The organism is Gordonia hongkongensis (assembly GCF_023078355.1).
Lineage (GTDB): Bacteria > Actinomycetota > Actinomycetes > Mycobacteriales > Mycobacteriaceae > Gordonia > Gordonia hongkongensis.
The window spans coordinates 1-230,686 of the sequence record NZ_CP095552.1; the positions used below are offsets into that span (position 1 = coordinate 1).

Genomic DNA, 230,686 nt, shown 5'->3' on the forward strand with positions numbered 1-230,686 from the left:
GTGACTTCAGACCGAGACACTTTCGGCGAAGTGTGGCAACAGGTCGTCGCCGAACTCAACGACGACGAAGCCGCACGCGACCACGAACCACTGACACGCCAGCAGAAGGCGTGGCTGTCACTGGTTCGACCCCTGACCCTCACCGAAGGCTTCGCCCTGCTGACCGTGCCGACGGCGCTGGTCCAGGAACAGATCGAACGCAATCTCCGCGAGACCATCCGCTCGGTTCTCAGCCGTCACCTCGACGAACCCGTCGATCTCGGCGTCCGTATCGCCACCCCGCGCAACGACGAGCCGGTGGCGGAAACACCGGTTCCCGACGTACGGCCCATCGCCGGAGCGGCCGCAGCAGTCGACTACACGGCCGCCCCCGTGGGCGCGGGCCGCGCGCCGTCCCACATGCCGGAGTCGACGCGCCCGTCCGGCGACTGGGCGTCGTACTTCGCCGAGCGGCCCACCTCGACGCCGCCGGCCACCGGCGCAAACCTCAACCCCAAGTACACCTTTGACACCTTCGTCATCGGCGCGTCGAACCGGTTCGCGCACGCATCGGCGGTGGCGGTCTCGGAAGCCCCCGCCCGGGCCTACAACCCACTGTTCATCTGGGGAGAGTCCGGACTCGGCAAGACGCACCTGCTGCACGCCGCGGGCCATTACGCGCAGCGCCTCTTCCCGGGCATGCGGGTCAAGTACGTGTCCACCGAGGAATTCACCAACGACTTCATCAACTCGCTCCGCGACGACCGGCGGGTGGCGTTCAAGCGCCGGTATCGCGACGTCGATGTGCTGCTGGTCGATGACATCCAGTTCCTCGTGGGCAAAGAAGGTATCCAGGAAGAGTTCTTCCACACCTTCAACACCCTGCACAACGCGAGCAAGCAGATCGTCATATCCTCTGATCGACCGCCGAAACAGCTTGCGACACTGGAAGATCGGCTTCGTACACGGTTCGAGTGGGGCTTGATCACCGATGTCCAGCCGCCCGATCTGGAGACCCGGATCGCGATTCTGCGCAAGAAGGCGCAGATGGACAACATCGCGGTTCCCGACGATGTACTCGAACTCATCGCGTCGAAGATCGAGCGCAACATCCGTGAACTCGAGGGTGCACTCATCCGCGTGACGGCGTTCGCGTCGCTCAACGACGCCGCTCTCGACAAGTCCCTGGCCGACGTCGTCCTGCAGGCCCTGCTGCCCAACTCGGGGACCCTGGAGGTCAGCGCGGCGAGCATCCTCGCGATCACCGCCGAGTACTTCGACATCTCTGTCGAGGAACTACGAGGTCCCGGTAAGACACGGTCGATCGCCCAGGCCCGCCAGATCTCCATGTACCTGTGTCGTGAGCTCACCGACCTCTCGCTGCCGAAGATCGGCGAGACCTTCGACCGCGATCACACGACGGTCATGTACGCCGAACGGAAGATCCGCAAGGAGATGGCCGAGCGCCGCCGGGTGTACGACCACGTCCAGGAACTCACCGCCCGCATCAAGCAGCGCGCCGTGGGCTGACACGCGCACACCTACAGCTCTCCGCACCCCCGAGGCCACGACGGCCCGGGGGTGCGGTCGTCCGGGGGTGTTCCGCCGCCCGCAGTGGCATCCGATGGCGACTGCGATGGCCCCTCCGAATGCCAAGTCTGGTCCTTAGGTCGAGAGTCTTCGACACCGTGGACCGCCTTCCCGCAGTCGGATTCGGCCGACATCGACCCTGCTCACGATCGATCACCAGCTGTGCACAATCCTTGGGATAAGCGGGGTCGGCATGTGCATCGCCGGTGGACGCCGAGCGAACAACATGAGAACTCCACATCCCCGGACGGATCCGCTCGACGTTGCTCCACCGGTCATGCACACGTCCACACCCGCCCGGACTGGCCCGATGTCATGGTTGTCCACAGATTGCACAACTCCTATTACTGAGATGGATCCCTCTAGAAAGAGATTCTTTTGTAAGAAGGTCTGTGCACAGACCGTCGCCGATCGGGTCGCCCACGGCCGGCTCCGACGACGGTCTGACTTGGCCCCAACCACTCCGGCTCGGGCGGCGGCGTTCTACAGTGGGATTCCCGGATGCGGGATCCCACTCCAGGCCGGCCGACCCACTGCGGCGCCGACCCGGCGATCCAGGCGGGAACGAGAACGAGAGAAGGGCAACCTCCCAGCATGAAGTTTCGTGTCGCGCGTGACGAGTTCGCTGATTCCGTCGCCTGGGTGGCCCGCAGTCTCCCGTCTCGTCCGCCCGTCCCGGTTCTCGGCTGTGTGGTGCTCAACGTCGGCGAAACGGGCCTGACCGTCTCGGGTTTCGACTACGAGGTCTCGGCCCAGGAAAATCTGGGCGCGGAGGTCGCCGAGCCCGGACAGGTCCTGGTCTCCGGTCGGCTCCTCGCCGACATCACCAAGGCCCTGCCGAACAAGCCGGTCGACGTGACCCTCGACGGCGCACGCGTCGCGATCACCTGTGGCAGCGCGAAGTTCTCGCTCCCGACGATGCCGGTCGAGGACTACCCGCAGTTGCCCGACGTGCCCTCCGTCACCGGAACGATCCCGTCGCAGCTCTTCGCCGAGGCGATCTCGCAGGTGGCCGTGGCGGCCGGCAAGGACGACACCCTGCCCATGCTCACCGGTGTCCGCGTCGAGATCGAGGGCAACTCCGTCGTCCTCGCCGCGACCGACCGTTTCCGGCTCGCTGTGCGTGAATTGCAGTGGGAGCCTTCCGATCCCGACACCAAGGGAGCCGTCCTGGTGCCCGCCAAGACGCTCTCGGAGAGCGCCAAGACCGCAGGTGCCGAGGGCACCGGCGTCGTCTCGCTGGCGTTCGGTGGTGGCGCGGCCATCGGATCCGACGGCATCCTCGGCATCCTCGGCGAGACCAAGAAGACCACCACCCGCCTGCTCGACGCGGAGTTCCCGAAGTTCCGTCAGCTCCTCCCGGCCAGCCACACCGCCGTCGCCACCATCGACAGCGGCCCGCTGATCGAGGCGATCCGCCGTGTGGCCCTGGTCGCCGAGCGCGGCGCGCAGGTCCGGATGGAGTTCTCCGAGGGATCCGTGCTGCTCACCGCGGGCGGCGACGAGGCCGGCAAGGCCGAGGAAGAGCTGCCCGTGTCGTTCCAGGGTGAGCCCCTCACGATCGCGTTCAACCCCGGGTACCTGCAGGACGGATTGTCGGCGATCAACGCCGACGCGGTGGACTTCGGATTCACCACCCCCAGCCGGCCTGCCGTGCTCCGTCCGGCCAGCGGAGAGGATCCGGTCGCGGACGAGTCCGGCGCCTTCGTCGCTCCCGAGAGCGCGTTCAGCTACCTGTTGATGCCCGTCCGCCTCCCGGGCTGACGGCCGCCACGGCCTCACCGTCCTCAGGATCGACGCCGACTCGTGTTCGTCCGTGAGCTGCATCTGCGCGATTTCCGATCGTGGCGGGCCGTCGACCTCGATCTGGTACCCGGGCCGACGGTCTTCACCGGCCGCAACGGCTTCGGCAAGACCAATCTGCTCGAGGCGCTGTTCTATCTGTCGACGCTGCGCTCACACCGGGTGAGTTCCGATGCACCGCTCGTACACGCGGGATCGGCGTCGGCGTCGGTGACCGCGACGGTCGAGAACGACGGCCGTGAGCTGACCGCCGAGCTGCGGATCAATGCCGAGGGCGCCAACAAGGCGACCATCAACCGCAGCCCGGCGCGGCGGCCCCGCGACCTGCTCGGCATCCTCCGTACGGTGCTGTTCGCGCCGGAGGACCTGTCCCTGGTGCGTGGTGATCCGAGCGACCGCCGACGCTTCGTCGACGAGCTCGTCGCGCAGCGGGGTCCCCGTTTCGCCGCCGCCCGCGCGGACTACGACCGGGTCCTGCGTCAGCGGTCGGCCTTGCTCAAGACTGCCGCCGCGGCGCTGAGACGTGGTGGGCAACAGGCAGATTCGGTGGTCAGCACGCTCGATGTCTGGGACGGTCAGCTCGCGGATCTCGGCGGTCAGGTGATCGCCGCACGGTTGTCGGTGCTCGCCGAGCTCGAGCCGCACTTCACCGGCTCGTATGCGTCGATCGCGCCGCATTCACGGCCGGCCGTGCTCCGGTATCGTCCCGCCGGCGGTGTGGAGATCGAGGAACACACACCCGAGGCGATCGCCGACGCGCTGGCACTACGCCTGACGGAGTTGCGCGACAAGGAGATCGAGCGGGGCCTGTGTCTCGTCGGTCCGCATCGCGACGACATCGACATCGTCCTCGGCAGCGATATCGCGAAAGGCTTTGCCTCACACGGGGAATCCTGGTCGTTGGCCCTGGCTCTGCGCCTCGGCTCCGTCGAGCTCACCCGCGCCGAAGGTGTCGAGCCGGTGATCATGCTCGATGACGTGTTCGCCGAACTCGACGCCAAGCGGCGCGCGCAACTCGTCGATTTCACCGCCGACGCCGAGCAACTCCTCATCACCGCCGCCGTCGCCGAGGACATCCCCGGGCGTATCGGTGGCCGGCGGATCGGCGTCGATGTGGTCGACGACGACGCGGGCCGACGGTCGCACATCGTCGACGGCGCGCTCGACGATGTGACGGCAGCGGGGGAGGAAGCCCATGAGTGACGATCGACCGTCCGGGTCCCCGGATCCCGCCGACCCCGCACCACGGCCGACACCGCCCGGCGAACTCGGCGGGTACGAACGTGCCCGCAAGGCGCTCGAGGAGGCCCGGGCACAGGCCCGCGCCGCGGGTAAGTCGGTCGGCCGGGGCCGGGCGTCGCCCGTCCGTCGGGTCCCGCGCGGATCCCAGGGGCGTCGACGCTGGTCCGGCTCCGGTCCGGATCCGCGGGATCCGCAGCCCTTCGGCCGGCTGGTCGGCGGGCTGGCGAAGGATCGCGGGTGGCAGGAGAAGATCGGCGAAGGCACCCTGTTCGGGATGTGGGAACAGATCGTCGGTTCGGACATCGCGGCTCATGCGAAGCCGGTTGCGTTGCGCGACAACGTCCTCCACGTGCAGGCCGAGTCGACGGCGTGGGCGACGCAACTTCGCTACATCCAATCCCAGATCCTCGCCAAGATCGCGGCCGCCATCGGCAACGGCCAGGTCACCTCGTTGCGGATCAGCGGTCCGAAGGGCCCGTCGTGGCGTAAGGGTGAACGGCATGTGCGCGGGCGCGGCCCACGCGACACCTACGGCTGACGCGCCGCTAGCAGAGTCGACCGCACTTTACTAGTTGCAGAGCCTCGTGGGCCGTTTTCCATCCCCAAGCCACGATCGAACCGGGATCGAGGCAAAAAAATCGTTCTGAGGGCCTGTTAGCGGCCCCGGATGCGCGTTCCAGGGCGAGTCAGGCAGTACACTGTGGAGAGTTGTCCCGACAGGGGTGCACAACAGCAGACAGACAGCGCCTCCAGGCTACCCGGATGTACCCACCGGGTATTCCTGTGCGCGCAACCGCCGTGTGCCCCGTCGAGAAGGATCGACGACGGATCCGGAGACCACCTGATCCGTCGATGAGCAGAACAGGAGCGGACGCACCTCGTGGCCGACACCAACGACACCGGACCGAAGAAGAACAAGAAGAAGCCGTCAGAGTATGGCGCCGATTCGATCAACATCCTCGAAGGTCTGGAAGCCGTCCGCAAACGGCCCGGCATGTACATCGGATCCACCGGTGAGCGAGGGCTGCACCACCTGATCTGGGAGGTCGTCGACAACTCGGTCGACGAGGCGATGGCCGGCTTCGCCTCGCGCGTCGACGTGACCCTCCTGGCCGACGGCGGTGTCCAGGTCGTCGACGACGGCCGCGGCATCCCGACCGGCATGCACCGCACGGGCGTGCCGACGGTCGAGGTCGTCATGACCCAGCTGCACGCCGGAGGCAAGTTCGACTCCGACGCCTATGCGGTGTCCGGTGGTCTGCACGGCGTCGGCATCTCGGTGGTCAACGCGTTGTCCACCAAGGTGGAACTGGAGATCCAGAACGACGGATTCAACTGGGAGCAGACCTACACCTACGCGACACCCGGCGCCCTCGAGAAGGGGACCCCGACGCGCAAGACCGGCACCACGGTGCGGTTCTGGCCGGACCCCGAGATCTTCACCGAGACCACCCGATTCAACGCCGAGACCGTGGCGCGTCGTCTGCAGGAGATGGCCTTCCTGAACAAGGGGCTCACCATCACGCTGACCGATCAGCGTCCGCAGGCCATCGAGCCGCCGGGTGACGCCGACGGTGACGAGGAGAGCGGCACCACCGAGGCCGCCGAGGTGGTGAAGTCCGAGGAAGAGAAGGCCGCCGCCGCGGCCAAGCCGAAGACCCGTACCTATCACTACCCCGACGGGCTCGTCGACTACATCAAGCACCTCAACCGGACCAAGCAGTCGATCCACACCACCGTCGTCGGCTTCACCGGCCAGGGCACCGGCCACGAGGTCGAGGTCGCGATGCAGTGGAACGCAGGTTATTCCGAATCGGTCCACACCTTCGCCAACACCATCAACACCCACGAGGGTGGTACCCACGAAGAGGGTTTCCGCGCCGCGCTGACCCTCACCGTGAACAAGTACGCGGTGGACAAGAAGCTCATCAAGGACAAGAAGGAAGACCGCCTCTCGGGTGACGACATCCGCGAGGGCCTCGCCGCAGTGATCTCGGTGAAGGTCGGGGATCCGCAGTTCGAGGGCCAGACCAAGACCAAGCTGGGCAACACCGAGGTCAAGGGATTCGTCCAGCGCGTCTGCAGTGAACACCTCGGACACTGGCTGGAGGCCAACCCGGCCGAGGCGAAGACGATCATCAAGAAGATCGTCGAGTCGCAGCGGGCCCGGATGGCAGCGCGCAACGCCCGCGATCTGGTGCGCCGCAAGACCGCCACCGACATCGGTGGCCTCCCCGGCAAGCTCGCCGACTGCCGCAGCAACGATCCCGGCAAGTGCGAGGTCTACATCGTGGAGGGCGACTCGGCCGGCGGCAGCGCCAAGTCGGGCCGCGACTCGATGTACCAGGCGATCCTTCCGTTGCGCGGCAAGATCATCAACGTCGAGAAGGCGCGAATCGACCGGGTGCTCAAGAACACCGAGGTCCAGTCGATCATCACCGCCTTCGGCACGGGCATCCACGACGAGTTCGACATCAGCAAGCTCCGCTATCACAAGATCGTGCTGATGGCCGACGCCGACGTCGATGGTCAGCACATCTCGACCCTCCTGCTCACCTTGCTGTTCCGCTTCATGCGGCCGCTCATCGAGCACGGTCACGTGTTTCTCGCGATGCCGCCGCTGTACAAGCTCAAGTGGCAGAAGTCGGCTCCGGAGTTCGCCTATTCCGACCGCGAGCGGGACGGACTGCTCGAGGCCGGTCGTGCGGCGGGCAAGAAGATCAACACCGACGACGGCATCCAGCGGTACAAGGGTCTCGGTGAGATGAACGCCAAGGAACTGTGGGAGACCACGATGGACCCGGCCGTGCGTGTCCTGCGCCAGGTCACCCTCGACGACGCCGCGGCCGCCGACGAACTGTTCTCCATCCTGATGGGTGAGGACGTCGCCGCCCGACGCAGCTTCATCGCCCGCAACGCGAAAGACGTTCGCTTCCTCGATGTCTGATCGCGGGTTCCTGCGATTCCGCTCCGATCGGAGAAAGTACACACATGACTGACACCACCCTGCCGCCCGCCGGCGGTGAAGGCGATCGCATTGAGCCCGTCGATCTCGGGCAGGAGATGCAGAAGAGCTACATCGACTACGCGATGAGCGTCATCGTGGGCCGTGCGCTCCCCGAGGTCCGCGACGGTCTCAAGCCGGTGCACCGCCGCCTCCTCTACGCGTCCTTCGACGCCGGGTTCCGCCCGGACCGCAGCTACGTCAAATCGGCGAAACCCGTTGCGGAGACGATGGGTAACTACCATCCGCACGGCGACACCGCGATCTACGACGCCCTGGTGCGCCTCGCCCAGCCGTGGTCAATGCGGTACCCGCTCATCGACGGTCAGGGCAACTTCGGCTCGCGGGGCAACGACGGTGCCGCGGCGATGCGTTACACCGAGGCCCGGCTCACCCCGCTGGCCATGGAGATGCTGCGCGACATCGGCGAGGAGACAGTCGATTTCGTCCCCAACTACGACGGCAAGACGAATGAACCGACGGTCCTGCCGTCGCGTATCCCGAACCTGCTGATCAACGGATCCGGCGGTATCGCCGTCGGTATGGCCACCAACATGCCGCCGCACAACCTCAACGAGGTTGCCGACGCGGTGTTCTGGGCTCTCGAACACCACGATGCCGACGACGAGACCACTCTCGCCGCCTGTATGGAATGCATCAAGGGACCCGACTTCCCCACGGCCGGACTGATCGTCGGCAGCCAGGGGATCAAGGACGCCTACACCACCGGCCGCGGCAGCATCCGCATGCGCAGCGTCGTCGACATCGAGGAGAACAAGGGAACCACCACGCTGGTGGTCACCGAGTTGCCCTACCAGGTCAACCCGGACAACCTGATCCAGTCGATCGCCGAGCAGGTCAACGAAGGAAAGCTCAAGGGCATCAGCCGGATCGAGGACCAGTCCTCGGACCGCGTCGGCATGCGCATCGTCGTCACGCTGCGTCGTGACGCGGTCGCGAAGGTCGTGCTGAACAACCTGTACAAGCACAGCCAGCTGCAGACCAGCTTCGGCGCCAACATGCTGTCCATCGTCGACGGCGTACCCCGCACCCTGCGTCTCGACCAGATGATCCGCTACTACGTGGCGCATCAGATCGACGTCATCGTGCGCCGCACCCGGTACCGGTTGCGCAAGGCAGAGGAACGCGCGCACATCCTGCGCGGCCTGGTGAAAGCCCTTGACGCACTTGACGAAGTGATCGCGTTGATCCGCCGGTCGGCCAACACCGACACCGCGCGCACGGGCCTCATCGAGCTGCTCGACATCGACGAGATCCAGGCCGACGCCATCCTGGCGATGCAGCTGCGCCGCCTGTCGGCGTTGGAACGCCAGAAGATCGTCGACGAACTCGCCGAGATCGAGCTCGAGATCGCCGATTACAAGGACATCCTGGACAAGCCGGAGCGTCAGCGCGCCATCGTGCGTGACGAGCTCAAGGAGGTTGTCGAGAAGTACGGCGACGAGCGTCGTACCAAGATCATCGCGGCCGACGGCGACGTCAGCGACGAGGATCTGATCGCCCGCGAGGACGTCGTCGTCACGATCACCGAGACCGGCTACGCCAAGCGGACCAAGACCGACCTCTACCGCAGCCAGCGTCGCGGCGGCAAGGGTGTTCAGGGTGCGGGTCTCAAGCAGGACGACATCGTCAAGCACTTCTTCGTCTGCTCGACCCACGACTGGATCCTGTTCTTCACCACCAAGGGTCGGGTCTACCGGGCGAAGGCCTACGAACTGCCCGAGGCCAACCGCACCGCGCGCGGTCAGCACGTCGCCAACCTCCTGGCCTTCCAGCCGGAGGAGCGTATCGCGCAGGTCATCCAGCTCAAGACCTACGAGGACGCGCCGTACCTGGTGCTCGCCACCCGCAACGGCCTGGTGAAGAAGTCCAAGCTCGTCGACTTCGACTCCAACCGCTCCGGCGGTATCGCCGCGATCAACCTGCGCGGCGAGGACGAACTGGTCGGCGCGCAGCTGTGCTCCTCCGACGATGATCTGCTGCTCGTCTCGCAGAAGGGCCAGTCCATCCGTTTCCACGCCGACGACGAGACCCTGCGGCCGATGGGCCGGCAGACCTCGGGTGTGCAGGGCATGCGGTTCAACGCCGACGACACCCTGTTGTCGCTCAACGTGGTCCGCGATGACACCTACCTGCTCGTCGCGACGTCGGGTGGCTACGCCAAGCGCACCGGCATGGACGACTACCCGGTCCAGGGTCGCGGCGGCAAGGGCGTGCTCACCATCGCCCACGATCGCCGGCGCGGTGAACTCATCGGCGCGCTCATCGTCGACGACGACTCCGAGCTCTACGCCATCACCTCGGGGGGCGGAGTCATCCGCACCACGGCGAAATCGGTGCGCAAGGCCGGACGCCAGACCAAGGGTGTCCGTCTGATGAACATCGACGAGGGCACCACGGTCATCGCCATCGCCCGCAACGCCGACGAGCCGGACGAGACAGAGGTCTCTTCCTAGGCGTTAGGGTGAAGGCCACTGTTGCTCGACCCGTCGCGAGTCGACGGGTCGGGGAACGGCGGGCTCGGACCCGGCGCCGAGCGAGCAACGTCAGGAACGCCTGAGTGAGGGAATGTCTGTGAGCACATCGAACGAGCCGCATCAGGACCAGAACGGGCGCCCCGCCGGGGGACCGGCGGGACCCGGAACGGGAACCCCGACCGGGGGACTGGTGCCGCCGTGGCAGCGGGGGCCGGCCGACGATCCGTCGGCCGCCCCGACCGAGACGTTCAACCGCGACGCCGCCCAGCGTCCGAGCACCGGCGAGGGCCCAGCCGGCCCGCCGCTGAACAACCCGGGCGGCCCGCCGCCGCGTGGCGTCGTGACGAACAGCGGCACCGCTGCCGCCAGCATGAGCGGCCAGCAGGCCCCGGTGACCAAGCTGGAGAGTCCGCGCCGATCGGGTACGGCGACGGCGACCGAGGAACCCGGCTTCGTCGAGTCACCCACCAGCACGATCGACCGCGGACACCTTCCGGAGAACGATCTGCCCGACCTCGATCAGATCCACCACACGGCGGACCTGAAGCGACCCGAGACGGCACAGGCGCCGGGATCCAAGCCCTCCGCACCGCGGTCGGCGCCTCGCCAGGTACTCGCCGCCGGGACCGCGCTGCGCGCCTCGGTGCAGGTGCGTCGGATCGACCCGTGGGCGACGTTCAAGGTCGCGGCCGTGCTGTCGGTGGTCGGGTTCTTCATCTGGATGATTTCCGTCGCCGTGCTGTACCTCATCCTCGACGGCATGGGCGTGTGGGATCAGGTGAACAACAGCTTCGGAACGCTCATGGCGGAGGAATCGGCCGCGAGTAACGACGTGATCGGGGCGGGCACCGTCTTCGGCGCCGCGGCGCTTCTGGGCGCCATCAACGCCATCCTGCTGACCGCGCTCGCGACGATCGGCAGCTACATCTACAACATCTGTGCCGACCTCGTCGGCGGCGCCGAGGTGACTCTCGCCGACCTCGATTGAGTGAGCGCCTGACCAGCCGTTTTGTTTGTTGGGGCATCGGTCGGGTAATCTCACTCCTCGGTTCAAGGGCCTATAGCTCAGGCGGTTAGAGCGCTTCGCTGATAACGAAGAGGTCGGAGGTTCAAGTCCTCCTAGGCCCACTGCGACAGATGTTTTCGGACATCGGAATCTCGCATCCCGCCGAACCGATCGGGACGGCACGGGGCCTTAGCTCAGTTGGTAGAGCGCTGCCTTTGCAAGGCAGATGTCAGGAGTTCGAATCTCCTAGGCTCCACAAATGCTGGCCCGCGGAGTTATCGCTCATTCAGTCTGGTAGCACATAGCGTGAACCGCGACGTTGCCCTACCAGAATCAGTCGGCCGTCTTCCACCAGCCGCTTCAGTACCGAGCGGGCTTGAGGCGGGATGGTCTGGCAGAGCTCGGCGGCCTGACTACGGGTTATCGAACCGTACGCGGCCACATAGTCTAGGATCATTCGTTCCTGCTGGAGCGGATCGACGCCTTTCACACGCACGTAGGCGTTGCGATCTTGCGCAAGATCGTAGAAGCGCGCGGTCAGGTGGTATTTCCGACTGCGACCGACACCGCGAGACTCGAGGATGCCCCTCTCGACGAGCTGCCCAAGGCTAGTCCTGGTGCTCGCAGGAATGAGATGCAACTCCTCAGCGACTTCGCTACGTCGCCGAGCCCGAAGTCTTCACCTCGTGGACAATCCGCAACTCGTCGAGGCTCAGTGGTTGCTGGTGTTCGTTCTCCCATGTGAGTAAGAAACGAACCAGATCCAGGTCTGCGTTTCCGAGGGGGACGGTGACCACAACCGAGTCGCTGGTGCTGTGTGAGTAGTCAGGGACGTCTCGTCCGGCCCTTAGCTGCTGTTCGAACATGTCATTGACACCCTTGCCCTTCCTCTCGACCAAGCCGGCGCGTTTGAACGCTCCAGCGAGAATCAGGCTTCGAGGTCTGGACTGGTCAAGAATGTTCTGCGTGGTGACGCCCGGTGGAAATCCGCCCGGACTGGAGACCACGAAACTGCCGTCCGTCAGCTGCAACCGTATGGGACCAACAGCGGTGTAGTCGCGGTGTACCAACGCATTCGCGACAGCTTCCCGACGAGTGATCGATGGGATGAGTGGAACTTCAACACGCAGGAGCCCAGCCATGACTTCCGTGACTGTGTTCTGTGCATCTACGAGGTCGCGCAGCTTCTCAGCCGTCTTTAGTAGTGGTTCCACCATTTGGATGTTTGTGGGTGGGTGCCCGCTGCGTACGTCTTGGAACAACACTTCAGCGTTTGGGACCCATCGTTGCACCGCGGACCCAGTTCCGAAGAGAAGGACTGCCCCGATGCTGACCGGGGCGGACAAAGGTACGAGCCCGAGAGCCCGGAGTATATCTGGGTCGGAGAGGTCTGCAAGATCGTCTCCCGACGCAAGGCACATCCGACGAAAACGATTGAACTCAAACGGATCGAGGTCAGTCAGGGTTGCGTCCCACGCTGCAGAGGCTGCGAAATCCTGACCGCGGGTGATCATGCCCATGCTGACAATCTCATGCGCGGTCATAGGGGCGCATTCTGGCTCGCCCGTAGACTTGATCACGCGCTTGGTGAAGACTCCCAACTTCGTGCCGACGGGGCCAGGGTCGGCGCGGGGAACATCAATCCGGATGATCTCTTGACCGTCGACGCTCTCCAACCGAACGCCCACCGCGAGCGCAGGCTCGGTATTGGCTTGGATGTATGCACCAACCCGCGCCGGGTCGGTAGTCCGGCCGTGACGCGGTTGTGCACCAACCACGATGCCGTTGTCGTCTACGCCAACCAACAGAACGCCTCCGTCGCCGTTGGCGAGACAGGCGACAGCCTTCGTGAGCTCCTTGTCGTTGATATCCGAACGCTTGAACTCAGTGGTGAAGTTCTCGCCGTCGGCTATGAGAGCGCGCGTGTCCATAAGAAGATTATGCATAAGTATGACATGGGAGAGCCTGTACCTACTGGAGTCATAACTTTTAAACGCTATGGCGCGCCGTACAGACCGCCCTTCCGAAAGGACGACACCGTGCCGTTAGCTCTACTTCCATCGACAAAGCGCGACCCCGGCCGGTCGCGGTACGACCAAACAGATGCAGGATCTCGACCGGGTTGTCGTCAGCCGCTCCGTACCAGTAAGGAGTCGTCGGATCGAACTGGGCCGTCTCGTCGGGTCCTAGGACGTGCTCGGCGTCGAGCATGATTGTCAGGCAATCGCGAACTGGAAGTGGTGTCTATGAGCGAATCGAACAACCGTGAGGACCTGCGGGTCCTCCTGCTCGGCGGGCGCGGTGCGGTGGGCGCCGTCGTAAGACGCGAGCTCGAGGTGGATGGCCATCTCGTGACCACGACGAGCCGAGCAGCGAGCGCCGATGTTCGGCTCGATCTACGCGAGGATCTCGCGGCACTACGCGACCTCGCCGCTGGACATGACGTCGTCGTCAATGCGTCCGGCGTCGAACGCGCGGAACTCGGCACCGCGATCGGACCAACGCCGCTCGTGGACATCTCGGCGTCTGGCGCCTACCTCGATGCGTTGCGTGCGACCGCGGCCGGACCCATCGTCCTGGGGGCAGGCCTCGCGCCCGGGCTCAGCACGATCCTGACCGCCGCACTCGATTCTCGGCCCGGCGACGACCTCGACGTGCTCGTGATGCTGGGGGCGGGGGAGAAACATGGCCCGGCGGCGGTCGCCTGGACGGTCGGTCTGATCGGCACCGATGTCCACCGCCCGCCCGAAGGCGGGAAAGTCCGCAACCTCGGTGAGACCCGGCGCGCCACCGGACCCGACGGACATGGCAGACGATATCTGCGCGCGGACTTCCCCGACCATGTCCTTCTCGACAACCGGCCGGGTCACATCCGCTCGTATCTCACTCTCAGCTCGGCCCCGATGACCGCGGCGCTCGGCCTGATCGGGCGGGTGCCGGCGTTGCGCGGCACGCTGACGTGGGCGCCTCCCCTTGGTTCCGATGCCTGGCACGTCATCGCCGAGAATCGGCGCACCGGTGAGCGTCGGGAGGCCTCCGGGACGGGGCAGTCCGACGCCACGGGCCGACTGACGGCGCTGGCCGCCATCCGCGCCGCGACGGAACTCCATGGCGCCAAGAGAATAGTGACGATGGCCGACCTGGTCTCACTCGACGACGCGCTCTCGGTGCTGAGGTAGGTCCGCCCCTACGTCGCGGCGTATTCGACGATCGACACCCCGGTGTCGAAGTCGTGACCAGTGACGCGGCGAAACCTCCTGGGCGCGTACCGGCCGGGCGCCATCAGCGGAATTCCACTCCCGAACATCACCGGCTGACGTTTGAGAACGAACCGGTCGATCTCCTCGGCCAGCTGCGTCGCGAGGTTGCCGCCGCCGCAGAGCCAGATGTCTTTCCCCTCGATCTGTTTGAGTTCGCGTACCACCTCGACCGGGTCGCGGTCGGTGAACGTCACACCGTCCACCGGGTCGCGTCGACGATGGGTGAAGACGTACTGGTCGAGGTGACGATACGGACTCGTCACCTCAGGCAACCCGGCGGCATAGGTACCGGCTCCCATCAGGACGGTGTCGAACATCCCTGTGCTCTGGTCGATCCCGCGTGCGGCGGCGTAGTCGGTCGGGATGGTGTCGGCGAACCGCTCGTTGATGCCGTCCATGTGATCGCCCTCCATCAGAAAGGCGTCGAACTGGCCGTCCGGTCCGGCGATATACCCGTCGAGACTCACGGCCACGTAGTACACGAGTTCACGCATGCTGTTCCCCAATCACTTCAGATGTAGTGGTTGAGAAACTACAACACATGTAGTGGTTGCGCTATCGTTTTCTCATGGCTCGCAACGATGACCGCCGACGGGCGCTGGCCGACGCGGGTCTCGAAGTGCTTGCCGACGCCGGCGCGCGGGGACTCACCCACCGCGCGGTGGACCGTGCCGCCGGCGTGCCCCTCGGTACGACGACGAACTACTTCCGTTCTCGCTCAGCACTTCTCACCGGATTGGTGGAGCGCATCTACGAGCGACTGGCACCGAGCGACGAGTTCATCGCTGAGCGGGCCGGACGCACACCGACGCGGGAGCTCTTCGCCGAGTATCTCCGCAACATCGTCGAGCGTCTGATGGCAAACCGGACTGTCACCATCGCACTGATCGAACTCCGGTTGGAAGGAATTCGACGCCCAGAGGTCGCGGAGATCATCGGCGAATGGCGTCGGACCGGGTTCACCGGGGACGTGGCGTTCAACGAACAAGCCGGCCTGCCGGGGACGGCCCGGGAGATCGCCCTCTTCCACTACGCCGTCGACGGCCTCCTGCTGGACCAGCTGACCGGTCCGCTGCTCCCGGATGTGCCGGTCGACGACATCGTCGACGCGCTGGTCGACGGGTTGCTGCCGGGCTGAGATCACGCCGTCCGGCCCCGACTTCGGGTCGACGATGGCTGGGCATGGCACCCGCTACCGTGAACAGGTGGACCGAGACCTGCTCGACGGACGCTACGAGATCCGGGAAGTTCTCGGCCGAGGCGGCATGGCAGTGGTCTACGACGGGTGGGACCGGCGACTCCACCGATCGGTCGCCATCAAACTCCTGCGCTCAGAGCCGGAGACCCCGACGGTCGCACGTGACAGATTCGCTGCGGAGGCGAGGGCGGCCGCGGCACTCAACCACCCCAACATCGTCGCCGTCCACGACTTCGGTGAACACGGCGGGACGCCGTACATCGTGATGGAACGGCTGAGTGGCACAACGGTCGGCGACCTCATGGTCGGCGGGCCGTTGCCGCCCCACCGAGTCACGGCAATCCTCGACGACGTCCTGGCCGCCCTGAACGCCGCCCATTCCGCCGGCGTGCTGCACCGCGACATCAAACCCGCGAATCTGCTCATGTCCGGCGACCGGGTGAAGGTGGCCGACCTCGGCATCGCCAAGACCGCCGGGATGGCGCACACGGCGACGGGAGAAGTGGTCGGCACGATCTGCTATCTCAGTCCCAGTCGCGTGGTGGGCCGGGCGGCGACACCGGCCGACGATCTCTACGCAGCTGCGATCGTCGCGTATGAGGCGCTGACGGGTCGCCGAGCCTACGACTACGACAACCCTGCCGCCGTGGCACACGCCATCCTGCACGCGCCGCCGCCCCTGTTGGCCGACATCCGTCCGGATGTCGCGCCGACACTGCGCGAGACGATCGACCGGGCGATGCGTCCGGGTGACACCGTGCCGTTTCCGAGTGCCGCGGCGATGAGCGCGGCGTTGGCCGGACATGGCGACCACCCCGGCCCGGACGCAGCGACGAATCGCCTCACGGCGCCGCTGCCGCCACTGATCCCACCACCTGCGCTGGCCTCGGGAACGGCGCCGCTTCCGGGAGGGCCGAACCGGTCCCGACGTCGAACGTCGATCGCGGTGCTGGGTGGCGCCGCAGTTCTGCTGACCGCCCTGCTCGTCGCCGTCGTCGTCACCGGATCCGACGACGACACACCTGTTCCGTCGACCCCGACCTCCTTGCCGGCCGCCGAGCCCTCGACCACCGAATCCCGCCCGACTCCGCCGAGCACAGTCGACGCGCCGCCCCCGCCGATCCCTGTCCCGACCGGCGCGACGGAGATCGACGCGACCCAGGCCGAGGAGCGCGGAAGCGATGGAAACGGGCGGGGCAACAGCGGCAGGGGCAGCAGCGGCGGTGGCAACAGCGAGACCAAGGGGAACGGGAAACCGAAGGACGACAAGAACTGACGTCGTCCGGCGACGACCCTCAGTCGTTCCTCTTCTCCAAGTGCGCGTAGCGACGGCGGAACTTCTCGACCCGGCCGGCGACGTCGGGGATCGTGTTGACCCCGGTGTAGAACGGGTGCGAATCGCTGGTGACGTCGACGGTGATGAGCGGGTACTCGTTGCCGTCGGACCAGGTGACCGTCGTCGCCGACGTCGCGGTCGAGCGCGTGATGAACTCTTTGCCCGTCGAACCGTCGCGGATGACGACGGGGTGGTAGTCGGGGTGAATGCCCTTCTTCATGATGGTGCCTTTCAGGAGATGGGTGGAACGTCAGTTGTCCCGCTGGTCCGAGGAGTCGAGGCCCGGTGCCGCGTCCACGGTCGACTCGGAGACCTCGAGGTCGTCGCACGGGTCGGCGTGGAACCCGCCGAAGGGATCGTCGAAGGTCGACCAGAACTGTTGTCCGGCAGCGAATTCGACTTCGTTGAGGCACGCGCTACGGAGTGCCTCCTCGATCTCGGCGGGGTCGCCGGAGTGAACGAGAGCGACGAGTGACGTGTGCCGGTCGCCAAAGGTTTCGTCCCAGCGCAGTGCACCGAGGGCGCGACGCTCGTCGGGTACCTGCGCGAATTCGTCGTCGGACATCGAGGCAAGCCAGGGACCGCCGTGGGCGACACGCAACCCGCCGCCGGCCGACTCGAGCCACAGTGCCTCGTCGGGTTGGGTGGCGATCCACAGTCGGCCACGCGCACACACGACCCCGTCGAGCAGCGCATCGATCGCCTCGTGGAAACGGCCCGGGTGCAGAGGTCGATCGCTGTGGAACTCCACCCACGTCACCCCGCAGTCGGAGTCCAACGGGGGTTCGCCGGCGAGCAGGGGATCGTGCGGACCGTCGATGCGACCCCGCCGTGAACGTGCGGGCACCGCGGCGAGCAACTGCTCGGCGAGAACCGGGGTGATCGGGCGCTGGGGCAACTCGAACATCATCGGGACATTCGGCGCGAGCCGTTTGAGGACGGCGACGAGTCGGGCCGACGCCCAGGCGTCCCGGAAGGTCGGGTCACACGCCGCGACCACCAGCGCATCGGCGAAGGCGACCTGTCCGACCGCCACCTGAGCGAGCGTGCGGTCGTCGTCGAGCGCGACGTGCCCGCCTTCGGCGAGGGAGAGGTCGCCCGTCGCCGACGTCAGCCAATCCTCCTCGGCCACACAGGCAACGGTGAGGTCGACGCGGACGTCGGCGGCCGCCGGGGCGTCGTCGAACCCCGGCATGTCGGCGACGATGACGTTCTCGATCGACCAGACCACCTGTTCGGGTTCCAGGACGGGATCGAGCGTGAGGACGATCCGCTTCACCGACGGTCGACGATGAAGTCGCCGGAGCAGGGGGAGCAGGTCTTCGCGCAGCGTGCACGAGATGCATCCGTGGGCCAACTCGACGATGCAGACGTCATGTCGGCTACGACCGTCGGGTCCCCGCCAACTGAGGGTCCGGACGACGCGGCCATCCTCCACCTGGGTCAGGTCGTGGTGTACCTGGACGCTGCCGACGCCGCCGCACTCCAACGCATCGCCCACCCGGTGGATCGACGACGCGTCGAGCCCGGTGACCAGGACGACCGGGGTTCGATGGTCGGTCGGTCCGGCGTCATCCGGTCGGTTCGCGAGTCCATCGTCGAGCACGACTCCACTCCGATCTATTGAGAATGATTTCCATTTATGCTTCGACGGCGGTACCGTGACCGGACAGTTAATGCCAATCATTGTCGATAAGAACAGGAGGCAGCATGTCCAAGAGGTGCCAGGTCACCGGTCGGGTACCGGGATTCGGCAAGCAGGTGTCGCATTCGCACAAGCGGACGTCGCGCCGATGGGACCCGAACATCCAACGTCGCCGCTACTACGTGCCCAGTGAGGGGCGGTACGTGACGCTGCGCGTGAGCGCCAAGGGGATCTCGACGATCGACAAACACGGCATCGAGTCGGTGCTGCGCAAGATCCGTGCGCGTGGGGAGAAAGTCTGATGGCACGCAACGAGATCCGGCCGATCGTCAAACTGCGTTCCACCGCCGGAACCGGGTACACCTACGTGACCCGGAAGAACCGTCGCAATGATCCCGACCGGATGGTGCTCCGTAAGTACGACCCGATCGCCCGCGCCCATGTCGACTTCAAGGAGGACCGCTGATGGCGAAGAAGTCCAAGATCGTCCGTAACGAACAGCGCCGCGAGGTCGTCGCGCGGTATGCCGACCTCCGCGCCGAACTGAAGCGCGCGAGCGTCGCAGCCAGTTCGACGCCCGAGGAGCGTTCAGAAGCGCTACGACGCCTACAACGGCTGCCGCGCAACGCAAGTCCGACTCGGCTGCGCAACCGGGATGCCGTCGACGGCCGGCCCCGCGGGTATATCGGCAAGGCGGGCCTGTCCCGCGTGCGGTTCCGTGAACTCGCGCATCGCGGTGAACTACCCGGAATCCAGAAGTCCAGCTGGTGATTCGGACTCACGACTACGAGGAACAGTGATGGCCAACAGAAGACAACGTCAGCGCGAGGAAGTGCCGGCGAAGCGCAAGCGGAACCTGCTCATCGCACAAGGCGTGCGGGTCGACGGTCGTAATCCCTTGGACTACAAGGATGTCGCGCTGCTGCGGCATTTCCTGTCCGACAAGGGCAGAATCCGCAGCCGACGCCTCACGGGGCTGAACCCGCAGGAGCAGCGCCAGGTAGCCACCGCGATCCGCAACGCACGCGAAATGGCGTTGCTGCCGTACGACTCTCGGCACTGAGAACGAGCGCGACGCCTGCCCCCGTGTGGGGCAGGCGTCGCGCTCGGTGGTGAGTGCCCTGCTACTTGGAACCCTGCGGCACGTTCTCGAGGCGATCCAGCAGGGTGCGTGCCAAGGATTCCGACGACGCGGGATTCTGGCCGGTCAGCAGGTTGCCGTCGGTCTCGATGTGGACCGTCCACGGTTCGGCGAGGGTGACCTTGAACCCCGCCTGGGTGAGCCGATCCTGGAGGAGCCAGGGAGCTTTGTCGGCGAGCCCGGCCTGTTCCTCCTCGGCGTTGCTGAAGCCGGTCACCGTGCGGCCGGCGAACGCGTTGACTCCGTCGGAGTTGTTCGCCGCCAACAGGATCGCCGGACCGTGACAGACGATTCCGAGCGGCAGTTGCGCCTCGTCGGCCGCTATCAGCAGAGCTCCCGCGTCCGCGTCGACGGCCAGGTCCTCCATGGGTCCGTGGCCGCCCGGCACGAACACGGCGTCGTAGTCGGCGATGCGAACGTCGGTGAGCGCGATCGGCTTCTGCAGCTCCGGAGCGGTCTCCACGACGTGGCGGATCTCCGCGGCGCGCTCAGGTGTGCCGATGCTCTCGACCGCGAGGCTCGTCTCGTCGACCGGTGGCTTCGCGCCGTTCGGAGTGGCTACGGTCACCTTGTAGCCGGCTGCGCGGAACACTTCCAGCGGCGCGACGGCCTCCTCGGCCCAGAACCCGGTCTTGTGGCTCGAGCCGTCATTCAGCGTCCAGCTGCCGGCGCCGGTCATGATGAAGAGGATGTTGCGTGTCATCTGAACCTCCTGTGTCCAGGTAGACGGTGTCGGTCTCCGACCGCCAACGTAGAGAACAACCGCGTCTTCGGCCACGGCCCAGGTCAGGCCGGGGGAGACGGGTCAGGTCACGTCAAACCGGTGAGTTCCGCCGATCGCTGCCACAACCCGTCGATCAGCTTCTGGTCATGGGCCTGACGGTTCTCCCGACCATTGGCCTTGTGGCGATCGAAGTACACGCCGTTGACCGTCGGGTCGGCGCCGCGCTCGGCCAGGGCGATGAGCGGGGCGGCTCCCTGCTCGGGGGTGATGGTCACCAGGCGCGTCAGCGGAGACCGGTAGGCGAGCCCGACGAAGCGCGAGTCGCGGCCGAAGCTCGTCGCCGCCGGTCCGGGATGCACTGCGGCGGAATAGATCTTGTCACCGGTCCAGCGCTGCGCGATCCCGCGTGTGAACAGGATGTTCATCAGCTTGGCCGTACCGTAGGGCCGCATCGCGAGGGTCCGGCGCTTCTCGAAATCCAGGTCGTCGAGGTCGACCTTCCCGAAGAGGTTGCCGACGCTGGACGTGTTCAGGACGAGCGATTGCGGGGCCGCGGCCAGTCGATCCCGCAGGAGGTGGGTCAGCAGGAACGGCGCGAGGTGGTTGATCTGGAAGTTGGGTTCGTGCCCGTCGGACGTGCGGTGCGACGCGTCGAACGTCCCGCCTGCGTTATTCATCAGGACGTCGATGGTCCCGACGGCGGAGTTGATCTCGGCGGCGAGATCCCGCACCTCCGAGAGCGCGGAGAAGTCGGCGGTGAACTGCCGCGCACCGGTCTCGGCGGCGATCGGCGCGAGCTTCTTCGCCGAGCGTCCGACGAGGACGAGATCGGTGTCGGGTCCGGCCAGGGATCGCGCGGCAATTGCGCCGATCCCGTCGCTGGCGCCGGTGAGCACGATGGTGCGTTTCTGTCCGGACGGGGTGTCACTGGCCATCGGTCGTGCCCTCCGATCCGCCGACCGCGTGACCCTCGTCAGTGTGGTCGGCCGGTGGCTGCGCTCCGTCGTAAGACGCCTTGTCTTCCCGGATTCGGTCGGTCTCGCCGATCTCGGTGTCCCCTGCGGTGGGCAGTGCCGAGGCCGGCCCGCCATTCTCGTCGGGGTCGCTCCGCATGTCGGGGTCGGCCTTCACTTCGTCGTCGGTCGTGGTCCATGTGGGCTTCTCGTTGTCCGGCATCTCTCCACCTTGCCCCAAGACGCGGGATTTCACACCGCCCTTGACTTCAACTGAACTTGAGGTTGTGTGCTCGTCGTCGTGATCACACTCGACCCGGCGAGCCGGCGCATCGGCCTCATCCTCGTCGTCCCGACCCTCATGGTGATGCTCGACGTGACGGTCGTGACCGTCGCGCTCCCGCAACTGACCACCGAATTCGACGCGCCGCTGTCCAGCGTGCAGTGGGTGACCACCGCGTATGCACTGGCCCTTGTCGCGGTCATGCCGCTGTCGGCCTACGCCAGCAACCGCTTCGGCGGCCGACGGGTCTACTGCGCGTCCCTCCTGGTCTTCGTTCTCGGTTCGCTCCTCACCGCCCTGTCCTGGAACATCGGCAGTCTCATCGTGTTTCGTGCGCTCCAGGGGCTCGGTGGTGGGATGCTGCAACCCGTCGGCATGGCCATCGCGCTGCAGGCGGTGCCGGAGGCGCTGCGCGGACGGATGATGGCCATCCTCGGACTGCCCACCCTCGTCGGTCCCGTGCTCGGTCCGGTGCTGGGCGGCGTACTCGTCGACCACGGCAGCTGGCGCGTCGTCTTCGCGGTGAACGTGCCCCTCGGCCTGATTGCGGCAGTCCTGGCGTGGCGGTTCTTCCCCCGAACCGCCACGCGCCGCATGCCGCGCATCGACCTGCGAGCCGTGGCGGCGCTGTCACCGGGCGGGGCGTTCCTGGTTCTCGGCCTGTCCCGCGCCGGGGACACCGGGTCGCTGCTCGCGGCATCGATACTTGTCCCGGTCGGTATCGGCCTGGTCCTCCTGGGCTACTTCGTCCGACGATCGCTGCGCAGCCGCACGCCCGTCCTGGATCTCCGGTTGCTGGCGCACGCGCGTCTACGCGGTGGCGTCGTAGTGATGATCTTCTTCGCCGGGGCGTACTTCGGGTCGATGACGATCCTGCCCATCTACGTCCAGTCGGTCCGGTCCGATTCGGCCACGACCGCGGGCATGCTGTTCGTCCTCCCCGCGCTCCTGAGCGGCATCACTCTCCAGATCGCCACGCGGGTCGCCGATTCCGTGGACCCGCGACGGGTTGCGATGTGCGGCATCGTGCTGTCGACGACGGCGATGATTCTGATGGCCACGCTGCTCGACGAGTCGACCCCCTACCCGGCCGTCGTCGCGATCCTCGCTCTCATGGGGATCGGTGTCGGCGCGACGATGCTGCCCACCATGACGGCCGCCACCCGCGACCTCGAGGGCGCAGACACCCCGGGCGGCACGACCATCCTCACGACCTCGAACCAGTTCGCCGTCGCGCTGGCGTCGGCCGCGATCACGGCCATCATTGCGGCCCTGATGAATTCGCGCAGTCCGGCGGTCGACGGTCGGGGAGTGGCGGGTGCGATGTCATTGAGTCCCGCCGAACGCATCGACGCTGCGCCCGAGTTGGCCTCGGCGATCGCCGACACGTACCTCCTCACGGCCGGTCTCCTCGTGTGTGCCCTCCTCGCGGCCGTGTTAGTGATGCCGGCGCGGGGGACCCTTCGAGACGCTCGCAAGCTCGCTCCTCAGGGAGCAGGGGTGACGTGTTCGCTCCTCAGGGGCCGGATGGGCGGCTCGCCGCTTGTGAGTCCGGAGTCAGGCGATGAACAGAATCCACCCGTAGACGAGCAGCCCGAAGACGAAGACCCCGGCGTAGGCCCAGCCGACCCAGATGGCGGCGGTGGCGAAGGGGAGACCCGCCTCGCGACGCTGCCGGATCTGGGTGCGCGCACGGTATCCGAGGACCAATCCCACGATGAAGGTGATCCCGAGGATCGACAACGCCAGGGCCCACAACGCCATCCGATTGACGCGCGGACCGGCACCGGACTGGGGAGCCACGCTGTCCTCCGAACTTCTGGCGGGTTCGACTGCTGAATAGGCCTGGGTCGCCGGGGAGGCAGGGCCCGAGGTCTCGGTGTCCGGGCGGTCGGCGGCAGGTGCGCCGGCCGTGCCGGGACCGTCCACGACGCGGGTATCAGGGGACGGATCGCCGGACAGACCGACTGCCAGTCCGCCCGCACCCACCACCTGTGTCGCGTGATCGTCCCGGTCGGAATCCCGACCGGAGGAGTCCGGTCGTCCGCCCGGCGCTGGACCCGGCCGGGGCCCGGCGAAGGGTGGACGGGAGGAGCCATCTGTGGGCCTATTGCCTTGCGGCGGAGTGCCTTTGGCGAACGGCGCCCCTCCCGGGCCCGGCCGTTGACCGGGCGGGGGCCGGCGTCCGGGCGGACCCGATGGCATCGGCGGTCGCGGACCCGGGCCGGGCGGATTTCCGCCTGGGCGCTGCACGGTGGGGTTGGCGCCCGCTATCGGGGCCGGCGCGGGCCCGGGGCCATTCGGCCGCGGACGCGGCGCACCGGGCGGGTGCGGTCCCCCGGAGGGACCAGACGTCCCGAACGAGTCACCGCGCGGCGGGGCCGGTCGCCGGCCCGGCGGGGGCCCGGGTCTGGTGGGCGGTCGACCCCCCGGCGGCGGCGCGGAGTCACCGCGGGGCGCCGGCCGGCCGTCGGAACGGTCGGGGGCGTCGGCTCCCTGCGACGAGGTCGGCGAGCCCGCAGGTCGTGCGGGGGACCGTTCCCACGGCGCCGGGTTGCTCGCCGGTGCGGAGCTCTCGGGCGCCGACCAGGACTCGCGGGTCCGATCGGCTGCGCCGCCGGACCCCGGCGGCGGGTTCGGGGAGCGCTCGTCGTCTGAGGTCACGAGACCAAATTACCCGTGCGCGCCGAGCGGTCCGGTGCCGAGTCGGGCGCGGCGGGTCACGATGCCTGCGTCTCGGTGCTCTCGGCGAGGGCCTCGCGGACCTCTTCGATCCGCGGGACGGTCGGGGACACCGGGGCCACCACGCGTCGGGCGCGACGCAGCGAGCCGGCGACGACGGCGGCGGTGACGGACGCGGCGACCACACCCAGCGCGGTCAAGAGGTAGTTCTTGGACATGGGCTCAAGAGTGCCAGCCGGTGTGCGGCGCTGCCACCCCGCCCGGTGCATCTGCGCACCTCGGGGCCATGTCCCGACCAGCGGATCCGGGTGAGTGGTTGGATGGAGGGATGACTACACCGAAAAGCTCCGCAGTCATCCACACCAATCGCGGCGACATCAAGGTCGACCTGTTCCCGAACCACGCACCCAAGACGGTCGAGAACTTCGTCGGGCTGGCCGACGGGAGCAAGGAATACAGCAAGCCCAACGCCTCCGGCGGCAACTCCGGCCCGTTCTTCGACGGCTCGGTCTTCCACCGCGTCATCTCCGGCTTCATGATCCAGGGCGGCGACCCGACCGGAACCGGCATGGGCGGCCCCGGCTACCAGTTCGGCGACGAGTTCCACCCGGAGCTGCAGTTCGACCGTCCGTACCTGCTCGCGATGGCCAACGCCGGCCCGGGTACCAACGGCTCGCAGTTCTTCATCACCGTCGGCCCGACCCCGCACCTCAACCGTCGCCACACCATCTTCGGTGAGGTCACCGATCCGGCTTCGCAGCAGGTCGTCGACGCGATCGCCACGACGTCGACCGACCGCAGCGACCGCCCGCTCGACGAGGTCGTCATCGAGAAGATCGAGGTCAACTGACCTCTCCGGAGCACACCGCCCCGCAGCGGGCGGTGTGTTACCGGCATCCCGACCGTCCGACCGGCCTGTCCTGCAGCCGGTGCGGGCGGCCGGCGTGTCCCGAGTGCCTGCGTCCGGCATCGGTCGGCCAGCACTGTCTCGAATGCCTCCGCAACGACGGCGTGCAACGATCGCCATCACTCGGCGGCCCACGCCGCGGTGTCCCCGTGATGGCGCGCACCCGCACGGCCCCGACGCAGCCCTACGCCACGTACGCTCTCATCGCGGTCAACCTGCTGATCTTCGCGCTGTGCGTTCTCCAGGCCGGAGTGGGCGATCCCGGCGGTGCGGCGATCTTCGGCGCCGGCGATCTCCTCAAGAGCGACGTCGCAGCTGGTGAGTACTGGCGTCTCCTCACCGCGGGCTTCCTGCATTTCAGCGTCATGCACGTGGCCGTCAACATGCTGTCGCTCTACATCCTCGGCCGCGATCTCGAACTCGCCCTCGGCATCGGCCGATACCTGGCCGTCTACCTGATCGCACTCCTCGGCGGCAGCGCTGCCGTCATGCTCTTCGAGGACGACCGCGCCCTGACCGCAGGAGCCTCCGGAGCCATCTACGGACTCATGGGCGCGATGCTCGTGATCATCCTCAAGGCCCGCGTGTCCCCGGTCCCGGTTCTGCTCATCATCGGCTTCAACGTGGTGCTGTCGTTCTCACTGCCCGGCATCTCGGTCCTCGGGCATCTCGGCGGGCTCGCCTTCGGAGCGGCCGCCACCGCGGCGATCGTGTACCTCCCCGACGCCGTGCTGCCCGCGGGTCGTCGGAATCCCCAGGCCGCGAGTCGCGTCGGCTGGATCGCGCTCGCCGCACTGTTCGTCGTGGCGCTGGGGCTCGGCATCGGCGCGGGCGTCGCGTACGACGGGCTCGTCTACATCCGCTGAGCAGCGGCGCGACCTACCCCTCGTCGACGACGAAGCCGGCGTCGCGCAGCGCGTCGACCACGGTCGGCAGGTCGGTCCCGAGGTCCCAGCGGCTGAAGACCACGAGTCGGGTGTCGTCGCGAGGGCCGACGCCGCGGTCGTGCGCGGTCGTGCCGGCTGCGTCGTCGTCGAGAACGTCGATCTCCAACTGGCCGACCCGCCGGCCGACCCGACGGATCGACAAAGTCCGAATCCGTTCGATGCGTTCCGGGGGGTACGTCCGTTGGCCTCGCAAGGTCCCGAGGACCAGAGCGGGGTTCGGCCCCGATGTGATGGCCAGTCGGGGACGCACCAGCAGGGTGTAGGCGCCGAGCACGAGAAGAAGAATCCCGGCGACGCCCATCAGGACCATGCCGGCCGGATCGGCAGCGGCGACGACCGCCGCCACCACCAACGCCACGCCGCCGAGGCAGCCGACCAGACCGGCGCCGACGGGGGTCGCCCACGCGTGTGTGTAAGAGACCTCGGAGTTATCCACAGGAGTTACTCACAGTGGGGATGACTTACACACATGTGATTTCCACAGTGTGGATAACTTACACGCGTGTGTTTCAGCAGCTCAGCGCATTCGACACGCGAACGACCGTCGGCGTCTACCGCCAACGCATCGTCATCAACAGGCCCGCCACCATCAGCGAGAAACCGATCAGGAAGTTCCACGAGTTGAGCTCGGCCATCCAATGCAGGACCTGGCCCTCGCCGCCGTACGCGGTGGGCGTGGCGGCCAGGTAGTAGACGACGAGCCAGGCGAGACCCAGCACCATCAGGCCGAGCATGACGCCTACATAGATGGTGCTCGAAGGGCCGGCCTTGACCTTGACCGGCGTCCGGCTGGCCGGGTTGATGGTGTAATCGGTCTTCTTCCGGACTTTTGACTTCGGCATGACTTCCTCTGTTGTGCGGCACCGCCGGGGCGGTCGTACGCGGGCGGGAGAAGGTGAGCTCGTCCCCGCCACTGGCAAACACTCGAGATCTACGGTATCTCACCAGGTCGCCGACGCCGACCACCTGCTTCGGCGGTAGCCTTTCTCGCGTGAGTCGCATTCTGGTGGTCGACAACTACGACAGCTTCGTCTACAACCTGGTCCAGTACTTGGGCCAGTTGGGCGTCGAGGCCGTCGTGTGGCGCAACGACGACCCGCAACTCTCCCCGGCCGATCCCGACCACCTACGCGAGGCCGTTGCCGGATTCGACGGCGTCCTCCTCAGCCCCGGTCCCGGCACGCCCCAGCGGGCCGGTGCGACGATGCCGATGGTCCGTGTCGCCGCCGAACGGGAACTGCCGCTGCTGGGTGTGTGCCTGGGACACCAGGCGATCGGTGCGGCGTTCGGCGGCACCGTCGACCGCGCACCCGAACTCCTGCATGGCAAGACCTCACTGGTCTTCCACGACGACGCCGGCGTGCTCGAAGGACTGCCGGATCCGTTCACCGCCACGCGCTATCACTCGCTGACGGTGCTGCCCGAGACGATCCCTGATGAACTCGTCGTCACCGGACGCACCGAGTCGGGCATCGTGATGGCGATGGCCCACCGTGAACTGCCCATCCACGGCGTGCAGTTCCACCCGGAGAGCGTCCTGACCCAGGGCGGTCACCGGATGCTCGCCAACTGGCTCAAGACATGTGGGATCGAGATCGACGAGACCCGCGTGGCCGCCCTCGAAGCCGAGATGGCGACCGCGGTCGGCTGACTTCGGCGGCGAGGTCACCGAAGTGGTTTCGACTCGGCTCCTCGACCTCGACGCGCTCCTTCGTCGCTTGCTCGGCCCGGCGGCTCCGCTCGGTGCCGGCTCAACCAGCAGAGAAGCTCAGTTGGGCAGCAGGCTCGCCTGGCCGACGATGATCGTGATCGAACCGCTCTTGCGGGCCTGGGAGCCGGGATTCGGCTCCTGACCGACGACGCGACCGTCGTCGGGGCTGCCGAGCGGCACGTTGCGGGTCTGCCGCGTCAGCGTCGACCGCTCCCAGCCGGCCCGCTCGAGATCGGCCTGGGCCTCGGCGGGCGTCTTGCCCCGGAGGTTCGGGACGGTGAAGAGGTTGCCCCGCGACACACTGATCTGCACGGTGCTGCCCTGCTCTGTGGTCGACCCGGGACCTGGTGAGGTGCTGATGACCTCACCGGCCGGACGCTCGGAGTCGGCCGCGACCACGACGACCATCATCCCGAGCTCTTCCAGCACGGCTCGTGCCTGACTCTCGGACATGCCGACGACGTCGCGGACCGTCACCTCGCGCGGGCCGTTGCCCACGTTGACGACGACCGCACCGTTGACCGGGACCTCGGCGCCGACGGCCGGTGCCGTCGAGACCACCTTGTCCTTCATCTCGGTCGTCGAGTCCACGCGGTCGGTTCGCACGTTGGTGAACCCGAGCACCTTGAGCTGATCCAGCGCCTCGGCCGGCGTCTTGCCCACGAGATCCGACGGCAGGCGCACACGCTCCGGACCCGTCGAGACGTAGAGCGCGACCTCGGACCCCTCGGCCGCCATCACGCCCTCACCCGGGGTCGACCGCGTGGCGAGACCGACACCGACGTCGAGGCTCGGTTCCTCCAGCACGCGGACCTCGAAGCCGGCCCGTTCCAGCGAGGCCTGCGCGTCGTCGGAGCTGAGTCCGGAGACCGCCGGCACCGACACCTCCGCCGCCGAGCCCGAACCCCACGGCGACCACAGGAGCAGACCACCGACGAGCACCACGACGGCGAGCAGCGCGCCGGCCATGAGGAGCCGTGAGCGGCGTCGGGGTGTCTCCTCGGTGTCCTCGTCACGCCGATGGTTTCCGCCGTTGCCGTTCGAGGTGCGGCCCGCGATCGGCCGACGCGGACCGGTCGTCTCCGTCCGGGTGGGCCGGCGCGGTCCGGTGTCGATGAACTCGGTGCGTTCCTCGTCCGAGAGCAGCATCGGCGCCGACGGTTTGCCACCGGCGAGCACCCGGATCAGATCGGCGCGCAGGTCGGCCGCCGACTGATACCGGTTGTCCTTGTTCTTGCTCATCGCCTTCAGGACGACGGAATCGAGTTCGCGCGGGATCTCCGGCCGGACGTGCGACGGCCACGGCGGGTCCTCGTGCACGTGCTGGTGTGCCACCGCCACCGGCGAGTCCCCGGTGAACGGCGGCTCACCGGTGAGCAGCTCGAAGAGCACGCACCCCATCGAGTAGATGTCGCTGCGCGGGTCGACCTTGATGCCACGGGCCTGTTCGGGCGACAGGTACTGCGCTGTACCCATGACCGCGGACGTCTGGGTCATCGTCGACGTCGAGTCGCTCATCGCGCGGGCGATGCCGAAGTCCATGACCTTGACGGCGCCGGACTTGTCGATCATCACGTTCGCCGGCTTCATGTCACGGTGGACGATGCCGTTGCGGTGCGAGAAGTCCATCGCCGCGGCGACATCGGCCATCCACGTCATCGCCTGTCGCGGCGAGATCGGACCGTTGGCGCGCAACACATCCCGCAGGGTGTCACCGTCGACGTACTCCATCACGATGAACGGCAACGGGCCGTCCTCGGTCTCGGCCTCGCCGGTGTCGAAGACCTGCACGATCGTGGGGTGGTTCAGCTTCGCGGCGTTCTGGGCCTCGCGGCGGAACCGGAGATAGAACGACGGGTCACGGGCGAGGTCGGCACGCAGCACCTTCACTGCGACGTCGCGGTGCAGCAGCAGGTCGCGCGCATAGTGCACCTCGGACATGCCACCGAAACCCAGCGTTTCGCCGAGTTCGTAGCGGTCGGAGAGGTGGTGTGGTGTCGACATCGGCCTCGGTGGTTGCCCCTCAGGATCTGTGGTCAGAACGGGTCATTCGGAAACTATCGGCTCAAACGCACGGCTCGTACACGCAGGTACCATCAGCACAGCGGTGAGAACGGTACGCCGGGGAAACACGGGGTTCCGGTGGCGGCACCGGGGTCCGGCGGCGGCTCGGAGGTGTCGGTCTGCTGACGCGGCGTGGTCGTCTCCGTCGACGTCTCTTCGCTGGTCGTCTCTTCGCTGGTGGTCGTACGGGTCGTGCGTCGAGTCGTGGTCGGCTCGTCGGGCTCCTCCGTCGGTTCCACCGCGGTCGTGGTCTCGACGACCGTCGTCGACGGCGGCGGCGGTGTCGCCGCGTCCCCGTTCCCGCTGTTCACCAGATAGAACCCGATGAGCCCGATGGCACCGACGAGAAGGGCGGCCGCGATGCCGGCCAGGACCTTCTGCCCGGTGGTCCAGCTGTTGTCCGGCGGCGGTGGCGCCACCGCGGTCCGCGACGTCGGCCGAGGGGTGACCGGCCGCGAGGCCGCACCCGTCGCGGTGGCCCCACGAGCGACTGCGGCGCCGAGCGCGGCGGCTCCCGCTGCGCCTGCCGCGGCACCGGCGATCGCACCCGGTCGCGGCGGACGACGCCCGGCACGCACGGCGGCGACCGCGTCGGCGAACTCACCACCGTTGGCGTAACGCTGCCGCGGATCCTTGGCCATCGTGATCTCGATGAGCTCGCGGACCCCGGACGGCAGGTTCGTCGGCAGGGGTGGCGGTGCCTCCCGGATGTGCTTCATCGCGACGGTGATCGCACCGTCGCCGAGGAACGGACGACGCCCGGTGAGGGCCTCGTAGCCGACGACGCCGAGCGAGTAGACGTCCGACGCCGCGGTCGCCTCGTCGCCGGTGGCCTGCTCCGGGGAGATGTACTGCGCGGTACCCATGACCATCCCGGTCTTGGTGACCGGGGCGGAGTCGACGGCCTTGGCGATGCCGAAGTCGGTGATCTTCACCTGGCCGACGGGGGTGATCAGGATGTTGCCGGGCTTGACGTCGCGGTGGACGAGTCCCTGGCTGTGCGCGGCCTGCAGGGCGCGGCCGGTCTGCTCGAGCATGTCGAGGGTGTTGGTCAGCGACAACCGCCCGAGGCGGGAGATCACCGAGTTCAGGGGCTCACCGTCGACGAGCTCCATCACCAGGTACGCGAGCGGGTCGCCGCCGTTGTAATCCGGGGTCTCGCCGTAGTCGAAGACGTTCGCGATCCCGGGGTTGTTCAGCTTCGCGGTGGTCTGGGCCTCCGCGCGGAACCGCGCGATGAACTCCGGATCGCTGGTGTACTCGGCTTTGAGGACCTTCACCGCGACCCGACGATTGAGGCGCGTGTCGAGCGCCTCCCACACCTGGCCCATGCCGCCCGTGGCGATCAGGCGGATGAGCCGATACCGGTCGCCGATGGTGGTGCCGTTCTGCAGGCTCATCGACTGCCACCTCCCACCAGTGAGTTGATCACTTCTCGTCCGATCGGCGCCGCGACGGTCCCACCGACCGAGTCCGCGCCGAATTGTCCATTCTCCACCACGACGGCCACCGCGATCTGTGCGTTCGACGACGGTCCGAAGGCGATGTACCAGGAGAACGGAGTGTCCGTGCTCGATCCGCTCTCCGCCGTACCGGTCTTCGACGCAATCGACACCGGGCCGCCCGCGCCGGCCGTCGACCGCTCCGACTCGATCATCATCGACGTCAGCTCGGCGGCCTGCTCGGGCGTGATCGGCTTGTTGGCCGTCGTCGGCGGTGTGGTCTGCAGGGTCTGCAGGTCCGCGGCCTGCAACTTGTCGACCAGGTACGGCTGCATGCGCACACCTCCGTTGGCCACCGTCGCGGCGATCATCGCGTTCTGTAGCGGGGTGAGCCGGACGTCACGCTGGCCGATCGACGCCTGCGCGAGGACGTCGAGGGACGGGATCTGCCCGACCGTCGAGTCGACGACGGGCATCGGGATGTCGGGGCCGGGCTGATCGAGGCCGAACAGACTCGCGGTCTCGGTGAACTTGGGGATCGCGTCGGACATCTTCTCGGTCACCAGTTCGGCGAAGGCGGTGTTGCACGAGTACTTGAACGCCGTCTCGAGCGACACGGTTCCGCCCGACGACCCGGGGCAGGTCTCGCCGCCGTAGTTCGGGAGAGACACGTCGGTGCCCGGCAACGGGAAGGTCGGAGCTGCGGTGAGGCGGATGCCCGGGGTGATGTTGTCGCGCAGGGCCGCGGCGGAGGTGACGACCTTGAAGGTCGAGCCGGGCGGGTAGAGCTGGCTGATCGCACGGTTGAGCATCGGCTGCGCGGTGTCACCGGGCCGGTTCCACGCCTCCCAGCTGCTCTCCCGGACCTCCTGGTCGTGGCTCGCGAGCCGGTTGGGGTCGTAGCTCGGCGTCGAGACCATCGCCAGGATCTTGCCGGTGTTCGGCTGCAGCGCCACGACCGCCCCGCGGCACGGACCGTCGCACGGCCCGTTGAGCATGGCCTGGTACGCGGCCTGCTGCACCTTGGGGTTGATCGTCGTGACGACGTTGCCGCCGCGCGGGTCGCGCCCGGAGAACATGTCCATGAACCGCTGACCGAAGAGTCGGTCGTCGGATCCGTTGAGGATGCTGTTCTCGTAGTGCTCGATCTGGCTGGCCAGGTACTGGAAAGAGTAGAAACCGGTGACCGGGGCGAACGCCTCGGCGCCCTCCCGCGGGTACTGGCGCAGGAACTTCAGGCGGCTCTCGATCGGCACCGACAACGCGATCACCGTGCCGTCGGCGGTCGTGATCAGGCCGCGCTGCCGGGAGTACTCGTCGAGCAGCACCCGATTGTTGCGGGGGTCGGTCTTGAGGGCGTCGGCCTTGAACACCTGCACGTAGGTGGCGTTGGCGAGCAGGGCGATGATCATCACGATCACCGCCATCGACACATTGCGGATGGGCTTGTTCATCGACGCTTCACCACCTGCGTCGGCAGTGCCTCGACGGGCTTGGCCGCGGGCCGCTTCTTCCCGGGATCGGGTTCCCGCGCGGCGTTCGAGATCCGGATGAGCAACGCGACCAGGATGTAGTTGGCCAGCAGCGACGATCCGCCGTAGGACAGGAACGGCGTCGTGAGACCCGTCAGCGGGATCAACTTGGTGACGCCGCCGACGACGACGAAGATCTGCATCGCGATGGTGAACGCCAGACCGGTCGCCAGGAGTTTGCCGAAGCTGTCGCGGACGGCGATGCCGGTCCGCAGCCCGCGGTGGATGAAGATCATGTACAGCAGCAGGATCGCGGTGAGGCCGGCCAGGCCGAGTTCCTCGCCGATGGTCGAGATGATGAAGTCGGTGTTGGCGAACGGCACGATGTTGGGCCGGCCCGAACCGAGTCCGGTGCCGAACAGTCCGCCCGTGGCCAGACCGAACAGGCTCTGCCCGATCTGGTAGCCCGAGCCGTCGAAGTCCTCGAAGGGGTTCAGCCACACCGAGACCCGGGTCTGCAGGTGCGAGAAGATCGACCACGCGAAGACCGCGCCGATCGCGAAGAGCCCGATGCCCAGCACCAGCCACTCGACACGCGAGGTGGCCACGTAGAGCATCGTCAGGATGGTCGCGAAGATCAGCAGCGACGTACCCAGGTCTTTCTGGACCACCATGACGGCGATGGCGATGGCCCAGGCAGCCAGCAGCGGACCGAGGTCACGGGCGCGCGGGAGGTCGACACCGAGCACGTGCGGACCGGCGGTGATGAACAGATCACGCTTGGAGACCAGCACCGCGGCCGCGAAGATGATGATCAGGATCTTGGAGAACTCACTGGGCTGGATCGAGAAGAACGGCGTGATGATCCAGTTCTTCGATCCGTTGATCTCCGAGAACGCGCTGGGCAGGATCGCCGGGATGATCAAGAAGACCAGTCCGCCGAGGCCGAGCGTGTAGGCGTACCGCGAGAGCGTGCGGTGGTCGCGGATCAGGATGAGCACCGCGGAGAACGCCACGATGCCGAGCACTGCCCACAGCAACTGCTGATCGGCGTTGCGGGTCGCCTCGGTGGCGTTCACCGACTCCCCGGTGTTGCCCGTGCCGAGGTCGAGACGATGGATCAGGACCAGGCCGAGACCGTTCAGGACGGCCACGACGGGCAGCATGATCGGATCGGCGTGGGGTGCGTAGCGGCGAACCACCAGATGGGCGACCCCGAACAGTGCGGTGTACGCGGCGACGTACTTCAGGATGTCCCAGGTCAGGTTCTGGCCCTGGGCGGCTTGGACGATGAGCAGCGCCACCGTCACCAGGCCGATGGCGAATCCCAGGAGCAGCAGTTCGGCGTTGCGGCCGGTGCTCGTGGCGGGTTGGCGTGGCGGGGCGTGCGGGGCGGGCGCGGCTTGAGTCATCTCACCTGCTGCCGGCAGCTCGTGACGGCGTCCTGGTCAGGTGCGGGCGTGTCGGCCGGCCCGGCGTTGCCGGTGGACGGTGCCACCGATTCGGTGGCGCCCTGCTGCGGGATGCCCGGCGCCGGCGCCGCGGTGGCGCGGGGTGCCGGGGCGGACGGATCGGTGCTCGGCGTCGACTCCGACGGTGCCGGTGCCGGGGGAGTCGGCGCGGGGGAGGGCGACGAGGGTGCGTTGTCGCAGCGGAAGGTGAGCTCGTCGGTGACGACGCCTTGGATCTGTTCTTCGCTCTTGTTCCGGATCATCACGTTCTTGACCGACTGGGCAGGTCCCGACACCAGGTCGTCGACGTTGAGCGGGAACTCGCAGGAGGCGTCGTAGGAGATGAACGTGTAGCTCGGTTCCGCCTGGTCGAGATCTTCGACGCAGACGCGCTGCACCGGGTTGCTCATCGACAGGAAGAAGACCTTCTCCGGTGAACCCTGGTAGATGAGCACATCGCCGGTGTCGTCGGCGGCCACGTAGTAGTTGCTGCGCACGATGGCGCGGACGACGAAGATTCCGACGACGAGCGCGACGATCACGGCCAGCGCGACTCCGGCGACGATCCAGCGGCGGTACTTGCTCTTCTGCTTGGCGGGGGGCTCGTCCTCGGTCAGCACCGTCGGGCGCTGCGGTTCGGCAGGCGGCGGGCGTAGTGCCGCGGCGCGTCCCGCGGCGGTGGCGGGATCGGGGGTGTAGATCTCCTCGTTGCCGCCGGCCGCCCCGCCGACGATCGGTCGCGAGTCGCCGTACTGGGTGTCGACGACGTCGGCGAGGACGACGGTCACGTTGTCGGGGCCGCCCCCGCGCAGTGCGAGCTCGATGAGGCGGTCCGCACACTCCTTGGGGTCAGCGATGGAGCCGAGGGTCTCGGCGATGGTGTCCTCGGTCACGACGTCCGACAGGCCGTCGCTGCAGAGCATGTACCGGTCACCCGCGCGCGCTTCCCGCATGGTGAGGGTCGGCTCGACCTCGGTGCCGGTCAGCGCGCGCATGATCAGCGAACGCTGCGGGTGGGTGTGTGCCTGTTCGGCGGTGATCCGACCTTCGTCGACGAGGGTCTGGACGAACGTGTCGTCGCGGGTGATCTGGGTCAGGGCACCGTCGCGATACATGTAGCCGCGAGAATCGCCGATGTGGCACAACCCGATTCGGCTACCGGCGAAGAGGATCGCGGTGAGCGTGGTGCCCATGCCGTCGAGTTCGGGTGACTCCTGCACCTGCGCGGCGATCGCCTCGTTGCCGGCTCGGGTGGCGCTGTCGAGCTGGGTGAGCAGGTCGCCGCCGGGCTCGTCGTCGTCGAGCGTGCTCAGCGCGCGGATGACCAGTTGGCTGGCGACTTCGCCGGCCGCGTGGCCGCCCATGCCGTCGGCGAGTGCGAGCAGGCGCGGACCCGCGTAGAAGGAGTCCTCGTTGTTGGACCGAACGAGACCGCGGTCGCTGCGCGCGATGTAGCGCAACACAAGTGTCACGGGCGCAACTCGATCACGGTCTTGCCGATGCGGATCGGCGTGTTCAGCGGCACCTTGACCGCGGTTGTCACCTTGGAACGATCGAGGTAGGTGCCGTTGGTGGAGCCGAGGTCTTCGACGTACCAGTCGTCGCCGCGTCGCGAGAGCCGCGCGTGCCGTTCGGAGGCGTAGTCGTCGGTGAGCACGAGCGTCGAGTCGTCCGCGCGTCCGAGCAGGACCGGTTGCTGGCCGAGGCTGATCCGTGTGTTCGCCAGTGCACCGTGGGTCACCACGAGGTAGCGGGCCGCGCCGCGGACGCCACCACCGCGGCGTCGTTTCTCCGAGCCGCCCGAGTACCGGGGCATACGCAGACCGCCGGCCGACGCGATGTCGGCGCGCAGGGTGCGGATCACGGCGAAGACGAACAACCAGAGCAACAACAGGAACCCGATGCGGGTCAGTTGCAGCACCAAGCCCTGCATGTCGTGTTCACCTCCAGCGCGTTCCGTCTCGGTCGGGTCGTACCCGCGGCAGCAGTCGTCGGACCGCCGATCGAAAGGAGCGGACCCGACTGCATCTTATGGGCAGATCCGCCGAACCCGGTCATTCGGATATGACAGTTCAGTATCAACCGGCCGGAGAGGTTTCTGGCCGGTGTCGACTGCCGCGCGCCCGCGGTGGGCGTGCGCTCGGCGTATGCGGGTCTACTGGAACCGGACGGTGATGTCGGAGTGTCCGACGCGGATGCGGTCGCCGTCGGCGAGTTCCCAGGTGTTCACCTGGAGATCGTTGACGGTGGTGCCGTTGGTTGAGTTGAGATCGGTGAGCATGGCGGTCGCGCCGTCCCAGCGGATCTCCACGTGCCGGCGCGAAACGCCGGTGTCGGGAAGACGGAACTGTGCGTCCTGTCCGCGGCCGATCACATTGGATCCCTCGTGCAGCTGGAAGGTGCGGTTGCTGCCGTCCTCGAGCAGCAACGTGATCGACGACGGGGCGTACCCCGCTGCCGGCCGGCCCGCGCCGTAACCCTGGTCGTACCCGCCCTGGTAGTCGTACCCGGCGGGCTGCTGACCGTACGCCTGCTGGCCGTAGCCCTGCTGCTCATAGCCCTGCTGGCCGTAACCCTGGTCGTAGGCGGGCTGCTGGCCGTAGCCCTGCTGGTCGTAACCCTGCTGTCCGTAGCCGGGCTGCTGGCCATAGCCCTGGTCGTAGCCGGGTTGTTGACCGTAGCCCTGCTGCTCGTAGCCTTGCTGGCCGTACCCGGGCTGCTGGCCATAGGACTGCTGGTCGTAGCCCTGCTGGCTGTAACCCTGCTGTCCGTAGCCGGGCTGCTGGCCGTAACCCTGGTCGTACGCTTGCTGGCCGTAGCCCTGCTGGTCGTATCCCTGGTCGTAGCCGGGCTGCTGACCGTACTGGTCGTAGCCCTGTTGGCCGTAACCCTGGTCGCCCTGCTGTCCCGATCCCTGGCCGTACTGGTCGTACGCGGGATCGGCGCCCCTGCGCTGGTCGTATCCGGGATTCTGAGTCATCTTGGGGGCTCCTTGGTCGGGGGCGTCGGTAGGTGGGGGAACAGGGGCCGGGCGTCCGGCCGGCGGGCCGGGGACCGGTGCACCGTGCGGCTGTTCCGGACGCGCTCCCACCGGGCGGGGCCGCGCATCCGGGTTGACCGTGCCGCGTGCGCGGAAGATCCCCGTGTGCAAGGACGGCGATTGCTCGAACTCTACGACGACCTTGCCGTAGGTCTGCCACCCGTTGTCCTTGATGAAGTTTTCCAAATGCTTCGAGAAAGTCTTGCGGTTCAGCTCGTATTCCGCAGCGATGTGCTGATGATCGGTGGGACTGAACAGCAGCGTGTAGCTGTTGGCCGCAAGGACCGTACCGTCACCGAGGTTCTCGAGCGACTCCTCGGCTTCTCGCTGTAGCCCGTTCTCGATCTCCTGCGGGGCCACCTGACCACCGAAGACACGGGCAAAACCGTCGTCAACTGCACCTTCGAGCTTGCGTTCCAGTCGTTGCAGGATCCCCACCGAGACCTCCTTTCGCGGCAATAGAGCGTGTCGCCGTGCATCTGGCCTTGTTTGATGATAGCGACATCAACGGCCAACTGTGCCACCAAGGCAACTGGTGCACCGTCTGCAACACCTGTCCCAATGGTGTGTATTCGGCATCTGACGTAACCCGACGTACTGCACAAATGCAACGTCGGAGATCGAGTTTTGTTTCGGTGGCGGCGTGCTGCTATCGTCGTCCAGTCGCCGGACACACCCAGTTCGACGACATGCCCACCGGAACTCCGGTGGCCACGGGCGAGTGGCGGAATGGCAGACGCGCTGGCTTCAGGTGCCAGTGTCCTTCGGGACGTGGGGGTTCAAGTCCCCCTTCGCCCACCAGAGCGGACAAGGTCAGGTTGCTCACGGCAGCCTGACCTTTCTCGTTCGTCCGGTCGCGGCCGATCTCTAAGGCGCTGGATTTCGGGGACTTGCCAACCATCGGTCCCTGGAAGCAGTTTGGCGTGCAGCCAGCAGCGGTGGGTGCGCTGCGCCATCGTCCGCGAGTTTCCGACGCCATCCTCGGCTGCGGCTATACGATCTACTGCGTCGAGACGGTTGCACACACTCCACTGAACATGTGCACGAAATGAAACGCCATCATCGCGTTGTGATCCTTCGTAGTGCGGACGGCACAGGTCGATGGTGGCGACTCTGCCCCAAGAGAACGGAACGTGGTTGAAGACGACTGACCTCGCCAAGGTGCGCAACACCCTTTGGGCCGCCGCTGACGAACTGCGAGCAAACTCGAAGTTGACGCCGGTCCAGTACCGCAATCCGGTTCTCGGCCTGGTGTTCCTGGCGTACGCAGAAAACCGCTTCGAGGCCGTCCGCGGCGAGGTTGAGGGAAGGGCTTCCGCCCGTAACCCCGCCTCGGTTGCGGACTATAAGGCCAAGTCGGTGCTCTATGTCCCGGCAGAGTCGCGGCTGTCGTACCTCAACGACTTGCCAGAGGGCGACGATATCGGCAAGGCAGTCGACGAGGCGATCAAGGCGATCGAGGCTGCCAACCCCGAACTCAAGGACATTCTCCCGCGCGGGTACCAGAAGCTTGAGCGCTCGACTTTGATCGAGCTGCTGCGGTTGTTTGCGCCGCTGCCCACACAGCTGGAAGGCGACGCCTTCGGCTTCATCTACGAGGACTTCCTCTCAAACTTCGCCGCGCAAGAGGGTAAGGGCGGCGGTGAGTACTTCACGCCATACTCCATCGTCCGGCTGATCGTCGACATTTTGGAGCCCTTTTCAGGTCGCGTCCTCGATCCCGCCTGCGGATCGGGTGGCATGTTCGTCCAGTGCGCTAAATTCGTTGAACGTCATCATGAGTCGGCAACGCGCAAGCTCTCGATCTTCGGCAACGAAAAGACTGAAGACACGGTTCCGTTGGCCAAAATGAACCTTGCACTGCATGGTCTATCTGGCGACATCCGGCAAGCCAACAGCTACTACGAAGATCCACACAAAGCCGTCGGTACATTTGACTACGTCATGGCCAACCCGCCGTTCAACGTCGACAAGGTCAAGAAAGATCATCTTGCTGGCGACAAGCGCTTCCCATTCGGGATACCCAAGCCCGACAACGCCAACTATCTGTGGATACAGGAGTTTTACGCGGCCCTCGGACCAAAGGGTCGAGCAGGCTTCGTCATGGCGAATTCAGCCGGGGATGCAGGACACTCCGAAGGGGAGATCCGAAGGCAGATCATCGAATCTGGGGCGGTCGACGTGATGGTCGCGATCAGCTCGAACTTCTTCTACACGGTAACGCTCCCGGTGACATTGTGGTTTTTAGACAAAGCTAAGGCCGGAACGCCACGCGAAGGAACCGTGCTTTTCCTCGATGCACGGCACACATACCGGCAGATCGATCGTGCTCACCGCGATTTTATGCCCGAACAGATCGAGTTTCTCGCCAACGTTGTCCGGCTCTACCGAGGTGAAGGGGTGGAGACGATTGCGGGCAGCGAGGTGTTGCTCAAGGAGAAATTTCCCGACGGGAAGTACGTTGACGTAGCCGGTCTCTGCAGAGTCGTAACGCACGCTGAGATCGCCGATCAGGGGTGGAGTCTCAACCCCGGCCGTTACACCGGATCTGAAACCGTGGCGGATACCGATGTGGACTTCGCCGCGAAGCTCGAGGAATTGTACGAGGAGTTCACTTGTCTCAGCGATGAGGCGGAGGGTTTACGTGCGCAGGTCGATACAATTCTCGACGGGATTCTCGATCATGAGTAGGTGGCGCGACGTTACGCTCGCGGATGTCGCTGAACGGGTGGATTATGGATTTACGGCCTCGGCGTCATCAGACCTCAATCTGCCAAGGTTTCTCCGCATCACAGATATCGCTCGGCCCAGCCTCGATTGGTCGAGGGTGCCCGGTTGTCTGATCGACGAGAATGATTTCAAGAGGTACGAGCTCGCCGCCGACGACATCGTCGTTGCTCGGACGGGCGCGACCGTTGGGTACGCAAAGCGCATTCGGATGCACCCACGGGCGGTGTTTGCCTCGTATCTCGTGCGATTCAGACTGAGAGGCGATGTTGATCCGCGCTTTGTGGGTGCGGTTGTGGAATCCCACGCTTATAAACGGTGGGTTCAGCAGAACGCAGGTGGTGCAGCCCAACCGAATGCGAGTGCCAAGGTGCTCGGAGCATTCCCGTTCAGTTTGCCCGACAGGCCGACTCAAGCGCGGGTTGGGGCAGTGTTCGATACGATTGATGCTCTGATCGAGAACAACCGGCGGCGGGTGGAGGTGCTGGAGGAGATGGCGCGGGCCATCTACCGCGAGTGGTTCGTTAAGTTCCGCTACCCTGGCTACGAAGACGTTCCACTCGTCGACTCCGCCCTCGGTCCGATCCCGGTCGGGTGGGAGGTACATCCGTTCTCCGCGATAGTGGAGTACCACATCGGGGGCGGGTGGGGTACAGAACAAGAAGGGACGGGTTCGGCGGAACCTGCATACGTCATTCGTGGGACCGATATTCCACGCGTGGCCCATTCAGACGTGACGACCGTTCCATTCCGTTTCCACCGCGAATCCAATCTTCGTTCTAGAAAGCTCAGGCACGGGGACATCGTCCTTGAAGTTTCCGGCGGTAGCAAAGGCCAGCCGGTTGGCCGCTCACTGCTTATACGGCAGTCTTTGCTCGATGCGTTTGACGCACCGACAATGTGTGCCAGCTTCTGCAAACTGGTCCGGGTCAACCCGGCCGTAGCTGAGCCCGGCATCGTGTTCCTAATGCTGCAGGAAGCCTATGCGAATGGCCAGTTGGACACCTTCCAGGTCCAGTCGACAGGCATCACGAACTTCAGGTGGAAACCCTTCCTACAGCATTTCAAAGTTCCAATGCCTCCTCGGCAGCAGCAGAAAGAGCTTGTTCAAGTCTTCGACCGTCTGGGCGACCTCGCCGCTACCAGCGGACGCAGGATTGTTGTCCTGACGCAAATCCGGGACATGCTGCTGCCAAAGCTCGTAAGTGGGCAGTTGGACGTGTCCTTGCTAGACCTTAGCGCTCTGGTGGCAGATCGGGTTGAGTGATGATGGCACGGGGTCCGGAGTACGACTACGTCGAGCGACCGAGCATGGAGTTGTTGGGTGAGCTTGGCTGGACTCCTATCGACGCCTTCCATGAAATCCTGGGCTCTGATGGCACTTTGGGACGTCACTCTCAGCACGATGTGATTCTCACGCACCGCCTGCGCTTTGCGTTGCGCAAACTCAACTCCGAAGACGTCCCTGATCTAGCTTTCGACGAAGCGATCGTGGCGCTGACCAAGGACCGCTCGGTGATGGACCGGGCGCGCGCCAACCAAGAGGTCTACGACTTGCTACGCGATGGCTACCAAGCCGAGTGGGTGGATGACAACGGCGACAGACAGATTGAAACGGTCCGCTACGTTGATCTGCGCGATCCTCTGAACAACGACCTGCTGGCAGTCCAACAAATGTGGGTCAAGGGACCCTTGCACAGCCGGCGCCTCGACGTGGCTCTGTTCGTCAACGGTGTGCCGTTCGTAGTGCTGGAGTTCAAAGAGCCTAATGCGCCAGTCAAGTCTGCTTACGACGACAATCTCACCGACTATCGGGACACCATCCCGCAGCTCTTCGTCCCTAACTGCTTCGTGCTGCTCGCCAACGGCAGTGAGGCGAAGGTCGGGTCGACATATGCGCCGTGGGACTTCTTCTCGGACTGGAAAGTTGTTGACGCATTCGGTGCTCGCAGCAAGATTGCCCTAGAGACAGCACTTCGCGGCACCTGCGATCCGACAAACCTGCTCGATCTGTTCGAGAACTTCGTTGCCTACATGGAACGTCCCGGCGGGTTAATCAAGATCACGGCGCGCTCACACCAGTACCTGGGCGTCAACGCTGCGATCGAGAATCTCCACCGGGCCCGCGCCGAACAGGACAAGCGCCTCGGGGTCTTCTGGCATACCCAAGGATCGGGCAAGAGCCTATCGATGCTTTGGTTTACGCGGAAGGTGTTGCGTCATGTGCGCGGCAGGTGGACCTTCGTGATGGTCACGGACCGAAGTGAACTCGATACGCAACTGCATGGGGAGTTCGCGGACGCCGGTGCGATCCCGCCCGAAGCACGAGTACACGCCGACTCCATCGCGCATTTGCGTGAACTACTTGCAGCTGACCACCGCTACGTCTTCACGCTGATTCAGAAGTTCCAGCCATCCAAGGGTGAACGGCAGATGCCGGTGCTATCCGACCGCTCGGACGTCATCGTCCTCACCGATGAGGCACACCGCAGCCAGTACGACACCCTGGCACTCAATATGCGAACCGCTCTGCCCAACGCCTCGATGATGGGCTTCACTGGAACCCCACTGATCGCAGGCGAAGAACAGGCGACCCGCCAGCAGTTCGGCGACTACGTCAGCATCTACAACTTCGGCGACGCCATCGAAGACGGCGCCACTGTCCCCCTCTACTACGAAAACCGCATCCCCGAGCTACAACTCACCAACGCAGAATTCGCTGAAGAACTCGATGCGCTGCTGGAGGAAGCGGAGCTCGACGAAGACGCAGAGGGAGCACTGGCACGCCGATTCGGAAAGCAGTACACACTTCTGACCCGTCCAGAGCGTTTGAGGACCCTCGCCAAAGACCTCGTTGCGCACTTCGCCGGCCGCGGGTTCTCGGGCAAGGCGATGTACGTCGGCCTCGACAAGGCCGCAGCGGTGAGGATGTACGGCCTCGTGCAGGTGGCGTGGAACGAGCAGATCACCGATCTGAAGCGGCAGCACGATGCTCTTCCCGAACTGGAACGACCCTGGCTGGCCTCTAGGATCAAGTTGATGGAGACCACAGACATGGCAGTCGTTGTCTCTCAAAGTCAGAACGAGTTGAAGATGCTCGACGACCTCGGCCTCGACATCCGGCCGCACCGCGAGCGCATGAACCGCGAGGATCTTGCCGAGAAGTTCAAGGACCCGAACGATCCGCTTCGGCTGGTGTTCGTGTGCGCGATGTGGATGACCGGCTTCGACGCCCCAAGTGTGTCGACCATCTACCTCGACCGCCCGATGAAGAACCACACCCTCATGCAGACCATCGCCCGTGCGAACCGCGTGTTCCCGGAGAAGGACAACGGCCTGATCGTCGACTACGTCGGCGTTTTCCGAAACCTCGAGAAGGCCCTCGCTGTCTATGGAGCGGCCGACGAGGGCGAATCGCCGATTGAGATCATCGACGCTCTCGCGGCGGCGCTCGACGCTGCTGTTGCTGAACTGATCAACTTCTGCGCGGCCGTAGGCGTCGATCTGATTGTGTTGCGCGACGCTGAGGGTTTCGACCACGTGGCTAAGCGGGACGCCGCTGTCGAGGCACTGCTGGTGGACGAGCAGACCCGCAACGACTTCACCGGGAAGGCGCGACAGGTACGGAGACTCTTTAAGGCGCTCCTTCCGAACACGAAAGCCGCTGCGCAGCAGCGCACTGTTGCAGCGATTCGAGTGCTTGCCGAGCGCATCAACGAAGTGACTAAACCTCCGACCCCCGACATCGGAAGTGTTGCCGATGCTGTCGACGCGTTGCTGGACCGCTCGGTCGGTGCCGAGGAGTACGTCATCCGCGCGGCTGCCGAAGGAAGCGAGCCCGACCCGCTAATCGACTTGTCGCAAATCGATTTTGACGGACTTGCCGCGAAGCTGGCCGGCCGCAAGCGCGCCGAGACCGACCGCATGGCTCAGCTTCTTCGCCAGCAAGCCGTCGGCGCAGCTTTGCGCAACCCGACACGCTACGAGCTGGTGGAGCGGATCGAGCAGTTGATCGCCGAATACAACGCGGGCAGTGTGAACATCGACGAGTACCTGCGTCGTCTCATCGAGCTATCGAAAACGCTGACCGCCGAGGAGGACCGAGCGGTCCGCGAAGGCATGACCGAGGAGGAGCTTGCGATCTTCGACCTTCTCACCAAACCTGATCCCGTGCTGACAACCGAGGAACGGGAGAGGGTTCAGGCAAGCGCGAAGACCGTGTTAGAGCACTTGCACGAGAAGCTGGTGCAGGACTGGCGACGCAAGGTGGACGTGATGAACGACGTCAACAGCACCATCCGACGCGTCCTCGACTCAGGTCTGCCCGAGACGCCGTACACCGTCGACATCTTTCGTGAGAAGGTACAGCTCGTCTACGATCACGTTCTCAGCGCATACGGAGACGACGGCGAAAGCGTCTACAGCCGACGCACCGACTTCAGGTTTCCAAGCCAGAACGTGGAAATCGAACCTGCGGGACCGATCGACGTGAACAAGGTCGCTGACGATGTCGTAGCGCGCATACATGCCGATCCGATATTTGCGGCACATGTTGCTGAGCAGCTGCATGAGCAGCGACCTCGCGGCTGACAGTTGGGTGGTCTGATTCCGAAGACATGTGAGAGTGTCGAGTCGATCTGTCGGGTGATCCGCTGGGCGTGTGCGTTATCGCCCTATCCGGTAGCCGATAACGCAACAGGGCGCTCCTCCGCGTCGGGTTGACCCAAGGCGGTTAGACAGGAAAGGCAAGTCCCCGGCAATCAAGGCAGTTGTTGGTCGACGATTTCTTTCTGCCATGTCACGGCCACCAACGAGATGGTGCCCGCAGTACCCCCCGGATACGTCCCCGTGTACCTGCCAAAACCTTGGCGCGGGTGAAGGCCAAACTGTGCGGTAGATACCCCACACAGAGTAGCCGTCGTCCGGCTATGCGCATGCGATTTGTTGCACGGACACGGAGCGCGCGCGGCTCAATCGAACGGCCAGGCGTGGCGGTTGTCGAGTTGCGCTAGTCCTTCTGTCGTGCGGCGGCAGCGATTCGCGACATGGCACTACGTCTACTGACGGGAAATCTCCGAGTCTCGCCGGACTCCGATTTCACCGTTACGATGGCCCAGTCGCTGCCCTTCAGTTCCACCGCGGTGATCGGGCTATCCTCGTCCGTCGCTTCCAGGGTCTGATTCGGGGTGCGAGGCATCGTCACTCTCTCTGGCGGTCAAGTTCAGGCAGAAGGTACCGCAGGACAGGATACACGGCGTGAGCGTAGCACCATCCAAGCGGAACGTCTGACACGTGCTTGAATGCGCCAACCCGCTTCGTGTCGACACAGAGGAAAGCTAAAGGTGGCTGGAGTTCGCTCGGTCCAGCCAGTTGCGCGGCCGACTGGCTGATTGGCCAGACGATCGTCGACCGGTATGGGTAGTCCCGGGTCTTCAGTAGATTCCTATCCCACTTTGAGTTTTCGTACTCCATTTTCCTGAAACTCATGGGCAGATCGTTATTGAAGAATGGCTTTCCGGTCTGGAGGATGTGGAGAAAATCGGTGTTCTTTGCCACAGGCTGGGGTTTCTCAGGTCCCCACCGTTGCTCTCCACTGCGTAGAATAATATTAATTACAAAAATGTCGGCTGGAGAAGGTGGCGACCCTCGATGCGGTCGAATGTCAGTATCGACATTGACCTCGGCAATGCAAGCCCTACACTGAGATCCAGTGATCAGTGTGAACGACTGTGCGAAAGAATCTAGTGATAGACTCAAACGTTCAATGAATAGGTCAGGGTTCTCGATTCCATGGAGCGAGCACTCGGAAGCTTCCTGTAGGTGACGATATGCCCGCTGAAGGATGCCCGCACTCTCGGAATAGCGAGCCCACCGCTCCTGGCGCATGTAGCGAATTAATAGGAACAAAGACAAAAGGCATAAATAGACGATCGGTATAATCGTTGCCTGCCACGTAAACAACGCACCGAGGGATACAAGTAGCCCCAAGATCGACGCGGTATTCGCTATTTGGTTGAACGGACGTGAGACCGACGTGGCCAGAAAGTTTAATGGTGACCGAAGGACGTTCCAAAGTGGTCGAAAGAAGCGCCGTGTCACGGTTCCTCGCGATCAGGTAGGCATCGTAGTGTGCAGCGTGCGGTATCTAATCGTACTGGAGGCCGCGATCTGAGCTGCTCTTGATGGAGGCGGTGTAGCCAGCCATCGGTGGTGTTCCGGCCCATATTGCGAGCCTCGACGGAGTTGAACTACCGCCAAGCACCCTCACGATCGACGGGTTCGGGCGCGAGCCTATCGGTGCCGGCAACGCACCGCACTGCGCGCGCACGTATTTACAAGCGTCGCCGTCCACCGGCGCTCGTAGGGTTCGTTTGAGGGTCAGGGTGCGCGCAGCGAGCCAACACTTCTCGTTTCTGGATCTGTCGAGTGGGTACCGTCCTGTCGTTCTACTCGTACTGTTTGCTCTTGCAGCTGTGTAGCGATGCTCGACCGCACATGGTTCGTCTACTCGACCGGAAGGTGCGCAGATGTCCGATAACCGCGACCGCGACTCCGACGGTCGCGCCCGCCAGGCTCGGCCGCGCGACGAGTTGGGACGGCCGCTGCCATATGGCGCACAGGGCGTCGAACCGGTGTCCGAAAAACCGTTGCCGCCCGACGAGACGATCGCTTACGCGTGGCAGCTGCTCGTGGAGGGTCGGCCGTTCTCCGCGCATGAGGTGTTCGAGACCCGGTGGAAGTCGTGTCCGCCGGACGAACGTCCGTTGTGGCAGGGACTTGCGCAGCTCTGCGTCGGTCTCACGCACCATCGTCGGGGCAACGCCGTCGGGGCTCGACGCCTCTACGACCGTGCCGCTGCGCACCTGGACGAGTACGAGCGGTCGCACGGACCGACCTACGGGATGGATCTCGCGGCTATCCGCGACCGTGCTCTCGCGGAGATCGAATCCGATCCGGCGTGACGCGTCACACCTTCCGGTAGCGCAACAGTGAGACACCCTGTTCGAAGCTCTTGGTCTCCATCAGTTGCAGCGCGGGGATCTCCATCCCGTCCGGGAACAGGCGACGACCCGATCCCTGCACGGTCGGATAGACGAACAGCCGGTATTCGTCGACCAGCCCGGCGCTGATCAGCTTGTGGCACAAGCTGATACTCCCGGTCACGACGATGTCCTTACCGTCGGCCTTCTTCAGCGCGGTCACCTCGTCGACGACGTCACCGGACAGCACCGTCGAGTTCTGCCACTCGGGGTCGGTCATCGTGCTCGACACCACATACTTGTGGACGGCGTTCAGATAGTCGGTGACCCCGGTGGCGTCGTCGGTCTGATGCGGCCAGAAACCGCGGAAGTCCTCGAAGGTCTGTCGTCCGACGAGCAGCGCGTCGGCTTCGGCGTCCTGCCGGTGGGATTCCGCGGTCAGGTCCGGCGCGTCGACCGTCGGGTCGAACCAGTTGGTCAACATCTCGATCGAGCCGTCGACGGTGATGTTCTGGGTGATCGCGAGCGTTCGCATGTCTCTCCTCGGGGTCGGCACGTTGCTTATCCCATATGCCGACCGGTTAGCCAAGCGAATGTCATCGGTGAGGCCAGCAAGGCCCCTACCGAGGCGTCAGCTCGACGATGGCCAGCGGGCGCGTCGTCTTCTTCTGGTATCCGGCGTAGCGACCGCGGTTCACCTCGTCGACGAGGACGAAGCGCCGGGCGTAGTCCGGGTGGTCGGGGTAGGTCGCCCGAGCGGTGACCTGGATGCGGCGTCGACCCACCTGGACCTCGACGCTCGGGTGGGCCTTGAGGTTGGCGAGCCACCCCGGGGGTCGCGGCGATCCGCCGTTCGACGCGACCACCAGGTAGGCCTCGCCATCGCGCGCATAGGTGAGCGCATTGCACCGCGCCTCGCCCGTCCGGCGGCCGATCGTCCGCAGCAGCAGCGTGGGAATACCCATCAGCAGTCGGTGGCCGACGAGACCGCCGGAATGCTCGTAGAGCCATTGATGGGTCTGCAGTGCTCGGATGAACAGCGACGTCATGGGTCCACTATCGCCGATGTAAAGCCGAGTGAGTGCTCTACAAAGCGCGTCGGCCTCGACGTCCTCCGCCGAGTGCCCGGCCCGGCGGGTTTCGCTCCTCGCACCTGCAGCACCTGCAGCACCTGCGGCCTGTCGGCCGTCGTGGGCTACGAAGGAACATTCGTGAGCGTCGAAATCTCTGCTCCCTGAGGTGCGAGCGAAGCGAGCCACGAAGGGTTTGGCAACGTGTCGCACCAGGCCCTTCGTGGCTCGTCGCTGCGCTCCTCGCACCTCAGGGCCCAGGGGTTATGTGGCTCTTTCGGATGAGGGGGCCAAGGGGCTGTCGCCGCTCGCCACCCGCGCTGCGAAGCCGGCCAGGTGACTCCGCAATGCCTGAATCCGCTGTTGCCGAACGGTTTCGGCGTCGTCGGTGGAGAAGATGGCCGACGGCTTCGCGCGGACATTCGTCGAACATTCGAAGTTCGAGCAGATGAGTGTCCCGACGGTGTTGCCCTTGCGGCCCGCCGCTCCGGCGAACTTCGCGCTGAAGAACGCCACCTCGTTCGGCAGCTGTACGTCTTCGCAGAACGAACACAACGGACGGTTGCGAGGCTGTCGGCCGCCCAGTCGCAGCATGATCCCGACGACACCATCGTCGGTCGGGATGACCAGATAGCCGACCATCGGGAGTTTCGGATCGCGCCAGCCGACGAAATCCAACCGCTCCCAATCCAACTCGTCGAAGTCGGGTGGGAGCGTCACGCTCTTGCGTTCGCGCAGCGAGGCGTTGACGAACGACGAACGGATCTGGGAATCGGAAAGGGAATGCATGGATGTGTACACCTCAGGTGTCGGAGGATAAATGAAGAGAGCACGAGCTGACCGACGCGGTCCGTGATGGGACGCGCGCCGATCGGGGCGGGCTGCTCAACCGTCGGCGCGTACCACGCCGACGACCTCCTCACGCCCGGGGGGCGACACACTGACTGACACGAGGACCGATGGTGGACCCGCGCGCCATCGCTGTCAACCTGATTGCGGTCCTCGTCGAGCTCACATGTTCCGTTCCCGCTCAACGGGATGTCGTGAGCGGGAACGGACGATGTGAGCGGTGACGTCAGGAGGCGAGACGTCCCGCGATCGTCACAACCCGTTGCGCCATGTGCGCGAGCGCGGCCTTGGTCGCGTCGTCGAGCGGGTTCTTGTTCTCCGGGCCGGTGACGTGGGAGACGCCGTACGGGTTGCCGTCGGCGAACTTCAGCCCGTCGGTGTAACCCGGAGGCACCAGGATTCCGCCGAAATGCATGAGCGATGTGTACAGCCCGACGAGCGTCGTCTCCTGCCCGCCGTGGGCGGTGTTGCTCGAGGTGTACGCAGCGTAGACCTTGTCGGCGAGCTTGCCGTCGGCCCACAGACCACCGAGCGAATCGATGAAGGTCTGGAATGGCGACGCCGTGCTGCCGAATCGTGTCGGACTGCCGAAGATCACGGCATCGGCCCAGACGATGTCGTCGCCGGTCGCCTCGGGCAGGTCCTTGGTGGCCTCGTAGTTCGCCGACCAGGCCGGGTTGTCGGCGAAGGCCTGGGGGTCCCGGGTCTCGGCGATGTGCCGGACCCGAACGTCTGCACCGGCTGCTTCGCCGGCCTTCGACAGCGCCTGCGCCATCGTCGTGCCGTGTCCGGTGGAGGAGTAGTAGATGATCGCCAGGTTGGTCATAGGTCTCCTGTCTCGGTGATTTGCACGTGCCACGGACGGGTACCCGCCGGCGGTGAGTCCACACCCACCCGAATGCCGAGTACTCGTCGTAGACGGGATTCGTAGCCCCGCCCGAACCGGATAGCCGGCCCATGCTGTACATCGGCACCTCCGGCTGGCAGTACCGTGACTGGCGCGGCGGGGTTCTACCCGGACAAGCTCCCACAACGACTGTGGCTGGACTTCTATGCGCGGCGATTCCCGACCGCCGAGGTCAACAACACCCTCTACCGGTTGCCCGAGCGGAAGGCGTTCGAGCGCTGGGCCGAGACGGTCCCCGCCGACTTCCGGATGGCCCCGCAGTATCCGGACGTGGACCGGTACCACGACGGCCACGCCTGGGCCGCTCACACGCGGCCCGCATCGGCGCAGACTAGTAGCCGGCCGGCTCACCTCGCGTGACCGGAGTCACCTCATTTAATTGGCATCTAAGGTGCCAATTTGTGTTCTACTTACGACATGCAACTGACGCGCTTCACCGACATCGGCCTCCGGGTCGTGATGCGGCTGGCCGTCTCGGGTCAACATGGCTCTGTTGCAACAGCTCTCACCACCAAGGATCTCGCCCGCGAACTCGCGGTCCCATACACACACGTCGCCAAGGTCGTCGGAAGGCTGTCGGAACTCGGCGTCGTACACGCTCGGCGCGGTCGAACCGGCGGGCTGACGATCACTGAACTCGGCCGCGATGCCCGCGTCGGGTGGCTCGCCCGTTCGCTCGAAGGTGACGGCGAGGTCGTGGAATGCGAAGGCGCACAACCCTGCCCGTTGCGCCACGCCTGCCGGCTCCGGGGGTCCCTCGCCCGAGCGGTCGCCGCATTCTATGAGAGTCTCGACTCCGAGACGGTCGCCGATCTCGCCCGCGAGCCGACGACCGCGGTGTTGCTGTCGCTGTCGTCCCGGCCGCCGCGGGACGGACCGGTATCCGAAGCTGCCGCACCCACAGCGACCTGACGCTGTAACCGCCTGCTGCGGTGGTGGTTTCGACAAGCTCAACCAGCGGGGGCGGCGCTCGACCCGTCACACATTCTTCCTGCGCACCAACCCGATGAGCAGATGAACAAAGGAGTTCTCATGCTGTCTGACACCCAACGCGCGACGATCGCCGCCACGCTTCCCGCCGTCGAAGGGTCGCTTGCGGAGATCACCCCGCGCTTCTATCGGGGACTGTTCGCCGCGCATCCCGATCTGCTCGACAATCTCTTCAACCGCACGCACCAGAAGTCGGGTGATCAGCCGCAGGCCCTTGCCGGTTCGATAGCCGCGTTCGCTCGTCTCCAGCTCGAGCCCGACGTCCGTCGCCAGCGTTTCATCCTCGACCGCATCGCACACAAGCACGCCTCACTCGGGGTCACAGCCGATCAGTATGCCGTTGTGCACGAGCATCTTTTCGCTGCGATCGTCGAAGTGCTCGGCGCTGCGGTCACTCCCGACGTCGCGGATGCCTGGGATCAGCTGTACTGGGACATGGCCGACCTGCTCATCGCATCGGAAGCCGAACTGTATGCCGCCGCCGACGTCGGTCCCGGGCAGGTCTGGCGTGAGGTCCGGGTCACCGACCGCGTGCAGGTCTCTCCCGACACGATCGCGCTGACCGTCGATGCAGTCGACGGTGATCTGCCGAGATTCCGACCTGGACAATACATATCGGTGCAGGTCCCCCTGGCCGACGGCGCCCGGCAGATCCGCCAGTACAGCCTCACGGGCTCGCCAGCGGAGTCGCGATGGCGGTTCAGTGTCAAACTCGCCGGCGAGGTGTCGGCGCATTTGCACGAGCACGTCTTCGAAGGTGACCTCCTCGATGTCAGCACGCCCTTCGGTGACCTGGTGCTGCCCGACGACGACGCTCCGCTCCTGCTGGCTTCGGCCGGGATCGGCTGCACACCTGTGATCGGGCTGCTCACCGCCCTGTCGGAGAAGCGCGACACCCGGCCGGTGACCGTCCTCCACGCCGACCGTTCGCGGGATCGTCAGCCGCACCGCGGCATGCTGGCTGCGCTGGTCGACTCGCTCCCGTCGGGCCGGCTGATCCAGTGGTACGAGAGCGCCTCGCCGCACGTCGTCTCGGACGCGATCCGCATCGGACAGATGACCCTCGACAACCTCGACGTCGAGAGGGATGCTCACATCATGCTCTGCGGTCCCACCGGATTCCTGTCGTCGATGCGTGAGGCCTTCGTCGGTCGCGACGTCGACGAGAGCCGGATTCACTACGAGACATTCGGACCGGAACTGCTCCGGACCGGCGCCCGATGAGCACCGCGGGCGCGGTGGTGACCGCGCTGACCTTCTTGTGGCTCGGAATGGTGTTCGCCATCTCGTTCATCGAGGCGCCGCTCAAGTTCCGTGCCCCCGGGGTGACTCTGCCCATCGGTCTCGGCATCGGCCGGTTGGTGTTCCGGGCGCTGAATGCGGCTGAGATCGTCTGGGCGGTCGGCATTCTGATCGCGGTTGTGTGGGGCTCGTGGTCCGGCGCTGCCGTGCCGATCACCGCCGGTGTGGCGATTGCCGCGCTCGCCGTTCAGTTGGTGGCCGTCCGACCGGCACTGACCAAGCGGTCCGACGCAGTGCTCGCCGGACACGACGGACCTCGAAGTCACGCCCACCTCGTCTACGTCGGCTTCGAGGTCCTGAAGGTCGTCGCGCTCGTCTGGCTTGGTACCGCCGTGCTGATCGGTGCTGGCTGATCCCTCCCCAATCCGGAAGAACGACATGACCATTGATCCCTGAGGTGCGAGGAGCGCAAGCGGCCCACCCCCTGCTCCCTGAGGTGCGAGGAGCGATAGCGACGAGCCTCGAAGGGTTTGGCGACGCACCTCACCAGGACCCTTCGTGACGGCCTCCGCAGGCTCCGGCCTCCTCAGGGAGCAGGGGGGTGGCGCCTCCGCAAGCTCCGGCCTCCTCAGGGAGCAGACGTTGGCTCGCTTCGCTCGCACCTCAGAATTGTCGTACCCACGGCATAGCGTGTGCACGACTGACACCGGGACGAGGGGACTTCGATGCCGAGCAGGATCGCTGCATTTCAGAACCACGACGCTGCGACGCTCGCCGGTTATCTCGAAGTGTGTGAGGACCAGTGGGAGAACTGGCAGAGCCGAGCAAACGGCGCCCGGTTGGTAGCAGCCGATTCGCGGACCATCCGGTTCTACGACGACGAGGCCGCGTACTGGAGCCACTTCGCGGAGATGCTCCGTTCCGCGATTGCCGAGGTGGAGGCGTCGACTCGACGAGCAGGGCGCCGACGACCGGCGTGACGTACCGGAGCTGACCACGCCGGGGTCCACCCCCGCCAGGCCGCATCCGAAAACCCTTGGCGCAGCGTCGTCTCCGCCTCGCCGATCTGGTAAGTTGGATCACACCCCATCCACGATCGGAAGATGTTGTGACGGAAGCGAATAAGTCTGGCCGACGCCCGGCGTACCAGGTCGTGGCCGACGCGCTTCGCGTACGCATCCTGGCGGGTGAACTGACCCCCGGTACCCGGCTGCCACCCGACACAGACTTGCGGGCCGAGTTCGGCGTGGGGCAGAGCACCGTCCGGGAGGCCATCCGGTCGCTCGCCAGCGAGAATCTCGTCCACACGACGCGCGGGGTCACCGGTGGAACGTTTGTCGCCACCCCCGACATCAGCCAACTGAGCGCTCACCTCGAAGCCGGGGTCACGCTGCTCGCGGCGGCCGAGGGCGTGACTGTTGACCAACTGATGGAGGTCCGGCAGCTCACCGAGGTCCCGGCCGCCGGCGTGGCCGCGTACCGCCACACCGACGCACACCTGGAAGAGTTGCGCGCCACCATCTTCGACGCCTCGGGCGAGATCGGTCCGGAGGTGTATGCGAACAACCAGGAGTTCCACCGCGTGCTGCTCCGGGCCGCGGACAATCCGCTTCTCGACCTGATCACCGTGCCGGTCTTCCGCGTCATCGGCAGCCGATTCAGCCGCGACGCCGCGCCCGAGGACTTCTGGAAGTGCGTCGACGAGGACCACCGCGCCATCCTCGATGCGGTAGAGAAGCGGGACTCCATGACGGCGATGACCCTCATGCGACGCCACCTCGACCACCTGGGTGACGTCTACAAGCAGATGGACCTGCTCAGACGCCAGGGCTGAGCAGGCCCGCCCCGCCCGAGTTCAGCCCACACCGACCCGGGCCGGCGGGAGCCGTCGATGCCAGTCCGTCTGCGCCTGGAACTGCTCGGCGAGAGCGAACAGCGTTCCCTCGCCACCCTTCACCGCGGTCAACTGCGCCCCGATCGGCATGCCGGACGGATGGGTACCCACCGGCAGGGCGAGCGTCGGTCCGTCGTGCAGGGACCACGGGTACGTGAGCTGTCCCATCCGACGCGCCTGAGCCACAACGGCATCACCTCCACCGAGCGGCGGGACGTCGCCGGGCATCGCCGGTGTGAGCACCACATCGACCTCGTCGAACAACTCAGCAGTCCCGGCGCGGAACACATCACGCTGTTGCCGAGCAGCGACGACCTGGTCGTCGGAGATGCTGAGGCCGAGCCGAATTCGCTCACGAGTGGCCGGCTGAAAGCGTTCCGGCTCGTCCCGCAAGCGTTCGGCGTGGGTCTTCGCCAGGTCCGAGTAGATGAGGGTGTACACGACGTCCTGCGCCGATTCGCTGTGACGGACCGGTACGTCGACGACGCTGTGGCCCAGTTCGCGAAGCAGTTCCGCGGCAACTCTCACCGCGTCCCGCACCGCCGGATCCACGTCGTCGGTGACGAACGGCCACGGCATCGAGATCCGCAGCGGACCGGTCCGCAGCGGTACCGGGTCAGCGCCCGCGAGCACCGCGAACGTCTCCCGAACCTGAACGGCCGATCGTGCCAGTGGACCGACGGTGTCGAAATCCGCACTGACCGGGAAGATCCCGGACATGTCGAGTAGTCCGACCGACGGCCGGAGACCGGTCACGCCGCAGCACGCGGCGGGCAGGCGGATGGACCCGCCGGTGTCGGTACCGAGCGCGACGTCGACGACTCCCGCAGCCACCGCGACACCCGACCCGCCGCTCGAACCGCCCGGCACCCGCGACGGGCTCCACGGGTTCACCGCACCACCCGCCGCCGAGTTCTGACTCGTCACCCCGACAGCGAACTCGGCGAGATTCAACGTCGATGTGATCACCCCGCCCGCACGCTTCAGCGCGCCCACACAGGCGGCGTCGGACTCGGCCACCCGGTCGGCGAAATACTCCGACCCACAGGTGGACAGCACTCCGCCGACCTCGATGTTGTCCTTGACGCCGATCCGCACCCCGGACAGCGGACCCGGCGCCGCAGCCGGATCGGAACGCAACTCGTCGGGGACCCAGGAGATGACCGTGTTCAATTGCTCGGCGACGGAAAGCACGTCGGCAGAACAGCTTTCGGACATGCCGGAAGGGCCGGCAGTGTCGCCGGCCCTTCCGAGGTCACTGTTCAGGACGCCACCCGGGACGCACGCAGCCGGTCGGTGGCCGCTGCGTCGACCGTCCAGTCCTCGGTGTTCACGACGACACCGTAGTCCTGGCGTGCCTCTTCGGCGGTGAGGTACTCGTCCCACACGTCCGAGAGGACGGCGAACGGGTCGCGCAGGAACGGATCGCCGAAGCCGCCGCCCGACGGCATCCGGATCTCGAGTCGCTCGCCCTCGCGGATGACCTCCTGGGTCACCTTGGAGAACAGCACCTCCTCGTCTGGAGTGCCGGGGTTGCGGATGAACGATCCGGACGCGCCGTCGCCGCCACCGAGGGCGCCGGCCGGCGGGTCGGTGCGGTTGTCGGCTTCGGAGCCCAGGAAGGTGTCGGTCTGCATGTACCAGGTCCGCACGCTGCCGATGCCGCCGCGCCACTGACCGGGAGCAGGCGACTCGTCGCGGAGTTCGTACCGTTCCGCGCGCATGGCGTGGTTGAGCTCGAGTTCCTCGATCGGGTTGTTGCGCGTGTTGGCCATCAGGGCGTCGACGGCGTCCATGCCGTCCTTGCCGTTGCGCGCACCGTACGAGCCCTCGTTGATCTCGATGTACACCCAGTACGACTCGCCGTCCTCGGCGAGTCCCGAGTAGGCGATGGCGCACAGAGCCGCCGACGACCCGGCGATCGCACGCTCGGGCAGCACCGGCGCGAGCGCCAGGTTGATCGAGTCGAAGATGCGGTTCACCTGGGAGAAGCGTGCAAAGCACGACGCCGGGAAGTCCGGGTTGAAGATCGTGCCCTCCGGCGCGTAGGCGCGCACCGGACGGAAACAACCGTCGTTCTGCGGGACGAACTCCTCGGTGAGGTGCTCGTCGAGCAGGATCGTGCGGATGGCGCTGACCGCGACCGGCAGCACCGAACCCTCGAACGGCACGTTGAACGCGGTCGGCACCTGGTCGTTCGAGCCGGTGAGGTCGATGAGGACGTCTTCGTCCTCGACCTGCACGCGCACCGCGACCTTCAGCGGCACACCGCGGTTCTTGCCGTCGTCGTCGAGATAACCGATCGGTGCTTCGTAGCTGCCGTTGGGGATCTGACGGATCCGGCTGCGCAGCATCTCTTCCGAGTAGTCCATCCACCGGTCGGCGGCGGACATCACGACGTCGAGGCCGTACTTCTCGAGCAGCTCGACGAACCGCTTCTCGCCGATTCGCGAGCACGCGATGAGGGCCTCGAGGTCGCCACGGTTCTGCTCGGGGGTACGCACGTTGTCCAGGATGTGCTGGATCAGCATGTCGTTGCGGACGCCGCCGTCGTAGATCTTCATCGAGTCCATCAGCTTGCCCTCGGCCCAGACGTCGACGACGTCCATGCACAGGCCGGGGAAGTTGCCGCCGATGTCGGAGACGTGTCCGGTGCAACCCGCGAAACCGATGTGCTCACCCTCCCAGAAGATCGGGATGATCACGCCGTAGTCGGGGGAGTGCGCCGCACCGTGATACGGGTGGTTGTGCAGGATCACGTCACCCGGCTTGTAGGTCCCGGCGAGCTTGCGATTCACGCCACGGATGTAGGCGGGGATCGAACCGCAGTGCATCGGAGTCGAATCCGACTCGCACAGTTCGCGACCGTTGACGTCGAAGATGCCCGCGCCGAGATCCTCGGACTCGCGGATCAGGCTCGAGTACGCCATCCGGTAGAGGACCTGGGCCATCTCCTTGGCCATCGAGTTCAGCGCACCACCGATGACGCGCAGCGTGATCGGGTCGACCTCGACGGTGTTCCATGTCCGGTTCGCCTCGGCGGCAAGCGAAACGCCGTCCGTGGGCATCAGGGCCTTCGCCATGTCAGGCGCTCCTCTCGATGATGATGTGGCCCACGGCGTCGACCGTGGCCTTCTGTCCGATGCCGACGATGGTCGTCGAGTCGAACTGCTGGACGATGGCCGGGCCCTCGAAGGTGTTGCCCGCCTTGAAGAGTGCGCGATCGTAGACGGGGGTGTCGACCCATTCCGGATCAGCCGAATCGTTCTTCCAGAAGAGCGCGCGGGTGGTCTTCTTGATCGCGGCCGAGGCGTCCGCGTCGCCCTTCTCGATCTCGGCGATACGGATGTGCTCGACCGCGCCGACACCGGTCACGCGGATGTTGACCAGCTGGACCGGCTTGTCGTCGAAGCGCTGCGAGTAGGTGCGGCCGTGCACCTCGTGGAAGGTGGCCGCGGTCTGCTCCACCCAGTCGGCGGTGATGTCCCCGGCGGGTGCGGGCACCCGGAGTTCGTAACCCTGTCCGACATAACGGCAGTCGACGCTGCGCTCGAGGGTGATCGCGTCCTCGGCGATGCCGTCGGCCCGAAGCTGGGCCACGGCCTGCTCGGACAGCCGGTCCATCTCACGACGCAGCAGGTCGAGGTCGGGCTCGGCCGACGAGGTCCACACGGTGGTGGGGACCTCATAGCGGACGTCGGTGGTCAGCAGGCCGACCGCCGAGGTGATCCCGGGATGGCCAGGGACGATGACGCGTGGGATGCCCAGGTGCTCGGCGATCTGCCAGGCGTAGAGCGGCCCGGCGCCGCCCTCCGCGACCAGCGAGAACTCACGCGGGTCATAGCCTTTGCGGACCGAGTGCAGCGAGATGGCCTCGGTCATCGAATGGGCGAGGATCTGGAAGATGCCCATGGCGGCATGCTCGAGATCGGCGCCGAGCTTGTCGGCGATGTGGGTCCTGACCGCCTCGGTGGCGAGCTCCGGCTTGACCTCCATGGTTCCCGACAGGAAGCTGTCGGCGCCCAGCCAGCCCATGACCACCATCGCGTCGGTGGATGTGGGCTCGGTGCCGCCGCGGTTGTAGCAGGCCGGTCCGGGCATCGCGCCCGCGCTGCGCGGCCCGACGCGGAACATGCCGCCCTCGTCGATGCTGGCGATCGAGCCGCCGCCGGCGCCGATGGTGTCGACCTCGGCCATCGGGACCATCGCGTGGTAGTCGCCGATGCGGGTGTCGAGCAGGTGCTTCATGCGGAGCTTGCCGTCAGGCGCGACGCCGATGTCGGCGGAGGTGCCGCCGACGTCGAGGGTGATGACGCTCGGATAGCCCGACGCCTTGCCGATGAAGCAGCCGCCGAGCAGACCTGCGACGACGCCGCTGGTCAGGAGCGAGACGGGCACCTCGCTCGCGCTGCGGGAGGTGACCAGTCCGCCGGCGGAGGTCATCAGGTGGACGTCCTCGCCCACCTGGGCGGCCTTCGCCTTGCCGGCCAGGTTCTCGATGTAGCGCGAGGTCTTGGGACCGACGAAGGCGTTGAGAGCCGTTGTGGAGAACCGCTCGTACTCGCGGTACTGGGACGCGACGTCGCTGGAGAGCGAGACGAACACGCCGGGGTACTCCTCGGCGATGATCTCGCGGACGCGACGCTCGTGCGTCGGGTTGCGGTAGGCGTGCAGGAACGCAACCGCGATGGCCTCGACGCCGCGCTCACGGAGCAGCGCGACCTCGCGTCGGACGGCGTCCTCGTCGAGCGGGGTCAACACGTTGCCGGCCGCATCCATCCGCTCGGCCACGGTCCGCCGGTTGCGGCGGGGCACGAGTTGCCACTTCTGCCAGGGCAGATCCTGATAGTTGGAGTAGTTCAGGGGGCGCTTCTTACGCGCGATGTGCAGGAGGTCCCGGAACCCGTCGGTGGTGATCATGCCGACGTCGCTGCCGTTGTGCTCGAGCACGATGTTGGTGGCCACGGTGGTGCCGTGGAAGAACATCTCGATGTCCGCGACGTCGATACCCGCGCGTTCGGCGAGCACCCCGATCCCGTCCATCGTGCCGATCGAGGGATCGTGGTTGGTCGACGGCGTCTTGTGCACCGTGACCGTCCCGTCGTCGTCCCACAGGACCAGGTCGGTGAACGTGCCGCCCACATCCACGCCGATTCGCTTCATCGAAACTCGCTTCCTCTTTTCATGCTGTCACCCGGGGCGGGGCGGTGTGGCCGCCGACGATGACCGGAGTGATCTGAGCCATAGATGCGCTCGGGAGCATCATGCAATACATCCGATGGTTTCGGCAACACTTAGGACGAATCTCAGCGAACGACCAGGAAGTAGGACACCTTGACGGCATAAAAATCAGAGGTTTATGGTGGGCCGCGTCACGGTGTCAGCCCGTTCTGCACGACGCCGCACCCCTCAGGAGGACCATTGACCACCCATCCCGCCACGCTCGGACGCTTCTTCGAGGACTACGTCGTGGGCGACGTCTACCAACACCCGATGGGCCGCACCATCACCGACACCGACAACGCATGGATCACGTGCCTGTCGATGAACACCAACCAGAACCACTTCAATGAGCACCTGGCCGCGACGAACCCCATCACCGACGGCAAGGTCATCGTGAACTCGGGCTTGACCATCGCCCTGGTGCTCGGACTCTCGGTCATCGACATGAGCCAGAACGCGGTGGCCAACCTGCAGTTCACCGACGTCAAGCTGGCCCACCCGGTGTACGTCGGCGACACCATCTACGCCGAGAGCATCTGCACCGACCTGCGTCTGTCGAAGTCGCGCCCCTACGCGGGGATCGTGTCGATGGTCACGCGCGGGGTCAACCAGGACGGTGAGGTCGTCATCTCCTGGAAGCGTTCGGTGATGGTCGCGACCCGCGAGAGCGGCATCGGCCAGAACTACTTCCCCGAGGTCAAGGCGCCGGCGCTCACCGAACTGACCGCCGGCAGCGCTACGGAGGCCGTCCGATGAGGCCGCTCGAGGACGTCCGGATCATCGCGATCGAGCAGTACGGCGCGGGCCCGTTCGGCAGCGTCCACCTCGCCGATCTCGGTGCCGATGTGCTCAAGATCGAAGAACCGAAGTCCGGCGGCGACGTCGGACGCTACGTCCCGCCGTACAACTCCGGCGAGGACTCACTGTTCTTCGAGACCTTCAACCGCAACAAGCGCAGCCTCTCTCTCGACCTCGGAACACCCGGCGGGCGCGGGGTTTTCGAGGATCTGGTGCGGACCAGCGACGCGGTGTACTCGAATCTGCGCGGCGACGTCCCGGCGAAGATGAAGATCACCTACGACGATCTCAAGCATTTGAACCCGGCGATCGTGTGCTGCAGTCTCACCGGCTTCGGCATGACGGGGCCGCGGGCGAAACAGCCCGGCTACGACTACATCCTGCAGGGCCTTGCGGGCTGGATGGACCTCACCGGTGACCCGGACGGACCGCCCACCAAATCCGGTCTGTCCCTTGTGGATTTCTCCGGCGGGTTCGTCGCCGCCCTGAGTCTGCTGGCCGGTCTGCACGCCGCACGACGCGACGGGGTCGGCGGTGACTGCGACGTCTCGCTGTACGACACCGCGGTCTCGATGCTCACCTACCCGGCGGCCTGGCACCTCAACGCCGGATACCGTCCCGGCCGGACCAAGAACTCCGCTCATCCCTCGCTCGTCCCGTTCCAGGCGTTCGAGGCCGCCGACGGCTGGTTCGTCGTCGGCTGTGCCAAGGAGAAGTTCTGGGTGCGTCTCGCCGAGGCGATCGGCCTGGCCGAGCTGCTCGATGACCCGCGGTTCACCGACTTCGCCGCACGCGGTCAGCACAAGGACGAGCTACTCCCGTTGCTGGAGAAGCGGTTTGCCGAGGGCACCGTCGAACACTGGGTGGACGTGCTCACCACTGCGGGCGTGCCGACCGGACCGATCAACGACGTCGAGCAGGCTCTCACCGAGGAGCACACGCTCGCACGCGGACTCATCGCGACGACCGAACACGAGGTGTGGGGTGAGGTCCGCCAGGTCACGTCACCGGTGCGCTTCGGCGCCGAGCAACCCGAGTATCGTCGGGCACCACATCGTAACGAGAACTTCGACGAGGTGATGACCCTGCTGGGATACAGCGCGGACGACATCCGGGACCTCGTCGACGGCGGTGCGTTCGGTGCCGTCGCCCAACAGGCCAAGCCGTGACCGCCCGCCGGCTCGCGAGCTGGGCTGCCGGCCTGAGCGTCGACGCCATACCCGAGAACACCCGCCGCGCTGCGCTCCGGCATCTGCTCGACGGCCTCGGCAACGGCATCGGTGCCCGCCGGCGCGATCAGGGCGGTCCGGGCCTGACGGTGGCGCGCGGACTCGGCGGTCCGGCGCAGGCGCATCCGCTCGGGGACTCCGAGGCCATCTCCGCCCCGGCGGCGGCCTTCGCCAACGGTGTCCTGATGCACGCGCTCGACTTCGACGACACGCACGCCGGCGCTCTCGTGCATCCGACGACCGTTGTGGCGCCCGCGGTTCTCGCGGTCGCCGAAGAGGTCGGCGCCACCGGAGCGCAGGCGGTGACCGCACTGGTCGCCGGGCTCGAGGTCGCGTGTCGCCTGGGTGCGGCGGCTCCGCACGGGTTCCATGCCCGGGGCCTGCACGCGACCGCAGTGGTCGGACCCCTCGCCGGGGCCGTGGCCGCCGGACTCCTCTACGGTGCCGACGCCGACGTGCTCACCGATGCGATCGGTATCGCGGCGTCGTCGTCGGGCGGGTTGCTGGAGTTCCTCGACACCGGCGCCAACACCAAGACCCTGCATCCGGGCAACGCCGGGTTCAGTGGCGTCCTGGCCGCGCGGCTGGCCATGGCCGGCGCCAGCGGCCCCGAGTCGGTGCTCGAGGGCAGGCGCGGGCTCTACCGCGCGCTCGCCGACCGTGACATCGATCCGGATGCGATCGTCGCCGAGCTCGGAACCCGCTGGGAGAGTGCGACTATCGGCATCAAACCATATCCGAGCTGCCAGCTCATGCACGCCACGCTCGACGCCGTCTCCGCGGCGCTCGACGCCGCAGGTGCGCAGGGACTCGATGTCACTCCGGCGCGCATCGCCGCGATCACCGCCGACGTCCATCCGGACAGCCTGGAAATCGTGTGCGGGCCGGGGACCGGCACCCGGGCGCCGCGCAGCGTCTACGACGCGAAGTTCGACCTGCCCTGGAGCGTCGCCGCGCTCGTCCATGACGGAGCGGTGACCGTGGACACCTACACCGAGAGCTCGATCGCGCGTGCCGAGGTAGCCACGACCGCCGGCCTCGTCGAGGTCGTTTCCGTACCCGATGACCGCCCGGCCGCCGATGCTGCCGGCCGGGCGGTCATCACCTTCGACGACGGCAGTCGGATCGTCGGCGAGGTGCCGTGCAGCCGCGGGACGTCGGGACAGCCCATGGACGACGCCGCGGTCGCCGAGAAGTTCCGGGGCAACACCGGTGGGGGCGACGATACGGAAGCCCTCGTGCACGCGGTGTTCGCTCTGGGCGACGCACCGTCCGTCCGGCCGATCCTGACGCTCGCGGCGACCGTCGTCGCCGGCTGAGCTCGCCCCGCCGCGCACCTTCCTCCCACTCGAATCAAGGATCACACAATGGATTTCAGCTTCAACGAAGAGCAGCGTGACTTCCGGGCGGCCCTGCGTCAGCTCGTCGACAAGGAGATCATCCCGGTCGCGAACGAATGGGAACGCACCGGCCGGTATCCCACCGAGATCGTCGACCGGTTGCGTGAGATGGGCTTGTTCGGGATCACCACACCGGAGGAGTTCGGCGGGCTCGAACTCGACATGGTGTCGTTCACCCTGGTCTACGAAGAACTCGCGCGCGGGTGGATGGGCATCGCAGGAATCCTCGGCAGCCACAACCTGGCCTGCTGGATGATCGCTCGCCACGGCACCGATGAGCAGAAGGCGCAGTGGCTGCCCCGGCTGGCGAGCGGCGAATGCCGCACCGGTATCGGCCTCACCGAACCGGGTGCCGGAACCGATCTGCAGGGCATCAAGACGACCGCCACCAAGGACGGTGACGACTACGTCGTCCGCGGCACCAAGACCTGGATCACCAATGCACGCCATGCGAACGTGCTTCCGGTACTGGTGAAGACCGATCCGTCGACCACCCCGGCGCACAAGGGGATGAGCATTCTGCTGGTGGACACGACCACGCCCGGCTTCGAGGTCCAGCGCGACCTGGGCAAGCTCGGATACAAGGGCACCGAGTCGTGCGAGATCTTCCTCGACGAGGTGCGTGTCCCACAGTCGACGTTGCTCGGCGGCGTCGAGGGCCGCGGTATGCAGCAGGCGCTGTCGGGCCTCGAGATCGGGCGTCTCAACATCGCCGGACGCAGTGTCGGCATCGCCCAGGCGTCCTACGATGCGGCGCTGAACTACTCGCGGGAGCGGACCGCGTTCGGCAAACCGATCTCGGACTTCCAGGCAATCCAGCTCAAGCTCGCCGACATCGCCACCCAGCTGCAGGCCGCCCGCCTGATGACGTACTGGGCTGCGGCCAAAGCGGATTCGGGTGCCCGTGTCGACGGCGAGGCCGGGATGGCCAAGTACTTCGCGTCGGAGACCGCGATCACCGCGAGTCTCGAGGCGATGCGCATCCACGGCGGCTACGGCTACTCGACCGAGTTCAACGTCGAGCGCTACTACCGGGACGCCCCGTTGATGTCGATCGGTGAGGGCACCAACGACATCATGCGGACGGTCATCGCCAAGGCACTGGTCAACGGCACCGTCACCGTCGGATGAGTTCCGAGCTGATCTTCCTGTACGTTCCGGGAGACCGGCCCGAGCGGTTCGACAAGGCGACCGGCTCGGGTGCCGACGCGGTCGTCCTCGACCTCGAGGACGCGGTTCCGTTGTCGGGCAAGGATACTGCGCGCATCGCGGTGGGCGAGTGGCTGGCGAGCCCGGCTCGCCCGTCCGTTCCTGCCTGGGTGCGGGTGAACCCGGGCCCTGAACTCCCCGACGACCTGACCATGGCGGTCCGGGCCGGCGCCGACGGGGTCTGGCTGCCCAAGGTCGACGACGCAGCGATTCTCGACCGTGTGGACGGTCTGCTGACGGAACTGGAGTCCGAGTTCGGCGGCCCGCGAACGCCGGTGTCGCCGCTCATCGAGACCGGTGCCGGCCTGTGCAACGCGGCGGCGATTGCAGCGGGCCCGCGGGTGGCGTTCGTCCAGATCGGCGAGGTCGACCTTGCTGCGGATCTCGGAGTCTCACCAGTGGTCGGCAACGAATTACTCTGGGCACGTTCGCAAGTGGTCGCAGCGTCGGCGGCGGCGAAGATCCGCCCGCCCCTGGCGGCGGCGTCGCCCTCGATCGGTGATGACGCCGCGTTCGAGGTCGAGACCAGGCAGCTGATCGGTCTCGGGTTCTTCGGACGGGCCTGCATCCATCCGCGTCAGATCGCGCCCGCGCGATCCGGCATGGCGCCATCCGAGTCCGAGGTGGCGACGGCCCGCGACATCCTCACCGCGTTCGACGCGGCCGGCGGTGCCGCAGCCACCGACAGCGCCGGGCGACTCATCGACGAGGCCGTCGCGCGGATCGCCCGGAGAACTCTCGCCCGGCAGCCAACGTAATATCGGTGACGCCGGGTCGGGGGACTCCGCGGTTCCCGCTCGGCGTGCCGGACCCGACACCTCACGCGACATCGAAACGGAGACAGACATGGTGGACACCATCTTGTGGCAGGCGATTCAGGACAACGAGCTGGCACTGGCGGTCCTGCAGTACGTGTTCTCGGGCGTCAAGTAGGCCACCTGCGGTCATCCGGGGCAGATTCCGGCGAACTCCGGCGGGCCCGGGGTTGACGCGCAGGGATCACCGACGAACCCCGGGTGAAGGCTCGGTGAAGTCTGCTCGAGGCGCCTCGTGATGCGCTGACCTTGATCCTAGGGTCGGCATCATGAATCGATCTGTGGTGAAGAAGATGTCGGTGGTCGCCGCGACGATGGGCGCGGCGTCGGTCCTCAGCGTGGTGGGTTCGCCGGTTGCGTCGGCGAACTCGTTCTCCACCAGCACGCATGGTGGAACAGCGAGTTACGACGACGGAGGCGACCGGTTCTGTGCGTTCGCGTGGAACACCGAGGGAGTCCGTACGGTCCGGGTCACCCTGACCGCCATCAGTCGCCCCGGCCCGAGCCACGACTTCACCGAGCGCAACACCTACGCCGGCGGCACTGCGGGCAACACGTGCCGCAGCCTCGCCACCGCGTACGAGGACACCCAGTACCGGGCCGTCATCCGCGGGTACTGGGGTGAGCCCGGGACGACCGAGACCAAGACCGTCACCTTCTACAGCTGACCCGACCCATCCGGTACCGCGCCGCCGGTCGCTCTCCCGAGCGGCCGGCGGTGTGCTGTGTCGGGAGTCGACCTTTTGTACACACATTCCCGGTGCGATTTCGGAAAGAGCTGAGCGACGATTTCGGGACGCATTACCGGAATCATTCCGCGAATTGGTCGACTCATCCGGCGACGCCGGAAATGTCCGCTAACGTTTAGCAATGCTCACTGGCGCACGCGGAAATCGATGGCAGATCCGACTCGCCGCGGCAGCACTTGTGCTGGTCGTGGCCGCAGGTCTGTCCATCGTCTCGTCCGGCCCGTCCGCGGCGGCGCCGGTGGTTAACCCTCAGGCCGGAAAGGTCGTCGCGCACGCCGATTTCCAGGTGAAGCGGGACGGTTTCTCCTTCGAGAACTGGGGACCGAATGATGCGCTGCACACCCGCGGCCTGAGCATCGAGGGCATGCGTGCCGTCTTCGGTGACGAGGTCTGCGCCCGTATAGTGCTCGGGGTGTGTTCGCCGACGACGGTGGCCGAACTCGTGCAGCAGGAATTCAACGAGTCGATGTCGGGCGGGCACTGCTTCGGAATGGCCGCACTCGCCGGACTGTATGCCACCAAGCGTCTGAACCCGTTCCCGTTGGCGATGCCGTGGCAGTCCGTCTACAGCATCCGCCCGTCGGCACCGCTCGACGAACTCATCGCCCGGATGTTCATCACCCAGGGGTTCCCGCCCACCGACCTGGCGCAGTCCGAGGTCACGGTCACCCAGGCACTGTCCCGTCTGCGGTCGGCGTGGGCACGCAACGACAACTACGTCTTGGCGATCTACACCGACGAGGAACAGAGCGCCGGACACGCCATCAACCCGATCGCGATCCGCGACCTCGGGCAGGGCAAGCGCGGCATCGTCGTGTACGACAACAACTTCCCCGGTGTCGAGAAGATGATCGTCGCCGACCCCGCCGCGAACAGCTGGTACTACTCGACCGCGACCAATCCGTCGGAGCCGACCCTGCTGTTCCAGGGCTCCCCGCTCAACAAGATGATGCTGGTCCCGTTGGCGCCGATCCTGGCACGTCATCAGGATCCGGAACTGCGCAGTGACGAGACCGTGGTCATCGTCTCGGACAACAACGGTGGCGCCCGCGGCTACGGCGACGTCGACTGGGATGTGCGGGTCACCGACCCCGCGGGCCGCGCGATCCCGGGCGTCGACAAAAAGATCCTGTTCAACAACGACAACACCGCCACCTTCACGGTGCCCGCCAACCGCACGTTCAAGATCATCGTGGACGGGGTGGAAGCGGGTCGTACCGCGGACATCGACGCCACGGTGCTCAGCGCCGGCGGTGTGGTGGCGATGGGTGATCTCGAAGTGCCCGCCGGCGCGGTCGCGGCCATCGACGCCGACCCGACCCGGCACGGCATGCGGGTGACCTCGTCGGCGCCGTCGACCGCGGAGTTCCAGGTCGCGACCGAGGATTCGCTGCGCTCGTTGTCGACCGAGACCACCCAGCTGGCAGTCGGCCCGGGTTCGGCGGTGTCGGTCGGAACCGCGAGTACCGGTGTCACCGTCCGGTCCGAGGGACGGGCGCAGCGACTGCGTCTGGAGGTCGAACGAAGTGACACCTTCACCGATCGGATCGCCGTCAGCCCGACGTCGATCTCGCTGCCCGCGGGCGCGACGGTCACGGTGCCGGTGAACCTGTGGCCCGGTTTCGGACCGGTCCCGGCGACCGTTCGTAGCGGTCCGTCGATCACCCCTGTGCCCCTGAGCATGCGGTGAGGAATACGTCGGGCGGTGGCCGCCTCGCACTGGCCGTCCTGGCCGCGACTGTGGTGGCGCTGTCCGCGTGTGCGGACGGAACGACGCCCGTCTCGACCTCGAGCAGCAGCGCCACGGCCGCCCCGGTCGAGTACCTCGACGAGGTGACGGTTCAGCGGGTGCGGTACCCGACCCCGGATGACGGTGACACAGACCAGAATTGGGCCGAGCTGTATCTACCCGCGGGTGAGCAGCGGGTCGATTCGATACCGCTCGTGGTCCTCGTCCACGGTGGTGCATGGCAAAGCGCCCTGGGCGCCGATGTCTTCGAGCCGCTCGCGCGCGACCTCGCCGGCCGCGGGATGGCCGTCTACAACATCGAATACCGCCGTGTCGGCTCGGGCGGCGGATGGCCGACGACGTTCCGCGACGTCGCGAGCGCCCTCGATCACGTCGTCGTCGTGGACCGGCAGTTCCCGCAGATCGACACCGACGACGAGCTGATCGTCGGGCACAGCGCGGGTGCACAACTCGCGGTGTGGGGCGGCACCCGGCACAAGCTGGAGGACGACGAGGTCGGTGCCCGACCATTGTTCCGCCCGACGCGCGTCGTCTCCCTCGCCGGTCCGCTCGACATGACCTACGCCGCAACGCACGGCGACGACCGCATCGTGACCGCCCTCGGCGGCACCCCGGCGCAGGTTCCGCAGCGGTACACGATGGTCGATCCCATCCAGAACATCGATCCCGACACCCCGGTGGTCGCCGTCCACGGCACCGCCGACCGAATGGTCTCCCCGGCGAACTCACAGCGGTACGCCGCCGCCGTCGTGAAGGCCGGCGGCGACGCGGAGGCCGTACTGATCCCAGGCGGCAACCACGGTTCGGTGGTCACCTCGAACGCGCCCGAGTACCCCCGTGTCCTCGACATCATCACCGGCGCGTCGGCCGCCGACGTGCAGGACGTGGCCTGAGCCGGTCCTCGGCCACTGGGACCGACGCGACTGCCGGGCCGCCTCAGAGCGTCACGAGACTCGCTGCGGGCGTGTACTTCTCCCGACTGATCCGGCGCGGGGGCATCCGTCGCCGCTTGAGTGCCCGGACCCCCGCCTCGACCATCGCGGGCGGGCCGCAGAGATACGCGGCGTAACTGCGGCAGGAGTCGAAGTCCGTCATCATCGCGTCGCCGACGTAACCGGTGCGGCCGCACCACTGTTGGCGACTGAGGCAGGGCGTGTACCGGATGTTCGGGTGGTCGGTTGCGAGTGTGCGCCAGAAGTCGACGTCGTACAGTTCGGCCTCGGTGCGGACGCCGTGGTAGACGTGGATCTCGCGATCGGGGTCGGTTTCCAGCGCGGCTCTTGCGATCGCCTTCAGCGGCGCGAGGCCCGTACCCCCGGCGAGCAGGATGAGTCCGACTCCCGGCTCGTCCTCTCGATGACAGAAGTCACCCCAGGGCCCCGTCATCGACACCGACGATCCGACGGTCAGCGAATCGAAGATCCACCCGTCGGTGGCCAGACCGTCGGGTTGCCGGCGGATGTGGAACTCGAGGGTGCGGGATTCGCTGGGCGGGTTGGCCATCGAGTACGGACGTGTCTGGTCCGTGCCCGGGATCGACAACCCGACGTACTGGCCCGCGGTGAACTCGAACGGGTCGTCGAGCGACACCGTCACGGAGACCGTGTCGTCGGCGACCGTGGTGAGGGAGCTGACGGTTCCGGCGAGATCGCGCAACGCGTGGTGGTGCGCGCCGGACTCGTCCGCGGGTGGTTCGACGACGATGTCGGTGGTGGGCGTCGACTGACACGACAGCACGTATCCCTGGTCCCGCTCGCCGTCGGACAGCACGGTGTCGGGGGTCGGCGGCGCGTCCACCATTCCGCCGGTGACGCGTACCTTGCAGGTACCGCAGGTTCCCTGGTTGCAGGAGTTGGGAATCCACACACCCTGACGTAGCAGGGCATCGAGAACCCGCTGCCCGGATCCGCAGGTCACCGAGGTCGTAGGCGTGTCGATGCGGAAGGTCGTCGGGTCGGACCGGGTCGTCGGGTCGGACATCGTCACACCTCCCAGACCGTATGCAACGACGTCGGGCCACGGAAACCCCAACCCCAGAACTCGACGTCGCTGCTGTCGTCGCGCTCGAGGTTCGGGATCGACTCGAACAGCTCCTCGAGTCCGATTCGGCACACGTGGTTGGCGAAGTAGATGCCGGCACACGCGTGGTTGCCGGCACCGAATGCCAGGTGAGGCAGGGGCGGTCGCGTGATGTCGTACTCCGACGGCGCCTCGTAGACCGAGTGGTCGTGGTTGGCCGATCCGTACGACATCAGGACCACCGAGCCCGCCGGCAGGTCGACGCCGGCGACCTCGGTGTCCGTCGTGCTGATCCGGGCGGTCGCCGACCAGATCGGCGACGTCCACCGCATGCCCTCGGAGATCGCGCGCGGGATGAGACCCGGCTCGTCGACGACTTGCTCGAACTGATCCGGGCGACTGAACAGACCGACGAGTGTCGACGCCATGGCGTGACCCGGCTCCTGCATCGCTCCGAGGAGGTAGACGTACAGCGTCGGATAGATGTAGTCGCGGTCGCGGGTCTGCCCGTCGGGCATCCCGTCGTGCAGCCAGTGCGAGATCGCGCTGTCGTCGGGATTCTCGATCCAGTTGTCGATCAGCGGATCGACGATCGACTGGATCTCCAGCTTCGCGGCGTCGGCCTCGGCGAAGCCGTCCGGGTTGGTGAACTCGCCGTTCTCGTCGACTCCCGCATTGGTGAACGACACCGACAGTTTGTGGAACCATTCACGCAACTTGTCGGAACTCACCGACTGGAGGCCGAGAAGGTCGCCGAGCGCGCGCACACTGACGGGTTCGCAATACTGGGCGACGAGTTCGGCGCGCCCCACGTCCTCGAAGTCGCTCAGGTACCGGCGGGCGATCGGCCGGACGAGGTCGTCGATCCACCGGTCGACCTCCTGGGGTTGCAGGGCAGGATCGACCATCGACCGTAGGTCGTCGTGGATCGCACCGTTCACCCCGATCACTGCCGGGTGTCCGAAGGTACGGCCGCCGGCCTTGGTGATCACCGCCTCGAAGTCGGGGCTGGTGGCGATCGACCGGCAGATGTCCGCCGTCGTCGCGACATACGACCCGAGAACCGGGACATAGGCGAGCGGCGCCTCGGCGCGAAGCCGTTCGTAGACGGGGTAGGGGTTGCGTTCGAGCTCGGTCATCGTGATGTCGTCGATCCACGACATGGTGCTGGTCATGGGTTCCTCCGCTGTGTTCGTCTCGAGGCCGGGGGTCTGCGCCGGCAGGCTGTCGGCGACCCGGTGCGAGGTGACACTAGGGACCGCCGGACCGGCGGTCGATACGGTTCGCGCGCCGGCGGCACCGATCGCGCGACGATGTGATCGCAGTCTCTGAGGAGGGTGGCGAGTGTGACCGGTCACCGGGTTGAATCGAGACGCGGGACCCTTGCGTGACCGGAGTACGAGGAAGACATCCATGCGGAGCACCACATCCACCAGTGACTGGGAGACGGCGCATCGTGCCGTCGAAGAGGTGTACTTCCCGCATGAGCTGACCGCGCTGTCGTCGCCGGATCAGCTGAATCTGAACCTGCAGACCGTCGAGCTGGGACCGGTCACGATCGGCAAGCTCAACTGGGGGACCGATGTCTCCATCTCCTGCGACTATCCGGGCGCCTACGAGATCAACATCCCGGTCCGCGGCGTCCTGGACTCGCGCGCCGGATCGGTGCAGACGACGTCCGAGGAGGGGACGGCCACGGTCTTCACCGCGGACCGCCCGTCGACGATCACCCGGTGGTCGGCGGACTGCGTCGTGGTCGGGGTGAAGTTCGACGCCGAGTACCTCGAACGTGAGGCCGACCGGGTCCGGGCGTCGGCGCTGCGTTCACAGTTGCGGCTGCCGGATCAGCTGGATCTCGCCGGACCCGACCAACAGGCATGGTTCGGGCTCGTGCGTGCATTGTCGGCTCAGGTGCGCGAACCCGCCGACCTCCTGTCGAACCCGCTGGTCGGACCGCAGCTGGCGAGCGCGATCAGCAGCGCGTTCCTCCTCGCTGTCTCTCCGGAAGAGGCGGGTACCGGTCTGCGCCCGCGGATGGTCAAGCGCGTGCTCGACGCGTTGCACGACGATCCCGGACGCGACTGGCGTCTGGCGGACATGGCCGAACTGAGCGGCTCGAGCCTCCGACGACTGCAGGAGGGCTTCGCCGAACACGTCGGTGCGAGTCCGACCCAGACGCTGCGGGACATCCGACTCGACCGGGCTCACCACGACCTCACCGAACCGGACAACACCGACACGGTGGCCGAAGTTGCTGCGCGATGGGGCTTTTCGAGCCCCAGTCGGCTGGCGGCCGCGTACAAGAAGCGCTACGGCATCCCGCCGTCGGAACACCGTCGGCGGTAGCCCTTTGGGACGTCCGGTCGAATCTGAGTCGGACCTTTGCAGTTCAGGCCCCATCGTGTCGTCGATCGGTTAGTTTCCGCACTGCGTGACCTCCGGACGTACCCATCGAAAGGCGCGGCCATGAAACGTCGCCATGCTCTGCTCGCCATCTTCTTCAGTCTTGCGCTGGCGGTGTCCGGGGGAGGGGTCGCGGCGGCCGCACCGAATCCCCTGAGATCGTTGGACTTCGGATCGCTGGGCGGGCCGGAGGCGGGTGGATGTTCCGCACAGTTGTTGTACAACGACGAACTGTTCGGTCCGAAGATTCTGGCGACCGATGCCCCGGTGGGTCCGCAGTTGAGGGGTTACGACCGGCTCGCGGGTCTGAGTCCGAGCGAGTTCCTGCAGACGTATCGGAAAGGGGACAAGTGGGACTATCCGGACCACGACGGATACACGCTGAACCCCGACGGGTCCGCCAAGAAGTCGGTGACCACCCTCAACCCGAACAAGCGGATAGATCGCTATGGTCCCGCCAATGGTCGCTTCCTGGCCCCCGCGGGCACGCACTACAAGAGGCGGGCGCTTCCGCCGGAGAACCTCGTCGACAAAGACAACCCTCAGTTCTGCAACTATCACGTGTACGTGGTCATGCGCCCGGTGAAGGTGTGGATCGGACGTATCGCCAAGGGCTTCGGTCAGCCGGGCGGCGGCATTCAATATCAGATCGACCAGCAGCTCCTCGATCCCGGGTTGATCGAGGACCATCGCGGATGTTTCAACGAGACAAGCGGTTTCGTCAACACCCAGTGGTTGCTGTGTTCGGGTGTGCTCGAGAGCGTCTTCCCCGGATGACGTCGGGCGCCGACGACCAGCTCGACCCCGAGATGCGCAGCCGGATAGCCGATCTCGCGGCGACGATGTCGGCGGAGCCGTCCGATGTGCCTCGCCTGGGTCACATCCCCGACGACGCGACGCCCTCGTGCGTGCGTGACTCGGACGGTGTGTGGCACTTGATCATCCGCGAACGCGGCACGGTGATGTTCGACCGGCAGTCCAGCGATCCAGAGGAGTTCCTGAGCTGGGTTGCGGTGGCGATCGCCGAAGCGGCGTCGTATCGGCTGCACTCGCCCGGCGCGCCCGACTATCTGCGCCGCATATGGGCAGAACAGTATCGGATGCTGACCGCGGCCGACCCGGAGTGGGCCCGTGCGTGGTTGGAGCGGACCCGGACAAGGTTGGTCGACCAGGGAGCCGACGATCGTGAACTGGCGCAACTGCCGGGCCGGCATCCCGGCTGAGACGAGGTTGGGAATCGGCGTCCACCGGTGTGGGCGGCGTAGCGGTGCAGGTTCGCTATCCCGAACTTGAAGACGATCGTAGGACCACCACGGTTGGTCGAGCTATCCTCATGCTCGTTCGACGATGCGGCACAGCCTGTTTCAGGCCGGTTATGTGGAGTCCACTCGAGTCCGAAGAGGGTCAGGGCGCGGGCCAGTTGTGGATCCGCGGCGTCAATGGGGGAGTGGTCGAGAACGCCGGAGTGGGGCTGATGTCGGGGTCGGCGGCGCGTTCATAGAGCGCCCACATGCGCAGCTGGTCGCCGTGTCGGGAGTCGAACTCGATCCCGTCGACCGCTGCATGGCCGTGGTCGGTGAGGGCGTAAATCCAGCGGGAGATGGCCTGGGTGAGCCCGCGGGGCCGGCCGTCCCGCAACGCGGCGGTGTCGAGGTCATCGAGCCCGTAGCGGATCGCGAGCGGCCGAAACACCGTCCGGAGGGTGGCGAGGCTGTCCGGGTCGGCGGGCACCGCGAACCGTCCGGTCAGGGTGCCGTGACCGATCATCCGTAGATCGCACCACGATCGCGGAACGTGGCCGGGCGGCAGCGCGGGGTAGTCCTGCTCGTCTTCCTCGTCGACGACGATGTCGTCGAGCTCGGCGATCAGTTGTGGGCTGGGTCGGGCGAAGGCGAGGACTTCGAGGTAGCAGGCCAGGGGAGTGTCGGCGCAGTACAAGGTGCGCCACACCCCCGTCGGGGTCGTCCCAGCGGCCGGCGAAGCGGTCGTCGGTGGCGTACTCCCATGGTGTCCACTCCCACGGGCTGGGCGCGTATCCGACTCGATATATGGGCGTGGCAGTCCGGATGCTGGTGGTGATCGGGCCGTGCGGGGTGCTGATCGTCGAAGGCTGTGGTTGGTTCATCCCACCGCGGCGAATTGGCGGGCGGCGGCGAGTACTTGCGGTCCGACGTCGGCGAGCTCGCCGTCGCGCAACAGCAATGCCGGCGCCCGGTCGTCGAGGACCGGGTTGAGGCCCTGGAACCAGGCTTGTGCGACGGCGGGGGTGTCGCGTTCGGTGATCAGGCGGGCGGCGCGGTAGGCGATCCGGAGCCGTTCGACGTCCTCGGGGTTGGCGATGGTGCGGGTGCCGTCAGCCCATTGCCGCACCGCCCGGGTCTCGCTCACCCGACCCAGGTAGGCGACCAGCCGCGCGCCGAGCAGATCTCGCAACGCAGCCACCAGTTCGGGCTGCGACATACGAGCCGCCTCGGCGTAGGCAGCTAGTGTTCTGAGTCATTAATTCGTGTGCAGTAGTGGGCGATGGAGTCGAGGATCTGGTCAGCGGTCTTGACCCACACGTAGGGGCGGGGGTTGTCGTTCCAGGTCTCGATCCATGCTCTGATGTCGGCGTTGAGCGCTCTCACGGTGCGGTGGGGGGAGCGTTGGAGCTTCTTGGTGGTCAGTTCGGCGAACCAGCGTTCGACGAGGTTCATCCAGGATGAGCTCGTCGGGGTGAAGTGGACAACGAATCGTGGGTGCGAGGTCAGCCATCGTTTGACCGCGGGCGTCTTGTGGGTAGAGGCGTTGTCCATGACCAGGTGGACGTCGAGCTCGTCGGGCACCTCGGCGTCGATCTTGCGGAGAAACCCGATGAATTCTGTTGCCCGATGCCGTGAGTGAAGCGAACCGATCACTTTTCCCGACGCGATGTCCAACGCCGCGTACAGACTGGAGGTGCCGTTGCGCACATAGTCGTGGCTGGCCCGTTGCGGGGTGCCCGGGAGCATGGGAAAGATCGGCTGGGTGCGATCGAGAGCTTGGATCTGGGTCTTCTCGTCAACGCAAAGCACCAGGGCACGTTCGGGTGGGTTCATATAGAGCCCGACGACATCGCGGACCTTCTCGGTGAACAAGGGATCTCTCGACAGCTTCCACGAATCCTGTTTGTGCGGAGCCAATCCGAACGCCCGCCACACACGCGACACGGTTGACTGTGACATGTCGAGATGCTCGGCCATCGCCCGCGTCGACCAGTGTGTCGCATTCTTCGGAGTGGTCTCGAGAGTCGCGGTGATCAAGTTTTTGATCTGCTCGTCGTCGACGGTGCGAGGTCGCCCAGGCCGGGGTTCGTCGAGCAACCCCTCGCAGCGGTGCTCGACGAACCGGCCTCGCCAGCGCCGCACGGTACTGCGATTGAGGCCGAGTCGTTGTGCCACTTCAGTATTCGAACCGCCATCAGCGGCGGCGAGAACGATTCGTGAGCGCATCGCCAAACCCGAGGCCGTCGTTCGCCGACGCGCCCACCCTTCGAGCTCACGGCGCTCGTCATCAGTCAGAACAATATCCACTGCTCGCGGACCCCGGGTTGCCATTCCCTAGCCTAACAACCGAACGGAAATTAATGACTCAGGACACTAGGTGGGGTTCGCCGCGCTACATTCCAGTGATGACCGCACTTGAGCGCGGTCTTCCCGTTACGGCAACGTCGAACACACTCGTGAGCTGTCGTGGCTGAATCTATTGGCGATGGGCGGTTCGAGGCCGGGCTCGAGCACCTGCACCGCTACGTCGCGGTGTACGGCACCAGCAACGCCCGCCGGCGCGATGTCATTGACGGATTCGCGATCGGCACCTGGGTGCAGAGCCGCAGCGCTGACTACCGCAAGGGCCGGTTGTCGGCCGAGCGGATCGAACGGCTCGAGACCGAGTTCCCGGACTGGCGGTGGACCATCCGGACTAATCAGGGATGCGTCAATGCATCGCGACCGTAAGATGGCGAGCAGCCACCGCTCACGGAAGCGGAGCTTGAGAAACTGTTCCTCGCACTGGCCTAAACAGTCGGCCAACCTAGTACTACCGCGAGTCGTAGCGACTTGAATCGCCCCGGGTTTGCTGGAGGCTCGGTTAGTTGGTTCCAGCGTTTGCGGGGACCGGGTTCTCACGGTAGCTGGTGACGGTTTGGGTCGACCAGTAGGCGCTCTCGTACTCGACGGGTGGGACGTGTCCGATCTCGCCGTGCAGGCGGCGGTGGTTGAACCATTCGACGTACTCAGCGACGGCGATCTCGACCTCGCCCACACCTGCCCAGCCGCCTCGCGGGCGCATCACGGGGTTACGGATGCATTCGGCTTTGAACAGCGAGTTGAACGCCTCAGCCATCGCGTTGTCGTATGAATTCCCTTTGGAGCCAACAGATGTCACCGCTTCGGCTTCGGCCAGTCGTTCGGTGTAGCGGATGGCTCGGTATTGCACTCCGCGGTCGGAGTGGTGGATCAGCCCGGCCACGTCGTGGCCGGCACGCGACCGTGCCCACAATCCCATGTTCAGGGCGTCGAGGGCGAGGTCGGTGTGCATGGTGGTCGAGACCTGCCAGCCGACGACCATCCGCGAGAACACGTCCAGGACGAACGCCGCGTACACCCAGCCCGAGTGGGTGCGGATGTAGGTCAGGTCCGCCACCCACAACGCGTTCGGTGCCGCCGCGGTGAACTGACGGTTGACCCGGTCAGCCGGCCGGGGTGTTTCAGCTCCCTCGCTGCGCGTGGTCTGCGTGTCTTGAGTCTCGCTATCCCTTGCAGCCCATCGGCTTTCATCAATCGCTCGACGGTGCAGCGGGCAGCACTATGGCCCTGTCTGCGCAATTGGGCATGCACCTTGCGGGCACCGTAGACGCCGAGGTTGTCGGCATGCACCGCGCGGACCTGGGTAAGGAGCTCCCGGTCACGCACCACACGAGGCGCCTCGGTCTTCTGGGGGCTCAGGTGGGCTCGTACCGTGGACGGAGCGATCTGGGCGGACGTATCGCGCAATGCCGCACAGATCGGATCGACTCCGTGTTCATCGCGGTGAGCCGCGACGAACTCCACGATCAGCGCTGTGGGCGGTCGATCTCCGCCGCAAAGAAAGCCGAAGCCTGCTTCAAGATCGTGTTCGCTCGCCGCAGTTCACGGTTCTCCCGCTCCAACGCCGCGATGCGGTCAGCGTCCTCACTCGTGGTGCCCGGGCGGACCCCGCCGTCGATCTCGGCCTGACGAACCCAATTGCGCAACGCCTCGGGATGGACTCCGAGCTGATCGGCGATCCGCTTGATCGCACCTCTCGACGAATCGGGATCTCGTCGCGCTTCACATGCCATCCGGGTGGCCCGGTCCTTGAGTTCCTCACTGTACTTGCGTGGTGCTGCCATGCTCTCCATCCTTCACAGGTTCGAGAGCCTCCGACAGACCCGGGGCGGTTCAACTGTAGCCAGGACGGAAGGAAGAGAGCTGCACATTCGAGGGAGCTCGCCGCCCTCCCCTCCAATCCTGTGAGAACAGTGCTGCCGGTGACCGTTATGGTTCAGCCGCTGTGTACGAGCCTGATGCTGCAGCGCCGCGACTGGTGGGCGGGCAATCCGCTCGGCCTGACCCTCGCGGTCAAGCCGGTCCTTGCGGTGTTGTTTTCCTGTCGCTACTGAACCGGCAGTGGAAGGCCGAGCGTTTGCAGTTCCAGCCCTGTTGACCGTCGCAGCCTGACCGCTGGCGGTGGATCGCCGAACGTGGTCGCGTACCTCGCAGAGTTGGCGGCGCGCAGAACGGAGACGCGTGCGGCGTCAGTCTGACCGCGTGAAGTTGGCGAAGAAGTCATCGATTGTTGATACGTCGGCATAACGTCGAAAGTGAGCAACGTCGACCTTGACGAAAACACCGCTAGAGGTGAAGTACGTTTGCTCATCGAACGATCCGGCGGCCGCGATGTGCAGTAGGCGATCCGACTCGTGGTCAATCCAGGCAGTGAGACGTATGGGAGTGTGCAGCGGGACCGGCCGGCGGTATTCGACGGTCAGGGTGCGGGTCACCGCGGGGGTCCGCGCGATCCACAGGGTGAAACCCATGATGTCGTCGCAGGCGGCCGAGATCGCGCCACCGTGCGCCAACCCGGGCGCGCCGAGGTGTTTCTCGTCGAAGGTGTGATCGGCGTACACCCGCTCGCCGCTCCGGTAGACCTCAAGTTGAAGTCCGTGGGGGTTGCTGCTTCCGCAGCCCATGCACTGGGACGAGTGTGCCGGCAGTCTTGCTTCGGGGGTCATCTCTGATCGTTGTCCTTAACTCAGCCCGCCACCTACGCAACAGGGTGCGGGGGGATCGATGAGGTGTGGGAACCGGTCCCGAACACGGTCTGTGCTCACCACTATAGGTAATACTGCCAGTACCTGATACTGTCCATTACGCACACGCGAATGGAGTGGCGCACACCACGCGCACTAGGGGGGAGATGGCCATCACCACCGGCACAGGCGTCAACCGTCTGCTAGACGGCGCTGCCACTTTTGGTAACACCGTCGGCTTGGCTGGTCAGGCCCTGCGGTGGGTAGCAGTAGACATTGCTACAGGACGATTTCCGTTTCGCGAAGCCGTATCGCAGACCTGGTTCGTCATCGTCGTGACAACTCTGCCGGCGATTCTCGTAGCTGTGCCATTCGGTGTCATCGTGTCAGTACAGGTGGGTAGCCTCACTCAGCAAGTTGGGGCCACGTCAATAGCTGGCGCCGCTGGTGGCCTCGGGATTATTCAACAGGGAGCGCCCATCGTTACCGCCCTCCTACTCGGGGGCGCGGCCGGATCAGCGATTGCCTCTGATTTGGGTGCTCGAACGATTCGCGAAGAAATTGCTGCCATGGAGACACTCGGACTCAATCCGATCAGGCGAGTCGTAGCGCCCCGGTTCGTATCTGTGTTGATCACCGCGCCGCTGCTCTGCATGCTAATCGTCTTCACCGGGCTGCTGGCGGGCTACGCCATCAGCGTCGACGTCCAAGGCATCACACCAGGCAGCTACGTCGCCTCGTTCGCTTCGTTCGCATCGATAACAGACATCGTTGTCGCTCTATGCAAATCGCTTGTGTTCGGACTTGTAGTGGTGACGATTGCTTGTCACCGCGGCCTGTCGACGAAAGGCGGCCCTAAAGGCGTCGCAACCTCAGTAAATGCCACCGTAGTACTGGGCGTCGTCGCATGCTTCGTGATCAATGTCTTTATCACGCAATTAACAACCATGTTCGTCCCCCAAACTATTGGATGAGAAACGCCTCGTGACCACCGTTCCCTCCCGGAGGTTCTCCGCCGCCACCCGCCCTGTCGAAGCCGTGATCGCGCCAGTTGTACACGTACCTGAACGCTTGGGGCACGTCGCGACCTTTGTGATCGCCGCGGTCCTCGGCATCCGCCATGTGATCACCACCTACCGACGCCAAACCCTGCTCTAGATACAAGAATTCGCCTGGGGTAGAGGTGCAGTCTTGGTCGGTGGTGGAACGGCCATCGTCCTCGCCATCCTCGGCATCGCCGTCGGCGCCTCAATCGGTATCCAGGGTTACGCCTCTCTGGACCTCGTAGGGATGGGTTCACTGACGGGGTTCATCTCTTCCTATGCCAACACCCGAGAGCTTGCGCCAATGATCGCGGCGATCGGGTTCGCAGCACAAGCCGGCTGCCGGTTGACAGCTGAGATCGGCTCGATGCGCATTTCCGAGGAGATCGACGCTCTCGAGGCTATGGCGGTACGTCCTATTCCATTCGTCGTCAGCACTCGCGTAGTTGCGTCGATCACGACCGTGATTCCTTTGTACATCGTCGCGCTTATTCTCGGATTCGGGGCCGCCAAACTCGTCGTCACACAAGTTCACGGCCAATCCGGCGGCACTTACGATTTCTATTTCGACCAGTTCCTCAAACCTCAGGATCTTGCCTTCTCGCTTATCAAAGTTCTTGTATTTGTCATTTCTGTAGTGATTATCCATAGCTATCAGGGCTACTTCGCCACAGGCGGAGCTGAGGGGGTGGGTCGAGCGTCCGGTCGAGCGATCCGCACGAGCCTCATAGTCATCGTCGTGGAGGACATGATCTTGACCCTTCTGATGTGGGGATTCGATTCCGGCGTACGGATTTCAGGGTAGGGGGTTCAGTGGCTGTCTTTCATGATCCGTCCGGACGCGAGCCGTCGCACGGGAACCTGGCCCTTCGGGGGGTCGCCCTATTGATCCTCGGCGCGATAGCTGCCTACTTACTGATAAGTGACGCTAACGGCGACTTCAGCGATCACACGTCGTTGACCATCAACACCGACGCGATAGGCGACGGATTGAAGGGGGGATCGGATGTGAAGTACCTTGGGTTCACCGTGGGGGAGGTCTCGAGCATCGCGGTTCGAGACCGTGGCGCGGCGGTCAAAATCAACCTCACCGGTTCCGGTAACGACCTAGTTCTCCGGCAGGGCATGACGGTGAACTACACCTCGTCAAACGCATTGGGACCAACTGCACTGGAGATCGTAGATCCTGGACAAGGACCACCCATCGGTTCCGGCGGGAGTGTCTACGTGAGCAGGTTGCAATCTGAACAGACCTCGGTGTCAACGCTTGTTCGCAAGATCTCCACGCTGGTCGAGGCACTGGACCAGCCCTCATTTGAAGCGGTAGTGAGGTTCATCGTTGAGGACTCGCAGGCAATGGCTGATAGCGGAAGACTCGTTCTCCAGATTGCGCAACTCACGCGAGATGTCCAGAAACGGCCGGTCGGGGAGGACCTAGGAATTGCGGCTAACCTGTCCACCGGAGTCGCCGACTTCATGACGCCGTTTGTCCCTGGCGTCTTGAAGAACGTCGATATCGCTGACTTTTTCGCCACCCAACAAAACATCGACCGCACGAAGAGTAATCTCGGCGACACGGGAAAGGTTCTTTTCGGTGGGCTCGGCGGCCTGCTCGATAAGAATTACCCAGCCCTGAGTTCGCTGTTAGACGTCGGCCTTGACCTAGCGCGGCCCGTCGCCAGATCCGCCTCGGGGCTAGTTCGCACGGTGTACACGATCCCGCAGATCCTCGATGGCATCGACAAAGCCTTGCCGAAATTCAACGAACGGGTCCAGCTCCAGCTAGCACTGGTGGTCCAGACGTCGCCTGCCCTACAAGGCGCATTGAGAATGGGGGGTGCCACGCGATGACTCTGAGGTCGCTAACACCCACAATCATTAAAATCGTCGCTTTCATCGCTCTCATCGGAGTCCTTTCATATGTCATCATCGCGATTCTGCAGCCGACCAACGAAGGGTCACCCAGTTCGCAGCGTTCCGCGGTGTTTGCCGACGCTTCCGGACTCAAGCCCCGCGACGGGGTACGACTCGCTGGAGTGAAAGTGGGATATGTAACGGCTGTCGATCTCGAGGGCTCAACAGCGATCGTCCGTTTCCAACTGGATGACGGTGTCGCGATTACCCCCGCGACGACTGCCGCTGTGCGTTACCAAAATCTGCTGGGGCAGCGGTATGTGGAACTCATCAATGCCGGACAAGGCGCCGACCAGGACTCGATCACACAGGTGGCACTCGAGAAGACCGTCCCGTCCTTCGACGTATCGACACTATTCAACAGTTTCAAACCAGTATTCGATACATTGAATACTGCGGAAATCAACGAGCTTCAGTCGAACCTTCTACGGGTTGCCCAGGGAGACGGTCGAGGTATCGCACCAGTCATGAAGCAAGTCGCGAACATCACTGATTACGGGAACCAGCGTTCAGAGATCATCACCAATATTGTGACGAGCCTGGGGCAGGTGTCCGACCAGTTGATGGGGCGCTCCGCTGAACTGGTTGAGTTGATAGACAAATTGGGGTCAATCGTCGATGCGTTCAGCCGCGTGAGCGATCGACTGCGGGCCTCGCTGCGAGAGGTCAACCGTTCGATGGCAAAGACTGTACTCGCCGGTGAGCAGATCGAGTCGACCTACGACACCAGCTTCGCGGCTATCTTTCAGAGATTAGTGCGGGAGCCAGGGGATACAGAAGGCCTACTGAATGGTGCCGTTCTCCTGAAGCCGCTCCTGGACGCCCTGGCCGCAACATCCAACGCGACTCCCCCGCCCTCGGCGGCAGGGTGTGCCCGAGGGGTGCTCGACCTACCGAGAACAGTGCAGATCGCCCTGATGGGTCAACGACTGGTGGTGTGCCAGTGACCCGTTTCTTCGGCAAGCGTCCGCATCACCGCCCGCAGCGTCGGCGGGACCTCATCCTGGCGGGGGTCGTAACGATGGTCACGGTGGCCGGTCTCGTCGCCGCCGGAGCTGTGTATATCTCGCCGCCCGGACAAACTATCTACAGCGCGGAGTTAGTCAATACCGGCGGATTGGAAGCTGGCGACCAGGTACGTATCGCCGGGATCAGGAAAGGCAAGGTAGCGTCGGTCGACCTGACCGGAACGTTCATCACCGTGCGGTTCCGGCTGGATGACTCGATTGCCGTTCGGTCGGACGCGACGGCGAACGTCCGTCTCCTCACCCCTATCGGTGGACGTGTATTGGACCTCGACCCAGGTTCAGGCCCGTCGGCCATTGACGGCGCGATCCCACTGGTGCAGACAGGCAGCACCTATGATATTTCCAGCACCCTGGAGACATCTACACCGGTGTTCCGTGACGTGCGTGGTGTTGATCTACGGCGCACGGCGGCGTTGCTACAGGATGCCTTTTCCGACGGAAACACCAATATCCCTGATGCCCTGCAAAACGCGAGCAGCCTGATGGACTTGCTGGAGCGTCAGTACGCACAACTCGACAAGACGGTGGCTTTGTCCGACGAGTATGTCGCTGCCCTCGCAAACCGCAAGCAGGTACTCGTGGACTTCCTACGCCAGCTCAGCTTCCTTGCCCGCACCCTTGGACCAGACATCGCCAACGTCCAGAGCGGGTTCGATTATCTACGTCGTCTTTTTAAGTTGCTGACCCGGCCGCTTGTCGCGTACCGCGACGGTATAGAACCATCGGTACAGCAGTTTAAGATCCTTCTAAACAAGGTGTCGGCCCAGATGCCCGCCTACCAAGACGCGCTGGCCCAGGTCGATCAGATCACCAGAAGACTGAGCATTCTCCTCAATGCTCCGCAGGTCGGACCTGCGAGTCCTGAACCGACCGTCCGCGTCTGTATCCCGATTGGTGATAACAAATGTTGACGGAGCGGATGCGTCGGCATCTGATCCCGATCGCCACCATTGTCACACTGGCAGTAGTGATCGGCGGCGTCGGAATCGACTATGCGACAGCCGACGACGACACGCGATCACTATGTGCGGAGTTTTCTGACGCATCAGGTCTGTACGAAGGCAATTCCGTCGCGATGCTCGGCAAGAAGGTGGGCAGGGTCGTAGGCATTCACGAGGAGGGACAGAAAGGTGTGCGTGTCGATATGCGGATCGACAAGACCGTGCCGCTTCCCGCAGATGTGGGTGCGACCCTGGTGTCCACCTCGATTGTCACCGAAAGACAAATCGAGTTCACCCATCCCTATCGTGGCGGAGAATATTACAAGTCGGCTGAGTGTATCCCACTGGAAAAGACCAGGACTCCACTGGGGATTAGTCAAACGCTCGACGCGATCAGCACTCTTTCAGACGAACTCGTCAAGGACGACGGACGTAACACGGATGCGATTCTTCAGGCACTTACACTCGTCTCGAAAAACATGGAAGGGACCCAGGGTGATATATCCGGCATTCTCCAGGACTCGGCCACGCTAATCAACGATCCGACCCGGCGTGATAGCCAGATACGCAGGATTGTAGCCAATCTCGCCACCTTAACCGGTGTTGCCACCGAAAACAGTACTGAGGTGACCCAGCTATTCGACAACTTCGTAGGCGCAATTGAGGTGATTGTTGCTTTCGGTCAAACATTCGGCGCCGCAACAGAGTACGCAGGCACCTTCGTCCCTATCCTGTCGCGCCTATCGTCTGACTTCGGGCCACCTATTTTCTCACTTGGAGATGCTGCGGTTCCCCTCCTCTCGCAAGCGGGCAAGCAAGAAAACATACTTGCGTCCGTCGCCGCTCGAACAGCTGACCTCATCGTTGAGCATCCAGATGCGAAGTCGATCCTGCGGGCATTCGCAATATCTGTACCACTGCAGGCCCTCAAGAACGCGTGCGCTCCTCCTTCCGTCAAGGACGTTTGCGCGACGGGTAACGAAGCGGCGACGATCGCCAACTTGATCGGAGGGCAACCTCGATGATGATCTACGGCTACCTTCGTCGTGTCACGGCCGCGATCGTGACGCTGTTCGTAGCGACTATCGCCCTCGCCGCCTGCAGCATCAGTGCTGACAACCCGCCGACCATCGGTGGATCATCCGCCCGAGACGGCTACGACATCGAGATCGAGTTCACGAGTGCTCTGAACTTGCCTGCCCGTGCCAAAGTCCTCTCTCGAGGGATTGACGTCGGTGCCGTCACCAGCGTCGCTTACGACGGAGGCCACGCGCTGGTTGCTGCCCGAATTGATAAAGACGCCCAGCTGCCGGAAGATTCGCGCGCGGAACTCCGCCAAGACACTCTCCTGGGCGAGATTTATGTGGCCATCCTTCCCCCTGCACAGCAGTCCACCCAAGGCTTGCTGCGCGCGGGATCGGTAATACCTCTCTCACGCACCGAACCGGCTGCCAACGTCGAGGACGTGATGCGGGGTATGGCTAACGTATTGGGCGGGGGTGAACTCGATAAAATCCATACCGCGATATCGACGCTGAACTCGACTTTTCCGAGTGACCCCGCCCAGTTCGATGCGCTCTACCGCACGACCTTGCGCACCGTGTCTGAGGTGTCTGCCAACACCGACAAACTCGACGTAATCCTGCAGTCAGCCGATCGCACACTCAAAGTGATCCTGGCCGACCCGTCAGGTACAGACCGAATGTTGACCAAGGGGGAGTGAACTTTTATGGTCTGGGCTACTCGCTAATTGACGTAGCGCTACTCATCGCTAATCTGCGCGACTTCGCGGTATCCGCAGGCCGTATCGTCGACCCTGAGTATTCCCGCATCAAGGAAACGGTGGGCGCGATCGCGCCAGTGGTCGCGTCCATCGCGTACTCGGACATCTACTCCAAGGATGTTTCCGACAAGGCGGCTCGTGTAATACGCGAAAGGCTCATCCCATTCGTCAGCTCGCCAGATATCAACGTCTCCGATGTGTCTATCGATGGCCGAGAACTGGCGCGGCGTGATGCCGAGTCGTTCATAACCGTCTTGCGAGCGATCGGAATGATGCCATGATCCGCAGCACCCTCGTATCGCTGGTTGCCCTTGTCCTCGTTCTCCTCGTCGGAGCGACATACTTGATCATCGACGTGGCACGGGTAAACCCGTTCCGCACCGACTACGCGATCTCGGCCATACTCGAGAGCTCGGGCGGCCTTCTAGACACATCACCGGTAATGTTAGAGGGGGTGCCGGTGGGAAAAGTGACATCTATTCGCGTCACAGGTAATCAGCTCGCCGTCGACATGTCCATCGACTCCGACTATAAGATTCCTCGCGGCAGTGTCATGACGATTCAGAACCTCTCGGTCGCGGGAGAACAATACATCAATTTCATCCCACCGGGCACAACCACCAGTGAGTACTTGCGTAGTGGGGACCTAGTGCCCGCCGGCGCCATCCGCGTGTCGCAATCCGTTCCCCAGGTGCTCCCGAAAATGTCGGCAGTGGCGGACGCGCTCGATCCAGCATCGATTCAGTCCATCAACGAAACGATCTCGGCGGCAGTCGACGGCCGGCAAAAGGACCTCGACACGATCGGAGACATGATGCACCGCCTCGTGGACTTCGTCGGTGACGACGGTGCCGTCCGTACCACTGCGGACAATGCCGAGTTCCTCCTGGGCCTTATGTCGAACGTGGGCGGTGTGCTCAGCACCGCGTCGGTCCGGACCCCGGATGCCGTCGACGGTTTGGCGAGGATCCAACGTGCGTTCATCGTTTTCACTTCTACGTCCTACGACAAATGGCCACCGATCCTGAAGCTAGTGGAAAAGCTCAGCGGCTACATCCAGATACTCCAGCCCGATATTGTCGCCATTACCCGCGCGGTGAAGCCGGCGACGGCGAAAGTCGCAGACACATACATCGACTTCGGATCGATCGGTGATCTTCTGGCTCGAACATTCCCAGCGTCACATCGGGGGCAGGCGCAGATTCCGATCGCCGTCACGCCATCACCTCGCTGACGCCCGATGGATACCTCCTACACCAGCATTCACAGAAGGCAGCAAATGACGGCACAAGACAACGGACCAGAATCCAAGGACAGCAGCGCTGAGGATAAGCTGACTGCGGCTTCCGACAAAGCAGATCGCAGCGACGCCACTGGTGCTACAGAATCTGCGACGTCCCAAGACGGTCCCGCCCCGGACGAGGCAAGCCCCCCGACGTCCGATGCCAGGCACCGATGGAGATCAGCACGCGTCCAGGCGGTGGCCGCCGGCGCTTTCGTGGTGGCACTCGCGGTGCTGGCCGGCCTCTTTGCTTACCTCTACATTGACATGAGGGAAGCAAAGACGTCCGCGGAGAACGCTGCCACACAACGAGCGCAGGCAGCGCAGGCAGCATCGGACTACACCACAAAGTCGCTCACCTACAGCTACCAAAACACCGGCGCATTCTTTACCGAAGTGAAAGAGAATGCCAGCGATGCGTTGGTCAAGCGATACGACGATGTCGAACCCACCCTGACCCAAATCATGGAACAGGCCAAGGTCCAAGCGTCGGGACGCGTACTGGCGACCAGTGTCACCGGCAGCGCCAGCGAGAACCGGGGGGAATACACGGTGCTGGTCTTCGCCACCCAGAAGACCCAGAATGTTCAGAACCCTCAGCCGAGCGAACTCCCCACACTGTTGAAAGTAGTCGTGCTGAAGACCGAGAACGGCTGGCAGATCCAGGATTACGGACCTGCCGAATGATCCAGCGTCCGCCGCGAAAGGAGAATTTGATGAAAAGCACCATGCAGGAGGTGCCGATGACAGTGTCATCGATACTGCGTCACGTCGCAACCAATCATACTGATAGGCAGGTGATTACTTATTCCGCGAGCGACTCTGCCCGGTACGCAACCTACGGCGATCTCGAAGAGCGATGCGCACGTCTGGCGAATGCTCTGCGCCGGGTCGGCGTGGTCGGCGACGACCGCGTGGCAACCATGCTGTGGAACAACCAGGAGCACCTCGAAGCGTACGCTGCGGTACCCGCGATGGGCGCGGTGCTGCATACGCTGAACATCCGGTTGTCACCGGCTCAGCTGCAGTTCATCGCGAACCACGCCGAAGACAAGGTCATCATTGTGGACGGGTCGCTGGTGCCGTTGTTGGCGGCGGTCTTACCGGGCTTGGCGACGGTTCGGGTTGTGTTCGTTACCGGCGACGGCGACACCTCCCCGCTCGACGGCCACGGCGTGACCGTGATGCGATACCATGACGCGCTCGCAGCAGAATCACCAATGTTCTCTTGGGTCGATCCCGACGAGCGGTCGGCTGCGGGTATGTGTTACACGAGCGGCACTACAGGCGATCCCAAGGGGGTCGTCTACAGTCATCGCTCGGTGTTTCTGCACTCCATTGCAGCGTGTACTGGTAACGCTCTGGCGATCGCAGAAGCCGATCGTGTACTTCCCGTCGTGCCGATGTTTCATGCCAGCGCCTGGGGTCTGCCCTACGCGTCGCTGATGGCCGGCGCGGACTTGCTCATGCCTGATCGATACCTTCAAGCGGCGCCGCTCGCCGACTTGATCCAACAGCATCGCCCCACGAAGGCAGGAGCAGTACCGACAATCTGGAACGATCTTCTTCAGTACGGTATCGCGAATCCGGGTGTCGACTTGTCATCAATCGACCTTGTCGCCTGTGGTGGAGCTCCTGTCCCGCAGTCGTTGATCGAAGGGTTTGCGGACCGCTTCGGCGTACAGATTATCCAGGCGTGGGGCATGACTGAGACGTCCCCGCTTGCAGCGGTAAGTCGGCCTCCCGCCGGGATCAGCCCCACAAAGGAAATGTCGTACCGCAAGCGACAGGGACGGGCAATTTGCGGGGTGGAGATGCGCCTCATCGACGAGGGCGGCCTGCCGGTTCCCCGTGACGACAAGTCCGTCGGCGAACTCGAAGTGCGGGGTCCGTGGGTCACAGGCAGCTACTACCGGCTCGAGGACGCCGAGAGGTTTCGGGATGGCTGGTTGCGGACCGGAGACGTGGGACACATCAGCCCGGACGGGTACCTGACGCTGACCGACAGGTCCAAGGACGTCATCAAGTCAGGGGGCGAATGGATCTCGTCAGTGGAGCTCGAGAACTGGATCATGTCGCACCCAGATGTCGCCGAGGCCGCGGTTGTCGCGATGCCCGACCCCCGGTGGCAGGAAACAGCTCTCGCCGTGGTGGTTCCGGTACCGGGTCGCAAGGTGTCGGCTGACACGCTTCACGAGTGGTGCCTAAGAAATTGCCCGGAGGAGATCCCACACTGGTGGATCCCGAAGAACTGGACGTTCGTGGAGCAGGTACCGCGTACGAGCGTGGGCAAGTTCGATAAGAAGGTGTTACGCGCGAAGCATGAGCAGGGCGAGCTGCCGGTTGTATCGAATTAGCGCCGCTATAGGGCGCAAGTGTGCCCACCGAACGTCGTCAGCGTTCGGTGGGCACACTTCTATAGAAGCAATGCATTTGCCGATGGGGACTGCTGCACGGATAGGTGACAGTTTGGGTGTCATGCCGCGGCAGCGGCGGTGTTGATCATTGCTTCGAACTCGACAGGCGTCAACCGACCGAGGCGGGCTTGCCGGCGCCGGCGGCGGTAGGTCCGTTCGATCCAGGTGACGATCGCGATCCGAAGCTGCTCGCGGGTGTCCCAGCGTTGGCGGTCGAGCACGTTGCGTTGCAGGAGTGCGAAGAAACTCTCCATCGCTGCGTTGTCCCCGCACGCTCCGACTTTGCCCATCGACCCCGTGAGTCCATGAGTGTTCAAGGCGTGTACGAATTTTCGCGATCGGAATTGGGCGCGTTCAATCGGTCGATGCAACACTGGGTTGTTGTAGCGAGTGTAGTTGTTCGCCAAAGACTTCGGCGGGAGTTTTCCATCCAAGGACTTTTCTAGGACGGTTGTTGAGGGTGTAGGCGATGGCCTCGAGGTCCTCAGCTGACCACCGCGACAGATCAGTTCCCTTAGGAAAATATTGGCGCAGAACACCATTGGTGTTCTCGTTGGATGGTCGCTGCCACGGTGAGTGCGGATCGGCGAAGAACACCTGCGTTCCGGTGTCCATCGCGAACTGGGCGTGAGCGGACAGTTCCTTGCCGCGATCCCACGTCAACGTTTTGCGCAACTGCTGCGGCAGCGCGGCGATCGACGCTGTCAGTCCTGCATTCATCGCGATGGCACCGTAGCCACCGAGTGCGGGCCCGTTCTTCACAGGCGGCTGCTCACCCCAGCCCTGCTGGCGTGGCAGATGCACCAGAAGTGTTGCACGACTACGACGTTCAACGATCGTGCCGATCGCCGATCTCCCAGTTCCGATAATCAGATCACCCTCCCAGTGCCCGGGGACGGCACGGTCCTCGGCCTCGGCAGGGCGCTGACTGAACACGACATCGGAGGTGACGTGACCCTGCGGCTTGTTGCGCGAGCGGGCCCGCGGCTCCCTCAGTGCACGTCCGGTGCGCAGGCACGCGACCAGCTCACGTTTGAGCGCGCCGCGGCCCTCGATGAACAGGGACTGGTAGATCGCCTCGTGACTGATACGCATGGATTCATCATCGGGGAAGTCGACCTTCAAACGCTGGGAGATCTGCTCTGGACTCCACGCCAGCGACCACCGCCGGTTGGCCCGGTGCGGTTTGTTAAGCCCCTTCCATGGCGGTGGCGTGGGGCCCGCAGCGATCGTGCCATCGGGACGGCGGACAACGCCGGCCAGGCGGTCCTGTACGTACTCCCGCAACTCGACGTGGGCCACGAGCTTCGCTGTTTTCGGGCGCTTGGCGGCCTGCTGGGCTTTCCACTGCGCCACCAACGCCCGATACTCGAGCTTCCCGCTCCTGGTTGCGGCGTTGCGCCGTAGCTCACGCGAGATCGTGGCCGGACTCCGCCCGATCCACCGTGCGATCTCACGCACCCCACGATCCTGGGCGCGTAGCAGCGCGATCTCTTCCCGTTCGGCGAAGGATAGATAGCGGCCCGAAGGCTCATCCAGACTCAGCGGCCTCATGCCGCCAGCGTGGCGGAACCAGCGTGTACCCACCGGCACCGACACACCGACAGCGATCGATGCCTGTGCCGTGCTCACCCCCGTCGCGACCACCCGCCAAAACTCACGTTGCACCTGCCGCGACGGCTCCGGCCGCCCCGGCGATCGCATCGCCGGCCGAAGTGCACGATCAGCACGCCACTGCCGACGAACACCTACCGCCACATCGCTGGTCCTCCGACTCCAGTCCGCCGTAGCCACCGCAAACACCTCCATGATCATGGTGTTGCGACGACCAGTTGAATCCGCCTTGCACTCCGCGGTCGGAGTGGTGGATCAGCCCGGCCACGTCGTGGCCGGCACGCGACCGTGCCCACAATCCCATGTTCAGGGCGTCGAGGGCGAGGTCGGTGTGCATGGTGGTCGAGACCTGCCAGCCGACGACCATCCGCGAGAACACGTCCAGGACGAACGCCGCGTACACCCAGCCCGAGTGGGTGCGGATGTAGGTCAGGTCCGCCACCCACAACGCGTTCGGTGCCGCCGCGGTGAACTGACGGTTGACCCGGTCAGCCGGCCGGGGTGTTTCAGCTCCCTCGCTGCGCGTGGTCTTGCGTGTCTTGAGTCTCGCTATCCCTTGCAGCCCATCGGCTTTCATCAATCGCTCGACGGTGCAGCGGGCAGCACTATGGCCCTGTCTGCGCAATTGGGCATGCACCTTGCGGGCACCGTAGACGCCGAGGTTGTCGGCATGCACCGCGCGGACCTGGGTAAGGAGCTCCCGGTCACGCACCACACGAGGCGCCTCGGTCTTCTGGGGGCTCAGGTGGGCTCGTACCGTGGACGGAGCGATCTGGGCGGACGTATCGCGCAATGCCGCACAGATCGGATCGACTCCGTGTTCATCGCGGTGAGCCGCGACGAACTCCACGATCAGCGCTGTGGGCGGTCGATCTCCGCCGCAAAGAAAGCCGAAGCCTGCTTCAAGATCGTGTTCGCTCGCCGCAGTTCACGGTTCTCCCGCTCCAACGCCGCGATGCGGTCAGCGTCCTCACTCGTGGTGCCCGGGCGGACCCCGCCGTCGATCTCGGCCTGACGAACCCAATTGCGCAACGCCTCGGGATGGACTCCGAGCTGATCGGCGATCCGCTTGATCGCACCTCTCGACGAATCGGGATCTCGTCGCGCTTCACATGCCATCCGGGTGGCCCGGTCCTTGAGTTCCTCACTGTACTTGCGTGGTGCTGCCATGCTCTCCATCCTTCACAGGTTCGAGAGCCTCCGACAGACCCGGGGCGGTTCAACCACCAGCCAGCCGCGTACCAAGGTCAGTGCAGCTAGCGTTTGAATTAGGACGCAACTCATCTATCACGGGCGACGGTGCTGCGTCATGCTTATGCCCCTCCTACCTGTTGACGGAATGGTCGGGATATTCAGCGACCGACGCTTGTCAGATCCCCATGGGTCCGTCCGCGTGACTTTTGCGATGGTCAAGGGGCGAGCCGGAAACGGTCGATGTCACCCGGCCACCAGCTCGCAGTGCCCAGCAGCACCGCTAGCGCCGGGACTACTAAGGTCCGCACCAGGAACGTGTCGAGCAGCAAACCGACACCGATGATGAACCCGATTTGCACCATCACATCGATGGACCCGACCATCAGCCCAAACATGCTGGCCGCGAATATCAACCCAGCCGAGGTGATGACCGACCCGGTGTAAGCGACGGTACGCATTACGCCGACCCGCACGCTCCACCTCGTTTCCTCTCTCAGCCGTGACACCAGCAGCATGTTGTAGTCGGCGCCCACCGCCACCAAGACAATGAACGACACCAGTGGCACGGGCCAGGCGATCCCGGCACCGAGGATGTGTTGAAGTACGAGCACACCAATACCGAGAGCCGCCATGTAGTTCAAGACGACGGTTGCAAGGAGATAGACAGGTGCAACGACGGCCCGCAACAGCAGCATCAGGATCAGACCCACGATGAGAAGGGTGGCTATGCCGAGCAGTTTGAAATCGTACGACAACAGTCGCTGGACGTCGGCATTGATCGCAGGAAAGCCCGCAACAGAAGCACGTCCGCCCTCCAGAGTGGTGTTCGGCATCGCGTTCTCGGCGACGCTGGACAGCTCGTTCGCCAGCGTCATTGCATCGGCAGAGTATGGGTCGTAGGCGGTCTGTACCGCATAGCGCACGGTTTTCCCGTCGGACGAGATGAACTGTCGAGCGACCTGACTGAACTGCTGGTCCTTGAACGCATCCGCGGGGAGATAGAAGCCGGTTGCCGAGTCAGAATCGCCGACCTCCCGTGCGGGAGCCCGAAGCTGTGCGGCGACCTGTGCCAGTCCACTGAGTAGCTGAAGGTTGCTGTCCACCAGAGCACCGACTCCGTTCGACAACTGACGCGCGCCGTCGGCAAGTGCGCCGACGCCGGATTCGAGTTGCGAGAGCCTGTTCCCGAGGTCCTGTCCGCCGATGGCTTGTAGTGCAGAATCCAGCGTTTGAAGAGAACGCTGCAGCTGTGCAATGTTGGTCGAGCCTGGCGCACTCACGCGGCCGAGCTGCGCGGCAAAGTCAGCCACCCTCCCAAGCGACTGATCATCCGCGAGTGCCCGGATGTCGGCCATTTGCGCGCGCAGTGCCGAGCACTGCGCGATCTGCTGGCACCACGGATTGTCTAACGCGGACAACGCCGGCGCGACCGCATCTGCCGCAGACTGGGCCCGACGTGCGAGTTGAGACAGCTCGGGCGCTTGCTTGGAAAACTGTCTAAGCCTTGGGGCAGCGTTCGCCAGTTGGTTCACAAGCGGCCGATACTCGTCGAGCTGCGGGCCAAATGACGACACCTCGTCGAGCAACCCCGACAGCGGAGCGAGGTTGGAGGATATCTGGTCTTCTAACAGTGCCAGGCCTCCGGCGAGCTGCTCTGACCCCGTCTTCAGGACGGCCAGATCACCCTTGCGGGCCTGTCCATCACCGGTCTCCTCGGTGATCTTGGTACCGATCTGATCATTCTGCCAAGATAATTGCGCCTGCTCTAGCTTCTCACCGGTCGGCCGCGTCACGCCAATGACCCTGGTCACGCCGGGAATCTGCGCGACGCGGGAGGCTAGCTGGTCGAGGTCGGCAAGGCCTTGAGCCGTGCGCATGTCGTTCTCGGACTCCACCACCAAGAATTCTGAGATGATGATGTCTTTCGGGAAGTGGCGGTTGAGAAGCGCGTATCCTTCGTTGCTCCCTGTGTCAGGTGGCTGCCCCTCGCGATCGTCGTAGGTGATCTGAATTGTTGCGGCGACCATGGCGAGGCCGATCAACACGACCACACTGATCGCGAGCAGAGGGACCGGCCGCCGGATAACCATGACTCCGACTCTTCTCCAGTAATCCCGCGTCAGGTCACGGCGGGGAAGGCCGGCGCCTTTCTTGGCAGCGAAAGAGAGTACGAGGGGCAGCAATGTCACCGTCGCCAAGAATGCGAAAGCTATGGCGATTGCGCAGGCCGGACCCAAAGTGTTAAACACACTGAGCTTGGCGAAGGCCATAGCCAGGAACGCTAGGGCCACAGTGCCCGCCGACGCTAGAACCACGCGGCCGATAGTTGCATTCGCGTGGGCGATAGCGACATCAGGAGAGTAACCCGCTCGAATACCTTCATGATAGCGGCTGATGAGGAACACCGAATAGTCAACTCCGGCACCAAAGATGATGACGGTCATGAACATTGACGTGAACTGGGATACCGGCATGCCCAGCTCGCCCAGTCCAGATAGAACTCCGCGACCCACAGCCAAGCTCATGCCCACGACAAGCAGCGGCATCAGCGCGGTGAAGACCGAACGATAGACGATCAGGAGGATCACGGCGATCAGCAGCACGGTGGCAACAGTGATCAGGACCAGATCCGACTCGCCCACGGCGAGTTGGTCGCTAAAGGTCGCGGGCGGGCCTGTCACACGGACTGTCGTCCCACTGTCACGAAAGATACTCTCAGCGATCTCACGCACCGCTGCGACCGCCTCCGCGGTATCGGGTCCCCCGAGTGTGCCGGCCACTCCCACGGGCAGATACCAGGCTTGCTTGTCTTTGCTGAGAGCCTGACTTGCGGTGAGGGGATCGCTCAGCAGGTCCCGGACAGCGATGACGTGCCTGTCGTCCGCCCGCAGGGTGTCGACAAGCACGTGATATCGATCGCGGGTGTTGTCGGACAGGCCTGCACTGTTCTCCATCACAACGAATACTGTGGTCTTGGCGCCGCGCTCGTCGAAAGCGGCGCCCATACGGTCCAAGGTCTGAAAAGACGGGACTCCGGCCGGGATCGGATCCACAGATTGTTCCCGTATCACTGACTCCAGTTGAGGAAAGAGAAGGCCTAAGCCGATGGCGGCGCCGAGCCAGACCAGCGTCACAATCCCTTTGCGGCGGAGGGTAAACCATGCAACCCGCTCAAGGGTCGGACTGTATTCGCCGAGTTTCTCGCCCCCTCTCGACGGGCGGGTTCGAATGGGAGACGAACTCACCATGTGAAATTTCCTCTCGACCTGAAGTGGGCGACCCAATCGTGCGCACCCGTTATGCGAACGTCCGTGCGGCGGTGGATGGTTGTCACTTGCGGTGGTGCTCGGCCATGTCTTCGACCTCCTCGAGAGTGGTGGGCAGGTGGTATGGGGGGGTGCTCTTACCTGAGATGCGGTATCGGCCCCAGAAGTCGGGATCCCCGACGACACACTCCGCTCGGCCCTCGGGGGTCGTAAATACAGCGATCGCGCGGGCGCCCTTCAGGAGCTCGTCGAGCTCATCATTCTTCTGAATCCGGCCATACCAGGTGTAGAGGCCGTTCAGCGGCTGGAAATAGCCTTTGATCTTCGCTTCGACATGGATCTCCGTCCCGCGGCACACCAGGGTTCCTTCGCCGGAGTAGTCGAGGTCATGGTCGTCAGACATGCAGCCCTACCTTCTTCGCATTGAGCGTTGACAAATAACGCGGTTCGTGGATACTAGCAGTACCAGATACTGCGAGTAATGGGTACTGGGCGCCAGGCCCCGACTCCCAGCCTTGAACGACCGAGGAGAAGACATGACCGTGCAGGATGCCCATATCAAGCCCGACTTTTCACAGGAGGGCATGGCCCGGGTGAACGGGCGCAAGCCCGTCGACATGGAACGATCTGCAGGTCGTCTGTTGCGGTCTTCCGCGGAGAAGTTCTACGACGCGGAGATCGACATCGACTGGGAGTCGCCCTGGGAGGAAGGCAAGTACTTTCTGCCAGAGCACCGGGTGTCGCTATACGGCACCAAACTATGGAACAAGATGACCGAGGAGCAGCGTCGCGAGCTGGGACGCCACGAGATCGTGAGCATCCTCAGTTTCGGCATCTACGCAGAGAACCTCTTGAGTTCGGCGCTCCTGCGCATGTCGGCAAAGGGGGCCCTAACCGATCAGAAGTCCCTATACGCGCTAACAGAAATCGGCGATGAGTCCCGCCATTCCACTATGTTCGCGCGCCTCATTAACAAAACAGGCGTGCCCCCTTACAAGCTCCCTAAGGGCTTCTTGAGCTTCGCAAAGATCCTGCATTTCGTCCCGCTCGGACCGTCGGTGTCCGGAGCCACGCTGCTGATCGAGGAAATCCTGGACCGCGCCCAGCGCGAGGCGATGAACGACCCCAGTATGCAGCCTCAGCTTCGCCAGCTCATGAAGATCCATGTCCTCGAGGAAGCCCGTCACATTACCTTTGCGCGACTGGAGATGATCGAAGGCATGCAGCGTCGACGTAAGGCGACGCGCGCTTGGCACCGAGGGGTGCTTGCCGTCATCGCGAACCTGGCGTACCCGCTGCTCATTAATCCGAAAGTGTACCCCGCAGTGGGAATTAGCCGCTGGCGTGGCGTATGGGCACAACAAACCAGCCCAAACTATCGGACCAACCTGCAGTTCATGTCGGAGCCCATGATTCGGTTCTTCCATGAGGCGGGAATGCTGGGAGGCAAGTTCACAATGGCCATGTGGCGCGCGACGCGGAGCCTTCCCGACGATCTCCGCTGATCTCCGTTCACGCGGCCGAGCCGTCACGGTCGACATCAGTTAGACCTGTGCGGAGCATTCTCGATGGCTTCGCGATCACTTCCGCCTCAACAGATCACCCGCTGCCACTGTGCGCAGGTGATGTGTTGTGCCAACGAACCCACGAGGGAGAAAGCATAAACATGGCATCTTCAACTACCCGGCGCGCCTCGCGCGCCGCCGCCAAAACCGACTCAACCGACGACCCGATTTCGACCAAGATTCTGATCATCGGAAGCGGGTTCTCTGGTCTCGGGATGGCCGCACAGCTAAGACGTCGCGGGTACAGCGACTTTCTAATCCTGGAGAAGGCAAGCTCCGTCGGTGGAACCTGGCGCGACAATACCTATCCGGGCTGTGCATGTGACGTCCCGTCGCTGATGTACTCGTACTCATTCGAAAGTCGAGGTAGCTGGTCGAAGGTGTGGTCGTCACAACCAGAAATTGAGCGGTATCTACAAGACGTCGCGGACAAGCGCGGCGTGACACAAAAGATTCATTTCGGTCAGAAGTTGGTTTCCGGATACTGGAGCGAGTCAGAGTCGCGGTGGCACCTGCGTACTGAGTCCGGACGTGAGTACATTGCTCAGTTCGTAGTTTCAGGAGTCGGTGCGCTGCATATCCCCAATTTTCCCGAAATTTCGGGGATTGAGGACTTTAAAGGCGAAGCGTTTCACTCCGCACAGTGGGATCATTCGGTGGATCTGGAGGGCAAGCGTGTCGCCGTGATCGGCACTGGTGCCAGCGCTATCCAGTTTGTGCCGTTCGTACAGAAGGAGGCCATGTCCCTCAAGGTCTTCCAGCGAACCCCTGCCTGGGTCCTACCCCGCAAGAATTTCACCGTTCCGCCGGCCCTGCGGACTCTTCTGAGCAGACTCCCGATTGCACGTCGTATCGCCAGGTGGTCGGTGTACTGGGGTGCGGAGAGCCTAGCCTTCGGCCTCAACGGTCACTCCAACCTTATGCGGCCAATCGAACGGGTCGCTCGGTGGAACATTGAACGCTCCATCTCTGATCCGGCACTACGCAAGAAACTGACCCCGTCATATCGCATCGGCTGTAAGCGAATTCTGGGGTCAAACGACTATTACCCTGCACTTGCGGCGCCCAACACCACCGTCATCAGCGATCGGATTGAGAGGGTCACCGCTGATTCCATCATCACCTCAGACGGCGTCGAGCACCTCATCGACGTAATTATTTATGCGACCGGTTTTCACGTGACTGATGGTTTCGATCAGCTCGCCCTGAAAGGTGCCACTGGCGAGGATCTCCCGTCCCACTGGCATCAGACGGGGATTAACACGCACCTGGGCATCACGACCGAGGGTTTTCCCAACCTGTTTTTCCTCCTCGGACCCAACACGGGCCTCGGCCACAACTCAGTGGTGTTCATGATCGAGCAACAGATCAAATACATCATGAAGGCCATCGACACAGTAGAAAGCCGAGGCGCTGAGAAGGTTGACGTACGCCCGTCCGTGCAAGAACAGTTCAACACCGACATCCAGCGGAAGCTGGCCAAGGGAGTGTGGACCAACGGCGGCTGCACGAGTTGGTATCTCGACTCGCAGGGCGTCAACCGGACCGTGTGGCCGGGCTTCACATGGCAGTACTGGCGCGCCACAAAAGATTTCGACCCCGCCGAGTACGACATCGCCTGAGCCCGAACGCACGGAGAGACACGATTCGTAGAAATGGTGAGACGACAGTGAGCAATTCTGACCGGCATGATTACACAGGCAAGGTGGCAGTGATCACCGGTGCCGCGTCAGGGATCGGTCGGTCTCTGGCACTCCAGTTGGCGGAGCGAGGTGCCGCACTGGCACTGTCCGACATTGATGAGATGCACTTGAAGGAGACTGCAGAACTTTGCCGCACCACGTATGCGGCGACGGTAACCGCCGCCGTACTAGACGTTGCGGACCGCAGTGCGTTTCAGGACTATGCCGACGGAGTGCGGTCAGAGTCGGGCCACGTCGACATGGTGTTCAACAACGCCGGCGTGGCCTTGGGCGTCGACGTGGTCGACATGACCTGGGAAGACTTCGACTGGCTCATGGGCATCAACTTTGGCGGAGTCGTTAACGGGTCGAAGGCGTTTCTGCCTCACCTGATCGCGTCCGGGGACGGACATCTCATTAACACGTCGAGCGTCTTCGGCTTGATCGGAATCCCCAGCCAGAGCGCATACAATGCCGCGAAATTCGGCGTCAGAGGCTTCACCGAGGCGCTCCGACAGGAGATGAAAATCAGTCGATACCCGGTCACAGTGACATGTGTGCACCCGGGGGGTGTAAAAACCAACATCGTCAACAATGCCCGAGGCGTTTCCGCCATGGGGGCAGACACCGCGACTGTCGCCTCGCTGTTCGACAGGATCGCACGAAGCACCCCGGATAAAGCAGCGGCGACAATCCTCAAAGGTATGGACAAGAAGAAGGCACGAGTGTTGATCGGTGCGGACGCCCGCGGTTTCGACTTCGTGGCACGGGTGATCGGTCCCCGCTACCAGGACATCGCGGCGCCACTGACACGGGCGGGTTACGCGGTCGCACGTAGACAGGGGATCCTCAAGTGACCGTCGAACCCGATGCACGTCCGGCTGCCGCAGCCCGCTCACGCACCTTGCGCGTCTCAGAAGTGACCCAGGAAACGAAAGACTCCGTCACCATTTCGTTCGAGATCCCCGATGCCATGGTCGAGGAGTTCAAGCATGTCCCAGGGCAATTCATCACCGTGAAGATCCCATCTGATCGGACCGGTCATGTCGCACGATGCTACTCGTTGAGCAGCTCGCCTCACGTCGAGGACTTCCGTCTCGAGATCGGGATCAAGCGGACGGAGAACGGTTACGCATCGAACTGGCTGTGCGACAACGCGATGACGGGAATGGAGTTGACCGTCCTCCCGCCGTCGGGGCACTTCACGGCTAAGAATCTCGACGTCGATTTTCTATTCTTTGCAGGAGGAAGTGGGATCACTCCGGTCTTGTCGCTGATTAAGTCGGCGCTTGTGTGCGGCGGGGGCGAAGTCACACTGTTCTACGCGAATCGCGATGCCGAGTCGATCATGTACGAGGGCCAACTGGCGCAGATCGCCTCCGAGTTCCCCGAGCGTTTCACGGTCTTCCACTGGTTGGAGTCGGCTATGGGGATTCCGGCACCTGAGGATGTCGAATCCGCCATACGTGAGCACCGCGGTGCACAGATCTACACCTGTGGTCCGGCGCCGTTCATGGATCTGGTTCAGAAGTCGGCGGAGGCCTGCGGTGTCGAGCACGCCTCGGTACATCGAGAAGTCTTTCAGTCACTGACCGGAGATCCATTCGAGACAGCCACGATGCGTCAGCTCAGTGACGACGATGGTGTGGCGACCGCCACGGTCTATCTGAATGGGCAGTCCATCACGACTGAGTGGCCGCGCAACACTCCGTTGCTCGACGTGCTATTGGCCCAAGGTCACAATGCCCCGTACTCCTGCCGAGAAGGGGCCTGCAGCGCGTGCGTATGCAAGCTGGTTGAGGGTGATGTAGAAATGGCACAAAACCACATCCTCGTTGAAGATGACATTGCCGACGGTGAACGGCTTGCGTGTCAGGCACTTCCGCTGACGGATTCTGTCACGGTGAGCTTCGATGACCTCTGAGTTTGCGAGTGCGTCGCGAGGATCGCGTGACCTCGAGGTCCTTTCCTCCGACGGAACCAGGTTGTTCGCTCAGGAATTCGGTCCGGGCCGGGATGCTCCACTTCTAGTCTTTAGTCACGGCTGGGCCTGTCAGGGGCGTTTCTGGCGTCCGCAGGTCGAGCAGTTCGCGGCGACGCATCGGGTGGTGGTCTACGACCAACGCGGACACGGGTGGAGCGACCGGGGCCGGGTACCGTTCTCGGCGAGACTTCTGGCCGATGACTTGGAGGCCGTAGTTCGGGCGGTAGCGACTCCCGCCGACAAGGCTGTCGTGGTCGGACACAGCATGGGAGGTATGTCCATCATGAGCTGGGCGGCTGAGTACCCCGCCTCGGTGTCGGAGCTGGCCCGCGGAGTAGTACTGGCAAGCACCGGGCCATCACAGTTGGTGGATCGGTCAACGTTACTCAAGGTTCCCCGACAGCTACGACCGAGACTTGAGCGGGCCTTCGCGGCTAGTCTTGCGGTCGCGGGACCCGAGATGCAGGGGACGCGTTTGTCTCGCCGCCTGATTCGTTACGGAACCCTGGGCCCGGGCGCGACTGTCGAGGTAATCGATGAGTGCGCCGACATCGTGTTGCGATGCCCACCACAGGTGCGGGGGATGTGGGGTTCAGTGTTGGCGACAATCGACGTCAGCAGGGGTGTTGACTCGCTGACAGTGCCGGCGGCGGTCATCGTGGGCGATGCCGACAGACTGACCCCGGCGGCCCATTCGGTGGATCTCGCAGCGCGCCTGGGTCGGCAGGGCGTTCTATTTGAATTCACTCTTCTCGACAAGGTCGGTCACATGTCCAACCTAGAGGCCGTCGAAGACTTCAATTCAGCCGTGGCCAGATTAGACAAATCCGCCTGACGCGGGTCTCGTCGACCCAACCCATGTTCACTGGCTAGTGCGTCACTGGCGCGACAAGTCAGCCATCCTGATAACGTAGGAGGTCATGTCTGTAGTCCGTCGCATCTCCGCGGCCCCGGTGAAAGTGCAGCGACGTGTGCGCGACGCTCGAAGCACGCGCTGGGACGACCACCGCGCCGTCGTCAAAGCTGAACTCGTCGATGCAGCGATACGCGCGATCGAAAAGTTCGGCGATGCCGTGAGCATGGACGATTTTGCGGAAGAGGCTGGTGCGTCGAAGCCTAAGCTCTACCGCCATTTCGGTGACAGGGCTGGGCTCTACTCCGCCGTGGCAGCCCGTCTGGGTTCTATGATGTGGGAGTCAGCGCAGTCAACTCTGCTCTCCGGACAGGCAGACAGCACCGTCGACGAACTTTTCCGTTCAGCGGTGTCCGCATACGTATCCTTGGTTGATGAACATCCAGCGGTCGTCCGTTTCCTCATGACGAACCACATGTTCCAGTACTCTGAGTCCGGCGAGGGTGGGGCCGCAGATCAGCTGAGATCGGCAATGGAGATTATTTCCGACGAGTTCGCTCGTGGCCTCCGAGAGGTCGATGCCGAGGAGTCCCCCGTCGCCGTAGCAGTAGCCTCCATTCTGGGGGCTGGCCTATCAGCGACCCAGTGGTGGATCGATCACGGTCGGCAGAATGGAATGAGCAGGGACATGTTTGCCGCGCACCTGTGCCAGACCTCGTGGGGGATCATAGACGGCGCTGCAGCCACAGTAGGCGTTCGATTCCATAGGGACAGGCCCTTAGGCGACCCTGGATTCGCCACTCGCCTCGACGCCGTCTGATCCCCTTCGTACGGGTGGTCCGCCCTGTGTCACGCACGCGGCAGAACTGCTCACACAAACGGAGCGCATTTCACAATCCTGACTGCTGGCTGTCATGGGGGATCATCCTTGGTCGCCGCTCATCTTAGTAGCGGAGCGCTACAGACGGTACTGTTGACGACAGTGCCACAGTCGTGGCGGCACTCATAAGGCCCCCCTCGAGCCTTCCATCGGTACCGCCACTGGCAGTTTCGTTCTGTTACCGACGGTATTGGTGTGCAGTCAGAGGTTCTTGATTTGGTTTCGTAGGGAGTGGCCAGGGTGGAAACCATCGATTTCGACGATGTTGACCCGAGGCGGGTTCGGTCGCGTCAGCGTTTGTTGGATGCTGCGGTGACCTTGCTGAACAGTGGCGGGGTCGAAGCCGTTACCGTGGAGGCGGTCACTCGACTGTCTCGTGTTGCTCGCACCACCTTGTATCGTCACTTCGAGAGCTCCACAGATCTGGTGGCGGCTGCCTTCGAGCGATTGTTGCCTCAGGCCGAGACCCCCGAGACGACGACGTCGATCCGTGATGACCTGCTGAAGCTGATGCAGCGGCAGGCTGAGCTTATTGAGCATGCACCGCTGCAGTTGACGACGCTGGCATGGTTGGCAATGCTTCCCGAGCAGCCCCGGCAATCCGGGCAATCCGACGGGGATCAGAACGCGCTCGCGCCACTGCGTCGTCGAGTCGTCGAGCAGTATCGAGAACCATTCGATCGAGTTTTGACGAGTGACGTGGCCACGGCTGAGCTCGACAACTTCGATTTGACCATGGCTGTCACCCAGCTCGCGGGCCCGCTGATCTTTGCCAAGCTCACGGGCATTCGGTCGATGACCGTTGGCGATCTCGAACAGCTTGTCGACGATTTCCTCATGGCCCACCGGCGACACCAAACCTCCTGACCTCCTTCCCCATCTACGGTACTGCTAGTACCGTAACGATACCGTCGGTTTCGTAGACGGGCTGGGTCGAGGGTGAGGTGCTGCATATGGTGGTCCAACGTCCAAGTGGTGGGCGCTTGGCGGCGCGCCGGTTGGCGGAACGCAGCGAGTACAGCACGACATTGGGGCGGTTGGCACGGTTCACCTTGGCGCACAGATTCCTCGTCATCGGGGCGTGGGTGGCTGTGGGTATCGTCTTGGCGATTCTGTTTCCCCAGCTGGAGACGGTGGTGCGGCAGCAGTCTGTTGATCCGATCCCTGCTGGGGTTCCATCGTTTCAAGCACTCGATCAGATGGGTGGTGCGTTCGGTGAGAAGGGCGCCAAGACCACTGTTTTCGTGACCATGGAGAACCCGAACGGGTTCACCGACGTGGCGCGGGAACGCTACGACATGCTCGTTCTGCAGCTGCGCGAAAATTTCGACGATGTGCAGTCAGTGCGGGATTTGCTTTCCGATCCGACGACGGCCGGCCAAGCCTTGAGTGAGGACGGGCAAGCCTGGTACCTGCCTGTCGGGGTCACCGGAACATTGGGAGGGCCAACGGCCACGCATGCTGTGGAGACCGTGCGCCAAACCGCGCAGCGCGTGTTTGACGGTACGGGCACCACTGTCCATGTCACCGGGCCGACAGCCACTTTCAGTGACCAGATCGTCAGTGCTGAAAGCGATTTAGTCGTGATCACTCTGGCGACGGTGGCGCTTATCGCGATCATTCTGTTGATCGTTTACCGATCGCTGTTCACCGCGCTGGTGCCGTTGTTGGTGATCGGTGTCAGCCTCGGCGTGGGCCGTGGCATCTTGTCCGCACTCGGCGAACTCGGTATGCCGGTATCGCAGTTCACCGTCGCGTTCATGACCGTCATCCTGCTCGGAGCCGGGGTCGACTACTCAGTCTTCTTCATCAGTCGCTATCACGAACGGCTACGCCAGGACGCCACCACCGAGGTTGCGCTCGTGGACGCGACAGCAACTATCGGACGGGTCATCCTGGCTTCAGCTGCCACGGTGGCGCTGGCCTTTTTGGCGATGGTCTTTGGTCAGCTGAGCGTGTTCTCCACCTTGGGTCCGGCATGCGCGATCGCCATCCTCATCGGATTCCTCGCCACGGTCACCCTGCTACCACCGGTGTTGCTGTGGGCGGCACGATTCGGCTGGGGCGCACCCAGGCGAGATCTGACCCGAAAGTACTGGAATCGCGTCGCCGTGCTCGTCGTGCGGCGTCCTGTGCCGCTGCTGGCACTAACCCTGGTCGGGCTAATCGTGCTTAGCGTCTTCGCGACGGGCATCCAGATCACCTTCGACGATCGTGAGGGGCAACCCGCGACAACCGACAGCAACGAAGGCTACGCGTTGCTCGACCGTCATTTCCCTCAAGACGTCACTATCACCGAGTTCCTCGTCGTAGATGCACCGATCGATCTCCGTACTGCCAGCGGGCTGGCCGATCTTGAGCAAATGGCCTCACGTGTATCCCAGATCCCCGGAGTGACTCGAGTCATCGGCGTTACCCGTCCCACCGGGGACAAGCTCGAGCAAGCCGAGCTGTCCTGGCAGAACGGCCAGATCGGGAACCGGCTGGCGGGTGCGGTCGACGATGGCCAGAACCGCCGCGGTGACCTCGAACAGCTCCGTACAGGCGCATTCCAACTCGCCGACGGGCTTACTCAGCTCGACACCCAGGTACGCACCAACTTGGCCCCCCTGGCCGGCATCCTCGATCAGGCAAGCACAGCCGGGCAGCAAATTCAGCAGTACCAGCCACTACTACGCCAACTCGCCGCATCTGCACCAGCGCTCGATCGCGCTTCTCAGAATGCCCCACAGCTGGCCGCGCTCACCCGCCAAACATCTGCAGCCCTGGCAACAGTGACCTCGATCCTGCCCATCCTCGATAATGCGCCCTGGTGCACCCAAGTCCCGCAGTGCGCAGCTCTGCGCGCGCAGACCCGCAATCTCGACGCCCTACTGAGCAACGGGACCCTCGACCAGATCGCCACGCTGTCAACACAACTCGCGCAGCTGGATACACCGATCTCAACAGTCACCGACCAACTCACTTCCACCGTCAACTCACTGGGCTCCACGCTGGGAAGCATCAGCAGCCAAGACCTTCCCGGCAAGCTCACCCAACTGCAAACAGGTATCAGTCAACTCGCGGCGGGATCACGCCAACTCGCCGCCGGTGTATCCGCGCTGATCGACAGCAACCTTCAACAACTCGCCGGGATGGCCGCGCTAGCCACACAACTACAAACCTCCGCCCGCGAGACCGCCGGAACAAACTCAGCAACCGGCTTCTACCTCCCACCTCAGGCCAACGCAGACCGCCGTTTCGTCGACGTCGCTCGCCAGTTCGTCTCGCCCGACGGCCATACCGTGCGCTACGCAATACAAACCAGCTTCGACCCCTACAGCACCGAGGCCATGCAACTGGCCGACACAATCACCGATGTCGCACTCGCCGCCAGACCGAACACAACCCTGCAGGACTCCAACATCGCGACAGCCGGGTTCCCCGCCATCAACGCCGATCTGCAACGTCTACTCACCGAAGACTTCCGACTCCTAGCGTTGGCCACCCTCACCATCGTCGGCCTGATCCTGATACTCCTACTCCGAGCACTCATCGCGCCGCTATACCTTCTGGGCACCGTCATACTCAACTACACCGCGGCACTGGGTATCGGCGTCCTGATCTTTCAACACATCCTCAAAACCGACATCGCCTGGCCCGTACCACTACTGGCCTTCATAGTCCTCGTCGCGGTCGGCGCCGACTACAACATGCTTCTCATCTCTCGCCTACGCGAAGAATCCCAAAACAACATCCGCATCGGCGTCCTGAGAACCGTCACCAACACCGGATCAGTCATCACCTCGGCCGGCCTCATCTTCGCTGCCAGCATGTTCGGACTCATGGCCGGATCCATCTCGATCATGACCCAGGTCGGACTCATCATCGGCATCGGCCTGCTGCTCGACACCTTCATCGTCCGCACCATCGTCGTGCCGACCATCGCCACACTTGTCGGCAGAGCAAGCTGGTGGCCGAGTACCCGAACCGACACGCATCCAGCGTCCCGCTAGTACGCACGCACGTGCCGAGATCTGACCGGCCCCGCCAGTCATCCAGCCATCGCGCCCACCTCATCGACTGACACCCGCTCGACGGTCGGCCGCGGCACCACACCCGACCCACGTGCGAGCGCCCCTCGCGTCGTTGACGCTGGTAGAACTCGCAGGAGGGCCCGTCGCGGCGTTGGGGACTGTCGCTGATTCGGTGTAAGTGGTTTTGATCGCCCCCGGCGTGGGGCAGGAGGAATCACGACGATGACCGACACAATCGGGGGCGTGGATGCCCCGGTGGCAGGGCCGGTTCAGACCGGTCAGGAACACGATGTCACCACCGCGGATGCGGTGCGTGAGCTCTCGAAGGCCGAGCAGGCTTTGGTGAGCGATCTGGTACGTAGCTCACGCGCTCAGGGAGTGGCTCTGACCGGTCCTGACGGGCTGCTCAAAGCGCTGACCAAGAGCGTGCTCGAAGCCGCGCTCGATGAAGAGATGACCGAACATCTTGGCTATGACAAACATGACGTGGCCGGCCGCAACACCGGCAATTCACGCAACGGCACGCGCACGAAACGGGTCCTGACCGACGCGTGCGGGCAGGTGCCCATCGAGGTGCCCCGCGACCGCAACGCCACCTTCGACCCGGTAATTGTCGGTAAGAGCAAACGTCGCGTCACCGATGTGGATCGGGTAGTGCTGTCGCTGTATGCCAAAGGCCTCACAACCGGCGAGATCTCAGCGCATTTCGCCGATGTCTACGGTGTCAACGGCGGCTGAAAACTGACCCCTTATCGACGGTTGAATTTTGACCCCCTTTGGTGTGGTTACTGGTCGGTGTTGACGAGTTCTCGTCGGGCTTTGGTGCGGTAGGAGTCGCCGTCGATAGCGATGACCTCGGCGTGATGGACGAGGCGGTCGATGAGTGCGGCGGCGACGACGTCGTCGGCGAAGACTTCGCCCCAACGGCCGAATGGCATGTTCGAGGTGATCAGAATCGAGCCTTGTTCGTAGCGACTGGCAATGAGTTGGAAGAACAGGTTGGCGGTGTCGGAGTCGAATGGGAGGTAGCCGATCTCGTCGATGATGATCAGTCGGTAGCGGCGGAGCCGTTTGAGTTCGGCGGCCAGGCGGCCGGTGGTGTGTGCCTCGGTCAGGCGGGTGGCCCATCCGGTGGCGGTGTCGAAGAGCACGGGGTAGGCGTTGTGTGCGGCTTTGATCCCGAGCGCGATCGCGAGGTGGGTTTTTCCACCCCGGGTGGTCCGAGAAGGATCACGTTGTCGCTCTTGGCGATCCAGGTGCTGGTGGCCAGGTGGGCGATCACATCACGACGCAGTCCTGGAAGGTGGTCGAAGTTGAAGTCCTCGAGTGTTTTGACCGCAGGGAAGCGCGCGCCGCTGATCCGCAGCATGGTGCCGTTGGCTTCGCGTTCGCTGACCTGGCGGTCAAGAATCGCTGCGAGGTACTGCTCGTGGGTCCAGTTGTCGGTGCGGGCCCGCTCGGCCAATTCCGCCCAGCATCGGCGGATCGCTGGCATCTTCAACGCCCGCGCCGCGAACTCGATCTGTTTACCTGTTTGATTGTCGGACACAGTCTTTCACCTTTCAATGCTGGTGGATGTGGTGGGCGGGTGAGCTTGGGGCGGGGTGGCAAAGTTCACCCCGAACAGCTCGTCGTAGTCCGGTAACGCCCGGATCGGCACCTCGTGGCCATCAGGGTGGGCGCGGATGCGGGCGGCGTTTCGGGCCCGGTTGGCGAGGTCTTGGCGGCGGTAATCGCGGCGCAGTTCTTTGGCTGCTCGCACGTGCTGAGGGTCGGCGATGGTGACGTGGTTGGCCCAGCTGCGCGCGTGGTCGGCGACGGTGACCTCGCCGCAGAGGATGCGCACCTGCTGCAGGTCGGCAGTGATGTCGACGAACCGACCGATCACCGACGGGTGCACCGAATAGTCATTGCCGGCTACACGTACGTAGTAGTCGCGACCGAGTCGCACCCGGCTACTCAAGCCGATATGCGGTGCGGTCGGAGGTAGGCCGGTCATCTGCTCGAGGTCCTCGGCGAACACGTCACACGGGCGTCGATCACCGATCGCGCGCACCACTCGGGTGTTGGCATGATCGGCCAGCCACCGATCGAACTGGGCGGTGAAATCGGCCGGTGAGCTGAACTGGCGGCCCGGCAGGAACGAGCTCTCGAAGAACCGGTTGTTGCGTTCGACCATGCCCTTGTACTCGGGGTCTGAACCGCCCCGGGTCTGTCGGAGGCTCTCGAACCTGTGAAGGATGGAGAGCATGGCAGCACCACGCAAGTACAGTGAGGAACTCAAGGACCGGGCCACCCGGATGGCATGTGAAGCGCGACGAGATCCCGATTCGTCGAGAGGTGCGATCAAGCGGATCGCCGATCAGCTCGGAGTCCATCCCGAGGCGTTGCGCAATTGGGTTCGTCAGGCCGAGATCGACGGCGGGGTCCGCCCGGGCACCACGAGTGAGGACGCTGACCGCATCGCGGCGTTGGAGCGGGAGAACCGTGAACTGCGGCGAGCGAACACGATCTTGAAGCAGGCTTCGGCTTTCTTTGCGGCGGAGATCGACCGCCCACAGCGCTGATCGTGGAGTTCGTCGCGGCTCACCGCGATGAACACGGAGTCGATCCGATCTGTGCGGCATTGCGCGATACGTCCGCCCAGATCGCTCCGTCCACGGTACGAGCCCACCTGAGCCCCCAGAAGACCGAGGCGCCTCGTGTGGTGCGTGACCGGGAGCTCCTTACCCAGGTCCGCGCGGTGCATGCCGACAACCTCGGCGTCTACGGTGCCCGCAAGGTGCATGCCCAATTGCGCAGACAGGGCCATAGTGCTGCCCGCTGCACCGTCGAGCGATTGATGAAAGCCGATGGGCTGCAAGGGATAGCGAGACTCAAGACACGCAAGACCACGCGCAGCGAGGGAGCTGAAACACCCCGGCCGGCTGACCGGGTCAACCGTCAGTTCACCGCGGCGGCACCGAACGCGTTGTGGGTGGCGGACCTGACCTACATCCGCACCCACTCGGGCTGGGTGTACGCGGCGTTCGTCCTGGACGTGTTCTCGCGGATGGTCGTCGGCTGGCAGGTCTCGACCACCATGCACACCGACCTCGCCCTCGACGCCCTGAACATGGGATTGTGGGCACGGTCGCGTGCCGGCCACGACGTGGCCGGGCTGATCCACCACTCCGACCGCGGAGTGCAATACCGAGCCATCCGCTACACCGAACGACTGGCCGAAGCCGAAGCGGTGACATCTGTTGGCTCCAAAGGGGATTCATACGACAACGCGATGGCTGAGGCGTTCAACTCGCTGTTCAAAGCCGAATGCATCCGTAACCCCGTGATGCGCCCGCGAGGCGGCTGGGCAGGTGTGGGCGAGGTCGAGATCGCCGTCGCTGAGTACGTCGAATGGTTCAACCACCGCCGCCTGCACGGCGAGATCGGACACGTCCCACCCGTCGAGTACGAGAGCGCCTACTGGTCGACCCAAACCGTCACCAGCTACCGTGAGAACCCGGTCCCCGCAAACGCTGGAACCAACTAACCGAGCCTCCAGCAAACCCGGGGCGATTCACACCGTCTCCCGAATCACGGATCGGGTCATCGAAGAGATGGTGTCGTGGTGGGCACGCCCGCTGGAGAAAGTGTACGCGGCGGTGTTCATCGACGCGATCATGGTCAAGATCCGGGATGGGCAGGTGCGTAACCGGCCCATCTACGCCGCGATCGGGGTGGATCTCGACGGGCACAAAGACATCCTCGGCATGTGGGCCGGCGACGGCGACGGCGAGTCGGCCAGGTTCTGGCTGGCGGTGCTCACCGACCTCAAGAACAGGGGTGTCCGCGACATCTTCTTCGTTGTGTGTGACGGATTGAAAGGGTTGCCCGACAGTGTATCTGCCGCGTTCCCGTTGGCCACGGTACAGACGTGCATCATCCATCTGATCCGCAACACCTTCAAGTACGCCTCCCGCAAGTATTGGGACACGATCAGCGCCGATCTCAAACCGATCTACACCGCGCCGACCGCCGCTGACGCCCGGGCGCGGTGGGAGGAATTCGCCGAGAAATGGGGCACGCCGTACCCGGCGATCGTGACCCTGTGGGAGAGCGCGTGGGAGGAGTTCATCCCGTTCCTTGACTACGACGTCGAGATACGGCGAGTGTTGTGCTCCACCAACGCGATCGAAAGTCTCAACGCCCGCTACCGGCGTGCGGTGCGCGCTCGAGGACACTTCCCGAACGAGCAGTCCGCACTCAAAACGCTCTACCTGGTCACCCGGTCGCTGGACCCGAAGGGTACCGGTCAGACGAAGTGGGCCGTACGCTGGAAGCCAGCGCTCAACGCCCCGGCCATCACGTTCGCCGATCGTATGCCCGCAGCCGAAGAACGCTGACCCGCCGAGCAATCGGAAAACCGCCGCTTACACCGAATATCGGACAGACCCGTCGGGGCCCGATTCCCGCCGAGCTCGTGGTGAGCGTGCGTGAGACGCTGGGTGGGGGTCGTCCAGAACGGGGGGTGTCCCTATGGGTTTGTCAAGCAGCGGAAGCGATTGGGGTTCGGTAGGGCTCGCTGTGCTTGAGCATCGCGTAGAGGACGTCGCATCGTCGGCGTGCCAGGCAGATGAGGGCGGCGTTGTGTTTCTTTCCTTCGGCGCGTTTGCGGTCGTAGTAGGCGCGGCTGGTGGGGTCGTGCAGTGCGGCGAACGCGGAGAGGAAGAAGGCTCGTTTGAGTTTGCGGTTTCCGAATCGGGCGGGGTGCTCGCCACGGATGGAGGTGCCGGATCGGTGGGTGACTGGTGCGATGCCGGCGTAGGCGGCCAGGTGGCCTGCGGTGGCGAATGCTGAACCGTCGCCGACTTCGAGGAGGATGCGGGCTGCTGTGTAGGGGTCGTAGCGGATCTGGTTTCGCACCGCGGCAAAGTGGCTCCGCGCCATGTCTCGATCGTTGTCCGCGTCGCCGGTAGCATCACGGGTGGACGCCTGCACGGTGGCGTGGTCGAAGGCCAGGATACGTGACGCTGCGAGAAGAACTGCAGGCTTCCCGGTTGCCTCCTGTCGATGTCACAGGACCCGGGTCAGCGGGAACCGGCGTCCTGCTGATGGTAATGCTCCTGCGTGCGTTTGTGTGAACGCGGCGGCCCTGCTTAGCGTCCTCCTCGCGGACTTGCCGCGACAGGCCGGTTAGCCTGACAAGGATGCTGCGGCCTTTCGTAGTGACGCCTCCAGGGTCGTTTCCGCCTCGGGTAGAGCCGCCGCGAGGGTTGTGACGGATCGGAGCCGCTCGGATGGGGCGTGATCCTTCTGTACTGCTGCGCGTGCGACTGCAGTCCAGGATGTCGCCGCATGGTGGGCGTTGGCTGCAAGGATGGCGGTGGCGTGATCGCCGGTGAGGCGCGCGATTTCGTCGCAGCCCTGTGCCAGCAGTCGGCGGAACAGGCCGCCGCCGGTCCCCGCTTTCTCGATGAAGGCGCCGAGGCTGAATAAATGCATCTCGAGGTCGTCGGTCGACAGGGCTCCCCAGCTGCAGACGTCGGATGCGAGCGCGCTGGCAGCGTCGAGGCCGTGTGACCCGTGTTCTGCGGGCCCGGCGATCGTCGATGCGCCTGGGGTGCTCAGGCTCGCTGCGGATTGTGCGAATGCCTGTGCGGCCACCTCGAGAATCGAAGGTGGCGTCTGTGGCCAATTGATACGAAACAGCGTGTGTCGGGTTGGCTCCGGGAAGGAGGTCGAGCGGCGCGCGCGTGCGAGTGCGTCCAGTGGGACGCGTTGAAGGTCTTCGCGATCGTTGTCGGCGATGTACGCGACGCCTTGCGTCTCGTCGTAGCCGACTACAACGATGTCGTGGCGGCTCATGCGCAACTGGACCCGCAGGTAGGGGAGTTCTGCGATCTCCGCCCAGACCAGTGCAGGGCGTCCCTGATCGATCTCGCCACGAAGGTTCTCCCAACCCTCGGCCGGGTCGTCTGTGGCAAGCACCTCGACGGTGCCGCCCAGACGGCGGGGGAGGTCGATCTCAAAATCAGGTCCTCGTCCGACTAAGTACACGGGTGGCATCAGCGCTTTTGATCGAATGTAGGTGAGGGAGAGGGCTCCGCCGAGGGCAAAGACGAGGCCCTCGTCGGGTGGGCCGTCGTAACCGAGCCCGGTCCACTCCATGAGGTCTCGCATCGCACCGGACCCACAGTGGCCACCCATTCGGTGCGGGTAGGGGTCGATCATCGAGGGGCCGGACACTGACACGATCCTCCTGTGTTGAGGCGGTACGAAAATTGTCGATTGCCGGGCCGACGACTGAGGCAGACCGGGTTAGGCGTGGAATGCATCTAGTGACGTCGCACGCTGCGTGAGTATAAGAGGGCCATAGGCCTCTTTGAGAGCCACCAGGATGTTGTCGAGAGGCAGGTCGTTGTACACACCTCTTTCGCGGACGTACTCCATGTGTGTTGAGCCGTCCGCGGAGTGAGCGTGGAGCAACGCGTCGCTGTCGCCGGTGAAGTCGATCGGGGCGACTCCGAACCGCGCGCACAGTTCCGAGTTGAACGCGGGTGTCGCCTTGAGCCACCGTCCGTCTATGTAGACGTGGCTGTACCCGTGATAGACGAAGACGTCGGTTCCCATCAGCTCACGTAGGGCGCCCGTTTGGAGGTGATTACGGACGTCGGCGAAGCCTAGCCGCGCTGGGATCCCGGCGGCGCGGAATGCGGCGGTAAGCACGACGGCCTTGGGGACGCAGTATCCACGCCCGGATTCGATTACATGGCTGGCCCGGTAGTGCTCTGGGTCGTTGGAGACGGTGTACGGGTCGTAGCGGATGGCGTCGCGCACCGCGGTGAACAGGCGGCCGGCTTTGTCTTTGTCGGTGGTCGCGTTGCCGACGGCTTCGCGTGTGAAGGTTGCGACGGTGGCGTGCTCGATGTCGAGGAAGCGTGAACCCGTCAGCGCCGCCGGGCTGACCGCATTTGTCGGTGATGTGGTCATGGGGCCGCTCCGATCAATTCGGACCTGACGATCGGCGCTCGTTGTGCAATGGCGCGCTTGGCGGTCACGAAGTCAGCGGGTCTGTTGACGCAGTCAGCTGCAATCAGTTCTCCGGCGGTTAAGTAGTAGCAGGTGAAGTCGCGGCCATGGGCGGGGTTGCCGCTGACCAGCACCTCGTCGTATCCGGTGTTGAGCCCGGCGATCTGGAGTTTGAGGTCGTATTGGTCGGACCAGAACCATGGCAGTGCGGCGCGACCGGTTGTGTTGTCGCAGATTGTGGCCGCCGCGATCTTGGCGTGCTCGGTTGTTGCGGACACGCACTCGAGACGAACACGTCGCCCGTACCGCTCGATTCGGTGGTTGGCGCAGTCGCCGGCTGCGACGATGTCAGGATCGCTGGTACGAGCGCGGTCGTCGACGAGGATGCCGTTTTCGACGTCGATGCCCGCAGCTGCTGCGAGCTCCGTGTTCGGAATGACGCCGACGCCGACGATGACCAGGTCAGCGGCCAGCGTCTCCCCGGACAGGACAACGCCGTCGACTCGTTCGTCGCCGCGGAACCCTTCGACCATTGCGTCGGTCCGTACCTCGACACCCTTCTCGCGGTGAATTCGATCGAAGAATTCCGACACGACGGGCGCCGTGACACGTTCGAGTACGCGTCCTGCCGCCTCCAGGACGGTGACCTCGACACCCAGGGTTCGAAGCGAGGCCGCTGTCTCCAGGCCGATGTACCCGCCGCCGACAATGACGACCCGCGAACCCGGGACCGCGGCGGCGCGGATGGCCTCGACATCGGTGGCGGTGCGCAGATAGTGCACGCCCGGCAGGTCGGCGCCGGGGACCGGCAGTGCGCGAGCTCGAGCGCCGGTGCACAGGGCCAACTTCGAGTAGGACACCGCGTCGTTGTTGCCAAGAGTGACGGTTCGTTCGGCACGGTCGATCGAGGTCACGGTCCCGTCGACGAGCTCGATCCGTTGCTTGTCGTAGAACTGGCGGCTCCGAATCGCGACATCGTCGAGATGGCAATCGCCAGCCAGGTATGCCTTGGACAGCGGCGGCCGCTGATACGGCAGGCGGCCCTCGTCGCCGATCAGCAGGATGGCCCCAGCCCACTTCTCCTTGCGCAAATTGGCCGCCAGCTGTGCGCCCGCGTGGCTTGCGCCGACGATCACGACCCGATCAGTACTCACGTCTCCGGCTTGGGAGTCAGACGGACCATCATCTTGCTGATCCCACGAACGAAGTTGGACTGCACGTACTCCGGATCACCGACCACCTCGATGTCGTCGAAGCGCTCGAGAAGTTCTTCCCAGAGAATGCGCAACTGCAATTCGGCCAAACGGTTTCCCATGCAACGGTGCACACCGAAACCGAACGCGATGTGGTTGCGAGCGTTGGACCGATCGATGATGAGCTCGTCCGGGCGGTCGAACACTCGCTCGTCGCGGTTGCCGGAGGCATACCACATGACGACTTTGTCACCTGCGCGGATGAACTGACCGTTGAGCATCACGTCCTTCTTGGCGACCCGACGCATGTATGCCAGCGGGGTTTGCCACCGGATAATCTCCGACACCGCATTGGGAATCAGATCCGGATTGGCTTTGAGTTTCTCGAACTGCTCGGGAAACTCGTTGAGAGCCAGCACTCCGCCGCTCATCGAGTTGCGGGTGGTGTCGTTGCCGCCGACGATCAGCAGCACGAGGTTCCCGAGGAACTCCATCGGGCTATTGTCGAGAAGGTTCTTGGTGTCCTCGTTGCTCTGCAGCATGGTGATGAGGTCGAATCCGGTCTCCTCGCCTGCCGCGGTCCGCGCGGCCTTGTCTCGCCACAGCGCACTCAAGCCCTGTGCCATCGCGACCATCTCGCGGAAAACTTTGTCGTTGTCCGATGGTCCGCCGTTGGCCTGCTCCATCGACGTGGCCAAATCCGACCACTGGACGAGTTTGTGGCGCTGCTCGTAGGGGTAGTCGAGCAATGTCGCGAGCATCCGCGCGGTCAGTTCGACCGACACGGTCTGGACCCAGTCGAACGGTTCGTCGAGCGGTAGCTCCTCGACGACTTCCCGGACGCGAGACCGGATGAGGCCCTCCATCTCGCGCAGGTTCTTCGGTGCGACGACTCCCTGGACGGCGGCGCGCTGCTTGTCGTGCCGCGGCGGGTCCATGGCGATGAACATCGCGATATCCATGAAACGCGGGGGCCGACCGATGATGATGAACGGTTCGGCGGAGAACGCTTCATGGTTTTTGTCGACAGCGATGATGTCGGCATGTCGAGTGACCGACCAGAACGGCCCGAAGGGACTGCGGGGCTGGAAGTGAACGGGCGCCTCATTGCGCACACGCTCGAAGTAGGACCGCCACATGCCCTGTCGGTAGAGAAATGGGTTGCTCAGATCGATGTCAGTGAGTTCGACGTCCTCGACCGGCGGGATGGGGGTCTCGGTGAAGATTTTCTTGCCGTCGGTTCGGGTGACGATCCGGCGGGTCTTGTCATAGACGTGAGCGCCACGGATCTGCAGATCGATCGGGATCATGGACTGCGCCTTCTCGGCGATCGCGGTGGTAATGCTCATCTGAAAGTCGCTCTCATTCTCTCACTTCACAACTGGAACTCGGGGAGGTGAACGGTCAACCCGTCCCACTCTTCGCGCGCGGTCATCTGACACGACAGCCGCGAGTTGGCCTCACGCTCGGGGTGCATGCTCAACATGCCTTCTTCGACGTCTGTGCTGTGGCCGACGGTGTCGATCCACGCGCTGTCGACGACGACGTGGCAGGTTCCGCATGCCGCCTCACCGCCACAGTCGCCATCAATGCCCGGTATCGCCTGGTCGACCGCGGTCTGCATCAGTGACCTGCCGGGCATCACCGGCGCGGGGTAGTCCTCGCCGTCGTGGGTCACGTAGGTGATCGTGGCCATGGCCACCTCCTTGTTCCTGGGTCGTAGAGATGAGTGTGCGCGCGGCGAATGTGGTCGATCCAGGTTCGGACGTCGCGATGTCTTGTTAACTTGGCTCATATGAGCCTTGTCGAGTCGGGGATGCCGCCGCTGGCGTTCGCCCAGCTCCTCGACAGCGGCGCCTTGGGCGCGGCGGAGACCCGAGCGTTCGAACGCATCATGGCCCGCGAGGGCGTCGATCTCGCGGTCGTCATTGCGCGACAGGGCCAAGTGCCTGTCCGGTGGTTTCACGAGGTGTATCCGGCGATGGATTCCCAGCAGGGATTCCGGTTGGGCGTAGCGTTCGCCGAGCACGCTCAGCTCACCTCGTTCGGCCCCATCAGTTTGCCGCTGGTCAGTGCGGGTTCCGTCGTCGAAGTTGTTCAACTGCTTCAGTTCTTGCCCCTGATATCGACCGCGCTGAGCACCGAGTTCCAGCACGGAGATTCTGGACTGACGATCGCTCTGGCCGGGCGCACCGACAGCGCCGGCACCGATTGTTTCGCCGTCACCTACGGTGGTCTGGCTGTCCTGCGGTTGGTGGACATGCTCGCCGGTGCCGTCCCCTCCGTGGAGCTTCATCTGACATGCCAGGCGCCGGCAGACCTGATCGCCGTGGGTGAGATCGGCCATCGGATCGTTTTCAACGCGCCCGCGGCGTTCGTGCACATACCGGCTGCCGTGCTCTACGACGTGTGCCGTTTCTCCGACCCCGTGGCCTACCGGATCGGTATTGCCGAGCTTCGACGCGTCTACGAACAGCGTAGGCCCAGTTCCTACACGCAGCTGGTCCGCGCACAGTTCGATGCCGACCCTGCCCGCGCTGACGGTGCTCGTATCGCGGCGGAGCTGTCGATATCGGTGAGCACACTCAAGCGACGCCTGAACGCCGAGGGCACCACCCTGCGTCGCCTGCGGCAGCAGTTCGTCCAAGAACGGGCCACCGCGCGACTGCTGGATCCGGGCATCGGTGTCGGCGAGATAGCCGCAGAACTGGGGTACTCCGACGCCGCCAGCTTCTCTCATGCGTTCACACGGTGGGTCGGATGCTCCCCGACGCGGTTTCGCCGCGCACCGGCGAATCGGCAGGCAGCGCCGGGCATCTGAGCAGGTCAGTCCGCGCGAAGAAGATTGACGAAAAAGCTGTCTACCGTGGAGGTGTCGGCGTAGCGCGCGAAGTGCATGAGATCGACTTTCACGAACTCGCCGGTGGCGGAAAAGTAGGTCTCGCCGTCCACAGTCCCGCTCGCCCCGATGTGCAGGATGTGATCGGCGTCCTCGTCGATGCACGCCGTAAGACGTACTGGTACGTGGAGGGGTACCGGTCGGCGGTACTTGACGGTCAACGTGCGCGTGACGGCCGGGGTGCCGGCGATCCACAGCGTGAATCCCATGATGTCGTCGCACGCGGCCGAGATAGCGCCTCCGTGCGCCAAACCTGGTCCACCGGAATGCTTGGTGGTGAAAGAGTGATCGGCAAAAACGCGGTCGCCGTCGCGGTACACCTCGAGCTGCAGGCCGCTGGCATTCTCCGGCCCGCAGCCCATGCACGATGGGGAGTGTGCGGGCAGTTTGGTGGGTGCTGACATCACAGTCCTCGAATCGATGCTCGTGCCGGTAGCAGACCACTACCAACGGTATCGTTGGTAGAATGCCACATCCACGCTGGACCAACAGCGTGAGGAGACCTGGTGGCGGTGAGCATCAATGGCCTCGACGACGTCGATCCGCGGCGGGTTCGTTCCCGGAACCGTCTGCTCGACGCCACGGCGGTGTTGCTGCGCAGCGGGGGAGTGGAGGCTGTCACCGTCGAGGCGGTCACGAGCGTTCCCGCAGCTGGAGACAGTCGTGCGGCAGCAGTCGGTCGACCCGATCCCTGCGGGAGTGCCGTCGTTTCAGTCATTCGACCGGATGGGCACGGCGTTCGGGGAGAAAGGCGCCAAGACAACGGCGTTTATCGCCATGGAGAACCGTGGCGGCCTCACCCCGACGGTGCGTGCACGCTACGACGAGCTTGTCCAGGAACTTCGTGGCACCACCGCCGATGTCGCTTCCGCCCGCGACCTGGTGGGGGGATCGCCGATGTGTGTTGTCGAACTTGTCAGGATGTAAAGCCTGGGACGGGATCACGGTCGTTCTAGAAGTACTGGCCGACGTCGGCAATCTTGTAGGCCACCGGGTCATGCAGGCTGTGCGTCCGGATGTTGCGCCAGAACCGGTCCAGCCCCAAACGCGGGTGTGTCCCACGCGCCCCGATGACCTCGAAGATCCGGCTGCCTATAGACAGACCCGCCTCGGTGGCCAAGACCTTCACCCCCGACACCTGAACCATCAGCGAGGCCCGATCGGCGGGTGCCAAAGCATCACCCTTCTCCCAGATCCGCTGCACCGCGTGCGACGCATCGCGGGCCGCCGCGTCAGCGCCTTGTAGTTTAATCGCAAGCTCTCCAAAGGTCCGAACTACGTATGGATCCTGCGTGGCCTCAGAAACCCCCGCAGGGGTCCATGGCCGTGCGTGCTCCAGCGTGTATTCGCGAGCGGAGTCCAGCGCTTCGGCGGCAATTCCTATGTAGACGTGCGAGAAGATCAGTTGCACCAACGGGCCGAATAGGCTGGCGCGCCTATAGCCGAAAAAGTCGGTGATCACGCTGTTCGGAGCCCCCAACACCTCGTGCGGAAGCACTTGAACATCTTTGAAGTCCGTTGTACCGCTGTCGGTCCGCCGCATCCCCAGGGCTTTCCAGTCATTGTTGGGACGCACTCCCCCTCGGTCGGTGGGTATGACCGCTGTGATAATTCCCGACCGCTCGGGTGAGTCATCATCCTGCGCCACGCCAAACACCAGAAGCAGATCGGATCCGAGCGCCCCGCTACAGAAATGCTTGGTCCCGTTCAGCACGTAACCACCGTCGTCGCGTGGGGTTGCACGCACCTTCCAGTCGAGAATGTGACTGTTGTTCTCGCTCAACGCGTTCCCCGTCCAGGAACCCTGCGCCACGCGGCGGTAAGTGGCGTCGCGCTGCTCCGGCGAGCCGAGGAGTTCGATGAAGGCTGCACACACGAGGTGGTATCCGTAGAGGTGGCCAAGCGAGCCGTCGACCTTGGCAATCTCGCGGATTACTGCGAAGACTGAATCGCCCCGGGTTTGCTGGAGGCTCGGTTAGTTGGTTCCAGCGTTTGCGGGGACCGGGTTCTCACGGTAGCTGGTGACGGTGTGGGTCGACCAGTAGGCGCTCTCGTACTCGACGGGTGGGACGTGTCCGATCTCGCCGTGCAGGCGGCGGTGGTTGAACCATTCGACGTACTCAGCGACGGCGATCTCGACCTCGCCCACACCTGCCCAGCCGCCTCGCGGGCGCATCACGGGGTTACGGATGCATTCGGCTTTGAACAGCGAGTTGAACGCCTCAGCCATCGCGTTGTCGTATGAATCCCCTTTGGAGCCAACAGATGTCACCGCTTCGGCTTCGGCCAGTCGTTCGGTGTAGCGGATGGCTCGGTATTGGGCGCGTTCAATCGGTCGATGCAACACTGGGTTGTTGTAGCGAGTGTAGTTGTTCGCCAAAGACTTCGGCGGGAGTTTTCCATCCAAGGACTTTTCTAGGACGGTTGTTGAGGGTGTAGGCGATGGCCTCGAGGTCCTCAGCTGACCACCGCGACAGATCAGTTCCCTTAGGAAAATATTGGCGCAGAACACCATTGGTGTTCTCGTTGGATGGTCGCTGCCACGGTGAGTGCGGATCGGCGAAGAACACCTGCGTTCCGGTGTCCATCGCGAACTGGGCGTGAGCGGACAGTTCCTTGCCGCGATCCCACGTCAACGTTTTGCGCAACTGCTGCGGCAGCGCGGCGATCGACGCTGTCAGTCCTGCATTCATCGCGATGGCACCGTAGCCACCGAGTGCGGGCCCGTTCTTCACAGGCGGCTGCTCACCCCAGCCCTGCTGGCGTGGCAGATGCACCAGAAGTGTTGCACGACTACGACGTTCAACGATCGTGCCGATCGCCGATCTCCCAGTTCCGATAATCAGATCACCCTCCCAGTGCCCGGGGACGGCACGGTCCTCGGCCTCGGCAGGGCGCTGACTGAACACGACATCGGAGGTGACGTGACCCTGCGGCTTGTTGCGCGAGCGGGCCCGCGGCTCCCTCAGTGCACGTCCGGTGCGCAGGCACGCGACCAGCTCACGTTTGAGCGCGCCGCGGCCCTCGATGAACAGGGACTGGTAGATCGCCTCGTGACTGATACGCATGGATTCATCATCGGGGAAGTCGACCTTCAAACGCTGGGAGATCTGCTCTGGACTCCACGCCAGCGACCACCGCCGGTTGGCCCGGTGCGGTTTGTTAAGCCCCTTCCATGGCGGTGGCGTGGGGCCCGCAGCGATCGTGCCATCGGGACGGCGGACAACGCCGGCCAGGCGGTCCTGTACGTACTCCCGCAACTCGACGTGGGCCACGAGCTTCGCTGTTTTCGGGCGCTTGGCGGCCTGCTGGGCTTTCCACTGCGCCACCAACGCCCGATACTCGAGCTTCCCGCTCCTGGTTGCGGCGTTGCGCCGTAGCTCACGCGAGATCGTGGCCGGACTCCGCCCGATCCACCGTGCGATCTCACGCACCCCACGATCCTGGGCGCGTAGCAGCGCGATCTCTTCCCGTTCGGCGAAGGATAGATAGCGGCCCGAAGGCTCATCCAGACTCAGCGGCCTCATGCCGCCAGCGTGGCGGAACCAGCGTGTACCCACCGGCACCGACACACCGACAGCGATCGATGCCTGTGCCGTGCTCACCCCCGTCGCGACCACCCGCCAAAACTCACGTTGCACCTGCCGCGACGGCTCCGGCCGCCCCGGCGATCGCATCGCCGGCCGAAGTGCACGATCAGCACGCCACTGCCGACGAACACCTACCGCCACATCGCTGGTCCTCCGACTCCAGTCCGCCGTAGCCACCGCAAACACCTCCATGATCATGGTGTTGCGACGACCAGTTGAATCCGCCTTGCACTCCGCGGTCGGAGTGGTGGATCAGCCCGGCCACGTCGTGGCCGGCACGCGACCGTGCCCACAATCCCATGTTCAGGGCGTCGAGGGCGAGGTCGGTGTGCATGGTGGTCGAGACCTGCCAGCCGACGACCATCCGCGAGAACACGTCCAGGACGAACGCCGCGTACACCCAGCCCGAGTGGGTGCGGATGTAGGTCAGGTCCGCCACCCACAACGCGTTCGGTGCCGCCGCGGTGAACTGACGGTTGACCCGGTCAGCCGGCCGGGGTGTTTCAGCTCCCTCGCTGCGCGTGGTCTTGCGTGTCTTGAGTCTCGCTATCCCTTGCAGCCCATCGGCTTTCATCAATCGCTCGACGGTGCAGCGGGCAGCACTATGGCCCTGTCTGCGCAATTGGGCATGCACCTTGCGGGCACCGTAGACGCCGAGGTTGTCGGCATGCACCGCGCGGACCTGGGTAAGGAGCTCCCGGTCACGCACCACACGAGGCGCCTCGGTCTTCTGGGGGCTCAGGTGGGCTCGTACCGTGGACGGAGCGATCTGGGCGGACGTATCGCGCAATGCCGCACAGATCGGATCGACTCCGTGTTCATCGCGGTGAGCCGCGACGAACTCCACGATCAGCGCTGTGGGCGGTCGATCTCCGCCGCAAAGAAAGCCGAAGCCTGCTTCAAGATCGTGTTCGCTCGCCGCAGTTCACGGTTCTCCCGCTCCAACGCCGCGATGCGGTCAGCGTCCTCACTCGTGGTGCCCGGGCGGACCCCGCCGTCGATCTCGGCCTGACGAACCCAATTGCGCAACGCCTCGGGATGGACTCCGAGCTGATCGGCGATCCGCTTGATCGCACCTCTCGACGAATCGGGATCTCGTCGCGCTTCACATGCCATCCGGGTGGCCCGGTCCTTGAGTTCCTCACTGTACTTGCGTGGTGCTGCCATGCTCTCCATCCTTCACAGGTTCGAGAGCCTCCGACAGACCCGGGGCGGTTCAGACCGTCGGCCAATCTGCGCCCCAACCACCGTGCTCCTCGGGTACCGCGAGCGCCAGCAGACCACTTAGGCGTAAGTCCTCTTTCTCACGGGTGGCTGGCCCCCCATCGCGATCCCGTTCGACGATTCCCTCCCGCCAGCTTGCAGCAAGGTCTCGAGCCACCGCGAGAGGATCGCCCGCCCGCCGGTCGGTGGCCGCCGCCGTGTCGTCGGTGACTGTCATTCGTATTCTCCAATCGCTGATGTGCCGGCCGCGCATGTACGCAGGCTCGTCTGCAGAAATTCCGGGGCCGACCAATCAGTCAGGTCGATCGCCTTATCCACCAGATCGTGGTCGACCAGGTACCGCTGTGTCGCAGCAAGGACAGTGAGCGCATCGTGGTCGAGGGTGGGTACTAAGTTGTCGGTGAAGTGCTCGCCGAAACCGCGTGTCACCGCAGTCTCGCTAACACCGAGGTTGCGGGCATGAATCGCGACTGTCTCGGTCAGATGATCGCGCGCCCAGGAGCCTGCCCGGACCACCGTATCCACCAGATGCTGCACGAGTGACGGGTTCTTATCGACGAGTTGCGCGCTGATTGTCCAAACGCTGGCGTAGTGGCTTGTCCTGTCCAAGCTCAGGTCACGCAGCGGTCTAACACCGGTGAGGTCTTCGAACTCCGCGGACCACGGAAGCCAGCTGAATAGCGCATCGACCGTCCCCCCGGCAAAGACTTGTGCCTGATGGGCCCCGACGGCGGGAAAGAGGTCCGAACCGTTCACTGATGCCGATGCGCTGAGTCGGTCCTGCGGTAAGTCGACTCCCGCCGTCTCAATGGGTACGAGCTCGATATCGTTTACTGTTACGCCGGAGTGACGAAGGGTGTGCTGCAGGGCTCGCGCCTCCCAAGTGCCCAGTGCGACGAGAGTCTGGCGCCACGGGTCGAGCTGTCGGTAGTCACCAAGGTCGCCGCGCAGGATCCGGATTGCCGATGCGGATACGCCGACACGATGCCCCGCCAGTTGCTCCGGTGCGGTCAGGGTGGGGTCGGCCGCGTAAAAGCCCAGCTTTCCCTCGAACAGGGTGACGCCCAGGAGGCGTGTGCGACCCGGTGCACGCAGGCCCTCACTCACCAACGGCGGGATCTCTCCGCCGAATCGGGTGTAAGCGGGATGATCGTAGGTGAAGTGCAAGGAGCCCAGCGGCCCTCCCAGCACGTCCAGATTGATGCCAGCCTCGGCGAGCAACTGCGACTCGCGGCCAACCAGCAGGGCGTTGGGAACAGGGCAGTTGCTGTACGCGAGGGTGTGGACCGCTGAGCTGGTGTCGGTCACAGCGCCGCCGCCCCGCTTGGCAGTTCCAGGCCGAGGTGGTCGCGCAGCGTTGATCCCTCATACTCGTCGCGGAATACCCCACGTTCTTGCAACAGCGGCACCACCTGGTCGACAAAGTCCTCGTAAACGCCGGGCAGATAGGCGGCGGAGATGATGAACCCATCAGCCGCTCTCGCATCGAAGTACTCGACCAGTCTGTCGGCGATCTGGGTGGGCGTTCCTCCCCACTGCGGGACAAAACCCACGTTCGTGCCATAACGCTTTCCAAGGTCGGCCAGTGTCAGATCCTCGCCGTCGCTCGCAACCGTGGAGAACATGTGGAGCATGGTGGGGATGTGCGCGTCCCCCAAGCTCGCGACGATGTCGGAGTACTTCGCGTCTAGGGGGAAGGCGGACAAGTCGATTCCACTATGACTCGACAACGTCGACAGACCGACCTCGGGGTGGACGAGACCGTTGATGTATTCGAGGCGATCGCGTGCGATCGCCTCGGTCTCCCCAAGTATGGGCATGACAGCTGTGAAAACCTTCGTGGCGTCGGGGTTGCGACCCGCGGCACTCACTTGCCCCTTGATGTCCTGGTACGTGCGCTGCATCATCTCCAGCGTCGGCGAGATGCTGAACACGGCGTCGGCCCACTGGCCCGCGAAACGTCTACCGCGAGGCGACAATCCGGCCTGGAGGAGTACTGGCTCGCGCTGACTTGAAGGGGGATTTGCAGGGGGCCGCGCACGTCGAACCAGTCACCACGGTGATCGACGTAATGAACTTTCTTAGGATCAGCGAACCGGCCGCAGATCTTGTCCAACAGCAGCGCATCATCGTCCCACGAGTTCCACAGCTTACGTACGACCTCGACGAACTCGTCCGCGCGGTCGTAACGGGTGTCGTGTTCAAGATGAGCATCGATTCCGAAGTTCTTTGCCTCTGAATCGTTCAGCGATGTCACGATGTTCCACGACACCCGCCCGTCGGACAGGTTATCCAGCGTTGCCAGGATACGGGCGACGTGAAACGGCGGGTAATACGTGGTGGAGATGGTGGCTCCAAGTCCCAACCGGTCGGTCACGGCGGCCATCGTCGCCACCACCGTGGCGGGCTCGAGTGCGATCGCGCCCTGGCCGCCCAGTCCGACGCCTGTTTGCAGATCATGGCCGTAGCTGTCCTCGACTGCGAGAGCATCCGGAAGGAAAAGAAGATCAAACTTTCCGCGTTCAAGGGTCTGAGCGATCTTCTTATAGTATGCACCGGAAAGAAAATCGTTAGTTGCTGCGGATCTAGTGTCCTGAGTCATTAATTTCCGTTCGGTTGTTAGGCTAGGGAATGGCAACCCGGGGTCCGCGAGCAGTGGATATTGTTCTGACTGATGACGAGCGCCGTGAGCTCGAAGGGTGGGCGCGTCGGCGAACGACGGCCTCGGGTTTGGCGATGCGCTCACGAATCGTTCTCGCCGCCGCTGATGGCGGTTCGAATACTGAAGTGGCACAACGACTCGGCCTCAATCGCAGTACCGTGCGGCGCTGGCGAGGCCGGTTCGTCGAGCACCGCTGCGAGGGGTTGCTCGACGAACCCCGGCCTGGGCGACCTCGCACCGTCGACGACGAGCAGATCAAAAACTTGATCACCGCGACTCTCGAGACCACTCCGAAGAATGCGACACACTGGTCGACGCGGGCGATGGCCGAGCATCTCGACATGTCACAGTCAACCGTGTCGCGTGTGTGGCGGGCGTTCGGATTGGCTCCGCACAAACAGGATTCGTGGAAGCTGTCGAGAGATCCCTTGTTCACCGAGAAGGTCCGTGAATCACCCCTGGTTTGATGCCGCTTCCTTCTGAGTCAGGAAGGATGAGCACATGCCTAAGAAGATCGATCCGGAGGTCCGTTCGAGGGCCTTGCGTTTGCTGGAGGCGCACGGCGGCGAGTACACGTCGTTGACTGCCGCGGCAGAGGCGATCGCCAAGCAGGTCGGTGTCGGTGGGGAGACGGTACGTCGGTGGGCCGTGCAGGCCCAGGTCGATGCCGGCGCCCGGTCGGGGACCACGTCGAAGGAGTCCGCTGAGATCAAGCGACTCAAGGCGGAGAACAAGCAATTGCGAGAGGACGTTGCCATTTTGAAAGCGGCGACGACTTTCTTCGCGGGGGAACTCGACCGCCGCAACCGATGATCGTGGCGTTCATAGATCAGATGCGCGCCAACGGTTTTGCGGTCGAGTCGATCTGTCGGGTCTTGCGTGAGCAGGGCTGCATGATTGCCGCACGAACCTACCGGGCATCGCGAACACGCACGCCTGCCGCTCGGACCGTCTCCGATGCCCACGTCGTCGATGCGGTGCGCACCGTGGTCTGGCGCACCGATGACGACGGCCGGCGGAAGATGACTCCGGAGGGCCTCTACGGGCGGGTGAAGATGCGCGCCCATCTGCATCGGACAACACTGCCCGGGGTGTCCTATGGCGCCGTTGATCGAGCGATGAAAGTGCTAGGCCACAACGGGATTCGAAGGTCCAAGGGAGTCCGTACGACCGTGCGGTCCGCTGATGGTGTACGTGCGGAGGATCTGGTGAATCGACAGTTCAGTGCCGTCGAGCCGAACCGGGTGTGGGTGACCGATTTCACCTACTGCCGGACGTGGGCGGGGTGGGTGTACGTGGTGTTCATCATCGACGTGTTCTCACGTCGGATCGTGGCGTGGCACGCCTCGACGTCGAAGACGGTGGAGCTGGTGACGGTCCCGCTTCGGATGGCGCTGTGGCAGCGGAAACGAGAGGGTCATCCGGTGAAAGCTGCTGAGCTGATTCATCATTCGGATGCTGGAAGTCAGGGCGGATTCAACTGGTCGTCGCAACACCATGATCATGGAGGTGTTTGCGGTGGCTACGGCGGACTGGAGTCGGAGGACCAGCGATGTGGCGGTAGGTGTTCGTCGGCAGTGGCGTGCTGATCGTGCACTTCGGCCGGCGATGCGATCGCCGGGGCGGCCGGAGCCGTCGCGGCAGGTGCAACGTGAGTTTTGGCGGGTGGTCGCGACGGGGGTGAGCACGGCACAGGCATCGATCGCTGTCGGTGTGTCGGTGCCGGTGGGTACACGCTGGTTCCGCCACGCTGGCGGCATGAGGCCGCTGAGTCTGGATGAGCCTTCGGGCCGCTATCTATCCTTCGCCGAACGGGAAGAGATCGCGCTGCTACGCGCCCAGGATCGTGGGGTGCGTGAGATCGCACGGTGGATCGGGCGGAGTCCGGCCACGATCTCGCGTGAGCTACGGCGCAACGCCGCAACCAGGAGCGGGAAGCTCGAGTATCGGGCGTTGGTGGCGCAGTGGAAAGCCCAGCAGGCCGCCAAGCGCCCGAAAACAGCGAAGCTCGTGGCCCACGTCGAGTTGCGGGAGTACGTACAGGACCGCCTGGCCGGCGTTGTCCGCCGTCCCGATGGCACGATCGCTGCGGGCCCCACGCCACCGCCATGGAAGGGGCTTAACAAACCGCACCGGGCCAACCGGCGGTGGTCGCTGGCGTGGAGTCCAGAGCAGATCTCCCAGCGTTTGAAGGTCGACTTCCCCGATGATGAATCCATGCGTATCAGTCACGAGGCGATCTACCAGTCCCTGTTCATCGAGGGCCGCGGCGCGCTCAAACGTGAGCTGGTCGCGTGCCTGCGCACCGGACGTGCACTGAGGGAGCCGCGGGCCCGCTCGCGCAACAAGCCGCAGGGTCACGTCACCTCCGATGTCGTGTTCAGTCAGCGCCCTGCCGAGGCCGAGGACCGTGCCGTCCCCGGGCACTGGGAGGGTGATCTGATTATCGGAACTGGGAGATCGGCGATCGGCACGATCGTTGAACGTCGTAGTCGTGCAACACTTCTGGTGCATCTGCCACGCCAGCAGGGCTGGGGTGAGCAGCCGCCTGTGAAGAACGGGCCCGCACTCGGTGGCTACGGTGCCATCGCGATGAATGCAGGACTGACAGCGTCGATCGCCGCGCTGCCGCAGCAGTTGCGCAAAACGTTGACGTGGGATCGCGGCAAGGAACTGTCCGCTCACGCCCAGTTCGCGATGGACACCGGAACGCAGGTGTTCTTCGCCGATCCGCACTCACCGTGGCAGCGACCATCCAACGAGAACACCAATGGTGTTCTGCGCCAATATTTTCCTAAGGGAACTGATCTGTCGCGGTGGTCAGCTGAGGACCTCGAGGCCATCGCCTACACCCTCAACAACCGTCCTAGAAAAGTCCTTGGATGGAAAACTCCCGCCGAAGTCTTTGGCGAACAACTACACTCGCTACAACAACCCAGTGTTGCATCGACCGATTGAACGCGCCCAGTACACATCGGTTACACTGACTGAGCGGCTGCGGCTCGAAGACATCGCCGCGTCGATCGGGTCGGTCGGAGACGCCTACGACAACGCTCTGGCCGAGTCGGTGAACGGGCTGTACAAGACCGAGTGCATCCGGACCACGATCTTCCACTCCGGCCCGTACCGGACGATCTCCGACGTCGAGTTCGCGACCGCTGGTTGGGTCGACTGGTACAACAACAGCAGGCTGCACTCGAGTATCGGCCAGATTCCCCCGACCGAGTTCGAAACGCTCCACTACGCTGGCCTCGGCCCCGAGGACCAGCCCACACTGGAGGCGGCACAAAACCCTAGGGTGATTCACCCAGCCGATCTTTCCCATGCTCCCGGGCACCCCGCAACGGGCCAGCCACGACTATGTGCGCAACGGCACCTCCAGTCTGTACGCGGCGTTGGACATCGCGTCGGGAAAAGTGATCGGTTCGCTTCACTCACGGCATCGGGCAACAGAATTCATCGGGTTTGTCCGCAAGATCGACGCCGAGGTGCCCGACGAGCTCGACGTCCACCTGGTCATGGACAACGCCTCTACCCACAAGACGCCCGCGGTCAAACGATGGCTGACCTCGCACCCACGATTCGTTGTCCACTTCACCCCGACGAGCTCATCCTGGATGAACCTCGTCGAACGCTGGTTCGCCGAACTGACCACCAAGAAGCTCCAACGCTCCACCCACCGCACCGTGAGAGCGCTCAACGCCGACATCAGAGCATGGATCGAGACCTGGAACGACAACCCCCGCCCCTACGTGTGGGTCAAGACCGCTGACCAGATCCTCGACTCCATCGCCCACTACTGCACACGAATTAATGACTCAGAACACTAGCGGGAATTATGTCATAACGTAGGTTATCGGCGAATCTTGGAGAAAATCAGGTCATTTCGTCATCAATGACGAAACTGTGGAGCAATCACGAACCGTTCGGCCGTCGAGGCGTTCTCCAAGCTGATCCTGCGGAACGAGTACACCCTCTCCGACGTCGAGAAGGTCATCGCCGGGGACACCGATGCCGTCGACGTGCCACCCGACTAGACCCCGTCCAGCGGTGGGCCGCGACCTCTCACGGTCGCGGCCCAGCGCCCCGGCCCCGCTCACACCCGCCACCTCGAGGAACCATCGTGACCATCACCGCCGAACTTTTCCCCCGCTGCGCCCTGCCCGGCTGCGCGATCCCCACCGACACCCAGGGCCACCCCTGCAGACAATGCCGCCGTGACCTCGGAACCCTCGTGCGCCACAACCCCGGCGGCCGCCGACGCCCAAACCGGCCGCGACCACGACGTCGCCCTGGCCTACCGGGCTTAAGAACAGCTACGCATCGCCGACGCCGCCGAACAACGCATCGCCCTCCAGATCGGTCAGCGCGAGAAGCCCGGACAGTCCAGTTGGCTGTGCGAGAAACGCCGAAGGTGTGACATTCTGTCCGTTCCGTACCCGAGGAGTGCGAACGTTCTGTAGGTATCGCGCGACGGGCGGTGCGACCACCATGGATGCACTGCGCATCGTCGCGCGCCATGCCCGAACGCACCCCGCCCAATCGGGGGCCGACACTTCCTGGACGGACTCCATGACCGCACTCGACGCCGCGACCCCGTCGGCACCCGGACCGGGCCATTCGGGCCCGCAGGCCGAGGCCGAACTCGAACTGATCCCCGAGTCCGCGAAGACCCATGACGTGCGCGGACAGTTCTGGATCTGGGCCGGTGCGAACATCGCGCCGATCAACTGGGTGCTGGGTGCACTCGGCGTCACGATGGGCCTCGGGCTGTGGGAGACGGTGGCGGTCCTCGTCGTCGGCAATGCCATCGGCATGACCATCTTCGGCGTCTTCGTCGTCATCGGTCAGCGCACCGGGGTCACCGGAATGGTGCTGTCGCGAGCCGTCTTCGGACGCCGCGGCGCCTACGTTCCCGCCGCCGTCCAGGCCCTGGTCTGCATGGGCTGGTGCGCGGTCAACACCTGGATCGTTCTCGACTTGGTGATGGCGCTGCTCGGCGAGATGGGACTCGTCGACCCGGACCTCGACAACAACGCCGCACGGATCGTCGTGGCCGCGGTCATCATGGGGATGCAGGTGACGATCGCGTGGTTCGGGTACCGGGTGATCTCCGCGTTCGAACGATGGACGGTGCCTCCGACGGTCGCGATCCTGCTCGTCATGACCGTCGTCGCGTGGGTCGGCCTCGACGTCGACTGGGGACAGACGACCGCTCCGGAGCTCACGGGATCGGCCCACATCGGCGCGATCACGGCGGTGATGACCGCGATCGGCATCGGCTGGGGTCTGACGTGGATCGGTTACGCCGGCGACTACTCGCGCTTCGTGTCCCGGGACGTCCCGTCGCGCAGGCTGTTTCTCGCCAGTGCACTCGGGCAGTTCATCCCGGTCGTCTGGCTCGGAGTGCTGGGTGCGTCCCTGGCGACATTGAGCGACTCCGCCGACCCGGGTGAGATCATCGTCGACGCCTACGGCGTTCTCGCACTGCCGGTTCTGTTGCTGGTGATCCACGGACCGCTCGCGACCAACATCCTCAACATCTACACGTGCACGGTGTCGACGCAGGCGCTCGACATCCGCGTCGACCGGCGCGTGCTGAACCTGATCATCGGCGTCGTGGCGATGGCGGTCGTCGTCTACTTCGTGCTCAATAGCGACTTCGCGACCACCATCGACTTCTGGCTGGTGTCGATCGTCGGCTGGTTGAGCCCTTGGGGCAGCGTTGTTCTCGTGCACTGGTTCCTGATCGCGCGGCAACAGATCGACGCCGAGAGTCTGTTCGCCACACCGGCGGACAGCGTCCTGCCGATGGTCCGGCCGACCGCCCTCGTCGCACTCGCTCTCGGTGTCACCGCGACCTGGATGTTCATGTACGGGATGCTGCCGGCACTGCAGGGGCCGGTTGCGGTCGCACTGGGCGGGATCGACCTGTCGTGGCTCGCCGGGGCAGTCGTTGCCGGCACCTCCTACTGGACCATGGAGAAACTCACCGCGCCACGCGCTGCCTGAAGCCCGTCCCGCCAGAGCCGTGGCGGTCGGCGGCGACGACGGGCGAAAGCCGCCTGCCGCATCAGGTCGTCGACTAGGGTTCGGCGCAGTGGAGGCAACGCGGCCTCCTGGTGAGGAGGTTCCATGGCCACCGTCCACACCGCGACCGGCCCGATCGATTCCGCTGACCTCGGGAACGTGTTGGTGCACGAGCATGTGTTCGTCGTCGGCGAGGAGTTCCGGCAGAACTATCAGGACGATTGGGACGAGGACGAGAAGGTCGCCGAAGCTGTCCGCGACCTGACCGAACTGAAGGAACTCGGGATCGACACGATCCTCGACCCGACGGTTCTCGGTCTCGGCCGGTACATCCCACGCATCCAGCGGATTGCCGAACAGATAGACCTCAACATCGTCGTCGCGACCGGGTTGTACACCTACAACGACATCCCGTTCCAATTCCACTACGCGGGACCGGGAATGCTCTTCGACGTCCCGGAGCCGCTGGTCACCCTGTTCACGAAGGACCTGACCGAGGGGATCGCGGACACCGGTGTGCGAGCGGCCTTCCTGAAGTGCGCCATCGAATCACAAGGATTGACACCGGGAGTTGAGCGCGTGATGCGCGCGGTGGGACAGACGAGCGCCCAGACGGGGGCGCCCATCACCGTCCACACCGATCCGCACAGTCAGTCGGGTCTGGTCGCCCAGCGGGTCCTCGCCGAGGAGGGAGCCGACCTGACGAAGGTGGTCATCGGCCACTCCGGTGACAGCGTCGACCTCGACTACCTGATGAAGCTCGCCGACGCCGGTTCCATCCTCGGCATGGATCGTTTCGGGCTCGACCTCCTCCTGCCATTCGACGAGCGCGTGAACACGGTCGCCGAACTCTGCAAGCGCGGCTACGCCGACCGTATGGCCCTCGCGCACGACGCCGCCTGTTTCATCGACTGGTTCGACCACGAGGCCAAGAAGCAGGCACTCCCGAAGTGGAACTACCGGCACATCAGTGAAGAGGTGTTGCCGTCGCTGCGGGAACGCGGGGTGAGCGAGGCCGACATCACGACCATGCTCGTCGACGTGCCGCGCCGCTACTTCGAGTAGGGCCGCGATGCACGGACCACTTGGCTTCGCGGAATGTCCGCGAGCCGGCGCGGACTCAGGCCCTGGGTACCGGGACCGCCACAGAGTTCGACCGGGCTCAGGATGGCGGATGCCAGCGCGCGGAACTCGCCTTCGATGCCCGGCCGCGAGCGGAGCTCTGGCGACGAGATGACCTGGTAGACGAATCCGGCAAGTGCCTGCGTGAGCGCGTTGGCATCGGCGTGCGCCAGGGTCGGTGAACGGGCCAGGATCGCGGCAGTCCACTCAGCGGTGTAGTCCGACGCGGTCCGGCGAAGTGAGACCTGGTCTGCTTCCGGCAGATACACGATGTCCTGGAGGGCGATGACCAACACTCGACCGTTCGGGCCGAGCGAGTAGTCGAGGAACACACCTACGAGGACGTCCAGCGCTTCAACCGCCGAGGACTCCGCCAGTGCGTCGACGGATATCCAGTGCAGATTCTCGAGACCTCGACGCATGATGGTCATCAGGATGTCGGTCTTTCCCGCGTACTCCTGGTAGACCGTCGCCGGCGACACATCCGCTTCGGCGGCGATCTCGTGGATTCGGACGTTGGGAAATCCGCGCGCGAAGAACATCCGGGTCGCGGCGGCGAGTATCCGATCACGCCGCGCAGCGGGCCGTCGGCTGGATCCATCGGCGAACCGCGCGCGGGACTGTGCCCCGCGGGGAAGCGGACAGCTCAGGATCGAGTCCACGACCGCCCGCTGGATCTGCGTGAGCCGCCGTGGGGTGAGCGAACCCCGCATCGCGGCGGTGCTCGAGAACACGCTGACCGCCGCGGTCGCGAGGAGTTTCGCGGTCTGGGCGTCGATGCCGGCCTCGGTGGCGTCGAACTTCGACGCCAATGCGTCGATCAGCATGCGGTGGTGCCCGTCCATGTCGTCGAGATCGGATCGGTCGAGATGCCGTCGCTCGCGGGTCCACAGTGTCGAGACGTCGCCGTGCGCCGCCCTGGTCGCAAGCAGGTCGAAGAACACGCCGAGCTGTTCGGCCGGCGATTCGCTGCGCTCCTCGGCTTGGGTCAGGAGTGCGCGTACCCCCTCCACCTGCGTCGCCAGCGCTTTCGCGAGAATGTCCTGCTTGGACGGAAAATACCGGTACACCGCCGGCCCGGTCAGTCCGACGGCGGCGCCGATCTCCTCGACGCTCACATTCCGGTAGCCGGCGTCCTGAAAGAGCGAGGTCGCTTCCGCGATGAGCTGCTCGACCCGCGGTTCCGGGGGTCGCCCCGGCCTCTCGTCTCGAGGCGCGGGAGCCGGCGCCGACCGTGACGGGGACGGAGGTGTGGGTGAGTTCATCGCGCGCCGGCAGCCTTTCCTGCTCGAGGTCTGACGACCTCGGGGTCACTTTCCATTCGTTGGAGCCCGCCGGGTGGATCCCAACAGTGCCGCGAATCACACTCGCGATTCTGAGATCGAAACCGAACGACTCTTGACCACGCGGCGTAGGCGTGTGTTTCCGGCTCGGGGCCGCAGACCGCGGTCGTCGGACGACGCTTCGAACCCAGCTGTGAATCGCAGGTCGACGACGCAGCGCGTGTAACGGCGACTCACTGAATCCGCCGACCGCGTGTGGAGGCCGGCCGCTGTGCTGGGGTTTCATCCCGTCTTCGCGGCCGGAAGGCAGTGCGTTACCGCGTGTATCGGCCATTAACCCGGGACGTGTGCTCCGCGGCTGGAGGATGCCTGTCCGTACCGTCAGGTACATAGGCCAGGCACGAGTTCGGTTGCGCTGCGGCGCGTTCCGAGTTCGGAATCCGTTCACTTTGCGAAGCTCCACAGGTGCGCTGTACGCCTCCCCATCTCGCCAATCCTCTGCTAGTGTGCGAATCGGGTCGTCGGGGAGGACGGCCCTGTCTCTCTACTTCAGAACGCGCACTCGCTCGACTCGTTCAGTCGATGCTTCCGGGGGGAAGTCTCGTACACACACGTGTGGTTGGACCGTGCGCGGGAATGGACACAGTGATCGAAATGACCGGCCAGAACAACGGGACCGCAACTGTTGCGGCGCAACCAACAGATGCCCAGCATCGACTCAGCAATGGATCATTCGTTGGGTACCGAGATCTCGGCCCGACGACATCCACGGTGAGCCTCATCATTCCGGTCCGCAATGAAGCACGGAACATCGGTTGGGTGTTGGAACAGATCCCCAAGCGGATCGACGAGATCATCCTCATCGACGGAAACTCCACCGACGCAACACTCATCACCGCGCGGAGTTACCGCCCCGACATCAAGATCGTGCAACAGAGCGGACCCGGCAAGGGCAGTGCGTTGCGTACCGGTTTCGCCGCCGCGACGTCCGACATGATCGTCATGATGGACGCCGATGGCAGTATGGCTCCGCAGGAGATCACGCATTTCCTGCACTTCCTCGAGAACGGTTACGACTTCGTCAAGGGGTCGAGGTTCATGGGCGGGGGCGGGTCACTCGACATCACCCGGTTCCGGCGGTTGGGCAACTACGGGTTGCTCGCGTTCTTCAACAGCTTGTACCGAACCGAGCTGACCGATCTGTGTTACGGCTTCTGCGCTTTCCATCGGCGATACCTGGATCTTCTGGATCTGCAGGCGACCGGCTTCGAGATCGAGGCCGAGATGACTGTACGCGCGGTGCAGGCCGGCCTGCGGATCGCCGAGGTTCCGAGCCTGGAAATGCCGCGTCGCACAGGTAATTCCAATCTCAACGCGATCTCCGACGGCCGACGGGTGCTGCGCACCGTGTGGCAGGCGCGAGGTGGCAGGCGGCCGGCGACGATACGTCCTGATGACAATCATCGAGGCGCCGCCCAGGTCTCCTCGGGTCACCCGGCCGGCTGAGCCGTGACCTCCGTCAAGGTCGACGACGCCGGTGAGCGGCGTGGTCGGATCGTGGTGATGACGGATCGGATGAGTCCCGGCGGGGTGAGTCATTTCATCCTGCAGGTCGCGACCCACTTCGCGGGCGAGGGACATCAGGTCGACGTGCTGTCGCTGGCGGCCGGTGAATGGGACCATCGGCTCGCCGATGCCGGCATCCGACGGCTTCGTCTCACGGACTCCGCAGCACTCCGCGCACTGCGATCCGCCGACGTGATCCATTGTCAGCAACGATTTCTCGGACTGATCGCCGCTGCGCTCGGGCGTGGTTCCCGCACAGTCGAACACGTACACAACGTGCTCACCGACCATCGCGGCCTGTCGTATCGCACGCAGCGGATCGTCGCGGTGTCGGGCGCCGTCCGGGCGTCACTACTCGCGAACTTCCCGCACGTGACTGCTGAGCGGGTCTCGGTCGTGCACAACGGAGTACGGAAGCTGGGCGCCACCATTGCGGCCTATGAAGACAGGCCATACGACCTCGTGAACGTCGCGCGGTTCGACGAGCAGAAGGACCCGCTGCTGTTCCTCGAACTGGTGAAGGAGCTCTCGGAACGGCGGGAGAGTCTTCGTTGCCTGTGGATCTCTCCCGGTACGGGACCGCTACAGGACGACTTCCTCCGAAGACGCCAGGAACTGCTCCTCGAGGACGTGGTCCAGATCAGCGTCGGGGACACCCACGCGCACACACGCGCACAGGTTGCCCGGTCCCGGATGTTCCTGCTCACATCGCGGTGGGAGGGCCTACCGCTGTCGGCGCTGGAGGCGCTGGCCAGCGGCACGCCGGTGGCGACAACCCCGTGCGGCGAGATCGCACACATCGTGAACGAGAGGTCGTGCGGTGTCGCCATCGACCCGCAGGCAGACGACCGTGCCGACCGGATCAACGACGTGCTGACCAATCGGACGTCATGGAATCGGCTCGCGCACAGAGCTTTCGCCGTAGCGGATGACTTCAGCGAAGTCCGCATGACGGAACAGATCAGACACATCTACGCCGGGATCGCCCCGGTATTCAGCAAGGTGCCCAGTCGGCACCTCGACAGCCAACGAACAGGAGGACGGGGATGAGGGTTCTCGTCACCGGACATCTCGGATACATCGGAGCCGAGTTGGTCCCCATGCTCGTCGACGCCGGACACGACGTCGTCGGGCTCGACACCGATTACTATCGGGACCGCGACTTCCGCACGGAACCGCTGCGCGTACCCACGCTCGACATGGACATCCGTGACGTCGAGCAGCGTCATCTGGCGGGGTTCGACGCCGTCGTACACCTGGCGGCACTGTCCAATGATCCGGTCAGCGAGCTGAACCCGGAGCTCACCTACGACATCAATCTCGATGCCAGCGTGGGCATCGCCCGAGCCGCGAAGGCGGCCGGCGTTGCCCGCTTCGTCTTCTCGTCGTCGTGCAGCCTCTACGGGGCGGGCGCGGAGGGTGCGCTCACCGAGGATGCCGAGATGGAGGCCGTCACTCCGTACGGCGAATCCAAAGTCCGCGCCGAACAAGCGATCAGCGAGCTGGCCGACGACGCCTTCTGCCCCACCTTTCTCCGGAACGCCACCGCGTACGGGATCTCCCGTCGCCTCCGCACGGATGTCGTGGTGAACAACCTCGTCGGGCATGCGGTCACGTCCGGAAAGGTGCTGTTGATGAGCAATGGCGCCGCCTGGCGACCGCTCGTCCATGTCCGCGACATCTCGCACGCGATCGTCACGGTCCTGCAGGCGCCACCGGCGACCGTGCACAACGAGGTGTTCAACGTCGGTCGCAACAGCGACAACCATCAGATCCGGGATGTCGCGAAGATGGTCGCCGACATCGTGCCCGAGTGCGAGGTGGCCTTCGCCGACGACGTCGTCGTCGACATCCGGAACTACGTCGTCGACTTCACCAAGATCGAGACGTCGCTACCGGGCTATGCGCCGCAGTGGACCCTGGCCACCGGCATCGCGGAGATCCACGCCGCCTACGTCGACGCGGGCCTGAGCGCGGACCGGTTCAACGGAAACGACTTCGTCCGGCTGCGAGTCCTGCGCGAGCTCCTCGACGCCGACGTGCTCGACGCCGATCTGCGATGGACGGGTGATCGGTCATGAAAGCGGTGATCCTCGCAGGAGGCAGAGGCACCCGGATCAGTGAGGAGTCCGTCGACCGGCCGAAACCCATGGTCGAGATCGGCGGACGCCCGATCATCTGGCACATCATGCAGATCTACGCGGCCGCCGGCGTCACGGATTTCGTTGTGCTGCTGGGCTACAAGGGCTACATGATCAAAGAGTTCTTCGCCAACTACTTCCTGCACGCCAGCGATGTCACCGTGGATCTGGGCACCGGCGCGATCGAGAACCACTCGTCGAACGGTGTGCCGTGGCGCGTCACCCTCCTCGACACCGGTCTGGACACGATGACCGGCGGCCGCCTCCTGCGCGCTCGCGAACACATCGGCAACGAGACCTTCTCGTTCACCTACGGTGACGGTGTCGCCGACATCGACATCCGAAAGGTGTTGGCGCACCACGAGATGTCGGGCAGCATCGCGACGGTGACGGCCGTGCAACCACCCGGGCGGTTCGGCACGCTCGACGTCTCTTCGCCGCAGACCAGATTCGTCGAGAAGCCGGAAGGCAGCAGCGGCTGGATCAACGGCGGGTTCTTCGTCTCGTCGCCGAAGATCCTCGACTACATCGCCGGCGACGCCACCCTGCTGGAGAAGGAGCCGCTGGAGACCCTGTCCGCTGAGGGGCAGCTGTCGGCATACCAGCACGACGGATTCTGGCGCGGGATGGACACCATCTGGGACAAGGTCTTCCTCAATGATCTCTGGGATCGCGGAGAGGCGCCGTGGAGGTGCTGGTCATGACGACCTCGATGGATCGAGCCACCTCGACGGTGCCCGTCTACCGCCCCTACCTGGGCGAGGATGTCCAGCAGGCTGCAGTCGATGCCCTCGCGGCCGGATGGCTGGGCATGGGTGCACTCAGCAAGCAGTTCGAGGAGGAGGTCGGAACCTACCTCGGCGCATCCGAAAGAACTGTCGTGTCGACGAATTCGTGTACCGAAGCGCTTCATCTGGCGGCCCGGCTGATCGGACTCGGCCCGTCCGATGAAGTGATCTGCCCGTCGTTCACCTACGTCGCGGGTCATCAGGCGTTGACACGAACCGGGGCTGAGGTCGTCTTCTGTGACGTCGAACCGCGGTACCTCAACATCGACCCGCAGCGTGTGCGCGAGCTGATCACGCCTCGCACCAAGGCGATTCTGGTGGTCGACTATCTCGGCTTCCCGTGCGATCTCGACGAGCTCATGGCCATCGCGCGCGAGCACGGGTTGCGGGTGATCGAGGACGCCGCCCACGCCTTCGGCAGCGTCCGGGCTGGACGCCGCGTCGGATCACACGGTGACATCACATGTTTCAGCTTCGGACCGGTGAAAATGATCACGACGCTCGAGGGTGGGGCGATCGTCACCTCCGATCCCGCTGATCTGCAGGTGCTTCGGGAACTTCGGCATCTCGGCATCGACTCCGACACCGACGCGCGATATCGGAACCAGCGCAACTGGGACTTCGACGTCGTCCGGCAGGGCTACCGGTGCCACCTGGGCTCGGTGCCCGCCGCGATCGGACTGTCGCAATTGGCCAGGGTCGACGAGTTCATCGCCAATCGCCAACGCTACTGTCGGTTCTACGATTCGGCATTCTCCGACATCCCCGAGCTCGAGCTATTCGACACGGACTGGTCTGACGTAGCTCCGTACATCTATGTGATCAGGACCGGCGGTCGCGCCGAACGCGCCCAGTTGGTCGAACACCTCAAGTCCGCAGGAGTCGCCACCGGAATTCACTTCCAGGGTGCGCATGAGTTCAGTTACTACCGGAACAGCCGACGCGGTGACCTGTCCGTGACCCAGGCCGCTGCCGACCGTGTTCTGACCCTTCCGCTGCACTCGTACATGAGCGAAGCGGATCTCGACCGGGTCGTCTCCGCGGTGACATCCTTCTACCGTCCCGCCATCGGTTCGGGGCGGGCCACGGACGGATAGACGTGGTTCACCGACTCGAGGTCGCGATCGCGAGGGCGCTACCGAGCCCGCCGACTGCGCACTCGGTGCCTGACCGTGCACCGGCCGTCGTCGCCCTCCTGTCGATGACGGTGATCGCGGTCTCGACGCTGATGTGCGTTCTGACGGCGTCCGGGGTGGCTCCGCTCCTGCCCGAGGGGCTCCGCGCCGTGGCGGTGGTGAGTGTGACCCTGGTTCTCCCCGGGCTACCGATCGCGGGGCTGTTCGGGTGGCCGCGCAACGGACTTCTGCCGAGCGTCGCCATCGCCCTGTCGTTGAGCACCACCGCCATCATCGGGCTGGCCTCCCTCCTCGCCGGCTTCTGGCATCCGCTGCTCGCGCAGGGAGTCATCCTCGTGATCGCTGCCGTCGCAACCGGGGTACTCATCAGAGCGCGATGCCCGCATCCGTCGTCCGACCTGCGCGCTGGCGCGGGAGCGGCGGCGTCGGCGGTGATCACGTCGGTCCGGACGTTCGATCGGGTCACCGCGGCACTGCTGGTGGCCGCCTTCGTCCTCTTCCTGATCGCCGTCGCCCGACTGCATCCCGAGCAGGCAGGTGTGTACGGGCTCGTACCGATTCTCGGGATCACCTACTTCATCGGATTGGCTGCGCTCTGCGTGGCCCTGTTCCGGGAGTATCGTCGACGCCGACTGCACCGGACGGGTCTCGCCGCGACCAACGTGATGCTCATCGTCTACATGAGCATGCCGGTCGCATGGTCCAGTGGCACACCGCCTTTCCCGACCGCCTACGTGCACCGGTTCCTCACCGATTGGTACTCCGAGCTCGGCGCGCTGCCGCCCGCGGTCGACGGCCGGATCAGCTGGAGTGGCTTCTTCGCGGGCGCGGCGCATGTGATGAGGACGGGTGGGCTCGACGACAGCACGGTCTTCCTCACCAGCGCGTCGCTGATCTTCGGAACTCTGCTGATGTTCCCCCTGTACGCACTCGGACACAGCGTGTCCGGAAGCGCGCGCGTCGGATGGGGGACCATCACCATCTACATTCTCTTCAACTGGTATCAGCAGGATTACTTTGCGCCCCAGGCGCTCGCGATGCAGTTGTACGTGACGATCGTGGCTGTGCTGATCTGGCAGCTGAGGGTCTCACCCCTCCCGCCCGTCGGCTTCTGGCGCGTATGGCGACGCGTGCCAGGACGACCACGTGGTCGTGGACGTGGATTCTCATACGCGGTCGAGGGAGTTGTGATCGTCCTCGTCGCCGCGATGGTGGTCAGTCACCAGTTGACCCCGATGGTGACCATTGCCGCCCTGGCGGGGCTCGCCCTCGTCGGGTCCACACGACACAAACTGCTCTGGCTGGCCGGGCTGCTCCTGTTCAGTGCGTGGTTCACCTTCGGTGCGAGCGGGTATTGGCTGGGGCACCTCGATCAGATCCTGACCGAGATCGGCGACGTCACCGCGAGTGTCAGCTCCGGGCTGTCTGACAGAATCACCGGGGATCCGGTCTACGGTCGGATGCAGTACCTCAGGATCGGTGGCACCGCCCTGCTCCTCCTGGTGGCCACAATCGGCTGGTTCCGTCTCGGCAAGAGCCGATTCCGATCACCCCTCGCCGTCCTGTCCCTGGTCCCGTTCGCACTCGTCGTGGTGCAGAGCTACGGCGGCGAGGTGCTCGTACGGTGCTTTCTGTATGCGTCACCCGCGCTGGCCGCACTGGCCGCGCTCGCCGTGGTCGGTGCGGCGCGTCGAATCCGAGGTTCCGCGCGCATGCCCGCCACCGTGTTCGCGATCAGTGCGGTCGCACTCACTCTCGTGGTCGCGGTGTTGGGGGTCTCCAATCGTGCGCTCAACACCTCGTTCGAGTATTCGCGGCCGGCCACCGTGCGGGTTTCCGACGAGCTGGTGGCCCAGGCGCCGTCTTCCGCGATCGCCTATTGGGGGCAGGGCTCGACGATCGGACTGCCGCGGGCCTACGACATCGGGGCCTCGTGCATCGCCGAACAGCGCGAGTTGGCGGAATGCACTGCGGCTGAGGACATCGACTATCTGCTGGTATCCGAGGAGGACGAGAAGCTGTTGCAGTACCGGTACGGGATCAGCCCGGACGAGGTCGCCCGACAACTCGCGCTGATGGTGCAACGGGACGGTTTCGTCTCCGCCTACGACGACGGAGAGGTCCACGTGCTGAAGCGTCTGGGGGCTCCCGACATCGATCTGGAGGCCGCGCCGTGATCGCGACCGTCCTACTGTTCGTCACGGCCGCAGCTCTTTTCGTAGCCGCCGCCGTTCGGCGCGAGCATCGGGTCCCTCCATGGGGAGCGGTGTCCACCGATCGCGTGTCACAGGTCCTCACCGTCGTGGCGATCACGACCACGGCGATCGCCTGCGCTTCCGCCCTGCTCTACATGGTGGGCCGGATATGACGCGTGCGCGAGGTGGTTGGTTCCGTACATTCCTGCAACTGCTGACGGTGGTTCTCCTCGCCCCGATCGTCGGATGTGGGATGACACCGGCGCGGGGGTTTCCTCGCGGGGACCTCCCCGGCTGGAAGCAGGTGTTCTTCGACGACTTCGATCGTGATGCGCAGGTGGGGAGTTGGGCGAACGAGTGCTCCCCGTACGACGTCGTGTACACCGGCGCGGAAGGTCAGCAGTGGTTGACCTATCCGCGGTGTTTCCCGGACACCTTCGACCGTCGGCCGTATCGAGCGGACGAGGTACTGAGTGTGGACAACGGGTACCTCGTCTTCGATCTGCACAACGTCGACGGGGTTCCGGCTGGGGCGAGTGCATCACCGATACTCGACACCGGTAGCCAATACCAGACCTACGGGCGTTACTCGGTCCGGATGCGGGTCGACACGCCAGACCTCGACGAGTACTACGTCGCATGGCTCCTGTGGCCGCAATCGGAACAGTGGCCGCGGGACGGCGAACTCGACTTTCCCGAAGGCTGGCTGTCGAGAACCGTTGGTGGATGGCAACATTTCGCGGGCGAGGGTTCCTGCGACGGGTGCAAGATCCCGTCCCGGGACATCGGGGCGCGCTTCACCGACTGGCACACCTACACCATCGAATGGTCGCCGGGGCGTGTGCGGTACCTGCTCGACGACACCGTGGTCCTGGACAGCACGCAGTGGGTCCCGACGACACCGATGCGCTGGCAACTGCAGACCGAGACCCGGGGCGACGGGAACAACCGCGGCCGGGTTCTCGTGGACTGGGCTGCGGTGTGGTCGTACGAGGAATGACCCTGCACGACCGAAGACTTCGACCGGAACTGAAGAGGACTGATGGGAAATAGTGACATCGGCAAGTTGTCGGTGGTGATCTGTGCCTACACCACCGACCGATGGGCTGACCTGATCCGATCGGTCGACGCCGCCGAACGCGAACTGACCGACGACGATGAACTGATCGTGGTGATCGACCACAACGACGAGCTGTTCGACCTGGCGAGGCGGGAGTTCGCCTCGTCGCTCAAGCCGCTGATCTGGGTGGTGGCCAACGACGAGAAGCGCGGTCTCTCCGGTGCCCGCAACTGCGGCACCCGTCTCGCGTCCGGTCAGGTCGTCGGGTTCGTCGATGACGATGCTGCCGTCGAACCCGAATGGCGCCGGCGACTTTCCGAGCAGTTCACCGACTCCGATGTAGCGGCGGTGGGCGGATACGCGGAGCCGGTGTGGCCCGGCGGCCGACCCCGTTGGTTTCCCCGGGAATGTGACTGGACAGTGGGATGCAGTTACGCGGGTTTGCCGACCGCGCCGGCGCCGGTCCGCAACCTGATGGGGTGCAACATGGCGTTCCGTCGCCGGACCCTGCTCGACGTCGGGGGATTCGACACCGACCTCGGACGGGTGGGCACGCTTCCGGTGGGCTGCGAAGAGACCGAGTTGTGCATCCGGATCGCCCGATCTGACCCGGCCGCGAAGATCATCTTCGACCCGGATGTCCGTGTGCGACACCATGTGAGCCGGAACAGGACACACGTCCGGTACGTCTTGCGGAGGTCGTTCGGCGAGGGCGTCTCCAAACGACAGATCAGTGGCCTCGTCGGGGCAGCGGACGCCACGAGCTCGGAGCGTTCGTATCTCGCCAGGACGGTCCCGGCGGCCGTCCTGCATTACCTTCGTGACAGTGTGACGGCCGAGAAGCGCCGGACGGATCCCGGAGGACTCGGACGTTGCACCGTTCTCGCCGGGACCGTCGTCGCAGCAGGTCTGGGCTACCTCTTCGCGATGCTGACCGAGGCGCGAAGCGCGTTGAGTCCTCAGACATGAGCATCGTGAGCAGGCCGGTGATGCTCGGCTCGAGGGCGATGACGGTGGACTCCGTTGCCGTGGTGGCGAGCTTCTTCGTCACGGCTGGGGCGGGAATGCTCTTCTGGGTGGTCTCGGCCCGGGTCATCCCTCCACATGCGCTCGGCATCCAGACCGCGCTGTTGTCACTTGTCACGACGGTCGGCACCATCACCGCGTACGGGGTGGGAAGTGCCTACAAGGCGATGCTGTCGACGCCCGACTGCCCACGTCGCGAACGGTTGCTCGAGGGCCTGCTCATCACCATCGGCTCGGCCGCCGTCTTCGGCGTGATGGGCGGGATGATCGCGGGCGACATGCTCGAGAACCGGGTGGCGACCGTCGTGCTGGTGGCCTGCGGGTCCGTCGTCATGGCGCTTTTCGTACTCAAGGACGCCGCTCTGATCGGACTGCACGCCTCGCGCTGGCTTCCGATCGTCAATGTGGCCGCCGTGGTTCTGAAAGTGGCCCTCGTCTGCGTGTTGGCGAGTGTCGTGGGGCTCGCTGCGGTGTGGGCCACGATCGTGCCCGCCCTGCTCGGGGCGTGCGTGGTGTTCGTCGTCCTCGTGCCGCGGATTCTGCGGCGCCCCGAGAACCGCACAAGCCCGCACCGTGTCGTGGTGGTGGATCGCGCCCAGATGCCGATGTTCGCTCTGCGCGATGGCATCGGAAGCGCGACCTCGTTCGGACTCATCCTCGTGCTGCCGTTCCTCACCACGCTCGTCGCCGGACCGGTTGCGGGTGCGACTCTGGCCTTGGCGCTCGCGGTGGCACAGGTGCTCGACTTCGTGCCGGATGGCATCGGAGCAGCACTCACCGCGCATCTCGCGCGCGATCCGGCGGCACTGGCCGGGCAGATCCGTCGAATCTGGGCCATCTCGCAATGTCTGGTCGTCGTCGGAGCAGGGGTTCTGATCGCAGCCTCGCCGCTCGTCGGGAAGATCTTCGGCCCGGCCTACTCGGGCTCGGAGTTCACGACGTCGTTGTGCCTGCTCGCGGCCGCCTCGGTCCTGCGCGTCCCGTATTCGATCTGGATGTCAGTACTCCGGGCGGAGTTGGACACCAAGACGATCCTGCGAGGCAACACGGTGGTGTTCGTCATCACCTTTCCGGTCACCCTCGTGCTGGCGGGCACCTGGGGCAGCATCGGTGCGGGCTCGGGTTTGCTCGTCAGCTCGCTCCTGCTGGGCGCTGTCGGCACCTGGGACCTGAGACGACGATGGTTGTCGAACGCAAAGGGTCACCGCAAGCTCGTCTGGTAGCGGCGCATCCCACGCAGCCACCGGTCGTAGTCGGCGCCCTTCTGGCGGTACATGTCGAGGACCTCCGGGTGCGGGAGGATGAGGAAGCGTTCGTCGGCGACGGCCTCCAGGACGATCGCGGCCACCGTCCCGGGGGTGAGTACCGCGCCGGCGCTCTCGACCGCCCGCTGCATCAACCGCTGTTCGGTGGTGGCGGAATCACCGTCGGGCCGTAGCAGTTTGGTGTCGACACCCATCGGGCAGAGGCAGCTGACCCGGACTCCGGCGTCGCCGTGGGTGATGTTGAGCCATTCCGCGAAGCCGACCGCGGCATGTTTGGTGACCGAGTACGGCGCGTTGCCGATCTGGGTGAGCAGACCCGCGGCCGACGCCGTGCTGACGAAGTAGCCGCTGCCTCGTTCCACCCAGTCCGGGATGAGGCGTCGAGCAGCTCGTATGTGGGCGCGGAGGTTGACGTCGAAGGCGAGATCCCACACGTCCTCCTCGGTGTCGACACCGCCGCCCAGTCCGACCCCGGCGTTGGCGAAGTAGAGGTCGACCGGACCGAAGGTGTTCTCCGCCAACCGGACCGCGGCGTCGATGTGTTCGTCGGACGAGGCATCACCGGCGAGCGCGGTAGCCGAATCGCCCAGCTCCTCGGCGACGGCCCGGGCACCGGACTCGTCGAGATCCGTGACGACGACCCGCGCGCCCGCATCGACCAGGGCATGCGCGATGGCCGCGCCGATACCTCCACCGCCACCCGTGACGATGGCAACCTTGCCTGCGACGTCCATGGATCTCCTTCGATCGCCGATGTGTGGGTCCAGAGTTACCAGACGGCGGGGCGAAATCCCGCTCCCTGAGGTGCGAGGAGCGTAAGCCGCCGGGCCGAGCAAGCGACGAAGGAGCGCGTCGAGGTCGACGAGCCTCGAAGGGCCCCGACAGAGGTCACGAGACTCTCGACGCCGATGACTTTCCCGCCGCCCCACGGTCTGACATCGTGACGTTCACCGAAGTGACGAGAGGCAGCGCAATGGGAAAGATCCACGTCCACGAGTTCATCACCCTCGACGGCAGCTACGAGGACCCGAGTTTCACGATGCCGTACGGTTTCCCCGACGCGCTCGGCGAGACACTCAGTTCGTTCATGAACGACTGCACCGGAATCCTGCTCGGACGCAACACCTTCGAGATGTTCGGCCCGGCATGGTCGGACCGGACCGTCGACGACGATCCCGGCGCCCCGTTCTTCAACGGCACCACCGAATACGTGGTGTCCTCGACCCTCGACGAGGCGACCGGGTGGCAGAACTCCGAGGTCATCGGGGCCTACGACGCGGACCGGACCCGCGACCTCAAGAAGGACCGTGACCTCTACATCAGCGGCAGTGGCACCCTCGTGCGGGCGCTGCTGCGCGACAAGCTGATCGACGAGTTGCACCTGCTGGTCTATCCGGTCGTCCTCGGCAGCGGTGCCCGCCTGTTCGACGGTCTGGCCGACCTGCCGCTCACGCTCGTCGGCACCGACGTCTTCGACAACGGCGTCGTGCACCTGTCGTACAGCTCCACCGACTGAGCGGCTGTTGCCGGATTGGCCTCGGAGGTGCTCGGGACGTCACCCCGCTCTCTGAGGAGCAGAGACACCGGCGGAGATCACACCCCCGGCGACCCGCCGGCGAGGTCCATCGCGGTGAGGAGCAACCGGGCGACGCGGGCGTAGGCCTGGTGCTCGGCCTCGCAGAGCGCGATCTCCTCGTCGCCGAGTTCGGCCTTGCGGGCGGTCGTGAGATTGTCCATCCACTCCCGCATCTCGGCCGCGCAGATGTCGAAGAACTCGTGGACGCGCTCACGGTCCTGACGGCACATGGCCAGCACGGTCGTCGGGGAGAGCTTGTTGTCGAGCTTCTGGTTGACCCGTAGGAGCCCCTGCAGCGCCACGGGAAGGCGATCGCCACGGCGGCGGTGCTCCAGTTTGGGGCCGCTCTCGAGGCGTCGGATCATCTCCCCGCGCGCCGACCGGGCGAAGTCGTCCCAGCGTCGGAGTGCGGCATCGAGATTGGCCGGACTGAAGACCGCGACGTCGATGCGGCGCTGGGCGAAGACGAGCCCGTTGCGTACGACCAGCGCGACTTCGGGCCACCGCGGCGAGAACTCGGCGACGACCATTCCGAGCAGCGAGGGTGCGGGCACCGACGAGCTGAGGATGGTCACGATCTCCAGGGAGCGGGCGTCTCGGGTCGGCCGGAGCAGTGAGGTGCCCGTCGACCGCAGGAAGATGGCCTTGCGTGGGCTCACCACGGCGGGACGTCCGGCCGCGCTCATCGCGGCGCGGGCCAGTTCCACGAGATGGTCTTTCGACTGCGGCACCACCCCGCCCTCGACGGGGGCGTCGAGGAAACGGGCCGGGGCGGTGAAGCGCAGGGTGTCGGCGTCCGTGCTGCCGGCTCGATCCGAGTCGACCGGCCGGCCGGCGTCGGTCTCGTCGGCGTCGATACCGTCAGCCGGGGAGTGGTGTCGGGCGAAGGACGGGTCGCCGATGCTCACGAACGACGGGTGGATGACACCCCACACCTCGCGCAACGCCCGCACGGCGGCGCCGGCGAGGTCGCCGGACCGAACGGCATCGGCTTCGAAGCAGAAGGCGCTGCGACCCTCGAGCCGGCACCAGCCTCGGTCGACGATGTAGGTGGCCTGGCGCATCCACCGGTCCTTGTCGGTCCAGGTGAGGTCCCCCGCCGAGATGGTGCAGCGCAGGCGGTCCGCCGACTCTCGACTCCCGGCCACCGCGAAGGTCATCCGTCGTCGCCATCCGCCGGCGGCCGCCTCGACGATCGACAGCGTCTGACCCGGCAGGAGACGTGGCACCCGAACCGCGAGAGTGTCGGCGAAGTCCCGCCAGGCCGCCTCGAGGTCGGCGTCGAAATCGGGGGACATGCAGGCTCCTCGTGGGCGGGACGTACGCGGACCGGATCCGAATAGTACGACGCCGCGCAGACACCCGTGGCGACACCCGCAACAGAACTACAGGGGGGCGGAGTGCTCGATCGTCTCGTCGTAGACCGGGTCCCACGGGAGATCGTGGTCGGCGTAGTCGGTGCTCGTCAGCGCCACGTGGGGTACCGGTTCCCCGGTGAGCGATTTCCACGTGATCGAGTTGACGATGCGGACCGCGGCGGCGTCGGACGTCGTCGGATGCCAGGTGTCCGCGGACTCCAGCGGACCCATCACGCGCGGCGCGGGGAGCCGGGGATGCGCACCGGACTGCCCGGCTCGCGACATGTCGCAGAGCACACAGGTCCCCGACGCCGACGGCAGATGACGGCGGCGTCCGGCCCACGCTTCGGCGCGCATCGGGATGACCGTCAACTGCACGAGCGTCCCGGCGGCGCTTCCGACGGCGTGCGTCGACGGTGCGACGAACTGACGGTTGCCGCCGGCAAGGCTCCGATACGAGGCGAGGGACGGTTGTGTGGGCACCTCGAGGTAGTCTCCGGCGTCGAAGTCCGGTGCGCCCGTGAACGCGTGGCCGCTGATGACGTTGACACCGTCGACGCCGACCATCACCAGGAACGGATGTAGGTGCGGTGAGGAGAAGTCGAGCCAGGTGGCCTCCGACTGCCACATGGGGATGGTCGCGTGCGCGTCGCCGTCGGGTGAACCCTGAGCGAGGCGGAGGGCGCCATGGCCGCCGACCGCGCCGGGCCGTCCGACCGGGTCCGGGGTGCGCAGAGCCCGCTGAAACGTGACGTGCAACCGCGCGTCGCGACCCAGTTCGGGAAAGGTGATCGTGAGTGCGCCGCGATCCGTGGTGATGGCCATGTGAGGGCTCCGATCGATGACTGAACCGCTGAGGGTTGCCTAACCGATTGAACGCCTCATCTGGCCGCGGTGCGATGCTCCGCGTCGAAAATCGTCCGCGCAGACTACGTGCAGAGGTGTTGTCGGTACCGATTTGCCTGAGTCACTTGGCCGGTGAGCTGCGATCCGCGGCGTCGTCGTCGGACAGCACGACGACGCGCAGCGCCGCCCGCAGGTTGTGCGTGGTCGCCTTCCAGGCTTCGGCTTCATGGCGGCACGCGTCGGCCTCGGCCGGGTCCGACGCGGCGGCCGCGTCGACCGCCGACCGCCGCCAGGTGAGGTGCTGCTCCTCGCTGGTGTTGATGTACGAGAGGATGTCGGCCTGGCTGTACCGGCAGATCTTGGCGACCTCGCGGGCGGACAGCGAGCGGCCGTCGGGGTCGAGTTCGAGCAGTGTCTGCAGAGCGTCGGGGAAACGGCCGTCGTTCCTCGCGGTCAGTGGTGCGTCCTCACCGACCTTGGCGATGACCGACGGGGCGCAGTCGGCCAGGAACGTGAACCACTCGGCCAGCGCCGAGCTCAGGTTGTGCGGATGGAATACGGCGCACTCGACGGTCAGCGTCGCGAAGACCTCGTCCTCGAGGAGATGCACACGTACCGCCGACCCCATGGTCGGCTGGGCGGCGACGATGTCGGCGGCGCGCCGGCGGTCGGTGATGTCACCGGCGAGGCGCGCGAAGAACTCGAAGCGGGGTGCGTCGCTGCGCGGACTCAGCCACGACGAGACGGGCTTGGTGGGCAGGGCGATGTCGCCGTCGGCGTCGGTCTGGATACGGCAGCCGGTGAGGTCCTCGAGCGAGCCGACGAGCAAGGCCCGCAGATGGTCGGCGTCGAACGGCTGGACCGCGACCTCGATCTGGGGTTCGGGGCGCGCGGCAGGCGAATGGTCCAGGAACGCGGGGTGCACGACCTCCCAGACCTGCCGGAGCGTCAGCACCGTCGTGTGCGCGAGCTGATCGACGCGGCGCCGCCCGACTTCGAAGATGTGGGTTCCGTTGCGCAGACGTCGCCACCCGAGGGCGGCGAGGAGGTCGAGATGCTCGGCGAAGTACTCCGGCGTGGGATGCAGGTCGGTGTCCTCGATGGTGCAGCGCAGCCGGCGCGAACCGGTGACCGAGAATCGCATCGTCCCGTGCGGACCCTCCGGGATGGCGGGGTCCTGCTGGATCGTGAGGGTCTCGCCCAGCTCGAGATGCGACAGACGATCTCCGACGTGCAACGCGAACGTGCGCCACGCGTCGTCGATGTTCGAGTCCACGGTGAAGTCGGTCATCTCGACTCCCTTCCTCGTGCGCTGACGTGCATGCGCATTGTGCAGCGATGTCAGGATCGGGAGCACGCTCCACCGAGCTGTTCGACGGCCGGCCCCGAACCCGCCTTCGGACTTCAGGTTATGTGACTCGGCCGACAGACTTGGTCACTTGAACAGACCCGTCGACGAAGCCTTGCCCGAACCGTACCCCTAGGTCGGCGGCCCGGCTGACTCAGGCATCGGTTGTTAACCGACAAGAAGTACTTGTGTCCCCAGCCCGGGGGACACCCGTCTCACGGGCGGTTCTCAGACGCTCTGTCGTTGACGCCAGCTCAGGGTCACCGAGGTCCCGTGCGGTCCGCTGGTGACGTCGGATGCGTCGCAGAGTGCCGAGATCAGGGCGAGTCCGCGACCGCGGTACGGCGACGACGACGCATCTGTCTTCCACTGCCCCGTGTCGGTGACCCTGACCTCCAGGGACTCGTCGCGCGTCTTCCGCGCCCGGACATCGATGGCACCGGGCCGGGTGCCGGGCGATGGGGTGGCGTAGGCGTGCTCGGCCGCGTTGGCGACCGCCTCGTAGACCGCGAGGACGATGTCGCTGCGACGCTCGACGTCCACGCTGATCGTCGCGTCCAGCCACTGCGCGAACTGTTGCCGGAAGCGGTAGGCGGACTCGGGAGAGGCCGTGACCGAAAATGCGAGACCGGTCGCGTCCGTCCCGTCCGAGTCGCCGGGGTCTCGGTGAGCCGATGAGATCCGAACCATCTGTGACTAACCAGCCGGACGGTCGGCCAGCCCCTCTGTGGTGGTCATGGCCGTGATCGCATGGTTCAGCGTCGGGTAGAGCACCATCGTCTGGTCGAGGCCCATGATGGTGAGGGGGCGGGCGGTCGCCGGTCCGGCGGCCACGACTCCGAACATGCCGGTGGGTGCGATGGCCTCGTGTGCCGCGACGAGCGCCGCCATCCCGGCGGAGGCCAGGAACTCGGTGGTTGTCAGGTCGATGATCAGACCGTCGGGTTGTCCGCTCAGCGCCTGCGACACGGCGTCGGACAATTGCGGGGCGGTGAGCACGTCGATGCTGCCCTCCACGGTCAGGATCACCAGTTGCTCATGTGCTGCGGACACCACCGACATCAGCGCGCGTCCGGCACTCAGGCCACTGTCGTCGACGATCACAGCATCAGGATTCTCTGCCTGCATCGGGTGGCCCTCTCTACGGGGGACGGCGGCAGCCCGACTTGCGGCCCCGTCCCGGGAGATGTACGACGGCAGCTGCTCAACCGGTGATCCCATCGTGCCACGGCATGACGCCACGCCGGTACCGGGGTGCGCGAACGCCCTCGGCGGTTACTTTCCGAAGAGCCGGCCGAGGAAGGGGATGGTGTCGGCTTGCGACCGGACCAGCGTGCCGCTGTGGTCGCTCGGATAGGTCCGGAAGGTCACCGGCTGGCGGTTGGCGGTCAGCGTCGCCGCATAGGCCGCGGTGGTGGGATACGGCACGTCGGTGTCGAACAGGCCGTGGCCCATGAAAAATGGCTTGTCGAAACCCTTTTCGGGCATGCCCAGGTAATTCGCCAGGGTCGCGGAGAATCTCGGCAGACTGGTCAGCGGGGCGGTGAAGTAGTCGCCGAGCGAGACGCCCCGGAGCTGCTCCTCGAATTCGCCGACGCAGCGGGTCTCGGCGAGGGCCACATACTTCCGGCCGGTCGGCGTGAGGATGCGATCGATGCCGAGCTCGGGGTGTGCGTATCGGAGTCCGGCGAGGATGTAGCTGAGGTAAGCGGTCAGCGCCGGGGTGATCGCCACCGGCGGGACACCCGGACCCGCGATCTGGACCAGTCGTTCGATGTAGGCCGGCGTGCCGGTGCCGACGGCACCCCGGTAGTCGAGCTCTTCACCGCCGAACTCGGTCGCGTAGCGCGCGGTGTAGATGGCCGCGCCGCCGCCCTGTGACTGCCCGACCGCCGCCCAGGAGCGCGACAACCGTTGTGCGACAGGTCGAGTCGAGGAGAACTCCCGGCCCGCTCGCACCATGTCGACGACGTTGTGGGCCGTCGTGCGGCCGTCGAGGTAGGCGTGCAGACCCGGGGTGCCCAGGCCGGCGTAGTCGCTGGCCACGATGGCGTAGCCCTGCTGCATCCACTTGGCGAGGTACGGCAGGTCGCGCTCGGGCAGGCCCGGACCCCGGACCGAGGGGGCGCAGTCGTCGCCGATCCCCGACGTCCCGTGGGCCCACGAGATCACCGGCCAACCGCCCGGCGGTGCCGTCCCCCGTGGGGTGAACACGGTCCCGGTGCTGAGCGCCTTCTTGCCGAAAGCATCGGTCGTGACATAGGTCAGGACGGTGGCGTCGGCGGAGCCGGGCACCCAGAACTGCGGGGCGAGCGGCCTGGCGGAGACGACCGTGCCGACGTCGCCGAGGTTCGACGGCGAGGAGATCGCCGGGCCGGCGGCGAGGGTCCCGGCCGCTCCGGAACCGCCGATCGCGACCGCCGCACACACGGCCAGTGTCAGAACCTTGCGGTGCCATCGCGTCACGATCCACACCGTACTGCGAACGGGTTCCGGTCGTCGATTCCTCGCCTGTTCCGTTATCGCTCAGTTCCTTTCGGTGCGCCGGGAGCGGGACCGTCGGCCACGGCAATACCCTGGTTCGGACAAACCCGGCAGAGAGGTGTCACGGCATGGCGTTGCGGACGGTCGGGTTGCCGACCCCGGGGGAGATGAAACCGAGGTGGGCTGCGTACGCGGCACTGCTGGCCGTGCGGGGTGAACGCTGGGCGCAGGGGGCGCATGCGACCGCCCACGGGTGGCATTACGACGACGGCGGAGGCAACTGGGCCGACGTGGTGTTTGCCGGTTCCGGCCGCGCGGTGCTCGTCGGGCACGACCATGAGTACTCCGAGACGTATTTCCGCGAGGGGGCGACGTACTTCGGCGAGGAGGAGACCGACCTGCTCGCCGATGCGCCCGGCTGGTGGGAAGCGGCGATCGTGCCGTACCTCGACCGGCAGCGCACCGAGGGGATGTGGATCGGGTTCATCTACGGCTTCGACGGCCGGTGGATGCGGTCCGACTACGACGCCGATGACGGCTTCACCAGCATCGGTCTGCCGTTCACCGACGACGAGACAACCGGCGACGCACTCGTCGATCTACTCGGCAACTGGTTCGGCGAGCTGGGACTCACGTCGCGGGCCGGCCTCGGCACCAGGCTTCGGGCGATGGTCGCCGCCGGTGATGCGCCGACGGCGGCAGACCTGCGGCGGATACTCGGACCGGCGGCCGCGCACGCCGACATCGACGCGGCAGTGGCTGCGGCACAACGTTTCTGACGATGTCAGGTCCGTCGCGCCGCGCGTCCGTCACCGCGAGCGCAGTTCCCGCTTGAGCAGTTTGCCGCTCTGGTTGCGGGGGAGCTCGTCGACGAACCGCACCTTCTTCGGGACCTTGAACGGCGCGATCCGGGACCGGACGTGCTCGATCAGTTCCTGCTCGGTCACCGACCGGCCGTCCCGCACCACGACGACCGCGGTGATGGCCTCGATCCACTTCTCGTCCGGCTCGCCGATGACGGCCACCTCCGAGACCGCCTCGTGGGTGTAGATCGCGTCCTCCACCTCGCGGGAGGCGACCAGGATGCCGCCGGTGTTGATCACGTCCTTGATGCGGTCGACCACCGTGATGAAACCCTCGGCGTCGCGGGTGACGAGGTCGCCGGAGTGGAACCAGCCGTCACGGAACGCGTCCTCGGTGGCGGCCGGGTTCTCCCAGTAGCCGCGGCACAGTTGCGGCGAACGATAGAGGATCTCGCCGGCAACCCCGGGTTCGACGTCGTTGCCGTCGGAGTCGACGACCCGGGTCTCGACGAAGAACACCGGCCGACCGCACGAGGACGGCCGGTCCTCGTGCTCCTCCGGGCGCAGAACCGTTGCCAGCGGCCCGATCTCGGACTGCCCGAAGCAGTTGTAGAACTGCATGCCGGGGAACTGCTCGCGGAGCCGGTTCAGCACGGTCACCGGCATGATCGACGCGCCGTACTGGGCCTTGCGCAGCGAGGACAGATCTCTGGTCGCCAGGTCCGGGTGACCGGCGAGCGGAACCCAGACGGTCGGCGCGAGGAACAGCGACCCGATGCGGTCCGCCTCGACGCGACGCAGGATCTCCGGGATGTCCGGGGTCGCCATCAGCCGGACGGTCGCGCCCACGGAGAGGTACGGAAGCATGAAGACGTGCATCCCCGCCGAGTGGTAGAGCGGCATGGCGATCAGCGGGTTGTCATCCGCGGTGAAGTCGAGGGCGACCACCGACGACACGTACTCGCTGATGAGTGCCGCGTGGGACATCATGGCGCCCTTGGGCTTCGAGGTGGTTCCGGAGGTGTAGAGGAGCTGGGCGAGATCGTCGCCGTCGGCCGCCGAGGTGAACTGGCCGGCCGGGCTGGTCGCCGTCTCGAGAAGCGAATCGTCGGCGTCGCGCAGCGGGACGATCTCCTCGACCTCGGCGAGATCGCCGCGGATCTCGTCGATCCGTTCGGACAGGGCGGGGTCGACGAGGACGGCACGTGCGCCGGACTGCACGACGAGATAGCGGAGCTCCTCACCTCGCAGCGCGTAGTTGATCGGGACGTGGACGAGTCCCGCGCGGCAGCACGCCAGGAAACCGATGACATACGCGTCCGAGTTGGTGCCGTATGCCGCCACCCGGTCGCCCTGCTGCAGTCCGCGTGCCAGCAGCCCGGTGGCGGCAGCGGACACCGCGTCGTCGAGCTGTCGATAGGTGAAGGAACGGTCGTCGAAGACCAACGCGGTGCGGTCGGGATGCCGCGCCGCGGACCTGCGGAGGATGCCGTCGATGGTGTTGGCGGAAGAAGGTCGCGAAGCCATGCCGTCGACGATACTTGGATGCCCTAGTGAACCGTGGCGGATCCGCCCATCAGGGCCCGGGTGTGCCCGTCAGGGCCAGAAGATGGTGCCGTTCAGGAAGTCCTGGGCGAATCGGTTGCCGGTTCGGTACTCGCCGCCGAGCGGGACCCCGAAGTACCCGCCCGCTCCACCGGTCTCCTCCCACTTGCGCCGGATCTGGCCCCAGACGATCTGCGCGCCACCGGTTTTCGACCATGTGACCACACCGCCCTGGAAGTCGTTGCTCCGTCCGCTGCCCGACCGGTACTCGTTGCTGACCGGATAACCCAACGCACCGCGCTCGGCCCCGGCCTTCTGCCACCGGCTCCGGATCGCGCCGCCGACCTGGTGTGCCGTACCGCCGTCGGCGGCGGGGTGCCAGTAGAACGACGTGTCGCGTGAGAACACCTGGAATCTGCCACGCTTGGCTCCCGCGCGTTCGGGGCCGGTCGGGACGCCCCACTTGAAGAAGCCGCCCGTCGACGAGTAGGCCTCGCCGATCTTGCCGCCGACGAGGTGACCGTTGATGATCCGATCGGCCTGCGCACTCGGCGCGAGCATCACCAGCGACACCATCGTCGCCACGACCGCGACGCTCGCCACCCGCCGTCGGACGCGTCTGCGAACGGACTCCGGACGGAGGTCACGGGCGGGGCTCGGCGTCGACGTGGTGAGAGCAGACATGCGCGCGATGGTACGGACGTCCCACGACGCCTGCTGTTGGGCAGCTCACATCAGGGGTCTCACCGCAGGCGTCAGGGGCCCGCGGGAGCCTCGGGTGGGGGTGAGTTCTCCGTGGTGGTCGTGGTGGTCGTCTCCTCCGGGGCTTCCGCGGCGGGCGGCGCGGCATGAGTGGAGGGGTCCGGCGCCGGCGGATCCGTCGTCAGGGGGCCCGGCGCAGGCTGGTCGGGACCCGGGGCGGCGGGCGGTACGACGATCCAGTTCGCCGACCGGACGGTCACCGTCTTCGATGCGCCGACCGCCGTCAGCGTCAACGTCCACACCCCGGTGCTGGTGGTGGACCCGGACACCGAGGTGCGCTGTAGGGCCGAACCGGCGACCGACCGCGTCACGCCGTCGGTGCACGAGAGGGCGACCGTACCCGCCGAAGAGCTGCCGGGGGTCGTGCAGCCCACCGACAGCCCCGCGTCGTCGAAGCTGAAACTGCCGATGAATTCCCCCGAACCGCTGAACGAGGTCGGCGTCGCGGGGGCCTCGGCCGGGGCTTCCGGTGCCGGCGCGCCGGGGACGCCCGGCTCCGACCCGGGCTCGGGCGCCTCCGGACCCGGCGCCTCGTACCCGGGCGCCTCGGGGGCCGGGGCGTCGGAGGCGGGCACCGATTCATCCGGAGGCGGCGCGTCCGAGGCCGGTCCCGGGTTGCCCGGCGCGGCGGGCGTGACCGCGGAGTCCGATTCGGACGAGTCCGGTCCAGCGGAGTCCGGAGCCGCCGAGTCCGAGTCCGGTGCTCCTTCCGGCAGACCGCCGTGCTCCTCGGCCCGCTCCTCGAGGGCCGGGGCGGCCGCGGGGTTGCCCGGCGCGATCAGTCCGTTGTGCTCGGCGTCCTCCTCGGTGTCCGCCTCGAACGGCGTGTTCAGCGCGGCCGGGGTGGGCAGGGGACCCGACGGTGGCGGGAAGCGGCTGAGATCGAGCAGTCCGCCGAGCGGTTGCGAGAAGATCTGTCCGGTCAGGTAATTCAGCAGCTGGAGCGCGTCGCCGACCGGGGTGCCGGGGGCAGCCGGGACCGACGGCGCGGGCACGATGGTCGTCGACTTGCCGACCGCGGTGACGTTCTGGTTGTTGTACGCGATGCGGGTGACCGATCGACTCTTGTACCCCTCCCACGTCCGGCCCTCCAGCCGGTACCCGCCGAGCGGGGCGGCGGCCGGCGGAGCGAGCGGATTGCCGCACGAGCACATGGCGCGCGGGACGCCGGCGGAGTCGACGTAGACCGCCGTCCCACGCTGCAGGACGGACTGGAACGGGACCGCTCGGCCGGAGGTGTACGAGTGGTTGGTCACCCAGGTGTCGGTGGTCAGCACCACGGGGGTGAGGGTGTTCAGATAGTGCGGGATGTCGGCGGTGCCGATGCCGTAGACGCCGGCCCAGGCGCGAGCCGCCGGGGGATCGGCGAGCAACCGGTTGCTGAGTGCCGCGGTGTCGCAGGCGGCGGTGTCTCCCGCGGCATACAGCCCGGCGTCGGTGCCGTTGACCGCGCGGCCACCGAGGTCGGCTGCGCCCGCGGTACCGGTGAGTGCCACGTTCGCCGGGAGGTCGCCGGCCCCGGACACGAGGACCGGATCGGTGAACGGATCGATCCCGGGGTCGTTCGCCGCGGTCAGGGTGAGGCCGGGGACGTAGATGTCCCCGTCGCGGGCCTTGACGACGAAGACGATGCCCGCGGCGAGGACGAGCGCGAGGACGACCACGACGGCGCTCAGTACGAGGGTCAGTGCGCGACGACCGTCGGGCTGCGGCGGGATCGCGCCGTACGGGGTCGACGGGTGGGTCGGGGGACCGGGTGGATAGGTCATCGCGCAGCTCCTACTGGTCCACTCCTGCCCGGGCGGGCAATCGTTCGACCCGAGCCCAGTATCGGCGCGTCACAGAACGGGGAGCAAGGCTTGACCAGCATTTTCACGTCGTCGATGGCAAATCTCGACCGTTTGGACCACACCGCCGTAACGCCGCGCGGCGGGGCACCGACACCAGTCCGGGCCCCGCGCGCGGAGCCGGGTCAGGCCCGGCCGAACACCATCGATTCCTCGACCTTGTTGATGCGGTGGTCGATGGCGTCGCGGTAGTAGTTGTGCCGCACCTGCCAGTGACCGCGGGTGCCCGACTTCGGCAGTGCATCCGGGGACCGTTCGACGTACCCCGCCTTGAGATCCCACAGCGGCCGCGAACCCATGACCTCCGAACCCAGATGCGGATAGGCATGGGTGTAGCCGTTCGTGCGCATGTACCTGATCAGGTCGGCGACGGCGCGAGCGGTCATGTCCGCGCGAAGGGTCCACGAGGCGTTCGTGTAACCGACCGACCAGGCGAGGTTCGGGACGTCCTCGATGAGGTAGCTCTTGAAGACGAAGCGGTCGTGCGGTTTCACCTCGGCGCCGTCGACGCGGAGCCGGGTACCGCCGAAGCCGAGCAGTTGCAGTCCGGTCGCGGTGACGATGATGTCGGCGTCGAGGTGCTTGCCCGAGGTGAGGGTGACCCCCGTGGCGTCGAACCGGTCGATGTGGTCGGTGACCATCTCGACCTTGCCCTCGGTGATGTCGGCGAAGAGGTCGGCGTCGGGGACCATGCACATCCGCTGGTCCCATGGGTTGTACGTCGGATTGAAGTGGACGTCGACCGGATAGTCCTCGGGCAGGTTCGCGACGACGTTGTTGCGGATCATCTTGCGTCCGAGCTTCGGGAACCGGTGGGTCAGGTGCACGATCGCGGCCGTCTGGGCGGCGTACCTGGTGCGGATGACCTTGTGCGCCGCCTGCGGTGGCAACAACTTCTGCACGAGCGGTGCCAGGTACTGCTTCTGCTTGGACGAGAAGATGTATGACGGCGAGCGCTGCAGCATCGTGACGTGCTCGGCCTGCTCGGCGAGGCTCGGGATGAGACTGACCGCCGTCGCGCCGCTGCCGATCACCACGACGCGCTTGCCCCGGTAGTCGAGGTCTTCGGGCCAGTGCTGCGGGTGCACGATCTGGCCGGTGAAGTCGTCGGCACCGGCGAACCGTGGTGTGTAGGGGTTGTCGTAGTCGTAGTAACCGGTTGCGAAGATGACGAACCTCGCCCGGTGGGTCTCGCGGCGCCGGTCCTCACCGACCTCGACCCCCAGCGTCCAGGTGTCCGTCTTCGAGTCCCAGTCGGCGGTCAGGACGTGCTGCCCGAACCGGATGTGCTCGGCGATGGCGAACTTGTGGGCGGTGTCCTCGATGTACTCCCGGATGTCGTTTCCGTGCGCCAGCGCCCGCGGCTTGCGCCACGGCTCGAACGGGTAACTCAGCGAGTAGATGTCGCTGTCGGACCGCACGCCGGGGTACCGGAACAGGTCCCACGTCCCGCCCATGCGTTCGCGGCGTTCGAGGATCAGATAGTCGGCGTCGGGATTCTGCTCCTTCAGCCGATAGGCGCAGTCGATGCCGGACAAGCCGGCGCCGATGATGATCACGTCGCGCACGGTTGGCTGTGTGGCGTTCGGTTCGCTGTCGGTCACGGGGACCTCCTCGGTGGGGATGCCTCAGGTGCTGTCATCATGCAACACTTGTCTTCAGATGTGAACGGAATCACACCAACCGTAGGCCTGCCCGCCTGCGGCCAGTCATCGCGCGAGGTCAGGGGACGCAAGATGCCGATGGAAAAACACACTTACTGCCGAATCTGTGAGCCGCTGTGCGGCATGATCGCGACCGTCGAGGACGATCGGCTGATCTCGTTGCGGCCGGACAAGGAGCACCCGCTGTCGCGGGGCTTCGCGTGTCCGAAGGGGATCGCGTTCGCCGAGATCGTCAACGATCCCGATCGTCTCCGGCACCCGCTCCGGCGACGCCCCGACGGCGAGTTCGAGCAGATCTCATGGGACACGGCGCTCGAGGAGATCGGCCGCCGGCTCGTCGAGGTGCACCAGAAATCCGGCAGCGACTCGATCGGCTGGTACTTCGGCAACCCGGCGACGTTCTCGACCGGACACACGCTGTGGACCGCGATCTTCATGAACCTCCTCGGCACGCCGCACGTGTACTCGGCGGGATCCCAGGACGTGAACAACCGCTTCGTCGCCAGTCACTTCCTGTACGGCAACCCGCTGACCGCGCCGATTCCCGACATCAACCGGGTCGACTACCTCGTCATCGTCGGGGCGAATCCGGTGGTGTCGCATGGCAGCGTGATGAGTTCGCCGCGAATCCGTGAGGGACTGAACGCGATCACCGCACGCGGCGGGTCCGTCGTCGTGGTCGATCCGCGCCACACCGAGACCGCCCGTGAGTTCGACTGGCTGCCGATCACGCCCGACACCGATGCGTTGTTCCTGCTGTCGCTCCTACACGTGCTGTTCGACGAGAACCTCGCCGACCGTGAGCGGCTTCGGCGGCAGGCGCGCGGCGTGGCGGAGCTCGAGACGCTCGTCGCGGCCTACGCGCCGGAGGTGACCGCGGGCCGGACGGACATCGATCCGGAGCGTGTGCGCGCTGTCGCCCGCTCGCTCGCCCGTACGGAGCGGGCCGCGGTGTACGGACGGGTGGGTACCTCACTGGGGCGCACCGGCACGCTGACGACCGCCCTGCTGGACATGGTGAACCTCGTCGCGGGCAACCTGGACGTACCGGGCGGGTCGATGTTCGGTGATCTGGGGATTCCGGGTCAGCGCCTGGGCGTCGCCGCGCTGCAACGGCTTTCGAGCTTTCGCTGGGCGGGGCGCCGAAGCCGCGTCGGCAGCCTGCCGCAGGTCCTCGGGACCGCGCCGGCGTCGTTGATGGCCAAGGAGATCACCACCCCGGGCCGCGGGCAGCTGCGCGCGCTGTTCGTCAGCGCGGGCAATCCGGTGCTGTCGGTTCCGAACGGCGACGAATTACGTTCGGCGCTGGACGAACTCGACCTCATGGTGTCCCTGGACATCTACCGCAACGAAACCAACGCCCGGGCCGACTACATCCTGCCGGCCACCACGATGTATGAACGCGAGGACTTCCTGCTCCCGTTCCAGGCCCTGTTCACCACTCCGTTCAAACAGGCCACCGAGGCTGTGATCCCACCACAGGGCGAGGCGCGAGAAGAGTGGACGGTCATCAACGAACTGATCGGCTTCCTGTCGTCGGAGAGCCTGCTGATTCGCTCGCTGCACGTCGGCACCCAGCTGGCGCGACGCGTGGGCCGGCCGGTCACCCCGCGCCGGGTCTCGGATCTGGTGATCCGAATGGGATTGGGAGGAGACCGATTCGGCCTTCGACGCGGTGGACTCACCTACCGCCGGCTCGTCGAGGACCATCCACACGGTGTCGTGGTCGCCGACGACCTCGCGCCGGGGCAGCTGGCCAAGAACGTCACGTATCTCGACGGCCGGATCCGGTTGACCGCACCGGAGTTGATGACCGAGGTCGAGCGACTCGGTGTCGCTGACGACGCAGGGTATCCGTTGCGGCTCATCGGGATGCGCGAGATCCGGTCGGAGAACAGCTGGCAGCACAACGCGCCGATGTTGTTGCGCGGCGGACGGTCCCACGCGGCCCGGATGCACCCCGACGATGCCACGGCACGCGGGCTGGCCGAAGGCGACCTCGCGACGGTGGAGTCCCGGCACGGTCGGATCTCGTTGCCCGTGACCGTCACCGAGGACATCAAGCCCGGCGTCGTCGCGATCCCGCATGGATGGGGACACAACGGCTCCGGCGGTTGGACGCAGGCGAACGCGGCTGCGCAGAACGATCTGGGTGCCGGTGGCGTGAACGTCAACGCACTCATCTCGTCCGACCCGGCCGACCTGGAGCGACTTGCCGGGATGGCGAACATGACCGGGGTGCCGATCCAGGTGTCGGCGTTGACCGAGAGCCGGGTGCGGTCCGAGACGGATGCGCAACCCGCTCGAACCTGAACGCACGCACCGGTTCCCCAGACAAGCAGTGATGCTCGCGCAGGGAGCCGGTGTGTGTTCTGGGTTTGGCGCGGTGGCCCGTGCGTCCGTACGTCATCCCGCCCACGGAGTCCGGACTCTTCCGTGTTCGAGGCGAACGGATCGCACCCGGGTCATGCAGCACGATTCTCACCGACGGATCGCGTCGGTGAGAATCGTGGAAAGCGCTCTCGCGCAGTGTTTACGGAGAGATCACATGCCGGCCGGGGGCATGAGCACGCTGTCGATGAGGTACACCTGCGCGTTCGAGGTGGTGACGCCACCGCAGACCACGCCGGCCTCATTGACCTTCAGGTTGTCGCCCGATCCGGTCACGTTGACCTGCTGACCCTCGAGAGTGGTGTGCTCCCCGACGATCTGGTCGGGGGTCGCCTGGCCCTCGACCACGTGGTAGGTCAGGATCTTGTTGAGCAGGTCAGCGTCGGTCTTGAGCTGCTCGACGGTCTCCGGGGGCAGCTTCGCGAAGGCGTCGTCGGTCGGCGCGAACACGGTGTACTCACCCTCGTTGAGGGTCTTCACGAGGTTGACCTCGGGGTTCAACTGACCCGAAAGTGCTTGTGTCAGAGTCGTGAGCTCGGGGTTGGTGGCCGCCGCGGTGGCAACGGGCACGGTCGACATCCCGTTCACCGATGCCGGTCCCGAGGGATTGGCCTCGGCGTAGGCGGCGCAACCCGGCCCGACGAGGTTGGCGGCCGGATCGGCCATCGCGCTCTCGCTCATCATGGCGCTGGATTCTGTTGCCGCGCCGGTCGTTCCGCTCGAGGTGTCCGAATCGTCACTGGAGCAACCGGCCATCACGCCGACGGCGAGGACCAGTCCGGTCAACGCTCCTGCTACATGGGGAATTCGCTTGATCATCGCCGATCCAATCTGTGTTGGGGTGTCGACTGCGCCTGGCCGGCAGCCTCACAACGTCTTCGGCGCCCGGGCGCCTGCGGATTGGTCGGAGATGAGACTGATCGACGAATGCCCGGTGTAGCTCACCGCGCAGGCGTCACTTCGCCCAGTCGGCGTCGGCCCACTGCTCGGCCCATTCCTGCCCTTCGGAGATGGCGCCCATCGTGGTCTGGCCGTCGAGCGCCTCTCGGATGATGTCGGCGTGACCGCAGTGGTGGGCGGTCTCCCGGATGAGGTGGATGATCATGGCCCGAATCGACAGCCACTCGCGTTCCGGCTGCCACGGCGCCGTGGGCTGAGGGATCAGCTCGTCGAGGCTCTCGGCGTCGGCGATCACGCGGTCGAACTCGGCTGCCCCACGGTCGTATGCGGTCAGCCAGCCGGCGAGAGTCTCGTCGCCGGTCATCTCGTACTCGGTCATGGCCTGGCTCATGTCGAACTCGGCGTTCTCGTCCCGCTCGGTGATGACGCGGGCCGCGTTCTCCTCGCCGTGCGCGAGATGCTTGATCAGCGCGCCGATCGTGAGGGTGCTGACCGTCGACTGCTTGCGGGCATCGTCGTCGGAGAGGTTGCGTGCGGTGATCTTGAGCATGTTGCGCTGATCCTGCAGCAGGATGAGCAGGTCGCGCTTCTCGCCGGTGACGTCGACGCTGAGTTCGGTGGAGGTGTAGGTGCTCATGATGTGTCCTCTCGGTTGGTGTGAGGACCACGCTATGAGCGATAGAGGACAATTCCGGTCCTCGTTCTTCCGTTGCTTGGAAGGCAATTCTGGAAGCCTCATCCTGCTCCCTGGGTGGATCCCCCTCTGCGGTCACCGACGCCGGCGAGCAAATTTGTTGAGCCGGGCGCGTTCGGAGGCGACCATGTCCGCATGACTTCGACCGGCAGTACCCCGTCCGACGCGACTTCGCGGCTGGCGTCGTTGACGCGCAAGCCCGATCGGGCAGCCGATCGCGAGCTGCTCGACGCCCTGCTCGACGAGACCAAAGTCGGGACCCTCAGCACCGTCGTCGACGGTCTGCCATGGTCGGTGCCGATGCTCTTCGCCCGGGACGGCGACGCGATCTTGCTGCACGGATCGACCGGGGCGGGTGCGCTTCGGCACGTCGCCACGGGTGCGCCGGTGACGTTCACGGTGTTCGCGCTGGACGGGCTCGTCGTCGCCGACACCCTCTTCGACCATTCGGCGAACTACCGGTCGGCGGTCGTACGCGGAGTCCTCGAAGTCGCCGACGACGCCCAGGTAGCTTTGGAAGTGTTGTCCGACAAGCTGATTCCGGGGAGGGTGGCCGAGGTCCGGCCGACGACGCGCAAAGAGTTGGCAGCGACGGTGGCCCTGCGACTGCCGATCGTCGACGGCCAGTGGATCGCCAAGGCGCGGACGGGCGGGCCGGGTGGGGAGTCCGCGGACTGGACCGGCGTGGTTCCCGTGCGGACCGTGTACGACGCCCCGGTCACCTACAGCGGCGACGTGCCGCCCGACTCGGTACGAGCGCTCCTGGACTGATCTCGCCAGAACCGGAGATGCGCAACCAGCGGATAGGGGTGTGACCCGCTGGTTGCGCGTCCGGTGATCGCGTCGTGGGGCAGGCGAGGTCCTCGGAGTCTGCCCGACGCGATCGGCTGTTGGCGCGGCCCGGCTGCGGGTCGCGCAGTCGGTTCATCGTTCGCGCACGGTGGCGCCGTTACGCGCCAGGTTGGCGCACCACGGCAGCCATTCACCGCTGGCGCAGCAGGAACCGCTGGATCTTGCCGCTCGGCGTCTTGGGCAGGGCGTCGACGAAATGCACGGTGCGCGGGTAGGCGTGCGCGGCGAACTGCGTCTTGACCAGCTGCTGGAGCTCGGCTTCGAGCGCATCGGTGCCCTCGACCCCGTCCGCGAGGACGACGAACGCCTCGAGGACCTCGCCGCGGAGCTCGTCGGGGCGCCCGACGACGGCGACATCGACGACCGATGGATGAGTGATCAGCACGCTCTCGACGTCGAACGGGCCGATCCGGTAGCCGGCCATGATGATCACGTCGTCGTCGCGTGCGTTGAAGAAATAGCGGCCCTCGTCGTCCACCCGCCCGGTGTCACCGGTCAGGTACCACCGCCCGTCCGGCGAGAAGCGCTGTTTGGTCTTCTCCGGAGCGTCGAGGTAACCCGCGAACCACATCAGCGGGCTGGCCGGGACGTCGATGGCGATCTGACCGTCGACGATCCCCGCGGCGAAGCCGGGCATCGGCTGTCCCATCGAGCCCGGGACGAGGGTCTCGTGGACCGACTCGTGCCAGTGGTTGTTGATGAACATGCCGTGTTCGGTCTGGCCGTAGTGGTCGCGGACCTCGGTGCCGATGGCCCGCAGCGCCCAGTCGATGACGTCGGGGGTCAGGGGTTCGCCCGCCGACGACGCGCGGCGCAGCGAGAAGCCCGAGATGCGCGGGTCCTTGCTGAGCGCTCGGTAGACGGTCGGTGCCGCGGCGAAATTGGTGACGCCGAGGTCGCCGAGGATCTTCGCGGTCAGTTCGGGGGTGAAGCCGGCGTGTAGCAGGAGGTTGCGCCGGCCGGCGGCCAGCGGCCCGAGCACGCCGTAGTAGAGGCCATAGGCCCAGCCGGGGTCGGCGGCGTTCCAGAACACGTCGTCGGCGCGGACATCCAGGCCGAAGTGCATGTAGGCGACGAACGAGGCGAGCGCCTTGACCGGGACCGGGACGCCCTTCGGCGCGCCGGTCGTGCCGCTGGTGAAGAGCAGGATCAGGGTGCCGTCGCCGCCGACCGCGACCGACTCGGTGACCGGCTCGTGCGAAGCGATGAGTTCCTCGAACTGGTCGCCGGCGATCACCGTGGTGACCCCGTCGATGCTCGCGAGCTTGTCCGCCTGACTCGACTCGGTGATCACGACCTTCGCGGCGCCGGCCTGCAGCCGCATCTCGATCGCGGGTGTCGCGAACGCGGTGAACAGCGGGATGTAGATCGCGCCGAGGCGGGCGATGGCCAGCAGCGAGACGACGAGCTCCTCGCGCTTGCCCATGAGGACGCCCACCGTGTCGCCACGACCGATGCCCATCTCCGCAAGGGCCGCCGCGAGTCTCTTGGACCGCTCGGCCAGTTCGCCGTAGGTGATGTCGGTGGTGACCGGACGTACGCCGCCGGACTGCTGATCGTCGGTCTGCTCGACCTCGATCACCGTGAAGGCGATCGCCTCGGGATCGTGCCCGTCGACGAGGAGTGCCGCCGCATCGGCGTCGGACGCCCCGTAGATTGCCAACCATCGTTCGACCATGTCGGTGGGGGTCGTGGTGGCCTGTGTCATCGTGAACCTCGCTCCGTACTGAGTAAGCTGAGTCACAGTGTCCTCCGCGACCGGCCCCAGGAACACCCTCGGAAGAGGGGGAGAAGTGAGGTGAGATGCCCGAGCCGCTGAGCGGGATCGTCACCGAGGCGTTGCGCCGGGTGCGCAAGTCCAGTGGGGTGCCACTGGCCTTCGCGGGTGTCCTGAACGGACCGTCGAACCTGCGTCTGCAGCATTTCGCCGGTACGACCGTGGGCGCGTTGAACGGGGTGTCGGTCGACGTCGGGCACGGGCTGGGCGGCAAGGTCGTCTCGCTGAACCGCCCGATGGTCGTCGACGACTACCTCCGCACGCCGCGGATCACCCATCGCTACAACACGATCATCGAGCGTGAAGGGTTGCGCGCCATGATGGCCGCTCCGGTCATCGTCGATCGGACGCCCGTGGCGGTGCTCTACGGCGCGCTGCACACCCCGGACCCGATCGGCGGGCGGATGCTCGACGTCCTCGCGATGGAGGCCCGCACCGTCGAACACGAGATCGTCGCGTCCCGCGCGCGGCTCGAGCACGCCGCGCAGGACGAGGCGGAGATGCGCGACCGGATGACCGCGGCCTACGCGCGGCTTCGGTCGCTGGCCGAGACGGTCGACGACGCCCGGCTCGCCGACGAACTCGCCGCGATCACCGAGGCCCTGATCGCCGCGAGCCCGGCGTCGACGACGCAGGTGGAACTGACCGGCCGGGAGCAGGACGTGATCTCCCTTGCCGCACTGGGCTATTCGAACGCCCGCATCGCGGAGACCCTCGGGGTCACCGTGTACACGGTGAAGGGCTACATGAAGGACGCGATGCGCAAGCTCGGGGCGTCGTCGCGGCTGGAGGCCGTGGTGACCGCTCGCAGCGCCGGTCTGCTGCCCTGACGGACTCCGCTCGCGTTCCCCGGTCGGAGGGGTTGATCCGCGCGCAGATGGGTATCACCGGGTCCCATGCGAGCACTCTCGGCGGCACTGCTGGCCCTCGGCCTCATCGGAACACTCGTGGTCGCCGCCCCGGCGCCGGCGCATGCGGCACCGGCCGAGACGTGTGGAACCGATCTCCGCCCGGCCGACCGCGAGCGGATCGTCGAACTCAGTACCTACGAGCAGGATTCGAAGGACCTCCCTCTCGTCCAGCTACGACGAAACGTCGACAAGCTGTACGGGATCGTCGACATCCTCACCGACCGCCGCGACCGGCGCGGATTGTTCGCCCTCGGGCTGGCAGCGGTGGAACGCGACGCGGTGATGCCGCTGCAGAACAACCCGCGCGTCTTCCAGACTCCGCGGTGGGCGCCCGTCATCAGTCTCGAACTCCTCAACCGGTTCCTCGACGCCGTGCGAGGCGAATTCGGCGGCGGACCTGTCGCACCCCAGTGGCGGCACTACTTCGACATGGCCGACGACTGCGCAGTCCCCGGCCAACGGGTCGCGATGGCCGGTTACAACGCGCACATCACCGTCGACCTCGCCTATGCGACCGCCGACGCCCGGGCCACGACGGCGAATGCGCGGGATTTCTTCTTCATCGTCGATGCGATTGCCGCACATGGTAATTCGATCGTCATCGCGACACTCCGTGAATACGGCGTCAACCTCGGACCGATCTTCCGGTTCTACGTGGTCGGTGAGGGCCTCGACCGCGTCGTGGGCGCCGGCCGGGCGACCGGGCCGATGCTGCGGGCCGCCGACGTCGGATACAACGTGCTGACGTTCCGCAACGGACTCGCGCTCCAGGATCCGGCGACCGCTGCTCGGGCACGCGGCGACGTGACCGGGCTGTGGAACACCGGCGAGACGGCGTTGACCGCGTTCCAGCGGGTCGGGCTGGTCCGATGACCGGCCGGTCGGCCTCATCGGCGGGTGTCGGGCAGGTCACGTCGGACGGGCCGGAATATCCCGAGCGGGGTCGTAGTTGTACCCCGCGACGGTGACGGACTCAATGCCCCGGGTCCCACCCTTTTGCCGCTTCGAGCGGCCTGTTTGCCGAGAGGCGCACTGACCGGCACCGTCCCTTTACACATCGAAGCCGCCGACCCCTCGGGTCGGCGGCTTTGATGTTCTCCGAGCAGACGGGTCTCAGTGGTCCCGCAGCTTCTCGATGAGCTCGTCCTTCTTCAGGTCGGAGTAGCCCGAGAGGTCGAGTTCCTTGGCGCGGTCCTTGAGCTCGTCGACCGTCCAGTCCTCGTAGGACCCGGACTTGCCGCCGCTCTTGCCGACGTCCGACCGTGAGCTGTTGGCCGCGGCGTTGGCGATCCGAGCGGACTTCTCCTTCGAGTTGCCCTCGTCGCGCAGCTTCTCGTAGAGCTCGTCGTCCTTGACCGAAGGTCCAGGGTCCTTCTTCTTCTCTGCCATGGTCTACCTCCTCGTGGTGGAGATGAGCGGTCCGCACCAGGGTTGCCAGATGCGTCGGTGGTCAAACAACGGGATCGGGGTGGACGGATCGGACGCTGTGTTCACGATGACCGAACCCGAAGCGGGTGCGCGGTTCGTCGAACTACGGTTACATCCGAACGGGCGCGTAGATAATCACAGTAGACGACGACCACTCTGAGTAGTCGATATTGATCGGTACCGATAAGGTTGTGGCGATGTGTTCCGGCGACGTCACCCATACGTCGCCGCACTCGCAGCACACGTCGCACCCGTACCCCGAACAACGCAGTTGCGGAAGGAACAACGTATGTCGCAGACAGTCAAGGGAGTCATCTCGCGCAGCAAGAAGGCGCCGACAGAGGTCGTGGACGTGGTGATCCCGGACCCGGGTGCGCGTGATGTGGTGGTGGCGATCAAGGCGTGCGGTGTCTGCCACACCGACCTGGCCTACCGCGAGGGCGGCATCAACGACGCGTATCCGTTCCTGCTCGGCCACGAGGCCGCGGGTGTGGTCGAGTCGGTCGGTTCCGATGTCACCCACGTCGAGGTCGGCGACTTCGTCGTCCTGAACTGGCGGGCGGTGTGCGGGCAGTGTCGAGCGTGTAAGCGGGGGCGTCCGTGGTACTGCTTCGACACCTTCAACGCCAGCGTCCCGATGACCCTGACCGACGGCACCGAACTGACCCCCGCACTGGGCATCGGGGCGTTCGCCGAGAAGACCCTCATCCACGAATTGCAGTGCACCAAGGTCAATCCGGACACCGACCCCGCTGTTGCCGGGTTGCTCGGCTGCGGTGTGATGGCCGGAATCGGGGCGGCGATGAACACCGGCAACGTCGGCCGCGGCGACTCGGTCGCGGTCATCGGGTGCGGCGGTGTCGGTGATGCCGCGATCGCCGGCGCCCGTCTGGCCGGTGCGACGACGATCATCGCGATCGACCGCGATGCGTCGAAGCTGGAGTGGGCGAAAGATCTCGGTGCCACCCACACCATCGACGGCTCGAAGGTCGACGATGTGATCGCCGCGGTGCAGGAACTGACCGACGGCAACGGCGCCGACGTCGTGATCGATGCGGTCGGCCGCCCGGAAACCTACAAGCAGGCCTTCTACGCGCGCGATCTCGCCGGGGTCGTCGTGCTGGTCGGTGTGCCGACCCCAGAGATGACCCTGGAGATGCCGCTGGTCGACTTCTTCTCCCGCGGTGGTGCGTTGAAGTCGTCGTGGTACGGCGACTGCCTGCCCGAGCGCGACTTCCCGATGCTGATCGACCTGTACGAGCAGGGTCGTCTGCCGCTGGACAAGTTCGTCACCGAACGCATCGGCATCAACGACGTCGAGGCCGCGTTCTCGGCGATGGAAGCCGGCAAGGTGCTGCGATCGGTGGTGGAACTCTGATGTCGGATCTGCGCATCGACAACGTCGTCACCTCGGGCACGTTCAGTCTCGACGGCGGCACCTGGGACGTCGACAACAATGTGTGGCTCGTCGGCAACGACGACGAGGTCATCATCATCGACGCCGCCCACTCCGCGCAGCCGATCCTCGCCGGCGTCGGCAACCGCACCGTGAAGGCGATCGTGCTGACCCACGGGCACAACGACCACGTCACCGTCGCCCCGGAACTGTCGCAGGCCACCGGAGCGCCGATCCTGCTGCACCCCGGCGACGACATGCTGTGGAACGACACCCATCCCGATGTCGCGCACCAGGATCTCGAGGACGGGCAGAAGATCGGGATCGCCGGTACCGAGCTGACGATCATCAACACCCCGGGCCATTCGCCGGGCTCGTCGGTGATCCACCTGCCCGAGGCGAAGGTGCTGTTCTCCGGCGACACCCTGTTCCAGGGCGGGCCGGGCGCAACAGGCCGCTCGTACTCGAGCTTCCCGACGATCATCGCCTCGATCACCGAGAAGATCTTCACCCTCGACCCCGAGACCAAGGTCTACACCGGTCACGGCGACGGCACGACCGTCGGCGACGAAGCTCCTCATCTCGAAGAGTGGATCAAACGGGGTAGCTGAGGCGGTACGTCCTTCGGCCGACTAACGGCGGTTGCCGGTAGTCGGCCGGCCTCGAAGACCTTCAGGAGATCTCTGCGACAAGGCTTTTCAGCAACCGCCGGAAGGTCGCTGCCTGACCGTCGGACATGGCGCCGCGGAGTAGCTCGTCTTCCACGGCTCGGATCTCGGCCCGGACGCCATCGTGCAGTGAACGCCCCTCCGGCGTGGTCGAGACGGTCCACTGGCGACGACTGCCCGACCTGTCCCTGGACACGAGGCCCCGCTGCTGGAGTTCGTCCAGGTGCTTGCCGAGCCGTGTCGGATCTCGCCCGGTGCGTTCGGACAACTCACGCTGCGACACTGCCGGCGTCGCGGCGATCTCGCTCACGATGGCGTACTCCCACATCGACAGTCCGGCGGCCCGGAGGATCGGCTCCTCGAGGGTGATCAGATGCGGTATCAGTCGCCCGAGAAGTGCGCCGAGATCGGGCTCTGCGCCCGAGGCACTGTCGTCGTTCACCATCGACATCCTCTCTCGAATCGTCTACCGTGGTAGACGATCGCTGCGAACGGCCTCTCCCGTGCGGTGCGGGAGCATCCTCTCATCATCGCGGTCCACCGGGACTGATCGACAGATTGATCGGGCATTGTCTGGAAGAAGGGACGTCGAATGGATACATCGGCTTTGCGGGCGGTCACTGACGATGTGGGTGCGCAAGTCTCGGAGATGACAGTCGGTGACATGGCCATCGGGACCACTTCGGGGTGGGGCGACCTCGGTGATCTGTACCTGGCCGCCGTCGAACGAAACACGCGTCTCACAGCGCTCCTCACCGGCGAGGAGCTGAACTCTCGGCGAGCTGCACCGATGGACAGGGCATCGTTCCCGCTGGTGGCGGACCAGTACGGAGGCGGATTCGAACACCGATACCGGCGAAGTGCCGACCTGCTGGTCGCCGCCTTCGCCGAAGTCCTCGACACGCAACGGGTCGTCGACCTCGACGGCACCCACACAACTGTGCGAGCGCTCTACGACCACGCGGTCCGCGATGCCTTCCTGCTCACGTGGAACATCGCGACCGCAATCGACATCCGGTACCAGCCGCGACCCGACATCGTCCGAGGGGTCGTACAGACGATGCTCTCGGACCTCGAGGATGCCGATCTGGCAACGGCAGTCGACGTCCTCGTCCAACTGACGGGTCCACACCGGGACAAGTGAGCAGTCGGGTTGGACTGCGATGCCGCGTCCGCTGGGTGTCGCGGTCCGCTCAGCTTTTTCTCAGGGGTCGGAATCGATCGCTCGAGCCGCAGGCGTAACGTCGCGCGAATGAGCGATTCCGCGGTCCGCAACATCGACCATCCCGATCAGGCGCCGGTACCCCGCAGCCGCATCGTGGTCGCGTCGATGATCGGGACGAGCATCGAGTTCTTCGACTTCTACATCTATGCCACGGCCGCGGTCCTCGTGTTCCCGGTGCTGTTCTTCCCCAAGGGGGACGACACCGCGGCGCTGCTGTCGTCGTTCGCGACCTTCGGCCTCGCGTTCGTGGCGCGGCCCATCGGCTCGATCCTGTTCGGGCACTTCGGCGATCGCATCGGACGTAAGGCGACGCTAGTCGGTTCGCTGCTCACCATGGGCATCGCGACCTTCGTCATCGGCCTGCTGCCCACCTACGATTCCGTCGGCTATCTCGCGCCCGCGCTGCTTGCGCTGATGCGGTTCTGCCAGGGCCTCGGGCTCGGCGGGGAGTGGTCGGGCGCAGCGCTTCTCGCCACCGAGACGGCCGAGAAGGGCAAACGGGCGTGGGCCGCGATGTGGCCGCAGCTGGGTGCGCCGATCGGGTTCTTCTTCGCCAACGGCACCTTTCTGCTGCTGATGCTCGCCCTCGATTTCGATGCCGCGACCGCCGACCCCGACCACGCCTTCATGACCTGGGGCTGGCGAATCCCGTTCCTGGCCAGTGCGATCATGGTGGCCGTCGGGCTATACGTGCGTCTGAAGCTCACCGAGACACCGGTGTTCGCGAAGGCCGTCGCGGACGGCAAGAAGGTCAAGGCGCCGCTGGCAGAGGTCGTCAAGACCAGCTGGCGTCCGCTCATCGCGGGCACGTTCATCATGGTCGCGACGTACACGCTTTTCTACATCGTGACCACCTGGGTGATCTCCTACGGCACCGGCAAGGTGACCGACGAATCGGGTGTGAAGCTCTCCATCAGCTACGTCGACTTCCTGCAGCTGCAGCTCGTCGCGGTCCTCTTCTTCGCCGCGTGCGTGCCGATCTCGGGGCGCCTCGCCGACCGGTACGGCCGCCGCGCCTTCCTCATCGTGATCACCGCGGCGATCATCGTCTTCGGTCTGTGCTTCCAGTGGCTGCTCGACCCGGCGTCGATGACCGACGGCATGATGCTGTTCTTCCTGATCCTCGGAATGACGCTGATGGGTCTCACCTTCGGGCCGATGAGCGCGATCCTGCCCGAGCTGTTCCCGACCAACGTGCGCTACACGGGTTCGGGCGTGGCCTACAACGTGGCGTCCATCCTCGGCGCCGCCGTGGCCCCGTTCATCGCGACGTGGATCGTCGCCGACTACGGCGTCGGCTGGGTGGGCGTGTATCTCGCGGTCGCCGCCTGCGCCACGATGATCGCCCTGCTCAGCGTCCGCGAGACCAAGTCCGTCGACCTCACCGAGGTCTGAGCAGGACGGGTTGTCGGGGGCTCGGCGTACCGTCGGACAGGTGAATGCGCGTCCGGCAGCAGGTGAGGCGACATGAGGCTGATCGACGTCGTCGAGACCTCCGCGGATGTCGCGCGAGACCGGTCGCGGATACGGAAGACGACGGTGCTCGCCGAGGCGCTCTCCCAGGCGACCGACGAGGAACTGCCGGTCGTCGTCGCCTGGCTGTCGGGGGAGATCCCGCAGGGCCGGCTCGGCGTCGGGTGGCGGTCGCTGTCCAAACTGATGGCACCACCGGCCGATTCGCCGACCCTCGAGGTTGCTGCCGTCGACGCCGCGCTCGGCGAGCTCGCGTCCGCGTCGGGTCCGGGTTCGACGAAGCGGCGCGGCGAGATCATCGCGTCGTTGTTCGCCGCGTCGACCGAGTCCGAGCAGAAGTTCCTCGTGGCACTGCTCACCGGTGAATTGCGGCAGGGGGCGCTGGCCGGTGTCATGACCGACGCCATCGCGAAGGTCACCGGCCAGGATCTGGCTCTCGTGCGCCGCGCGAACATGCTGACCGGTTCGCTGCCGGTCACCGCCGCGCTGGCCCGGTTCGGCGCGGAGTCGCTGGCGGGGGTCGGCCTGGAGGTCGGACGCGCCGTCGAACCGATGCTCGCGACACCCGCCGACGACCTCGACTCCGCGCTTACGCTCCTCGGGCCCGACCTCGTCGTCGACTACAAGCTCGACGGTGCCCGAATCCAGGTGCACCGCAACGGAGCCGAGATCTCGGTGTTCACCCGCACGCTGCGCGACGTGACGGCGAACGTCCCCGACCTCGTCTCGGTGATCGCCTCCCTGCCCTGCGATTCGGTCATCCTCGACGGCGAGACGTTGATGCTCTCCGACGACGGGCGCCCACGGTCGTTCCAGGACACCATGAGCCGCTTCGGCTCTGGACCCACCGCGGCCGGCGAACCCGAACGCCTGCTCAAGCCGTTCTTCTTCGACTGCCTGCATCTCGACGGCGTCGACCTCATCGACCGGCCGCTGTCCGAGCGGCTCGCTGCGATCGACTCGATCGCGCCGCAGTTGCGAATCCCCGCGGTCACCCGGCCGAGCGTCGAGGAGGCCCGCAGCCACTTCGACGCCGCGCTGGCCGACGGCCACGAGGGCGTGATGGTGAAATCGCTCGCCGGCCTGTACGTGGCCGGACGCCGCGGAAAGGCGTGGCAGAAGGTCAAACCGACGCACACGTTCGACCTGGTGGTGCTCGGCGCCGAATGGGGCTCGGGCCGGCGGTCGGGGTGGCTGTCGAATCTGCATCTCGGCGCCCGCGATCCCGAGACGGGCGAGCTCGTGATGGTCGGCAAGACGTTCAAGGGCCTGACGGACGAGCTGTTGCGCTGGCAGACCGAGGAGTTCCCGAAGCACGAGACGCACCGGGACTCGTACACGGTGTACCTGCGTCCGGAGATCGTCGTCGAGATCGAACTCGATGGTGCGCAACGGAGTTCGAGATATCCGGGCGGAGTCGCGCTGCGCTTCGCGCGCGTGGTGCGTTACCGCCCGGACAAGACTCCCGCGCAAGCCGACAGCATCGAGGCGATCCGCGCGCTGTTGAAGTGAGTCCGAAAACCACCCGTAGGAAACGGACAGCCGACGATGCGTCGCGTGTCCGGTTCCACAGGGTGGTTTTCGGCGAGATGCTCAGAGCAACGACAGCTGGGCGACAGGGGTGGTGGTGGGACGGTCCGAACCGCCGGGCGGTTCGACGGTGAACGCGAGCGTGGAGGCGTCGTTGATCCCGGAGAGCACGGCGGTGGTGACCGGTTCGACCTCCTGGTCGGTCATCGTGCCGGCTGAGCGAGCGCCGCCCGGCCCGATGAGCCACATCTGGTAGACGGTCCCCGGCTGTGGTGGCGGGACCGAATCCATCACCAGTACACCGGTATCCGCCGACTTGGCGAGATAGACGGTGACATTGCCGGTCGCTACCGGGCCGCCCGTCGACCGCAGGTCCTCCGCGGAGAAGACCTGTTCGGCCGGTGAGGCGAGTGGGCGGACCTCCGGTTCCGGCGAGCTCGACTCTCCCATGACCCACCCGGCGGCGCCGATGGCGACGGCCGCCACCGCCGCGGCGGCGAGATACGTCCAGCGGCGAGGCAGGCGCCGTCGGTCGTCCGATTCGAGCGTCGGCGTCACGGGGGCGGGAACGCTCGGGTCGGTCGCCGCGGGAGCGGATTGCTGCTGCGGCGGGGGCGATCCCGGCCCGGTCGGCGCCTCGGCGCCCGGGCCGGCGACCTCCGGCGCGTCGAGACCTGCGTCGGCACGCGCAGCGGAGAGGATGCGATCACGGAGCGTCGGCGGGGGCGGCGTGGCCGTCGTCTTGCTCATCGCGGCCAGCGCCTCGCGGGTCGCGCGGACCTGCTTGTCGAACAAGGTCTGAAGATCCTGCGGCGCGGCCGCGACCCGAGCCTGGACGTCGCGCAGTTCGTCGGCGGACAATGCGTCGAGCGCGACCAGCGGTGCCATCTCCAGCAATTCGGCAGCGTCGGGATCGAGATGATCAGCCATCACGTGCCTCCTGCCGTCGTCGAACGATCTGTTGCTGTCCCCCCGAACGCCGCTCTCGGCGAGCGGGCGTCACGTTTCCGCGTGGGCCCGGAGGCAACGAGGCTGCGGCAAGAAGTATGACGTGCGCGGATGGTGTCCGGGGTACTCGGGCCGTCGGCTGAACGACTCCTGGTGGAGTCGGGCGCCGGTCGCGTACAGCGAGAGACAGGCGGTCGCCACCGGCGGCAGCGTCGCGTCCGTGCCGGGCCACGCGCTCGCGACGTCAGTCTGGGACCCGAGTGTCATGCCACCTGTTCGGATCCATCGGCGTCCCGGATGGGTTGGGTGACGGATGGGTCGGGGGAGGTCAGCGCGACGTTCGGTGGATCACATCCGCACCGGCGTACCGCCGGGCATCTGCTGATCGGTCGGGACGATCTCGGCGCCGAGGGGCAGAAGCGACACCGGCACCATCTTGAAACTCGCGATGCCGAGGGGGATGCCGATGATCGTGAGGCACATCGCGATGCCGGTGGTGATGTGCCCGATCGCGAGCCACAACCCGGCCACGATGATCCAGATGACGTTGCCGATGGTCGACGCGACGCCCGCGGTCGGCTTGCGGATGACAGTTCGTCCGAAGGGCCAGAGCGCGTAGCTCGCCATCCGGAACGAGGCGATGCCGAACGGGATCGTGATGATCAGGATGCAGCAGATGATGCCGGCGACGACGTAGCCGATCGCCATCCACAGTCCGCACAGGACGAGCCAGATGACGTTGAGGATGGTCTTCATCCCACCATTGTCCATGCGGCGCCGACCGGTGGGGACAAATGCGAGACGCGCGAGGCCTGCCCGCGGCCCGGCCCGACATTACGATGACCGTCGTGGCGGGAAGTCCGGGGCGGGCGCGTGAGGCGGTGTGGGCGGTGCTCGCCACGGTCGTCCTCGTGATCCGCATTCTGGCGACCATCGCGCTCGTGCTGTTCGTGATCGGCTGGGCCGTCGCGGCGGTCCGCGATTCGCTCGACAACGCGTTCCTCTGGCCGTCGATCGGTGCCGGCATCGCACTGCTCGCGAGCACCTACGTCTACGGCCACCTCCGCGCGCGCTACCCGCGGCACAACGGCTGGATTCCGTGAGTTCTGCGCACCGCTCCCTCGGTGCGTGCGGGCCCGCCCCCGCTCCCTGAGGAGCGGCCGGAGCTTGCGGAGGCCGCGTCACGAAGGGTCCTGGTGAGGCACGCTCACCAGGCCCTTCGAGGCTCGTCGCTATCGCTCCTCGCACCTCAGGGAGCAAGAGGAGACTCGCACCGCAGGGAGCAAGGAGGCTCGCACCTCAGGGAGCAAGAGGAGACTCGCACCGCAGGGAGCTTGGGGAGGCTCGCACCGCAGGGAGCAAGGGGAGGCTCGCACCTCAGGGGGCAGAAGGGGCCGTCTGGTCCCCGCAGGGACCTCAGGACGCGACGCGACCCAAACGGGCGAGCAGCGTCGTCTGACGATCGGCGCCGGCCGGGATCTCGACCTTGCGGCACACGCCTTCGGAGTAGATCGCATCGCCGAAACCGTCGACGGCGGCTTCCATCTCGGACAGGTCGTCGTCGGAGAACCGATGGTCGGTACCGGCTGCGCGGGCGATGTCCCAGCGGTGGGCGACCATGTCGAAACCGTAGAAGCGGATGAGGGTCTCGCCGATCGTCGTCGGTCCGAAGTGTCCGTCGAAGGTGTGTTCGCCGACGGTCGGGTCGGCGAGCAGTCCGGCGACGGTGTCGCGGTGGGTGTGCCAGGCGGCGGCCGGGTCGTCGAGCGAGGGTGCCGGTCCGGCATCGATGTCGTGGCGGGAGAAGAACTCGCGCTGGGTGTCGATGACGTGGCCGACGACGTCGCGTCCGGTCCATCCCTCGCACGGCGAGTCCGCGGTCCAGGTGCCGGCGGGCGCGTCATCGAGGACGGTGGCGAAGCCGTCGGCGAGGCGGACGTAGTGGTCGAGCAATGGTGAGGTGTCGTTGATTGCGGTCATGATGAGAGTCAACCGCGAGACCACGGGACGGTGATTGATGAAACCCGACAATCCGGCGCGGCTCGACGACGTCGAGCGCGCGCACCTCATCGACCCGTCGGACGCGAGCTTCCGCATCGGACGGTGGGCGCCGAGCCCCGATCTGGACGAACTGGTGCGCCGCTTCTGGGTGCCGGTGTGGTGGGTCCCGCCCGGGGCGGAGGCGCCGCAGCGCGTCCTGCAGTACCCCGTCTGCCTCATCGTCGTCAGCAACACCTACGCCCGCTTCTACGGCGTGGTGACCGGGTTGTCGGAGACGGTGCTGACCGGCGACGGCTGGGCAGTCGGGGTGATGCTCACGCCGGGAGCCGGGGGAGTGCTGACCGGCGATGTCGGGAAATGGACCGATCGGCATGCCGAACTGTCCGAGGTCTTCGGCGACCGGGGCACCGACCTCGAGCGGTCGGTGCGGTCGGTGATGGCAGTCGAACCCGGCGTCGAGGCGACCCAGCGTTCTGCGACCGACCGCGTCGAGGACTGGCTGCGGTCGTATCTCCCGCTCGACGACGACGGCCGGCTGATCAACGCGATCGTGGAGTACGTGGAAACCGATTCGTCGGTGGTGGCGGTCGCGCAGATCTGCGAGCGATTTCACCTCACCGAACGCAGCCTGCAGCGGCTGACCCGGCGTCGTCTCGGTCTCACCCCGAAGTGGCTCATCCAACGTCGACGGCTCCACGAGGCGGCTGAGCGGTTGCGCGACCGGTCGGGAACGCTCGCCTCGCTCGCGGCGGAGCTGTCCTACGCCGACGAGGCGCACTTCGTGCGTGACTTCAAGACAGTCACCGGTATGACCCCGCGGACGTTCTCCGCGCGGTTCGGCTAGGCCGGGTACGTCGAGCGGGGCGCAACGACGACGACCTCGGTGGTTGTTGCCGAGATCACACCGCGGCAGGCAGAATCGTCGACATATCGGGCAATCGACTCGGCTGATCGTACGGAGGGTGCATGACGGACGCGGCTTCGGTGGCCACGCGCATCCGCCGGGCGTACGAGGACTTCCTCTCCGGCGGCAATCCGCCGGCCGATGCGGTTCGGTCGATCGTCCGCGACTCGTGGGCGAGGTCCCTGACCGGCGGAGTGGACCCCAGCGACGCGACCCCGAACGGCGATCGTGCCTCCACGATGTCGCCTGCGGAGTTCGCCGCCTACCGCGCCGCGCATCCCATCACAGCCGTCCGGCCGTTGGTGCAGTCCCTGATGGTCGACGCCATCGCCGACACGGGGGTCGTCGTCGCACTGACCGACCAGTCCGGGCGTCTGCTGTGGATCGAGGGCGACTCGGCCGCTCGTGATCGCGCGGGCCACATCGACTTCGTCGAGGGCTCGGTGTGGAGCGAGGAGGTCGTCGGCACCAACGCCCCCGGACTGGCACTGGCCGTGGATCGGAGCGTGCAGGTGGTCGGGCCCGAGCACTTCGCCGGACCCGTCCAGGAGTGGAGTTGTGCGGCGGCGCCCGTGCACGACCCGCTGACCGGGCACGTGATCGGTGTCATCGACGTGACCGGCGGGCGCGAGGTCGCGGCGCCGTTCGCGCTGGCGGCGGTCCGGTCGGTCGTCGCCGCTGTCGAGCGCGAATTGCGGGCGGGCGCCGTCGATCTCGCCGACCCGGCCACCTTCGACCCGGCACCGGGCCCGCGGGCCGCGGCCCACCTCGCCGTGCTCGGTGACGGTCCGGGACGCTGGCATCGCGCCGCCGACGGGCCCGGCGCCCGCACCCTGTCGCGCCGGCACGCCGAGATCCTCGTTCTGCTGCAAGCGTTTCCGGAAGGTCTGAACACCGAACAGCTCGCGTTGAAGCTGGCCGAGGACGGGCTCGACCCGGTCACCGTGCGGGCCGAGATCTCCCGACTCCGCCGCGACCTCGGTGCCGACGTCGTCGCGAGCCGGCCGTACCGGCTCACACTCGACATCACCTCCGACGTCGACGATCTCCGGTCGCGCATCTCGTCGGGTTCGGACCTCGCGTCGGTCGTCGATGACCTCGGCCGCGGCGGGTTGCTCGCCGAATCGACCGCACCGGGGATCGTCGAGATCTTCGAGGAACTCCGCGAGGACCTGCGGTCGCGTCTCTTCGCCGGCGGCGACGTCGCAGCGTTGCGCCGCTGGACGTCATCGACGCACGGTCGTGACGACCTCGCCGCGTGGCGCCGCCTCGAGCATCGCCTACCCGTGGGCGATCCCGACCGGGCCGTCGTCGGCGGCCGCATCCGGCTCTTGGACAAGAGGTACGGAGCCTAGCGGCCTGAACTGCATGAACCGCAGGTGGCCGACGTGCAACGCACGTGCAACCAACCCGCCCCTAATGTGTGGAACAGATCACAACGGACGCCCTCGGTGTCCCGTGTGACATCCGCAGAGCGTCCTCAGCTGAGGCCCACACGCAAGGAGCAACCATGACCGTCTTCGCAAAGCCGGGTGCCGATGGCTCGGTGATGAGCTACGAGTCGCGTTACGACAACTGGATCGGCGGACAGTGGACCCCGCCGGTGAAGGGTCAGTACTTCGAGAACCCGTCGCCCGTCGACGGCAAGGTGTTCTGCGAGGTGGCCCGCTCGACCGCCGAGGACATCGACCTCGCGCTCGACGCCGCACACAAGGCCGCACCCGGATGGGGCAAGACCCCCGTCGCCGAGCGCTCGCTCGCCCTGCTGCGCATCGCCGATCGCATGGAGGAAAACCTCGAGAAGCTGGCCGTCGCCGAGACCTGGGACAACGGCAAGGCCGTCCGCGAGACCCTCGCCGCCGACCTCCCGCTGGCCATCGACCACTTCCGCTACTTCGCCGGCGCGCTGCGCGCCCAGGAGGGGTCGATCTCCGAGGTCGACGAGGACACCGTCGCCTACCACTTCCACGAGCCGCTCGGCGTCGTCGGCCAGATCATCCCCTGGAACTTCCCGATCCTGATGGCAGTGTGGAAGCTGGCACCCGCCCTCGCCGCGGGTAACGCGGTGGTGCTCAAGCCCGCCGAGCAGACGCCCGCGTCGATCCTGTACCTGGTCAGCCTCATCAGCGACCTGCTCCCCGCCGGAGTCCTCAACGTGGTCAACGGATTCGGCGTCGAGGCGGGCAAGCCGCTCGCCTCGAGCAACCGCATCCGCAAGATCGCGTTCACCGGTGAGACCACCACCGGCCGGCTCATCATGCAGTACGCGTCGGAGAACCTGATCCCGGTCACCCTCGAACTCGGTGGCAAGAGCCCCAACATCTTCTTCAACGACGTGATGTCCGCCGACGACGGGTTCCTCGACCGTGCGCTGGAAGGCTTCTCGATGTTCGCGCTCAACCAGGGCGAGGTGTGCACCTGCCCCAGCCGTGCGCTGATCCAGCAGGACATCTACGACGAGTTCATCGCCAAGGCCGTCGACCGCGTCGGAAAGATCAAGCAGGGCAACCCCCTCGACACCGACACCATGATGGGCGCGCAGGCCTCGAACGATCAGTTCGAGAAGATCTCCTCCTACCTTGCCATCGGCAAGGACGAGGGTGCCGAGGTGCTGATCGGCGGCGAGGCGGCGGATCTCGGCGGTGACCTGTCGGAGGGCTTCTACATCAAACCGACTGTCTTCCAGGGCAACAACAAGATGCGCATCTTCCAGGAAGAGATCTTCGGCCCGGTTCTGGCGGTCACCACCTTCAAGGACTTCGCCGACGCCATGCACATCGCCAACGACACCCTCTACGGACTCGGCGCCGGAGTGTGGAGCCGCGACGGCGCGACCGCCTACCGGGCCGGCCGCGAGATCCAGGCCGGCCGGGTGTGGACGAACACCTACCACGACTACCCGGCACACGCTGCCTTCGGCGGCTACAAGCAGTCCGGTATCGGTCGCGAGAACCACCTCATGATGCTCGAGCACTACCAGCAGACCAAGAACCTCCTGGTCGGTTACGCTCAGAGCGCCAAGGGTTTCTTCTGACCCGTCGAGCCCTTCGAGGCTCGTCGCTAGCGCTCCTCGCACCTCAGGGAGCGGAGGGGTCGCGCTCCTCGCACCTCAGGGAGCAGACGAAAGGTGATTGACGATGACCGCCGAGCAGAGTGTTCCTGATCGCGTGGTCGCCACAGACTCCGCCGTGCAGCTCCTGACCAAGTTGTCGGAGCTGCACGGCGGCCTCATGATCCACCAGTCCGGTGGGTGCTGTGACGGCTCGGCCCCGATGTGTTATCCGGTCGGGGAGTATCGCGTGGGCCAGCGAGACGTGCTGGTCGGCGAGATCGAATTACCCGAACCCATTCCGGCCGTTCGGGTCTGGATCAACGGTGACCAGTTCGAGCTGTGGAAACACACCCAGTTGATCCTCGACGTCGTGAAAGGCCGCGGTGCCGGATTCAGTCTCGAGGCACCGGAAGGGGTTCGTTTCCTCTCGCGGGCACGGGCTTTCACCGACGAGGAGAACGACCTGCTGGCGACGTCGCCACCACTGACGGGGGCCACCGCCGGCCCCTGAGGTCCGACCCACACAGAATGCGTCGTAGGTACCGGAAACCGGTACCCACGACGCATTCTGCGTTTGTCCGCGGTGTGTCACCACTGGTCGAAGCCGACGTTGACCTGGGGGTATCCGGTGTCGATGTGGTTGTTCATCCAGTAGTTCTGGGCGTGGGGTCCCCAGATGCTGCTCATGGCGGTGTTGACGTTGTGGGGGTGGTTGGTGAGTTGGTAGTTGGCGGTGGGGCCGAAGGCGCCGATGCGGTAGATGGCGTTGACGTCGAGGTGGTTGGTGAAGGGTGCGGTGGCGGTGATGGTTTCGGTGGCGCCGGGGTAGAGGATGTGTTGGGGTGCGTTGATCCATTGGCCGCCGTCGGTGTTGGCGCCTTGGAGGTATTCGGGCTTGTCGGTGTGGTTGGTGATGGTCATGGCGACGGTGGGTTCGCCGGGTCGGGTGATGGGTAGGGTGCCGGCGTGGGCTGCGCCGGCGGCGCCGAGGGCGATGCCGGTGGCGGCGACGAGTCCGAGGGTGGCGGTGGCGATGCGGGTGGTGGTTTTCATGGTGGGCTCCGGTGTGGTGTGGGGGTTGTGTTGGTGACACCACTGACTCTGCCGGGGATGGGTGGTCGGGGGATTCCGCTGACCGGGTGATCGAGCGGGTGAATGGTGCCTCCACCGATCGGGGGACATGCGGTGGTGGTCGCGGGGCGGCTTCGAGAACGATGATCCGAGGTTGCGCCGGTTCGGGGTAGCGGAACGCGCAGGCAACTACCATCGAGGGATGTCGAACGCCGACGGCTCTCCGCCTCCCCGCCCGCGCGTCGCCGTCACGCCGCTGCGCCCGCAGCGGCCGGTCGGACGCTCCCCGGTCACTCGCTATGTGATCCTCGGCTGGTTGGTGTCGGTGGCCCTGGTCGTGGTGACCGTCGGCCTGACGCTGGTGTCGCTGAACGACATTCGGGCCGTTCTGGCCGCCGATCTCGTCCGGACCAATCCGGGCAGCGGGACCGATGCCGCACGCGCCGTGGACATCTCGTTGATGGTGGGCGGGGCGATCGCACTGGTCGTCGTGCTCCTCGGGCTGTACGGGTCCGCGCGACTCTGGGACAGTCGACGGTCCGGCCGGAGCATCCTGACGGTCGGCGCCGTCGTCGCGGTGGCGGGCGCTGTGGCCTTCCATCTCACGGTCAACCCGTCCGCGACAGCACTCTCCGACGCCGGTTTGCCGGTTGTCGCCCAGTGGGTTCCGGCGGCGGCCGCGCTTGTCGCGGTCGTCGCCACCGGAGCGTCCTACACCCGGTCGGTCACGGCATCCCTGCGCTGAAACCATGGCCGCCGCTCCGGACCGCCTCACCGAGTTGGGCGACGATACCCTCGGCACTACGCACCGCGACCTGACATGCCGACGCCGAGGCCGGCGCGAGGAGCGGGTGGCCGGCACGTGCCCGCCAGGTCCGCGCGGCGTCGATCGCGGCGTCCCGCAGTGTGTACACGTCGGCGGTCGCGGGCAGTCCGAGGCGGGCCGCGGGATCGATGCCCGACCCGCCGATGAGCCGGGTGATCTCGGCCGTCTGGTCAGCGGGGAGGTCGACGCCCCCGGCCCGGATGGTGCCGAGCAGACGCAGCTCTCGGAAACCGTGGACGTCCGCGAGTTCCCGGCGAACCGCGGCCCGGACGTCACGCGCCCCCGCCGACGATGACGCGGCCAGGAGGTGATCCATCGTCACCAGCGCCGAATGGGACTTGAGCTGGTCCGCGCGCTGCCCGAACTGGGTGTCGATGATGGCGCTCAACTCCGAGAGTCCGCTGCGCTCGACGAGTTCGGCGGCCAGCGCCGACGAGGAGCTCGCACCGAACCGGATGAGCGTGACCGCCATCCGGATGCCGAAGGCGCCGAAGCGTTCGGCCAGCGAGCGCCGGAGCTCCGCGGGTATGTCGGGCAGGATGTCCGGCCGGGAGAACCGGTCCATCGTCAGCAGGGCCGCCTCGAGGTCGGGCGCCGGGGTCGCGGCCAGCTGTGCCAGCGCGCGGAACTCGACCTCCCGCATGGTGCGGGCGGCCAGTGCCAGCAGTCCCGCCACCGGCACGACCGCCTGGCACAGGCCCGTGCGTTCGAGCTCGCCGGCGAACCGTCCGGCGATCTGGTGCGCGGAGATCATCGCATCCATCCGGCCGGCACCGAGCTCGTCCGCGCGGGAGACGACGCCGATGACACCCAGCGGGCCCGACGATCCGCCGATGGCCGACCCGATGCGGCGCAGCATCGTTGTGTCGGTGGCGGTCAGCGAACGCAACAGGTAGACGACGGCGTCGACGCCGGACTGGCCGTCGTCGGGGTGAGGAGCCGGATTGTCGACGCGGACAACTCCGTCGACAACGACGCCGTGCCCGGGGTGTCGACGATGGTCGTCGACTGTAGGGCACGCGCGGGCCATTCGACATCCAGGCGGTCGACACGATCGGCGGTGAGCCGCCCGAAATCGAAGCCGAGCCGACCATCGATGCGGGTCACCGGGATGCCCACCGCGCGGCCGTCGTCGACGTGTGCGGTGACCGACGGCGACCGGCCGTTGCGGTACCAGGTGACGACCCGCGTGCACTCGGTGGCATCGGTGGGGGCGATGTCCTGTCCCACAAGGGCGTTCAGCAGCGTTGACTTGCCTGCTTTGAGCGAACCGGCCAGGGCGACCCGCACCGGCTGATACAACCGGTGGGCGCACACGTCGAGCTCGGCCTGTGCGTGCGGGTCGTCGGCGAGGGCGGTGCGGGTGGCGTCGAGAAACCCTCGGGCGCGGGCGATGTCGGTCATCGGCGCGGAAGCTCCGCGGCGGGTTCGTCCGGGTCGAGATGATCGGCGGCCTTGCGCAGCGCGGCGACCGCGGTGAGCCGGGACTCGAGTTCGGCGACGCGCCCGGATCGCTCCGAATCGGCGAGGGTCGCGGCAGACTGTGCGGCACTGAGGGATTCCGAGATCGAGCGTGCGGTCTGTTCGGCGACCGAGGTGAAGTGATCGCGGAGGACTCGCTGGATGACGCGCAACCGATCGCGGGATTCCTTGCCGACCTGGAAGCTGACGTCGTCGGTGAACGCGCGCACCGCGACCTTCGCCTTGGCGCGGCGTTCGAGGACCTTCGCCTCCTTGTCATCCCGGTACGCCTTGGTGCCCAGGAGCAGTCCGGCGCCCACGGACACCGGGTTGATGAGCGCCATGCCGACCATCGTCGAGATGAGTCCGAACATCAGCACACCGCCGTACGACCCGCGCATGCCGATCAACAGCTTCTGGGCGAGACCGACTCTGCCGCTGTCGAGTTCGGCGAGCTCGGCCACGGAATCGAGCACACCGGTCAGATCGGCGACGTCGATGTCGGGCAGCGAGTTCTGGCCGGCCGCCGCGAAGTGGTCGGCCACCCGCTCGGCGAGCCACACCGATCGTTCATGCGCCCAGACGAAGTTGTCACCGATGACGGCGGCGGTCTGATCGGCCAGCCACTCGCTCAACTGTTCCCAGTCGACCCCCGGATCGCCCTCGTCGATGGCCCGTTCGGCTTCCCGGGTCACCGCGCGGAGACGGTCCCGCAGGTCGTGGTCGATGTCGGCCGCGAGGTCGGCGATGCCGTCGGCCAGCGTCTGCTGCCACTGAGCGGACTGACGCCGCATGGCCTCCGCATCGGACTTGGCCTCCCGGAGTGCGCCGACAGCGCGGCCGGCGGTCTCCGGATCGCGCAGGGCGGCGAGTTCGCTGCCCAGGGTGAGCGCGAGGTGTTCGCTGACGACCCGCAGATCGGTGGCGACGGTCGTGCGGGTCGCCTGCCGTGCGGTGGACACCACGCGCTCGCGCAGGTACCGGTACAGATCGAGGAACCCGGCCTCCGCGTTGAGTTTCTCGTCGCCGAGCCGCAGCGCGTGGGTGCGCAGCACCGATGAGACGGGCAACAGCGGGATGTCGAGGTCCGCGGTCTGCAGATGGGTGCGGTCGGCGTCGACGATGGCGCGCCAGTGCGGGTACAGGTCGGTCTTCGTGATGAGGCACGCGATGGTCGGGCACAGTCCGGCGACCTGCTGGAGGAAGGACATCTCCGGCGCGGTGAACTCCTGGCTGGCATCCGACACGACGAGTACCGCGTCGGCTGCCGCGACCATACCCAGAGTCGCTGCGGCATAAGGGTGTCCGTGGCCGCCGACGCCGGGGGTGTCGACGAGGACGAGGCCGTCGGCGAGCAACGGGCCGGGTGCCTCGATCTCGAGCCGGAGCACTTCGCGGCCACCGGCGAGCGGGGAGTCCGGGGTGATGCCGGCGATGGCGTCCATCGGCACCGGGATGCGGTTGTCGGCGGCCGGGCCGTCGACGATGAGATGGGCCGACGGTTGCGCGGCGTGCGAGATGACCGTCGGCACCGCGGTCGTCTCGTCGTCGCCGACCGAGCACACGTCCAGGTTGAGCAGTGCGTTGACGAACGAGCTCTTGCCCTGTTTCAGCTGACCCACCACGACGATCCGCAGGCGGGGGTCGGTGATCCGGGTGCGTGCGCCGTCGAGGCGACTGACGAGATCGTTACGGCCCGCCTCCCGGGCCACCTCGGACATCGTGGTCAGCAGGTCGCCGATGGTGTTCGGCACCTGCGTCCGTGCCGGGGTCGCCACTGCCGGGGTCGCCGGGGCTGGGGCCGTGGTCGCGGGTGGCCGGGGCGGGGCAGCGGCGTGTGCCGGTGCGGTCGGGGCTGCTGCCTTCCAGATGGGGGCGGGATCAGGTGCGTCCCGATCGGCGGCGTGCCGGCCGACGCGAGGTGGTTCGGCGGGTGGAGTGGTCATGGTGTCCTCACGGTAGCGGTGAGTCGGCCCGTCCGGTCGGCATCGCCGGGGCTCCGCACTCGTTCGGGCGGTGCGTGCGAGCATGCCGGGCGAAGGCGGGGCCGGACGAGGACCGCCCCGGGGCCGGCCCACGTCCAGGGTTGCTGGAGCGCGGGACGGTCCCGGGGCGGGTTTGCCGACGTGACCCGGTCAGTCGGCGTCGGGTCCGGCGTCCGGGGTGTTGACGCCGATCCCGGTGTCTGTGTCGCCACCGAGGCCACCGGTCAGGCCTCCGGTGAGACCGCCGGTCAATCCGCCGGTGAGGTCGGCGGTCGTGTCGGCCACGCCGCCGACGGTCGAGTCGACCGCGCCGCCGACGGTGGTGTCGACCGCGCCGCCGAGTTCGGCACCGGTGTCGGTCACGCCGCCCAGGTCCAGGCCGCCGTCCGCGCCGGCACCGCCGCCGGCGTCCACGCCACCACCGGCCACTGCGCCGCCGGTCAGACCACCGGTCACCCCACCGACGATGTCGGTGGTCGTGTCGAGGGTGCCGCCGACCCCGGCCTCGAGTGAGCCCGCGGCGTCGCCGACCACGTCCACCGCGCCGCCGGCCGTGCCGGAGATCGCGGTGGTCAGTTCAGAGGTGACCTCCGCGGGCAGCTCGGTGTCGAGCGCACCGCCCAGGCCGAGGTCGCCGCCCAGACCGAGATCCCCACCGAGGCCTCCGCCCACGCCTGCGCCGGCGCCGAGAGCACCGTCGAGAACCGGACCGGCGGTGGCGCCCAGATCGGCCTCGCCGAGCCCGGCGCCCAGGCCGGCGAGTCCGGTCTCGAGGGTCCCCTCCAGGCCGCCCTGCAGAGTGCTGTCCAGCCCGGCGACCAGGTCCGTGCCGGTCTCGGCGACGGTGCCCAGGCCGGCCAGTGTGCCCGCGCCCAGGTTGCCGGTGAGACTGTCGACCACTGTGCCGCCGAGGGTTTCGGTGACCAGGAGCGGTCCGCCCACGGTGATGGTGCCCTCGGGGGAGAGGATGAGGCTCGGGTTGACGATCGCCTCGAGTTCGCCGGTCAGCGCCCCGCCCAGGCCACCCGTCGCCTCCAGGGTCGAGTCCAGGGTCGCGACGAGGCCGTCGGTGGCCGACAGATCCACGTCGAGTGCGGAGCTGAGAACGGTGCTGAGGGCTGCCGGGAGTTCGGCCCCGCCCGCCAGCTGGCCGGCCAGCGAACCACCCAGCTCACCGCTCAGCGCGGTCCCGAGGACGGCGCCGAGAGACGCGCCGAGGTCGGCACCCACATCCCCGCCCGCAGCCAGCACGGCCTCGAGGGTTCCGCCGAGGTCGGCGGCGGTCTCGGTCACCAGGCCCAGTCCCGCGCCGGCGTCGAGTGCGGCGTCCAGCGCCCCGCCCAGCTGTGTGATGAGGGCGCCGTCGACGCCGAGTGCACCGCCGAGGTCCGCGGCCAGCAGTTCGCCGACGTTCAGGCCGGCACCGGCGGCGGCGTCGAGGATGCCCTCGATGCCTGCGGCCGCGCCCAGCACGCCGCCCAGGGTGGCGCCGAGTTCGCCCGCGAGCTCACCGCCGCCACCGACGATCGCGCCCAGTTGCGCGGCCAGGTCGGTGGCCAGGCCGCCCTCGAGCAGACCCGTGAGGTCGGCGCCGAGGACGCCGCCCAGTTCGAGTGCGCCACCCAGCGCGGCCCCCAGGTCGGCGCCCGCGGCAGCACCGAGGACGCCGGTGAGCACGGTGCTCAGCGCGGTGTCGAGGCCGGCGCCGGCCGACAACAGTCCGTTGAGCGCGGCTCCGAGTTCGGTGCCGAGACCGCCCACGACCCCGAGGCCGCCGCCGAGAGCGCCCTCGACCGCGCCACCGAGACCCGCGCCCAGTCCGGCACCGAGTCCCAGTCCCGCTTCGAGTGCGCCGCCGACACCGGCTCCGAGGGCACCGCCGAGACCGAGACCGGTTTCGAGGGCACCGCCGAGTCCGGCAGTCAGATCGGCGGCCAGGCCACCTTCGAGGGCTGCGGCCAGCGTGCCGCCCAGGGCCGCACCGAGACCGGCGGCGGCTTCGCCACCGACTTCGAGGCCGGCGGCCAGAGCGCCGGCGAGAGTCGTGCCGAGATCGCCGCCGGCTTCGAGCAGCGCCTCGACGTCGACGATCCCGCCGGCTTCGAGGACGGATTCGAGCGCCGCGGCGAGTCCGGCCTGAGCGCCGCCGCCGACACCGAGGACGGCGGTCAGGGCGCCACCGAGGACGGCGTTCGCGCCGGCCGCGCCGGTCAGGACCAGTCCGCCGGTCGCCGCGGCCGTCGACGTCAGGGCCACACCGAGTGCGGTGCCGACGGAGGCGGCAGCGGTGCCGCCCGCGGCCAGGGTCGAGCTGAGAGCGCCGCTGAGGGTGGCGCTGAGTTCACCGGACAGGTCGGCGATGGCCTGCGCGTCGAGCAGACCCGACAGCGTCGCCGAGAGGTCACCCGCGACATCGAGAGTGGAGGTCAGCGCGGCGGCCAGGTCGCCGGACAGTTCGGCGCCGAGACCGAGCGCGCCGGTGAGTACCGCCGAGAGCGCGCCGCCCGCACCGAGACCGGCACCGAGCGCGGCCGCGAGGTCGGCGCCGAGTGCGCCGCCCGCGCCGATCGTGGCGCCGAGCAGACCGCCCAGCGTCGCGCCGAACGAGCCGGCGAGTTCGCCACCCAGTTCGAGCGCCGCCGACAGCTGCGCGGCGAGACCGCCCCCGAGTCCGAGCCCGAGGTCGGCGCCTGCGGCGAGGAGTGCGTCGAGCGAAGCCCCGAGCTGGGCGACCAGGGCGCCCTCGGCGCCGATCGCACCGGCCAGCGTCCCGGCGATGACCGGTCCGATGCCTGCGGCGAGCTCGAGGCCACCGTCGACGACCGTCTCGAGCGCGGCTCCCAGCGCGGCACCGAACTGCGCGGCGATCGCGCCGCCGGCGCCCAGGCCCGCGGACAGCGCCGCGCCCAGGGCGACGGCCAGCTGGCCCGCGAGGTCGAGGTCACCGAATGCGATACCGCCGAGGTCGAGATCGGCCAGGGACAGACCCGAGAGGTCGATGTCGCCCAGTCCGATGCCGCCGAGGAGACCGCCGAAGTCGATGTCGCCCAGATCGATTCCACCCAGATCGAGTCCACCCAGATCGAGTCCACCGAGGTCGAGGTCGCCCAGTTCGAGCCCACCGATGCCGCCGAGGTTCACGTCACCGAGGTTGACGTCTCCGCCGCCGACGTTGATGTCGCCGAACTCCAGGCCGCCCAGGCCGACTCCGACGCCACCGCCGCCGATCACGCCGCCACCGACCGCGCCGCCGCCGATCACGCCGCCGCCGACCGCCCCGCCGCCGGCACCGATGATCGCACCGAGGCCGCCGCCCGCGGCCAGACCGCCTCCGGCGACCAGCGGGGCGGCTGCGGAGATGTCGGCGGGGGTGACGCCGGTGAGTCCGGCGCGATCGATCGCGGCCTGGGGATTGCCGCAGTAGGCGTTGAAGGATTCCTCGTCGCGAAGCAGACCGAGGATGAAGTCGAGTACCGCGTTGGTCGCCATGGCGTCGTTCCTTGCGTCGGGGAGATCGCAGTTCGATCCCGTGTCGAGTTCGACCGTATGGACTTCGGGGCCCGACGACATCGGGGTAAATCCCCAGTCCTGCCGACGACCGGGGGTGGGTCATCCCCCCAGGGGGATTTCGACCGGGGTCCGGGGTCCGGGCGCCGCCGGCATAGGGGGGTCGGGACTTTCCCCCTAATCCCCGGCCAGGGCTAACACCAGGGGGCCGGTCCGCGACACACTGGGTGAAGTGCGCCGCCGGGGCCGGGGCACGTGACATCGACGGATTGCCCGCACGACGCGGCACCGTCACCGCCCACCGTCTGCAGGTGCGAACAGGAGTGAGCGTCATGGCCATCGGGATCGGTGTGAAGATCGGGTCCGCGAACAGCGTGGCGGTAGCCGCCTCGGAACAGTCCTGGGAGGGCGCGGTCTCGGTCGAGACGTCCGCTCTGGTGGATGCCGACGACTTCCTCGGACGGGTCGGCGACCCGGTCCCGATGCTCGACGACCACGGCCGCACGATCGCGGCCGCCGACCTCTACGCCGACGCGGTCGCGGCGCTGGTCGCCCGGCTCGACCTCGGCACGACCAGCGTCGACTCAGCACCGTCCGACGACGTGCACCTGACCGTCGTGCACCCCGACAACTGGTCCGATCAGGCCGTCGACGAGGCCCGGGCGGCGCTTGCCGCCCACCCCGACTCGGTGCCGGCGGACGCGATCACCTGGGTGACCGAGTCACGGGCGACCCTGGCCGCAACCGAACACGCCGAGGGCGCCTTCGGCGACGGCGCGGTCGTCGTCTGCGATCTCGGCGCCGGGGGGCTCACCGTCTCTGTCCTGACCACCGGTTCCGATCCGGCCCCGATCGGCCGTCCGCTGCATCTGGACACCGTGAGCGGCAACGAGTTCGACCGTTTGCTGCTGGCGCACACCCTGCGGGTGACCGGTGCCGGCGCCGAGGTCGACGCAGGTCTGGCCGACCCGGCCCGGAACGGCGCGATCCTCGACGACGTGAACCGGCTGCGGGAAGAGTGCCGCCGGGCCAAGGAGTCTCTGTCGGTGGACACCGACACCGTCGTCGACGTGCGGATCGGGCAGGTAAGCACCGAGGCGCGGCTGGTCCGCGACGACATCGAGGACCTGCTGCGCGCACCGGTCATGGAGGCGGTCGCGCTGGTTCGTGAAGCGGTCTCCGCGTCCGCCGTCGGCCATGACTCGTCGGGCGCGCACGCGGCCCCCGGGATGAAGCCGGCCGGGGTGACCGCGGTCCTGCTCGGTGGCGGCGGTGCGGCGATCCCGCTCGTCACCGAGATGCTGTCCTCGACCCTGCGTCTGCCGGTCGTCGGAGACCCCGATCCCGCGTCCGCCTCGGCAGCCGGCGGCGCGCTGATGGCGGGCACGACGCTTGCCGCGCGCCGGTCGGCGATGGCTCCGGCCGCCGCCACGACCGCGGCCCTCGTCTCGGCCGCGCCCGAGGAGCGGCCGCTCCGCGAGATCGTCCCGGCTCCGAGCACCCCGGTCGCCGAGCCCGCTCCCCGGTTCTCGCGCCGCAAGCGCGGCACCCTGATCACGGTCGGCGCCGCCGCACTGGCGCTCGTCACCGCAACCGGACTCTCCGTCGGCACCGGACTCGTCGGTTCGGTCGGCGAGGCGACGCCCCCACCCGCGGGAGCGGCGACCACCACGGCCACCTCGACGCAGAACCCCGGTGGCGCCCCGGGCACCACCGCGACCGGTGCGCGTCCCGGGACCACCGCAGCACCGGTGACCGGTACGGGAACCCGGGCTCCGGGCACCGCAACCGATGCGCCGCGGCGGACCGCGGCCGGCGCCCCGTCTGCGGGCGCCCCGTCTGCCGGCGCCCCTGCGCCCGGAAGCACCCCCGGCCGGCCTGCACCGGCGCCCGCGCCTGCTCCAGCGCCCGCACCAGCACCAGCACCAGCGCCGGCGCCCGCTCCGGCACCAGCGCCTGCACCGGCGCCGGACTACCCCGAACCGGACACCGGCGGTGGCGGCATCACCCCGGGCGGGGTCCTCGACGGCACCGGCCGGGTGCTGTGCGGCGTCACCGGCGTCGTCGGCATCGACTGCTGAATCCGTTGACTCCCCGGTCACCCCTGGACCGTTCGATGACCCCGACGACACCGGTCTCCACGATCGGTGACCGTCCGGACCCGTCCTCGGCCGCGTCGCGCACCTCGTCGTGGGTGGCGAGCATCGTCGATCGCGCGCAGGCGGGCCATCCGCTGTGCGCCGTGGCCGTCGGCACCCCCGGCAGCGGACGCTCGGCACTGCTGAACGCCGTGCACGAACAACTCCGACGACTGGACCTCCCGGTGAGTGTGGGGCTGCCCGTCGCGGACGGCGCGGGTCCCGTGTTCGTGCTGGCCGACGACATGCATCTGTGGCCGGTGGCCATGTTCGAGACCGCGCTGGGCATGCTCGACGCGGGAACGATCGGGCTGATCGCCACGATCGAACCGCGGGAACTGGACCCGAACGTCCGCCGGTTGCGCGACCGCGCCCGACCGTTCGGCGCGGTCCTCGAACTCGAGGCGCTCGGAACCGCCGATGTCCTGACCCGCGCGACCCGCGCCGGGCTGACCCTCGCGCCGACCACGGCATCGCTGATCCGTCGACGCTGTGGCGGTGCGCGAGCTCCCATCGACATTGTGCTGCGGGCGCTCCGGAGCACTTCGAGCAGCGCCTCGCGCGTCCTCGACGAGCCGGGGGCCGACGAAATCGCCGTCGTCGATCGGGTGTCCCGCGAGTGGCACCATCGGCTGCTGCGCGGACTCGATCCGCTCACGCTCGCGGTGCTGGCCCTCGCCTCGGTCCGGGCGCCCCTCGACCCCGACAGCGTCGCCGAAGCGGCGGGCATCGACCGAGCCGCCGCGCTCGAGGCGGTCGACCGGGCTCGCGGGTGCGGCCTGTTACGCGGCGCGGACGTCTTCGTCTCGGCTGCGGCCGGGCCACTGCGTGATGTGCTGGGAGACAAGCGGATCGACGAGCTACGACGCAACTCGGTCGTCCTCGGACTGCGTGCGACCGAGCTCACCCCCGACACCGCGCTGCTCGCGGCCGAGGCCGGTGTCGACGACCCGCGAGTCGTCGACGCGCTGCTGGCCGGCGCGGTCGACGCGACTGCTGCGCGGGCGGTGGTCCTCCTGCAGGCCGCCGATCGGGTGGAGCCGGGGCGTGATGACGTCCGGCTCCTGATGGCCCAGCGCGCCCTGGCGTCGGGAGATCTCGACGGTGCGGGTGCCGCGGCCGACCGCCGGCTGGAAACGGCCGCACCCACAGACGAATGGGTCGCGGAGTGGGTGGAGCTCGCCGCCGCAGTTGCAGCGCGTCGCGGACTCGCTTCGCACGCCGCCGACCTGTACCGCTGGACGGGATCCGATCTTTCTGCATCGCAGTCGTTGTCGGCTGCCGTCGCCCTGCTCGCGGTCGGCGACCGTGCGGCAGCCACGGCCATCGGCGCGGCCGATCGTGGCCGCGCGCCGGTGGCGAGTCGGGCCACACGGTCGCTGGTGGTCCGCGGGCTGCTCGCCACCCTCGACGACACGGCCGAGATGAGTCCCGGCGACGCGGTCGACGCCGTGGTCCGGGGGATCTCGGCAGGGGCGACATCATCCCGAGACCCGTCTGCGGCCCGAATTCTGCACGCGGCCGCCGCGGTGGCGCTGAACCTCGGCGACACCGTTGCCGCGCAATCGATCCGGACGGTGGCGGCGGAGCCGGCCCGCACCATTCTCGACGCCGAGGCCGCGCTCACCGTCGGCGATCTCGAAGCGGCGGCGCGTCTGCTCCCGACGGCGGAACCGCAGGGGATGTCCGAACGCTTTCGGGTGCAGGCCATCCGGCTCGGGTTGGCCCGGCGCCACGGTGACCTGTCCGCGCTGTCGGCCGCGTGGCAGGACGGCCTGTCGCTCCTCGCCGCCATCGAGGTGGACCTCTACCTGCTGCGTCCGCTCGGCGAGTTCTGGATCGCCGCAGCGCGACTGGGTCAGATTCCCGCGATTGCGCGGCATGTGCACGCAGCCGACCGGTTGCTCGCGGATCTTGGCGACCCCGGCGTGGTCGGCGTCGTGGGACTTCGCGGGCGTCCAAGCCGTTGCCATCACGCGCGACCAGTCCGCTGTGGCGCACCGGTTGACTCGTCTCGACCTCGCCGCGGCGCAGAACCGCACGGCCGGGTCGTTGTCGACCGGTGCGCGCGCCTGGGTCGCGCTGAACGACGCCGGCGAATCAACGGAACCCGTCACCGCCGCCGTCGAAGCGCTACGGAGCATCGGATTACACTGGGAGGCAGCGCGTCTCGCGGGTATGGCCGCGTCTCGCGCCGACGATCCCGCGACCGCGGCCGGCCTCCTGGACACCGCTCGCTCGGCCGGTGAAGATCGGCGGCTGACTCCACAGGTCGGCGGGCCGCTCACCGGTCGCGAAGCCGAGGTCGCCCACGAGCTGCTGCAGGGTTTCACCTACCGGGAAATCGGTGAGCGCCTGTACATCTCGGCAAAGACCGTCGAGCATCACGTCGCCCGGATCCGACGCCGGCTCGACGCCGGATCACGGTCGGAACTGATGGCTGCCCTCCGCGCGGCTGGGTATCGGTAGGCAGGCTCGCGCCGCCTGTGCTGAAAACCGCCCGACAGCGGCCCGGCGCGAGCGATATGTTGTCTGTCCGTTTCTGTGGGGCGGTCTTCCGGGACGGAATGACTCAGTGCCACGGTCGAATTCGAGAACCGACAGCAGATGATCACGGCTATGACCGAAGATCGGGGCGAGGCGACCGCCGCCTTCCTGGAGAAACGAGCACCGAGGTACCGACGACGATGACTTCTGACCTGTTCGATGTGAGTGGTAAGACCGTGCTGGTGACCGGCGGGACGTCGGGTATCGGGGCGATGATCGCCCACGGACTGCACAACCGCGGGGCCCGGGTCCTCATCACCGGTCGCAACGACGACGCGCTCGCCGAGGCGCGCGCCGCGGGACTGACTGCGTTACAGGCGAATCTGTCGACGCCCGAGGGCGCACGAACCCTCGCGCAGCAGGTGGCGTCGGACACCGACACCCTCGACGTCCTGGTGAACAACGCCGGCGCGACCTGGGGTGCGCCCCTCGAAGAGTTCCCGGACTCCGCCTGGGACCGGGTGCTGAAACTCAACGTCCAGACGCCGTTCGTGCTCACGCAGACGCTGCTGCCGTTGCTGACCGGTTCTGCGACGGCCGAGAACCCGTCGCGGGTGATCATGATCGGCAGTGTCGACGGGATCCGGGTGCCGCGCACCGCGTCGTACTCCTACTCGTCGAGCAAGGCGGCCGTCCATCAGCTGACGCGGCATCTCGCGCGGGACCTCGGACCGCGTCACGTCACCGTGAACGCCATTGCGCCCGGGCCTTTCGAGTCCAAGATGATGGCACCGATCCTGGCCGAGCTGGGCGAAGAAGTCGCGGCAGCATCGCCGTTGGGCCGTATCGGTCGAGCCGACGACATGATCGGCACGGTCGTGTACCTCGCCAGCCGCGCCGGCTGTTACCTCACCGGGACGGTCATTCCGGTCGACGGTGGGATTGCGACGACGCTCTGAGTCCACGAGTCCAATTGACGAAATACGGCACACAGTCAACGAAATTCGATGCACAGTCAATGGGATTCGGCGCACAGTCACCGGGTGGTGCGGAATAGGCAGATAGCCGGGATTTCCGGATTTAAAAGCGAACATGCGACATGGTCCACTGATGCACTGTGCGTGCAGGTCAGGTTCGCTGTGTAAAGGTGTTCCTCATTCAGATGCCTTTAATCGCGCTGGTATCTGATTAATCCCTTTGTTAGCTTGCGGGAGTTCGATGGACCCGAACGACAAAGGAGGAAAGAACCAGTGCGAAGAAATCTCATTCGTGTGACGACGGCTGGCGCGACCCTCGGGGTCGCGGCTCTGATCGCTCCCGCGGTGGCAACAGCAGCCCCCGTATCGGAGGCGAACTGTGCCACGGTCTCCACTCCGGCCAATCCGGCGGGGTGGGGCAACACGTTCGGTGACGAGCGCGGCCAGGCCGGCAAGGTGACGGCGACCAATGTTGTTGATCAGGACGGGTCTCTCGAGTTCGTGACGACAGAGCAGACACCGCGCCAGGCGTCGTACAAGAGTGCCGGGCAGCTCAAGCTGACGGAGGCCATCACGAAGCCGCTCACGTTCAACAAGTCCGACGGGCAGGCGAACTGGCAACTCCGCGTGACCGGGGCCAACTCCGGTGAGAGCAATGGATTTGCGACGCTCGTCTGGACCGCGCCGGCTGGTGCGGGCAAGGCGGATGCCGGCGGATCTGACCAGTGGTGGTCCACCCGAGATCTCGGCACGATCAAGAGAGGCACCAACGCCACCCTGGATGATCTGGTGAAGGCCGCCAATTCAGAGGGCCACACCACCGTGGTCGACCACTACGGAATCTCCAGTCAGCCCAACGAAAAGACCGGCAAGGTCAGTGTCGACAACGTCTCGTTCAACGGCTGCACCACCAACTTCGCCGCATCGGGTGCCGGCGGAGCCTTCGGATCGCTGGAGAACATCTTTCCCTGATCCGTGAGTTCGACTCTGCAGCAGGCGCTCCGCGGCCGATGACCGGTCGCGGAGCGCCGCCGTCGCGGCGAGAATGTCGTGACGGCCGGCTAGTCGTACAGAACCGCTTCGCCCCGCTGCCGGAGTGCTTCCAATCCTGCGCGGAACTGTCGGAGGTATTCCGGCGAATGTCCCACCCAGTCGATCATCTCGCCGACGACCCGGACCGGCTGGGCGCTCCGGTAGGAATGGGTGGGGTTGCCGGGAAACTTCTTGTCGGTGACGTTCGGATCGTCGTGTACGTCGTCCTGGGGTTCCACGACGTAGACCCGGGGGCGCCCGTCACCCACCGCCATCTCGGCCGCGAGCACCGCGCCGTCGAGCACCTTCGTCATGTAGACGTAGTTCGAGATGTGCTCGCGCCGGTAGTTCGATCGGTGACCGGGGGTCAGGAAGTCGCCCACCCGGAGGTCGGCGCGGGTGCCGTGGAAGTAGGCCCCGGACTCGTGCACCCGGAATCGTTCCGGGGTACCCGCCATGTCGGGGTGGTCTGCACTCTCGGGCATCGATGGCCTCCTGCGTCTCGGTCGTCGTCGAGCGATTGTGCACGGCCACCAGGGCCTTGCGGCAAGCCCCCGTCGTCGACATATGGTGGAAGTGGCGGGGTTCGGGGGCGGGCGACCCGCCCCCGAACCCATCTCCTTCCTCCTTCTCACCACGTGTTCGACCTCACCACTGGTCGAAGCCGACGTTGACCTGTGGGTATCCGGTGTCGATGTGGTTGTTCATCCAGTAGTTCTGGGCGTGGGGTCCCCAGATGCTGCTCATGGCGGTGTTGACGTTGTGGGGGTGGTTGGTGAGTTGGTAGTTGGCGGTGGGGCCGAAGGCGCCGATGCGGTAGATGGCGTTGACGTCGAGGTGGTTGGTGAAGGGTGCGGTGGCGGTGATGGTTTCGGTGGCTCCGGGGTAGAGGATGTGTTGGGGTGCGTTGATCCATTGGCCGCCGTCGGCGTTGGCGCCTTGGAGGTATTCGGGCTTGTCGGTGTGGTTGGTGATGGTCATGGCGACGGTGGGTTCGCCGGGTCGGGTGATGGGTAGGGTGCCGGCGTGGGCTGCTCCGGCGGCGCCGAGGGCGATGCCGGTGGCGGCGGCGAGTCCGAGGGTGGCGGTGGCGATGCGGGTGGTGGTTTTCATGGTGGGCTCCGGTGTGGTGTGGGGGTTGTGTTGGTGACACCACTGACTCTGCCGGGGATGGGGCGTGAAGGGATTCCGCTGACCGGGTGATGGGTGGGGTGAACGGCACGTCCACCGATCGGGGGACGCGGTGGCCACGGGCGCTGCGCGCCTCACACCTCGCGGGCGGGAACCTCGACGATCGCGACGGTTCCGCCGCCCGGATGGTTCGACAGCGACAACGTGCCACCGCTTCCCTCGACGCGCACGCGTCGCGAGGCAAGTCCGATGTGGCCCTTGGCTTGTCGTCGACGCATCAACTCGTCGACGTCGATGTCGGCAGGTAACCCGATGCCGTCGTCCACGACGACGAGGCGCGCTCGCCCGTCATCGAACTCGGCGGTGACGTCGACCGTCGTCGCGGACGCGTGTTTGGTCACGTTCGTCAGCAATTCGCGCGCGGTGGCGAACAGCAGCGAGTCGGCGGACGTGCGTAGTTCGGGCGGCCAGCCCGCGGTGTCGACGGAGATCGTCGGGGCACCGGCGCGGCTACCGAACGAGGCGGCGAGGTCGGTGAGGGCCACCGACAGACCGGCCTGTTCGAGAACGGCCGGGTGCAGCTCACTCAGCGTCGAACGCAGCAACTGCGCCGCGTCGCGCAACGCACCGTCCACGCGATCGAGGGTCACCGGATCGGCGGAGTCGCGTAGCGTGGCGAGTTCCTGACGCGCCGCCAGCACATACTGCAGGGCCCCGTCGTGGAGGTTGTCGGCGAGATCTCGGCGTTCGCGTTCCTCGATCTCCATCGTTGCGTCTAGCAGCCGGGCGCGTTCGGCGGCGAGCGCCCCGATGGTCTTCACCCGGGATCGCTGTAGGCGGGACAACAGGATCGCGCCGACGGCCAACGCCGCGACGACGAGGATGCGCAGGACGATCACCGACCACGGCTCGCCGTTCGACGTGCGGGCCAGCATGGAAGAGACGGCGTACACCGCGGTCGTGACGATCACCACGACCGCACAGGTCCTGGGCTGCAACGCGATCGCCGCGATCATCGGCACGAGGACGAATCCGCTGAGGAGAACGTCGGTGGTCCAACTCAATTCGTTGGACTGGCTGGCGGCGACGGCGAGCGCGGTGAGCAGGAGGAGGTCGATCGGCAGCGCGATCCACGAGTACCGGATCATCGCCGATTCATGGCGGACGACCACGACCGCCCCGCCGATGCACCAGGCCGCGTACAGGATCGCCGTCACGACGCTGAACGTCTCCGCGTGCGCGGGTGGGTCGAGGCTGACGGTCAGCAACACGAACAGCGACAGAGATAGTCGGAGGACCACCTGAATCCGGATGCCACGGATCGCGTGGCCGATCAGGATGTCATGGATCCGCGGCTCGTCGGCGAACTCGTCGAGACCCAGATAGCGTGTCGCCCCCGCGATCTCGACGCTGCCACCGTCGTCGACCCCTGGCTTCGAGGGGTCCGCGCTATTCGAGGAGCCCACGGCGCATCGCCTCGGCGACCGCGGCCGCACGGTCGGACACGCCGAGCTTCTCGTAGAGGCGCTGGGTGTGCGTCTTGACCGTGGACGCACCGATGTAGAGCTCGGCGGCGACCTGTGGAATCGACTGTCCGCGTGCAAATCCCGTGAGCACCTGGCGCTCCCGCTCGCTCAGGGCCGGCGCATCACGCTGGGTCTGCGCGCGGATCTCGCCGGCCAGTCCCGCGGCGAGTTCCGGCGGTACCACCGTCTCTCCCTTGGCCACCCGGGTCACCGCGCCGACGATGTCGTCGCGATCGGCGTCCTTCGACAGATAACCGGCCGCACCCTCCTGCAGCGCCCGGAAGACGATCGGGCCGTCGGTGACCGCGGACAGCAGCAGCACCCGGGTCGGCAACCCGTCGCGTGACACCGCATGGGCGACCTCGACGCCGGTCATGTGCGGCATCTGGTGGTCGACCACCGCGACGTCGGGTTTCTCCCGACGGATCAGCTCGAGCCCGGCCAGACCGTCGGCGGCCTCGCCGACGACCCGTACCCGTCCACTGGCCGCCAGGCCACGGGATACACCGTCGCGGAAGAACGGGTGATCGTCGACGACGACCTTGGTGACGAGGGTGTTCATCGGATCAGGATAGGCGGGGTGAGGACCTGAACCGAGCCGAACAGTGCTCCCGTCCCCGAATGGGTCATACCGAGAGACCACCCCGCGCCGGTCGCGCAACTCGACGCGATTTGGCAACCTCGGATCGGGGACCGATACCGAGGATCGGAGTGGGGGATGTATCGACCGGACCTGCACCTGGGAGCGCTGAGGGGCCCGCTCCCGCGATCGCCGCTGCATGTGCTGCGGACCTATCTGGCGGTGACGACGCTGCTGTACGCGGTGGGCGTGGCTCTCACGCTGTTCCCGACCGACGACTCGGCGACCCTGTCCGACCCGACCGGGGGACTGGTCGCCGTCGTGCTGGGCCTCGCGGCGCTGGGGTGGCTGTCGGTGCGGCCGCAGCGCCCGCTACCGGCCATGATCGCGGCCGGTGTCGCCACCCCCGCGGTGATGGCGTTCCACGAGCTGATCAGTGCCGAGTTCCTCTGCATGATCGCGGCGATGTTCCTGGCGATGTACGTCCGTGCCACTCTTCCGCGTCGGCAGGCGTGGGCGTTCATCGGTGTGCTGACGGCCGGGTGCGTCGTCGCGCTTGCCGTGGCGCCCGCACCGAAGTACCTCAGCACCTACATCGTCGTCGCCGTCGCCATCCCGGCGGCGGCCGAGTCGTTCGGGTTGCTGACGCGGACGCTGCTCACCGCGGTCTGTGCTGACCCGCTGACCGGCGTGTTCAACCGCGCGGGCTGGGAACTCGCGACCGCGGGGCTCCTCGACGGACGGCGGTCGGCCGCGGCGGTCACGGTGATCTCGTGGTCAGTCGACGACTCCGGGACGACCGACGACCCGCGCGAGCGGGAGCAGCGACTGGTTCGCCGGGCCCGGACCTGCGTCGAATTGCTTCCCGCCGATTCCGCCCTGGCACGCCTGGCCGATTCGGAGTTCGCGATCTGCGTGGTGCACGACGACGATGGTCCACCCGGGCAGGCCGCGGCGTTGATCGAGGAGCTGCGTCGACACCTGCCCGATGCCTCACTCGCGGCGTCCACCGCGCCCGCGCCGGCAGCGGACGTCGCCGCCCTACGCGCGCAGGCGTCGTCCCGCCTGGCGTCCGCCAGACGCAGCGAGCCCGGGCCGGCCCGACATTCCGATCACCCCGACATGCAGTGAGGCGGGCGGCTCATCCGGGCAACCACCATGTCGAGCCCGGCATCGAGTTCTGCGATCGCGGTCGTGCCGGTGCACATCGAATACGATGCCGCTCATGACCTCGGCCATCGTGGTGGGGGCGGGGCCCAACGGGCTCGCCGCCGCCATCACCCTCGCGCAGCGGGGCATCGAGGTGACCGTGCTGGAGGCGGCCGAGACGATCGGTGGTGGTGCCCGCTCGTCCGAGCGAATCCTGCCCGGTCTGCTGCACGACGACGGTGCTGCCGTGCATCCGATCGGGCTGGCATCGCCGTTCTTCCAGAGTCTCGGACTCGCCGACCACGGCCTGGAATGGGGTTGGCCGGAGATCGACCTCGCACATCCGTTGCCCGACGGCCGGGCCGGCGCCATGATGAACTCGCTGGACGAGACCAGTCGGCTTCTCGGGGTCGACGGCCCACGATGGCGGAGCCTGTTCGGTCCGTTGGCGGAGAACTTCGACGACCTGGCGCAGGAAGTGCTGGGCCCGCTCCTGCACGTGCCGCATCATCTCGGCCCGCTTGCCCGGTTCGGGCCCGCCGCTCTCCTGCCCGCAACCGTCCTGGGACGGGTGTGGCACACGGACGAGGCGGCGGCCTTGTTCGCCGGGAACGCCGCCCATGGGTGGTACCCGCTCACCCGGCCGACCACTTCTGCGTTCGCGCTGATGTTCGCCGCCATCTCGCATCGGTATGGCTGGCCGATCATCAAGGGCGGGACGGCCCGAATGCCGGCGGCCCTCGCCGCGGTGCTGACAACGCTGGGCGGCCGCATCGAAACCGGCCATCGGGTCAGCTCCCTCTCCGACCTCCCACCGGCGGATGTGATCCTGCTCGACCTGGAGCCCGGCGCGGTCGCCGACCTTGCGGGGGACGCACTCCCGAGCCGAGTCCGTAAGGCGTATCGACGGTTTCGGCGGGCGCCCGCCGCGGTCAAAATCGACCTCGCCGTCGACGGCGGAATTCCGTGGCGGGACGAGTTCTCCGGTCGGGCGGGCACCGTGCACGTGTGCGGCTCCGCCGCCGAGGTCGTCGCGTCCGAGGCCGAGATCCATCGTGGCCGGATGCCGGAGCGGCCCTTCGTCCTCGTCGCCCAGCAATATCTGGCCGATTCGGCGCGGTCGGTCGGTGACGTCCATCCGGTGTACGTCTATGCACATGTGCCGCATGGCTACAGCGGCGACGCCACGAACGCTGTGCTCGCGCAGCTGGAACGCTTCGCGCCGGGGACGCGCGATCGGATCGTCGGGTCCGTCGTGCGCACGCCCGCAGATCTCGCCGCGAGCAATGCCAACCTCGTCGGCGGCGACATCATCGGCGGCGCAAACGATCCCCTCCAGGTCGTGATGCGCCCCCGGATCGCTGCCGACCCGTACGCAACCGGAATCCCGGGTGTCTACATCTGCTCGGCGTCCACGCCACCGGGCGCCGGCGTGCACGGAATGTGTGGCCACAACGCGGCTCTGAGTGCACTGCGCCGGCTCGGCCCGTAGATCAGAGTCGCGATTGCCCGCGAGAACCCCCGGCGCTGCCGCTAGGGTCGGGGGATGACCGGGTGGTTCGATGAGCGGATCGTCGAGACCGGTCGTCTGCCGTTGTTCTTCCTGTTACTCGCCTTCGTCCTGACCTTCCTGTTCATCCGCTTCAGTGTGCGGATGATCCGCGCTGAGGTCAGTTGGTGGCCGGGCAACGTGACGCCGGGCGGGGTGCATGTGCACCACGCCTTCTTCGGCATGATGGCGATGTTGGTGGCGGGCTTCGGATTCGTCGCGGTCGACCCGCTCCGGACACCGGTGATCGACTGTGTCCTGGCGGCCCTGTTCGGCATCGGAGCGGCGCTCGTGCTCGACGAGTTCGCGCTCATCCTCCACCTGCGCGACGTCTACTGGGCGGAGGAGGGGCGGACGTCGATCGACGCGGTGTTCGTCGCGATCGCCATCGGTCTGCTCTTCCTCCTCGGGTTGCAGCCGTTCGGGGCGTTCGAGGTCGTCGGGGACATCCGGAACGAGAACGGCCTGGTGGCACGGCTGGTCGCGGCGGGTGTCGTCGTGCTCAACGTGCTCCTGGCGATCGTCACCCTGATCAAGGGCAAGGTCTGGACCGGACTGGTGGGCATGTTCGTCCCGGTCCTGCTGTGGTTCGGTGCCGCGCGACTCGCGCGGCCGCGATCACCATGGGCCCGGTGGCGATACAAGAACCGCCCCCGCAAACTGGCTCGCGCGATCGGGCGTGAGCAGCGATATCGAGAACCGTTGATGCGATGGAAGATCGTCGTGCAGGAGGCAGTGGCGGGGCGTTTCGGGGTGCCCGACGCGCCGGCTCCCGTTCCGGTTCCCCCGCCGGCGTCCGTCCCGACGGCGGTCGGCGTGGTGACCGAGAAGGTACCGAGCGCGCTGGCGACCGCTATCCGATGGCGGCGCACGCGCCGGGCCCTGCGCTCGGTCCCGATCTGGCGGCTGCCGGTCGTGCTGGTGACGTTCGCGATCGTCGCCGCGTGGACCACCGTCGGATTCGATGAACTCCTCGAATTGGAAGTCGATCCCGGAACGCTGGCGACGCTGCTCAGCGTCATCGCTGGTTCGATGGCGACCCTGACCGGTCTCGTGTTCACCGCCGTCACGCTCGCGATGCAGTTCGGGGCGTCGTCGATCTCGGTGCGGGTAATCCCGATGTTGCAGCAGGAACCCGTCATGCGATGGTCCACCGGCTTCTTCCTCGCGACCTTCGTCTACAGCGTGATCATCGCGATCGACCTGTCGGTCGGGGGTCCGGACGAGCCGACCCCCGGCCTGTCCACGGCGATCGCGTTCATGCTCACCACCGTCAGCGCGTACCTGTTCATCGCGCTCGTCGGGAAGGTCGGCACGATCCTGAACACCGCGCGCCTACTGCAGTGGATCGCCGACGACGGCCGGTCCGCGATCGTGCGGCAGCTGCCGATGCCACCGGTGAAGCACGACGAGCATTCGGTGGCAACCGGTTTCGACGGTGACGCCGTTCCGTCGGTCACCGCCGGACCTGACGAGCAGACCATCGATCGGGGCGCTGCGACGGATGCGCCACGCATGCAGATCAGGCTGGGGGAGGTGTCGGCGCGGGGCCGGGTGTTGCTGGCCGTCAACGGTGATCGTCTTCGTCGATACGCAGCGTCGTGGAACGTCCGGATCGACGTGCTCGTCGCCGTCGGCGACCATGTGCCACACGATCTCCCGGTGGTCGAGATCATCGGTGATCCGATCCAGGTGGAGAAGCGCCGCGTGCTGGCCTGTCTGCTGTTCGGGGACACCCATCAACCCTCGGTGAGTCCCGCCGCGGCGCTGCAGGCGATCTCGGACATCGCGCTCAAGGCGATGTCGGCTGGGAGCAACGATCCGAGCGTCGTGGTCCAGGCGCTCGACCACACCGAGGACCTGTTGCTGCTGCTGGCTCCGCGGCTTCGCAGCGAACATTTCTCGAGCGACCCCTCGGTCCGCGGCATCCGGCGCAGCTGGGCGGACTACGTCGCGATCGGGACCGACGAGATCCGACGGCACAGCACCGGCCAGGTACAGGTGCAACGCCGCCTGCGCGCGCTGTTCGAGTCCCTTCTCACCGGGTGCGGGCCCGCGCAGCGCGCGCCGGTGGCCGAGCGACTGGCCGTGCTCGACGCGCAGGTCGCCCGCGACTGGTCCGACGACCTCGACCGGCGACTGGCCGCGGCTGCGGACCGGCAGGGATACGGGTCCGAGTTCGGCCGGTGAGGTGAGCAGATAGATCACGCGAATCGGACACAACCGATACCCTGAGTCCGTGCTCGCGTCCCAGTCCGCCGACCGTCGGGCGGTGGTCGACGAGATGCGCGACTTCGTCGCCGCTGCCGAACGCGATTCGGGTTCCGCCCGCCGTGGGGTCGGCGTGATCACCGCCGGCCCGGGCGCCGGAAAGACCCATACGCTCCGGGAACTGGCCTCTGACACTGATGGTTCCGTTCGCACGGTGCGGGCAGACGAACTGTCATGGCGCCAACCGTTCGGACTCGCCGGGCAGCTGCTCGGAGTGGATCTGCCGACCCCGGTTCCCGATGGCTTCGACGACGATCTCTACGCGCGCGTGGACACGCTGTGTGCCGACGGGCCGCTCGTGCTCGTCATCGACGATGCCCACCACGCCGATGCGGCGACCCTGGAACTGTTGTCCCGCCTCGTACCTGCCACGCGGGTGCTACCGCTGGTGATGCTCCTCGGCCGGCGGCCGCTCCCAGAACGGGATCTGCTGAACCGGTTGGTGGCGCGAGCGGAGGTCGTCGACTGGTCCCTGCCCCCGCTGGGCGCCGACGAGGTCCACCGGATCTCGATCGAGACCGTCGGTGCCGCACCGGACGCCGAACTCTTCGGGCTGCTCGGTGCATCGGGTGGGAACCCGATGCACGTGATCTCGGTGCTGCGCGCGCTGCAGCAGTCGGGCGGTCTGCGGATCGTCGACGGTCACGCGGCGGTCGACGCACGCACCGCGTCGGGGGTACCGAGTGGACTCGAGGACGCGATCGCCGAACACGTCGCCCTCCTCGACGGTCGTGCCCGCGAGCTGACGCAGAAGCTCGCGGTGTGGGGCCGCCCGGCGACGCTCGCTGTCGAGATGCAGCGAAGATTGACAAGAATCGTGGGGGGTACTTCGACAACTTCACCGAGTGTCGGCATGCACTGTCAATCTTCACTGTCGCTTGTCTGTACGGTTGCATCCACGAGTGAGCGGACGGACCACCGCGGGTCGCGTAGAAGAATGCCTCGGGCGCTTGAGGCCTGCCGATGTTCTGCCGCAGCCAACGCACGTGCCAGCGCACGTCGGACACGAACATCACGATCTTGGCTCAGTACACGCCCCAAGTCGTCCGGCATGTCAGCCGATTCGGCCCACAAGATGGCCGCCAGACTTCGGAGTGTCCAGCTGCCTTGCGCCAACAGGCCGATGCTGTCGCCGAGCTCAGATTGAACGAGTTGGAGGGCGGTGGCGATTCGATAGTCATCATCCGAGCCGACGCCGATGAGGCGCAGCGCTGCATCGCGCACAAGTCGCTTCTCGCCAGCAGATTCAGCAAGCCTACCTGCAAGAAACGCTGCTGCCGGACGGCTGTCACTTCGGTCGTTGACGCGCATCGCGCCAAGCGGATTGCTCATGGACGCGTTGAACGCATCTGCCTGAGAAGTAGGTGGGCTGGAGACAAAATTCATTGTGGTGCTGAAGAATTGAGCGCGATGCTCCTGATCGAGGCCGTCGACTAAATTGCTTGCTGCGATGAAGTAGCTGTCCCGGTTCGATGACGGCTCCCAGGGCGAAGACGCGTTCGCCAAAAGCACCTTTATGCAGACAACACGCTGCTCCACTGGTAGTACGGCTGCGACGAGCGAGTCGTCCACAGCTCGTGTCCCCGTCCCAAACCTATTGGGTCCGTTCGTCGTTTGTGTGCATAATTGCTCCGCTGCGGCCTTGGCCGCTTCCGCCGATACGTGTTCGGGATCGCTATATCCGAGCAGTGCACCAGCGTCACGGCGGCCGTTGTTAGCCATCTCTTGCAGGCGATCGCGAACTTGGTCCAGGTTGTCTACTAGGACATTGCGAGCAGAAGCTCTAAATGGGTGCGCCTCGCGTGCATACAGTCCGACCAGCTGTTCGAGAGCAGTATCCCGAAGTTCACCGTTGTGGGCCCGGGCTACGCCTGCCGCGATCTCGACATGGCTTTCATCCGTGCGCCGGTAGTGATGTTCCTTCACGACAACCGCGTCAGCAAGCATTTTGAGCAGCGTTTGGGCGTGACGTGCTGCGAGACGCTCTGCTAGCTCGGCGAGCAGACCATAGGCCGACAGATAGATCTGCGGACTCAACATTGGAGAGTCGAGGCGCGTACCTGCCGCGGATTCGTTGATCGCGCTTAGTGCTAGCTCAGCAACGGTATCGACATCTTCGTCGGGTATGAGGTCAGCCTGTTCGGTGGCGAACTGCAGGGCGGACGCTGCCACCCATGACAGCGGACTCCTCATCCATTCGGTGACATCGTGGTAAACGTCACCAAATGCTGCGGCGACTGCGCGCGCCGCTTTCGGATCACCTGCCCCGATTGTGTAGTAAGCCGCCAACTCCAGATTATCCGTGCTGCGGTAGGTCTCGCCGAGCAGCCGACGAGCTTCACGTTCGTCGTGGAAAGACGCCGATCTAATCCCGTCGAGGAGCAGCCTCCGGAGATTGATCACAGCAACTCTCGGCTCGTCGTAATGCATCGCTGCGAATGCGCGCTCCCGCGCGTTAGTCGCAGTTGTGACGATTCTTGGCCGCGAGGGCAAGTCGGATAGCGCTTGCGCAAGAGGGTGCCACGTGTCTTCGACGAATCCACGGTAGCGATTCGCGACGAAGCGCTGACTATAGAGCCAGTCCGCTGCGTCCGCGTGTCGCTGCGCTAAGCACGCCTCACCGATGGCGTCGCGCCACTCGCTGTCTGCCTCTGCCGGAGCCGCCTGAAGCAGCCGGTGACGGGCAAATCGTGCAAGCGTTAGAGCTTTGAGGTCGCGACGCATCCGCGTCCTCGCAGTATGCACTAAGTCGGTCCACTCTCCGGTCGCGTCGGCTATCGCTAAACGTAGCCGGACTGCCAACTCGATGTTGCTGACGTCTATCTCGGCTGCGGTCGACTCGATCTGCTGCTGGTGCTCAACGAGCCAAGTCAGATCGTCGTTGCCTAGCGCGCGTTCAGCAGCGAAGGCAATCGCACGGGCCCGGTCTCCGAGTTCGGAGAGCGCAATTGCTTCTGCCGGAATCTCGATACGCGTCGGGATCGGCGTATGCATCTGATCCGAAACGAAGTCTGCAATCTCGAACGCAGCACCAAGTCTTGGCGTTCGAGGCACTTTGTTGCGCGTAGGTCCGAACTCAGGGAGGTCGGCGAGATCGCGTAACCTGCGACCAACTCGGTCAACGCCAAGCGAGTCACCTTTACCCTCCGCCACCCACAGTGCGTCCATCAGCGGCCGTATTGCAGTCTCGGCCTGGTCTGTTCGAATAGACAGCGCCACCACTGTGTCATCAAATTCTGCTGCGTGGCCGGGAAACCCCGCCGCTGCTAGTCGCTTCTGCACCTCCTGGTAGAGCTCAAGTGCCGCACCAGGATCATCGTTGGCGATATCGTTTGCTCTATCGACAAGTCTTTGGGCATCGGTACTTACTAGCGGCCCGAGCAGAACGGCGTCTGCCGTTGCTACAGCATCAGCCCCCGGAATCTCGACGGGGACGAGCACGTGTGGAATACAGAAGCGCTCAGCAGCGCGAAGCCCAAAGTACTTGATCACGATCTCGGGTTTATCCCGCAGCATCTCCGATATCCGTGACTGATCCCAAACATCGATGTCTACAGGATGATGTTGCTCGTTAAGAACCGCTTTGCGCTCCACCACGGCGCGATCATCTACCTTGGCGCTGACACCAACGACGAGTCGGACGAGTGTGAAAGGCACATCGGATCGCGTGTATTTTTCCACCGCGGAGTCCAAATGCGCGACTGTGAACTTCTGGTAGCGCTTCGACTGGATGCCCTCGCACTTTCCGTGGGCATTTGTGCCGACAACGTCGAGCCCCTTCTGAGCTTGCCCTCGCTTCCCGAAGTAACTCAGTGAACGCAGCCCCAGTTCGTGCCGTCCGAGATCTAACAGGAGTCGCTCGAAGTCCTCCCAATCCATCAAGTTTGTAGGAAGCAACTCAAGCTGGGGATCGACGGGCGGTTCGACCACATTGCTTGCTTGCTGGCGGATCGGGTCGTCAACGGGGATGGCGAGCAGTTCGTTGCTTACCTGCATATCCTCCTGATCGCCCTCACTGTCGGTCACAGACTGCTCCCTATCCTCTGAACTAGCTTTCCTCGAAACCCGACTGGTCGAACTTGAGCGTCCTGGCATTCTCAGAGACGGTTCGAACCCGGTTCTCGTTGAAGCCGTCGGAGTCAGTCGCCTCTATCTCAATCCGTACTGTCACGTTGGTGTTCGCCCCCGAACGGAGATGTGCAAGCACCTCCTCGGCTACGTTCTTGAACTCGAGCGCAATCTTGTCGGAGTTGAGTGTCTTCACCCCGTAAAAGCGTGTCGGCCAAACGATGTCCACCCTAGGGCTGGGGCCGGGCGGCGGGGTCGGTCCGGGTCCCGGGCCCGGCGGCACAGGGCCAGGTCCCGGCTTCGGACCGGGGCCAGGTTCTGCCGAGCGCTGCTTCTCAGCAACGTCGGGTCGAACGAGTAGCAATGTGTCGGTGGCAACAGGCGCAGCGCCCTTGTCCTCGGGCGTCCACAGACCGATGTAGCGGCCAGCCGCCTGGTCGTAATCGGTAGCGAGTGCGAACCCATCGGTCGACCAAATCATCGGCAGGTCGACAATGCCTTCGTCGAGTACCTTCCGATCCCGGAGCCGAGGCATGTACGGATACTGCGCGTAGAGCCCCCACAGGGCACCCAGCGAGATGTGCCCGTCCTTCCAGATCTGCGGAACCTTGTTGATCGCCAACCGGATCGTCGCAGCTGCCTGTCGGGTTGAGAGATCGCCGTCGTTGCCAAGTCGACGCGAAACGCGCTCGGCCAGTGACTCCGACTGGCCCTCGACTCTGGTCTCACGGATCAGGAACGGCGAGCTGGGTTCCGGCTGCGTCGGCACCAGCGCCCAGGTGAACGTCTGTAGCAGGCGCGCGGTCACTGTCTGGTCGGCCTGATCGCGACGTTGCGCCGCTTGGTTCCTCTGGTTCTGTGTCAGGTCGAGGTCGGCCTCGTTGTCCAAGACATGCTTCCAGCCGAGGAAGTCCCTGGTCGCGGAGTCGAGTTCTTCGAGACGAGCCTCATCCGCGGCCAGGTAGACGACCATGTTGCGATTGGTCCGGTTGGCGCTGCCCCGCTGCTCAGTGGCCTTCTGCGCGAACGCCTTTGCGTCAGATTCCGTTTTGCCCTTGTGGGCAACCTTTGGGTGAAGGATTACCAGCCGCGCCTCGTCGGTGTCGGGGATATCGGCGTTGCTTTCGGGGCAGACGTGGACGCCAGCAAACTCGCCGCGGGTGCGGCCCTGACTCTGGAGGCGGCGGACGATCTCCGCCCAGACGTCCTCCTTGTGCAGACGCTCCGCCTGATCCTTTGCGGTACGGGTGATGTTGGGCTGCAAGTCATACCAGTACTTTCCCGACCCCGAGTAAAAGTACGTCGCTCGATCACCGAGCTGCGTCAGCGCGGCATGGAAGTTGCCAGGCACATCCCCAGGTACCGCGGTGCCAAGGAACACGCGCTGAGTACCGATGCCCTTGTGGGTCGAACCCGGCGCGATGGTCGGCGCCGCACCGAAGAACACGGTGCGCGCGAGCCGCTTGGTGAGGGCACGCTGCCCGAACAGCGGCTTCTCTTTGTCGATGCGTCCTGGCTCAGAGTTAGGCCCGTCGACATCGGCGTCGATGATCGTCTTCCAGGAGTCCTGAAGATACTGTGTCAGTTCGGCATTCACATTCGCCGTGGCGAGCGGAATCGATCCGGGCATGATCAGTGGCGATGCATCCTCACCCGTCCAGAGGGCGTGAATGACAGTGCTCATCAGGCGCAGCACACCACGCGTGCGCTGGAAGCGTTCAAGGGACGACCACTCCTCGTAGAGAGTGTCGAACATCTCCGGGTGGATCGGATAGGTCCGCTTGATGCGGTCTTCATACGCGGTGTCGCGTGCTTCGCGCGGGAAGTCGTCGGTGTACTTGCGGTACATCTCGACGTAGGTTCGCGCAGTCGCACCGATGGAAGCGAGCGCGGCGGCGTCAGCGTCTTTAAACAGCCGCTGCTTGACGATGTGGTACGCCTCATCCGACGACGCCGGCCGCCACTGGTCAGCCACGCGACGTACCACGTTCTGGAGTCGTTTCAACGCCTCCAAGCCATGGGCACCACCGACCTCCTCGGCGTTTCCAGCAACGGTCTTGTCCCCGCTGTCGCCATTTTCGGAGGCAGGGATCGAAATCGCCAGCAGGACACCCGAAGTGCCCTTGGCTGCCTCGGTCAGCGACTGAGCAAAGGTGAACTGGTCGTCGAACGTGCCGCCGGCGAGATCATCGCGGCCGACGAGTGATCGGGCGTAGGCCACCCACTCGTCGATCAGAATGACAGCGGGAGCGTAAGTGCTCAGCAACTCGTGGAGCTTCTCGCCGGGGTGTGTGCGGTCAGCGTCGGAGCGAGCGACGAGGGCGAACGCCTCGGCGCCGCCGAGCTGCCACGCAAGCTCACCCCAAATCGTGTTGACCTGAGTACCGTCGTCCTTGACCACCCCGGACGGGCTGAAGTGGTTACCGACAATGGCGACGCGATTGACCTTGTCTCCCTGGTAGCCGCTTGCGATCAGTAACTCCTGGGTTGCCTGCGGGAACTCGCCCACCGGTAGCCCGGCGGCAATATGCCACAGAGAGAGCATCGAGTGCGTCTTGCCGCCACCGAAGTTAGTCTGAAGGTTGATGACTGGAGAGACGTTGTCATCTCCGGCAAGACGCCGCACCGCCCGACCGATCAAGTCGCTGAGGCCCTCGGTTAGATACGTGCGGCGGAAGAACTCGACAGGATCGGAATAGTCCGAGTCGACCTCGCCTCCCGTCGCAACCTTATACAGATCAGCCGCGAACTCAGAGGCATGGAAGTTGCCCGTCGCCACATCATCATGAGGCTGAAGAACCTCTCGCCAAGGCTTCAGCCCCCCGACGGCCTCGGGATTGTCGACCGCCGCCTTCAAGACTCGCTTGTCGTCGCGGTCGGCGGTCACGCGGCGGAGATTGAGACGAATGCCCTTGATCAGGTCACCCTCACCCGGCTTGGCAAGCAGACGCATCAACCGCTCCGCGGTGTCAAGGACGCGGTAGGCATCGTCATCGGTGAAAGAACCGTTGTGGGCCCAGGTGTTTCGGGCGTTCTTGAGCTCCGTCGCGAACGCTTCGCCCACTCGACCGAGTGTGTCGGAGAACGGATACCAGCGAGGCTTGACGTTGGTTGTGATCGCCGACTCCGTGAGCATCCGCAGCTGCACCTGTGGATCGAGAGGGTCATAGACCTTCCCAGTGTGTTTGTCTTTGGCCGCGACGAGTTGGACCCAGTTCGCGCCTGCACTGGGATCTACTGCGCCGATCACCGAGGAGATGTAGTCATCCAGTGCCGGGGCGATGGCCTCGAACATTCTGCCGACGCGGTCGCGGTTACTCAGTGCCATGTCAGTTGTCCTCATCGAAGTCGAACGCGCCTTGCGCCTGGGTCGGTTTCCTCGCGGAGCGGGCAACTTCGAGAATCTCAGGCCAACTCGTCACAAGGCTGTTGAAGGAGAGAGCATCCTTCGTCCACCCATTAGCTTCAGCAACTCGGAAGAGCAGGTGCGCGAGCTCCTTCACCAGGTCGGCATCGACTGCCCCATCGGGCCGGCTCAGCGCGACCTGAAGAAAGTCACCAGCGGGTGCGATGCCATCCCGCTCCAACACCTTGATGAGGTGGTGAAGTGCTTCCCAGTTGCTCGTGTGGAGATCGGCAACAGGGTCATAGTCCCAACTCAGATCGGAAGCCTTGATGAGCTGCACCTTGCCAGCCCGGCTGGAGAGGATCCCGGCGCGGTCCATGACGTCGACGGTGGTGTTGCGAGCGTTGGCGAGGTTGTTCGCGTCACCGAACGCACCGACGTCATACCCGTGCTGCCGGTACCAAGCGATTGCGAAGCGAGTCGGCGAGTCGAAGTCGCCCTCCTGCTCATTAAGCACTCGGTCGAGGATCTCATTGATCCTAGCCAGGGCCGACCGGACAGACATTTTCGATCCGTCTGGCTCAAGAACCGCGGCGTACCGGCTGAACACGGCCATACCTGGGCCAATGGCGGCCTGCGGGAGGTCCACCGGCGCGATCTGACCTTGCTGTAGCTTGCGGAGGGCGTCTGGAAGCTCCGCAACTAGCGCAGCAACAAACCCTCTGCGATCGGTGGTAAGCGCCTCGTCGCTCCTTGGACGGAGGGACAGAACTATCGAGGAAGCGAGAGCGTTCTTGCCACTCGCGATCATCCTGTTGCTGAGTTCCGAACGACTTGGCCAAGTCGAGGTAATCTCCCAACCGCTCCGAATCATGCCTTCGAGGAGGGTCTCCCAGCCCGTTGATGCCGCTCCTGACTCATCGCTATCGCTCTGCTTGAAGGCGTACCAGACGGTGATTGGATAACGGTCAGACGCGGACTCTCGCACCCGCGCGAATACTTCCCGGAAGCCGTCCTCGAAGAAGGTTCTGGCGCCGTCCCGCCCATCGTGGCGGTACGGATTCGCGACGAGTTCCTCGGCCTTTGGCACGAGCATCGTTGACATAAGCGCTGGATGGATATCCCGAAGCGACCTGCGCAGCCAAACATAGAAGAAATCCGAGAGGTCGGAGTATCCGATGTTGTCGTAGTACGGAGGGTCCGTACTAACGACGAAGCCCTCGTATGTCCGCGTCGCGGCATCGGCCGTCTCGGCATGCCCCGCGACTCCGTTGGATGGAAGGCCGGACAGGGCTTCTGCGGTCCAGGAAACGGCGCCCCGCCAACTCCCGGTGCCGTCGGCGAACTGATTCGGCTCGACGAAGTCCCAGGTCATCGGCAGGGCCTGGCGGGCGAAAGTGTTGCGTGTGCTTTCTCGGCCCAAGAACCAAGTGACGATTGTTGACCCTCGGTCCGCGAGCTTCGAAATCGCCATCGCAAGGTAGGTGGCAACAGCATCCGCGTACTCACGCGTACCACCGTCGCAGACGACCTGCTCGTGCACGGACTTCACGAGATCGCTGAAAGTCGAAAGTGCCCACAGTTGCCGATTGGTGAACAGGTCCGACCACGTGTCAAAGCCGTAAATCTTAATTGTCTGGTGGGTCGAAGGGCTCACGCTGTGGTCAGGCATGGCCTGTGACGGAACATCATCGGGCTCCGGAACGTCCGAGGCTTCGATGTGGGCGGAGTCCGGGGCGAGGTACTCGCGCTGCCGGTTTCCCTCGGCGACGATGGCCATCAACTGTTGCGACAACCGTCCAGCTTGCCCCTCGGCGCGGACATACTTTAGGTCAACCGGGGACTTACACGCGATGCACACCGCGCCGCGGCGCCCGACTGTGCCATCGGTCTGCGCAGTCGGCGCCCCCGTCGCGCCCTCCCCTATTGTGTACTCCACCCGCTGCCCAGATGGGTGGTCAGGAGCCGCAACGATCTGCGGCACCACATACCTCTCATTGCCCTTCTTGTTTCGAAGCCACCACGACCGTGTCAGCGGCATTTCGATCGCACATGCGGGGTTGGGGCAGGTCACCGTGCGCGCCCACATCCAGGCCACGACTTTCAGTCGTCGCCCATCGGTTGTCGTTGCAGCCGGGTACATGTGCGCAAGACGCTCGAATGCACGTTCCCTCATCCATTCGCCGTATGCTCGAATGTCCGCGGCGAGCCCCTCTAGCCCGCGCCAGGACCGAATCTCGGCGTCGATGGCACCGGGGAACAAAGGGGGCATCCCCGCGCTGCAGCGGGCAGCTCGAGAAGGGCCCTATTAATCAGGACAGCTACAGGATTCAGGTCTGAACCCGTGGCGTCCAAGCCCAGCCGCTGCGCTTCGAGGGGAATAGTTCCGCCACCCGCGAAAGGATCAAGAATCGAGGGTAGCTCGCCACCTGACGACCTTCGGATCTCGTCGAGGGCCTCCGCGAAGAGACGGCGGTCGCTACTGTTGTCCCAGCTCGCGAGTCTTTCGATCAAGCGGTGTAGGCGTTCACGCTCGAGCCGCTGCGACTCCTCCGTTGGAAACTCGTCAGGGCGCGCCGACGGGTCATCAACAAGCTGCGCAAAGATAACAGCCCTAGCCGCAGTGTGAGGTCGGCGCGCCCACCACATGTGCAAAGTGGACGGGTGTCCGTGCTTGATCGACTTCTCACGCGCGGATTCTCGGTTGATCGCTTCCAGTGGCAGTGCCACCTCGATCAGCTTGCGCTTCTGAACCAAATCGACCCCTCTACTCACCCTTTGGCAAAGCTGAACGGCGACCTACGCCGTGAAGCCCGCACATCTAAACCTATCGGCCAAGCCCGACGAAAACTCAGGCAACGTCCACGTCGCACCACGTTTGCTTGCCACCGACAGCCCTCGTCGAAGGCGGCCTCAGGGGGCAGCGGAGACGGTCGACCTCATCGTCGACGCTTCTTTCGCTTGGCGGCACGTCTTTCTGCTCGACGACGTTGCGTCATCTGCGCTGGTGTTTCGATGCTGCCGGGCGGTCTCAGCGACGCGACCACCTCGGCGAGGACCTCGGGTTCGACCTCCGTCTGACCTGAGTCGTACGAGGCGCCGATGGGTTGGCCGCTGGGTTCGTCGTACACAAACGACGCTCCGCGGCGATACCCGAGTTGGTGTTTCTTCGCCAACATGTAGGCGTGCGCTCGGCGGACTACCTGCGCGACGTCCATCGCCGCCGGTCGCGTCATCCATACGAGCAGCCAGCCATCCTCCTTGGTGAGCCCCGAAGGGAGGCCGATGCTTCTCGGTTTGCCGTCGGGATCAGGGTTGTTGATCAGGTCAATCGGGTATCTCGCGAGTTGCCGCTGGGCGTCCGACGAGCCATCCAGGAGGCTTGCTCCGATGCTCAACCATCCAAAGATTGCGTTCGCTTGGAGCCAGTCGATGAGAGGGGCCAGTGGGGAGGGAATCATGCGCGGCTTGGGCGCGACTGCATCGGGTTGCGCCGCACCGGCTGGAGGGTGCTTCGAGGAGAACCACGCATCGAGCTCATCTGTCTGGCTGGTGACCAGTCCGGGAACCTGCTTCTTGAATCGGCGCACGTCCGCTGTGCGCGGCTTGCCCCGCCAGGGCATCTCGCGCCAGGCCGTTTCGGGATCGGGCTCGACGTAAAGGCCCATCCGGAAGAACAGTAAGAAGAGGTCCAACTCGTCAACCGCCATGAACATTTCGGTGGCCTTGGATTCGGTCCGCCGCCGCACATACAGCAGGAACTCCGCGGCGCGGTCGACGAGTTGGGCGATGAGGTCGAGGTCGTTGAGGGAGACAGTCCAGGGAATGTTGTCTGGCGATAGGAGCCCCGCACCAATCAGCTTCGCGGTCGCGGTGGCGATTCCTGGCATGTCGTCCAGACTTGTGACAACGGAGTGGATCTCGCGAATATCAGCAAGGTCGAGCCAACTCCCGTCTCGGAGACGAAGACCGTGGTCCGCGACTATCCGCTGCTTCATCCGTCCTGCCTGCTCGGCCCCCTTCGTGATGGCGGTAGCAAGGTTCCTGCGCAGTGGGTTCAGCTCACCGGTCCGCGAGCGATCGCTGAGAGGAATGGCCTTGTCCTCCACGATGAACGCGACGTCGTGAAGGATGAACAAGTGGTCGCCCTCTACCAACTTCGTGTAGCCGACGGGATCGCCGGCTTCCTCGGCCTCGTTGGCGGGTACGAGGTACTCGATCCCATGGTGCGAGGTAACCCCCGGGACAAGCGTGTTGAAAAGCTGCGCGACTCGGTCTTCCAGATACTTCCCACGATGGGCCGCGTAGATCTCCCAGTGAACTGAGTTTTTCAGAGCGTCTTCGAATGCCGGCTTCACCGCGTCCGCGATGAGCGCTGGGTGGATGGTCATCACCAAGTCATCTCGGAGAACAATTGGATGAGAGCGCACTGGTGAGTTGCCATCCAGGTATGCCCGCAACGCGGTGCCTGCGGTTTCGGTCGGGCTAGGTGGTGCGAAGAAGGTTGCAATCTTTGTCCCCATCTCGGCCGATAGTCCAGCTCGGTCAGCCACGTCAGCGACAGGGACGGCCGCGTGAGTAGCACTTGGATTGAAGATGCCGGTGAGTCCTTCGAGTGCGATGCGCTTCTCGTCATCTGTGGGCGTTCGTTCCTCGCTCACGTCGAGCGCATTGAATGCATCGGCGAGAGCTTGACCTCGCGCGTTGAACTGTTCCATCTGCATCTGGTCGCAGGTGTTGAGGAATGACAGCGCGTCCTCGACGCCGAATCCGAGGAGTGCTCTTAGCCCAGCTTCGACCGGCGCGCCAAACAGACCTCGAAGCGTCTCATTTTGCATCTCGGGGTATGAAGTTCCACGCATCATGCGCCCGTTGCCACGTACAGACGCGGCCACCTGCGACATGGCGTCGAACTTCTGAGCTGACAGGATGTCGCGGACGGCGCCGAGGTTGAGGAGCTCCTGAGCAAGAGGGATGAATCGCTCGCTGATAGCACCGCAAAGGTCTTGATCGACGCGCTTGGGTTCGACACCGGAATCCATCTCTGACTCCGCACACCGGAGCACAACGGCCAAGACCTCTGCGACAGCTGGGCCGCTCTGCGCACTGGCGGGCGGCGAGACGCCCGCCGGGGCGAACGGCAATGTCATCATGCGAATGGCCTCAAGCGTCCCCAGAGGGTCGTAGCCAGCGAATCCCTCGACGAACTGCGTCGCCGCATCGTCGATACGCTGCTCAACTTCCACCGCAGGATCGGTCGCTTTCAAGACCTCTGAAAGCAACTCAGCAGTATCAAGGGCACGGTCCAGCGCTACCCGAACGTGTTGGTCCGCGTGCCAGGCTTTGGCGTCCTGGCGGCGCTTCTTGTTCCGCCGTTTTCGGGAGGACTTGGATGCCATCAAAACGGTGCCTTCCCTTTTGCCCACTGCTTGGACCAATCGCCTCGGATGCCGGTGGCGTTGAAGTCACCGAGGTCGGTGGTGGCGAATGGGTTGTCGAGGTAGTGGACCTCGTCGTGCTGGGCGCCGCGTGAGTCGACGCGGACGAGGGCGAGGCGGTAGCGCGGGACGGCGTTCTTGCCGACCATCACCTCGTTATGGGTGACGAAGAAGTCGGTCGCTCCTTCAATACGCGCTTTGACCTCGATGCGGTAGGTGTCGCCCTTGGCGTCGGTGGAGAGGATGTCGAAACCGGGGTTGTTGAAAGCCTGCTCGACGGGCTTACGACCGAGTTCACGCTCACGGGCCAAGACCAGGTCGACGCCGCGGCGTTCGACCTCCTTGGTCTCCTTGGCGTGGATCGGCGCGGTCGCGGGAAGGTCTGCCTCCAACATCCCGATGGGGATTACCAGTGCTGCGGTGACGATGCGTGGTGGCTTGGTCGACATGAGCTGCTGCTGGTCAAGCAGTGCGAGCCTCTTGCGTAGACGGGCGTCGAGTTCGACGGCCTTACGATTCAGGCTCTCCGAAGATTCTTTCGGCTTCTCACCGGCGCGTTCCTTTTCCGCCGCGACGGCGGCATCGAGGATGAGGCGATCGCGTTCACCTTCGAGCCTCTTGATGACCAGGTCACGTGCCTTACTCAACTCGGCAAGGCGCCTCGGCTGAACGTCGGCGAGGTAGTCGGGGAGTTGGTTGGCGATGATCCAGCTCGTGGCTTTGTCTTCAGCATCGGCCAGCCACGGAAGGGTGCGGGCTGAATCGGTGACGGCGTTCTCGGGTGCCGCCACGCAGTCCAGGTAGGGCGCGGGGCCAGCAGGCGTCACGGTACCGAAGCTGTCGACGTAGGCGTAGCCGAAGCGACGTGCGACGGACTCTCCGGTCGCATCGGCGACCTCTTCGATCACGCCCACGAGCAGGTGTGTCTCCTCCAGCGTCGAGGAAACCAAAACCGTGCCTCGGTTGAGGGAGCCGCCGAACTGGCGCACGGACTCTTCCATGACCGCGTCGTGCAGAGGATGACCTGGGGCAAGCAGGTCGGCGCGGCTGAGCTCCTCTGCGTGGACTTTGCCGAGGTCGAACGTGACTCGGTCGTATTTTGTGGCTATTGGCCCTTTTCCGGCGGCGCGGATCTGCTGGGGCACGTTTGCAATCTCGTAGCGGCCCCGTTCGCGCTTCACGATGCGGCCACCGAGGCGAGAGAACGCGGCCTTGAACGCCATCTCGATATAGTGCGGTTGAAGCCTGCGGGCGCGTGCCTCGTCCATTGCCGCGCGCAGTGCATACAGGTCGGCCTCGGCCAGGTTCTCCGACGCCAGTGCCCGTTCATCGAGAAGGTCCTTGAGTCCATCCCCGACCGAAGCGTCGATGACCTCGTGCATCTTGGCCTTGACGTCGGGGCGCTCGCCGTACTGGATGGCATCGAGTAGAAGGTTGCGTAGCGGGGTTTCGGTGAAGGCCTCGCCGAGGACGTCGAAGACTCTGCCGCCGTATGTCTGGCGCATCTGGTCGAGCTTCTCCAGCAGGCGGGTGAAGACTTCACCCTCGCGGGTGTTGGAGGCTACAAGGTTCCAGAGTCGGCAGACCTCTTCCTGGCCTATGCGGTGGATGCGACCGAAGCGCTGCTCGATGCGGTTAGGGTTCCACGGCAGGTCGTAATTGACCATCAGATGCGCGGCCTGAAGGTTAAGGCCTTCCCCGGCGGCGTCGGTCGCGATCAGGATTTGGACGTCGCGGTTCTTGGTGAACTCCTCGGTGATCACGCGCCGCTCGCCTCGGCGGACGCCGCCGTGGATCGCCTTGACCGAGTCGGGCTTGCCGAGCAGGGAGCCTATCTTGGACTGGAGGTAGTCAAGGGTGTCGCGGTGCTCGGTGAAGATGATGAACTTCCGGGGCCAACCGTTGGAATCGGTGACCAGTGCATTGTCCTGAAGGATCGTGGAGAGTTCGGTCCACTTGCGGTCGGTGCCAGCCTCGCGGACCTTCTTGGCGGTCGCAATCAGATCAGCGAGTTCGACAAGTTCTGCGTTGAGCTCCTCGACGGTCTGGGCGGCGGTGGCCGCGTCCATCACGTCTTCCTCAAGTTGCTCCAGCTCTTCGGCGTTGTATTCATCTTCGTCGAAGTCACCTGAGCCGATGACGTCGTCGGGTTCCTTGTAGGTGCCGTTAAGAATCTCGGTCTTCTTGCGCTCCAGCCGTTCGGAGCGTCGGACGAGACTCTTGTAGATCGCCTCAGGGCTGGAGGCGAGTCGCCGCTGGAGAACGGTCAGGGCGAAGCCGACCGTGTTCTTACGTTTGCCGCCGAGCCTGTCGGCGCGGTTCATGCCCTCGCGAACATAGCGAGTGACGTCCTCGTAGAGGTCCTTTTCCCCCTCGGTCAATTCGTAGGGCACGGTTTCGGCGATGCGTTCGGGGAAGAGCTTCTTGCCTTCGAACGTCAGCAGGTCTTCCTTGACCATGCGCCGCATGATTCCGGTGACATCGACAGACTTCTTCTGTTTGCCCTCGAACCGGTCGCGGTCGAGCAGGGTGAGGAAGAGCTGGAAGTCTTCTTCCTTGCCCGAATGTGGGGTCGCGGTCATCAGCAGGAGGTGGCGGGTGATCTGGCCGAGCAGTTCCCCGAGCAGGAAGCGTTTGGTCTTCTCCAGCTTGCCGCCGAAGTAGTGCGCACCCATTCGGTGTGCCTCGTCGACGATGATCAGATCCCACTCGGTCTCCTTGAGCTGGGCTTGGAGTGCCTCGTTGCGGGAGAGCTGGTCCATGCGTGCGATCAGCAGCGGGTTGGTTTCGAAGACGTTGAGGTTGATGTTGGCGTCGATGAGCTGATTGGTCAGCAGATCGAACCGCAGCCCGAACTTGAAAAACAGTTCGTCCTGCCACTGCTCGACCAGTCCACCGGGAGCGATGATCAGGCACTGCTTGACGTCGTCGCGGAGCAACAGCTCCTTGACGTAGAGGCCAGCCATGATCGTCTTGCCGGCCCCTGGGTCGTCGGCGAGGAGGAACCGCAGCGGAGTCCGCGGCAAGAGCTCCCCGTATACCGCACGAATCTGGTGCGGCAACGGCTGCACGTCGCTCGTCGCGACAGCCAACATCGGATCGAACAGCCCAGCTAGCGAGATGCGCTGGGCCTCGGCGACGAGCTTGAAGTCACTGGCGGTTGCGTCGAACGCGCGGCTCCCGCTGGCCGCGACGCTGAGGTTGTCTTGGTCCTTGCGGAACACAACCCGTTGGCCGAGGCCACCTGAGGCGTTCTGGTAGGTGAGTGCGAGTGCGTCCGTGCCATGCCACTGGGCAGCGATGACGGTGATCACCTCTGCGGGAATGAGACCCTCGATTCGCAGACCGGGCTTCAACTCTTCAAGCTGCACGTGTGGACCTCCTCATTGACAGCTCTCGAACGCTACCCGTCAACACTGACAGGTTCGCCATCGCCGGGAATTCAACGAGACCAAACCGAGTGGCATTGCCAGGCCTTCGAACGCTTGCTGAGAAGCTGTCGAAGACTTCGCTGAGGTGCCACCCGACGCCCGTCACCTCGAATTCCCATCGGCGAGTTCGCGCAATGCTCGCCCCAACTCCTCCGGAAGCGTGTCACGAAACACCCGATAAGCCGCCTTCGATTGTCGGGTCACCGGCGGCGGCCACGCCGGGCTGGTGTCCAACCACCCCTGAGCAACCTCGCACCACATCCATGTCACCGCGTACGGGAGTGCGGCCGCGCGCCTCCTCGGACTCGCCGACCGCGCCCAATCGGTAAACCACGTGTCGGGCGTACTCGCGAGCTCGATGACTCGTCGCTCGAGCGCCCGATAATCCCGTCGACGCGATAGTTCACTCGCTGCCGCGTTGGCGGCTGCCGCGATCTCTGAAGGACTCGCGGCCAGTCGCGTGCTCGCCGCTCGCGATGTCCGTCTGCCAATGGACTCGCGTCGCGGGCATCGTCAACGGGACCACCAACTTCATCCTGTCCGCGATGGACGAGACCGGCGCCGACTACGCCGAGGTCCTGGCCGAAGCAGGTCGACTCGGGTACGCGGAGGCCGATCCGACCGCCGACGTCGAAGGGCACGACGCCGCCGCCAAAGCTGCGATCCTCGCGTCCATCGCGTTCCACTCGCGTGTCACGGCGAGCGACGTGTACTGCGAGGGCATCTCGTCGATCACCTCCGACGACCTCGCGGCGGCGAAGAAGTTCGACTGCACCGTCAAGCTCCTCGCCATCTGCGAGCGCATCGAGGCAGACGGTGTTGAGAAGATCTCCGCCCGCGTGTACCCGGCGCTGATCCCGTTCGAGCATCCGCTCGCAACGGTGAACGGTGCTTTCAACGCTGTCGTCGTCGAAGCCGAGAACGCGGGACGCCTCATGTTCTACGGCCAGGGCGCAGGCGGGGCGCCGACCGCGTCCGCCGTGCTCGGCGACCTCGTGATGGCGGCGCGCAACCGCGTGTACAGCGGCCGTGGACCGCTCGAGTCGACCTACGCTTCGCTGCCGATCGCCCCGATCGACGATGTTCCGACCCGCTACTACGTGTCGATGCAGGTCGCCGACAAGCCGGGCGTGCTCGAGCAGGTCGCCGCAGAGTTCGCCAAGCGCGACGTCAGCATCGCAGCCGTTCGACAGGAGGGCGCGGGCGAGAACGCGCGCCTGATCGTCGTCACACACCGCGCCTCCGACCGCGATCAGTCGGAGACCGTCGCCGCAATCGAGAAGATGGACTCCGTCATCAAGGTGTCCAGCGTGCTCCGCCTGGAGGGAACCAATGACTAACGCCGCACATCAGCCCGTCCACCAGGGCTGGCCCGGACTGATCGAGGCCTACCGCGATCGCATGCCCGTGCAGGACGACTGGAAGATCGTCACCCTGCACGAAGGTGCGACGCCGCTCATCGCAGCGCCTGTCCTCTCCGAGATCACCGGTTGCGAGGTGTACCTCAAGGTCGAGGGACTGAACCCGACCGGTTCGTTCAAGGATCGCGGCATGACGATGGCGGTCACCAACGCCGTCAACAACGGCAAGAAGGCCGTCCTGTGCGCGTCGACCGGCAACACGTCGGCTTCGGCTGCCGCGTACGCCACTCGCGCCGGAATGACCTGTGCCGTCCTCATCCCCGAAGGCAAGATCGCGATGGGCAAGCTCGCCCAGGCGGTCATGCACGGCGCTCAGGTGATCCAGGTGCAGGGCAACTTCGACGACTGTCTGGAGCTCGCCCGCAAGGTGACGGCCGAGTTCACCGAGATCGAACTCGTGAACTCCGTGAACCCGGCACGTATCGAGGGACAGAAGACGGCGTCGTTCGAGATCGTCGATGTTCTCGGCAAGGCTCCCGACATCCACGCACTGCCGGTCGGCAACGCGGGCAACATCACCGCGTACTGGAAGGGCTACCGCGAGTACCACGCGGACGGCGTCATCGACACGCTCCCGCGCATGCTCGGCGTTCAGGCCGCGGGCGCCGCGCCGCTGGTCAACGGTGCACCGGTCAGTGACCCGGAGACCATCGCCACCGCGATCCGCATCGGATCGCCCGCCAGCTGGAATCAGGCCGTCGCTGCAAAAGACGAGTCGAACGGGCAGTTCCGCGCGGCCACCGACGAGAAGATCCTCGAGGCTTACCGCCTGGTGGCAGGCCGTGAGGGCGTCTTCGTGGAGCCCGCCTCGGCAGCCAGCGTCGCCGGTCTGCTCGCCGCACACGAAGAGGGCTGGGTCACGCCAGGGTCCACCGTCGTGTGCACCGTGACCGGCAACGGTCTGAAGGACCCCGACACCGCGCTGCTCGGCATGCCGAAGGTCGACGCCATTCCGGTTGATCCGGTGGCCGTCGCTCGTGCCCTCGGCGTCAGCTGACATCCATGGAGAACGCTGTGACCGCTGTGACGATCGGTGCGCCTGACGCCGAGCTGGTGCTGACCCCCGGAGTGACCGCACGTGTGCGGGTGCCCGCGTCGAGCGCCAATCTCGGCCCCGGGTTCGACTGCCTGGGTCTGGCTCTCGGGCTGTACGACGAGGTCAGTGTGACGGTCACGGAGCAGGGCACCGGTGTCGTGGTGACTGCAGAAGGGGAGTCGGCGGGCGACGTTCCCCTCGACGAACGTCACCTGGTGGCACGCGCTGTGATCCGCGGCCTGGAAGCCGCGGGCGTTTCGGCGCCGGGCATCGCGCTGCACTGTGTCAATGCGATCCCGCATTCTCGTGGTCTCGGCTCGTCGGCGGCCGCCGTCGTCGGCGGCCTCGCGGCAGCGTCCGGCCTGCTCGTCGCCGATGCACGTCGTCCTGCGCTGACGCAGACTCAGCTCGTCCAGTTGTCCAGCGAGTTCGAGGGGCACCCCGACAACGCCGCGGCGTCCGTTCTCGGATCGGGTGTCGTCACCTGGACCCACGGCGACACGGAGTTCTTCGCGCGCAAACTGCCGCTGCACCCGTCGATCAAGGCGACGTCCTTCGTTCCGCAGACGCAGTCGTCGACTGCCGAGACGCGCGGACTTCTGCCCGACGCGGTCCCGCGTGAGGACGCTGTGTTCAACGTGAGCCGTGTGGCGCTCGGTGTCGTCGCCCTCACGACGGATCCGACGTGCCTGATGGATGCGACCAGCGATCGTCTGCATCAGACCTATAGGGCATCCGCGATGCCTGCGTCGAGCGGTCTGATGAATGCGCTGCGCGACCGCGGGCATGCGGCAACGGTGTCGGGTGCGGGGCCGTCGGTGCTGGTCCTGGGCACGATCGACCTCGGAGATGTCACCGCTGTTGACAACGGTGGTGACCGGGTGGTTGCATTCGAGTCGTTCCACTCGAGCAGATCCCTCCCAAGGAGCTCACCCGTGCTCATGCGTCACCGCGCCTTCGCCGTCACCGCAACGGTCGCCGTCTCACTCGGTCTCATCACGGCGCCGGCGGGCGCGGTGCCGGAGCCGGAGTCGCTCCCGGTTCTTCCCCATGTGATCTTCTACAAGACGACGACCATGGCGCCGTCGTCGACACCCGTCGAACTCCCTAGGGTCCCCGGACGACTCGGGGCGACGTACCGCTACCAGGGCAAGACGCGGACCTTCGACGATTACCTTCGACGTACGTCCGCACGCGCGCTTGTGGTGTTGCACAACGGCGAACTGCTCGATGAGCGGTACTTCGCGGGCTACACGATGAACAGTCACTTCAACTCGTGGTCGGTCGGCAAGTCGATCACCTCGACGGCAGTCGGCATCGCGCTCGGCAAAGGCCTCATCGAGTCGGTCGACGATCCGATCACGAAGTACCTCCCGGAGTTGAGAGGCTCCGGATACGACGGCGTGCCGATCAAGCACATCCTGCAGATGTCGTCCGGCCAGAGGTACGACGAGTCGAGTTACGCGAATGTCACCGACGGGGCCACCGGCACCACGATCCGGATGGTGCTCGGGCAGCCGCTGATCGACCAGGCTCGACAGTCGGTCCGGACGACGTCATCGGGCAAGAAGTTCAACTACGCCTCGCTCGACACGTTTGTTCTCGGACGCCTCGTGACCAAGACCAGTGGCCAGCCGCTCGCCACCTTCGTGCAGAACAACATCTGGAAGCCTGCCGGGATGAAGAACCCGACGCCGGTCGGCGAGGACTACTACGGTTCGGCGATCGCGTACGCCTCGTATCACGCGACCACTCGCGACTTCGCGCGATTCGGCCAGCTGTTCATGAACGGCGGTGTGGTGAACGGCCGCCGGGTGGTGCCTGCCGCGTGGGTGAAGGAGGCGACATCGGTGCAGTCGGCGCAGGTCGCGAACGGTGCACTGCACGGCGGCTCGGTGTACGGCTACGGCTATCAATGGTGGCTGGGCGACGGCGACCGCGGCGACTTCCTCGCCGTCGGCATCCTCGGCCAGTACGTGTACGTGTCGCCCCGCGACAACGTCGTGATCGCGCAGAACAGTGAAGACCTTCAGGCTGACACGAATATGGAGGAAGCCCTGCCCGCGTTCCGTGCCATGGCCGATCGGATCACTTCTCGCGCCTGACCGCGTGCCGGAATCGGGAATTGTCAGACCCCGCTCGTAGTATTTCAGGCGAGTCGATCGCTGAGATCTGGAGAGGGGGACCGATGAGCCGACCGATGTACGAGATGGAGCCGCTCTTCGAGCTCGATCTCCCCGAGGCCTCGCCTGCTCCGACGAAGAAAAGGGCGCCGAAGCAGCGAGCGGAGCCCGCTCCGCCTGCTCCTGCCGCCGATCCGGAGGTCACGTTCCTTCATACCGCCGACTGGCAGCTCGGGATGACTCGGCGCTTTCTTCCGGGCGAGTCTCAGCACACGTATGCGGCGGCACGCGACGCCGCAGTCATCCGCATTGGAGAGGTGGCCGCGGAGACCGGTGCCGAGTTCGTCGTGGTCTGCGGCGATGTGTTCGACGATCCTCGTGTCTCCACCCGCATCATTCGCAGGACGCTCGATTCGCTCGGCGACTACCCGGTTCCCGTCTACCTGCTGCCCGGTAATCACGACCCACTCGACGCGACCAGCGTGTACACGTCGGTGGAGTTCGTGCGCGCCTGCCCGGAGAACGTCCACGTTCTCGACAAACCGGGGGTGGTCCGGATCCGCGAAGGCGTGAGCATCGTGGCCGCTCCGTGGCACACCAAACACCCGTCGTCCGACCTGATCGCCGACCAGCTGTCCGGCCTCGGACCGTCCGACGACATCCGGATCGTCGTCGGCCACGGCGGCATGGACAGCCTCAGTCCCAACCCTGACCCGTCGATCGTCGCCAGCGCCCGCGTCGACGCCGCGACCGCGGCAGGTCTCGTCGACTACGTCGCACTCGGCGACCGCCACTCTGTCACCTCCGTCGGGGACACCGGGCGGGTCTGGTATTCCGGTGCTCCCGAAGTCACGGCGTTCGACAACGTCGAGACCGAACCCGGCCATGTGCTGCAGGTGACGCTCCGGCGAGGCGGAGAGCGGTCGATCGACGTTCGACGGCACCGCGTCGGTCAGTGGGCGTTCCGCACGCTGACTCAGGACATGAATTCGATCGCCGACGTCGATCGGCTGCGGGCGACGCTCAGCGCGATCACCGACAAGCCCCGGACCGTGGTGCAGCTCGGTCTCGTCGGCACCCTCACAGTGGCCGAGAACGTCGCCCTCGACGAACTGTTCGACGAGTTCGGCGACCGTTTCGCGGGGCTGACGACATGGGACCGGGAGCACAACCTCGTCGTGGTGTCCGACGACGCCGATCTCGACAGCCTGGACCTGCAGGGATATGCGGGTAGCGCGGCTGCGGAGATCGCCGAACGGGCGGCCGACGATCCCGAGGCGCGGTCGGCGCTGTCGTTGCTTCTGCGCCTGGCCGGGAGTCGAGCGTGAGGGTTCATCGGCTGAAGGTGGTGAACTTCCGCGGTGTCGTCGAACGAGAAGTCGTGTTCGCCGACGCCGGTGTGACCGTGATCGAGGGCGAGAACGAAGCGGGCAAGTCGTCGATGGTCGAGGCGCTCGACCTTCTGCTGACGACGCGGGACAAGAGCAGCAAGGCGAGCGTGCGGTCGGTGCAGCCGTCGGGCCGCGACGTCGGAAGCGAGGTGACTGCCGAGATCTCCTGTGGGCCATGGCGCTTCGAGTACTTCAAACGCTTCAACAAAGCGCCCGAGACGGCCCTGACGATTCTGGAGCCGAAAGCCGAGCAGTTGACCGGCCGGGCGGCGCACGAGCGTGTCGAACAGATCCTGGACGCGTCTCTCGACCGCACGCTGTACCGGGCTCTGAGTCTGCTCCAGTCGACCGACCCCGAACTCGGGGCGCTGACCGACAGTTCCGCGTTGTCGCGAGCACTCGACCGCGCAGCGGGCGACGTCGACGTGGAGCAGGCGGGGGAGAGCCCCCAGACGCAGGACCTCCTCGCTGCGGTCACGGCTGAATACCAGCGCTACTTCACCGCGGCACAGGGCAGACCGACCGGCGAACTGTTGGCAGCCGAGCGGGCGGCGATCGAGACATCGGACGCGGTCGCGGAACGGGAACGGATCCTCGCGACCGTACAAGAGGCGACAGACCGACTGCCCGGTGTCGCCGCCGCCATCGCCGAGTTGTCGGAACTGGAGTCCGAACAGCGCGTCGAGGTGGCGAGGCTGGCGGCAGAGGTCGCGCAAGCGGACGCGGTTGTGGAGAAGCTGGACAAGTCGAAAGCGGTCGTCGCTCAGCGGCAGGCCGAGGCCACGACGGCAGCGAAGGCCGTCAACGAACGCAAGGGTCTGCGTGCTCGTCTCGGACAAGCGGAGTCGGACGTGGCGTCCGGCCGTGCGGCTGTCGAGTCGTCGCGGAACGATGCTCGTGCGGCAGCGCAGCGTGCCGAGGAACTCGACATCGAGGCGACCGCGGCGCAGGAGAGGCTGACCGGCCTGCGTGAACGGATAGCCGCAGCCGAGGCGGCAGAGGTCGTCGCGCGTGACCACCGTCGGCGTGCTGAGCTCGATTCGACGCTCGCTGAGGCCGCCCGGCTCCAGGAGGAGTTGGACGAGGCCGTGAAGGCTGCGAGCGACCTTGTCGCGACTGATGCCGATGCGGCTCGCGCAGTGGACCTGGACCGTGCGATCGCCGCAGCTCAAGCGCGAGTCGACGCCGGAGCTCCGACAGTGATCGTGACTCCTCTGGGCGGCGCCGTGACCGTCGACGGCGAACCGGTCACCGACGAGACCACGGTGAAGGCCGGACACACGGTGTCTGTCGACGCCGCAGAGGTCCGGGTGCGCGTGGTGCCGGGAGACGACGCACAGGCGTTGGCCGACGAACTCGAGGCGTTGCGTGAGGAGGCGACCGAGCTCGTCCGTCGATGCGGCGTCCGGCGACTGTCGGATGTCGTCCCGGCCGCCGCACGACGCACCGAGGCGCATGGTCGGGTCCGCGAGGTGGAACGTGCGCTCCGGAGAGAACTCGGTGAGAACAGCGTCGACGACCTGACCGCGGAGAGAGCCGTGGTCGACGCGCGGATTCCAGACGTCGAGCCGGAAGAAGTCGACGACCTCGGCGCCCTTCGCATCCGGGAGCGAGACGCTGCGAACGCGCACGCCGCCGCCGAGCGGGCTCGTGACGTGGAGTCTGCGCGCGCCCGTGAACACACGAGCCGAGCGGAGGTCTGGGAGAAGTCCGGTGAGAGGGCGGCCGAGACCGCCGTCGCGCTTCGTGAAGAACTGATGCGGGCAGTGGCCGAGGCCAGTGATGCAGACCTGGTCTCGTTGTCGTCGGCTGCCGCCCGCGACCTGGAGAACGCACAGGTCGCGGCGTCGAAGGTCGCCTTGGACGCTGCGCGTACGGATGTCGAGGGCGTTCGTGCACGTTATGAGGAAGCCGAAGCTGCGCTCGACCGCACACGTTCGAGGATCGCCGATGAGCGCAAGACCCAGACGGAATTGACAACCCGTCTCGAGGTCTGCCGAAGTGACGGCCGGTTCGACGAACTGTCCGACGCCGTCGCGGAGAACGACGCGGCTGTCGCGACGCTTCGGCGAGTGACCGAACGCGCGGCCGGTGCGCGGGTGCTGTTCGAGACGTTGCAACGAAAGCGGACCGAGAGCCGAGCGAGGTACGTCGACCCGTTCACACGTCGCCTCGAGGAGTTGGCCGGCCCCGTGTTCGGAGACGGCGTTCGGTTCGGAGTCGCCGACGACTTCCAGATCCAGACGCGCACTCTCGACGGGGTGACCGTCGACGTCGAGTCGCTGTCGGGTGGGGCCCGCGAACAGCTGGGCCTGCTCGCGCGGCTCGCGTGTGCGTCTCTCGTCGACGAGGCCGACGGCGTGCCGGTGATCCTCGACGACGCACTCGGATACTCCGACCCGAAGCGCCTCACCTCGATGGCCCAGGTCCTGGGACATGCCGCGGGCGACTCTCAGATCATCGTCCTGACCTGCACGCCCGACCGCTATCGCGACGTCCGCGACGCGACGTTGATCGCCGTCTGACGCACCAGGTCGCCCCCGGTGTTGGGGCGCACGGGGCAGGTGCGCTAATGTTGCTCTCGCTTGACCCGCCCCCCTAGCTCAGGGGATAGAGCGTCTGCCTCCGGAGCAGAAGGTCGCAGGTTCGAATCCTGCGGGGGGCACTGTGACATCCGCGCCGACCTTTGGTCGGTGTGCGCCCGCCTTGGTTTGGAATGACTTCACGTGGGTGCCAAGTATCTGTCCAGCCCACGCCTCGTGCGTGGGCTTTTCAGTTGGCCTGGGCGAGCTCCCAAAGCTCAGTACCGAGATGAGTACTCGAGAGCAATATTCCCTCGAGTGTCGATCTCAGTACTGAGTTTGGAGAGTTTCTGGATCAGAGATACGCCTGCGTGAGCATTTCGAGCAGGTGGCCTGACGGATCTTTGAAGTACACGCGTTTGCCTTCATCTGTGGAGATCTCGCCGGGGCGTGTCATCTGCGGGTCGGCCCAGTGCTCCACAGCGAGCGTCGTGAGGGCGTTGTATCCACGATCGAATTCTTCATCGTTCATGAGGAACGCCATGTGAATCGGATCGTTGACCGGTGCCGGAGCGAACTGCAACAACGTGTCGTCGTCGAGCTGAATGTTGATGAACGGGCCCCAGTTCGGAGCGGGGCGCGCGCCGAGAACGGCGAGGTAGAAGTCGGCGGACAACGCGGGGTCGTGCGCGCCGATGATGGTGTGATTGAAACTGACTGGCATGGTGAGACTTTCGTCTACGGCACCTCCATGTCTGACGCAGTCCGTCACCGACACGCGATGCTGACCGCCACGGTATCAGTGCACGGCTGTTGTGATCGGCGACATACTGGCGGAGTGTCACAGGCAGGCGCCGGGCGGTGTCCCATGTATGTCAATCACCGACGTTGAGGGAGTCACACCATGGACATCGTGATCGCAGGGGCTGGATATGCGGGAATCGTCGCGGCGAATCTGTTGGCGCGCAAAGGAAGTGGACTGACCGTCACGGTCGTCAGTCCGCACTCCGAATTCGTCGAGAGAGTACGGCTGCACCAAGAGATCGCCGGAAGCGGACCGGCGACGCGGCCATTGTCAGAGATGCTCGACGGCCGTGTCGTGCACCGGAAGGCTGCAGTCGAGAAGGTCGGCGACGGCGTCGTCGAGCTGTCCGACGGCACGTCGCTCGACTACGGCCGCATGATCTATGCGGTCGGAAGCTCGGCCGCCGCACCCGAGGGGACGCTCGCGGTCGGAGACGTCGACCAAGCACGCGAGGCCGCCCGACGCCTGCGTGCCCTCCGAGAAGGCGCGACGGTGACCGTCGCCGGGGCAGGCTTGACCGGGATCGAAGCCGCGTCGGAGATCGCCGAGCAGCGACCAGACCTGGCCGTTCGGCTCGTCGGCGACGAACTCGGTGCATCGCTCGGAGACGCCGCACGGACCAGGGTCGCCGAGGTCCTGTCGTCTCTGGGCGTCGAGATCGTTCGAGGCACGTGGACGACTGCCGACCACTCGGACCTCACATTGTGGGCGGTGGCCGCTCGGGTCAGCGACCTGGCGGCACGCAGCGGCCTCGACGTCGATGAGACGGGCAGAGTGCGCGTCGACTCGCAGCTTCGCAGTACGAGTCACCTGAACGTGTACGCGGTCGGCGACGCCGCGGCGGTCGCTGGAACACGCGCCAGCTGTCAGGCGGCGTTGCCGCAGGGCGCGCACGCGGCGAAGAACGTGCTCAGGGAGCTCCGCGGCGACGAACCGACACCGTTCTCGATGTCGTTCGTCGGGCAGAACGTGTCCCTCGGGCGCCGGAACGCCGTGATTCAACATGCGCACCGCAACGATGTGCCGACGCGCATCTGGTTCGGAGGTCGACCAGGCGCGTACTTCAAGGAGCAGGTCTGCAAGTTCGCTGCGACGTCGGCCCGTAAGGGTTCCGCGGTGACGATCCCGGGCCCACGATGACTGACGAGTTCGTCGAGCATCGGCCCCTGCTGTTCTCGATCGCGTACGAGATCCTCGGGTCGGTGGCCGACGCGGAGGACGTCGTCTCCGACAGTTGGCTGCGGTGGCGTGACGTCGACAAGGAGAGCATCACCAACCCGCGCGCGTACCTGGCGCGGATCGTCACTCGGCAGGCGTTGAACGCGGCGCGGTCGGCGGCCCGTCGGCGTGAGGATTACGTCGGACCGTGGCTGCCGGAGCCTCTCGAAACGGCGTCCGGCGATGCCCTCGACCACGTTCTGACGGGAGAAGCGGTCACCACCGCGATGCTGCTCGTCC

At 65.6% G+C, this 230,686-nt stretch carries 185 protein-coding genes, 4 tRNA genes, 23 pseudogenes and 4 other annotated features (1 of these 216 cut by a window edge); of the genes and pseudogenes, 121 read left to right on the forward strand and 91 right to left on the reverse strand.

Features of this window, described 5'->3' with window-relative positions; genetic code table 11:
- From dnaA to MVF96_RS00045, 9 genes are all read left to right on the forward strand, one after another.
- The gene (gene dnaA / locus MVF96_RS00005; protein ID WP_068970745.1) at positions 1-1,509 is read left to right on the forward strand and encodes a chromosomal replication initiator protein DnaA; all 1,509 of its coding nucleotides are present in this window, start codon (positions 1-3) and stop codon (positions 1,507-1,509) included.
- A gap of 654 nt (positions 1,510-2,163) precedes the next feature.
- Positions 2,164-3,333: a DNA polymerase III subunit beta gene (gene dnaN / locus MVF96_RS00010; protein WP_058252995.1), complete on the forward strand. Its 1,170-nt coding sequence runs from the start codon at positions 2,164-2,166 to the stop codon at positions 3,331-3,333.
- 42 nt (positions 3,334-3,375) lie between these two features.
- On the forward strand, positions 3,376-4,575 hold the full coding sequence (gene recF, locus MVF96_RS00015; RefSeq protein WP_247450710.1) for a DNA replication/repair protein RecF: 1,200 nt from the start codon (positions 3,376-3,378) through the stop codon (positions 4,573-4,575).
- Positions 4,568-5,152, forward strand: a complete 585-nt coding sequence (locus MVF96_RS00020) for a DUF721 family protein (protein ID WP_065630837.1) — start codon at positions 4,568-4,570, stop codon at positions 5,150-5,152. The genes recF and MVF96_RS00020 overlap by 8 nt, the downstream gene beginning before the upstream one ends.
- Before the next feature lie 342 nt (positions 5,153-5,494).
- The gene (gyrB, locus tag MVF96_RS00025; protein WP_068970742.1) at positions 5,495-7,561 is read left to right on the forward strand and encodes a DNA topoisomerase (ATP-hydrolyzing) subunit B; all 2,067 of its coding nucleotides are present in this window, start codon (positions 5,495-5,497) and stop codon (positions 7,559-7,561) included.
- Between the two features lie 44 nt (positions 7,562-7,605).
- Entirely contained in the window at positions 7,606-10,095 is a 2,490-nt protein-coding gene (gene gyrA, locus MVF96_RS00030) for a DNA gyrase subunit A (RefSeq protein ID WP_247450712.1), read from the forward strand.
- A 118-nt stretch (positions 10,096-10,213) separates the two neighbouring features.
- On the forward strand, positions 10,214-11,104 hold the full coding sequence (locus MVF96_RS00035) for a DUF3566 domain-containing protein (protein WP_247450714.1): 891 nt from the start codon (positions 10,214-10,216) through the stop codon (positions 11,102-11,104).
- Between the two features lie 66 nt (positions 11,105-11,170).
- Positions 11,171-11,244, forward strand: a tRNA-Ile gene (locus tag MVF96_RS00040).
- A gap of 61 nt (positions 11,245-11,305) precedes the next feature.
- A tRNA-Ala gene (locus MVF96_RS00045) sits at positions 11,306-11,378 on the forward strand.
- Between the two features lie 30 nt (positions 11,379-11,408).
- Here MVF96_RS00045 and MVF96_RS00050 read toward each other — a convergent pair.
- Together MVF96_RS00050 and MVF96_RS00055 are read right to left on the reverse strand one after the other, a co-directional pair.
- Positions 11,409-11,762 (reverse strand): DNA glycosylase AlkZ-like family protein, encoded by a 354-nt coding sequence (locus MVF96_RS00050; protein ID WP_247450716.1) that lies wholly within the window; start codon positions 11,760-11,762, stop codon positions 11,409-11,411.
- 16 nt (positions 11,763-11,778) lie between these two features.
- Positions 11,779-13,053, reverse strand: a complete 1,275-nt coding sequence (locus MVF96_RS00055; RefSeq protein ID WP_247450718.1) for an RNA-binding domain-containing protein — start codon at positions 13,051-13,053, stop codon at positions 11,779-11,781.
- 315 nt (positions 13,054-13,368) lie between these two features.
- Here MVF96_RS00055 and MVF96_RS00060 point away from each other — a divergent pair, with 315 nt between their 5' ends.
- The gene (locus MVF96_RS00060) at positions 13,369-14,301 is read left to right on the forward strand and encodes an NAD(P)-dependent oxidoreductase (protein ID WP_078114057.1); all 933 of its coding nucleotides are present in this window, start codon (positions 13,369-13,371) and stop codon (positions 14,299-14,301) included.
- Positions 14,302-14,309: 8 nt separating this feature from the next.
- Here MVF96_RS00060 and MVF96_RS00065 read toward each other — a convergent pair whose 3' ends face one another.
- Positions 14,310-14,876, reverse strand: coding sequence for a dihydrofolate reductase family protein (locus tag MVF96_RS00065; RefSeq protein ID WP_078114058.1), 567 nt, complete (start codon positions 14,874-14,876; stop codon positions 14,310-14,312).
- Between the two features lie 74 nt (positions 14,877-14,950).
- Between MVF96_RS00065 and MVF96_RS00070 the strand changes: the two genes are divergently transcribed.
- Positions 14,951-15,520 (forward strand): TetR/AcrR family transcriptional regulator, encoded by a 570-nt coding sequence (locus tag MVF96_RS00070; protein WP_137809129.1) that lies wholly within the window; start codon positions 14,951-14,953, stop codon positions 15,518-15,520.
- Positions 15,521-15,587: 67 nt separating this feature from the next.
- Positions 15,588-16,856 (forward strand): serine/threonine-protein kinase, encoded by a 1,269-nt coding sequence (locus MVF96_RS00075; RefSeq protein WP_247450720.1) that lies wholly within the window; start codon positions 15,588-15,590, stop codon positions 16,854-16,856.
- A 19-nt stretch (positions 16,857-16,875) separates the two neighbouring features.
- Here MVF96_RS00075 and MVF96_RS00080 read toward each other — a convergent pair whose 3' ends face one another.
- Positions 16,876-17,136 carry a type B 50S ribosomal protein L31 gene (locus tag MVF96_RS00080; protein ID WP_247450722.1) on the reverse strand — a complete coding sequence of 87 codons (261 nt, stop codon included), beginning with the start codon at positions 17,134-17,136 and terminating at the stop codon, positions 16,876-16,878.
- A 30-nt stretch (positions 17,137-17,166) separates the two neighbouring features.
- A complete protein-coding gene (gene mrf, locus MVF96_RS00085) occupies positions 17,167-18,522 on the reverse strand; it encodes a ribosome hibernation factor-recruiting GTPase MRF (protein ID WP_247450724.1) in 1,356 nt (451 codons plus the stop codon).
- Between the two features lie 104 nt (positions 18,523-18,626).
- Between mrf and rpmB the strand changes: the two genes are divergently transcribed.
- The 4 genes from rpmB to rpsR are packed head-to-tail and all read left to right on the forward strand — an operon-like array spanning position 18,627 to position 19,624.
- Positions 18,627-18,863 carry a 50S ribosomal protein L28 gene (rpmB, locus tag MVF96_RS00090; protein WP_004020952.1) on the forward strand — a complete coding sequence of 79 codons (237 nt, stop codon included), beginning with the start codon at positions 18,627-18,629 and terminating at the stop codon, positions 18,861-18,863.
- Positions 18,863-19,027: a 50S ribosomal protein L33 gene (gene rpmG / locus MVF96_RS00095; protein ID WP_004020951.1), complete on the forward strand. Its 165-nt coding sequence runs from the start codon at positions 18,863-18,865 to the stop codon at positions 19,025-19,027. Before rpmB ends, rpmG begins: the two co-directional genes overlap by 1 nt.
- Positions 19,027-19,332 (forward strand): 30S ribosomal protein S14, encoded by a 306-nt coding sequence (rpsN, locus tag MVF96_RS00100; RefSeq protein WP_058253005.1) that lies wholly within the window; start codon positions 19,027-19,029, stop codon positions 19,330-19,332. The genes rpmG and rpsN overlap by 1 nt, the downstream gene beginning before the upstream one ends.
- Positions 19,333-19,360: 28 nt before the next feature.
- Positions 19,361-19,624 (forward strand): 30S ribosomal protein S18, encoded by a 264-nt coding sequence (rpsR, locus tag MVF96_RS00105; RefSeq protein WP_247450726.1) that lies wholly within the window; start codon positions 19,361-19,363, stop codon positions 19,622-19,624.
- Between the two features lie 61 nt (positions 19,625-19,685).
- Here the strand turns inward: rpsR and MVF96_RS00110 are convergent, their stop codons facing one another.
- The 3 genes from MVF96_RS00110 to MVF96_RS00120 all read right to left on the reverse strand — a co-directional run bounded on the left by MVF96_RS00110 (position 19,686) and on the right by MVF96_RS00120 (position 21,602).
- Positions 19,686-20,405, reverse strand: coding sequence for a type 1 glutamine amidotransferase domain-containing protein (locus MVF96_RS00110; protein ID WP_058253007.1), 720 nt, complete (start codon positions 20,403-20,405; stop codon positions 19,686-19,688).
- Positions 20,406-20,512: 107 nt separating this feature from the next.
- Positions 20,513-21,361, reverse strand: a complete 849-nt coding sequence (locus tag MVF96_RS00115) for an SDR family NAD(P)-dependent oxidoreductase (protein WP_068970750.1) — start codon at positions 21,359-21,361, stop codon at positions 20,513-20,515.
- On the reverse strand, positions 21,351-21,602 hold the full coding sequence (locus MVF96_RS00120) for a hypothetical protein (protein ID WP_068970751.1): 252 nt from the start codon (positions 21,600-21,602) through the stop codon (positions 21,351-21,353). Before MVF96_RS00120 ends, MVF96_RS00115 begins: the two co-directional genes overlap by 11 nt.
- A gap of 78 nt (positions 21,603-21,680) precedes the next feature.
- Between MVF96_RS00120 and MVF96_RS00125 the strand changes: the two are divergent.
- A pseudogene (locus MVF96_RS00125) lies at positions 21,681-22,925 on the forward strand (DHA2 family efflux MFS transporter permease subunit); the annotation flags it as partial.
- 294 nt (positions 22,926-23,219) lie between these two features.
- On the opposite strand, the gene MVF96_RS24520 reads toward MVF96_RS00125, so the two are convergent.
- Together MVF96_RS24520 and MVF96_RS00135 are read right to left on the reverse strand one after the other, a co-directional pair.
- Positions 23,220-23,867: a DUF4190 domain-containing protein gene (locus MVF96_RS24520; protein ID WP_336287436.1), complete on the reverse strand. Its 648-nt coding sequence runs from the start codon at positions 23,865-23,867 to the stop codon at positions 23,220-23,222.
- A gap of 515 nt (positions 23,868-24,382) precedes the next feature.
- The gene (locus MVF96_RS00135) at positions 24,383-24,562 is read right to left on the reverse strand and encodes a hypothetical protein (RefSeq protein WP_211540287.1); all 180 of its coding nucleotides are present in this window, start codon (positions 24,560-24,562) and stop codon (positions 24,383-24,385) included.
- Positions 24,563-24,672: 110 nt separating this feature from the next.
- Between MVF96_RS00135 and MVF96_RS00140 the strand changes: the two genes are divergently transcribed.
- Both MVF96_RS00140 and MVF96_RS00145 read left to right on the forward strand, forming a co-directional pair.
- Positions 24,673-25,194 (forward strand): peptidylprolyl isomerase, encoded by a 522-nt coding sequence (locus MVF96_RS00140; RefSeq protein WP_058253011.1) that lies wholly within the window; start codon positions 24,673-24,675, stop codon positions 25,192-25,194.
- A gap of 209 nt (positions 25,195-25,403) precedes the next feature.
- Positions 25,404-26,117, forward strand: a complete 714-nt coding sequence (locus MVF96_RS00145; RefSeq protein ID WP_247450729.1) for a rhomboid family intramembrane serine protease — start codon at positions 25,404-25,406, stop codon at positions 26,115-26,117.
- A 13-nt stretch (positions 26,118-26,130) separates the two neighbouring features.
- Here MVF96_RS00145 and MVF96_RS00150 read toward each other — a convergent pair whose 3' ends face one another.
- Together MVF96_RS00150 and crgA are read right to left on the reverse strand one after the other, a co-directional pair.
- Positions 26,131-26,634 carry a PH domain-containing protein gene (locus MVF96_RS00150; RefSeq protein WP_165629291.1) on the reverse strand — a complete coding sequence of 168 codons (504 nt, stop codon included), beginning with the start codon at positions 26,632-26,634 and terminating at the stop codon, positions 26,131-26,133.
- A gap of 115 nt (positions 26,635-26,749) precedes the next feature.
- Positions 26,750-27,040 carry a cell division protein CrgA gene (gene crgA, locus MVF96_RS00155; RefSeq protein WP_010843022.1) on the reverse strand — a complete coding sequence of 97 codons (291 nt, stop codon included), beginning with the start codon at positions 27,038-27,040 and terminating at the stop codon, positions 26,750-26,752.
- Positions 27,041-27,189: 149 nt separating this feature from the next.
- On the opposite strand from crgA, the gene MVF96_RS00160 reads away from it, so the two are divergent.
- Positions 27,190-27,849: an aminodeoxychorismate/anthranilate synthase component II gene (locus tag MVF96_RS00160; protein WP_078114064.1), complete on the forward strand. Its 660-nt coding sequence runs from the start codon at positions 27,190-27,192 to the stop codon at positions 27,847-27,849.
- 117 nt (positions 27,850-27,966) lie between these two features.
- Here the strand turns inward: MVF96_RS00160 and pknB are convergent, their stop codons facing one another.
- The 7 genes from pknB to MVF96_RS00195 all read right to left on the reverse strand — a co-directional run bounded on the left by pknB (position 27,967) and on the right by MVF96_RS00195 (position 37,816).
- Entirely contained in the window at positions 27,967-29,913 is a 1,947-nt protein-coding gene (pknB, locus tag MVF96_RS00165; RefSeq protein WP_247450731.1) for a Stk1 family PASTA domain-containing Ser/Thr kinase, read from the reverse strand.
- 92 nt (positions 29,914-30,005) lie between these two features.
- Entirely contained in the window at positions 30,006-31,373 is a 1,368-nt protein-coding gene (locus MVF96_RS00170) for a protein kinase domain-containing protein (RefSeq protein WP_247450733.1), read from the reverse strand.
- Positions 31,370-32,869, reverse strand: coding sequence for a peptidoglycan D,D-transpeptidase FtsI family protein (locus tag MVF96_RS00175; RefSeq protein WP_247450735.1), 1,500 nt, complete (start codon positions 32,867-32,869; stop codon positions 31,370-31,372). The genes MVF96_RS00170 and MVF96_RS00175 overlap by 4 nt, the downstream gene beginning before the upstream one ends.
- A complete protein-coding gene (locus MVF96_RS00180; RefSeq protein WP_065630650.1) occupies positions 32,866-34,299 on the reverse strand; it encodes an FtsW/RodA/SpoVE family cell cycle protein in 1,434 nt (477 codons plus the stop codon). The genes MVF96_RS00175 and MVF96_RS00180 overlap by 4 nt, the downstream gene beginning before the upstream one ends.
- Complete coding sequence (locus MVF96_RS00185; protein ID WP_247450737.1) at positions 34,296-35,810, reverse strand: PP2C family protein-serine/threonine phosphatase; 1,515 nt, start codon at positions 35,808-35,810, stop codon at positions 34,296-34,298. The genes MVF96_RS00180 and MVF96_RS00185 overlap by 4 nt, the downstream gene beginning before the upstream one ends.
- A complete protein-coding gene (locus MVF96_RS00190) occupies positions 35,807-36,271 on the reverse strand; it encodes an FHA domain-containing protein FhaB/FipA (protein ID WP_058253019.1) in 465 nt (154 codons plus the stop codon). Before MVF96_RS00190 ends, MVF96_RS00185 begins: the two co-directional genes overlap by 4 nt.
- A gap of 222 nt (positions 36,272-36,493) precedes the next feature.
- Positions 36,494-37,816, reverse strand: a complete 1,323-nt coding sequence (locus tag MVF96_RS00195; protein ID WP_247450739.1) for a DUF3662 and FHA domain-containing protein — start codon at positions 37,814-37,816, stop codon at positions 36,494-36,496.
- A 277-nt stretch (positions 37,817-38,093) separates the two neighbouring features.
- Here MVF96_RS00195 and MVF96_RS00200 point away from each other — a divergent pair.
- The 4 genes from MVF96_RS00200 to MVF96_RS00215 all read left to right on the forward strand — a co-directional run bounded on the left by MVF96_RS00200 (position 38,094) and on the right by MVF96_RS00215 (position 44,695).
- Positions 38,094-38,179 (forward strand) — tRNA-Leu (locus MVF96_RS00200).
- A gap of 336 nt (positions 38,180-38,515) precedes the next feature.
- Positions 38,516-40,069: a type I restriction-modification system subunit M gene (locus tag MVF96_RS00205; protein WP_247450741.1), complete on the forward strand. Its 1,554-nt coding sequence runs from the start codon at positions 38,516-38,518 to the stop codon at positions 40,067-40,069.
- Complete coding sequence (locus MVF96_RS00210) at positions 40,062-41,372, forward strand: restriction endonuclease subunit S (RefSeq protein ID WP_247450743.1); 1,311 nt, start codon at positions 40,062-40,064, stop codon at positions 41,370-41,372. The genes MVF96_RS00205 and MVF96_RS00210 overlap by 8 nt, the downstream gene beginning before the upstream one ends.
- A gap of 44 nt (positions 41,373-41,416) precedes the next feature.
- Positions 41,417-44,695: a type I restriction endonuclease subunit R gene (locus MVF96_RS00215; protein WP_247450745.1), complete on the forward strand. Its 3,279-nt coding sequence runs from the start codon at positions 41,417-41,419 to the stop codon at positions 44,693-44,695.
- Positions 44,696-45,304: 609 nt separating this feature from the next.
- On the opposite strand, the gene MVF96_RS00220 is transcribed toward MVF96_RS00215, so the two are convergent.
- Positions 45,305-45,661, reverse strand: a complete 357-nt coding sequence (locus MVF96_RS00220) for a hypothetical protein (protein ID WP_247450747.1) — start codon at positions 45,659-45,661, stop codon at positions 45,305-45,307.
- A gap of 971 nt (positions 45,662-46,632) precedes the next feature.
- Here MVF96_RS00220 and MVF96_RS00225 point away from each other — a divergent pair.
- Positions 46,633-47,067 carry a DUF309 domain-containing protein gene (locus tag MVF96_RS00225; RefSeq protein WP_247450749.1) on the forward strand — a complete coding sequence of 145 codons (435 nt, stop codon included), beginning with the start codon at positions 46,633-46,635 and terminating at the stop codon, positions 47,065-47,067.
- A gap of 4 nt (positions 47,068-47,071) precedes the next feature.
- Here the strand turns inward: MVF96_RS00225 and MVF96_RS00230 are convergent, their stop codons facing one another.
- From MVF96_RS00230 to wrbA, 4 genes are all read right to left on the reverse strand, one after another.
- Positions 47,072-47,620, reverse strand: coding sequence for a dihydrofolate reductase family protein (locus MVF96_RS00230; RefSeq protein ID WP_247450751.1), 549 nt, complete (start codon positions 47,618-47,620; stop codon positions 47,072-47,074).
- Positions 47,621-47,705: 85 nt separating this feature from the next.
- A complete protein-coding gene (locus MVF96_RS00235) occupies positions 47,706-48,134 on the reverse strand; it encodes a nitroreductase family deazaflavin-dependent oxidoreductase (protein WP_247450753.1) in 429 nt (142 codons plus the stop codon).
- 285 nt (positions 48,135-48,419) lie between these two features.
- The gene (locus MVF96_RS00240) at positions 48,420-48,944 is read right to left on the reverse strand and encodes an FBP domain-containing protein (protein ID WP_247450755.1); all 525 of its coding nucleotides are present in this window, start codon (positions 48,942-48,944) and stop codon (positions 48,420-48,422) included.
- Between the two features lie 286 nt (positions 48,945-49,230).
- Positions 49,231-49,830, reverse strand: a complete 600-nt coding sequence (gene wrbA, locus MVF96_RS00245) for an NAD(P)H:quinone oxidoreductase (RefSeq protein WP_247450756.1) — start codon at positions 49,828-49,830, stop codon at positions 49,231-49,233.
- Between the two features lie 131 nt (positions 49,831-49,961).
- On the opposite strand from wrbA, the pseudogene MVF96_RS00250 reads away from it, so the two are divergent.
- From MVF96_RS00250 to MVF96_RS00280, 7 genes and pseudogenes are all read left to right on the forward strand, one after another.
- Positions 49,962-50,166: pseudogene (locus tag MVF96_RS00250) on the forward strand (DUF72 domain-containing protein); the annotation flags it as partial.
- The gene (locus tag MVF96_RS00255; RefSeq protein ID WP_247452173.1) at positions 50,161-50,271 is read left to right on the forward strand and encodes a DUF2510 domain-containing protein; all 111 of its coding nucleotides are present in this window, start codon (positions 50,161-50,163) and stop codon (positions 50,269-50,271) included. The pseudogene MVF96_RS00250 and the gene MVF96_RS00255, both read left to right, overlap by 6 nt.
- A gap of 57 nt (positions 50,272-50,328) precedes the next feature.
- Positions 50,329-50,823, forward strand: a complete 495-nt coding sequence (locus MVF96_RS00260; RefSeq protein ID WP_078114071.1) for an RrF2 family transcriptional regulator — start codon at positions 50,329-50,331, stop codon at positions 50,821-50,823.
- A gap of 120 nt (positions 50,824-50,943) precedes the next feature.
- Positions 50,944-52,125, forward strand: a complete 1,182-nt coding sequence (locus MVF96_RS00265) for a globin domain-containing protein (RefSeq protein ID WP_078114072.1) — start codon at positions 50,944-50,946, stop codon at positions 52,123-52,125.
- Positions 52,122-52,556 (forward strand): hypothetical protein, encoded by a 435-nt coding sequence (locus tag MVF96_RS00270; protein ID WP_065630633.1) that lies wholly within the window; start codon positions 52,122-52,124, stop codon positions 52,554-52,556. Before MVF96_RS00265 ends, MVF96_RS00270 begins: the two co-directional genes overlap by 4 nt.
- A 312-nt stretch (positions 52,557-52,868) precedes the next feature.
- Positions 52,869-53,123 (forward strand): hypothetical protein, encoded by a 255-nt coding sequence (locus MVF96_RS00275; protein ID WP_058253038.1) that lies wholly within the window; start codon positions 52,869-52,871, stop codon positions 53,121-53,123.
- 128 nt (positions 53,124-53,251) lie between these two features.
- Entirely contained in the window at positions 53,252-53,977 is a 726-nt protein-coding gene (locus tag MVF96_RS00280) for a FadR/GntR family transcriptional regulator (RefSeq protein ID WP_065632057.1), read from the forward strand.
- Positions 53,978-53,998: 21 nt separating this feature from the next.
- On the opposite strand, the gene MVF96_RS00285 is transcribed toward MVF96_RS00280, so the two are convergent.
- From MVF96_RS00285 to MVF96_RS00295, 3 genes are all read right to left on the reverse strand, one after another.
- Positions 53,999-55,231 carry an amidase gene (locus tag MVF96_RS00285; protein ID WP_247450758.1) on the reverse strand — a complete coding sequence of 411 codons (1,233 nt, stop codon included), beginning with the start codon at positions 55,229-55,231 and terminating at the stop codon, positions 53,999-54,001.
- A 68-nt stretch (positions 55,232-55,299) separates the two neighbouring features.
- The gene (locus MVF96_RS00290) at positions 55,300-57,120 is read right to left on the reverse strand and encodes a hydantoinase B/oxoprolinase family protein (RefSeq protein WP_247450760.1); all 1,821 of its coding nucleotides are present in this window, start codon (positions 57,118-57,120) and stop codon (positions 55,300-55,302) included.
- 1 nt (position 57,121) lies between these two features.
- Positions 57,122-59,200, reverse strand: a complete 2,079-nt coding sequence (locus MVF96_RS00295; RefSeq protein ID WP_078114077.1) for a hydantoinase/oxoprolinase family protein — start codon at positions 59,198-59,200, stop codon at positions 57,122-57,124.
- A 258-nt stretch (positions 59,201-59,458) separates the two neighbouring features.
- Between MVF96_RS00295 and MVF96_RS00300 the strand changes: the two genes are divergently transcribed.
- The 8 genes from MVF96_RS00300 (at position 59,459) to MVF96_RS00335 (ending at position 68,103) form a co-directional block, all read left to right on the forward strand.
- Entirely contained in the window at positions 59,459-60,016 is a 558-nt protein-coding gene (locus MVF96_RS00300; protein WP_078114078.1) for a MaoC family dehydratase, read from the forward strand.
- A complete protein-coding gene (locus MVF96_RS00305; RefSeq protein WP_247450761.1) occupies positions 60,013-61,227 on the forward strand; it encodes a CaiB/BaiF CoA transferase family protein in 1,215 nt (404 codons plus the stop codon). The genes MVF96_RS00300 and MVF96_RS00305 overlap by 4 nt, the downstream gene beginning before the upstream one ends.
- A complete protein-coding gene (locus tag MVF96_RS00310) occupies positions 61,224-62,606 on the forward strand; it encodes an MmgE/PrpD family protein (protein WP_211540294.1) in 1,383 nt (460 codons plus the stop codon). The genes MVF96_RS00305 and MVF96_RS00310 overlap by 4 nt, the downstream gene beginning before the upstream one ends.
- A gap of 48 nt (positions 62,607-62,654) precedes the next feature.
- Complete coding sequence (locus tag MVF96_RS00315; RefSeq protein WP_058253044.1) at positions 62,655-63,818, forward strand: acyl-CoA dehydrogenase family protein; 1,164 nt, start codon at positions 62,655-62,657, stop codon at positions 63,816-63,818.
- On the forward strand, positions 63,815-64,654 hold the full coding sequence (locus tag MVF96_RS00320) for an HpcH/HpaI aldolase/citrate lyase family protein (RefSeq protein ID WP_058253045.1): 840 nt from the start codon (positions 63,815-63,817) through the stop codon (positions 64,652-64,654). The genes MVF96_RS00315 and MVF96_RS00320 overlap by 4 nt, the downstream gene beginning before the upstream one ends.
- A gap of 326 nt (positions 64,655-64,980) precedes the next feature.
- On the forward strand, positions 64,981-65,379 hold the full coding sequence (locus tag MVF96_RS00325; RefSeq protein ID WP_139114218.1) for a hypothetical protein: 399 nt from the start codon (positions 64,981-64,983) through the stop codon (positions 65,377-65,379).
- Positions 65,380-65,581: 202 nt separating this feature from the next.
- Entirely contained in the window at positions 65,582-67,150 is a 1,569-nt protein-coding gene (locus MVF96_RS00330) for a hypothetical protein (protein ID WP_058253047.1), read from the forward strand.
- Positions 67,147-68,103 (forward strand): alpha/beta hydrolase family protein, encoded by a 957-nt coding sequence (locus MVF96_RS00335; protein WP_396266597.1) that lies wholly within the window; start codon positions 67,147-67,149, stop codon positions 68,101-68,103. The genes MVF96_RS00330 and MVF96_RS00335 overlap by 4 nt, the downstream gene beginning before the upstream one ends.
- Positions 68,104-68,146: 43 nt before the next feature.
- Here the strand turns inward: MVF96_RS00335 and MVF96_RS00340 are convergent, their stop codons facing one another.
- Positions 68,147-69,190 (reverse strand): 2Fe-2S iron-sulfur cluster-binding protein, encoded by a 1,044-nt coding sequence (locus MVF96_RS00340; protein WP_247450763.1) that lies wholly within the window; start codon positions 69,188-69,190, stop codon positions 68,147-68,149.
- Between the two features lie 2 nt (positions 69,191-69,192).
- Positions 69,193-70,404: a cytochrome P450 gene (locus MVF96_RS00345; protein ID WP_247450765.1), complete on the reverse strand. Its 1,212-nt coding sequence runs from the start codon at positions 70,402-70,404 to the stop codon at positions 69,193-69,195.
- Between the two features lie 238 nt (positions 70,405-70,642).
- On the opposite strand from MVF96_RS00345, the gene MVF96_RS00350 reads away from it, so the two are divergent.
- The 3 genes from MVF96_RS00350 to MVF96_RS00360 all read left to right on the forward strand — a co-directional run bounded on the left by MVF96_RS00350 (position 70,643) and on the right by MVF96_RS00360 (position 72,855).
- Positions 70,643-71,575, forward strand: coding sequence for an AraC family transcriptional regulator (locus MVF96_RS00350; RefSeq protein WP_058253049.1), 933 nt, complete (start codon positions 70,643-70,645; stop codon positions 71,573-71,575).
- A 120-nt stretch (positions 71,576-71,695) separates the two neighbouring features.
- Entirely contained in the window at positions 71,696-72,409 is a 714-nt protein-coding gene (locus tag MVF96_RS00355; RefSeq protein ID WP_058253050.1) for a TNT domain-containing protein, read from the forward strand.
- Positions 72,406-72,855, forward strand: coding sequence for an Imm63 family immunity protein (locus MVF96_RS00360; RefSeq protein WP_058253051.1), 450 nt, complete (start codon positions 72,406-72,408; stop codon positions 72,853-72,855). The genes MVF96_RS00355 and MVF96_RS00360 overlap by 4 nt, the downstream gene beginning before the upstream one ends.
- 181 nt (positions 72,856-73,036) lie before the next feature.
- On the opposite strand, the gene MVF96_RS00365 is transcribed toward MVF96_RS00360, so the two are convergent.
- The 3 genes from MVF96_RS00365 to MVF96_RS00375 all read right to left on the reverse strand — a co-directional run bounded on the left by MVF96_RS00365 (position 73,037) and on the right by MVF96_RS00375 (position 75,207).
- Positions 73,037-73,582: an RES domain-containing protein gene (locus MVF96_RS00365; protein WP_223258854.1), complete on the reverse strand. Its 546-nt coding sequence runs from the start codon at positions 73,580-73,582 to the stop codon at positions 73,037-73,039.
- 171 nt (positions 73,583-73,753) lie between these two features.
- Positions 73,754-74,092 (reverse strand): hypothetical protein, encoded by a 339-nt coding sequence (locus MVF96_RS00370; RefSeq protein WP_033204248.1) that lies wholly within the window; start codon positions 74,090-74,092, stop codon positions 73,754-73,756.
- A gap of 23 nt (positions 74,093-74,115) precedes the next feature.
- Complete coding sequence (locus MVF96_RS00375) at positions 74,116-75,207, reverse strand: IS630 family transposase (RefSeq protein WP_068884350.1); 1,092 nt, start codon at positions 75,205-75,207, stop codon at positions 74,116-74,118.
- 135 nt (positions 75,208-75,342) lie between these two features.
- On the opposite strand from MVF96_RS00375, the gene MVF96_RS00380 reads away from it, so the two are divergent.
- The gene (locus MVF96_RS00380; RefSeq protein ID WP_004022477.1) at positions 75,343-75,606 is read left to right on the forward strand and encodes a helicase associated domain-containing protein; all 264 of its coding nucleotides are present in this window, start codon (positions 75,343-75,345) and stop codon (positions 75,604-75,606) included.
- Between the two features lie 133 nt (positions 75,607-75,739).
- On the opposite strand, the pseudogene MVF96_RS00385 reads toward MVF96_RS00380, so the two are convergent.
- Positions 75,740-77,021 (reverse strand): annotated as a pseudogene (locus MVF96_RS00385) (IS3 family transposase).
- Positions 76,615-76,743 (reverse strand) — a sequence feature (AL1L pseudoknot). Its footprint overlaps the pseudogene before it by 129 nt.
- Positions 77,022-77,150: 129 nt before the next feature.
- On the opposite strand from MVF96_RS00385, the gene MVF96_RS00390 reads away from it, so the two are divergent.
- Positions 77,151-77,291 (forward strand): hypothetical protein, encoded by a 141-nt coding sequence (locus MVF96_RS00390; RefSeq protein ID WP_156422439.1) that lies wholly within the window; start codon positions 77,151-77,153, stop codon positions 77,289-77,291.
- 135 nt (positions 77,292-77,426) lie between these two features.
- On the opposite strand, the gene MVF96_RS00395 is transcribed toward MVF96_RS00390, so the two are convergent.
- Entirely contained in the window at positions 77,427-77,903 is a 477-nt protein-coding gene (locus tag MVF96_RS00395) for a PaaI family thioesterase (RefSeq protein ID WP_004023289.1), read from the reverse strand.
- Positions 77,904-78,160: 257 nt separating this feature from the next.
- Here MVF96_RS00395 and MVF96_RS00400 point away from each other — a divergent pair, with 257 nt between their 5' ends.
- From MVF96_RS00400 to MVF96_RS00450, 11 genes and pseudogenes are all read left to right on the forward strand, one after another.
- Positions 78,161-78,895 carry an MlaE family ABC transporter permease gene (locus tag MVF96_RS00400; protein ID WP_033206584.1) on the forward strand — a complete coding sequence of 245 codons (735 nt, stop codon included), beginning with the start codon at positions 78,161-78,163 and terminating at the stop codon, positions 78,893-78,895.
- A 10-nt stretch (positions 78,896-78,905) separates the two neighbouring features.
- A pseudogene (locus tag MVF96_RS00405) lies at positions 78,906-79,769 on the forward strand (ABC transporter permease).
- Positions 79,770-79,777: 8 nt separating this feature from the next.
- Positions 79,778-80,815 (forward strand): MlaD family protein, encoded by a 1,038-nt coding sequence (locus MVF96_RS00410; protein ID WP_004023292.1) that lies wholly within the window; start codon positions 79,778-79,780, stop codon positions 80,813-80,815.
- Complete coding sequence (locus MVF96_RS00415) at positions 80,812-81,825, forward strand: MlaD family protein (RefSeq protein ID WP_004023293.1); 1,014 nt, start codon at positions 80,812-80,814, stop codon at positions 81,823-81,825. Before MVF96_RS00410 ends, MVF96_RS00415 begins: the two co-directional genes overlap by 4 nt.
- Complete coding sequence (locus tag MVF96_RS00420; RefSeq protein WP_004023294.1) at positions 81,822-82,817, forward strand: MlaD family protein; 996 nt, start codon at positions 81,822-81,824, stop codon at positions 82,815-82,817. The genes MVF96_RS00415 and MVF96_RS00420 overlap by 4 nt, the downstream gene beginning before the upstream one ends.
- Positions 82,811-83,872 carry an MlaD family protein gene (locus MVF96_RS00425; protein WP_004023295.1) on the forward strand — a complete coding sequence of 354 codons (1,062 nt, stop codon included), beginning with the start codon at positions 82,811-82,813 and terminating at the stop codon, positions 83,870-83,872. The genes MVF96_RS00420 and MVF96_RS00425 overlap by 7 nt, the downstream gene beginning before the upstream one ends.
- Entirely contained in the window at positions 83,869-84,570 is a 702-nt protein-coding gene (locus tag MVF96_RS00430) for an MlaD family protein (RefSeq protein WP_247450767.1), read from the forward strand. Before MVF96_RS00425 ends, MVF96_RS00430 begins: the two co-directional genes overlap by 4 nt.
- On the forward strand, positions 84,567-84,911 hold the full coding sequence (locus MVF96_RS00435; protein ID WP_247450770.1) for a hypothetical protein: 345 nt from the start codon (positions 84,567-84,569) through the stop codon (positions 84,909-84,911). The genes MVF96_RS00430 and MVF96_RS00435 overlap by 4 nt, the downstream gene beginning before the upstream one ends.
- Complete coding sequence (locus MVF96_RS00440) at positions 84,908-85,864, forward strand: MlaD family protein (protein WP_004023297.1); 957 nt, start codon at positions 84,908-84,910, stop codon at positions 85,862-85,864. Before MVF96_RS00435 ends, MVF96_RS00440 begins: the two co-directional genes overlap by 4 nt.
- A gap of 6 nt (positions 85,865-85,870) precedes the next feature.
- A complete protein-coding gene (locus tag MVF96_RS00445) occupies positions 85,871-86,599 on the forward strand; it encodes a hypothetical protein (RefSeq protein ID WP_223258800.1) in 729 nt (242 codons plus the stop codon).
- Positions 86,600-86,628: 29 nt separating this feature from the next.
- The gene (locus MVF96_RS00450) at positions 86,629-88,269 is read left to right on the forward strand and encodes a long-chain fatty acid--CoA ligase (protein ID WP_014928958.1); all 1,641 of its coding nucleotides are present in this window, start codon (positions 86,629-86,631) and stop codon (positions 88,267-88,269) included.
- Positions 88,270-88,388: 119 nt separating this feature from the next.
- Here the strand turns inward: MVF96_RS00450 and MVF96_RS00455 are convergent.
- The 6 genes and pseudogenes from MVF96_RS00455 to MVF96_RS00480 all read right to left on the reverse strand — a co-directional run.
- Positions 88,389-88,679 (reverse strand): annotated as a pseudogene (locus MVF96_RS00455) (integrase core domain-containing protein); the annotation flags it as partial.
- 4 nt (positions 88,680-88,683) lie between these two features.
- Entirely contained in the window at positions 88,684-90,138 is a 1,455-nt protein-coding gene (locus MVF96_RS00460) for an IS30 family transposase (protein ID WP_078114170.1), read from the reverse strand.
- Positions 90,053-90,793 (reverse strand): IS3 family transposase, encoded by a 741-nt coding sequence (locus tag MVF96_RS00465; RefSeq protein ID WP_014928955.1) that lies wholly within the window; start codon positions 90,791-90,793, stop codon positions 90,053-90,055. Before MVF96_RS00465 ends, MVF96_RS00460 begins: the two co-directional genes overlap by 86 nt.
- Positions 90,707-90,835 (reverse strand) — a sequence feature (AL1L pseudoknot). Its footprint overlaps the gene before it by 87 nt.
- On the reverse strand, positions 90,796-91,113 hold the full coding sequence (locus tag MVF96_RS00470; RefSeq protein WP_004022138.1) for a transposase: 318 nt from the start codon (positions 91,111-91,113) through the stop codon (positions 90,796-90,798). It overlaps the preceding feature by 40 nt.
- Positions 91,114-91,352: 239 nt before the next feature.
- A complete protein-coding gene (locus MVF96_RS00475; protein WP_247450772.1) occupies positions 91,353-94,385 on the reverse strand; it encodes an MMPL/RND family transporter in 3,033 nt (1,010 codons plus the stop codon).
- Between the two features lie 82 nt (positions 94,386-94,467).
- A complete protein-coding gene (locus MVF96_RS00480; protein ID WP_006902477.1) occupies positions 94,468-94,806 on the reverse strand; it encodes a DUF4873 domain-containing protein in 339 nt (112 codons plus the stop codon).
- A gap of 133 nt (positions 94,807-94,939) precedes the next feature.
- Between MVF96_RS00480 and MVF96_RS00485 the strand changes: the two genes are divergently transcribed.
- The 9 genes and pseudogenes from MVF96_RS00485 to MVF96_RS00525 form a co-directional block, all read left to right on the forward strand.
- Positions 94,940-95,908, forward strand: coding sequence for an AurF N-oxygenase family protein (locus MVF96_RS00485; protein WP_247450774.1), 969 nt, complete (start codon positions 94,940-94,942; stop codon positions 95,906-95,908).
- Positions 95,909-96,069: 161 nt separating this feature from the next.
- Positions 96,070-97,590, forward strand: a complete 1,521-nt coding sequence (locus MVF96_RS00490) for a flavin-containing monooxygenase (RefSeq protein ID WP_035718354.1) — start codon at positions 96,070-96,072, stop codon at positions 97,588-97,590.
- A gap of 47 nt (positions 97,591-97,637) precedes the next feature.
- Positions 97,638-98,507: an SDR family NAD(P)-dependent oxidoreductase gene (locus MVF96_RS00495; RefSeq protein WP_006369629.1), complete on the forward strand. Its 870-nt coding sequence runs from the start codon at positions 97,638-97,640 to the stop codon at positions 98,505-98,507.
- Positions 98,504-99,574, forward strand: a complete 1,071-nt coding sequence (locus tag MVF96_RS00500; protein WP_165629286.1) for a ferredoxin--NADP reductase — start codon at positions 98,504-98,506, stop codon at positions 99,572-99,574. The genes MVF96_RS00495 and MVF96_RS00500 overlap by 4 nt, the downstream gene beginning before the upstream one ends.
- Complete coding sequence (locus MVF96_RS00505; protein ID WP_247450776.1) at positions 99,564-100,469, forward strand: alpha/beta fold hydrolase; 906 nt, start codon at positions 99,564-99,566, stop codon at positions 100,467-100,469. The genes MVF96_RS00500 and MVF96_RS00505 overlap by 11 nt, the downstream gene beginning before the upstream one ends.
- A gap of 85 nt (positions 100,470-100,554) precedes the next feature.
- Entirely contained in the window at positions 100,555-101,307 is a 753-nt protein-coding gene (locus tag MVF96_RS00510; protein WP_004021760.1) for a TetR/AcrR family transcriptional regulator, read from the forward strand.
- Between the two features lie 300 nt (positions 101,308-101,607).
- Positions 101,608-102,234, forward strand: a complete 627-nt coding sequence (locus tag MVF96_RS00515) for a TetR/AcrR family transcriptional regulator (protein WP_004021759.1) — start codon at positions 101,608-101,610, stop codon at positions 102,232-102,234.
- Between the two features lie 86 nt (positions 102,235-102,320).
- On the forward strand, positions 102,321-105,362 hold the full coding sequence (locus MVF96_RS00520) for an MMPL/RND family transporter (RefSeq protein ID WP_033206569.1): 3,042 nt from the start codon (positions 102,321-102,323) through the stop codon (positions 105,360-105,362).
- 243 nt (positions 105,363-105,605) lie between these two features.
- Positions 105,606-106,112, forward strand: a pseudogene (locus tag MVF96_RS00525) (transposase); the annotation flags it as partial.
- A 56-nt stretch (positions 106,113-106,168) separates the two neighbouring features.
- Here the strand turns inward: MVF96_RS00525 and istB are convergent.
- Together istB and MVF96_RS00535 are read right to left on the reverse strand one after the other, a co-directional pair.
- A pseudogene (gene istB, locus MVF96_RS00530) lies at positions 106,169-106,932 on the reverse strand (IS21-like element helper ATPase IstB).
- Positions 106,933-106,938: 6 nt separating this feature from the next.
- Positions 106,939-107,580 (reverse strand): annotated as a pseudogene (locus MVF96_RS00535) (Mu transposase domain-containing protein); the annotation flags it as partial.
- A gap of 52 nt (positions 107,581-107,632) precedes the next feature.
- Here MVF96_RS00535 and MVF96_RS00540 point away from each other — a divergent pair.
- Positions 107,633-108,915 (forward strand): IS3 family transposase gene (locus tag MVF96_RS00540; protein WP_085949824.1). Its coding sequence is split into 2 segments (ribosomal slippage): positions 107,633-107,921 and positions 107,921-108,915, totalling 1,284 coding nucleotides; the frame shifts between segments, so codons are not numbered across the junction.
- Positions 107,911-108,039: a sequence feature (AL1L pseudoknot), on the forward strand. It overlaps the preceding gene by 129 nt.
- Positions 108,916-108,946: 31 nt before the next feature.
- Positions 108,947-109,768, forward strand: a pseudogene (locus MVF96_RS00545) (IS256 family transposase); the annotation flags it as partial.
- A 142-nt stretch (positions 109,769-109,910) separates the two neighbouring features.
- On the opposite strand, the pseudogene MVF96_RS00550 reads toward MVF96_RS00545, so the two are convergent.
- The 6 genes and pseudogenes from MVF96_RS00550 to MVF96_RS00575 all read right to left on the reverse strand — a co-directional run.
- Positions 109,911-110,258 (reverse strand): annotated as a pseudogene (locus MVF96_RS00550) (transposase); the annotation flags it as partial.
- Between the two features lie 300 nt (positions 110,259-110,558).
- Positions 110,559-111,596 carry a BtrH N-terminal domain-containing protein gene (locus tag MVF96_RS00555; RefSeq protein ID WP_472924655.1) on the reverse strand — a complete coding sequence of 346 codons (1,038 nt, stop codon included), beginning with the start codon at positions 111,594-111,596 and terminating at the stop codon, positions 110,559-110,561.
- A gap of 87 nt (positions 111,597-111,683) precedes the next feature.
- On the reverse strand, positions 111,684-112,355 hold the full coding sequence (locus MVF96_RS00560) for a transglutaminase-like domain-containing protein (protein ID WP_004020618.1): 672 nt from the start codon (positions 112,353-112,355) through the stop codon (positions 111,684-111,686).
- On the reverse strand, positions 112,352-113,548 hold the full coding sequence (locus tag MVF96_RS00565) for an NAD(P)/FAD-dependent oxidoreductase (RefSeq protein WP_247450780.1): 1,197 nt from the start codon (positions 113,546-113,548) through the stop codon (positions 112,352-112,354). Before MVF96_RS00565 ends, MVF96_RS00560 begins: the two co-directional genes overlap by 4 nt.
- A complete protein-coding gene (locus tag MVF96_RS00570) occupies positions 113,545-114,936 on the reverse strand; it encodes a cytochrome P450 (RefSeq protein WP_004020620.1) in 1,392 nt (463 codons plus the stop codon). The genes MVF96_RS00565 and MVF96_RS00570 overlap by 4 nt, the downstream gene beginning before the upstream one ends.
- A gap of 26 nt (positions 114,937-114,962) precedes the next feature.
- Positions 114,963-115,283, reverse strand: a complete 321-nt coding sequence (locus MVF96_RS00575; protein WP_004020621.1) for a 2Fe-2S iron-sulfur cluster-binding protein — start codon at positions 115,281-115,283, stop codon at positions 114,963-114,965.
- A 99-nt stretch (positions 115,284-115,382) separates the two neighbouring features.
- On the opposite strand from MVF96_RS00575, the gene MVF96_RS00580 reads away from it, so the two are divergent.
- The gene (locus MVF96_RS00580) at positions 115,383-116,408 is read left to right on the forward strand and encodes a helix-turn-helix domain-containing protein (protein ID WP_004020622.1); all 1,026 of its coding nucleotides are present in this window, start codon (positions 115,383-115,385) and stop codon (positions 116,406-116,408) included.
- A 5-nt stretch (positions 116,409-116,413) separates the two neighbouring features.
- Here MVF96_RS00580 and MVF96_RS00585 read toward each other — a convergent pair whose 3' ends face one another.
- Positions 116,414-116,890, reverse strand: coding sequence for a PaaI family thioesterase (locus MVF96_RS00585; protein WP_004020623.1), 477 nt, complete (start codon positions 116,888-116,890; stop codon positions 116,414-116,416).
- A 108-nt stretch (positions 116,891-116,998) separates the two neighbouring features.
- Between MVF96_RS00585 and MVF96_RS00590 the strand changes: the two are divergent.
- Positions 116,999-117,124 (forward strand): annotated as a pseudogene (locus MVF96_RS00590) (TetR family transcriptional regulator); the annotation flags it as partial.
- Positions 117,125-117,128: 4 nt separating this feature from the next.
- Positions 117,129-117,371: pseudogene (locus tag MVF96_RS00595) on the forward strand (MMPL family transporter); the annotation flags it as partial.
- Between the two features lie 67 nt (positions 117,372-117,438).
- Here MVF96_RS00595 and MVF96_RS00600 read toward each other — a convergent pair.
- The 7 genes and pseudogenes from MVF96_RS00600 to MVF96_RS24605 form a co-directional block, all read right to left on the reverse strand.
- A complete protein-coding gene (locus tag MVF96_RS00600; protein WP_014928945.1) occupies positions 117,439-118,362 on the reverse strand; it encodes an acyl-CoA dehydrogenase family protein in 924 nt (307 codons plus the stop codon).
- Positions 118,363-118,461: 99 nt separating this feature from the next.
- The gene (locus tag MVF96_RS00605) at positions 118,462-118,833 is read right to left on the reverse strand and encodes an integrase core domain-containing protein (RefSeq protein ID WP_065632759.1); all 372 of its coding nucleotides are present in this window, start codon (positions 118,831-118,833) and stop codon (positions 118,462-118,464) included.
- Positions 118,814-120,268, reverse strand: coding sequence for an IS30 family transposase (locus tag MVF96_RS00610; protein ID WP_078114170.1), 1,455 nt, complete (start codon positions 120,266-120,268; stop codon positions 118,814-118,816). Before MVF96_RS00610 ends, MVF96_RS00605 begins: the two co-directional genes overlap by 20 nt.
- Positions 120,183-120,923: an IS3 family transposase gene (locus MVF96_RS00615; protein ID WP_014928955.1), complete on the reverse strand. Its 741-nt coding sequence runs from the start codon at positions 120,921-120,923 to the stop codon at positions 120,183-120,185. Before MVF96_RS00615 ends, MVF96_RS00610 begins: the two co-directional genes overlap by 86 nt.
- Positions 120,837-120,965 (reverse strand) — a sequence feature (AL1L pseudoknot). Its footprint overlaps the gene before it by 87 nt.
- Complete coding sequence (locus MVF96_RS00620; RefSeq protein WP_004022138.1) at positions 120,926-121,243, reverse strand: transposase; 318 nt, start codon at positions 121,241-121,243, stop codon at positions 120,926-120,928. Its footprint overlaps the feature before it by 40 nt.
- A 270-nt stretch (positions 121,244-121,513) precedes the next feature.
- A complete protein-coding gene (locus MVF96_RS00625; RefSeq protein ID WP_004022072.1) occupies positions 121,514-122,608 on the reverse strand; it encodes a type 2 periplasmic-binding domain-containing protein in 1,095 nt (364 codons plus the stop codon).
- Positions 122,605-123,902: pseudogene (locus tag MVF96_RS24605) on the reverse strand (LLM class flavin-dependent oxidoreductase). Before MVF96_RS24605 ends, MVF96_RS00625 begins: the two are co-directional and overlap by 4 nt.
- 29 nt (positions 123,903-123,931) lie before the next feature.
- Between MVF96_RS24605 and MVF96_RS00640 the strand changes: the two are divergent.
- From MVF96_RS00640 to MVF96_RS00670, 7 genes and pseudogenes are all read left to right on the forward strand, one after another.
- A pseudogene (locus MVF96_RS00640) lies at positions 123,932-124,414 on the forward strand (IS630 family transposase); the annotation flags it as partial.
- A 49-nt stretch (positions 124,415-124,463) separates the two neighbouring features.
- A pseudogene (locus MVF96_RS00645) lies at positions 124,464-125,437 on the forward strand (IS3 family transposase); the annotation flags it as partial.
- A 28-nt stretch (positions 125,438-125,465) separates the two neighbouring features.
- Positions 125,466-126,920, forward strand: a complete 1,455-nt coding sequence (locus tag MVF96_RS00650) for an IS30 family transposase (protein WP_078114170.1) — start codon at positions 125,466-125,468, stop codon at positions 126,918-126,920.
- Between the two features lie 4 nt (positions 126,921-126,924).
- Positions 126,925-127,233, forward strand: a pseudogene (locus MVF96_RS00655) (integrase core domain-containing protein); the annotation flags it as partial.
- A gap of 34 nt (positions 127,234-127,267) precedes the next feature.
- A pseudogene (locus tag MVF96_RS00660) lies at positions 127,268-127,792 on the forward strand (IS630 family transposase); the annotation flags it as partial.
- Between the two features lie 742 nt (positions 127,793-128,534).
- Positions 128,535-129,974, forward strand: a complete 1,440-nt coding sequence (locus MVF96_RS00665) for a purine-cytosine permease family protein (RefSeq protein ID WP_058253433.1) — start codon at positions 128,535-128,537, stop codon at positions 129,972-129,974.
- 123 nt (positions 129,975-130,097) lie between these two features.
- Positions 130,098-131,057, forward strand: coding sequence for a phosphotriesterase family protein (locus tag MVF96_RS00670; RefSeq protein ID WP_211539159.1), 960 nt, complete (start codon positions 130,098-130,100; stop codon positions 131,055-131,057).
- On the opposite strand, the gene MVF96_RS00675 is transcribed toward MVF96_RS00670, so the two are convergent.
- Positions 131,045-132,232, reverse strand: a complete 1,188-nt coding sequence (locus MVF96_RS00675; RefSeq protein ID WP_247450786.1) for a TetR/AcrR family transcriptional regulator — start codon at positions 132,230-132,232, stop codon at positions 131,045-131,047. The two genes, MVF96_RS00670 and MVF96_RS00675, sit on opposite strands and share 13 nt — an antisense overlap.
- Positions 132,233-133,051: 819 nt before the next feature.
- Here MVF96_RS00675 and MVF96_RS00680 point away from each other — a divergent pair.
- From MVF96_RS00680 to MVF96_RS00720, 9 genes are all read left to right on the forward strand, one after another.
- Positions 133,052-133,903: a glycosyltransferase family 2 protein gene (locus MVF96_RS00680; protein ID WP_247450788.1), complete on the forward strand. Its 852-nt coding sequence runs from the start codon at positions 133,052-133,054 to the stop codon at positions 133,901-133,903.
- A gap of 3 nt (positions 133,904-133,906) precedes the next feature.
- Positions 133,907-135,013 carry a glycosyltransferase family 4 protein gene (locus tag MVF96_RS00685; RefSeq protein ID WP_065631352.1) on the forward strand — a complete coding sequence of 369 codons (1,107 nt, stop codon included), beginning with the start codon at positions 133,907-133,909 and terminating at the stop codon, positions 135,011-135,013.
- Entirely contained in the window at positions 135,010-136,044 is a 1,035-nt protein-coding gene (locus MVF96_RS00690; protein ID WP_065631351.1) for an NAD-dependent epimerase/dehydratase family protein, read from the forward strand. The genes MVF96_RS00685 and MVF96_RS00690 overlap by 4 nt, the downstream gene beginning before the upstream one ends.
- On the forward strand, positions 136,041-136,808 hold the full coding sequence (rfbF, locus tag MVF96_RS00695; RefSeq protein ID WP_065631350.1) for a glucose-1-phosphate cytidylyltransferase: 768 nt from the start codon (positions 136,041-136,043) through the stop codon (positions 136,806-136,808). Before MVF96_RS00690 ends, rfbF begins: the two co-directional genes overlap by 4 nt.
- On the forward strand, positions 136,805-137,989 hold the full coding sequence (locus MVF96_RS00700) for a DegT/DnrJ/EryC1/StrS family aminotransferase (protein ID WP_247450790.1): 1,185 nt from the start codon (positions 136,805-136,807) through the stop codon (positions 137,987-137,989). The genes rfbF and MVF96_RS00700 overlap by 4 nt, the downstream gene beginning before the upstream one ends.
- Positions 137,990-138,054: 65 nt before the next feature.
- Positions 138,055-140,205, forward strand: a complete 2,151-nt coding sequence (locus MVF96_RS00705) for a hypothetical protein (RefSeq protein ID WP_139104633.1) — start codon at positions 138,055-138,057, stop codon at positions 140,203-140,205.
- Positions 140,206-140,392: 187 nt separating this feature from the next.
- Positions 140,393-141,223 carry a glycoside hydrolase family 16 protein gene (locus MVF96_RS00710; protein ID WP_247450792.1) on the forward strand — a complete coding sequence of 277 codons (831 nt, stop codon included), beginning with the start codon at positions 140,393-140,395 and terminating at the stop codon, positions 141,221-141,223.
- Positions 141,224-141,265: 42 nt separating this feature from the next.
- The gene (locus tag MVF96_RS00715; protein ID WP_247450794.1) at positions 141,266-142,252 is read left to right on the forward strand and encodes a glycosyltransferase family 2 protein; all 987 of its coding nucleotides are present in this window, start codon (positions 141,266-141,268) and stop codon (positions 142,250-142,252) included.
- Positions 142,249-143,532 (forward strand): lipopolysaccharide biosynthesis protein, encoded by a 1,284-nt coding sequence (locus MVF96_RS00720; protein WP_247450796.1) that lies wholly within the window; start codon positions 142,249-142,251, stop codon positions 143,530-143,532. Before MVF96_RS00715 ends, MVF96_RS00720 begins: the two co-directional genes overlap by 4 nt.
- Here MVF96_RS00720 and MVF96_RS00725 read toward each other — a convergent pair.
- The gene (locus MVF96_RS00725; protein ID WP_247450797.1) at positions 143,511-144,308 is read right to left on the reverse strand and encodes an SDR family oxidoreductase; all 798 of its coding nucleotides are present in this window, start codon (positions 144,306-144,308) and stop codon (positions 143,511-143,513) included. The two genes, MVF96_RS00720 and MVF96_RS00725, sit on opposite strands and share 22 nt — an antisense overlap.
- Before the next feature lie 239 nt (positions 144,309-144,547).
- On the opposite strand from MVF96_RS00725, the gene MVF96_RS00730 reads away from it, so the two are divergent.
- On the forward strand, positions 144,548-145,090 hold the full coding sequence (locus MVF96_RS00730) for a dihydrofolate reductase family protein (protein WP_247452175.1): 543 nt from the start codon (positions 144,548-144,550) through the stop codon (positions 145,088-145,090).
- A 77-nt stretch (positions 145,091-145,167) separates the two neighbouring features.
- Here the strand turns inward: MVF96_RS00730 and MVF96_RS00735 are convergent, their stop codons facing one another.
- The 6 genes from MVF96_RS00735 to MVF96_RS00760 all read right to left on the reverse strand — a co-directional run bounded on the left by MVF96_RS00735 (position 145,168) and on the right by MVF96_RS00760 (position 151,168).
- Entirely contained in the window at positions 145,168-146,448 is a 1,281-nt protein-coding gene (locus MVF96_RS00735) for a TY-Chap domain-containing protein (protein WP_247450799.1), read from the reverse strand.
- 87 nt (positions 146,449-146,535) lie between these two features.
- Positions 146,536-147,333, reverse strand: a complete 798-nt coding sequence (locus tag MVF96_RS00740) for a hypothetical protein (protein ID WP_247450801.1) — start codon at positions 147,331-147,333, stop codon at positions 146,536-146,538.
- A gap of 142 nt (positions 147,334-147,475) precedes the next feature.
- The gene (locus MVF96_RS00745; protein ID WP_247450803.1) at positions 147,476-148,645 is read right to left on the reverse strand and encodes a TY-Chap domain-containing protein; all 1,170 of its coding nucleotides are present in this window, start codon (positions 148,643-148,645) and stop codon (positions 147,476-147,478) included.
- Between the two features lie 285 nt (positions 148,646-148,930).
- Positions 148,931-149,392: an ATP-binding protein gene (locus MVF96_RS00750; RefSeq protein WP_247450804.1), complete on the reverse strand. Its 462-nt coding sequence runs from the start codon at positions 149,390-149,392 to the stop codon at positions 148,931-148,933.
- Positions 149,393-149,398: 6 nt separating this feature from the next.
- Positions 149,399-149,830 carry an STAS domain-containing protein gene (locus tag MVF96_RS00755; RefSeq protein ID WP_065631340.1) on the reverse strand — a complete coding sequence of 144 codons (432 nt, stop codon included), beginning with the start codon at positions 149,828-149,830 and terminating at the stop codon, positions 149,399-149,401.
- Between the two features lie 147 nt (positions 149,831-149,977).
- Positions 149,978-151,168: a lipase family protein gene (locus MVF96_RS00760; protein WP_413466866.1), complete on the reverse strand. Its 1,191-nt coding sequence runs from the start codon at positions 151,166-151,168 to the stop codon at positions 149,978-149,980.
- 146 nt (positions 151,169-151,314) lie between these two features.
- On the opposite strand from MVF96_RS00760, the gene MVF96_RS00765 reads away from it, so the two are divergent.
- A complete protein-coding gene (locus tag MVF96_RS00765; RefSeq protein WP_247450806.1) occupies positions 151,315-151,965 on the forward strand; it encodes a hypothetical protein in 651 nt (216 codons plus the stop codon).
- A gap of 30 nt (positions 151,966-151,995) precedes the next feature.
- Here the strand turns inward: MVF96_RS00765 and MVF96_RS00770 are convergent, their stop codons facing one another.
- From MVF96_RS00770 to MVF96_RS00785, 4 genes are all read right to left on the reverse strand, one after another.
- Entirely contained in the window at positions 151,996-153,516 is a 1,521-nt protein-coding gene (locus tag MVF96_RS00770) for an acyl-CoA synthetase (RefSeq protein ID WP_247450808.1), read from the reverse strand.
- A 69-nt stretch (positions 153,517-153,585) separates the two neighbouring features.
- On the reverse strand, positions 153,586-154,218 hold the full coding sequence (locus MVF96_RS00775) for an LGFP repeat-containing protein (protein WP_065631336.1): 633 nt from the start codon (positions 154,216-154,218) through the stop codon (positions 153,586-153,588).
- Positions 154,219-154,289: 71 nt separating this feature from the next.
- Positions 154,290-156,065, reverse strand: coding sequence for a DUF6777 domain-containing protein (locus MVF96_RS00780; RefSeq protein ID WP_247450810.1), 1,776 nt, complete (start codon positions 156,063-156,065; stop codon positions 154,290-154,292).
- A 203-nt stretch (positions 156,066-156,268) separates the two neighbouring features.
- Positions 156,269-157,747 carry a flavin-containing monooxygenase gene (locus MVF96_RS00785; RefSeq protein ID WP_247450811.1) on the reverse strand — a complete coding sequence of 493 codons (1,479 nt, stop codon included), beginning with the start codon at positions 157,745-157,747 and terminating at the stop codon, positions 156,269-156,271.
- Between the two features lie 132 nt (positions 157,748-157,879).
- Here MVF96_RS00785 and MVF96_RS00790 point away from each other — a divergent pair, with 132 nt between their 5' ends.
- The gene (locus MVF96_RS00790) at positions 157,880-160,120 is read left to right on the forward strand and encodes a molybdopterin-containing oxidoreductase family protein (RefSeq protein ID WP_247450813.1); all 2,241 of its coding nucleotides are present in this window, start codon (positions 157,880-157,882) and stop codon (positions 160,118-160,120) included.
- A 231-nt stretch (positions 160,121-160,351) separates the two neighbouring features.
- Here the strand turns inward: MVF96_RS00790 and MVF96_RS00795 are convergent, their stop codons facing one another.
- Together MVF96_RS00795 and MVF96_RS00800 are read right to left on the reverse strand one after the other, a co-directional pair.
- Positions 160,352-161,017, reverse strand: coding sequence for a fasciclin domain-containing protein (locus tag MVF96_RS00795; protein ID WP_247450815.1), 666 nt, complete (start codon positions 161,015-161,017; stop codon positions 160,352-160,354).
- 136 nt (positions 161,018-161,153) lie between these two features.
- Positions 161,154-161,735: a DinB family protein gene (locus MVF96_RS00800; RefSeq protein ID WP_165629274.1), complete on the reverse strand. Its 582-nt coding sequence runs from the start codon at positions 161,733-161,735 to the stop codon at positions 161,154-161,156.
- Positions 161,736-161,927: 192 nt separating this feature from the next.
- On the opposite strand from MVF96_RS00800, the gene MVF96_RS00805 reads away from it, so the two are divergent.
- Positions 161,928-162,563, forward strand: coding sequence for a pyridoxamine 5'-phosphate oxidase family protein (locus tag MVF96_RS00805; protein ID WP_247450817.1), 636 nt, complete (start codon positions 161,928-161,930; stop codon positions 162,561-162,563).
- Positions 162,564-162,774: 211 nt separating this feature from the next.
- On the opposite strand, the gene MVF96_RS00810 is transcribed toward MVF96_RS00805, so the two are convergent.
- Entirely contained in the window at positions 162,775-164,352 is a 1,578-nt protein-coding gene (locus MVF96_RS00810) for an AMP-binding protein (RefSeq protein WP_247450819.1), read from the reverse strand.
- A gap of 95 nt (positions 164,353-164,447) precedes the next feature.
- Between MVF96_RS00810 and MVF96_RS00815 the strand changes: the two genes are divergently transcribed.
- A complete protein-coding gene (locus tag MVF96_RS00815) occupies positions 164,448-165,251 on the forward strand; it encodes a LuxR C-terminal-related transcriptional regulator (RefSeq protein ID WP_247450821.1) in 804 nt (267 codons plus the stop codon).
- 66 nt (positions 165,252-165,317) lie between these two features.
- Positions 165,318-166,205 (forward strand): DUF5995 family protein, encoded by an 888-nt coding sequence (locus MVF96_RS00820; RefSeq protein WP_205333946.1) that lies wholly within the window; start codon positions 165,318-165,320, stop codon positions 166,203-166,205.
- Between the two features lie 240 nt (positions 166,206-166,445).
- On the opposite strand, the gene MVF96_RS00825 is transcribed toward MVF96_RS00820, so the two are convergent.
- Positions 166,446-166,721: a DUF7218 family protein gene (locus MVF96_RS00825; RefSeq protein WP_058253403.1), complete on the reverse strand. Its 276-nt coding sequence runs from the start codon at positions 166,719-166,721 to the stop codon at positions 166,446-166,448.
- Positions 166,722-167,049: 328 nt separating this feature from the next.
- Here MVF96_RS00825 and MVF96_RS00830 point away from each other — a divergent pair, with 328 nt between their 5' ends.
- Together MVF96_RS00830 and MVF96_RS00835 are read left to right on the forward strand one after the other, a co-directional pair.
- Positions 167,050-168,138 carry an S-(hydroxymethyl)mycothiol dehydrogenase gene (locus MVF96_RS00830; RefSeq protein WP_205333945.1) on the forward strand — a complete coding sequence of 363 codons (1,089 nt, stop codon included), beginning with the start codon at positions 167,050-167,052 and terminating at the stop codon, positions 168,136-168,138.
- Positions 168,138-168,767: an MBL fold metallo-hydrolase gene (locus MVF96_RS00835; protein WP_159369759.1), complete on the forward strand. Its 630-nt coding sequence runs from the start codon at positions 168,138-168,140 to the stop codon at positions 168,765-168,767. The genes MVF96_RS00830 and MVF96_RS00835 overlap by 1 nt, the downstream gene beginning before the upstream one ends.
- A 61-nt stretch (positions 168,768-168,828) precedes the next feature.
- Here MVF96_RS00835 and MVF96_RS00840 read toward each other — a convergent pair whose 3' ends face one another.
- Positions 168,829-169,269, reverse strand: coding sequence for a MarR family winged helix-turn-helix transcriptional regulator (locus tag MVF96_RS00840; RefSeq protein WP_159369760.1), 441 nt, complete (start codon positions 169,267-169,269; stop codon positions 168,829-168,831).
- A 219-nt stretch (positions 169,270-169,488) separates the two neighbouring features.
- Between MVF96_RS00840 and MVF96_RS00845 the strand changes: the two genes are divergently transcribed.
- The 3 genes from MVF96_RS00845 (at position 169,489) to MVF96_RS00855 (ending at position 173,034) form a co-directional block, all read left to right on the forward strand.
- Entirely contained in the window at positions 169,489-169,968 is a 480-nt protein-coding gene (locus tag MVF96_RS00845; protein WP_139104632.1) for a hypothetical protein, read from the forward strand.
- A 108-nt stretch (positions 169,969-170,076) separates the two neighbouring features.
- On the forward strand, positions 170,077-171,444 hold the full coding sequence (locus MVF96_RS00850) for an MFS transporter (protein ID WP_065631324.1): 1,368 nt from the start codon (positions 170,077-170,079) through the stop codon (positions 171,442-171,444).
- 72 nt (positions 171,445-171,516) lie between these two features.
- Positions 171,517-173,034, forward strand: a complete 1,518-nt coding sequence (locus tag MVF96_RS00855) for an ATP-dependent DNA ligase (RefSeq protein WP_159369761.1) — start codon at positions 171,517-171,519, stop codon at positions 173,032-173,034.
- An 81-nt stretch (positions 173,035-173,115) separates the two neighbouring features.
- On the opposite strand, the gene MVF96_RS00860 is transcribed toward MVF96_RS00855, so the two are convergent.
- Positions 173,116-173,982, reverse strand: coding sequence for an anti-sigma factor (locus tag MVF96_RS00860; protein ID WP_247450823.1), 867 nt, complete (start codon positions 173,980-173,982; stop codon positions 173,116-173,118).
- A gap of 366 nt (positions 173,983-174,348) precedes the next feature.
- Positions 174,349-174,756, reverse strand: a complete 408-nt coding sequence (locus MVF96_RS00865; protein WP_065631321.1) for a YccF domain-containing protein — start codon at positions 174,754-174,756, stop codon at positions 174,349-174,351.
- Between the two features lie 83 nt (positions 174,757-174,839).
- Here MVF96_RS00865 and MVF96_RS00870 point away from each other — a divergent pair, with 83 nt between their 5' ends.
- Positions 174,840-175,103 carry a hypothetical protein gene (locus tag MVF96_RS00870; RefSeq protein ID WP_065631320.1) on the forward strand — a complete coding sequence of 88 codons (264 nt, stop codon included), beginning with the start codon at positions 174,840-174,842 and terminating at the stop codon, positions 175,101-175,103.
- A 313-nt stretch (positions 175,104-175,416) separates the two neighbouring features.
- On the opposite strand, the gene MVF96_RS00875 is transcribed toward MVF96_RS00870, so the two are convergent.
- Positions 175,417-175,980, reverse strand: coding sequence for a maleylpyruvate isomerase family mycothiol-dependent enzyme (locus MVF96_RS00875; RefSeq protein WP_247450825.1), 564 nt, complete (start codon positions 175,978-175,980; stop codon positions 175,417-175,419).
- Positions 175,981-176,017: 37 nt separating this feature from the next.
- Between MVF96_RS00875 and MVF96_RS00880 the strand changes: the two genes are divergently transcribed.
- The 4 genes from MVF96_RS00880 (at position 176,018) to MVF96_RS00895 (ending at position 180,468) form a co-directional block, all read left to right on the forward strand.
- Complete coding sequence (locus MVF96_RS00880) at positions 176,018-176,845, forward strand: helix-turn-helix domain-containing protein (protein ID WP_058253393.1); 828 nt, start codon at positions 176,018-176,020, stop codon at positions 176,843-176,845.
- A gap of 122 nt (positions 176,846-176,967) precedes the next feature.
- Positions 176,968-178,260, forward strand: coding sequence for a GAF domain-containing protein (locus MVF96_RS00885; RefSeq protein WP_247450827.1), 1,293 nt, complete (start codon positions 176,968-176,970; stop codon positions 178,258-178,260).
- Positions 178,261-178,415: 155 nt separating this feature from the next.
- Positions 178,416-179,939, forward strand: a complete 1,524-nt coding sequence (gene adh / locus MVF96_RS00890) for an aldehyde dehydrogenase (protein ID WP_058253391.1) — start codon at positions 178,416-178,418, stop codon at positions 179,937-179,939.
- 103 nt (positions 179,940-180,042) lie between these two features.
- Entirely contained in the window at positions 180,043-180,468 is a 426-nt protein-coding gene (locus MVF96_RS00895; RefSeq protein WP_058253390.1) for a DUF779 domain-containing protein, read from the forward strand.
- 77 nt (positions 180,469-180,545) lie between these two features.
- Here the strand turns inward: MVF96_RS00895 and MVF96_RS00900 are convergent, their stop codons facing one another.
- Positions 180,546-181,010 carry a hypothetical protein gene (locus MVF96_RS00900; RefSeq protein ID WP_247450829.1) on the reverse strand — a complete coding sequence of 155 codons (465 nt, stop codon included), beginning with the start codon at positions 181,008-181,010 and terminating at the stop codon, positions 180,546-180,548.
- A gap of 220 nt (positions 181,011-181,230) precedes the next feature.
- Here MVF96_RS00900 and MVF96_RS00905 point away from each other — a divergent pair, with 220 nt between their 5' ends.
- Positions 181,231-181,773: a hypothetical protein gene (locus MVF96_RS00905; protein ID WP_068971385.1), complete on the forward strand. Its 543-nt coding sequence runs from the start codon at positions 181,231-181,233 to the stop codon at positions 181,771-181,773.
- Here the strand turns inward: MVF96_RS00905 and MVF96_RS00910 are convergent.
- From MVF96_RS00910 to MVF96_RS24465, 3 genes and pseudogenes are all read right to left on the reverse strand, one after another.
- Positions 181,754-183,258, reverse strand: a pseudogene (locus MVF96_RS00910) (dynamin family protein). The gene MVF96_RS00905 and the pseudogene MVF96_RS00910 sit on opposite strands and share 20 nt — an antisense overlap.
- Positions 183,255-185,261, reverse strand: coding sequence for a dynamin family protein (locus tag MVF96_RS00915; RefSeq protein ID WP_247450831.1), 2,007 nt, complete (start codon positions 185,259-185,261; stop codon positions 183,255-183,257). Before MVF96_RS00915 ends, MVF96_RS00910 begins: the two are co-directional and overlap by 4 nt.
- Positions 185,262-185,450: 189 nt before the next feature.
- Positions 185,451-188,789 (reverse strand): IniB N-terminal domain-containing protein, encoded by a 3,339-nt coding sequence (locus tag MVF96_RS24465; RefSeq protein ID WP_272498756.1) that lies wholly within the window; start codon positions 188,787-188,789, stop codon positions 185,451-185,453.
- A 350-nt stretch (positions 188,790-189,139) separates the two neighbouring features.
- Here MVF96_RS24465 and MVF96_RS00930 point away from each other — a divergent pair, with 350 nt between their 5' ends.
- The 5 genes from MVF96_RS00930 (at position 189,140) to MVF96_RS00950 (ending at position 195,381) form a co-directional block, all read left to right on the forward strand.
- Positions 189,140-190,888, forward strand: a complete 1,749-nt coding sequence (locus MVF96_RS00930) for an Hsp70 family protein (protein WP_247450833.1) — start codon at positions 189,140-189,142, stop codon at positions 190,886-190,888.
- 35 nt (positions 190,889-190,923) lie between these two features.
- Positions 190,924-193,194 (forward strand): LuxR family transcriptional regulator, encoded by a 2,271-nt coding sequence (locus MVF96_RS00935; protein WP_247450835.1) that lies wholly within the window; start codon positions 190,924-190,926, stop codon positions 193,192-193,194.
- Positions 193,124-193,414, forward strand: coding sequence for a helix-turn-helix domain-containing protein (locus MVF96_RS00940; protein WP_247450837.1), 291 nt, complete (start codon positions 193,124-193,126; stop codon positions 193,412-193,414). The genes MVF96_RS00935 and MVF96_RS00940 overlap by 71 nt, the downstream gene beginning before the upstream one ends.
- Positions 193,415-193,632: 218 nt before the next feature.
- Entirely contained in the window at positions 193,633-194,391 is a 759-nt protein-coding gene (locus MVF96_RS00945) for an SDR family oxidoreductase (RefSeq protein WP_247450839.1), read from the forward strand.
- A gap of 312 nt (positions 194,392-194,703) precedes the next feature.
- Positions 194,704-195,381, forward strand: coding sequence for a hypothetical protein (locus MVF96_RS00950; RefSeq protein WP_247450841.1), 678 nt, complete (start codon positions 194,704-194,706; stop codon positions 195,379-195,381).
- Positions 195,382-195,470: 89 nt separating this feature from the next.
- Here the strand turns inward: MVF96_RS00950 and arr are convergent, their stop codons facing one another.
- The 4 genes from arr to MVF96_RS00970 all read right to left on the reverse strand — a co-directional run bounded on the left by arr (position 195,471) and on the right by MVF96_RS00970 (position 198,660).
- On the reverse strand, positions 195,471-195,899 hold the full coding sequence (gene arr, locus MVF96_RS00955; RefSeq protein WP_159371769.1) for an NAD(+)--rifampin ADP-ribosyltransferase: 429 nt from the start codon (positions 195,897-195,899) through the stop codon (positions 195,471-195,473).
- Between the two features lie 190 nt (positions 195,900-196,089).
- The gene (locus MVF96_RS00960; RefSeq protein ID WP_058253389.1) at positions 196,090-196,554 is read right to left on the reverse strand and encodes a hypothetical protein; all 465 of its coding nucleotides are present in this window, start codon (positions 196,552-196,554) and stop codon (positions 196,090-196,092) included.
- Between the two features lie 152 nt (positions 196,555-196,706).
- On the reverse strand, positions 196,707-198,038 hold the full coding sequence (locus MVF96_RS00965; RefSeq protein WP_247450843.1) for a sensor histidine kinase: 1,332 nt from the start codon (positions 198,036-198,038) through the stop codon (positions 196,707-196,709).
- Entirely contained in the window at positions 198,022-198,660 is a 639-nt protein-coding gene (locus MVF96_RS00970) for a response regulator (protein ID WP_247450845.1), read from the reverse strand. Before MVF96_RS00970 ends, MVF96_RS00965 begins: the two co-directional genes overlap by 17 nt.
- 156 nt (positions 198,661-198,816) lie before the next feature.
- On the opposite strand from MVF96_RS00970, the gene MVF96_RS00975 reads away from it, so the two are divergent.
- The 4 genes and pseudogenes from MVF96_RS00975 to MVF96_RS00990 form a co-directional block, all read left to right on the forward strand.
- Positions 198,817-199,809 carry a nucleotidyl cyclase domain-containing protein gene (locus MVF96_RS00975; protein WP_247450847.1) on the forward strand — a complete coding sequence of 331 codons (993 nt, stop codon included), beginning with the start codon at positions 198,817-198,819 and terminating at the stop codon, positions 199,807-199,809.
- Positions 199,810-199,903: 94 nt separating this feature from the next.
- Positions 199,904-201,319: a phytoene desaturase family protein gene (locus MVF96_RS00980; protein ID WP_247450849.1), complete on the forward strand. Its 1,416-nt coding sequence runs from the start codon at positions 199,904-199,906 to the stop codon at positions 201,317-201,319.
- A 54-nt stretch (positions 201,320-201,373) separates the two neighbouring features.
- A complete protein-coding gene (locus tag MVF96_RS00985) occupies positions 201,374-203,566 on the forward strand; it encodes a DUF2254 family protein (RefSeq protein WP_247450850.1) in 2,193 nt (730 codons plus the stop codon).
- A 94-nt stretch (positions 203,567-203,660) separates the two neighbouring features.
- A pseudogene (locus tag MVF96_RS00990) lies at positions 203,661-203,978 on the forward strand (AAA family ATPase); the annotation flags it as partial.
- 48 nt (positions 203,979-204,026) lie between these two features.
- On the opposite strand, the gene MVF96_RS00995 reads toward MVF96_RS00990, so the two are convergent.
- From MVF96_RS00995 to MVF96_RS01020, 6 genes and pseudogenes are all read right to left on the reverse strand, one after another.
- On the reverse strand, positions 204,027-204,359 hold the full coding sequence (locus tag MVF96_RS00995; RefSeq protein WP_247452185.1) for a hypothetical protein: 333 nt from the start codon (positions 204,357-204,359) through the stop codon (positions 204,027-204,029).
- A gap of 149 nt (positions 204,360-204,508) precedes the next feature.
- Positions 204,509-207,673 (reverse strand): ATP-binding protein, encoded by a 3,165-nt coding sequence (locus tag MVF96_RS01000; protein ID WP_247450851.1) that lies wholly within the window; start codon positions 207,671-207,673, stop codon positions 204,509-204,511.
- A 22-nt stretch (positions 207,674-207,695) separates the two neighbouring features.
- A complete protein-coding gene (locus tag MVF96_RS01005) occupies positions 207,696-211,043 on the reverse strand; it encodes a DUF499 domain-containing protein (protein ID WP_044505526.1) in 3,348 nt (1,115 codons plus the stop codon).
- A gap of 1 nt (position 211,044) precedes the next feature.
- Positions 211,045-213,818 (reverse strand): annotated as a pseudogene (locus MVF96_RS01010) (DUF1156 domain-containing protein).
- Positions 213,819-214,000: 182 nt separating this feature from the next.
- Positions 214,001-216,460 carry a hypothetical protein gene (locus MVF96_RS01015; protein WP_014924725.1) on the reverse strand — a complete coding sequence of 820 codons (2,460 nt, stop codon included), beginning with the start codon at positions 216,458-216,460 and terminating at the stop codon, positions 214,001-214,003.
- Complete coding sequence (locus MVF96_RS01020; RefSeq protein WP_014924724.1) at positions 216,460-219,870, reverse strand: helicase-related protein; 3,411 nt, start codon at positions 219,868-219,870, stop codon at positions 216,460-216,462. Before MVF96_RS01020 ends, MVF96_RS01015 begins: the two co-directional genes overlap by 1 nt.
- Positions 219,871-220,424: 554 nt before the next feature.
- On the opposite strand from MVF96_RS01020, the pseudogene MVF96_RS01025 reads away from it, so the two are divergent.
- The 7 genes and pseudogenes from MVF96_RS01025 to MVF96_RS01055 form a co-directional block, all read left to right on the forward strand.
- Positions 220,425-221,270: pseudogene (locus tag MVF96_RS01025) on the forward strand (homoserine dehydrogenase); the annotation flags it as partial.
- Positions 221,263-222,348 (forward strand): threonine synthase, encoded by a 1,086-nt coding sequence (thrC, locus tag MVF96_RS01030; protein WP_247450853.1) that lies wholly within the window; start codon positions 221,263-221,265, stop codon positions 222,346-222,348. The pseudogene MVF96_RS01025 and the gene thrC, both read left to right, overlap by 8 nt.
- A 5-nt stretch (positions 222,349-222,353) precedes the next feature.
- Positions 222,354-223,235 (forward strand): annotated as a pseudogene (gene thrB / locus MVF96_RS01035) (homoserine kinase); the annotation flags it as partial.
- A gap of 348 nt (positions 223,236-223,583) precedes the next feature.
- Positions 223,584-224,492: pseudogene (locus tag MVF96_RS01040) on the forward strand (serine hydrolase domain-containing protein); the annotation flags it as partial.
- A gap of 83 nt (positions 224,493-224,575) precedes the next feature.
- A complete protein-coding gene (locus MVF96_RS01045) occupies positions 224,576-225,838 on the forward strand; it encodes a metallophosphoesterase family protein (RefSeq protein ID WP_418930453.1) in 1,263 nt (420 codons plus the stop codon).
- Positions 225,835-228,426, forward strand: a complete 2,592-nt coding sequence (locus MVF96_RS01050; protein ID WP_247450855.1) for an AAA family ATPase — start codon at positions 225,835-225,837, stop codon at positions 228,424-228,426. Before MVF96_RS01045 ends, MVF96_RS01050 begins: the two co-directional genes overlap by 4 nt.
- Before the next feature lie 67 nt (positions 228,427-228,493).
- A tRNA-Arg gene (locus MVF96_RS01055) sits at positions 228,494-228,566 on the forward strand.
- A gap of 212 nt (positions 228,567-228,778) precedes the next feature.
- Here MVF96_RS01055 and MVF96_RS01060 read toward each other — a convergent pair.
- Entirely contained in the window at positions 228,779-229,201 is a 423-nt protein-coding gene (locus MVF96_RS01060) for a VOC family protein (RefSeq protein ID WP_418930411.1), read from the reverse strand.
- 126 nt (positions 229,202-229,327) lie between these two features.
- Between MVF96_RS01060 and MVF96_RS01065 the strand changes: the two genes are divergently transcribed.
- Both MVF96_RS01065 and MVF96_RS01070 read left to right on the forward strand, forming a co-directional pair.
- The gene (locus MVF96_RS01065; RefSeq protein ID WP_247450857.1) at positions 229,328-230,368 is read left to right on the forward strand and encodes an NAD(P)/FAD-dependent oxidoreductase; all 1,041 of its coding nucleotides are present in this window, start codon (positions 229,328-229,330) and stop codon (positions 230,366-230,368) included.
- Positions 230,365-230,686: the beginning of an RNA polymerase sigma-70 factor gene (locus tag MVF96_RS01070; RefSeq protein ID WP_247450859.1), read on the forward strand. It continues 539 nt past the right edge of the window; 322 of the gene's 861 nt are visible here — the first part of the coding sequence; it begins with the start codon at positions 230,365-230,367; its stop codon lies off the right edge, out of view. Before MVF96_RS01065 ends, MVF96_RS01070 begins: the two co-directional genes overlap by 4 nt.

What these genes read in the sequence shown, in the direction of transcription:
- dnaN (WP_058252995.1), top strand. Translation starts at nt 2,164, where the DNA reads ATGAAGTTTCGTGTCGCGCGTGACGAGTTCGCTGATTCCGTCGCCTGG.
- MVF96_RS00020 (WP_065630837.1), top strand. Translation starts at nt 4,568, where the DNA reads ATGAGTGACGATCGACCGTCCGGGTCCCCGGATCCCGCCGACCCCGCA.
- gyrA (WP_247450712.1), top strand. Translation starts at nt 7,606, where the DNA reads ATGACTGACACCACCCTGCCGCCCGCCGGCGGTGAAGGCGATCGCATT.
- MVF96_RS00055 (WP_247450718.1), bottom strand. Translation starts at nt 13,053, where the DNA reads ATGGACACGCGCGCTCTCATAGCCGACGGCGAGAACTTCACCACTGAG.
- MVF96_RS00060 (WP_078114057.1), top strand. Translation starts at nt 13,369, where the DNA reads ATGAGCGAATCGAACAACCGTGAGGACCTGCGGGTCCTCCTGCTCGGC.
- MVF96_RS00065 (WP_078114058.1), bottom strand. Translation starts at nt 14,876, where the DNA reads ATGCGTGAACTCGTGTACTACGTGGCCGTGAGTCTCGACGGGTATATC.
- MVF96_RS00070 (WP_137809129.1), top strand. Translation starts at nt 14,951, where the DNA reads ATGGCTCGCAACGATGACCGCCGACGGGCGCTGGCCGACGCGGGTCTC.
- MVF96_RS00080 (WP_247450722.1), bottom strand. Translation starts at nt 17,136, where the DNA reads ATGAAGAAGGGCATTCACCCCGACTACCACCCCGTCGTCATCCGCGAC.
- rpmB (WP_004020952.1), top strand. Translation starts at nt 18,627, where the DNA reads ATGTCCAAGAGGTGCCAGGTCACCGGTCGGGTACCGGGATTCGGCAAG.
- rpmG (WP_004020951.1), top strand. Translation starts at nt 18,863, where the DNA reads ATGGCACGCAACGAGATCCGGCCGATCGTCAAACTGCGTTCCACCGCC.
- rpsN (WP_058253005.1), top strand. Translation starts at nt 19,027, where the DNA reads ATGGCGAAGAAGTCCAAGATCGTCCGTAACGAACAGCGCCGCGAGGTC.
- rpsR (WP_247450726.1), top strand. Translation starts at nt 19,361, where the DNA reads ATGGCCAACAGAAGACAACGTCAGCGCGAGGAAGTGCCGGCGAAGCGC.
- MVF96_RS00110 (WP_058253007.1), bottom strand. Translation starts at nt 20,405, where the DNA reads ATGACACGCAACATCCTCTTCATCATGACCGGCGCCGGCAGCTGGACG.
- MVF96_RS00115 (WP_068970750.1), bottom strand. Translation starts at nt 21,361, where the DNA reads ATGGCCAGTGACACCCCGTCCGGACAGAAACGCACCATCGTGCTCACC.
- MVF96_RS00120 (WP_068970751.1), bottom strand. Translation starts at nt 21,602, where the DNA reads ATGCCGGACAACGAGAAGCCCACATGGACCACGACCGACGACGAAGTG.
- MVF96_RS24520 (WP_336287436.1), bottom strand. Translation starts at nt 23,867, where the DNA reads ATGCCATCGGGTCCGCCCGGACGCCGGCCCCCGCCCGGTCAACGGCCG.
- MVF96_RS00135 (WP_211540287.1), bottom strand. Translation starts at nt 24,562, where the DNA reads ATGTCCAAGAACTACCTCTTGACCGCGCTGGGTGTGGTCGCCGCGTCC.
- MVF96_RS00140 (WP_058253011.1), top strand. Translation starts at nt 24,673, where the DNA reads ATGACTACACCGAAAAGCTCCGCAGTCATCCACACCAATCGCGGCGAC.
- MVF96_RS00145 (WP_247450729.1), top strand. Translation starts at nt 25,404, where the DNA reads ATGGCGCGCACCCGCACGGCCCCGACGCAGCCCTACGCCACGTACGCT.
- crgA (WP_010843022.1), bottom strand. Translation starts at nt 27,040, where the DNA reads ATGCCGAAGTCAAAAGTCCGGAAGAAGACCGATTACACCATCAACCCG.
- pknB (WP_247450731.1), bottom strand. Translation starts at nt 29,913, where the DNA reads ATGTCGACACCACACCACCTCTCCGACCGCTACGAACTCGGCGAAACG.
- MVF96_RS00170 (WP_247450733.1), bottom strand. Translation starts at nt 31,373, where the DNA reads ATGAGCCTGCAGAACGGCACCACCATCGGCGACCGGTATCGGCTCATC.
- MVF96_RS00175 (WP_247450735.1), bottom strand. Translation starts at nt 32,869, where the DNA reads ATGAACAAGCCCATCCGCAATGTGTCGATGGCGGTGATCGTGATGATC.
- MVF96_RS00180 (WP_065630650.1), bottom strand. Translation starts at nt 34,299, where the DNA reads ATGACTCAAGCCGCGCCCGCCCCGCACGCCCCGCCACGCCAACCCGCC.
- MVF96_RS00190 (WP_058253019.1), bottom strand. Translation starts at nt 36,271, where the DNA reads ATGCAGGGCTTGGTGCTGCAACTGACCCGCATCGGGTTCCTGTTGTTG.
- MVF96_RS00210 (WP_247450743.1), top strand. Translation starts at nt 40,062, where the DNA reads ATGAGTAGGTGGCGCGACGTTACGCTCGCGGATGTCGCTGAACGGGTG.
- MVF96_RS00215 (WP_247450745.1), top strand. Translation starts at nt 41,417, where the DNA reads ATGGAGTTGTTGGGTGAGCTTGGCTGGACTCCTATCGACGCCTTCCAT.
- MVF96_RS00225 (WP_247450749.1), top strand. Translation starts at nt 46,633, where the DNA reads ATGTCCGATAACCGCGACCGCGACTCCGACGGTCGCGCCCGCCAGGCT.
- MVF96_RS00230 (WP_247450751.1), bottom strand. Translation starts at nt 47,620, where the DNA reads ATGCGAACGCTCGCGATCACCCAGAACATCACCGTCGACGGCTCGATC.
- MVF96_RS00235 (WP_247450753.1), bottom strand. Translation starts at nt 48,134, where the DNA reads ATGACGTCGCTGTTCATCCGAGCACTGCAGACCCATCAATGGCTCTAC.
- MVF96_RS00240 (WP_247450755.1), bottom strand. Translation starts at nt 48,944, where the DNA reads ATGCATTCCCTTTCCGATTCCCAGATCCGTTCGTCGTTCGTCAACGCC.
- wrbA (WP_247450756.1), bottom strand. Translation starts at nt 49,830, where the DNA reads ATGACCAACCTGGCGATCATCTACTACTCCTCCACCGGACACGGCACG.
- MVF96_RS00255 (WP_247452173.1), top strand. Translation starts at nt 50,161, where the DNA reads ATGGCCCCGCAGTATCCGGACGTGGACCGGTACCACGACGGCCACGCC.
- MVF96_RS00260 (WP_078114071.1), top strand. Translation starts at nt 50,329, where the DNA reads ATGCAACTGACGCGCTTCACCGACATCGGCCTCCGGGTCGTGATGCGG.
- MVF96_RS00265 (WP_078114072.1), top strand. Translation starts at nt 50,944, where the DNA reads ATGCTGTCTGACACCCAACGCGCGACGATCGCCGCCACGCTTCCCGCC.
- MVF96_RS00270 (WP_065630633.1), top strand. Translation starts at nt 52,122, where the DNA reads ATGAGCACCGCGGGCGCGGTGGTGACCGCGCTGACCTTCTTGTGGCTC.
- MVF96_RS00275 (WP_058253038.1), top strand. Translation starts at nt 52,869, where the DNA reads ATGCCGAGCAGGATCGCTGCATTTCAGAACCACGACGCTGCGACGCTC.
- MVF96_RS00290 (WP_247450760.1), bottom strand. Translation starts at nt 57,120, where the DNA reads ATGGCGAAGGCCCTGATGCCCACGGACGGCGTTTCGCTTGCCGCCGAG.
- MVF96_RS00295 (WP_078114077.1), bottom strand. Translation starts at nt 59,200, where the DNA reads ATGAAGCGAATCGGCGTGGATGTGGGCGGCACGTTCACCGACCTGGTC.
- MVF96_RS00305 (WP_247450761.1), top strand. Translation starts at nt 60,013, where the DNA reads ATGAGGCCGCTCGAGGACGTCCGGATCATCGCGATCGAGCAGTACGGC.
- MVF96_RS00315 (WP_058253044.1), top strand. Translation starts at nt 62,655, where the DNA reads ATGGATTTCAGCTTCAACGAAGAGCAGCGTGACTTCCGGGCGGCCCTG.
- MVF96_RS00320 (WP_058253045.1), top strand. Translation starts at nt 63,815, where the DNA reads ATGAGTTCCGAGCTGATCTTCCTGTACGTTCCGGGAGACCGGCCCGAG.
- MVF96_RS00325 (WP_139114218.1), top strand. Translation starts at nt 64,981, where the DNA reads ATGAATCGATCTGTGGTGAAGAAGATGTCGGTGGTCGCCGCGACGATG.
- MVF96_RS00330 (WP_058253047.1), top strand. Translation starts at nt 65,582, where the DNA reads ATGCTCACTGGCGCACGCGGAAATCGATGGCAGATCCGACTCGCCGCG.
- MVF96_RS00340 (WP_247450763.1), bottom strand. Translation starts at nt 69,190, where the DNA reads ATGTCCGACCCGACGACCCGGTCCGACCCGACGACCTTCCGCATCGAC.
- MVF96_RS00345 (WP_247450765.1), bottom strand. Translation starts at nt 70,404, where the DNA reads ATGACCAGCACCATGTCGTGGATCGACGACATCACGATGACCGAGCTC.
- MVF96_RS00350 (WP_058253049.1), top strand. Translation starts at nt 70,643, where the DNA reads ATGCGGAGCACCACATCCACCAGTGACTGGGAGACGGCGCATCGTGCC.
- MVF96_RS00355 (WP_058253050.1), top strand. Translation starts at nt 71,696, where the DNA reads ATGAAACGTCGCCATGCTCTGCTCGCCATCTTCTTCAGTCTTGCGCTG.
- MVF96_RS00360 (WP_058253051.1), top strand. Translation starts at nt 72,406, where the DNA reads ATGACGTCGGGCGCCGACGACCAGCTCGACCCCGAGATGCGCAGCCGG.
- MVF96_RS00370 (WP_033204248.1), bottom strand. Translation starts at nt 74,092, where the DNA reads ATGTCGCAGCCCGAACTGGTGGCTGCGTTGCGAGATCTGCTCGGCGCG.
- MVF96_RS00375 (WP_068884350.1), bottom strand. Translation starts at nt 75,207, where the DNA reads ATGGCAACCCGGGGTCCGCGAGCAGTGGATATTGTTCTGACTGATGAC.
- MVF96_RS00395 (WP_004023289.1), bottom strand. Translation starts at nt 77,903, where the DNA reads ATGACCCCCGAAGCAAGACTGCCGGCACACTCGTCCCAGTGCATGGGC.
- MVF96_RS00415 (WP_004023293.1), top strand. Translation starts at nt 80,812, where the DNA reads ATGACTCTGAGGTCGCTAACACCCACAATCATTAAAATCGTCGCTTTC.
- MVF96_RS00425 (WP_004023295.1), top strand. Translation starts at nt 82,811, where the DNA reads ATGTTGACGGAGCGGATGCGTCGGCATCTGATCCCGATCGCCACCATT.
- MVF96_RS00430 (WP_247450767.1), top strand. Translation starts at nt 83,869, where the DNA reads ATGATGATCTACGGCTACCTTCGTCGTGTCACGGCCGCGATCGTGACG.
- MVF96_RS00440 (WP_004023297.1), top strand. Translation starts at nt 84,908, where the DNA reads ATGATCCGCAGCACCCTCGTATCGCTGGTTGCCCTTGTCCTCGTTCTC.
- MVF96_RS00445 (WP_223258800.1), top strand. Translation starts at nt 85,871, where the DNA reads ATGGATACCTCCTACACCAGCATTCACAGAAGGCAGCAAATGACGGCA.
- MVF96_RS00450 (WP_014928958.1), top strand. Translation starts at nt 86,629, where the DNA reads ATGAAAAGCACCATGCAGGAGGTGCCGATGACAGTGTCATCGATACTG.
- MVF96_RS00460 (WP_078114170.1), bottom strand. Translation starts at nt 90,138, where the DNA reads ATGGAGGTGTTTGCGGTGGCTACGGCGGACTGGAGTCGGAGGACCAGC.
- MVF96_RS00470 (WP_004022138.1), bottom strand. Translation starts at nt 91,113, where the DNA reads ATGGCAGCACCACGCAAGTACAGTGAGGAACTCAAGGACCGGGCCACC.
- MVF96_RS00475 (WP_247450772.1), bottom strand. Translation starts at nt 94,385, where the DNA reads ATGGTGAGTTCGTCTCCCATTCGAACCCGCCCGTCGAGAGGGGGCGAG.
- MVF96_RS00480 (WP_006902477.1), bottom strand. Translation starts at nt 94,806, where the DNA reads ATGTCTGACGACCATGACCTCGACTACTCCGGCGAAGGAACCCTGGTG.
- MVF96_RS00485 (WP_247450774.1), top strand. Translation starts at nt 94,940, where the DNA reads ATGACCGTGCAGGATGCCCATATCAAGCCCGACTTTTCACAGGAGGGC.
- MVF96_RS00490 (WP_035718354.1), top strand. Translation starts at nt 96,070, where the DNA reads ATGGCATCTTCAACTACCCGGCGCGCCTCGCGCGCCGCCGCCAAAACC.
- MVF96_RS00505 (WP_247450776.1), top strand. Translation starts at nt 99,564, where the DNA reads ATGACCTCTGAGTTTGCGAGTGCGTCGCGAGGATCGCGTGACCTCGAG.
- MVF96_RS00510 (WP_004021760.1), top strand. Translation starts at nt 100,555, where the DNA reads ATGTCTGTAGTCCGTCGCATCTCCGCGGCCCCGGTGAAAGTGCAGCGA.
- MVF96_RS00520 (WP_033206569.1), top strand. Translation starts at nt 102,321, where the DNA reads ATGGTGGTCCAACGTCCAAGTGGTGGGCGCTTGGCGGCGCGCCGGTTG.
- MVF96_RS00555 (WP_472924655.1), bottom strand. Translation starts at nt 111,596, where the DNA reads ATGATCGACCCCTACCCGCACCGAATGGGTGGCCACTGTGGGTCCGGT.
- MVF96_RS00560 (WP_004020618.1), bottom strand. Translation starts at nt 112,355, where the DNA reads ATGACCACATCACCGACAAATGCGGTCAGCCCGGCGGCGCTGACGGGT.
- MVF96_RS00570 (WP_004020620.1), bottom strand. Translation starts at nt 114,936, where the DNA reads ATGAGCATTACCACCGCGATCGCCGAGAAGGCGCAGTCCATGATCCCG.
- MVF96_RS00575 (WP_004020621.1), bottom strand. Translation starts at nt 115,283, where the DNA reads ATGGCCACGATCACCTACGTGACCCACGACGGCGAGGACTACCCCGCG.
- MVF96_RS00580 (WP_004020622.1), top strand. Translation starts at nt 115,383, where the DNA reads ATGAGCCTTGTCGAGTCGGGGATGCCGCCGCTGGCGTTCGCCCAGCTC.
- MVF96_RS00585 (WP_004020623.1), bottom strand. Translation starts at nt 116,890, where the DNA reads ATGTCAGCACCCACCAAACTGCCCGCACACTCCCCATCGTGCATGGGC.
- MVF96_RS00610 (WP_078114170.1), bottom strand. Translation starts at nt 120,268, where the DNA reads ATGGAGGTGTTTGCGGTGGCTACGGCGGACTGGAGTCGGAGGACCAGC.
- MVF96_RS00620 (WP_004022138.1), bottom strand. Translation starts at nt 121,243, where the DNA reads ATGGCAGCACCACGCAAGTACAGTGAGGAACTCAAGGACCGGGCCACC.
- MVF96_RS00650 (WP_078114170.1), top strand. Translation starts at nt 125,466, where the DNA reads ATGGAGGTGTTTGCGGTGGCTACGGCGGACTGGAGTCGGAGGACCAGC.
- MVF96_RS00665 (WP_058253433.1), top strand. Translation starts at nt 128,535, where the DNA reads ATGACCGCACTCGACGCCGCGACCCCGTCGGCACCCGGACCGGGCCAT.
- MVF96_RS00670 (WP_211539159.1), top strand. Translation starts at nt 130,098, where the DNA reads ATGGCCACCGTCCACACCGCGACCGGCCCGATCGATTCCGCTGACCTC.
- MVF96_RS00680 (WP_247450788.1), top strand. Translation starts at nt 133,052, where the DNA reads ATGACCGGCCAGAACAACGGGACCGCAACTGTTGCGGCGCAACCAACA.
- MVF96_RS00690 (WP_065631351.1), top strand. Translation starts at nt 135,010, where the DNA reads ATGAGGGTTCTCGTCACCGGACATCTCGGATACATCGGAGCCGAGTTG.
- rfbF (WP_065631350.1), top strand. Translation starts at nt 136,041, where the DNA reads ATGAAAGCGGTGATCCTCGCAGGAGGCAGAGGCACCCGGATCAGTGAG.
- MVF96_RS00700 (WP_247450790.1), top strand. Translation starts at nt 136,805, where the DNA reads ATGACGACCTCGATGGATCGAGCCACCTCGACGGTGCCCGTCTACCGC.
- MVF96_RS00710 (WP_247450792.1), top strand. Translation starts at nt 140,393, where the DNA reads ATGACGCGTGCGCGAGGTGGTTGGTTCCGTACATTCCTGCAACTGCTG.
- MVF96_RS00715 (WP_247450794.1), top strand. Translation starts at nt 141,266, where the DNA reads ATGGGAAATAGTGACATCGGCAAGTTGTCGGTGGTGATCTGTGCCTAC.
- MVF96_RS00720 (WP_247450796.1), top strand. Translation starts at nt 142,249, where the DNA reads ATGAGCATCGTGAGCAGGCCGGTGATGCTCGGCTCGAGGGCGATGACG.
- MVF96_RS00725 (WP_247450797.1), bottom strand. Translation starts at nt 144,308, where the DNA reads ATGGACGTCGCAGGCAAGGTTGCCATCGTCACGGGTGGCGGTGGAGGT.
- MVF96_RS00730 (WP_247452175.1), top strand. Translation starts at nt 144,548, where the DNA reads ATGGGAAAGATCCACGTCCACGAGTTCATCACCCTCGACGGCAGCTAC.
- MVF96_RS00735 (WP_247450799.1), bottom strand. Translation starts at nt 146,448, where the DNA reads ATGTCCCCCGATTTCGACGCCGACCTCGAGGCGGCCTGGCGGGACTTC.
- MVF96_RS00740 (WP_247450801.1), bottom strand. Translation starts at nt 147,333, where the DNA reads ATGGCCATCACCACGGATCGCGGCGCACTCACGATCACCTTTCCCGAA.
- MVF96_RS00745 (WP_247450803.1), bottom strand. Translation starts at nt 148,645, where the DNA reads ATGACCGACTTCACCGTGGACTCGAACATCGACGACGCGTGGCGCACG.
- MVF96_RS00750 (WP_247450804.1), bottom strand. Translation starts at nt 149,392, where the DNA reads ATGGTTCGGATCTCATCGGCTCACCGAGACCCCGGCGACTCGGACGGG.
- MVF96_RS00755 (WP_065631340.1), bottom strand. Translation starts at nt 149,830, where the DNA reads ATGCAGGCAGAGAATCCTGATGCTGTGATCGTCGACGACAGTGGCCTG.
- MVF96_RS00765 (WP_247450806.1), top strand. Translation starts at nt 151,315, where the DNA reads ATGGCGTTGCGGACGGTCGGGTTGCCGACCCCGGGGGAGATGAAACCG.
- MVF96_RS00770 (WP_247450808.1), bottom strand. Translation starts at nt 153,516, where the DNA reads ATGGCTTCGCGACCTTCTTCCGCCAACACCATCGACGGCATCCTCCGC.
- MVF96_RS00775 (WP_065631336.1), bottom strand. Translation starts at nt 154,218, where the DNA reads ATGTCTGCTCTCACCACGTCGACGCCGAGCCCCGCCCGTGACCTCCGT.
- MVF96_RS00780 (WP_247450810.1), bottom strand. Translation starts at nt 156,065, where the DNA reads ATGACCTATCCACCCGGTCCCCCGACCCACCCGTCGACCCCGTACGGC.
- MVF96_RS00790 (WP_247450813.1), top strand. Translation starts at nt 157,880, where the DNA reads ATGCCGATGGAAAAACACACTTACTGCCGAATCTGTGAGCCGCTGTGC.
- MVF96_RS00795 (WP_247450815.1), bottom strand. Translation starts at nt 161,017, where the DNA reads ATGATCAAGCGAATTCCCCATGTAGCAGGAGCGTTGACCGGACTGGTC.
- MVF96_RS00800 (WP_165629274.1), bottom strand. Translation starts at nt 161,735, where the DNA reads ATGAGCACCTACACCTCCACCGAACTCAGCGTCGACGTCACCGGCGAG.
- MVF96_RS00805 (WP_247450817.1), top strand. Translation starts at nt 161,928, where the DNA reads ATGACTTCGACCGGCAGTACCCCGTCCGACGCGACTTCGCGGCTGGCG.
- MVF96_RS00810 (WP_247450819.1), bottom strand. Translation starts at nt 164,352, where the DNA reads ATGACACAGGCCACCACGACCCCCACCGACATGGTCGAACGATGGTTG.
- MVF96_RS00815 (WP_247450821.1), top strand. Translation starts at nt 164,448, where the DNA reads ATGCCCGAGCCGCTGAGCGGGATCGTCACCGAGGCGTTGCGCCGGGTG.
- MVF96_RS00820 (WP_205333946.1), top strand. Translation starts at nt 165,318, where the DNA reads ATGCGAGCACTCTCGGCGGCACTGCTGGCCCTCGGCCTCATCGGAACA.
- MVF96_RS00825 (WP_058253403.1), bottom strand. Translation starts at nt 166,721, where the DNA reads ATGGCAGAGAAGAAGAAGGACCCTGGACCTTCGGTCAAGGACGACGAG.
- MVF96_RS00830 (WP_205333945.1), top strand. Translation starts at nt 167,050, where the DNA reads ATGTCGCAGACAGTCAAGGGAGTCATCTCGCGCAGCAAGAAGGCGCCG.
- MVF96_RS00835 (WP_159369759.1), top strand. Translation starts at nt 168,138, where the DNA reads ATGTCGGATCTGCGCATCGACAACGTCGTCACCTCGGGCACGTTCAGT.
- MVF96_RS00840 (WP_159369760.1), bottom strand. Translation starts at nt 169,269, where the DNA reads ATGGTGAACGACGACAGTGCCTCGGGCGCAGAGCCCGATCTCGGCGCA.
- MVF96_RS00845 (WP_139104632.1), top strand. Translation starts at nt 169,489, where the DNA reads ATGGCCATCGGGACCACTTCGGGGTGGGGCGACCTCGGTGATCTGTAC.
- MVF96_RS00850 (WP_065631324.1), top strand. Translation starts at nt 170,077, where the DNA reads ATGAGCGATTCCGCGGTCCGCAACATCGACCATCCCGATCAGGCGCCG.
- MVF96_RS00855 (WP_159369761.1), top strand. Translation starts at nt 171,517, where the DNA reads ATGAGGCTGATCGACGTCGTCGAGACCTCCGCGGATGTCGCGCGAGAC.
- MVF96_RS00860 (WP_247450823.1), bottom strand. Translation starts at nt 173,982, where the DNA reads ATGGCTGATCATCTCGATCCCGACGCTGCCGAATTGCTGGAGATGGCA.
- MVF96_RS00865 (WP_065631321.1), bottom strand. Translation starts at nt 174,756, where the DNA reads ATGAAGACCATCCTCAACGTCATCTGGCTCGTCCTGTGCGGACTGTGG.
- MVF96_RS00870 (WP_065631320.1), top strand. Translation starts at nt 174,840, where the DNA reads ATGACCGTCGTGGCGGGAAGTCCGGGGCGGGCGCGTGAGGCGGTGTGG.
- MVF96_RS00875 (WP_247450825.1), bottom strand. Translation starts at nt 175,980, where the DNA reads ATGACCGCAATCAACGACACCTCACCATTGCTCGACCACTACGTCCGC.
- MVF96_RS00880 (WP_058253393.1), top strand. Translation starts at nt 176,018, where the DNA reads ATGAAACCCGACAATCCGGCGCGGCTCGACGACGTCGAGCGCGCGCAC.
- MVF96_RS00885 (WP_247450827.1), top strand. Translation starts at nt 176,968, where the DNA reads ATGACGGACGCGGCTTCGGTGGCCACGCGCATCCGCCGGGCGTACGAG.
- adh (WP_058253391.1), top strand. Translation starts at nt 178,416, where the DNA reads ATGACCGTCTTCGCAAAGCCGGGTGCCGATGGCTCGGTGATGAGCTAC.
- MVF96_RS00895 (WP_058253390.1), top strand. Translation starts at nt 180,043, where the DNA reads ATGACCGCCGAGCAGAGTGTTCCTGATCGCGTGGTCGCCACAGACTCC.
- MVF96_RS00900 (WP_247450829.1), bottom strand. Translation starts at nt 181,010, where the DNA reads ATGAAAACCACCACCCGCATCGCCACCGCCACCCTCGGACTCGTCGCC.
- MVF96_RS00905 (WP_068971385.1), top strand. Translation starts at nt 181,231, where the DNA reads ATGTCGAACGCCGACGGCTCTCCGCCTCCCCGCCCGCGCGTCGCCGTC.
- MVF96_RS00915 (WP_247450831.1), bottom strand. Translation starts at nt 185,261, where the DNA reads ATGACCACTCCACCCGCCGAACCACCTCGCGTCGGCCGGCACGCCGCC.
- MVF96_RS24465 (WP_272498756.1), bottom strand. Translation starts at nt 188,789, where the DNA reads ATGGCGACCAACGCGGTACTCGACTTCATCCTCGGTCTGCTTCGCGAC.
- MVF96_RS00930 (WP_247450833.1), top strand. Translation starts at nt 189,140, where the DNA reads ATGGCCATCGGGATCGGTGTGAAGATCGGGTCCGCGAACAGCGTGGCG.
- MVF96_RS00935 (WP_247450835.1), top strand. Translation starts at nt 190,924, where the DNA reads ATGACCCCGACGACACCGGTCTCCACGATCGGTGACCGTCCGGACCCG.
- MVF96_RS00940 (WP_247450837.1), top strand. Translation starts at nt 193,124, where the DNA reads ATGGCCGCGTCTCGCGCCGACGATCCCGCGACCGCGGCCGGCCTCCTG.
- MVF96_RS00945 (WP_247450839.1), top strand. Translation starts at nt 193,633, where the DNA reads ATGACTTCTGACCTGTTCGATGTGAGTGGTAAGACCGTGCTGGTGACC.
- arr (WP_159371769.1), bottom strand. Translation starts at nt 195,899, where the DNA reads ATGGCGGGTACCCCGGAACGATTCCGGGTGCACGAGTCCGGGGCCTAC.
- MVF96_RS00960 (WP_058253389.1), bottom strand. Translation starts at nt 196,554, where the DNA reads ATGAAAACCACCACCCGCATCGCCACCGCCACCCTCGGACTCGCCGCC.
- MVF96_RS00970 (WP_247450845.1), bottom strand. Translation starts at nt 198,660, where the DNA reads ATGAACACCCTCGTCACCAAGGTCGTCGTCGACGATCACCCGTTCTTC.
- MVF96_RS00975 (WP_247450847.1), top strand. Translation starts at nt 198,817, where the DNA reads ATGTATCGACCGGACCTGCACCTGGGAGCGCTGAGGGGCCCGCTCCCG.
- MVF96_RS00980 (WP_247450849.1), top strand. Translation starts at nt 199,904, where the DNA reads ATGACCTCGGCCATCGTGGTGGGGGCGGGGCCCAACGGGCTCGCCGCC.
- MVF96_RS00985 (WP_247450850.1), top strand. Translation starts at nt 201,374, where the DNA reads ATGACCGGGTGGTTCGATGAGCGGATCGTCGAGACCGGTCGTCTGCCG.
- MVF96_RS01005 (WP_044505526.1), bottom strand. Translation starts at nt 211,043, where the DNA reads ATGGCACTGAGTAACCGCGACCGCGTCGGCAGAATGTTCGAGGCCATC.
- MVF96_RS01015 (WP_014924725.1), bottom strand. Translation starts at nt 216,460, where the DNA reads ATGGCATCCAAGTCCTCCCGAAAACGGCGGAACAAGAAGCGCCGCCAG.
- thrC (WP_247450853.1), top strand. Translation starts at nt 221,263, where the DNA reads ATGACTAACGCCGCACATCAGCCCGTCCACCAGGGCTGGCCCGGACTG.
- MVF96_RS01045 (WP_418930453.1), top strand. Translation starts at nt 224,576, where the DNA reads ATGAGCCGACCGATGTACGAGATGGAGCCGCTCTTCGAGCTCGATCTC.
- MVF96_RS01065 (WP_247450857.1), top strand. Translation starts at nt 229,328, where the DNA reads ATGGACATCGTGATCGCAGGGGCTGGATATGCGGGAATCGTCGCGGCG.